Annotated in this window: 151 protein-coding genes, 2 tRNA genes and 1 pseudogene; 87 read left to right on the forward strand and 67 right to left on the reverse strand. The window is 65.1% G+C overall.

Going from position 1 to position 174,547, the window contains the following annotated elements; translation table 11 throughout:
- From NSE01_RS12180 to NSE01_RS12195, 4 genes are all read left to right on the forward strand, one after another.
- Positions 1 to 747: PD-(D/E)XK nuclease family protein (locus NSE01_RS12180; RefSeq protein WP_147159916.1), on the forward strand; the 747-nt coding region annotated here is incomplete at its 5' end.
- The gene (locus tag NSE01_RS12185) at positions 731 to 1,951 is read left to right on the forward strand and encodes a DUF6361 family protein (protein WP_246135189.1); all 1,221 of its coding nucleotides are present in this window, start codon (positions 731 to 733) and stop codon (positions 1,949 to 1,951) included. The genes NSE01_RS12180 and NSE01_RS12185, both read left to right, overlap by 17 nt.
- Positions 1,948 to 3,795 (forward strand): phospholipase D family protein, encoded by a 1,848-nt coding sequence (locus tag NSE01_RS12190; protein WP_147159917.1) that lies wholly within the window; start codon positions 1,948 to 1,950, stop codon positions 3,793 to 3,795. The genes NSE01_RS12185 and NSE01_RS12190 overlap by 4 nt, the downstream gene beginning before the upstream one ends.
- Positions 3,785 to 6,907 carry a helicase C-terminal domain-containing protein gene (locus NSE01_RS12195; RefSeq protein WP_147159918.1) on the forward strand — a complete coding sequence of 1,041 codons (3,123 nt, stop codon included), beginning with the start codon at positions 3,785 to 3,787 and terminating at the stop codon, positions 6,905 to 6,907. Before NSE01_RS12190 ends, NSE01_RS12195 begins: the two co-directional genes overlap by 11 nt.
- A 28-nt stretch (positions 6,908 to 6,935) precedes the next feature.
- Here the strand turns inward: NSE01_RS12195 and NSE01_RS12200 are convergent, their stop codons facing one another.
- Together NSE01_RS12200 and NSE01_RS12205 are read right to left on the reverse strand one after the other, a co-directional pair.
- On the reverse strand, positions 6,936 to 7,568 hold the full coding sequence (locus NSE01_RS12200) for a hypothetical protein (protein WP_147159919.1): 633 nt from the start codon (positions 7,566 to 7,568) through the stop codon (positions 6,936 to 6,938).
- A gap of 91 nt (positions 7,569 to 7,659) precedes the next feature.
- A complete protein-coding gene (locus tag NSE01_RS12205; RefSeq protein ID WP_147159920.1) occupies positions 7,660 to 8,175 on the reverse strand; it encodes a hypothetical protein in 516 nt (171 codons plus the stop codon).
- Between the two features lie 245 nt (positions 8,176 to 8,420).
- On the opposite strand from NSE01_RS12205, the gene NSE01_RS12210 reads away from it, so the two are divergent.
- The 5 genes from NSE01_RS12210 to NSE01_RS12230 all read left to right on the forward strand — a co-directional run bounded on the left by NSE01_RS12210 (position 8,421) and on the right by NSE01_RS12230 (position 13,250).
- A complete protein-coding gene (locus NSE01_RS12210; RefSeq protein ID WP_147159921.1) occupies positions 8,421 to 9,104 on the forward strand; it encodes a hypothetical protein in 684 nt (227 codons plus the stop codon).
- The gene (locus NSE01_RS12215; protein WP_147159922.1) at positions 9,101 to 10,114 is read left to right on the forward strand and encodes a hypothetical protein; all 1,014 of its coding nucleotides are present in this window, start codon (positions 9,101 to 9,103) and stop codon (positions 10,112 to 10,114) included. The genes NSE01_RS12210 and NSE01_RS12215 overlap by 4 nt, the downstream gene beginning before the upstream one ends.
- A 339-nt stretch (positions 10,115 to 10,453) precedes the next feature.
- Positions 10,454 to 10,885: a hypothetical protein gene (locus NSE01_RS12220; protein ID WP_147160048.1), complete on the forward strand. Its 432-nt coding sequence runs from the start codon at positions 10,454 to 10,456 to the stop codon at positions 10,883 to 10,885.
- Between the two features lie 28 nt (positions 10,886 to 10,913).
- Complete coding sequence (locus NSE01_RS12225) at positions 10,914 to 11,690, forward strand: NYN domain-containing protein (protein WP_082797031.1); 777 nt, start codon at positions 10,914 to 10,916, stop codon at positions 11,688 to 11,690.
- Positions 11,691 to 11,786: 96 nt separating this feature from the next.
- Complete coding sequence (locus NSE01_RS12230; protein ID WP_147159923.1) at positions 11,787 to 13,250, forward strand: ADP-ribosylglycohydrolase family protein; 1,464 nt, start codon at positions 11,787 to 11,789, stop codon at positions 13,248 to 13,250.
- A 35-nt stretch (positions 13,251 to 13,285) separates the two neighbouring features.
- Here the strand turns inward: NSE01_RS12230 and NSE01_RS12235 are convergent, their stop codons facing one another.
- From NSE01_RS12235 to NSE01_RS12265, 7 genes are all read right to left on the reverse strand, one after another.
- Positions 13,286 to 14,509 (reverse strand): hypothetical protein, encoded by a 1,224-nt coding sequence (locus NSE01_RS12235; RefSeq protein WP_147159924.1) that lies wholly within the window; start codon positions 14,507 to 14,509, stop codon positions 13,286 to 13,288.
- Positions 14,510 to 14,818: 309 nt separating this feature from the next.
- Positions 14,819 to 14,894, reverse strand: a tRNA-Lys gene (locus tag NSE01_RS12240).
- A 78-nt stretch (positions 14,895 to 14,972) separates the two neighbouring features.
- Complete coding sequence (gene rodA / locus NSE01_RS12245; protein ID WP_147159925.1) at positions 14,973 to 16,088, reverse strand: rod shape-determining protein RodA; 1,116 nt, start codon at positions 16,086 to 16,088, stop codon at positions 14,973 to 14,975.
- Positions 16,089 to 16,091: 3 nt separating this feature from the next.
- Positions 16,092 to 18,218 carry a penicillin-binding protein 2 gene (gene mrdA / locus NSE01_RS12250; RefSeq protein ID WP_147159926.1) on the reverse strand — a complete coding sequence of 709 codons (2,127 nt, stop codon included), beginning with the start codon at positions 18,216 to 18,218 and terminating at the stop codon, positions 16,092 to 16,094.
- A 5-nt stretch (positions 18,219 to 18,223) separates the two neighbouring features.
- Entirely contained in the window at positions 18,224 to 18,796 is a 573-nt protein-coding gene (locus tag NSE01_RS12255) for a rod shape-determining protein MreD (protein WP_246135190.1), read from the reverse strand.
- Positions 18,796 to 19,716 (reverse strand): rod shape-determining protein MreC, encoded by a 921-nt coding sequence (gene mreC / locus NSE01_RS12260; RefSeq protein WP_147159927.1) that lies wholly within the window; start codon positions 19,714 to 19,716, stop codon positions 18,796 to 18,798. Before mreC ends, NSE01_RS12255 begins: the two co-directional genes overlap by 1 nt.
- Positions 19,717 to 19,766: 50 nt before the next feature.
- On the reverse strand, positions 19,767 to 20,813 hold the full coding sequence (locus NSE01_RS12265; protein ID WP_147159928.1) for a rod shape-determining protein: 1,047 nt from the start codon (positions 20,811 to 20,813) through the stop codon (positions 19,767 to 19,769).
- A gap of 190 nt (positions 20,814 to 21,003) precedes the next feature.
- Here NSE01_RS12265 and mutL point away from each other — a divergent pair, with 190 nt between their 5' ends.
- A complete protein-coding gene (mutL, locus tag NSE01_RS12270; protein ID WP_147159929.1) occupies positions 21,004 to 22,818 on the forward strand; it encodes a DNA mismatch repair endonuclease MutL in 1,815 nt (604 codons plus the stop codon).
- Positions 22,818 to 23,267: a hypothetical protein gene (locus NSE01_RS12275; RefSeq protein WP_147159930.1), complete on the forward strand. Its 450-nt coding sequence runs from the start codon at positions 22,818 to 22,820 to the stop codon at positions 23,265 to 23,267. The genes mutL and NSE01_RS12275 overlap by 1 nt, the downstream gene beginning before the upstream one ends.
- A 4-nt stretch (positions 23,268 to 23,271) precedes the next feature.
- Here NSE01_RS12275 and NSE01_RS12280 read toward each other — a convergent pair whose 3' ends face one another.
- From NSE01_RS12280 to ychF, 3 genes are read right to left on the reverse strand one after another with little or no spacing between them, the layout of a single operon-like run.
- Positions 23,272 to 23,682: a GNAT family acetyltransferase gene (locus NSE01_RS12280; protein WP_147159931.1), complete on the reverse strand. Its 411-nt coding sequence runs from the start codon at positions 23,680 to 23,682 to the stop codon at positions 23,272 to 23,274.
- 11 nt (positions 23,683 to 23,693) lie between these two features.
- Positions 23,694 to 24,152 carry a MaoC family dehydratase gene (locus NSE01_RS12285; RefSeq protein ID WP_147159932.1) on the reverse strand — a complete coding sequence of 153 codons (459 nt, stop codon included), beginning with the start codon at positions 24,150 to 24,152 and terminating at the stop codon, positions 23,694 to 23,696.
- Between the two features lie 12 nt (positions 24,153 to 24,164).
- Positions 24,165 to 25,265 carry a redox-regulated ATPase YchF gene (ychF, locus tag NSE01_RS12290; RefSeq protein WP_147159933.1) on the reverse strand — a complete coding sequence of 367 codons (1,101 nt, stop codon included), beginning with the start codon at positions 25,263 to 25,265 and terminating at the stop codon, positions 24,165 to 24,167.
- Positions 25,266 to 25,373: 108 nt separating this feature from the next.
- Between ychF and NSE01_RS12295 the strand changes: the two genes are divergently transcribed.
- Positions 25,374 to 26,354 (forward strand): MBL fold metallo-hydrolase, encoded by a 981-nt coding sequence (locus NSE01_RS12295; RefSeq protein WP_147159934.1) that lies wholly within the window; start codon positions 25,374 to 25,376, stop codon positions 26,352 to 26,354.
- Positions 26,355 to 26,459: 105 nt separating this feature from the next.
- A complete protein-coding gene (locus NSE01_RS12300) occupies positions 26,460 to 27,989 on the forward strand; it encodes a tetratricopeptide repeat protein (protein ID WP_147159935.1) in 1,530 nt (509 codons plus the stop codon).
- A gap of 70 nt (positions 27,990 to 28,059) precedes the next feature.
- Here the strand turns inward: NSE01_RS12300 and NSE01_RS12305 are convergent, their stop codons facing one another.
- On the reverse strand, positions 28,060 to 28,791 hold the full coding sequence (locus NSE01_RS12305) for a cistern family PEP-CTERM protein (protein WP_147159936.1): 732 nt from the start codon (positions 28,789 to 28,791) through the stop codon (positions 28,060 to 28,062).
- Positions 28,792 to 28,979: 188 nt separating this feature from the next.
- On the opposite strand from NSE01_RS12305, the gene NSE01_RS12310 reads away from it, so the two are divergent.
- Positions 28,980 to 30,497 (forward strand): tetratricopeptide repeat protein, encoded by a 1,518-nt coding sequence (locus tag NSE01_RS12310; protein WP_147159937.1) that lies wholly within the window; start codon positions 28,980 to 28,982, stop codon positions 30,495 to 30,497.
- Positions 30,498 to 30,587: 90 nt separating this feature from the next.
- On the opposite strand, the gene NSE01_RS12315 is transcribed toward NSE01_RS12310, so the two are convergent.
- The 4 genes from NSE01_RS12315 to NSE01_RS12330 form a co-directional block, all read right to left on the reverse strand.
- The gene (locus NSE01_RS12315) at positions 30,588 to 30,968 is read right to left on the reverse strand and encodes a PEP-CTERM sorting domain-containing protein (RefSeq protein ID WP_147159938.1); all 381 of its coding nucleotides are present in this window, start codon (positions 30,966 to 30,968) and stop codon (positions 30,588 to 30,590) included.
- 138 nt (positions 30,969 to 31,106) lie between these two features.
- Positions 31,107 to 31,673, reverse strand: a complete 567-nt coding sequence (gene pth / locus NSE01_RS12320; RefSeq protein WP_147159939.1) for an aminoacyl-tRNA hydrolase — start codon at positions 31,671 to 31,673, stop codon at positions 31,107 to 31,109.
- Positions 31,674 to 31,864: 191 nt separating this feature from the next.
- Positions 31,865 to 32,473 (reverse strand): 50S ribosomal protein L25/general stress protein Ctc, encoded by a 609-nt coding sequence (locus NSE01_RS12325; protein ID WP_147159940.1) that lies wholly within the window; start codon positions 32,471 to 32,473, stop codon positions 31,865 to 31,867.
- A gap of 135 nt (positions 32,474 to 32,608) precedes the next feature.
- Complete coding sequence (locus NSE01_RS12330; RefSeq protein ID WP_246135191.1) at positions 32,609 to 33,577, reverse strand: TraB/GumN family protein; 969 nt, start codon at positions 33,575 to 33,577, stop codon at positions 32,609 to 32,611.
- Between the two features lie 56 nt (positions 33,578 to 33,633).
- On the opposite strand from NSE01_RS12330, the gene NSE01_RS12335 reads away from it, so the two are divergent.
- The 3 genes from NSE01_RS12335 to ppdK all read left to right on the forward strand — a co-directional run bounded on the left by NSE01_RS12335 (position 33,634) and on the right by ppdK (position 39,549).
- A complete protein-coding gene (locus tag NSE01_RS12335) occupies positions 33,634 to 34,548 on the forward strand; it encodes a glycine--tRNA ligase subunit alpha (protein ID WP_147159941.1) in 915 nt (304 codons plus the stop codon).
- 5 nt (positions 34,549 to 34,553) lie between these two features.
- Positions 34,554 to 36,812 carry a glycine--tRNA ligase subunit beta gene (gene glyS, locus NSE01_RS12340; protein WP_371863218.1) on the forward strand — a complete coding sequence of 753 codons (2,259 nt, stop codon included), beginning with the start codon at positions 34,554 to 34,556 and terminating at the stop codon, positions 36,810 to 36,812.
- A gap of 73 nt (positions 36,813 to 36,885) precedes the next feature.
- On the forward strand, positions 36,886 to 39,549 hold the full coding sequence (ppdK, locus tag NSE01_RS12345; protein WP_147159943.1) for a pyruvate, phosphate dikinase: 2,664 nt from the start codon (positions 36,886 to 36,888) through the stop codon (positions 39,547 to 39,549).
- 43 nt (positions 39,550 to 39,592) lie between these two features.
- Here ppdK and NSE01_RS12350 read toward each other — a convergent pair whose 3' ends face one another.
- Positions 39,593 to 40,390, reverse strand: a complete 798-nt coding sequence (locus tag NSE01_RS12350) for a methyltransferase domain-containing protein (protein ID WP_147159944.1) — start codon at positions 40,388 to 40,390, stop codon at positions 39,593 to 39,595.
- A 121-nt stretch (positions 40,391 to 40,511) separates the two neighbouring features.
- Here NSE01_RS12350 and NSE01_RS12355 point away from each other — a divergent pair, with 121 nt between their 5' ends.
- From NSE01_RS12355 to NSE01_RS12375, 5 genes are all read left to right on the forward strand, one after another.
- Complete coding sequence (locus NSE01_RS12355) at positions 40,512 to 41,285, forward strand: ComF family protein (RefSeq protein ID WP_147159945.1); 774 nt, start codon at positions 40,512 to 40,514, stop codon at positions 41,283 to 41,285.
- A gap of 464 nt (positions 41,286 to 41,749) precedes the next feature.
- Positions 41,750 to 42,109 carry a phosphoribosyl-AMP cyclohydrolase gene (gene hisI / locus NSE01_RS12360; protein WP_281289505.1) on the forward strand — a complete coding sequence of 120 codons (360 nt, stop codon included), beginning with the start codon at positions 41,750 to 41,752 and terminating at the stop codon, positions 42,107 to 42,109.
- Between the two features lie 33 nt (positions 42,110 to 42,142).
- Positions 42,143 to 42,655 carry a MerR family transcriptional regulator gene (locus tag NSE01_RS12365; protein WP_174812042.1) on the forward strand — a complete coding sequence of 171 codons (513 nt, stop codon included), beginning with the start codon at positions 42,143 to 42,145 and terminating at the stop codon, positions 42,653 to 42,655.
- A 20-nt stretch (positions 42,656 to 42,675) separates the two neighbouring features.
- Positions 42,676 to 44,475 (forward strand): acyl-CoA dehydrogenase C-terminal domain-containing protein, encoded by a 1,800-nt coding sequence (locus tag NSE01_RS12370; protein WP_147159947.1) that lies wholly within the window; start codon positions 42,676 to 42,678, stop codon positions 44,473 to 44,475.
- Positions 44,476 to 44,546: 71 nt separating this feature from the next.
- Positions 44,547 to 46,004: a phosphotransferase gene (locus tag NSE01_RS12375; RefSeq protein WP_147159948.1), complete on the forward strand. Its 1,458-nt coding sequence runs from the start codon at positions 44,547 to 44,549 to the stop codon at positions 46,002 to 46,004.
- On the opposite strand, the gene NSE01_RS12380 is transcribed toward NSE01_RS12375, so the two are convergent.
- The 6 genes from NSE01_RS12380 to tyrS form a co-directional block, all read right to left on the reverse strand.
- Positions 46,001 to 46,702 carry a dienelactone hydrolase family protein gene (locus NSE01_RS12380; protein ID WP_147159949.1) on the reverse strand — a complete coding sequence of 234 codons (702 nt, stop codon included), beginning with the start codon at positions 46,700 to 46,702 and terminating at the stop codon, positions 46,001 to 46,003. The genes NSE01_RS12375 and NSE01_RS12380 overlap by 4 nt on opposite strands.
- Positions 46,703 to 46,708: 6 nt before the next feature.
- Complete coding sequence (cysK, locus tag NSE01_RS12385; RefSeq protein ID WP_147159950.1) at positions 46,709 to 47,626, reverse strand: cysteine synthase A; 918 nt, start codon at positions 47,624 to 47,626, stop codon at positions 46,709 to 46,711.
- Positions 47,623 to 48,960 (reverse strand): MFS transporter, encoded by a 1,338-nt coding sequence (locus NSE01_RS12390; RefSeq protein ID WP_246135192.1) that lies wholly within the window; start codon positions 48,958 to 48,960, stop codon positions 47,623 to 47,625. The genes cysK and NSE01_RS12390 overlap by 4 nt, the downstream gene beginning before the upstream one ends.
- Before the next feature lie 23 nt (positions 48,961 to 48,983).
- Positions 48,984 to 51,155, reverse strand: a complete 2,172-nt coding sequence (locus NSE01_RS12395; protein WP_246135193.1) for a TonB-dependent receptor — start codon at positions 51,153 to 51,155, stop codon at positions 48,984 to 48,986.
- A gap of 111 nt (positions 51,156 to 51,266) precedes the next feature.
- Complete coding sequence (locus NSE01_RS12400) at positions 51,267 to 51,605, reverse strand: PilZ domain-containing protein (RefSeq protein ID WP_147159951.1); 339 nt, start codon at positions 51,603 to 51,605, stop codon at positions 51,267 to 51,269.
- 125 nt (positions 51,606 to 51,730) lie between these two features.
- Positions 51,731 to 52,960: a tyrosine--tRNA ligase gene (gene tyrS, locus NSE01_RS12405; RefSeq protein WP_147159952.1), complete on the reverse strand. Its 1,230-nt coding sequence runs from the start codon at positions 52,958 to 52,960 to the stop codon at positions 51,731 to 51,733.
- Between the two features lie 32 nt (positions 52,961 to 52,992).
- Here tyrS and NSE01_RS12410 point away from each other — a divergent pair, with 32 nt between their 5' ends.
- Positions 52,993 to 53,535 carry a DOMON-like domain-containing protein gene (locus NSE01_RS12410; protein WP_147159953.1) on the forward strand — a complete coding sequence of 181 codons (543 nt, stop codon included), beginning with the start codon at positions 52,993 to 52,995 and terminating at the stop codon, positions 53,533 to 53,535.
- On the forward strand, positions 53,532 to 54,731 hold the full coding sequence (locus tag NSE01_RS12415) for an exo-beta-N-acetylmuramidase NamZ family protein (RefSeq protein WP_147159954.1): 1,200 nt from the start codon (positions 53,532 to 53,534) through the stop codon (positions 54,729 to 54,731). The genes NSE01_RS12410 and NSE01_RS12415 overlap by 4 nt, the downstream gene beginning before the upstream one ends.
- A 301-nt stretch (positions 54,732 to 55,032) precedes the next feature.
- On the opposite strand, the gene NSE01_RS12420 is transcribed toward NSE01_RS12415, so the two are convergent.
- Positions 55,033 to 55,740 carry a 2OG-Fe(II) oxygenase gene (locus tag NSE01_RS12420; protein ID WP_147159955.1) on the reverse strand — a complete coding sequence of 236 codons (708 nt, stop codon included), beginning with the start codon at positions 55,738 to 55,740 and terminating at the stop codon, positions 55,033 to 55,035.
- 71 nt (positions 55,741 to 55,811) lie between these two features.
- Between NSE01_RS12420 and NSE01_RS12425 the strand changes: the two genes are divergently transcribed.
- Positions 55,812 to 56,093: a DUF427 domain-containing protein gene (locus NSE01_RS12425; protein WP_147159956.1), complete on the forward strand. Its 282-nt coding sequence runs from the start codon at positions 55,812 to 55,814 to the stop codon at positions 56,091 to 56,093.
- A gap of 10 nt (positions 56,094 to 56,103) precedes the next feature.
- On the opposite strand, the gene NSE01_RS12430 is transcribed toward NSE01_RS12425, so the two are convergent.
- From NSE01_RS12430 to NSE01_RS12440, 3 genes are all read right to left on the reverse strand, one after another.
- Entirely contained in the window at positions 56,104 to 56,880 is a 777-nt protein-coding gene (locus NSE01_RS12430) for an enoyl-CoA hydratase (protein WP_147159957.1), read from the reverse strand.
- 92 nt (positions 56,881 to 56,972) lie between these two features.
- On the reverse strand, positions 56,973 to 58,154 hold the full coding sequence (locus tag NSE01_RS12435; protein ID WP_147159958.1) for a vWA domain-containing protein: 1,182 nt from the start codon (positions 58,152 to 58,154) through the stop codon (positions 56,973 to 56,975).
- Positions 58,155 to 58,219: 65 nt separating this feature from the next.
- Positions 58,220 to 58,651, reverse strand: coding sequence for a GFA family protein (locus NSE01_RS12440; RefSeq protein WP_147159959.1), 432 nt, complete (start codon positions 58,649 to 58,651; stop codon positions 58,220 to 58,222).
- An 82-nt stretch (positions 58,652 to 58,733) separates the two neighbouring features.
- Here NSE01_RS12440 and NSE01_RS12445 point away from each other — a divergent pair, with 82 nt between their 5' ends.
- Positions 58,734 to 59,474, forward strand: a complete 741-nt coding sequence (locus NSE01_RS12445; protein ID WP_147159960.1) for a glutathione S-transferase family protein — start codon at positions 58,734 to 58,736, stop codon at positions 59,472 to 59,474.
- Positions 59,475 to 59,493: 19 nt separating this feature from the next.
- Here the strand turns inward: NSE01_RS12445 and NSE01_RS12450 are convergent, their stop codons facing one another.
- The gene (locus NSE01_RS12450) at positions 59,494 to 60,576 is read right to left on the reverse strand and encodes a hypothetical protein (protein ID WP_147159961.1); all 1,083 of its coding nucleotides are present in this window, start codon (positions 60,574 to 60,576) and stop codon (positions 59,494 to 59,496) included.
- 25 nt (positions 60,577 to 60,601) lie between these two features.
- A complete protein-coding gene (locus NSE01_RS12455; RefSeq protein ID WP_147160054.1) occupies positions 60,602 to 61,447 on the reverse strand; it encodes an AAA family ATPase in 846 nt (281 codons plus the stop codon).
- Positions 61,448 to 61,601: 154 nt separating this feature from the next.
- Between NSE01_RS12455 and NSE01_RS12460 the strand changes: the two genes are divergently transcribed.
- On the forward strand, positions 61,602 to 62,393 hold the full coding sequence (locus NSE01_RS12460; protein WP_147159962.1) for a hypothetical protein: 792 nt from the start codon (positions 61,602 to 61,604) through the stop codon (positions 62,391 to 62,393).
- 57 nt (positions 62,394 to 62,450) lie between these two features.
- Here the strand turns inward: NSE01_RS12460 and NSE01_RS12465 are convergent, their stop codons facing one another.
- The 3 genes from NSE01_RS12465 to NSE01_RS12475 form a co-directional block, all read right to left on the reverse strand.
- Positions 62,451 to 64,325 carry a methyl-accepting chemotaxis protein gene (locus NSE01_RS12465; protein ID WP_147159963.1) on the reverse strand — a complete coding sequence of 625 codons (1,875 nt, stop codon included), beginning with the start codon at positions 64,323 to 64,325 and terminating at the stop codon, positions 62,451 to 62,453.
- A 149-nt stretch (positions 64,326 to 64,474) separates the two neighbouring features.
- Positions 64,475 to 66,493, reverse strand: a complete 2,019-nt coding sequence (locus NSE01_RS12470) for a DNA topoisomerase IV subunit B (RefSeq protein ID WP_147159964.1) — start codon at positions 66,491 to 66,493, stop codon at positions 64,475 to 64,477.
- Positions 66,494 to 66,681: 188 nt separating this feature from the next.
- The gene (locus tag NSE01_RS12475) at positions 66,682 to 67,845 is read right to left on the reverse strand and encodes a penicillin-binding protein activator (RefSeq protein WP_246135194.1); all 1,164 of its coding nucleotides are present in this window, start codon (positions 67,843 to 67,845) and stop codon (positions 66,682 to 66,684) included.
- Positions 67,846 to 67,897: 52 nt separating this feature from the next.
- On the opposite strand from NSE01_RS12475, the gene rsmI reads away from it, so the two are divergent.
- Together rsmI and NSE01_RS12485 are read left to right on the forward strand one after the other, a co-directional pair.
- Positions 67,898 to 68,722 (forward strand): 16S rRNA (cytidine(1402)-2'-O)-methyltransferase, encoded by an 825-nt coding sequence (gene rsmI, locus NSE01_RS12480; RefSeq protein ID WP_246135195.1) that lies wholly within the window; start codon positions 67,898 to 67,900, stop codon positions 68,720 to 68,722.
- Positions 68,719 to 69,075, forward strand: a complete 357-nt coding sequence (locus tag NSE01_RS12485) for a YraN family protein (RefSeq protein WP_147159966.1) — start codon at positions 68,719 to 68,721, stop codon at positions 69,073 to 69,075. The genes rsmI and NSE01_RS12485 overlap by 4 nt, the downstream gene beginning before the upstream one ends.
- Positions 69,076 to 69,084: 9 nt before the next feature.
- Here NSE01_RS12485 and NSE01_RS12490 read toward each other — a convergent pair whose 3' ends face one another.
- On the reverse strand, positions 69,085 to 69,285 hold the full coding sequence (locus NSE01_RS12490) for a hypothetical protein (protein WP_147159967.1): 201 nt from the start codon (positions 69,283 to 69,285) through the stop codon (positions 69,085 to 69,087).
- Positions 69,286 to 69,419: 134 nt separating this feature from the next.
- Here NSE01_RS12490 and gshB point away from each other — a divergent pair, with 134 nt between their 5' ends.
- A complete protein-coding gene (gshB, locus tag NSE01_RS12495) occupies positions 69,420 to 70,367 on the forward strand; it encodes a glutathione synthase (protein WP_147159968.1) in 948 nt (315 codons plus the stop codon).
- A gap of 51 nt (positions 70,368 to 70,418) precedes the next feature.
- Here the strand turns inward: gshB and NSE01_RS12500 are convergent, their stop codons facing one another.
- The 6 genes from NSE01_RS12500 to NSE01_RS12525 form a co-directional block, all read right to left on the reverse strand.
- Positions 70,419 to 71,171: a hypothetical protein gene (locus NSE01_RS12500; protein WP_147159969.1), complete on the reverse strand. Its 753-nt coding sequence runs from the start codon at positions 71,169 to 71,171 to the stop codon at positions 70,419 to 70,421.
- Between the two features lie 60 nt (positions 71,172 to 71,231).
- Positions 71,232 to 72,578 carry an acetyl-CoA carboxylase biotin carboxylase subunit gene (gene accC / locus NSE01_RS12505; protein ID WP_147159970.1) on the reverse strand — a complete coding sequence of 449 codons (1,347 nt, stop codon included), beginning with the start codon at positions 72,576 to 72,578 and terminating at the stop codon, positions 71,232 to 71,234.
- Between the two features lie 13 nt (positions 72,579 to 72,591).
- On the reverse strand, positions 72,592 to 73,080 hold the full coding sequence (gene accB / locus NSE01_RS12510; protein WP_147159971.1) for an acetyl-CoA carboxylase biotin carboxyl carrier protein: 489 nt from the start codon (positions 73,078 to 73,080) through the stop codon (positions 72,592 to 72,594).
- Positions 73,081 to 73,203: 123 nt separating this feature from the next.
- The gene (gene aroQ, locus NSE01_RS12515) at positions 73,204 to 73,638 is read right to left on the reverse strand and encodes a type II 3-dehydroquinate dehydratase (protein WP_147159972.1); all 435 of its coding nucleotides are present in this window, start codon (positions 73,636 to 73,638) and stop codon (positions 73,204 to 73,206) included.
- An 89-nt stretch (positions 73,639 to 73,727) separates the two neighbouring features.
- Positions 73,728 to 74,069, reverse strand: a complete 342-nt coding sequence (locus NSE01_RS12520) for a hypothetical protein (protein WP_147159973.1) — start codon at positions 74,067 to 74,069, stop codon at positions 73,728 to 73,730.
- A gap of 56 nt (positions 74,070 to 74,125) precedes the next feature.
- Entirely contained in the window at positions 74,126 to 74,395 is a 270-nt protein-coding gene (locus NSE01_RS12525) for a 3TM-type holin (RefSeq protein WP_147159974.1), read from the reverse strand.
- Between the two features lie 241 nt (positions 74,396 to 74,636).
- Here NSE01_RS12525 and NSE01_RS12530 point away from each other — a divergent pair, with 241 nt between their 5' ends.
- The 5 genes from NSE01_RS12530 to NSE01_RS12550 are packed head-to-tail and all read left to right on the forward strand — an operon-like array spanning position 74,637 to position 80,951.
- Entirely contained in the window at positions 74,637 to 77,132 is a 2,496-nt protein-coding gene (locus tag NSE01_RS12530) for a DUF1592 domain-containing protein (protein WP_174812044.1), read from the forward strand.
- Positions 77,129 to 78,466, forward strand: a complete 1,338-nt coding sequence (locus tag NSE01_RS12535; RefSeq protein ID WP_147159976.1) for a DUF1552 domain-containing protein — start codon at positions 77,129 to 77,131, stop codon at positions 78,464 to 78,466. The genes NSE01_RS12530 and NSE01_RS12535 overlap by 4 nt, the downstream gene beginning before the upstream one ends.
- Positions 78,459 to 79,796 carry an ankyrin repeat domain-containing protein gene (locus tag NSE01_RS12540; RefSeq protein ID WP_147159977.1) on the forward strand — a complete coding sequence of 446 codons (1,338 nt, stop codon included), beginning with the start codon at positions 78,459 to 78,461 and terminating at the stop codon, positions 79,794 to 79,796. The genes NSE01_RS12535 and NSE01_RS12540 overlap by 8 nt, the downstream gene beginning before the upstream one ends.
- A gap of 14 nt (positions 79,797 to 79,810) precedes the next feature.
- On the forward strand, positions 79,811 to 80,272 hold the full coding sequence (locus tag NSE01_RS12545) for a c-type cytochrome (protein WP_147159978.1): 462 nt from the start codon (positions 79,811 to 79,813) through the stop codon (positions 80,270 to 80,272).
- A gap of 7 nt (positions 80,273 to 80,279) precedes the next feature.
- Positions 80,280 to 80,951 (forward strand): cytochrome b/b6 domain-containing protein, encoded by a 672-nt coding sequence (locus tag NSE01_RS12550; RefSeq protein WP_147159979.1) that lies wholly within the window; start codon positions 80,280 to 80,282, stop codon positions 80,949 to 80,951.
- A 210-nt stretch (positions 80,952 to 81,161) separates the two neighbouring features.
- On the opposite strand, the gene NSE01_RS12555 is transcribed toward NSE01_RS12550, so the two are convergent.
- Positions 81,162 to 81,692, reverse strand: coding sequence for a phosphoribosyltransferase (locus NSE01_RS12555; protein WP_147159980.1), 531 nt, complete (start codon positions 81,690 to 81,692; stop codon positions 81,162 to 81,164).
- A gap of 80 nt (positions 81,693 to 81,772) precedes the next feature.
- Entirely contained in the window at positions 81,773 to 82,720 is a 948-nt protein-coding gene (locus NSE01_RS12560; RefSeq protein ID WP_147159981.1) for a LysR family transcriptional regulator, read from the reverse strand.
- A 131-nt stretch (positions 82,721 to 82,851) separates the two neighbouring features.
- Between NSE01_RS12560 and NSE01_RS12565 the strand changes: the two genes are divergently transcribed.
- The 24 genes from NSE01_RS12565 to NSE01_RS21755 all read left to right on the forward strand — a co-directional run bounded on the left by NSE01_RS12565 (position 82,852) and on the right by NSE01_RS21755 (position 113,274).
- Positions 82,852 to 84,381: an amidohydrolase family protein gene (locus NSE01_RS12565; protein WP_170233829.1), complete on the forward strand. Its 1,530-nt coding sequence runs from the start codon at positions 82,852 to 82,854 to the stop codon at positions 84,379 to 84,381.
- A gap of 194 nt (positions 84,382 to 84,575) precedes the next feature.
- Positions 84,576 to 87,020: a TonB-dependent siderophore receptor gene (locus tag NSE01_RS12570; RefSeq protein WP_147159983.1), complete on the forward strand. Its 2,445-nt coding sequence runs from the start codon at positions 84,576 to 84,578 to the stop codon at positions 87,018 to 87,020.
- A 75-nt stretch (positions 87,021 to 87,095) separates the two neighbouring features.
- Entirely contained in the window at positions 87,096 to 88,208 is a 1,113-nt protein-coding gene (locus tag NSE01_RS12575; RefSeq protein ID WP_147159984.1) for a purine nucleoside permease, read from the forward strand.
- A 15-nt stretch (positions 88,209 to 88,223) separates the two neighbouring features.
- On the forward strand, positions 88,224 to 89,597 hold the full coding sequence (locus NSE01_RS12580; protein ID WP_147159985.1) for an 8-oxoguanine deaminase: 1,374 nt from the start codon (positions 88,224 to 88,226) through the stop codon (positions 89,595 to 89,597).
- A 13-nt stretch (positions 89,598 to 89,610) separates the two neighbouring features.
- Entirely contained in the window at positions 89,611 to 90,999 is a 1,389-nt protein-coding gene (locus tag NSE01_RS12585) for a uracil-xanthine permease family protein (RefSeq protein WP_246135196.1), read from the forward strand.
- A gap of 99 nt (positions 91,000 to 91,098) precedes the next feature.
- Positions 91,099 to 92,238: a bile acid:sodium symporter family protein gene (locus NSE01_RS12590; RefSeq protein ID WP_147159986.1), complete on the forward strand. Its 1,140-nt coding sequence runs from the start codon at positions 91,099 to 91,101 to the stop codon at positions 92,236 to 92,238.
- Complete coding sequence (locus NSE01_RS12595) at positions 92,235 to 93,569, forward strand: AtzE family amidohydrolase (RefSeq protein ID WP_147159987.1); 1,335 nt, start codon at positions 92,235 to 92,237, stop codon at positions 93,567 to 93,569. Before NSE01_RS12590 ends, NSE01_RS12595 begins: the two co-directional genes overlap by 4 nt.
- Complete coding sequence (locus NSE01_RS12600; RefSeq protein WP_147159988.1) at positions 93,566 to 94,909, forward strand: NCS2 family permease; 1,344 nt, start codon at positions 93,566 to 93,568, stop codon at positions 94,907 to 94,909. Before NSE01_RS12595 ends, NSE01_RS12600 begins: the two co-directional genes overlap by 4 nt.
- Positions 94,909 to 95,835 carry a 5'-methylthioadenosine/S-adenosylhomocysteine nucleosidase gene (locus tag NSE01_RS12605; protein ID WP_147160057.1) on the forward strand — a complete coding sequence of 309 codons (927 nt, stop codon included), beginning with the start codon at positions 94,909 to 94,911 and terminating at the stop codon, positions 95,833 to 95,835. The genes NSE01_RS12600 and NSE01_RS12605 overlap by 1 nt, the downstream gene beginning before the upstream one ends.
- Positions 95,836 to 95,848: 13 nt before the next feature.
- Positions 95,849 to 97,432, forward strand: coding sequence for a gamma-glutamyltransferase family protein (locus NSE01_RS12610; RefSeq protein WP_147159989.1), 1,584 nt, complete (start codon positions 95,849 to 95,851; stop codon positions 97,430 to 97,432).
- Positions 97,426 to 98,658, forward strand: a complete 1,233-nt coding sequence (locus NSE01_RS12615; RefSeq protein ID WP_147159990.1) for an allantoate amidohydrolase — start codon at positions 97,426 to 97,428, stop codon at positions 98,656 to 98,658. Before NSE01_RS12610 ends, NSE01_RS12615 begins: the two co-directional genes overlap by 7 nt.
- A 43-nt stretch (positions 98,659 to 98,701) precedes the next feature.
- Positions 98,702 to 99,886 carry a pyridoxal-phosphate-dependent aminotransferase family protein gene (locus NSE01_RS12620; protein ID WP_147160058.1) on the forward strand — a complete coding sequence of 395 codons (1,185 nt, stop codon included), beginning with the start codon at positions 98,702 to 98,704 and terminating at the stop codon, positions 99,884 to 99,886.
- On the forward strand, positions 99,883 to 100,770 hold the full coding sequence (gene puuE / locus NSE01_RS12625) for an allantoinase PuuE (protein WP_147159991.1): 888 nt from the start codon (positions 99,883 to 99,885) through the stop codon (positions 100,768 to 100,770). Before NSE01_RS12620 ends, puuE begins: the two co-directional genes overlap by 4 nt.
- Positions 100,767 to 101,147 carry an oxalurate catabolism protein HpxZ gene (gene hpxZ, locus NSE01_RS12630; RefSeq protein ID WP_147159992.1) on the forward strand — a complete coding sequence of 127 codons (381 nt, stop codon included), beginning with the start codon at positions 100,767 to 100,769 and terminating at the stop codon, positions 101,145 to 101,147. Before puuE ends, hpxZ begins: the two co-directional genes overlap by 4 nt.
- Positions 101,144 to 101,584: a 2-oxo-4-hydroxy-4-carboxy-5-ureidoimidazoline decarboxylase gene (uraD, locus tag NSE01_RS12635; RefSeq protein ID WP_147159993.1), complete on the forward strand. Its 441-nt coding sequence runs from the start codon at positions 101,144 to 101,146 to the stop codon at positions 101,582 to 101,584. Before hpxZ ends, uraD begins: the two co-directional genes overlap by 4 nt.
- Entirely contained in the window at positions 101,581 to 102,759 is a 1,179-nt protein-coding gene (locus NSE01_RS12640; RefSeq protein WP_147159994.1) for a urate hydroxylase PuuD, read from the forward strand. The genes uraD and NSE01_RS12640 overlap by 4 nt, the downstream gene beginning before the upstream one ends.
- Complete coding sequence (gene uraH / locus NSE01_RS12645; protein WP_147159995.1) at positions 102,759 to 103,088, forward strand: hydroxyisourate hydrolase; 330 nt, start codon at positions 102,759 to 102,761, stop codon at positions 103,086 to 103,088. The genes NSE01_RS12640 and uraH overlap by 1 nt, the downstream gene beginning before the upstream one ends.
- A gap of 3 nt (positions 103,089 to 103,091) precedes the next feature.
- Positions 103,092 to 104,513 carry a xanthine dehydrogenase small subunit gene (xdhA, locus tag NSE01_RS12650; RefSeq protein ID WP_147159996.1) on the forward strand — a complete coding sequence of 474 codons (1,422 nt, stop codon included), beginning with the start codon at positions 103,092 to 103,094 and terminating at the stop codon, positions 104,511 to 104,513.
- Entirely contained in the window at positions 104,513 to 106,819 is a 2,307-nt protein-coding gene (xdhB, locus tag NSE01_RS12655) for a xanthine dehydrogenase molybdopterin binding subunit (protein WP_147159997.1), read from the forward strand. The genes xdhA and xdhB overlap by 1 nt, the downstream gene beginning before the upstream one ends.
- Positions 106,816 to 107,757, forward strand: coding sequence for a xanthine dehydrogenase accessory protein XdhC (gene xdhC / locus NSE01_RS12660; protein WP_147159998.1), 942 nt, complete (start codon positions 106,816 to 106,818; stop codon positions 107,755 to 107,757). The genes xdhB and xdhC overlap by 4 nt, the downstream gene beginning before the upstream one ends.
- A complete protein-coding gene (gene guaD / locus NSE01_RS12665; protein ID WP_147159999.1) occupies positions 107,754 to 109,055 on the forward strand; it encodes a guanine deaminase in 1,302 nt (433 codons plus the stop codon). Before xdhC ends, guaD begins: the two co-directional genes overlap by 4 nt.
- Positions 109,042 to 110,052, forward strand: a complete 1,011-nt coding sequence (locus NSE01_RS12670) for an adenosine deaminase (RefSeq protein ID WP_147160000.1) — start codon at positions 109,042 to 109,044, stop codon at positions 110,050 to 110,052. The genes guaD and NSE01_RS12670 overlap by 14 nt, the downstream gene beginning before the upstream one ends.
- Before the next feature lie 70 nt (positions 110,053 to 110,122).
- Positions 110,123 to 112,180 carry an alpha/beta hydrolase family protein gene (locus NSE01_RS12675; protein ID WP_147160001.1) on the forward strand — a complete coding sequence of 686 codons (2,058 nt, stop codon included), beginning with the start codon at positions 110,123 to 110,125 and terminating at the stop codon, positions 112,178 to 112,180.
- A 2-nt stretch (positions 112,181 to 112,182) separates the two neighbouring features.
- Complete coding sequence (locus NSE01_RS21755) at positions 112,183 to 113,274, forward strand: nucleoside hydrolase (RefSeq protein WP_147160002.1); 1,092 nt, start codon at positions 112,183 to 112,185, stop codon at positions 113,272 to 113,274.
- A gap of 103 nt (positions 113,275 to 113,377) precedes the next feature.
- Here NSE01_RS21755 and NSE01_RS21760 read toward each other — a convergent pair.
- The 4 genes and pseudogenes from NSE01_RS21760 to NSE01_RS12700 form a co-directional block, all read right to left on the reverse strand.
- Positions 113,378 to 114,316 (reverse strand): annotated as a pseudogene (locus tag NSE01_RS21760) (glycosyltransferase family 4 protein); the annotation flags it as partial.
- Positions 114,313 to 115,329, reverse strand: a complete 1,017-nt coding sequence (locus NSE01_RS12690) for a glycosyltransferase family 2 protein (RefSeq protein ID WP_147160004.1) — start codon at positions 115,327 to 115,329, stop codon at positions 114,313 to 114,315. The gene NSE01_RS12690 and the pseudogene NSE01_RS21760, both read right to left, overlap by 4 nt.
- Before the next feature lie 31 nt (positions 115,330 to 115,360).
- On the reverse strand, positions 115,361 to 116,353 hold the full coding sequence (locus NSE01_RS12695) for a glycosyltransferase family 2 protein (RefSeq protein ID WP_147160005.1): 993 nt from the start codon (positions 116,351 to 116,353) through the stop codon (positions 115,361 to 115,363).
- Positions 116,350 to 117,648, reverse strand: coding sequence for an oligosaccharide flippase family protein (locus tag NSE01_RS12700; RefSeq protein ID WP_170233830.1), 1,299 nt, complete (start codon positions 117,646 to 117,648; stop codon positions 116,350 to 116,352). Before NSE01_RS12700 ends, NSE01_RS12695 begins: the two co-directional genes overlap by 4 nt.
- A 250-nt stretch (positions 117,649 to 117,898) precedes the next feature.
- Between NSE01_RS12700 and NSE01_RS12705 the strand changes: the two genes are divergently transcribed.
- Both NSE01_RS12705 and NSE01_RS12710 read left to right on the forward strand, forming a co-directional pair.
- Positions 117,899 to 119,125: an ATP-binding protein gene (locus NSE01_RS12705; RefSeq protein ID WP_170233831.1), complete on the forward strand. Its 1,227-nt coding sequence runs from the start codon at positions 117,899 to 117,901 to the stop codon at positions 119,123 to 119,125.
- A 321-nt stretch (positions 119,126 to 119,446) separates the two neighbouring features.
- Complete coding sequence (locus tag NSE01_RS12710) at positions 119,447 to 120,895, forward strand: WecB/TagA/CpsF family glycosyltransferase (protein WP_147160008.1); 1,449 nt, start codon at positions 119,447 to 119,449, stop codon at positions 120,893 to 120,895.
- Here the strand turns inward: NSE01_RS12710 and NSE01_RS12715 are convergent.
- The 6 genes from NSE01_RS12715 to NSE01_RS12740 all read right to left on the reverse strand — a co-directional run bounded on the left by NSE01_RS12715 (position 120,889) and on the right by NSE01_RS12740 (position 127,850).
- Positions 120,889 to 121,215 carry an Hpt domain-containing protein gene (locus tag NSE01_RS12715; RefSeq protein WP_147160009.1) on the reverse strand — a complete coding sequence of 109 codons (327 nt, stop codon included), beginning with the start codon at positions 121,213 to 121,215 and terminating at the stop codon, positions 120,889 to 120,891. The two genes, NSE01_RS12710 and NSE01_RS12715, sit on opposite strands and share 7 nt — an antisense overlap.
- 59 nt (positions 121,216 to 121,274) lie before the next feature.
- Positions 121,275 to 123,197 (reverse strand): ATP-binding protein, encoded by a 1,923-nt coding sequence (locus tag NSE01_RS12720; RefSeq protein ID WP_170233832.1) that lies wholly within the window; start codon positions 123,195 to 123,197, stop codon positions 121,275 to 121,277.
- Between the two features lie 10 nt (positions 123,198 to 123,207).
- Positions 123,208 to 123,762, reverse strand: a complete 555-nt coding sequence (locus NSE01_RS12725) for a heme NO-binding domain-containing protein (RefSeq protein ID WP_170233833.1) — start codon at positions 123,760 to 123,762, stop codon at positions 123,208 to 123,210.
- A 172-nt stretch (positions 123,763 to 123,934) separates the two neighbouring features.
- Positions 123,935 to 125,236 carry an O-antigen ligase family protein gene (locus NSE01_RS12730; RefSeq protein WP_147160012.1) on the reverse strand — a complete coding sequence of 434 codons (1,302 nt, stop codon included), beginning with the start codon at positions 125,234 to 125,236 and terminating at the stop codon, positions 123,935 to 123,937.
- Positions 125,191 to 126,606 (reverse strand): GumC domain-containing protein, encoded by a 1,416-nt coding sequence (locus tag NSE01_RS12735; protein ID WP_147160013.1) that lies wholly within the window; start codon positions 126,604 to 126,606, stop codon positions 125,191 to 125,193. The genes NSE01_RS12730 and NSE01_RS12735 overlap by 46 nt, the downstream gene beginning before the upstream one ends.
- Positions 126,603 to 127,850: a polysaccharide biosynthesis/export family protein gene (locus NSE01_RS12740; protein ID WP_147160014.1), complete on the reverse strand. Its 1,248-nt coding sequence runs from the start codon at positions 127,848 to 127,850 to the stop codon at positions 126,603 to 126,605. The genes NSE01_RS12735 and NSE01_RS12740 overlap by 4 nt, the downstream gene beginning before the upstream one ends.
- A 281-nt stretch (positions 127,851 to 128,131) precedes the next feature.
- Here NSE01_RS12740 and NSE01_RS12745 point away from each other — a divergent pair, with 281 nt between their 5' ends.
- Both NSE01_RS12745 and NSE01_RS12750 read left to right on the forward strand, forming a co-directional pair.
- A complete protein-coding gene (locus tag NSE01_RS12745; protein ID WP_147160015.1) occupies positions 128,132 to 129,559 on the forward strand; it encodes a sigma-54-dependent transcriptional regulator in 1,428 nt (475 codons plus the stop codon).
- On the forward strand, positions 129,556 to 132,792 hold the full coding sequence (locus NSE01_RS12750; protein ID WP_147160016.1) for a PAS domain S-box protein: 3,237 nt from the start codon (positions 129,556 to 129,558) through the stop codon (positions 132,790 to 132,792). The genes NSE01_RS12745 and NSE01_RS12750 overlap by 4 nt, the downstream gene beginning before the upstream one ends.
- Positions 132,793 to 132,847: 55 nt before the next feature.
- Here NSE01_RS12750 and NSE01_RS12755 read toward each other — a convergent pair.
- Positions 132,848 to 132,924 (reverse strand) — tRNA-Pro (locus tag NSE01_RS12755).
- A 191-nt stretch (positions 132,925 to 133,115) separates the two neighbouring features.
- Between NSE01_RS12755 and yajC the strand changes: the two genes are divergently transcribed.
- The 3 genes from yajC (at position 133,116) to secF (ending at position 136,124) form a co-directional block, all read left to right on the forward strand.
- Positions 133,116 to 133,463 (forward strand): preprotein translocase subunit YajC, encoded by a 348-nt coding sequence (yajC, locus tag NSE01_RS12760; RefSeq protein ID WP_147160017.1) that lies wholly within the window; start codon positions 133,116 to 133,118, stop codon positions 133,461 to 133,463.
- A 63-nt stretch (positions 133,464 to 133,526) separates the two neighbouring features.
- Entirely contained in the window at positions 133,527 to 135,134 is a 1,608-nt protein-coding gene (secD, locus tag NSE01_RS12765) for a protein translocase subunit SecD (protein ID WP_147160018.1), read from the forward strand.
- 12 nt (positions 135,135 to 135,146) lie between these two features.
- On the forward strand, positions 135,147 to 136,124 hold the full coding sequence (gene secF / locus NSE01_RS12770) for a protein translocase subunit SecF (protein WP_147160019.1): 978 nt from the start codon (positions 135,147 to 135,149) through the stop codon (positions 136,122 to 136,124).
- A gap of 36 nt (positions 136,125 to 136,160) precedes the next feature.
- On the opposite strand, the gene NSE01_RS12775 is transcribed toward secF, so the two are convergent.
- Both NSE01_RS12775 and NSE01_RS12780 read right to left on the reverse strand, forming a co-directional pair.
- Positions 136,161 to 137,366: a glycosyltransferase gene (locus NSE01_RS12775; RefSeq protein ID WP_246135197.1), complete on the reverse strand. Its 1,206-nt coding sequence runs from the start codon at positions 137,364 to 137,366 to the stop codon at positions 136,161 to 136,163.
- 17 nt (positions 137,367 to 137,383) lie between these two features.
- Positions 137,384 to 137,953 carry a helix-turn-helix domain-containing protein gene (locus tag NSE01_RS12780; RefSeq protein ID WP_147160020.1) on the reverse strand — a complete coding sequence of 190 codons (570 nt, stop codon included), beginning with the start codon at positions 137,951 to 137,953 and terminating at the stop codon, positions 137,384 to 137,386.
- A 135-nt stretch (positions 137,954 to 138,088) separates the two neighbouring features.
- Between NSE01_RS12780 and NSE01_RS12785 the strand changes: the two genes are divergently transcribed.
- The 3 genes from NSE01_RS12785 (at position 138,089) to NSE01_RS12795 (ending at position 140,865) form a co-directional block, all read left to right on the forward strand.
- A complete protein-coding gene (locus NSE01_RS12785) occupies positions 138,089 to 138,574 on the forward strand; it encodes a DUF6456 domain-containing protein (RefSeq protein WP_147160021.1) in 486 nt (161 codons plus the stop codon).
- Between the two features lie 91 nt (positions 138,575 to 138,665).
- Positions 138,666 to 140,480 carry a DUF885 domain-containing protein gene (locus NSE01_RS12790; RefSeq protein ID WP_147160022.1) on the forward strand — a complete coding sequence of 605 codons (1,815 nt, stop codon included), beginning with the start codon at positions 138,666 to 138,668 and terminating at the stop codon, positions 140,478 to 140,480.
- Positions 140,481 to 140,553: 73 nt separating this feature from the next.
- Positions 140,554 to 140,865 (forward strand): hypothetical protein, encoded by a 312-nt coding sequence (locus NSE01_RS12795; protein ID WP_147160023.1) that lies wholly within the window; start codon positions 140,554 to 140,556, stop codon positions 140,863 to 140,865.
- 161 nt (positions 140,866 to 141,026) lie between these two features.
- Here the strand turns inward: NSE01_RS12795 and NSE01_RS12800 are convergent, their stop codons facing one another.
- Positions 141,027 to 142,820, reverse strand: coding sequence for an ABC-F family ATP-binding cassette domain-containing protein (locus tag NSE01_RS12800; protein WP_147160024.1), 1,794 nt, complete (start codon positions 142,818 to 142,820; stop codon positions 141,027 to 141,029).
- 150 nt (positions 142,821 to 142,970) lie between these two features.
- Between NSE01_RS12800 and NSE01_RS12805 the strand changes: the two genes are divergently transcribed.
- The 3 genes from NSE01_RS12805 to NSE01_RS12815 all read left to right on the forward strand — a co-directional run bounded on the left by NSE01_RS12805 (position 142,971) and on the right by NSE01_RS12815 (position 145,538).
- The gene (locus tag NSE01_RS12805; protein WP_170233834.1) at positions 142,971 to 143,288 is read left to right on the forward strand and encodes a PepSY domain-containing protein; all 318 of its coding nucleotides are present in this window, start codon (positions 142,971 to 142,973) and stop codon (positions 143,286 to 143,288) included.
- A 116-nt stretch (positions 143,289 to 143,404) separates the two neighbouring features.
- The gene (locus tag NSE01_RS12810; RefSeq protein ID WP_147160025.1) at positions 143,405 to 144,082 is read left to right on the forward strand and encodes a response regulator transcription factor; all 678 of its coding nucleotides are present in this window, start codon (positions 143,405 to 143,407) and stop codon (positions 144,080 to 144,082) included.
- A 133-nt stretch (positions 144,083 to 144,215) separates the two neighbouring features.
- The gene (locus tag NSE01_RS12815; RefSeq protein ID WP_147160061.1) at positions 144,216 to 145,538 is read left to right on the forward strand and encodes a sensor histidine kinase; all 1,323 of its coding nucleotides are present in this window, start codon (positions 144,216 to 144,218) and stop codon (positions 145,536 to 145,538) included.
- A gap of 8 nt (positions 145,539 to 145,546) precedes the next feature.
- On the opposite strand, the gene NSE01_RS12820 is transcribed toward NSE01_RS12815, so the two are convergent.
- Positions 145,547 to 146,440, reverse strand: coding sequence for a tyrosine recombinase XerC (locus tag NSE01_RS12820; RefSeq protein ID WP_147160026.1), 894 nt, complete (start codon positions 146,438 to 146,440; stop codon positions 145,547 to 145,549).
- Entirely contained in the window at positions 146,437 to 147,588 is a 1,152-nt protein-coding gene (gene hemW, locus NSE01_RS12825; protein ID WP_147160027.1) for a radical SAM family heme chaperone HemW, read from the reverse strand. The genes NSE01_RS12820 and hemW overlap by 4 nt, the downstream gene beginning before the upstream one ends.
- Before the next feature lie 62 nt (positions 147,589 to 147,650).
- Between hemW and NSE01_RS12830 the strand changes: the two genes are divergently transcribed.
- Entirely contained in the window at positions 147,651 to 148,295 is a 645-nt protein-coding gene (locus NSE01_RS12830) for a CAP domain-containing protein (RefSeq protein ID WP_147160028.1), read from the forward strand.
- Here the strand turns inward: NSE01_RS12830 and rdgB are convergent.
- The gene (gene rdgB, locus NSE01_RS12835) at positions 148,240 to 148,869 is read right to left on the reverse strand and encodes an RdgB/HAM1 family non-canonical purine NTP pyrophosphatase (RefSeq protein ID WP_147160029.1); all 630 of its coding nucleotides are present in this window, start codon (positions 148,867 to 148,869) and stop codon (positions 148,240 to 148,242) included. The genes NSE01_RS12830 and rdgB overlap by 56 nt on opposite strands.
- On the reverse strand, positions 148,866 to 149,582 hold the full coding sequence (gene rph / locus NSE01_RS12840; protein ID WP_147160030.1) for a ribonuclease PH: 717 nt from the start codon (positions 149,580 to 149,582) through the stop codon (positions 148,866 to 148,868). Before rph ends, rdgB begins: the two co-directional genes overlap by 4 nt.
- 107 nt (positions 149,583 to 149,689) lie before the next feature.
- On the opposite strand from rph, the gene hrcA reads away from it, so the two are divergent.
- Positions 149,690 to 150,754 carry a heat-inducible transcriptional repressor HrcA gene (hrcA, locus tag NSE01_RS12845; RefSeq protein ID WP_147160031.1) on the forward strand — a complete coding sequence of 355 codons (1,065 nt, stop codon included), beginning with the start codon at positions 149,690 to 149,692 and terminating at the stop codon, positions 150,752 to 150,754.
- Positions 150,751 to 151,326 (forward strand): nucleotide exchange factor GrpE, encoded by a 576-nt coding sequence (locus NSE01_RS12850; protein ID WP_147160032.1) that lies wholly within the window; start codon positions 150,751 to 150,753, stop codon positions 151,324 to 151,326. The genes hrcA and NSE01_RS12850 overlap by 4 nt, the downstream gene beginning before the upstream one ends.
- Before the next feature lie 131 nt (positions 151,327 to 151,457).
- Here NSE01_RS12850 and NSE01_RS12855 read toward each other — a convergent pair whose 3' ends face one another.
- Complete coding sequence (locus NSE01_RS12855; protein ID WP_147160033.1) at positions 151,458 to 152,126, reverse strand: cysteine hydrolase family protein; 669 nt, start codon at positions 152,124 to 152,126, stop codon at positions 151,458 to 151,460.
- Positions 152,127 to 152,270: 144 nt separating this feature from the next.
- Between NSE01_RS12855 and NSE01_RS12860 the strand changes: the two genes are divergently transcribed.
- The gene (locus NSE01_RS12860; RefSeq protein WP_147160034.1) at positions 152,271 to 152,528 is read left to right on the forward strand and encodes a YMGG-like glycine zipper-containing protein; all 258 of its coding nucleotides are present in this window, start codon (positions 152,271 to 152,273) and stop codon (positions 152,526 to 152,528) included.
- Here the strand turns inward: NSE01_RS12860 and NSE01_RS12865 are convergent, their stop codons facing one another.
- Genes NSE01_RS12865 through NSE01_RS12875 form a run of 3 tightly spaced genes read right to left on the reverse strand, consistent with a single transcriptional unit; the run spans position 152,529 to position 154,066 of the window.
- The gene (locus NSE01_RS12865) at positions 152,529 to 152,999 is read right to left on the reverse strand and encodes a hypothetical protein (protein WP_147160035.1); all 471 of its coding nucleotides are present in this window, start codon (positions 152,997 to 152,999) and stop codon (positions 152,529 to 152,531) included.
- Between the two features lie 24 nt (positions 153,000 to 153,023).
- Positions 153,024 to 153,527 (reverse strand): vgr related protein, encoded by a 504-nt coding sequence (locus NSE01_RS12870; protein WP_246135198.1) that lies wholly within the window; start codon positions 153,525 to 153,527, stop codon positions 153,024 to 153,026.
- On the reverse strand, positions 153,524 to 154,066 hold the full coding sequence (locus NSE01_RS12875) for a copper chaperone PCu(A)C (protein WP_170233835.1): 543 nt from the start codon (positions 154,064 to 154,066) through the stop codon (positions 153,524 to 153,526). Before NSE01_RS12875 ends, NSE01_RS12870 begins: the two co-directional genes overlap by 4 nt.
- Positions 154,067 to 154,234: 168 nt before the next feature.
- Between NSE01_RS12875 and dnaK the strand changes: the two genes are divergently transcribed.
- Entirely contained in the window at positions 154,235 to 156,142 is a 1,908-nt protein-coding gene (gene dnaK, locus NSE01_RS12880; RefSeq protein WP_147160037.1) for a molecular chaperone DnaK, read from the forward strand.
- Positions 156,143 to 156,216: 74 nt separating this feature from the next.
- Complete coding sequence (gene dnaJ, locus NSE01_RS12885; protein ID WP_147160038.1) at positions 156,217 to 157,350, forward strand: molecular chaperone DnaJ; 1,134 nt, start codon at positions 156,217 to 156,219, stop codon at positions 157,348 to 157,350.
- A gap of 151 nt (positions 157,351 to 157,501) precedes the next feature.
- Here the strand turns inward: dnaJ and NSE01_RS12890 are convergent, their stop codons facing one another.
- A complete protein-coding gene (locus tag NSE01_RS12890; RefSeq protein WP_147160063.1) occupies positions 157,502 to 159,820 on the reverse strand; it encodes a patatin-like protein in 2,319 nt (772 codons plus the stop codon).
- A gap of 238 nt (positions 159,821 to 160,058) precedes the next feature.
- Here NSE01_RS12890 and NSE01_RS12895 point away from each other — a divergent pair, with 238 nt between their 5' ends.
- The 5 genes from NSE01_RS12895 (at position 160,059) to NSE01_RS12915 (ending at position 167,701) form a co-directional block, all read left to right on the forward strand.
- The gene (locus tag NSE01_RS12895) at positions 160,059 to 161,444 is read left to right on the forward strand and encodes a TIGR03013 family XrtA/PEP-CTERM system glycosyltransferase (RefSeq protein WP_147160039.1); all 1,386 of its coding nucleotides are present in this window, start codon (positions 160,059 to 160,061) and stop codon (positions 161,442 to 161,444) included.
- Between the two features lie 19 nt (positions 161,445 to 161,463).
- Positions 161,464 to 163,605 (forward strand): XrtA/PEP-CTERM system histidine kinase PrsK, encoded by a 2,142-nt coding sequence (prsK, locus tag NSE01_RS12900; RefSeq protein WP_147160040.1) that lies wholly within the window; start codon positions 161,464 to 161,466, stop codon positions 163,603 to 163,605.
- Positions 163,602 to 164,993 (forward strand): PEP-CTERM-box response regulator transcription factor, encoded by a 1,392-nt coding sequence (gene prsR / locus NSE01_RS12905; protein WP_371863220.1) that lies wholly within the window; start codon positions 163,602 to 163,604, stop codon positions 164,991 to 164,993. The genes prsK and prsR overlap by 4 nt, the downstream gene beginning before the upstream one ends.
- 28 nt (positions 164,994 to 165,021) lie before the next feature.
- Entirely contained in the window at positions 165,022 to 166,563 is a 1,542-nt protein-coding gene (locus NSE01_RS12910) for a tetratricopeptide repeat protein (protein ID WP_246135199.1), read from the forward strand.
- A gap of 70 nt (positions 166,564 to 166,633) precedes the next feature.
- A complete protein-coding gene (locus NSE01_RS12915; protein WP_147160041.1) occupies positions 166,634 to 167,701 on the forward strand; it encodes a CaiB/BaiF CoA transferase family protein in 1,068 nt (355 codons plus the stop codon).
- Between the two features lie 141 nt (positions 167,702 to 167,842).
- Here NSE01_RS12915 and NSE01_RS12920 read toward each other — a convergent pair whose 3' ends face one another.
- Together NSE01_RS12920 and panB are read right to left on the reverse strand one after the other, a co-directional pair.
- Positions 167,843 to 168,910 carry a DUF475 domain-containing protein gene (locus NSE01_RS12920; RefSeq protein WP_147160042.1) on the reverse strand — a complete coding sequence of 356 codons (1,068 nt, stop codon included), beginning with the start codon at positions 168,908 to 168,910 and terminating at the stop codon, positions 167,843 to 167,845.
- A gap of 44 nt (positions 168,911 to 168,954) precedes the next feature.
- Positions 168,955 to 169,824: a 3-methyl-2-oxobutanoate hydroxymethyltransferase gene (gene panB, locus NSE01_RS12925; protein WP_147160043.1), complete on the reverse strand. Its 870-nt coding sequence runs from the start codon at positions 169,822 to 169,824 to the stop codon at positions 168,955 to 168,957.
- Between the two features lie 236 nt (positions 169,825 to 170,060).
- On the opposite strand from panB, the gene NSE01_RS12930 reads away from it, so the two are divergent.
- The 4 genes from NSE01_RS12930 to NSE01_RS12945 form a co-directional block, all read left to right on the forward strand.
- On the forward strand, positions 170,061 to 171,581 hold the full coding sequence (locus NSE01_RS12930) for an amino acid permease (RefSeq protein ID WP_147160044.1): 1,521 nt from the start codon (positions 170,061 to 170,063) through the stop codon (positions 171,579 to 171,581).
- Between the two features lie 123 nt (positions 171,582 to 171,704).
- On the forward strand, positions 171,705 to 172,484 hold the full coding sequence (locus tag NSE01_RS12935) for a hypothetical protein (RefSeq protein ID WP_246135200.1): 780 nt from the start codon (positions 171,705 to 171,707) through the stop codon (positions 172,482 to 172,484).
- Positions 172,435 to 173,967, forward strand: coding sequence for a DUF6504 family protein (locus tag NSE01_RS12940; RefSeq protein WP_147160045.1), 1,533 nt, complete (start codon positions 172,435 to 172,437; stop codon positions 173,965 to 173,967). The genes NSE01_RS12935 and NSE01_RS12940 overlap by 50 nt, the downstream gene beginning before the upstream one ends.
- A partial coding sequence (locus NSE01_RS12945; RefSeq protein ID WP_147160046.1) for a PHP domain-containing protein occupies positions 173,960 to 174,547 on the forward strand: 588 nt, incomplete at its 3' end. The genes NSE01_RS12940 and NSE01_RS12945, both read left to right, overlap by 8 nt.

The following is a 174,547-nucleotide window of genomic DNA, read 5'->3' on the forward strand; positions in this document are numbered from 1 at the left end:
CTTTTGAACGACGTCTGTGGCATCAAGTTGCAGGGCAATCAGATCACTGTCGGTTCGGCGCACTTCCCGTCGCGCATGACGATCTGTGACAAGGAGATCCCGGCATCTTTCGATACGGAAGGCACAGTCTGCTTGGCGAGCAATGACCGCGAACCCAGATTTGCCATTGAAAAGCGAGCGGTCGCCGCCCTGGTTTCGGTGGTCAGTCCCTCGCAGGCCGTCGCCACCGCTCGGCCGCTGCCTCGTCAAATCGAGACCCGGGCGATATCAGCGGGTGTCCGGCTCACCGGAACGGACCTCGCGCAGGCAACGGATAAGGGAACTGCTGTCCACGAAGCCTTACGGATTTTGCTGTGCAGGCCGGATCTGCGGCACAGAGTGGGTCAGCATTGCCGGATCGCCGAGGCTGAAATCGAGCTGCTCGCGCAACAGGCGCAAGCTCTCCGGCAGACTCTCACTGAGCTTGGTTATTCGCGCCTGCATATCGAACAGCCAATCGAAATCGAACTGGCCGACGGAGGCCGTCAGAGCATCATAGTCGATCTGATTGCCGAGGGAGCGCATGGCTTCATGATCGTCGACCATAAGAGTGGCCCGGTTGCTGACCACTTAGCCCGGTTCGAGAGCTATTGGCCGCAGCTAGCAGCCTACATCAACACCGTTGGCGATCGAGGAAACAAGCCCGTTAACGGAGCGGCTGTATTTTGGACGGAAACCGGCGAACTGACGCTTGGAATTGGAATTTGAGGGGCAGCTGCACTTGGCGCATGGCATGAATTCAGCGATTGGCTGGATCGATTTTGACGAATCTGAACGTGACCGTGCGCAGCGGTTGATGGACCTGTTTCGAGAACAGGACAGCCGCGATGAACTGGGCCTTGGCGCGATTAGAGATTCCATCGCCGATCATCTGTTTCCTGGGACAAGTACCATCCAGACGCGGCTGCGGTACATGCTCTTCATTCCATGGGTACTGAGGTCATTGCCTTCAAACCTTGGGGTCCGGGAAATGGCCGCCAAAGCGAGACAAAAGGAAATTGAACTCGTTAGGGCCTTGATCGCGGGAGCACCGAAAGACGTCGGAATCATTGGACGGGACGCGGGCGATAAGCTCAAGCGCTTGCCCAGCAGCGTCTACTGGTCCGGCCTGGAAAGCTGGGGCATTCGCTGCTTTCCCGGTTCGATCGAGGCTTACTTTGCGGCGCTTCCGCATTGGCCCAAGGATGCTGCGAAAGATCACGCCGAAGATGATCTTGGAGGTGCTCCGCGCGGTCGTTCGATGTGGCAAGAGCGATTACCTGATCCACCGGCAGGGTGGCCGGAAAACATCGACTTTGAGCTGAAACCCGACGAAGCGAGTTTCCTGCTTGATCGCCTAGTTGAACGTCATCCTAATAGCCTTCTGACTTATCTCGCGTGCAGACACGATCGAGCCAAGGCAGACGCGATCTGGCTGCACCCCCATCTGGCCGATTTCCCTGAGCAAGCAAGAAGGCTGGTCGACCACGCCAGGGTATTCTCGGGCGTGATGCATGGCGCTGCATTGCTCTATAATCTGCTGCTTAGTGAGCAGCGAGCCAAGGAGGACTGGATCGAAAGATACCAGGTCGCGCTTGCTAAATGGAGTGACGAGTTTGATGCAAAGACGCTAGCGTCGTGGTCGTTGGATGACTTCTGGCATGAGACGCGTCACACAGGGCACCAGGTGCTTGAGCCAGCCAAGCGATTTGTCACCGAGTGGGTGTCTCTGATCCGCAAAGAAGGAGGTATTGGCCGCAATCGCGAAGCCGCCAATGCCCTTATCATCACTCGTGAGCGAAGGCTAAAAAAGGGCCAGTCACGGTTCGCAAACACGAGTGCCAGGGATCGTTGGCAAGGAGCCTCCGGTATTGAACGGTTCCAGTTTCGCTGGCCCATCGCCCGCAGCTACTTGAAGGATCTCAAACCTTGACCCGGAACACGCTCGATCCGGAGATTCGGCTACTGTACGGTGACAGCCTTCAGGCACCACCTGGATATCGCTTCGATGCCGGGGTGGCGACGACCTTCTCGCTCGATTTTGAAACGGCGTTGGCGGTTCCCGTGAGCCTGGCTCTGTTTGCTGCAGACAATCGAGAGGAAATTCTACAGCACCCCATTGCTTTGCTGGAGGGTGCAGAGCGGATTGCTGGGCGCCTGGCTGTCTTTGCCGAAGCCGGCCAGATCCATGCTGCACATGCCCAGCAATCTCGCCTTTGTTCGTTGCTAGAAAAGGTCATCGTCGAGGTCCAAGCTCCAAAGGAAGGAAGCTTCCATCCCAAGATCTGGGCGCTACGGTTCAAGCCCTTGGACAACGAAGGCGATGATCTTCTCCGTGTCCTCGTGTTGTCCCGCAACCTGACACGCGATCGCTCATGGGACGTGGCAGTTCGTCTGGATGGACGCCGCACGCGCCAACCCAAAGCGCAGAACCGTCCGCTGCACACACTGATTTCGACGCTCCCCAGCCTGGCTGTTGGAAACATCACCGAGGCGCAGCATGCTCTCACAATGGAGCTCGCGGAGGACATGCGCTTCGGGGAGTGGATTCTGCCTGACGGGTGTGAAACTCTGGAGTTTGCAGTCAACGGCTTGGGAGGGCGACCTTGGCAGCCGCAAGAATGCACCCGCATCGGCGTAGTCTCGCCATTTTGTGACGACAAAGCGCTGGCTACCTTAGCGAGCAAAGCACGCCGATCCGCTGAAGTCCTGATCAGCAGGCCTGACCAGCTGGCGTGTATCTCCGCAGAAACGTTGAACGATTTTAAGCATGTCGCCGTGCTCGACGAAATGGCTGAGCGCGAAGATGGTGAAGAAGCTGAGTCGACGGCGTTCGAGGGGCTTCATGCCAAGATCATCGTTGCCGAGCACAGCTGGGACACTCGCCTGACGCTGGGCTCAGGAAACGCCACCACGCCAGCGTTCATTTCAGGGCGCAATGTCGAGTTTTTCGTAACCTTCACCGGCAAAACATCGAAGCTAGGGTCAATCGACACAATCCTCGGAGAAGGCGGCTTCGGGCGATTGACGCGTGCCTATGTCCCGGGAGAGCTGGCCGCTGCTGAAGCATCCGAGCGCGCAGCTGAACGTGTTTTGCTGTTTGCTCGGCGGGCACTTGCGCGAGGTGGTCTCACCATCCGCTGCGAAGCAGAACCAGCCGAAGTTCCCGGAAGCTGGCGCTTGTGGCTGGTTCCGCCAGGAGAGGGAATTACACTGGCGGGAATCGACCAAGTGCGGGTTTGGCCAATAACGCGCGGGGAAGGGCACGCCCGTGATGCCAAAGTTTCCATTGCTTCCGGTCAACCGCTAGATCTTGGCGTGATCCCGCTTGCCGATGTGAGCCGCTTTTTGGCGATCGAGTTGAAGGAGCAGGCAACTGGTCGAACGGTCCTCTTTAGCACTGGCTTGCCGATTGAGGGGCTGCCGGCTGAACGCGACGTGGCGATCATGCGGTCTGTGATCAACGATCGAAAGACATTCCTTCGCTACCTGAGGCTCTTGCTTACGGCCCTTGGTGATCCGTTTTCGGCCGCTCTGGCGGCTGCAGGAAATGGTGGCGGAGCAGGTTGGGCGATGTCGGTCGCGGACGACGAACCGATGCTTGAGGAACTGGTTCGGGCCCTCTGCGCCAAGGATGGTCGGTTGGACGCGGTTGATCGACTGATGACCCGGCTCAGCGAACCGAGCTCTGCGGGCACCGATCCTATACCTGAAGAATTCCGTACGCTTTGGCAGGTCTTTCGCTCCGCACTTGAGGAGGCTGGCCATGGAAAATGAGCGGTTTGACGCGGGGCCTGCCCTAGCTCAGCTAAAGCGATTTCAGCGTCGCACGGTGGACTATGTCTTCGACCGTCTGCACGGCGCAGATCCTGTGCGCCAATTCCTCGTCGCGGACGAGGTGGGCCTGGGCAAGACGATGGTTGCCCGAGGGGTTATTGCCAAGACAATTGAAGCGTTATGGGATCGATCAAAGCGGATCGACATTCTCTACATCTGCTCCAATCAGGCTATCGCTGCGCAAAACCTCAATCGCCTGAACGTGCTGGGAAAGCGCGCGATGGCGCTTCCCACCCGGATGACGTTGGTCCCTTTGCAGCTGCGCGGCGAGCAAGATCTTTCCGCAAACAAGGTCAACTTCATCAGCCTAACGCCGGGGACTACTTTCAATCTGCGATCCACCACCGGAGTGATTGATGAGCGGGCGCTCTTGCTGCGTCTTCTCGAAGAGATGGGCTATCCGTTCACGCCACTCAGAAATGCGTTCCAGGTAGACGCTAAGAGCCGTTGGGACGGATGCGTCAAGGACATGACCCTTGAAGGCATCGACCCAACGATAATCTCGAACTTTGTGAAGTCGGTCCGCGCAGATCTAAAACTGGTTGCAGGTATCGACGAAGTGATTGGGCTGTTCCCGCGTCGGCAGCCAACTTATCCTGATGAGAAGCGCTGGAAGCGCAACGACGTGATCGGCGCGCTCCGGAGCAAGCTGTCACACGCCTGCGTAAGCGCGCTCAAGCCCGACCTCATCATCCTCGATGAATTTCAACGTTTTCGGGAGTTGCTGCGCGGGGAAGGAGAACCAGCTGAGCTGGCACGGGCTCTGTTCGAGTACTCCGACGATACAGCCAGCGCGCGCACCCTTCTTCTCTCAGCGACGCCTTACAAGATGCTCACGCTTACCGGCGATGAGCCGGAAGATGGGGATCATTACGAGGACTTCCTCGAGACGATCGAGTTCCTTTATGGCCGTGACAGGGGCGCAAACATCAAGGTCGAGCTCGACCGTGAAATGCGCCGATTCCGCAACCTCCTCCAGCAACTGCCGACGACTTCGAACGAGGCCAAACGAGCGCGCAACAAAGTTCAGCGTACGCTGAAGCGCGTCATGGCCCGCACCGAGCGCGTAGGCAGCACTGTGCAGCGAGATTCGATGTTGGCGGAGCCAGCGATCGATGTGCAGCTCGCGCCTGTCGATCTCCATCAGGCGGAAGCTTTTGCGCGCGTTGCGCGCGCTGTCGATGCTCGCGAAATCATCGAATATTGGAAGTCCGCGCCTTATCTCCTGAATTTCATGCGTGACTACACGCTCAAGCATCGCCTCAAGGACAAAGCCGCGAATGCTGACCCCGCGTTGCTGTCCGCATTGCGCGACGCACAGGCGCTAGGGATCCGTCGCGAACAAGTCGAAGCCTATCAGCCTATCGATCCGGCGAACGGCCGTCTTCGTGCATTGATGTCAGACCTGTTTGGTTCTGGGCTCCATCAACACCTTTGGCTCCCGCCGGCACTCACATACTATGGTCCTGTCTCGGATGGCCCACCGGCGACGAAGGCGCTCGTCTTTTCAGCATGGCAGATGGTGCCTGACGCACTGGCTGCCCTGCTGTCCTACGAAGCCGAGCGCCGCATGGGAGCGGGTTCTGTCGTTCGATCGTATTCCGAAGCAACTCGTCGTCGCCCATTGCAGTTCAAGCTGGTTGATGGCCGTCCGGCAGCGATGCGGGCGCTGCACCTGATTTATCCATCGCCAACATTGGCCCAAGTAGGCGATCCGCTCGAAGTATTTGCCAGCTCGCAGAAGCAGTTAACGGTGGCTGAAATGCGCACAGCAGTAGCGGAGCGTATTCGAACGGAACTTGGTCACCTGTTCGCTGCAGAAACCGTGGCCGACGTATCTGGTCGGGATTCCGAATGGTCCACTTCGGCGACGATAGACGTACGTCTAAAGACTAAAGCGCCGAGTTGGCTTAAGTACCTTGGCTACCGATGGACAGCACAGGAAGATGGCTTCCGAGAGCATATCTCCGAATTGCATAGAGCGTCGGCTGATGCGTCAATGGGGGCGCTTGACAACGAAACGTTGAATCTGCTGGTGGACGTTGCCCTCGGCAGCCCAGCCGTTTGTGCGTTGCGAGCTCTGCGTCGCATTGCACCAGGATTGGCCTGGGACGATTCAGATCTGCTCGAAGCTGCAGCTTCAATTGCTTGGGGCTTCCGGGCACTCTTCAACCAGCATGACGCTGTCGCCTTGTTGCGGCAGGAGCGTGATGAGCACTATTGGCGCAGTGCTTTGGCGCACGGAGTTGAGCACAACCTGCAGGCTGTGCTTGATGAGTATGCGCATTATCTCGTCGAAGGCGAAGGCTTAGCCTCTAGCTCAGAACGTGATCGCATCGCCGGGGTGGCGAAAGCCATGACTCACGCGTTGGCGGTTCGCCCGTCACAGATCGACTTGGATGATGTGGTTGTCGAGGACAACAAGGTCGTCTTCCACCCGCCTATCAGGATGCGTGGCAGGTTCGCTATGCGTCTAGCTGAGTACAAGGATGACGAAGGCGGAACAGTCCGGCTGGGAAGCGTCCGCGACGCGTTCAATTCTCCTTTCCGGCCGTTCGTTCTGGCCACGACTTCGATAGGCCAGGAAGGGTTGGATTTTCACCCTTATTGCTATCGGGTCTACCATTGGAACCTTCCTGGGAATCCGGTCGATCTTGAGCAGAGGGAAGGGCGGGTCCACCGGTTTAAGGGACACGCCGTTAGGCACAACGTGGCCAGAGCACATGCAGATATGATCCGTATTGCTGCGAAGACTCCGAAAGACCCCTGGGAGGCAATGTTCACCGCTGCGCGGCGGGCAACAAAGAGCTCGTCAGAACTTGTGCCCTATTGGGTTTATGATGGTCCGGTGAAGGTCGAACGGCGCGTGCCGATGCTGCCTATGAGCCGCGAAAACATGCGTCTGCGTTGGCTAAAACGCAGTTTGACACTCTATAGGCTGGCATTCGGGCAGCCGAGGCAGGATGATTTGTTGGCCTATCTTGATCGCCTCGTCGACGAAGGCGTCGACATAGCGACCTTGGAAGAATTGCAGATCAAGCTCGAGCCGTGACCCACTGGACAGGCGATTTCCCTCTCATTCAGGCGGAGCCAATCCGAACAGGAGAAATCTCAAGCAGCAAATAAGGGAGCGCCGCACCGCACTCTGACCAGCGGAATGCGTAGCTCCCGGCGAGGGTGATGGGCGGACCATACGCTCCGGTCTTATAGGTGAGTGTTGTTCCCGCCCCGTAATGGCGTTCGTGGCGGAAATCGAAATCGCTCGTATCGCTCGAATAGCCGCCTTGGTCGACGTAGTGGCGATGGTCAGTCGCTACCAGCATAAAGCCGATATCTGCCACATCTGCGCACTGTTCCAAGCGGGCAATGTCCTTGAAAACGTCGTACCGGTTGTTCGGCTCGCGGTGGTTCTCTCGTTTAAAGAATTTGAGCTCGATCGCACAGCGCCATTCGCGGGCTTCATCGTCAGTGAGCCGAAACCAGACATCAATCCTGCCTCGCTTGCCGCCATTACTGCGAAGCGGTTTTTCCAGTTCTATCGAGAAGGTCTCGCGTTCGCTGATGATCTCGAGATCGGCAGCAGTTGAGATGATGCGACCGAGGTGCAACTGAAGCGTCGCCTCGCTTTCGCAACGGACACGTCCACCGCTTATCTGTCGGAAAAGCGTCGGCACTGCGAGGTTCACGATATTGCGAAGACGATCTAGCGACATTCTACCCTGACTATCCTGAAATGTTAGCTGCGCGAGGCGCGACGCCCTGGGGCCGTTAAACGAGTCCGTCCCGTCCCCGTCTAGATGAGCATCATGCTCGTGAAATAAGAATGCTTGCCGGAAAATCCTTATACTCCGAAGCCATGCTTTCGAAGGCCTCTCCGGATTGTTCAAGGACCGCTTCAACGCTTTCGGTCGGGGACTCTTCGACGGCCCCGTACACCAGGGGTGCTGAAGAGGCAGCTCTAGCTGGCCGTGGAAGCTTTCGATTCCGACCTGCGAGTTCATTTATCAGTTTGGCAAAATGCCACAGGGCTGCTGTTGCATTTTGCCGCCTATCCCGTGGGACATCTTCGCAGACACCAAGCCAGATTTCCTGATCGAGCTGGTCACGATGCTCCATAAGATGAGCGCCGAGCCAGTCCGGATTATCGAACACCAGAGCCTGATAGTCCGCCCCCACTTTAGTACCAAGTCGACGCGCAGCCTGTCGCGGGACCGAGATGATTGGGCCTTCGTCTAGACCCACTTCGAGCGCCTGGAGAATGAGTTCGAAATCATCGCCTGTGTGCATTGAGTCCACCCAGCGGATCCGGAACTTATCCATCTTTCTTGAATCCCTCTTTCTGCGTCGCCGGCGGATGAATGATTGTCGCGACAAATTCGGTCGCAGGAGCTAACTCCTCATTCCATGTCCGCTGGTCGCCAAGTTTGCCTCCGGCTTGGTACCTTTTGGTTGGTCCAATCTCAACATATTGAAGTTGCGGCTGGCAGCAATCGTGCGACCGTTTTTGTCGCGGGTGGTCGCTTGTAAGAATTTGGCTTACGGCTGACCGAGGACGAGGGACAAGAATGGGCCTATTTAATCGCATTTTTCTCGGGCACCGGATCGATGATTGGGCGTCGGAATACTCGCTTGTTGCGGCCAGAACGCTCAATCAGGTCGCGGCTGACTTGATAGCGAGCGCTGAGCAAGACGTTTCCAATGCAAACCTAAAGGACGGCCTTTGGGCGCAATCGGCCTTCCTACAAGTCAGCATCGCTCCGAAGGTTCGCGAAGTTGCTGAACCAGTCGCGATTGAGATCCTCAAAGAAGCAAACACCGCACTCGCTGCGATCGTAGAGGAACAAGCCGTCTGGGTAAGAAGCCCGGACTATGTCGAGCAACCAGGAGCCGTATTCGATGGCGCCAGGGATATCGCAGCCGCGGCAGTGCCGCTCGCTGCGGGTGTTGCGACCGCCGCATCACTTCCTTTCGCAGCGGTGACAACCACGACCGCGTGGCTTGGCCTGGTCACCACGACAACAATCAGCTGGCCGGTTGTAGTTGGCGGGGGCGCGATCGCTGGATTGGGCATTGCAACGGGGCTTCTCAACACTGCCAAGATTCGCGACCGGGCCCAAGCCAGACTGCGCGACCGCGTCCGTTCCTTTGTCGTCGGCTCGCTAATCGGCAGACATGAAAACTCACCGTCGATTCTGCAGCAGTTGACTGCGGAGTTTGACCGCGCAGCGAAGCGTGCAAAAGCGATATGATCGGTTCACTTGCTCACGTGGTACTGCGAGAAGTACCCGCCGAACTTCTGGCTGGCGTAGCATCGGGCCAATACCGCGTGGCAGGTTCGATAATCCAGTCAGTTTCTTCAGGACGGGTTGTCGGGCATCTACAAGAGACGTCGGCAATATCGTCTCTGCTGAACTTCAGCCCACTCAGCCTGCCGCAAATGGCGATTGATGCAGTTTCCGTCGTCCAGAATGAGCAGATCAAGGCTGCGATATCTGTCGTTCAGTCGCTACAAATCGCGAACCTCGTGGCCAGTGGCATGGGTATTGGTGTTTCCGTAGCTGGTGCCGCGATCTTGGCGAAGCGAATCGCCAGGGTAGAGGAGAAGGTCGACGCGATCCTCCCAAACCTTGCTGCGATTGTGCGGGGACTGGAAGCCATGCGAGTCGAGAGAATCACGGAGGATTTCACACGACTTCGAACATTGGTGGGTCAGGTCGAAGAGGCTTGGCTGCCATCGGCATCACAAAGAGAATGGATTGCAATTGCACGGGATGCACATTTTCTGGCGGATAGCTTCGAACGCCGCGCTCGAGAGCTAGGCGCTGCGAGCGATGTGCTCAACACCGAACCATTGGTCGAAGCTTTCGCTCTCGCCTCAGGGCTGCGTGTCACCGCCCGGATGGCATCCTGCCAAGACGATATGGCCAGGGAGGCTGCGAGCTCTCGGGCACTCACACTGGTACAGTTGGGAGAGGCGATCCAGTTAGCCCCTCTCGCTCTTGCTCACGCGCCAATGGAAACCGCTGGCACGTCTACGTGGTTAGATCTCTTGGAGCAGAAGGCAGACGACCTGCGCTCAACAGTTGCTCGAGTGCGCGAGCGCGAGATCGCCGCTGCCGGCACAGCTGAGACTCTCCATGAGCTGGCACGCCAAGGGGTATCCGGTCGAGAATGGCTCGATACCGCGAAATCCGAGGGGCACAATCCCCTGCTGTTTCTCCCCGTCCGCGATGTCAACGCGCCAGAGCAAACCCGGTGACAAGGCACGCAGGCGATCGAACCAGGAGGTGGGTTCGCATGTTCTCTGAAAGCGAGGGTGGCCTGGTTTGCGATAATTTCATCCCGGTTCGTTGATTAGGGAAAGGCAGATTGGATGGCCGGGCCGAGCGAAGTGATCACGGCTGTCGAAATGGCCGAGGCCAGCGGGATAGACCCCAAGCGACTACGAGCAGCCCTTCGAGCTGCACACCTCCAATGGCATCCGCACAACGGACGCTGGGAGGCCGTGCGAGGGAGCGATCAGCATCGAGACATGGAACGGGTCATGGCGCAGCTATGCGGAGGGAGTGTCAGGCTCCGATCGACGTTAAAGGCTGTAATGGGCGCTTCCGAAGCCGCAATTCGCGACGAGCAGTACGTGCTCGATCTCTGCGACGCAGTTATCGGGCTGAAGGCCGTCCGGCAGCATTGCTTTCCGTTTCTGACCGGAGATCCAGATCGGCGTGGTTACCGAAAGCCATTGCCTGTCGATGGCTTTTATCCGGCTCTTGGCCTCGTCGTGGAATATCATGAGCGCCAACACCGCGAACGCGTCAGCTTCTTCGACGACAAGCCAACGGTATCTGGCGTGCCTCGAGCCGACCAGCGCCGACGATATGATGAGCGCCGCGCCGATTTGCTTCCGAGGCATGGCTACAGTTTGGTCGTTCTCAATGTGGATGAATTTGCACACGATAGGGCCAAGCGCCTGCTCAGGACCACTCAAGATCAGGCTGTTGTCAGCCGCCGCCTTGCACGTTTTATCGGCTGATTAATGGATATTGGGGCAATGGTGCAAAATGGCCAATGAACCTCGCACTCCACGTCTTGCTGTCTTGATTGACGCAGACAATGCATCTTCCCGGATCGCGCCGCGCCTTTTTGAAGAGATTGCAAAGATCGGTGAAGCAAGTGTCCGCCGCATTTACGGTGATTTCTCCGGCACTCGGCTTAAATCCTGGGCCGACGTTCTCGCCACACATGCGATCAAGGCGCACCAGAACTTTGCATATACCAGCGGCAAGAATGCCTCGGATATTGCTTTGGTCATCGACGCGATGGATCTTTTGCACACCGGTCGTTTCGACGGGTTTTGCCTTGTCTCTTCGGACAGTGATTTTACCGGTCTCGCCTCGCGCATTCGTGAGCAAGGTATCGATGTCTACGGCTTCGGAGAGCAGAAAACTCCCGAGAGCTTCCGACAAGCGTGTCGCCGCTTCATTTACACTGAGAACCTGCTGCCAGAGGCGCCAACGTCAGATGAGCCAGGCCGACAGGATGCCCGTCCGGCTAGTGTAAAGAAGTCGCCCACTGCTGCGGCACCTTTGATCCGAACTGCCATCTCACAGCTCGATGATGAAGGGGGCTGGGTGCCTCTTGGGCGGGTGGGCCAACGCCTTGCGGCGCTCGCCTCCGACTTTGACCCCCGAACCTATGGTGAAGGCAAACTGAGCGATTTGGTCGAGAAGGCAGGCAGCTTTGAATCACGCAGAACTGAAACAGGGCATTTGCAAATCCGGGTCTCTCCGTCTGGGAAGGCGGGCCAGCCTAAAGCAAAGAAGGCAAAATCCGGATGAAAGTCCCGGCTTCCCCCTTTGCGCCAACCAATAGCTGTAGGATGCCCTTAACCACGTGCGACCGATAATGTCGTACATGGCTCATATCAAAGCGCCATGAGCAGAAATCTTCGAACAAGCACCACTGATCCGATCCAGATCCCAACCCTTTCGGCCGCGTCAGGACGCATCGGCATCTCCTTTTGTCCCGGTAAGCAAGGGCCTGCGCTCGCTGGCTTTGAGTGGAAGCGTGACCTTGCGGCGGATCTGGACGCGGTGCGTGAGTGGGGGGCCGCCGCTGTCGTCTCTCTTATTGAAAAGCACGAAATCGAGCTGCTGGGGGTCGCAGATCTGGAGACTGCGGTTGCTGCTCGCGGGATGGAATGGTTTCATCTCCCGATCCCCGACGTCACGGCGCCTGGCGAGGAATTCGAGCAACGATGGCACCAGTCCGGAGCCCGACTGCGCAGTCTCCTCACCAACGGGGAGAGCATCTTTCTCCATTGCCGGGGAGGATTGGGCCGGGCCGGCACTGTGGCAGCGAGACTGCTCATCGAACTCGGCATCACCGGCGCCGATACCGCAATCGCCACAGTACGACAGGTCAGGCCGGGCGCTATCGAGACGAGATCGCAGGAAGATCACCTTCGAGCGATCGAGCGCATTTACGATCGGTCCATTGGATGTCTCATTGGTCTAGCGGTCGGTGATGCTTTGGGCACGACCCTCGAGTTCAAGCCGCGGGACACCTATCCCCACATCACAGATATGGTCGGGGGAGGGCCGTTCGGCTTGGACGCGGGGACTTGGACCGATGATACGTCCATGGCCCTTGCGCTTGGAGAGGCTCTTCTGGCCAGCGCAGCAAAAGGCTCGGCCTTCGAACCGGAAGAAGCACAGCGGCGGTTCATCGATTGGTGGCGGAACGGCGCCTTCAGCCCCACGGGAAGTTGTTTCGATATTGGCATTGCAACTCGCCAAGCCCTTGCACGCTTCGAGGAAACTGGCGACCCGATTGCCGGCTCGACCGATCTGCATTCAGCAGGCAACGGCTCACTAATGAGGCTTGCGCCTGTTGCGATTTGGGGGATCCGGCAGGATCCCGCTGTCGTAACGCGAGTAGCCCGCCGACAGAGCATGACCACGCACGCTGCAGACGCGTGCCTCGACGCCTGTGAAGCGTATGCACTAGTCTTGCGGGCGGTTATCCTAGGTGCGGACGTTGAGGAGGCCCTGGCGGTTCCAGCGGACGGATTTGGGCCTGTGATCGGCCCAATCATGGCCGGTAGCTGGCGTGGGAAAACGCGGGATCAGATTTCCAGCAGCGGCTTCGTGGCGCACAGCCTCGAAGCAGCGATCTGGTCCGTTGCAAACACCAGGAGCTTCGATGAAGCCGTGCTGTTGGCAGCTAACCTCGGTTATGATGCCGATACCACTGCTGCCATTGCCGGCCAGTTGGCTGGTGCGATCTATGGCGCTTCTTCAATTCGGCAGTCGTGGCTCGATAAGCTGGCCTGGCGCGACGAGATTGAGTCTCTCGCTCGCCGCTTGGCTTTCCCGACGGCTTCGCGGCTAGGCTAGCGAAGGCATTCCCATCGCCGGCTCATGATTGATGGTCACCAGTACGATTTTGGGTAAAACCCGCGATCATCGTCAGCTCCAAAGATATGTTGCTCCTGAAACAGTTCGTCCAGGCCAGCCGCACTTAACCTCTGATCGGCTGCAGACAGCTTCGTCCGGGCCCAGGCCACGAATTCGGCGACACGAGTGGCCTGTTCGTCCGCAAGTTCCTCCTCCAATCTTGTAACAAAAGCCGCCAGGCGATCTCTGCGTTCGAGACGGGCAAACACATCCTCAATGACCTTGTCCCTGCGCTCGGCAATGTAGGCCAGCCGTTGGGCTTCGATTCGGCGTCGTTTCGCCTCCTCCTCTCGTAGCCGCGCCTCTTCCGCTTTCTGGTCGTCTTCTGCCTTTGCGGCAGCCAGAACGGCGAGCCCAACAGCAATGTCTGGCGCCAAATTCTCAAGTCGTTGGAGCTTGGCGTCTTTGAATGCTCTGCGAACCTGCGACGCGTACCGTAGGTGGATATCAAACTCGAAGGCTAGCTGACCGGTGGGTATGTAGTCCCATTCCGGTCGTCCAAAACTGAAGCTGTGAGGCGTCCAATCGCTGCGGCTCCAATCCCGCGATCGCCGTCGCTGACGACGCTCGTCTTCGGCGATCTCCTCAGGTGTCAGAACATGCTTGATGCGTTTGTAGGCTTCCTTGATGGCGAACGGGATAGCCACGGAGCCGTTGGTGAAAGTCGCCTTGCTTGCCTTTGCGGAAAGCTCAAATCCTTGGGCCTTAGCGGCAGCTACGATCTGGAGGAGACACAACTCTGCCCGGTCGATTGAAGCCGGAGCCAGTTCGAGATGGACATATCCTTCCGACGAAAGGGTGACGATGCCGGTGTTTCCGGGCTTTGCCTTTCGCAGCTTGTCGAAGCTCTTTTGCACCAAGGGATGCGAGAGCACCTCTCCCGACAGATCCAGTTCTGACGCCTTTATACGTGCTTGTTCTCGTGCCGACGCTAAGTTGCCAGGTTCTTGCCGGACCTCACCACTTGCTATGACTACTGTGAGGGCTACCCCAGCTTTGGCCTTCGGAAGCGGAATTCGCTTCACTTTGTGGCCGGCGGCATGCTTGGCCCACCAGCCGAGAGGTGGGTTGGGGATGTCGTGCTTTCTGCATATCTTGTGAAGTGCAACGTCCGACAGTCTGAAATCCTTGGCTAGGTGCGTCATCGGCTTTGACCAGACTAGCTCATAGAATTCTTCGCGGGTGAACCTTTGGCTCATCTCGGCGGATCTCCAGCCTTGCAAACAGGTATGTGCGGCACGAAGCAGAGCGTCAGACTATGCGACAAGCGGCTCTCGCACGGGCATCTGTCGAAACTCTGCGAACTAAAAACTACCTTCGTAGCTCCAGCGCTATCGCAGCCGTCCTTGCGATTCCGAATGCGTCCACATCCAGGACGCGACAAACTGCCAAAGCGATCAAGCCAATCGTATATCTACGCTGCTACCTAGAGAGCTACCTAGTAGAGCAAAGGGAGGCGAGCGCAAGGCTCCGGGCGCCCGCTAAACCATTCAACTTATTGAGGAAAGTGGTGGACGCACTTGGGCTCGAACCAAGGACCCGCTGATTAAGAGTCAGCTGCTCTACCAACTGAGCTATGCGTCCACACCGTACCGCTTCCGGCAACCGGGAGCGGCCCCTTTAGCGATTTCTCGGAGGCTGCCAAGCCCCAAATTTGAAAAATTATCTGATGCCCCCGTCGCGGGTACGTGACCAGCGGTCTACGGCCATCAGGGTGCCGATGCAGAGCATGTTGGTCATCATCGAGGAACCGCCGTGGCTGACGAAGGGCAGGGGGATTCCCACCACCGGCGCGAGGCCCATCACCATCATCAGATTGATGCACACGTAGAAGAAGATCGTGGTCACCATGCCCGCCGCGAGGAGGCGCGAGAATCGGTCTGGCGCGCGCAAGGCGACATTGAGGCCCCAGCGCAGCACCAGCGCGAATACGCAGAGCACGAAGAAGCCGCCGATCATGCCCCACTCTTCCGCCATCGTCGCAAAGACGAAATCGGTGTGCGCTTCGGGCAGGTAATCGAGGTGGCTCTGCGAACCTTGCCCGAAGCCCTTGCCGAACAGGCCGCCCGATCCAATCGCGATCTTGGACTGCGTGATGTGATAGCCCGAACCCAGCGGATCGCTTTCGGGATCAAGGAACACCAGCACGCGCTTGCGCTGGTAATCGTGCAGCACGGTGAAGAAGGCGAGCGGCGCGGCGACTGCGACCGTCGCGCCGCCGGTTATGAACAGCCACAGCGGCAGCCCCGCAAGGAACATGATGACGACCGCGCCGAAACTGATCGCAAGGCCGGTGCCGAGATCGGGCTGCAGCATCACGAGCCCGGCGGGCAGGCCTAGCAGCACCACCGCCGGCGCAATCGCGCGCCAGGTGCGGATTTCGCTCGGCGGCAGCACGCTGTAGAACCATGCCAGCACCAGCACGATGCCCGGCTTCATCAGTTCGGATGGCTGCAACTGCATGAAGCCCAGATTGAGCCAGCGCTGGCTTCCCCCGCCAACCCGCCCAATCAGTTCGACCAGCACGAGCAGCACGCAAAGCAGCGCATAAGAAGGCAGTGCCGCGTTCTTGAACCACGTCTGCGGGATGCGCGAGATCACCATCGCCATTCCGAGGAACACCACGAAACGCACCACGTGGAGCAGCGCCCACGGCATGAGATGCCCGCCCGCTGCCGAATAGAGCACGGCGCCGCCGAACACGACGAGCGCCGAGAGCGGGAGGATCACGCCCCACGGCTGGCGGGCGATGAACGCCGGGATATAGGCGCGCTGCATGTCCTAGGCTCCCGGCGCAGGGCCGGCCGGGACCGGGGCGGCGGGAGTAGGCGCGGCGGCTGGAGCGGGGGTTTCTGCTGGGGCAGGGGTCGCCTCAGGTTCGGGCGCGGGCGGCGCAGCATCGGTCTGCGCGGCGGTGGGTTCGGCGGCGGGGGCGTTGTCGGCTTCGACTGCCTCGGCGGCCTGTTCCTCGTCGGGCGCCTTGGGCGCGGTGGCGCCGAACTTGGCGGCATAGGCGTTGTACTTGGCGGCCATGCGCTGCTGGACGTTGCCGCCCCATTCCTTCTCATAGCCTTCAAGCACTTCCATCGCCTTGGCGCGGTCGAACAGGAAGGTCATCACATCGCGCGCGATGGGATAGGCCGCGCCCGAACCGCCGCCGTGCTCGATGGCAACGGCGCAGGCATAGCGCGGCTTGTCGAACGGGGCGAAGCAGATGAAGTGGCCGTGGTCGCGGTGCTTCCACAGGCCGCCCTTGCCGTTGCCGATGTTGAGCCCGACGACTTGCGCGGTGCCGGTCTTGCCGGCCATCTGCACGCCCTCAATCGGGATGCGCGCCTTGCCGGCGGTGCCCCGCCCGTTGACGACTTCGTTCATCGCGGCGTGGATGATATCGAGATGGTCCTGCCGGATGCCGAGCGATGGCGCACGCGGCGCGTGTCGGTCCATCAGCAAGCGCGGGGTGAGTTGCAGGCCCGAGGCAAGACGCGAGGCCATGACCGCCTGCTGCAGCGGATTGACCAGCATGTAGCCCTGGCCGATCGTGGCGTTCACCGTATCATAGATCGCCCATTCCTTGCCGTACTTGCGCTGCTTCCACGCAGGATCGGGCACCGTGCCATAGGATTGGCCGGGGTAGGGCATCGGGAATTCCTGCCCAAGCCCCAGCCGCCGCGCCATGGCGGCGATGCGGTCCATGCCGATCTGCTGGGCGAAGTGATAGAAATAGACGTCGCAGGACTGGTAGATGCCCTTCGACATGTTGGTGGTGCCGTGGCCGCGGTGGTTCCAGCAGTGGAACACGCGGTTGCCAACGCGTAGTCCGCCCGCGCAGCCCACGCTGGCTTCGGGATCGAGCCCGGCCTCGAGAAACGAGAGCGCCACCATCGGCTTGACGGTGGAGCCCGGCGGATAGAGCCCGCGCAGCACCTTGTTGCGCAAGGGTACGTGGTCATCCTCCGAGAGCATCTTCCATTCGATGCGGCCGATGCCGTCGGCAAAACTGTTGGGATCGTAGCTGGGCATCGAGACCATGGCGAGCAGATCGCCGGTCGCGCAGTCCATCACCACGACCGAGCCGGATTCGAGGCCGATGCGGCGTGCGGCGTAGTCCTGCAGCGCAGCGTCGATGGTGAGTTGGATAGGCTTTCCCGGCACATCCTCACGCGTGCCGAGATCGCGCACGACGCGCCCGCCCGCCGTCGCCTCCACCCGCCTTGCGCCGGGCACGCCGCGCAGGCGCTCCTCGAAATGCTTTTCGAGGCCGTCCTTGCCGATCTTGAAGCCCGGCGTGATGAGGAGCGGGTTGTGTTCCTTGAGGTAGTCGTCTGCCGACGCGGGGCCGACATAGCCGACCAGATGGCCGACCGCCGCGCCGGTTGGATAATAGCGCGAGAAGCCGCGCTGCGGGATCACGCCGGGAAGTTCGGGCAGGCGCACGCTGACGGCGGCGAACTTGTCCCAATCGAGGTTCGAAGCGACCTCGACCGGCTGGAAACCGCGTGCCTTCTCGAGCTTGTCCTTGATGTCGCTGACGCGGTCGGCGGTGAGGCCGAGGAGCTTTGACAGCGTGCTGAGCGTGGCATCGGCATCGACCACCCGGTCGGGCACGAGATCGACGCGGAAATCGGCGCGATTGGCGGCGAGCGGCGCGCCGGTGCGGTCGATCACCCAGCCGCGCCGGGGCGGGATCAGCGTGAGGTTGACGCGGTTGCTTTCAGAGGCCGCGCGGTACTTGGCGTTTTCCGCGACGGCCAGCCAGGTCAGCCGCCCGGCCAGCAGCAGACCGACGCTCGCCTGCGCCATGCCCAGCACGAACGTGCGCCGCTCGAACGAATGCGTCAGCTGTGCGCCGGTGACCGGCAGCGGCTTCGTCTGTTTGGACCAGGGCCATGCCCACTTCTGGCGCACCGGGATCAGACCGTCCGCAGGGGGAGGAGGCGAACGCGGTCCAGCAGCGCGACGGCCCGTGTCACCAGCGGGTAGAGCGCCAGCGTGACGAGGAGCTGCGGGCCGATCACCAGAGGCAGCGGATAGGCGGCGGCAAGGCCCGCGATCCCTGCCGAGAGCACAAGGTAAGCGGCCATCAGCATGCTGGCGACGGCCCAGTCCTGCACGAAGCTGCGCCAAAGCAGGCGGTTATCGACGGTGTCCATGACCAGCATCGCGGCAGACCATAGCACGATCCCACAGCCAAATGGCTGGCCGCTGTAGAGATCGTCGAATGCGCCGAGCGGGAGGCCAGCCCACAGCGGCAGGAGGCTGGGGCGCAGCATGCGCCAGGCAAGGAACACCATGAACGCGAGCGGGGGCAGGACCGGCGCAGAGGCAATCACCGGCGAAAAGGCGGCAAGCGAGGCGAGCATCACCGAGACCCACGGCAGGCCCGAGGCGAGCAGCGGCGAGGGCGCGCGGTTGATGCGCTGGCGGACGAGTTCTTCCGGCCGCATCGGGATGCTGGGCAGATCGGGCAGCCGGGGAAACGGCATCAGTTGCCCCCTCCCGCCTCACTGGCTTCGGGCGCGGGGCCGGCGGCCTGCTGGCTGGCGCCGAGCGCGGTCACGGCGGTGGGCTGGAATACGGGCAGCACCACCACGAAATCGGCATCGGCCGGGTCGCTGGCCAAGTGGCCCACGCCGCCATCATGGAGCACTTCGGTGACGACCGCGACCGGAATGCCCGGCGGATAGAGCCCGCCCGAACCCGAGGTCACGAAGACGTCGCCGCGTTTCAGCGGGTTCATGCCCATGTTGAGCAGGCGAATCGCGATGCGGCCATCGGACTTGCCCTCGACAAATGCGGGCAGGCCATCACGCGCGCGGCGAACGGGCACCACGTTTTCGGGATCGGTCACCAAGAGCACGCGCGCCGTACCGGGGCCGGCTTCGATCACCCGGCCGATGAGGCCCGCGGATGAGCGCACCGGCTGACCGGGGCGCACGCCCTGTGCGGCGCCGGCGGAGAGCACGGCAAAGCGCCGCGCGCTCGATGCGGTCGATCCGATCAAGCGCGCCGCGGCAATCGGCTTGACCGCCGGATCGACGATGCCGAGCAGCGCCTTCAGCCGCCGGTTTTCGCCTTCCAATGCCTGCATGGTGAACGCGTTGGCGCGCGCAGCGGCCACTTCGCGGGTGAGCGCGGCGTTTTGCCGTCCTGCCTGGAAATAGGCACCGATGGCGGAGATGACGCTCTGGCCTGCCGCGCGGGTTTCGGCCCCGGCTTCACCTGCAGGGCGGGCAATCTCGCTCGCCGCGCCGCGCACCGAGCTGAACGCCTGAGGATTGACGATGCTGACGATCAGCATGGCCACGCCCGCAAGGAACCCGGCCACGGCGATGACGTAGCCGGTGAAGATCCCGTATTGCGCCCTGCGCGAAAAGCCCGGGCGCCGGTCTGGCGACCGCGCCATCTAGCAACCCTTCTTCGTTATGCGACCTGCCGTTCCGCAGCTGTGCGGCATCACGCCGTCATCAGTACGCCGCGGTAGATCGGATCTTCCATCGCCCGGCCGGTGCCCAGCGCCACGCACGAAAGCGGATCTTCCGCCACGCTGACGGGGAGGCCGGTTTCCTCGCGAAGGTGATCGTCGAGCCCGCGGATCAGCGCGCCGCCGCCGGTCAGCACGATGCCCTGGTCGACGATGTCCGCCGCGAGTTCGGGCGCGGTGTTTTCCAGCGCGATGCGCACGCCTTCGACGATGGCGCCGATCGGTTCGGACAGCGCCTCGGCGACATTGGCCTGCGTGATGGTGATTTCCTTGGGCACGCCGTTTACGAGGTCGCGGCCCTTGATGTGGATCGTCTCGCCCACGCCATCAGCCGGGACGGTGGCGATGCCGAAGTCCTTCTTGATGCGCTCGGCAGTCGATTCGCCGATCAGCAGGTTGTGATGGCGGCGCACGTAGGAAACGATGGCTTCGTCCATCTTGTCACCGCCGACGCGCACCGAGGTGGTGTAGGCGAGGCCGCGCAGCGAAAGCACCGCGACTTCGGTGGTGCCGCCGCCGATATCGACGACCATCGAGCCGACCGGTTCGGTAACCGGCATGTCGGCGCCAATGGCAGCGGCCATCGGCTCGAGGATCAGGAACACCTGGCTGGCGCCCGCGTTGCTCGCGGCATCGCGGATCGCGCGGCGCTCGACCGAGGTGGAGCCCGAAGGCACGCAGATCACGATTTCGGGATAGCGCAGCAGGCTCTTCGAGCCGTTCACCTTGCGGATGAAATGCTTGATCATCTCTTCCGCCACTTCGATGTCGGCAATCACGCCGTCGCGCAGCGGGCGGATCGCCTCGATGTTGTCAGGCGTCTTGCCCATCATCATCTTGGCATCGTCGCCCACGGCCTTGACGCGCTTGATGCCGTTGATCGTCTCGATCGCCACGACCGAAGGTTCGTTGAGCACGATCCCGCGATCCTGCACGTAAACCAGCGTGTTGGCGGTGCCGAGATCGATTGCGATGTTCTGGGAACCGAACTTGAAGAATCGGGAAAGCATCGATGCCATCAGGAAATCCGTGTAAATCTGCGGTTGGGCCCGCCCGCGCATGGGCGAGAGCGGATTTTGCGGGTGTGGCGAAGTGCGCGCATTAGCAGGGGCGCCGCGCAAAACCCAATATTTTGTGACGGCAATAGCGGGATAAGTGCGTCTGCCCGTCTCGAAAAAACGTATGCTCACCGCTAGGCTTGGATCACGCATGTCTGATCCTGCACCTTCCTCTGGCCGCACCATCCGCCGCCTGCCCGAAAACCTCGTCAACCGCATCGCGGCGGGCGAGGTGGTCGAGCGCCCGGCGAGCGCGCTCAAGGAACTGGTCGAGAACGCGATCGACGCCGGCGCGAGCCAGATTTCGGTGCGGCTCGCTGAAGGCGGGCTTTCGCTGATCGAGGTGACCGACGACGGCTGCGGCATGCGGGCAGACGAAATCGCGCTCGCGCTGGAACGGCACGCCACCTCGAAGCTGCCCGACGAGGCGATCGAACTGGTCGCGACCCTTGGCTTCCGGGGCGAGGCGCTGCCATCGATTGCTTCAGTGGCCCGCGTTATCATTGAAAGCCGCGCGGGTCCCTCGGGCGAGGCATGGGCGCGCGTGGTCGATCACGGCACGGTCGTCTCCGATGGCCCTGCCGCCCTGCCGCCGGGGACGCGGGTGCGCGTGGAAGACCTGTTCGGCAAAGTCCCCGCCCGCCGCAAGTTCCTGCGCAGCCCGCGCGCAGAATGGGCCGCCAGCCTCGATGTCGTGCGCCGCCTCGCGCTGGCCCGGCCCGACATCGGCTTCACGCTGGAGCATGATGGCCGCCGCGCGCTTCAGGTCCAGCCGGGCGACACGCTGGCGGCGCGCACCGCGCAGCTCGTGGCGCGCGAACTCCATGACAATGCCGTCGCGGTTGATCTCGTTCGCGGAGACTTCCACCTGATGGGGGTGGCCGGCCTGCCGACCTACAACCGCGGCGTGGCGGACCATCAGTACCTTTTCGTGAACGGCCGCCCGGTGAAGGACAAGCTGATGATCGGCGCGGTGCGCGGCGCCTATGCCGACATGCTCGCGCGCGACCGCCACGCGGTGCTGGCGTTGTTCCTCGAAGTCCCGCCCGAGGAAGTCGATGTCAACGTCCACCCGGCCAAGACCGAAGTGCGCTTCCGCGATCCGGCGCTGGTGCGCGGGATGATCGTCTCGGGCCTCAGGCAGGCGCTGACGACTGGCGACCGCCGCTCCGCACAGGCGCCTGATGCTGGCGCGATGCAGGCTTGGCAGGCCGAACCGATTGCGCCGATGCCGCCACCTTCTGCAGCGCCGCAAAGCAGCCTGTTCTGGCAGGCACCAGCGGCACGCGTGGCAGAAGCCGGGCAGGCCTGGCGCGGCTACGAGGCCGCCGTGATGGCTCCGCCTGCCGCGCGCGCGGAGCCTGCGGTGGAAGCCGTCACCCACCATCCGCTCGGCGTGGCGCGGGGGCAGATTGCCAACACCTACATCGTGGCAGAGGCGCAGGACGGGCTCGTCCTTGTCGACCAGCACGCCGCGCACGAACGGCTTGTGCTCGAACGCCTCCGTGCTGCCGGGGCGGGGGAGGGCACCGCGCCCGCGCAGGCGTTGCTGCTCCCCGAAGTCGTCGAACTCGACGAACCTTCGTGCGACCGGCTGGAGGAAGCCGCCGCAGAACTTGGCGCCTATGGCCTCGCGCTCGAACGTTTCGGCCCCGCCGCCATGCTGGTGCGCAGCGTGCCTGCCGTTCTGAAGGGCGGCGATGTGCAGGCCTTGGTTCGCGATGTTGCCGATGATCTGGCCAAGAACGGCGCGGCCCTGCTGCTCGGCGAAAAACGTGATCTGGTTTTGGCAACCATGGCCTGCCATGGTTCGGTAAGGGCCGGGCGGGTACTCAGCGTTGCGGAAATGAACGCGCTGCTGCGCGAAATGGAAGTGACGCCGCGCTCCGGGCAGTGCAACCACGGCCGGCCGACCTGGATCAAGCTGGCGCACGGCGATATCGAGAAGCTCTTCGGGAGGAAATGATGCGGCGAATTGCTCTTGGATCGGTGTTCCTGCTGGCCGCCTGTGGCCCGGGCGCGCCGCCGCCGCCGCCGCCCGCGACGACGATCCAGCCCGAACCGATCACCTATCCCGATATCAAGGATAACGAACTCTATGGTGCCGGCTGCAACTTCACGCCCGAAGGCGGCGGCATGTCCGCGCTGGTGCTGGCGCAGGAGGGTGAGGCGATCATCAAGGTCAAGGGCAAGATTGAGCACATCCCGGCCGACAAGAAGAGCCAGATCCTCCCCGAAACCGCCCGCACCCGCTATCTTGGGCCAGACCGCATTGTGCTCATCGCGCCGCTGCCCGATGCCAAGCCGATCGAGAACGGCGTGGTCAAGACCCTCGCGACCAGCCTCACGATCATGGACCCGCAAGGCCGGATCCAGTTCTTCGCCAAGGGCGTGGTGCAGTGCAAACCGATGTGAGCGGCTAGAGCAATCGGCCCATGCTGATGTGGTCTTCCACGCTGAAGCCCAGTTCCTTGTAGAATTCGATTACCGCCGCATTGGTGCTGCGCACCTGCAGGTTGATCTTGGGGCAGCCGAGTGCCCGCAGCGCCGCCTCCGCTGTCTCCACCAGCGCAGTGCCGATCCCGCGTCGCTTGGCCGACTGGCGCACGGCGACCGAATAGAGCCAGCCGCGGTGGCCATCGTAACCCGCCATGATCGAGCCGATGACCTCGCCGTGCTCGACCGCGACGAACAGCAGGTCGTCGTTCATCGCGAGCTTGGCGGGAACCGATTGCTCGGCGCGGTTGCGCGGCGGATCCTTCGGGAAGGCCTCGCGCCAAAGGGCGTCCAGCCCGGCGAAATCCGCCGCTTGGTAGGGCCGGATTTCCATGGGCCGTCCGCTCAGTCTGTCCCTGCCGGATCGCGCGTCGCGACGAGGCCGAGCGCCTTGAAGCTCATCACCAGTTCGTCGTTCTGGTTGAACACGCGCGTCTCGCCCTTGATGATGCCCATTTCCGGCCGCGTCTTGCTGCGGCGCTTTTCGAGCAGCGTGTTCTCGCAGCGCAGCGTGTCACCCGGATAGACGGGCTTGATCCAGCGCAGTTCGTCAATGCCGGGCGAGCCGAGGCCGGCCTGCTTGTTGTTGAGCAGATTGGCCACCGTCATCGACATCGTCATCGCGGCGGTGTGCCAGCCGCTCGCGGAAAGCCGGCCGAAATGCGTCGCGGCGGCGGCCTCGTCGTCGAGGTGGAAGGCCTGCGGATCGTACTTCTTCGCGAACTCGATCACTTCCTCGCGCGTCACGTCATAGTGACCGAACTTGGTCACCCTGCCGACTTCAAGATCCTCGTAATACTGCATTAGTCCAATACCTTATACGTTGAACTTGAAGTGCATGACATCGCCGTCGCGCACCACGTATTCCTTGCCTTCCTGCCGCAGCTTGCCCGCATCGCGCGCCGCCGCTTCGCCGCCGAGCGTCACGAAGTCCTCATAGGCGATGGTTTCGGCGCGGATGAAGCCGCGCTGCATGTCGGAGTGGATCTCGCCCGCTGCCTCGGGCGCCTTGGCCCCGGCGTGGACCGTCCAGGCACGTGCTTCCTTGGGCCCGACGGTGAAAAACGTCAGGAGGTGGAGGAGGTCGTATCCGGCGCGGATGATCTTGGCGAGGCCGGCTTCTTCCAGCCCCAGCGCGCTCAGGAATTCGGCGCGGTCTTCCACCGGCATGGTCACGATATCGGCCTCGATCGCGGCGGAGACGATCACCGCGTTGGCGCCTTCGGCCTTGGCTTTCGCAAACACGCGCGCGGAGAAATCGTTGCCGGTCGCGGCGGCCTCTTCCTCGACGTTGCACACGTAGAGCACCGGCTTGGCTGTGATCAGCTGCGCCTGCGCAAACACGCGAGCTTCTTCATCGTCCTTCGGCACGGTCAGGCGCGCGGGCTTGCCCTCGCGCAGCAGATCGAGCGCCTGGCCGAGGACGGAGGCGGTGATCTTCGCTTCCTTGTCGCCCTGCGCGGCCTTCTTCTGCGCAGCGGGAACCCGCTTTTCGAGGCTTTCGAGGTCCGAAAGCATCAGCTCGGTCTCGACCGTCTCTGCGTCCGAGATCGGATCGACCTTGTTGTCGACATGCTGGATATCGGCGTTCTCGAAGCAGCGCAGCACGTGAACGATGGCGTCCACCTCGCGGATGTTGCCGAGGAACTGGTTGCCGAGGCCTTCGCCCTTGGATGCCCCGCGCACGAGCCCGGCGATATCGACGAAGCCCAGCTGGGTCGGGATGATCTTCTGGCTGCCCGCAATACGCGCCAGTTCATCGAGCCGGGGATCAGGCACGCCCACGTTGCCGATGTTCGGCTCGATCGTGCAGAACGGATAGTTCGCCGCCTGCGCCGCCTGCGTCTCGGTCAGCGCGTTGAACAGCGTCGACTTGCCCACGTTCGGCAGCCCGACAATCCCGCAGCGAAAACCCATGTACTGATCCCTTGTCCATCGCAGCGGGCGAAAGAAGGATGGCTTGCCCGATGCCGTGATGCGCGCGATGGTATCGCTTGGGCACAAGGTCAAGGGGGCGTAGGCGATATGCGGCGTTGGATGGTGTTGCTGGTGGCGGCGCTCACGGTGCTGGGCGGCGGCGGGGCGCGGGCGGCAGAGAGCCCTGCACACACGGCACAGAGCGTGAAGGTGACAACGCTTTCGACCATGCTCACTGACTATGTAGGGCTCGGTGAGTGGGGCTATTCGGCGCTGATCGAGATCGATGGGCGGCGCATCCTGTTCGATACAGGTGGCAACCCCGATGTCGTGCTCAAGAATGCCGAGGCGTTGAAGATCGATCTCTCGACGGTCGAGGACGTGGTGATCTCGCACTTCCACGATGACCACACCAGCGGCCTCATCACCCTGCGCAAGGCGCTGATGGCGAAGAATCCGAGCGCGCTTTCCCATCTCTACGTGGGTGAGGGGATCTTCGAGCCGCGCTTTAGCAAGGATGGCAAGGGCGAGACGGAAAACGGCTTTCCGGCGCTTGCCAGGGCCTATCTCGATACCGGAGGGCGCATCCAGCAGCTGTCCGGTCCGGCGGAGATTGCCACGGGCGTCTGGCTGACGGGGCCGGTGCCGCGCGGCCACGCCGAGACGAACTGGAACCCGGGCCTGTTCGTGAAGACCGGCGGGCAGCTTTCGCCCGATACGCTGCGCGAGGACACGTCGCTGGTGATCGAGACTGCGCAGGGCGTGGTGATCGTGACGGGCTGCGGGCATGCCGGGATCATGAACATTGCCGATGATGCAAAGGCGATCACCGGCGATGCCCGTATCCATGCGGTGATCGGCGGCATCCACTTGTTCGGCAAGCCAGACGCCGTGCTGGTCGAGACCGCGGGCCGGCTCAAGGGCCTTGCCTACCTGTTTGCCGCGCATTGCACCGGGATCGAGGCCACGTTCCGCTTGCGCGAATTGCTCGGTCTCAACCGCAAGACGGCGGTGGTCGCGGCGGTGGGATCGAGCTTCACGCTGGGCCAGGGGATCGAGGCGGGCCATATTGCCGGTTGGGCCGGCTAAGTTCACATCCTCTTCACCAAACCTTCAAGGGTTGCCGGTTAGGTCCGTTCCGAATGTAATGCCCGGCGTGAACCATGCGCGCTGGGCGCCAAAGGAAGCGTCCTGATGAACCGGAAAGTCCCCTCAACCCTTGCGCTGTCGGCCCTTGCGATTGCGTTGATGATGGGTGGCTGCGGAGCCGATCCCAAGGCTGCCGCCGCCAAGGCGCGCACCGAATATGCCGCGCACAATTACCTCGCCGCGCAGACCGATCTTGCGACGGCGATGGCGGCCAATCCCAATGATGCCAATCTGATCGAACTCCACGCCCGAAATGCGCTGGCCATGGGCGACGGCATCGCGGCAGGGGCCAGCCTTGAAAAGCTGGCAAACCTCAAGAAGCCTGACGACTTCAACCGGTTGATTGCCGAAGCCGCGTTGCTGCGCGGACAGACGCAGGAAGCGCTCACCGCGCTTGGCGATGACAAGTCCGCTGCCGGTCTGCGCCTTCGCGGACTCGCGCTGCTGTCGCAGGACAACAAGGCCGGGGCGGAGCAGGCTTTTCTGGCCGCGTTGGCCACGGACCCGAAGCACGCGCCGACCCTTGCCAGCCTTGCGCGGCTCAAGCTGTTGAACGGCGATACAGCAACTGCCCGCAGCCTGACCGATCAGGCGCTTGCAGCAGATGGCAGCCTGCTTGATGCCATGCTTGTCGATGGTCAGGTCGCCACGGCTGAAGGGCAGCTGGGCAAGGCGCTTGCCGCCTATGCCAAGGCGGGCAAGGAATACCCGGGCAATCTCCCCGCGCTTACCGGGCAGGCAGGACTTCTGGGCGATCTTGGACGGACCGACGAACTGGCGGCGCTGCTGTCCAGCTTCCAGGGTGTGACCACCGATGGCACGCTCGCCTATCTCAAGGCGCGGCTTGCCTCGGCCAAGGGCGATTGGACTGCCACCCGCGATATCCTTCAGGCCAGCGAGGACAAGCTCAAGGACCGCGATGACGCGCAGGTGCTCTATGCACAGGCGCTCACCCACATCGGGCAGCCGGAGCAGGCCCGCGCGCGGCTCGCGCCGATGCTTGCGCGCCATCCTGAAAGCGTTGTGTTGCGGCGCGAGCTCGGCAAGGCGCAGCTTGCCGGCGGCGATGCGGGCGGCGCGGTGCAGACGCTGACGCCGTTCGCGCGGAGCCAGACTGCCAGCGTGGAAGACCTGCGCCTGCTTGCCAAGGCAGCCGAGGCAGCCGGCGATTCCAACGCGGCCTTCTTTGCCGCCCGCGCGCGCTATCCTTCGCCGCAATCGCTCGGGCAGGCATTAAGCGCCGCTGATGCGGCGATGAAGGCCAGCAACTGGGGCAACGCGATCACCGCCTACGAGCAGATTCTCGCGCTGACCGATGGTCGCAGCCCGCTGGTGCTCAACAACATGGCCTGGGCGCAGGCGCAGGTCGGCAACAAGGACAAGGCGCTGCAGTTTGCCCAGCGCGCCATTCAGGTCGCGCCGGAGGATCCCTCGATCATGGATACGCTCGGCTGGCTGCTCTTCCAGAGTGGCAGCAACCAGGACCGCGCGCTCGATCTGCTCCGCCGCGCCGCGCAGAAGGCGCCGCAGAACCCGACGATCGCCAAGCACCTCGCCGAAGCGCAGCGCGGCTGATCCATGCAAGAAGGGCCCCGACCGCAAGGTCGGAGCCCTTTCGCATTTTTGGGGCTCAGGTAGTCGAGGCTCAGGCCGCGGCGAGCGTGACCCGCGCCACCGGACGGCGACGGCGAGCCAGCGCGAGGCCGACAATGCCAGCGCCGAACAGGCCCAGCATGCCCGGCTCGGGAACCGGCGTACCGCCCGTCGAGGTGCTGCCACCGCTGGTCGAGCTCGAGATCGTGCCAGCGCCCGTTGCCGAGCTGACGCCCGGGATGCCGGTGATCGACTGATAACGGACGTAGAAGTCGCTCAGCGTCAGCGCCGAAACCGGCGAGGCGAAGCTCAGAACGAAGCTGCCGGTGCCGGTCTGGCCGAGGGTCAGGCCGCCGCTGCCGCCGCCGGAGCAGGCGCCCGTGTTGGCATCCTTGAAGCACACATCAACGGTGCCGATCCCGTTGGGATAGTTCGAGTTGAGCTGCGTGAACCCGTAGGCGCCGGTCGAGGACGCGCCGGTGATCGTCGGATCGGTGTTGAACGCAAAGCCCGAGATGCGCGAGCCGGTCACCGGGGCCGAGCTCGTGTTGCTGACCGAGTAATCGAACGTGTAATCGTTGCCCGAGACGCCGGTCAGCGTGAACGTGGTCGAGCCGGTGAGGCCGCCGATCGAGGCGCCGCCATTGCTGTCATAGCCGTTGTAGTCGAGCGTCACGGCCTTGCCGATGTCGCTGGAGTTGAACAGCATCGAGTCGGCAAGCGCTGGCGAAGCGACCGTCAACGATGCCGCGACCGCGATTGCGAACTGTGCGTAGGTGTTCATGACCCTGCCCCTGAGTAGTTAAAATGTGGTCCTGCTCTTACGCTGCAAACACCATGCCATTCGCGGAAACACGCCATTTCGGATGATTAACAATGTGCCGCTTGTAAACCATTCCGACGATCCGGGTGCCAGGTGAGCATCGGCCCGCTTCAACCAATTATCAGGGCTTAGGTGGTATTGGTGATGCCGTGAAACGCTCCGCACTTCTCGCCGCCCTGCTGCTGCTTGCAGCATGCTCGCGCACCGATCCGGCGGCGCAGTATGCGTCCGCGCAAAAGGCATTCGCCGCGGAAGACTATGCAGCAGCCCGTGCGCAGGTTCTGGGCGCGCTCGACGGTGATGGCGGCAACCGTGACATGATGTTGCTGCTTGCCCGCACCCAGCTCAAACTGGGCGATGGCGACGGCGCGCAGGCGACCCTGACGCGCCTTGAGGAAGGCGGCCTTGCCAGTGCTGAACTCAGCCGGATGAAGGCCGAGGCTGCGATCCTGCGCGGCCAGCCGCAAGCCGCGCTAACCCTGCTCGGCCGCGACAATACCGCGGATGCCTGGCGGCTTCGCGCGGCGGCACAGAATGCGAATGGCAATTCGCCGGCTGCGCTTGATGCCTTGCGCCGCGGCCTCGCAGTGGATCCGCGCAACTATGCGCTGGTGCACGACCATGCGCGCTTCCTGATCGCCGCGCAGGACTATCCCGCTGCCGGCAAGGCGGTCGAGACCCTGCGTCAACTGGGGCCGGGGCGGCTCGACACACTGATGATGGCCGGAAGTCTGGCGGCGAAGCTGGGCCAACTCGCGGCAGCAAAGCAGAACTTCAGCGCAGCCGCCGACGCCTTCCCCGCGCGGGTGGAGCCGCTGACTGCGCTTGCCAGCCTCGCAGACATGGAAGGGCAGATCGACGCGGCGCTGCAGATTGTCGCGCGGGCGGCGAAGATTGCCCCCAACCATCCCGAGGTGATCGATCTCACCGTGCTGCTCGCTTCCGAGAAGGGCGATTGGGAGACGGTGCGCAAGACGCTTGTCGGGCAGGAAGCGACGCTCGATCCGCGTTCGGCCAATGGCATGAGCTATGCCGAGGCGCTGCTGCGGCTGGGCCACCCCGAACAGGCGCGCGCGATGTTTGCGCAGGCGCTGCTGCTATCGCCGCAGAACCCCTATTCGCGGCTCATGCTGGCCGAGGCGCAATTGGCGGTCGGCGATGCCCGCACGGCGCTTCGCACGGTACAGCCGCTGTCAGACAGTGTGCTTGCAGGCGAACGCGCGCTTGATCTGGCGGTGCGAGCTGCCAAGGCGGCGAATGATCCATCGGCCGGTGCCTTGCTGGCACGGCTGCAATCACCGGCGTTCAAGGCCAGCCAGCAATTGGCAAACGCCGGGCAGGCCGCAATGGTCCGGCAGGACTGGCCTGCCGTGCTGGCGGCTTTCGGGCAGATCCCGGGGCATGAGAACGATGCCGAAGCGCTCCGACGCATGGCGCTGGCCGCGCTGCGGAGCGGTCAGGCAGATGTCGCTCTGAGCTACGCCGACCGTGCTCTCGATCTCGCGCCGCGCAATGCCGACAATTTGCACATGGCCGCGCTGGTGCGCCTGGAATCGGGCCGCGACCGCGATCAGATGCTGCGTCTTATGAAAGCAGCCAGTCAGCTCGACCCCGCGAACCGGGTAATTCGTGCGGATCTGGCGCGCGCGATGAACGCGGGCGGATAAGTCCCCTGCATCGCTGCTGTTGCCCTACCGGTCCTTCAGGGGCTGTGGCAGCGCCCTGAAGGACAGTGGGTGGGGCAGGGGCTTTCGAGATTAGCGGCGGCGGCGACGCGCCAGCGCGAGGCCCACGAAGCCGAGGCCCATCATGCCGAGCATGCCCGGTTCCGGAACCGAGGTGCCGCCAGACGTGGTGGTGGTGCCGCCGCTGGTCGTGGTCGTGCCGCCCGTGGTGGTCGTGCCACCGGTCGTCGTGGTGCCTCCAGTGGTGGTTGTGCCGCCCGATGTGGTGGTCGTGCCGCCCGTGGTCGTCGTGGTGCCACCGGTCGTGGTCGAAGTCGTGCTCGAACCGCACATCGTGCTGCCGGACGGGTGGCCGCAATCGCAATAGTGCGTGTGCTTAACCCAGGCCGAAGCCGGGCTGGAAATCGCGGCGAGACCCAGAAGGGCGGCCGAAGTAAGCAGGATGCGTTTCATGGTAGTGTCCCCTTGCCATAACCGTGGTTAAACGTAGACAAAGCAAACTTGATGCCAAATACGCATTTCTGCCGATTATGCTGGTTAACGCATGTTTGGACGTCACGTTACTGTAAGCGAAACCGACGCTCGGAAAGGCTAATTCTGGCGTAGTGAGACCTCGCTCATGAACCGCACGCTGTCGCCGGAAGCGAGCCATTCGGCCTCTCCGGCAACCGCGCCGAGCATGGTCACGAGGTCGTCCTGCTCGGCCTTGGCGAAATTGCCCAGCACGTAGCCCGTCACGCGGTCCTTGTGTCCCGGGTGCCCGATGCCGAGCCGCACGCGGCGGAATTCAGGCCCGATGTGCTGGTCGATCGAGCGCAGGCCATTATGCCCGGCATGGCCGCCGCCCTGCTTCACCTTGACCTTGAATGGCGCCAGATCGAGCTCGTCGTGGAACACCGTCAGCGCATCGGGGCCAAGCTTGTAGAAGCGCAGCGCCTCGCTCACCGCGCGGCCGCTTTCATTCATGAATGTTGCGGGCTTGTGGAGGATGATCCGCTGCTGGCCAATGCGGCCATCCTGCACCCAGCCCTGGAACTTCTTCTGGACGGGGCCGAAGGAATGCACCTCGGCGATGGTGTCCAGCGCCATGAAGCCGACATTGTGCCGGTGGAGGGCATATTGTGGCCCGGGATTGCCGAGGCCGACCCAGAGCTGCATCGCGCGCTCTCCTGTTGTGGGACCGGGAAGGGATGCGGGGCCAGATAAACGTCACCCCGGACCTGCTCCAGGGCCCCGCTACCTTCACCGCAATTGCGGAGCAAGCAGGACCCGGGGTCAAGCCCGGGGTGATGTAGCAGGGGCGAGCCGGTCCCCCAAAGGAGCCCGGCCCGCAAACCTTGCAGCAGCGATCAGGCCGCCGAAGTCTCGTTGTCGCCTTCGGCGCTCTTCAGAGCCGAGGGAGCAACGATCGTCGCGATGGTGAAATCGCGGTCGGTGATCGCCGAGCGCGAACCAGCCGGCAGCGTGACGCTGCTGATGTGGATCGAATCGCCAACGTCGGCGCCCGAGACGTCGACAGCGATATCGTCGGGGATCTTGTCCGCTTCGCAGATCAGATCGAGCTCGTGACGGACGATGTTCAGCACGCCGCCCTTCTTGAGGCCGGGCGACTTGGCTTCGTTCACGAACACCACCGGCACCGAGACTTCGACCGCGCGGTCAGCCGAGATGCGGAGGAAATCGGCGTGGAGCGGGCGCTCCGAAACCGGGTGGAAGGCAACGTCCTTGGGCAGCGTGCGAACGGTTTCGCCGCCGACGGTGAGCTCGACGATCGAGTTGAAGAAGTGACCGGTGCCAAGCTGGCGACGCAGTTCCTTTTCTTCGACGTGGATCGCAACCGGATCCTGATTGCCGCCGTAGATCACGGCGGGGGTGCGGCCTTCGCGACGAAGTGCACGGGAGGCTCCCTTGCCAGCCCGTTCACGCGTCTCGGCCGGCAGATGCAGCGTATCGCTCATTGTCCGTACCTTCACGTTATGTTGTTCAACCGATTTCCCCGCGCCACGCCTCCAGGGATGACCATGCGCGCGAAGAAGCGGCGGCCCTTAGCGGGTCGGTGCGAAAAAGCAAGTGAAACCGGGGGGAGTGGGGGGTCAATAAACCCGCTTCACCAGCCACCCGCGCGCTTCGAGGAGGCGGGGGAGGCCGTCTACACCTGCCACATGCGCCGCGCCTACCGCAATGAACGGCTTGGCGCCCGATTTCAGCATGGTGTTGATCTGGTCCGCCCACGCCAGATTGCGCCGGGTGAGGAGGGCCGCGCGCAGCTCGGGATTGGCGAGGAAGCCCGTTTGCGCCTCGCGCGCGATACCCAGTTCATCGCCGCGCAGCCAAAGCGCCAGCATGTCCTTGTCATCGTCGCGGTTATCGGCTGCTTCGTGCGCCACCTGTTCAAGCAGCACGGTCTGCGCACGCGGCGGGAGCGTATCGAAAATGCCGAACTGGCTGTCGATGGTCTCCAGCCCTGTCACCGGCTTCGCTCCGATCACCTTGCGCAGCTCGGGCTCCACGCCGCTATCGGGCTCCATGCCCTGCTTGAGCCCGCCGATCGCGGCGATCTGCAACGCCACGGCCCAGCTTTCCTGATCCTTGAACTGCCCGTCGTTCAGCGACAAGTCCTTGTAGACCTTGGCCAGATCGGCCCGGAACTTCACGCCAACGCGCTCGCTTGGCGCGGGCAGGCCCGGGGTGAACGCCAGCCGGCCCAGCGCTTCGCCTGCGATCTGCGGATTGAGCGGCTCGCCGATCTCGAGCACCAGCCGGTCCGCTCCGCCGATGGCGCTGTCTATCACCGGGCGGCGCCAATGCGTCCCCGGAGGCAACGAGTGCACCGTGCCGAGCAGCCAGCCGTGCACGCCGGTGCTGTCTGATATGGCCCATAGCGCCACTTTGGCGGGCTCGTCCTGCGGCGATTTGGCCGCACCGCAGGCTGCAAGCGCGATCAGCAGGAAGGCCGCGAACAACCGGGCCAGGCTGGGAAGGGGGCGGGGAAGGGGGGAGGTCTGGCGCGTCATCGCCCCCAAGGGATGAACGAAGCGCGCGCCCTGCGCAAGAACCCCCATTCCGGCCCCGGCTGCCGGTTGATTTGCGGCATGCAATCGGCCAAAGCGCGCGGGCCATGGCAGACACCGCGAACACCCCCGCTTCTTCTCTCAGCGTGCAGGACATGATCCTTGCACTTCACGCCTATTGGGGCGCGAAAGGCTGTCTGATCCTGCAGCCCTACGACATGCGCATGGGCGCGGGCACGTTCCACCCGGCGACTACCTTGCGCGCGCTTGGGCCGCAGCCTTGGAATGCGGCCTATGTCCAGCCGAGCCGCCGGCCGACGGACGGCCGCTATGGCGAGAATCCGAACCGCCTGCAGCACTATTATCAGTACCAGGTCATCATGAAGCCGAGCCCGCCGGACTTGCAGGCGCTCTATCTTGGCAGCCTTGCCGCGATCGGCATCGATCCGCTGCTCCATGATATCCGCTTCGTGGAAGACGACTGGGAGTCGCCCACGCTCGGCGCTTGGGGGCTGGGCTGGGAGGTTTGGTGCGACGGCATGGAAGTCACCCAGTTCACCTATTTCCAGCAGATGGGCGGCTTCGATTGCAAGCCGGTCGCTGGCGAACTGACCTACGGCCTCGAACGCCTCGCGATGTATATCCAGGGCGTCGACAACGTCTATGACCTGCGCTTCAACGATCACGGCGTGAGCTATGGCGACGTGTTCCTCGAAAACGAGCGCCAGATGTCGACGTGGAACTTCGAGGTCGCGGACACCGAGACGCTGTTCGAAGGCTTCCGCCGCGCCGAGGCCGAGTGCCGCAAGGCGCTTGACGCCAAGGTGCCGATCGCCGCTTACGAGCAGGCAATCGAGGCAAGCCACCTGTTCAACCTGCTTCAGGCGCGCGGCGTGATCTCCGTGCAGGAACGCGCGAGCTACATGGGCCGGGTGCGCGATCTCGCGCGCGGTTCGTGCGAGGGCTACATGGAGAAGTACCGTCCCGAATGGGAAGCGAAGTTCCCGGGGTGGACGGCATGAGCCCAATGACCACAAACGCAGATTTCCTCCTCGAGCTGCGTTCGGAAGAGATCCCCGCGCGGATGCAGGCCGGCGCGCGCGCCGATCTCGAAAAGCTGTTCCGCCGCGAGATGGAGGCTGCCGGCCTCGCCGTCGGCGCGCTGACCGTATGGTCCACCCCGCGCCGCCTGACGCTGATCGCGCGCGGCCTTCCACTCGCGACCGAGGCGGTGCGCGAGGAAACCAAGGGCCCGCGCACTTCGGCGCCCGAGCAGGCGCTCGAAGGCTTTCTGCGCAAGACGGGCCTGACCAAGGACCAACTCACCGAACGCGATGGCGTGTGGTTCGCCGTGGTCGAGAAGCCCGGCCGCGCCGCTGCTGATGTGCTGGCCGAGGCCATCCCCGCGATCATCCGCGCGTTCCCCTGGCCCAAGTCGCAGCGCTGGGGCGCGGCGAGCCTTCAGCCGGATTCGCTGCGCTGGGTGCGTCCGCTTTCCGGCATCGTTGCGCTGCTCGGCGGGGAAGTTGTGCACTGCGAGATTGGCGGCATCTCCTCCGGCCGCACCACGATGGGCCACCGCTTCCACCACAGCGGCGAGATCGTGATCGAGGGCGTCGAGGACTACGCCGCGAAGCTGCGCGATGCTCACGTGATCGTCGACCATGCCGAGCGTGAAGGCATTGTTCGCGAGGGCGCGCGCAAGGCAGCCGCAGACGCCGGGCTCGTTCTTGTTGAAGACGAAGGCCTCGTGATCGAGAACGCGGGCCTCACCGAATGGCCGGTGCCGCTACTCGGGCGCTTTGACGAAGCGTTCCTCGAAGTGCCGCCCGAAGTCATCCAGCTTACCGCGCGGGTGAACCAGAAGTATTTCATCTGCCGCGACAGTGCCGGGAAGCTGGCTAACGCGTTCGTCTGCACCGCCAACATTGCGGCGCATGACGGCGGCGCGATGATCGTCGCAGGCAACCGCAAGGTCCTCGCCGCGCGCCTCAGCGACGCACGCTTCTTCTGGGAGCAGGACCGCAAGACGCTGCTCTCGGTCCACGCCGAAAAGCTCGGCCGCATCACCTTCCACGAGAAGCTGGGCACGGTTGCCGATAAGGTAGCGCGCGTCGCGAAGCTCGCGGAATGGCTGGCGAGCGAAGGCATCGTGCGCGATTGCGATCCCGCGCAGGCACGCCTCGCCGCTGAGCTGTGCAAGGCCGATCTCGTCACCGAGATGGTCGGCGAATTCCCCGAACTGCAGGGCCTGATGGGCGGCTACTACGCCCGCGCCGAGGGACTGCCTGACGCAGTCGCCGACGCCATCCGCGATCACTACAAGCCGGTCGGGCAGGGCGATGATGTCCCCTCCGCGCCCGTTACGGTCGCCGTGGCGCTGGCAGACAAGCTCGATACGCTGGCGGGCTTCTTCGCAATCGACGAGAAGCCCACCGGCTCCAAGGACCCCTTCGCGCTGCGCCGCGCTGCGCTGGGCGTGATCCAGATCCTGCTGGCGGGCAAGGTGCGCTGCAATTTGACCGCAGTGCTGCGCGGGGCCATCGCCAGCGTGTTCGCTTCGGTGCTCGACCGTGCGATTGCGGGTGATGTCAACTTCGCGATCTACATCGAGAAGATCGGCAAGGTGCAGCCGCACCCCGCGCTGCCGACCGACGAATTCACTGCGCGGATTGCGGACTTCACTGCCGAACTGGGCGATTTCGAAATCAAGCTCGAGCCCTATTCGGAACTCGCGCTGGAGTTCCTGCGCACCGCGCCTACCGTGGTAGCCAATACGCCTGCCGCGCTCGTCGCCTTCTTCGCCGATCGCCTCAAGGTCCAGCAGCGCGAAGCGGGTGTTCGCCATGACCTGATCGATGCGGTCTTCGCACTCGGCAGCGAGGACGATCTCGTCCGCCTGCTCGCGCGCGTCCATGCGTTGCAGGCCTTCGTCGGTACCGAGGACGGCGTGAATCTGCTCGCCGGCTACAAGCGCGCTGCCAATATCCTCAAGAAGGAAGCCTACGCCCCGCTGGCGGCGGACTACGAGCCGGAACCCGCCGAAGCGGCACTCGCCGCCTCGCTCGATGCTGCCGAACCGCGCGCCGAAACCGCTGTTGCAGCAGAGGATTTCACCGCCGCGATGGCTGCGCTCGCCACCTTGCGTGCGCCGATCGACGCCTTCTTCGAAAGCGTGACCGTCAACGATGCCGACCCGGCCAAACGTGCAGGGCGATTGGGGCTGCTTGACCGCTTTCGTGCTGCAGTGCACAAAGTTGCGGACTTTTCCCGCATAGAGGGCTAAGGCGCCTTATCCATTCACGGCGAATCCGGGTTCAACCCGGACGAAATCACATTCGCAGGGAGCCTGTTGTCGCATGAGCGCATACGTATTCCATTTCGGCGGTGGTGCTACGAACAGCGATCCGCGCTCGCGCGACAAGACCATCACGGGCGGCAAGGGCGCCAACCTTGCCGAGATGGCGGGCATCGGTCTGCCGGTGCCCCCGGGCTTCACCATCAGCACCGAAGTCTGCACGGCATACAACGCGGCCGGCAAGAGCTTTGACGAAGGCCTGCGCGCCGGTGTCGCCGGCGGCGTTGCTCACATCGAGAAGGCCACGGGGCGCATTTTCGGCGATCCCGCCAATCCCCTGCTCGTCTCGGTCCGCTCGGGCGCGCGCGTCTCGATGCCGGGCATGATGGATACCGTGCTCAACCTCGGCCTGAATGACGCGACGGTCGAAGGGCTCGCCGCCGGTTCGGGCGATGCGCGCTTTGCGTGGGACAGCTACCGCCGCTTCATCCAGATGTATTCGGACGTGGTGCTTGGCCTCGATCATCACCGCTTTGAAGATGCGCTTGAAATCGCCAAGGAAGACAACGGCTTCTTCGCCGATGTCGAGATGGGCGCAGAGCACTGGCAGGCGCTCGTCGGGCAGTACAAGGCCATCGTCTCCGACGAGCTTGGCCGCCCGTTCCCGCAGGATGTGCACGAACAGCTTTGGGGTGCAATCGGTGCGGTGTTCGATTCGTGGGAATCGGACCGCGCCAAGGTCTACCGCCGCCTGAACTCGATCCCGCATGACTGGGGCACTGCCGTCAACGTGCAGGCTATGGTCTTCGGCAACATGGGCGAAACCTCTGCCACCGGCGTCGCCTTCACCCGCGATCCCGCCACGGGTGAGCGCGCCTATTACGGCGAATACCTCGTCAATGCGCAGGGCGAGGACGTCGTCGCCGGCATCCGCACCCCGCAATACCTGACCAAGGCCGCGCGCGAACGCGCCGGGGCCAAGCCGCTTTCGATGGAAGAGGCGATGCCCGAGGCCTATGCCGAACTCGCCCGCGTGTTCGACCTGCTCGAAGCCCATTACAAGGACATGCAGGACATCGAATTCACGGTCGAGCGCGGGCACCTGTGGATGCTTCAGACGCGTTCGGGCAAGCGCACGGCGAAGGCCGCGCTGCGCATGGCGGTCGAAATGGCGAACGAGGGCCTGATCGACGAGGCGACTGCGGTGAAGCGCGTCGATCCGATGGCGCTCGACCAGTTGCTCCACCCGACGCTGGATCCCAGCGCCGCGCGCGATGTGCTGACGCGCGGCTTGCCTGCTTCGCCGGGTGCAGCCACCGGCATTGTCGTGTTCGATGCCGACTCTGCCGAACACCGCGCGCAGATGGGCGATGACGTCATCCTCGTCCGCGTCGAAACCAGCCCGGAAGACATCCACGGCATGCACGCCGCCAAGGGCGTGCTGACCGCGCGCGGCGGCATGACCAGCCACGCTGCCGTCGTGGCGCGCGGCATGGGCCGCCCCTGCGTCTCCGGCGCCTCTGGCCTCTCGATCGACATGGCCACCCGCACCGCGCGGATGGGCACGCGTGAGGTGAAGGAAGGCGATGTCATCACGCTCGATGGCTCCAACGGTGATGTGATGCTGGGCGCCGTGCCGATGGTCGAACCCGAACTCGTCGGCGATTTCGCGGTCCTCATGGACTGGGCTGACAAGCACCGCCGCATGAAGGTGCGCGCCAACGCGGAAACCCCGCTCGATTGCCAGGTCGCGCGCCAGTTCGGCGCGGAGGGCGTGGGCCTCTGCCGCACCGAACACATGTTCTTCGATGCGGGCCGGATCTCGCTGGTGCGCCAGATGATTCTGGCTGAGGATGAAGCCACGCGCCGGCGTGCGCTGGATGCGCTCCTGCCCGAACAGCGCGCCGATTTCACCGCGATCTTCGAAGTGATGGCCGGGCTGCCCGTCACCATCCGCCTGCTCGATCCGCCGCTGCACGAATTCCTGCCCCACGGCGAGACGGAGTTCGAGGAATTGTCCGAAGCAACCGGCCTTGGCGTCGATCACCTCAAGCGCCGCGCGGGCGAACTGCATGAATTCAACCCGATGCTCGGCCACCGCGGTTGCCGCCTCGGCATCACTTTCCCCGAAATCTACGAGATGCAGGCCCGCGCGATCTTCGAAGCGGCCTGCGACGTGGCCGAAAAGTCGGGCGAAGCAGTCGTGCCCGAAGTGATGATCCCGCTGGTTGCCACCCGGCGCGAACTGCTCATCCTGCGCGCCCTTGTCGACCGCGCCGCTGAAGCTGTGTTTGCCGAGAAGGGCCGTACGCTCGAATACCTCGTCGGCACGATGATCGAACTGCCGCGCGCCGCGCTGATGGCGGGCGAGATTGCCGAGGAAGCGAAGTTCTTCTCGTTCGGCACCAACGACTTGACCCAGACAACTTTGGGCGTTTCTCGCGACGATGCTGCCCGCTTCCTCGGGCCCTATGTCGAACAGGGCATCTACCCGCGCGATCCGTTCGTCAGCCTCGATATCGAGGGCGTCGGCCAGCTCGTCGAAATGGCGGCGGTGCGCGGGCGCGAAACGCGGCCCGACATTAAGCTCGGCATCTGCGGAGAACATGGCGGCGATCCGGCTTCCATCGCGTTCTGCGAGAAGGTTGGCCTCGATTACGTTTCGGCGAGCCCATACCGCGTGCCGATCGCGCGGTTGGCTGCGGCGCAGGCTGCCTTGGGGTAAGGCGCCAAGCAGCGTAATTGCGAGCGCAATGACAAGGGTGTTGTCAGAACTTCGGCGGTCGTAGCGCCTTGTTCCAGCCGCTCATCGTCAGGATCGCGAAGCGTTCGGTCACGCGGCCGTCCGCATCCGCCATGCTTGCAAATGCCGCCTCTGCGCGGGCGAGGCCAGCCTTGCCCAGCAGCGGCCCCGGCCGGGCAAGGCAATTCCCGAGGCCTTGCGCGCGCAAGTCTGCCACTAGTCGGCGCAAGCTGCCGTAGCGCACATCGAGCATGCGGCTGTCGCTCATCGGTTCGGCAAATCCGCAACGCTGGAGAAGGTCACCGCCCGCGCGCACATCGACTTGCGGATGGATCCGCGCGGCGGGGCGGTCGCCATCGGTCTCGGTCATGATGGCGCGCAGGGCGGGGACGCTGCCCGCACCGCACAGGCTCATCACCGCAAGCCCGTCTGGCGCAAGGGCGCGGCGGATATGGAGCATCGCGCCGGGCAGGTCGTTGACCGTGGCGAGTGAGCCAAGCTGCGCGATCAGGTCGAACCCGGGTTCGGGGAAGGGCTGCTCCTCATCGATCGGCCGTTCGCTTGCGATGGGTGCGGGATCGGCGCGGACGACATTGCATCCGCCCGCTGTGAGTGCGTCCGCCAGCACGCCGGACGTATCCCCCACCACCAATGCCCGCTTCGGCCGATGGCGCAGGAAGGCGAGGCGATCCAGCACATCATCGGCCATGTCATCGGCAAGGAAACGCGGCGCATCGGCGCGGCGTTCGAGCACGCGCATCCGTGCCCGCATCGCGCGGCGGCGGGTTGGGGCGAAGATGATGGGGGGAGGGGCGCTGGCCATGCCCATGCCCCTGCCGCGCGGCGCGGCGCGTGCCAAGTCCTTTTGGCCTACTCCATTTTGGCCCAGTCCCTTTGGCAGGCACTCTTGCCAAGCAGTGCAGCGGGGCAGAAACCATGCCTGCATGGCAAAGCCGCAATTCCTGACCCCGATCATCGATCTGGTGTTTCCCCCGCGCTGCCCGCTCTGCGGCGATCCGCTGGCGCAGCAAGGCGGGCTTTGCGCTTCCTGCTGGACCAGGCTTGCCGTGCCGGGGGAGCCGGCCTGCAGCACTTGCCAGCGCCCGCTGCCCGATAGCGTGTTGCGCGCGGGCGATGTGCAGTGCGCCGCATGCATGGCCCAGCCGCCGCGTCATGCCGGGATTGCGGCCGCGACGCTCTACAACGATGCCTCGCGTGAACTGGTGCTGGCATTCAAGCGCGGCAAGCGGATCGCGCTGGCGGATCTCCTTGCGCGCCTGATGGTGCGCCGCCTGCCTGATCTGGAGGGTGAATGGCTGGTGGTGCCGGTGCCGCTCAATCGCTGGCGGCTGTGGGAGCGCGGCTTCAACCAGTCCGCATTGCTGGCCGAGCGGATCGCGCGGACGGTCCACCAGCCGCTCGTCGTCGATGCGCTCGAGCGCCGCAAGCGTACGCCCTCGCTCGGCGGCCTCGGCAAGCGCGCGCGGGCCGAGGCGCTGCGCGGCGCGATCAGCGCGCATCCGCGCCGCGCGGTTCGGCTCAAGGGGGCAAAGGTGCTGCTTGTCGATGATGTGATGACGAGCGGCGCGACAACCGACGCCTGCCTCTCCGCGCTGCGCAAGGCAGGGGCGGCTGAAGTGCGCATCGCCTGCTTTGCGCGGGTGCTTGATGAAGCGCTCGATCAGGTGGGCCGCGAGGACGCGCCACTGGCGGCCTGAGAAAGCCAAGGCCTGAAACACGAAACGCCCGGAGCGGTGGCTCCGGGCGTTCCCGTGACGATACCTTATCGGTTCAAGAACCACTCCGTCACGGCCTGCCCCTCGCGGCCCCAGCTTCTGCTGGCATGTGACGGCGGACGGTTCCTACCGAAATCCCTGAGCGTTTATCCTCCGGCTGCGCTGCCCTGCCCATTTCGGGGAGCGGCGCCGCCATCGGCCCCATGTGATTTCAACCCTGAACTTTGGCCTGTATGCTTGCGTCCGGGCGTTAACCCGGTCTGCGGTTACGGCTCCCTCAAGCCGTGCAGTGTTCTTCCGCCATTGTTGCCCAAGGTAAAAGCGCGTTGTTCAGAGGCCATGGATTTTGGCAGGGGCATGTGGTTATCCTGCAACAAAATGACACCCGAACAGGTGCCTTACTGCGAAAGGCCGATCCCATTTCTAAACCATCCCCTGAAACCGCGCTGCGTGAGCAGGGCACCGTGTTCATGCCGCGCTTCGATTCTGCCGGACTCGTGACAGCAGTCGCAGTCGATCACGCGACGGGCACGCTGCTCATGCTGGCGCACATGGATGCCGAGGCAATCGCCCGCACACAGGAAACTGGCCTTGCCCACTTCCACTCGCGCTCGCGCGGGCGGCTGTGGATGAAGGGTGAGAGTTCGGGCCATGTGCTCAAGGTGATCGAGATCCGCGTCGATTGCGATCAGGACGCGTTGGAGCTGCGGGTCGAAGCGGCGGGGCCGGCTTGCCACACGCTCGCTCCCTCCTGTTTCTACCGCCGCATTGGCGCGGATGGGGCGCTCGAGCGGATCGAAGGTTGACGCTTACGTAAAGGGTAGTTAGGTCTCCGGGCCATGTCCTCGCGTCCCATCACCACGAGTCCGGATCGGACCCCGACGGCGCTTCGTTCGGCCCGCAGCGCCGATCATACCGGTCACTTGCACCAGCCCGACGCACTGGCGCGCGAACAGTTCACCATCTCCGATCTTTCGAGCGAGTTCGGCGTTACCGCCCGTGCGCTGCGCTTCTACGAGGACGAGGGGCTGATCGCGCCGACCCGCGTTGGCCTTGCCCGCATCTATTCGAAGCGCGACCGGGCGCGGCTGGCGTGGATCATGCGCGCCAAGAACGTGGGTTTCAGCCTGTCCGAAATCCGCGACATGATCGATCTCTACGATCTCGGCGACGGCCGCGCCAAGCAGCGCCGCGTCACGATCGACAAGTGCCGCGAGCGGATCGATAACCTCAAGCGCCAGCAGGCCGATATCAACGCGACGATTGCCGAACTGACGAGCTTCGTTGCGCTGCTGATCGAACGCGAGAAGCTTGAAGGACGCCCGGTCAATCTGGACGTCGACCCCGATTAAGACTTCGAGAGGACCAGTTCATGCCCGTTTTCCAGGCGCCGACCCGCGACACCCGTTTCGTCGTCAACGAAGTGCTGGGCCTTGAAAGCTACGGCCACCTGCCGGGCTTCGAGGCCGCGACGCGAGATCTGACTGACAGCGTGATCGAGGAAGCCGGGCGCTTCGTGAATGAAGTCGTCGCGCCGCTCAATCTTTCGGGCGATCAGGAAGGCTGCACCCGCCATCCGGATGGTAGCGTGACAACGCCCAAGGGCTTCAAGGAAGCCTATGCCCGTTACGTCGAGGCGGGTTGGGGCACCTTGGCAGCGCCCGAAGTCTATGGCGGGCAGGGGTTGCCGCACGTGATCGGCTTCGTGATGGAGGAATACCTCGCCAGCGCCAATCAGGCCTTCGCGATGTATCCGGGCCTTGCCAACGGCGCGATCTCGGCAATCGCATCGAAGGGTTCGCCCGAGCAGCAAGCGACCTATCTGCCCAAGATGGTCAGCGGCGAATGGCTCGGCACGATGAACCTGACCGAGCCGCATTGCGGCACCGACCTCGGCCTCATCCGCACGCGGGCGGAGCCGCAGGCGGATGGCTCTTACGCCATCACCGGCACCAAGATCTTCATATCGGCGGGCGACCATGACCTGTGCGAGAACATCATCCACCTCGTGCTGGCGAAGACACCGGGCGCGCCCGAATCGTCGAAGGGCATTTCGCTGTTCATCGTGCCCAAGTTCCTCGTGAATGCGGACGGCAGCCTCGGGGACCGCAATGCCGTCTCGGTCGGCTCGATCGAGCACAAGATGGGCATCCACGGCAACGCGACCTGCGTGATGAACTACGACGGCGCCAAGGGCTGGCTGGTTGGCGAGGAGAACAAGGGCCTCGCCGCGATGTTCATCATGATGAACGCGGCGCGGCTCGGCGTGGGCATCCAGGGCCTCGCGCAGGCCGAAGCTTCGTATCAGAACGCGGTGACCTATGCGCTCGAACGCCGGCAGGGCCGCGCGCTCACCGGGCCGGCAGAGCCGCAGCAGAAGGCCGATCCGCTGCTCGTGCATCCCGATGTGCGGCGCATGCTCATGGACGCCAAGATGTTCATCGGCGGCATGCGCGCACTGTGCCTGTGGGGCGCGCTGCAGGTCGATCTCTCGCACAAGGCGGCGACCGAGGAGGAACGGCAGGCCGCTGATGACCTCATCAGCCTGCTCACGCCCGTGATCAAGGGCTACGGCACCGACATGGGCTACAAGACCGCGACCGACATGCAGCAGGTCTGGGGCGGGCACGGCTACATTGCCGAGAACGGGATGGACCAGTTCGTCCGCGATGCGCGCATTGCGATGATCTACGAAGGCGCCAACGGCGTGCAGGCGATGGACCTTGTTGGCCGCAAGCTGGCGCTGAACGGCGGGCGCGCGATCCAGCGGTTGTTCGCAGTGATCGATGCCGAATGCGCCGAAGATAGCGCTGACGAGACGGTCAAGCTGGTCGCCGAAAGGCTCGCCAAGGCCACCGGCCACCTCAAGGCCGCGACGATGTGGTTCCTGCAGAACGGCATGGCCAATCCCAACGCCATCGGCGCGGGCGCTTATGCCTACATGACGCTCACGGGCGTCGTCTCGCTGGGCCTGATGTGGCTGCGCATGGCCAAGGTTTCCGCCGCGGCGCTCGGGCAGGATGGGGCTGACAAGGCGTTCTACGAAGCCAAGCTGCTCTGCGCGAGGCACTGGGCACTGCGCTTCGCCCCGCAGGCCGGCGCGCTGCGCTATGAAGTAGAAGCGGGGCCAGAGACCGTGATGGCGATGACGGCGGAGCAGTTTGCCGCCTGATTGGTAGCGGTTGACGAGCAGGGCTGCGCGAGCGATTAACCGATCAGTTAAAGGGATCGGGGGATGAACCAATGGCGCACCGCAGCCCGCGCGAGCTGATCGAGCTCTATTGGGACGAAGTCTGGAACAACCGGCGCGCGGAGCTGATCCGCGAGATTTGCGCCGATCCCATTGTGCGGCATGACCCAGGCAGCGTCACAGCGCTTTCGGTCGAGGACCAGATCGCGCGCGTGCGCCAGCAGAGTGAGAAGCTGGAGCCCTGTTTCACGCACGAAGTCCTGCTCGCCGACGACACCTATGTCACCTCGGTGTGGAACATGCACACACGCAAGGGCGAACGCATCGAGCTGTGCGGGATCGAGGTGTTCAAGGCGGTGGACGGCAAGTTCACCGATTGCTGGAATTCGAGCTACACGCCCGGCTTCTGGGGACGCGAAGGCGATGCCTCGGTTCCGGCTGACCTGCCGCCGCCGCCGCTGATTGCCGGCGCTGACCAGATCACGCCGCAGTGGATTCAGGCCGTGCTGCAGCAGGCGGGCCTCGAAGCGCCGCGCGTCAGCCTGCTCAACACCAAGCCCATCGGGCACGGCAATCTTTCGGCGACGCTCCGCACCGAGATCACTTACAACGCCAATGCCGCCGATGCGGTGCGATCGGTGGTAGCAAAGCTGACTTCGGGGATCGGGCAGGCGGTGGAGATTGCCGCCGCGCACGATGTTTATCGCCGCGAGTGCGAGGTCTATGGTTTTCTGGGCGAGACGCCGCCTCTGGCAACGCCGCGCTGCTACTGGCGCAATGTCGGACCGGATGGGCGCACGATCAATCTCGTGCTCGAGGACCTCTCGGAGCGCACCCGGCCCGGCAACCAAATCGCCGGCTGCAGCGTGGCAGAGGCCGAGGCGGTGGCGCGGGAACTGGCCGCCCTGCACGCAGCATTCTGGGATGATGCCAGACTTGATGTGGCAGAATGGCTCTACAACCGCGCCGCCGACGCTGAGACGGCGGCGGTGACGAATATGCTCGCTGCCAAGGCCTTCCGCGAGCGCTTCACCGGCCGTGCCGATCCTGCGATGCTCGATGCCATTGACGCCGTTGTGGCCGACCTGCCGCGCCACTTTGCGGCGATTCCGCGAGGGCGCACCCTCGTTCACGGCGAACCGAGGGTGGACAACGTGCTGTTCGAGGACGGCGCGGAAGGGCCGAGGGCGTGGCTCATCGACTGGCAGTTCGCCGACTGCGGCAGTCCTATGTTCGATCTCGCCTACTTCCTCTCCGGCTCGCTCACCGTAGAGGATCGCCGCAGCATCGATGGCACGCTGGTTGAGCGGCACCACGCCGCCATTGCGGCCAAGGATCCGTCCTACACGCTGGATCATGCCCGCGCCGAGTTCGCCGGTTCGCTGCCGCTGGCGCTCTATTTCAGCGTGGGAGCCATTCTGGCGATGCCGCCGAGCGAGCACGGCGATCTGCTGCTGCTGACGCTTGCCGAGCGCAATGTGGCAGCTCTGCGCGACTGGGGCGTCGTCTAGAAGACTTCAGCGAACAGCCCCATCAGCGACGCCCAACTCTGGCGGTCCGCGCTGGCATCGTAGCTTATCGCGGGCACGCCGCGTGCATCGCTGCCGGGATCGGTGAAGCCGTGTTTCACGCCGCCGTAGGAGTGGAAGTGCCAGTTGGCGCCCGCGGCGTCCATTTCCTCCCAGAAGCTGATGACCTGCGAACGCGGGACAAGCGGATCCGCATCGCCGTGGCAAACGAGGATACGCGCCTTCACCGCGCCGGGTTCGGCGGACCGTCCGGTGTCCAGAATGCCGTGGAAGCTGGCCGCGAGGACAATGTCCGCGCCATCGCGTGCCAGTTCGAGCGCGGCCTGCCCGCCCATGCAGTAGCCGATGGCGGCGGCCTTGAGGCCCTGCGCCTCCGGCAGTCCGGTCAGCGTACTGAGCGCGGCACGGAGCCGCGCGCGGTAGTCATCGACCGAGGCGCGCAGCACCCCAGCCAGCTGCATCGAATGCTCGAAATCGCGCACCGGCTCGCCATAGAAATCGGCGATCATGGCAATGAACCCCGCATCCGCCAGCATGGCCGCGCGGCGCTCCATCGGCGGATTGGGGTTCATGATCGTGGGCAGGACGAGCACGGCCCCGCGCGGGGTGCCGGCGGGGCGGGCAAGCCACCCCGTCAGCGCAGTATCCCCATCGCGGTAGGCAAGCTGTTCGAGCGCCATGTGCGCTTACTCCGGCAGGAAGTCCGGCACCGAGAGATAGCGCTCGCCGGTATCGTAGTTGAAGCCAAGGACGCGGCTGCCGGCGGGCAGTTCAGGCAGCTTCTGCGCGATGGCGGCAAGCGTCGCGCCAGAGCTGATGCCGACGAGCATGCCTTCCTCGCGCGCGGCGCGGCGAGCCCATTCCTTGGCATCGGCGGGATCGACCTGAATCGCGCCGTCGATGGACTTGGTGTGGAGGTTGCCCGGAATGAACCCGGCGCCGATGCCCTGGATCGGGTGTGGTGCGGGCTGGCCGCCAGAGATCACCGGCGAAAGTGTCGGCTCGACCGCCCAGGCCTTCATTGTGGGCCAGTGGCCCTTCAGCATCTCGGCGCAGCCCGTCAGGTGGCCGCCGGTGCCGACGCCGGTGATGAGCGCGTCGATCGGTGCTTCGGCGAAGTCGGCAAGGATTTCCGCAGCAGTGGTGGCCACGTGGACGGCGACGTTAGCCGGGTTGTCGAACTGCGCGGCCATCCATGCGCCGGGGGTTTCGTCAACGATCTCGAGGGCGCGGGCAATGGCGCCCTTCATGCCCTTTTCGCGCGGCGTCAGGTCGAACGTCGCGCCATAGGCGAGCATCAGCCGCCGCCGCTCGATCGACATCGATTCGGGCATGACGAGGATCAGCTTGTAGCCCTTGACCGCCGCGACCATGGCAAGGCCGATGCCGGTGTTGCCCGAAGTCGGCTCGACAATCGTGCCGCCCGGCTTGAGGCTGCCGTCTGCCTCCGCTGCCTCGATCATGGCCAGCGCGATGCGGTCCTTGATCGAGCCGCCGGGATTGGTGCGTTCGCTCTTCACCCATACCTCGTGGTCGGGAAACAGGCGGGAGAGGCGAATGTGCGGGGTGTTGCCGATAGTGGCGAGGATATTGGCCGCCTTCATGTCGCATGCTCCTTCTGGTGAAGTGTTTTGTCCGAGAATGTGCGCACCAGCCTGAGTTCCGGGAACCAGACCGCCCACATCACGGTAATGACTATCGCACCGACGCCGCCGAATACAACCGCGCCGGTTGCGCCGAGGAGGGCTGCCGCCACGCCCGACTGCATCTCGCCAAGCTCGTTTGAAGCCGAGATCGCGAGGCCTGAAATCGCCGAAACGCGCCCGCGCACGCTGTCAGGCGTGTAGAGCTGGACGAGCGTGTTGCGAATGAACACAGAAACCATGTCCGCCGCGCCGAGCGCCGCAAGCATCAGCAGCGAGAAGAAGTAATCGCGGCTGAGACCGAAGCCGATGGTTGCCGCGCCATAGACGGCCACCGCGATCAGCATCTTCGCGCCGACGCCGCTTTCGATGGGCTTGCGCGCCAGCAGCAGTGCTACGACCACCGCACCCGCACCTGGCGCCGCGCGCATGATGCCGAGGCCATTGGCGCCGACATGGTGCCCGCCGATCATCAGGATGTCGCGTGCATAGACCGGCAGCAGCGCGGTCGCCCCGCCGAGCAGCACTGCGAAAAGATCAAGCGTGACGCAGCCGAACAGGAAGCGGTCGTTCCAGACGAACGTCAGCCCGCCGACGATCTGCGAGAGCGGATGCGCGCGCTTGTTTTCGTCCGGCGGCGGCAATGGGCGAATGCGGAAGACAGAAAGGGTGGCGAGCGCCAGCAGCAGGGCCGAAATGACGTAGGGCAGGGCGGGAACCTGGGCGAAGAGCAGACCTGCAATCGCCGGGCCGCCGACCGAGCCGGTCTGCCAAGCCATCGAATTGATCGCCACGGCGCGCGGCATCAACCGTACGGGCACGACATTCGGCGCGATCGAGGCCATCGCCGGGCCGATGAATACCCGCGCGGTGCCGTGCAGCGCCCCAAGTGCGAACAGGAGCGGCAGGTTGAGGTGTCCCGCGATGGTCGCGGCGGCAAGCACGATGGCGACGACCATGTCGATTGCGACAGCCAGCCCGGCAACGATACGGCGGTCGTAGCGGTCTGCGATCAGGCCCGCGACCGGCGTCAGCAGCAGTACAGGCAGGAACTGCGCAAGCCCCAGAAGACCGAGCTGGAAGGCCGCCGCCGGAATGCTCATGCCATACTGGCCGCGTGCGACGTCATAAAGCTGGTAGCCCAGCACGACGACCATACCGGTCGTCGCGAAGACAGACAGGAACCGCGCCAGCCAGAAGCGGCGGTAATCCGGAATATCCAGCGGCGAGCGCGGTTCGTCTTCAGTAATGGTCACGCCGCCCGAATGGCAGTGCGGCGCGCCCTTGCCAAGCAAGCAAAACTAGGACCCTGCGATTCCTAGATTTTGAGCGTTGCCGTGAGCCGGATATCGCGTCCGGCAATCGGCACGAAATCCCGCGTTTCCGAGGTGGAGAGTCGGCCAACCGTATTGAGCAGGTTGTCGCCCGAAAGGATCAGCGCCAGCGGCCCGTTCTTGCCAAGCGGCCGCCATGTGAGATTGGCGTTGAGCAACGTGTAGCCATCCACCGGGGTTTCGTAAGTCGTCACGCGGTCCTGCCGCGCATGGACGATCGCCTCGACATTGGCGCCGAGCCTGTCGGATTCGTAAGTCAGGCCGCCGCGGACCCGCAAGGGGGGAATGCGCGGGGCCGGGCCCGATCCGGTCAGCGATGCATGAACGTAGTCGACTGCGCCTTCGACCGAGAGCGAACGACCATCATGCCAGTCGAGCGCCTTCCACGAACCCTCCGCTTCAAGGCCGCGGAACTTCGCCGGAAGCTGGACATACTGGTAGACCGGCGCCCCTTCGATCCGTTCGCCGGTCGGGATCGGCGCGATGAAGTTGCTGAAATCGGTGGCATAGGCGGTGAAGGCGCCGGCAAAACGATCGCCGTGATAGCGCAGGCCCGCTTCCACCGTGTTGCTTCGCTCGATACGGAAGCTGGGATTGCCGCGCTCGTAGGACTGCGTCGCATCATGCAGGCCGTCGATGTAGAGTTCCTCAGCGGTTGGCGCGCGCTCACCATGCGTCGCCGAAAGGCTGAGGGTCACGCTTTCCAGCGGGTGCCAGGCTAGGCCTGCACCGGCAGCGAACAGGCCGAAGGTTTGGTTCGTATCGCCGCTGGCGAGCCCCTTGGGCTTTACCGAGACATGCTCGCCGCGCAGGCTGCCTTCGAAGTCGACGGACCCGAGCGAAAGCTGCTGGCGCGTGAAGCCGGCAATGCGCTCGGTCACCGAGTTTGGCAGCAGCGGCTCGCCCTCGATGCGGAAGTTGCGCGTGCTGTATTGCACGCCGCTCTCGCCGCGCCAGCTACCCGACCCAAGGGCGTGGCGGGACTGGGTCAGCACGAGCCGCGATTCGATCGCCTTGTTGAAGAAGCGGGTGCCGGCAATGCCGTCCTCGATTTCAGCATGTGTATAATCGCCATACGCGACGCGTGCCTCAAGCCGGTCGAAGAACCCGCCGAGATTGACGCTACCGCGCAGGTCATAGCGCGTCTGGCGCAGCGAGAGCGAAACCGGATCTGGCGCCTCGGGCGAGGGGCGCGGCGGAATGCCGTAGTCGCTGGTCAGCCGCTGGACCGAGATACCAATCGAGCCGCCGCTGTCGATAAAGGCGAGGCCGCCCCCGAAGGTGGTGCCGCGAGCCCACGAGTTGGCAAGGCGTCCGCGTGCATCAAGGCCTGCGGTGAGATTGGCGGCGCCTTCGGTATCGCCTGCCGCCGTCAGGTCATCGGCCTCGGCGCGCAACTGGGCGCGCAGCGGCTCGGAGACGACGTTGCCGCCGATGCGCACATCGCCGGCGTGGTTGTAAGAAGCGTCGAAATGGGCGGCGAGCCGGGGTGCAAGTGCCACATCGACCGCCCCGCCGAGGTTCACCGAATCTGCCGCCGAGCCATAGGCCCCCAGCGCGTTCACACTGACGGGCTTGTCCGGCATGCGGCGCGGGATGCGCCGGTCGAGTGCATTGACCGCGCCGCCTGCGGGGTCTGCCGCATAGAGCAGCACTTCTGGCCCGTGCAGCACATTGATCTGCTCGACGTTGAGCGTATCGATGGCAACGCCGTGGTCGGCCGAGACCGAGCTTGCGTCGAGCGAGCCGAGGCCGTCTGTCAGCACCTGCACGCGCGGACCATCGAAGCCGCGCAGGACCGGGCGCGAGGCGCCGGGGGCAAAGCCGCTGGTCGATACGCCGGGGAGGTGGGCGAGCACATTGCCGATCTGCGCAGCGGCGCGGCGGGCAAGATCTTCGCCGTTGATGACGACAGGGGCGACGATCGCATCGCGGTCGCCCGAGATCAGGCGGCCAGTGACCACAATGGGGGCGTGGCCAGCATCGTCGGTCTGGGTGGTGTTGATCTGCCCGGACTGGATCTGCCCGGATTGGGCAGCTTGCGGTGCGGCAGGTGCAGCGCCGGCCGGTTCTTCCGGAGCCGCGATGGCGGGGTTGGAAATCACGAGAAGCATGGCGCCGAGCGCAGAGCTGGCGGCAAGCGTGGACTTGTACATATGGGACACCCGAAGCGTTGTTTCGGCTGCCGCTTTAGCGTGATGATATAATATCACAAGTACAAATCGGCAAAATGCGCATTGCCGGGGCGCAGCCGTTGCTGCGCTGCATCAACGGCTGCGCTGGAGCCTTGGATTGGGCTGCAACGACTTGATCATCATCAGGAAATCGTCACCGCGGATGATCCGCTCGAACTGGAATCCGGCGCGGTTGCCATCGCTCCACACAAGGAACGCCTCGATTCGCCCGATGTGCTGCAGGCGGATGGTGATCCGCTCGCCGCGTTGAAGCGAAAGTTCGCCCCTTACCATGAAGCCGGTCGTGGAGATGTTGATGACATGCAGCATCACATCTCCCAGCCGACGATGTTCGCCGATCAGGGGCAGGTCGACCGGATGGCGGGTCGAAAGCCGCTGATCGGTGACAGAAAGTTGTGCGCCGCTGGCCATGGTCGCTCCTCGTGATGGTCAAGCACGAGTGGTTCTGGAGGCAATTGGCTGATATTTAGTAAAGGTCCGGCACCGTTTTGCCGCTTTCCGGCAAGGACTTGCCGGTTAACGGCTGGTCTTTGCCTTCAGGCCGAACGCAGGACGCCGTGCTTCTTCTTGCCCGAAGAAACACGGATTTCTGCGCCTTCCAGCACGATGACATAGGCCTCGTCGGTCACTGCCTGGCCTTCTACTCGTGCACCGCCCCCGGCAATCAGTCGCTTCGCCTCGCCGCGGCTGGCCGCAAAGCCGAGACCGAGCAGCGCATCGACGAGGGCAATGCTGCCCTCCGCAACCGCGAGGGAGGGCAAGTCCTGCCCGACACCGCCGCCAGCGAAAGTCGCCGCCGCCGTTGCTTCGGCAGCCGCTGCGGCTTCGGCCCCGCGGACCAGCCTGGTCACTTCATTGGCGAGCACTACCTTGGCTGCATTGATCTCGCTGCCGCCAAGCGATTCGAGGCGTGCGATCTCGTCGAGCGGCAGATCGGTGAACAGGCGCAGGAAGCGGCCGACATCGCGGTCGTCGACATTGCGCCAGTATTGCCAGAAGTCCCACGCCGGCAGCGCATCGTCGTTGAGCCAGACCGCGCCTGCCGCCGTCTTGCCCATCTTCGCGCCGTCCGCCGTCGTCAGCAGCGGGGTGGTGAGGCCGAAGACTTCGGTGCTTTCCATGCGGCGCGTGAGTTCGATGCCGTTGACGATATTGCCCCACTGGTCCGAGCCGCCCATCTGCAGGCGGCACCCGGCGGTGAGCGCGAGTTCGCGGAAATCGTAGGCCTGCAGGATCATGTAGTTGAATTCGAGGAAGGTCAGCGGCTGCTCGCGCTCGAGCCGCAGCTTGACCGAATCGAACGTCATCATCCGGTTGATCGTGAAGTGCGGGCCAACGGTGCGCAGCAGATCGACGTAGCCGAGCTTGCCGAGCCAATCGTCGTTGTCGACCATCACCGCATCGGTCGGGCCGTCACCAAAGGTGAGCAGCTTTTCGAACACGGTGCGGATCGAGGCGATGTTGGCCTTGATATCCGCAGCGGTCAGCATCCTGCGGCTCTCGTCCTTGCCGGAGGGATCGCCCACCTTGGTCGTCCCGCCGCCCATCAGCACGATCGGCTTGTGCCCGGCCTGCTGGAGCCGGCGCAGCATCATGATCTGCACAAGGCTGCCGACGTGGAGCGATGGCGCGGTCGCGTCGAAGCCGATATAGCCCGGTACGATCTGCTTCGCCGCAAGCGCATCGAGGCCCTCGGCATCGGTGACCTGGTGGATATAGCCGCGCTCGCTGAGCAGGCGGAGGAGAGAAGAGGTGTACTGCGTCATGACGCCGCGCGCCTAGCACGAAAGATCGGGGCTTGGAAACGTTCGACCTGACCGCACATTCCGCACATCCGGCCAAGTTTGTCAGCGCAGTGGCGGCGCGCATCCTCTCGCTCGACTCTAACTGGCTGACGCTGCGGTGGAAGGTGGACGGGGCGGGCGCGCTGGTGGTGCCGCAGTTTGCCGGACGGGCGCGGACGGATGGTCTGTGGCAGACGACCTGTTTCGAGCTTTTCGTTCGACCCGAAGGCGGTGACGGGTATGCCGAATTCAATCTCTCGCCCTCCGAGCGCTGGGCGGCCTATGATTTTGCAGGCTACCGCGCCGGCATGGCCGAGCGAGCGATGGAGCGTGCGCCGGTCTGCACGCCGCGGCGGGGGCAGTCCGTCCTGATCTTCGATGCCGCGATCCCGGCGAGCGCCTTGCCGCCGCTGCCGTGGGAATATGGCCTCACCGCCGTGATCGAGGAAGAGGGCGGGCACAAATCGTACTGGGCGATGGCGCATCCGCCCGAGAAGCCGGATTTCCACGATGCGGCTTGCTTCGCCGGGCGGCTTGCGGCACCGGATCAGCCATGAAATTCGGTATCGATCGCCTCCTCGCCGACGCTTCGCTGCGTGCTCCGCTTAAGGGCAAGCGCATTGCCCTCGTCGCTCATCCCGCCTCGGTAACGGAGGGGCTGGTCCATTCGCTCGATGCCCTCGCGGCCTGTCCGGGCATCAGCCTGAGCGCCGCGTTCGGGCCGCAGCATGGCCTGCGCGGCGACAAGCAGGACAATATGGTCGAGACCGAGGACTTCATCGACCCGGCGCTCGGCATCCCGGTGTTCAGCCTCTACGGCGAAGTGCGGCGGCCGACGGCGCGGATGATGGACAGCGCCGATGTGTTCCTGTTCGATCTGCAGGATCTGGGCTGCCGGATCTATACCTTCGTGACGACGCTGCTCTACCTGCTGGAAGCCGCGAGCGGCACCGGCAAGGCGGTGTGGGTGTTGGATAGGCCCAATCCGGCTGGCCGCCCGGTGGAAGGCACGACACTGCTGGCGGGCTGGGAAAGCTTTGTCGGCGCGGGGCCGATGCCGATGCGGCACGGAATGACGCTGGGCGAGATGGGCCGCTGGTTCGTGGACCACTTCAAGCTCGACGTGGACTACCGCGTGGTGACGATGGAGGGCTGGGAGCCGGAAGGGGCCGGGTTCGGCTGGCCGCAGGATCGCATCTGGATCAATCCCTCGCCCAATGCCGCAAGCCTCAACATGGCGCGGGCCTATGCCGGAACGGTGATGATCGAGGGCGCGACGGTTTCGGAAGGGCGCGGGACGACGCGGCCGCTGGAAGTGCTGTTCGGCGCGCCGGATATCGATGCAAAGGCTGTGCTGGCCGAGATGCAGGCTTTCGCGCCGCAGTGGCTGGCGGGGTGCGCCATCCGCGAGTGCTGGTTCGAGCCGACGTTCCACAAGCATGCGGGCAAGCTTTGCAATGCGTTGATGGTCCATGCCGATGGCGGTTTCTACGACCACCACGCGTTTCGCCCGTGGCGGCTGCAGGCGCTGGCGTTCAAGGCGATCCGGCGGCTGTACTCGGACTATCCGCTGTGGCGCGATTTTCCCTACGAGTACGTCTACGACAAGCTGGCGATCGACGTCATCAATGGCGGGGCTGCCTTGCGGACCTGGGTGGATGATCCGGCGAGCACGGCGGCCGATCTGGAAGCGCTGGCTGGGCCGGACGAAGCGGCTTGGCTGGAGACGCGGGCGCCGTATCTTCTGTACTGAACCGGGACAGTTTGCCCTCAAGTTGACACAGTTGACACAGTCCTGGGGAAGAACCCCGAGGGCGGTTTTTTGCGGGCTGTTCTGTTGGATTTCAGTGCCGCAGATGTTGCGCTGTGATGCTTCGACAAGCTCAGCATGAGCGGAGTCGGGGCCGAGCTTACAGGGTTCCAGGTGCACGTTCTGATTTTACGCGAACCTGTGCGTTGTAGGACAGCGGTTTGTGTTTGCTGGCTAGAAGCGGGACCCCGGGTCAAGCCCGGGGTGATGAAGTGGGGACGGGTGAGGTGAGGCGGATGCCGTCTCAACTCGCGTCGTGGAAGATCACGCCCAGCGTCTGGCGTTCGCCCGAGAGCACGGTGCTGACGCCGTGGCGCATCGCGGATTTGGACCAGCCGGTGGAGGACAGGCGCGGCTTGTCGCGGACGGGGATCAGGGCGATCTGGCCTTGGCGGATGGGCACGACTTCGACGCGGCTTTGCATTCGGGGGCGGTTTTCGACGAGGGTCAGCGCGCCGCCGGTGTAGGCATCATCTGGGCTCAGCATGACGACGGCTTGCAGCGGGAAATGGATCGGCCCGTAGAGATCCTGATGCAGGCAGTTGTAGTCGCCCGTGCGGTAGCGCAGCAGGAGCGGAGTGGGGCGCGGCTGGCCGAAGGCATGGCACCGCGCGAGCAGGGCTTCGTGAGTGTTGGGCCAGATATCTGACAGACCGAGCCGCTCCGACCACTCGTTCGCGATGTGGGCGAGGTGGGGATAGAGCGCGGTGCGCAAGGCCTGCACCATAACGGGCAGCGGGTAGGCGAAGTAGCGGTACTCACCCTTGCCGAAGCCGTGGCGAGCCATGGTGACGGTGGAGCGGAAGCGCCCGTCATCCGCGTAGAGTGCGGCGAGCGCGGCGCAGGTTTCGGCATCGAGCAGGCGCGGGGTAAGCGCGTAGCCGAGGTCGTCGAGGCTTTGGGCGAGGGCGCGCCAGTCGAGCGCAGAAATGGCTTGGGAGAGGTGTTCCATCGGGCGGCTGGTAGCGCCGCGCGGCTTGGGGCACACTCCGGATGTTGCGATGTAATCGGAAGGTTTGAGTGATGGTCGAGGCACGGTGGAACGGCGCGGTGATCGCGCGCAGCGATGAGACGGTGGTGGTCGAGGGGAACCACTACTTCCCGCTTGAGGCGGTGGATGCGGCGGTACTGAAGCCGAGCGCCACGACCAGCATGTGCCCGTGGAAGGGCACGGCGCAGTACTATTCGCTGGTGGTGGACGGCGCGGAGAACCGCGATGCGGCTTGGTACTATGCCGAGCCGAAGGATGCGGCCAAGCAGATCAAGGGGCGGGTGGCGTTCTGGAAGGGTGTACAGGTGGGGTAGGAGGGGTTCTTCAGCGCCAGACCGGCGCGCGCTTTTCCAGAAACGCTTCGATCCCCTCGGCGGTGTTATCGTCCATCATGTTCTGCGCCATGACTTCGGCGGCGAGGGCATAGGCCTCCGCGCGGTGGACTTCGCGCTGGGCATAGAACAGCGCCTTGCCGCGGCGGATGGCGTCGGGGCTCTTGGCGGCGATGGTTGCGGCGAGGCTGTCGATCTGCGCGTCGAGCTGGTCGGCGGGGACGGCGTGGTTGATGAGGCCCCAGTCCTCTGCGGTGTGGGCGCTGATGAAGTCACCCGTCACCAGCATTTCGAACGCGGGCTTGGCCGGCACGTTGCGGGTCAGCGCGACGGCGGGTGTGGAGCAGAACAGGCCGACGTTGATGCCAGAGACGGCAAAGCGCGCGTCCTGACTGGCGATGGCGAGATCGCAGGCGCCGACGAGTTGGCAACCGGCGGCGGTGGCGATGCCGTGGACGCGGGCAATTACGGGGACGGGGAGCGCGACGATGGCTTCCATCACTTCGGCGCAGGCGGCGAACAGGGTGCGGTAGTAATCCAGCCGCCGCTGCCCGTGCATCTGCCTGAGATCGTGCCCCGCGCAAAAGGCCTTGCCCGCGCCCGAAAGGACGACGCAGCTGATCGAGCTGTCGGCGGCGAGGCTGGTGAGCTCGGCCTTCAGCGCGGCGAGGAGGTCTTCGCTCAGCGCGTTGTACTGGTTCGGGCGGTTGAGCGTGAGATCGACGCGGCTGCCGGTACGGCGGACGGTCAGGATTTCGTTGTCGGACATGGCGTCGACCTCTCCTTTGTTTTTGGGGGGTGGTGCCCCTCCACCATGTTTCGCATGGTCCTCCTCCCCAAGGCAAGCTCGGGGAGGTACTGTCAGTGCTTCTTGCGCGTGAGTTCGCGCATGGCGCCGTCAAGGCCTTCGAGGGTCAGCGGGAACATCGAGCCGCCGACGAGATCCTTGACCATCTTCGTCGACTGCGAATAGTTCCACTGCTTCTCCGGCACCGGATTGATCCAGACGGTCGCGGGGTAGGTCTGCGCGACGCGGTGGAGCCAGATCGCGCCGGCTTCCTCGTTGAAATGCTCGACCGAGCCGCCGGGGTGGCTGATCTCGTACGGGCTCATCGCTGCATCGCCCACGAACACGATCTTGTAGTCGTGGCCGTACTTGTGGAGGATGTCCCACGTGTTCGTGCGCTCGGACCAGCGGCGCTTGTTGTCCTTCCACACGCCTTCGTAGAGGCAGTTGTGGAAATAGAAGAATTCCATGTTCTTGAATTCCGCCGTGGCGGCGCTGAACAGCTCTTCGACCAGCTTGATGAACGGATCCATTGAGCCGCCGACATCGAGGAACAGCAGCAATTTTACCGCGTTGCGCCGTTCGGGGCGCATGCGGATATCGAGCCAGCCCTGCTTTGCGGTGCCTTCGATGGTGCCGGGCAGATCGAGCTCATCGGCATGGCCCTCACGCGCGAAGCGGCGCAGGCGGCGCAGCGCGATCTTGATGTTGCGGGTGCCGAGTTCCTTGGTGTTGTCCAGGTTGGCGAATTCGCGCTTTTCCCAGACCTTGATCGCGCGGCCGTGCTTGCTCTCGCCGCCGATACGCACGCCTTCGGGGTTGTAGCCCGAATTGCCGAACGGGCTGGTGCCGCCGGTGCCGACCCACTTGTTGCCGCCCTGATGCCGCTCCTGCTGTTCCTCGAGGCGCTTCTTCAGCGTCTCCATGATCTCTTCCCAGGAACCGAGCGCCTTGATCTTCTCCATTTCCTCTTCGCTGAGGAACTTTTCGGCGACGGCCTTCAGCCAGTCTTCGGGAATATCGACCGGGCGTTGGCCATAATCGGTGAGGAGGCCCTTGAAGACCTTGTTGAAGACCTGATCGAAGCGGTCGAGCAGGCCCTCGTCCTTCACGAACGTGGCGCGGGAGAGGTAGTAGAACGCCTCGGGCGTCTGATCGATCACGTCCTTGTCGAGCGCTTCGAGCAGCGTGAGGTGCTCCTTGAAGCTGGCCTTGATGCCCGCCGCGCGCAGCTCGTCGATGAAGTTGAAGAACATGGGTGGTCGGGCCTCGCTCGCGTCTTAACCGGATGATTAAGGCGAATGGGGGGCTGGAGCAAGTGTTACGAAGCGGGCGGCGGCGGCGGTGCCGGCGGCTGGCCTTCGAACTGTTCGAGCGCGGGATCGATCGCCGCCCAGGGCGGGGCGTCGCTGGTCCAGATCGCGGCGTTGGGGGCAAGGCCGTGGCCCACGTTGAGGAAGCCGAGGCGCATAGTGCGGAAGTGGGGGCGGGCGCTGGTCTGCGCCATCACCGGGGTGCCGCACTTCGGGCAGTAGGAATGGGTGAGGATGTTGCCGCTGGCCGCCGTGTAGGCATGCGTGGCAAGCTCGCCGGTGATTGCCACGCTGTCCGTCGGGAAGATCGCGTTGTTGGCGGCACCGCCTCCCGCGACTTGCTGGCACTGGCGGCACCAGCACTGGCGCACCGCAACGGGGGCTTCGGCAGAGATCGTGGCGGTGACGGCGCCGCAGGCGCAGCTTCCGGTAAAGGACATGGGTGGGTGTCTCACATTTGGTATTGTTAGTGTTACTTACAATTTGTAGGCTGCGGGTAACCGGAGAGGACACCAACACGCCATGCTCAAGCTCTACAGTTTCGGCCCTGCTGCCAACTCGATGAAGCCGCTGCTCACGCTCTATGAGAAGGGGCTGCCGTTCGAGAAGAACCGGCTCGATCCCGCGAAGTTCGAGCACCATACCGACTGGTTCAAGGCGATCAACCCGCACGGGCAGGTGCCAGCGCTTGTCGACGGCGAGCATGTCATCACCGAGAGCACGGTGATCTGCGAGTATCTGGAAGACGAGTATCCGACCGAAGTCTCGCTGCGTCCGGCCACGTCCTACGGCAAGGCGCAGATGCGGGTCTGGACCAAGTGGGTCGACGAGTATTTCTGCTGGTGCGTCTCGACCATCGGCTGGCACCGCTACGTGGGCAACATGGTGAAGGGCCTCTCGGACGCGGAGTTCGAGGAAAAGGTCGCCGCCATTCCTGTCATCGAGCAGCAGGTGAAGTGGCGCCGCGCGCGTGAGGGCTTTCCGCAGGACATGCTCGACGAGGAAATGCGCAAGATCGCCTATTCGGTTGAGCGGCTCGACGCGCACCTTCGCGAGCATGAGTGGCTGGTGCCGGAGCAATATACGCTGGCGGACATCTGCAACTTCGCCATCGCGAACGGGATGCAGGTGGGCTTTGCCGAACTGGTGAACAAGGAAGCGACGCCGGGGCTGGTGCGCTGGATCGACCAGATCAAGGCGCGCCCGGCGGTGCAGAAGATGTATGCCGAAGTGGAGCTGGAACAGCTCGGGCCGCGGGATTAGGTCTCCCGCCGCGCGGCGGCTATTTCGTGACCGTGATGGTCGTGTGTCCGGAACGGTCGGTCGAACCGATCGGCTGGTCACTCTGGACGACCTCGAGGACCTGTGCCGGTGTCGGCACTTCGTTGAACGGCGCGAAGCTGTAGTCGCGGTCGAGCATGTGCAGGATGACGGCGATGCGCTTCGTGTTGTGGACCAGCCCGGCAAGGCTGGGTTGGACATCGGCGGCAATGCCCGCATCACCTAGCGCCATGAAATAGCCAGGCTTGCTGGAGCCGGTATCACGATAGACCCCATAGAATGGCGTGGAACTGGCATCGCGGCACCACACGATGGGTCGGGAGGATTCCGCCGGTTTGCCTCCAGTCCCGTTGACTTGCTCCGTTGTAGCTTTTGACGATTCGATCCCGCTCAGCAGCGAGTCCATCATGTCTGGTATGACGCGCTTGGCGGTCTTGAGGCGCATGGCGGCGGGACAAGGCGCGATGAGCACCGCAGGATCAGCCTCGCGCTTCGGGCTGGGGATTGCGAGGGTGGCGACTGCTTCAGTCAGCGCGACATCGAGCGCGGCCTTGTCGAGCTTCGTCGAGCTCATGCGCACCGTGACCAGCCAGTCGCCCGCAGGGATCACGGCGCTGCCGGTGGATTTGAAGTGGTCGCTCTTGACCGAGTATGCCGACCGCAGCGCCGTCGCACCCTTCTGGCCGGGCGGGGCGAAGGCGGTAATGATCGGGTCTGCCTCAAGCGGTCCGCCGAGCCGCTTGGCGGTGCTGTCCGAATGCATGACGGCATCGATCTGGCTGAACCAGACTGGTGCGGTGGGCTGCCATGCACGGAAAATGTAGAGCGTGAAGATCGTGCTCGCATCTGCCACGCGGTAGCCTACCGAGACATCAAGCTGCTGATCGCCGTTCTGCTGGATCGTATCGCGCAGAAGGTTCCCAAGCTTCGGCGGCACGTCAATGCCCGACCCGGAATGGAGCCAGGGCGCGGCGACATCCGCGATGATCAGCCCCTTCTGGCTGGCTGAATCCTGCGCTGATGCAGGTGACGCGGCCGAGGCAAGCGCGGCGGGCACCAGTAGGGAAAGCCGCCGCTTCGCCATGGTCCGAGGTGTCAGTCCGCCAAGGTCAGTTCGATGGCCGCCTTGCCATGAACGCCAGGCGTTCGAACAGCATCACGTCCTGCTCGTTCTTTAGCAGCGCGCCGTGGAGCGGCGGGATCGCCTTGGTGGGATCGCGGTTCTGCAGGACGTCGAGCGGCATGTCCTCGTTGAGGAGGAGCTTGAGCCAGTCGAGCAGTTCCGACGTGCTCGGCTTCTTCTTGAGGCCGGGGACTTCTCGGACTTCGTAGAAGATGTCCATTGCCTTGGCGACGAGGGTCTTCTGGATGCCGGGGAAGTGCACGTCGATGATCGACTGCATCGTCTGCCGGTCGGGGAACTTGATGTAGTGGAAGAAGCAGCGGCGCAGGAACGCGTCGGGCAGTTCCTTCTCGTTGTTCGAGGTGATGACGACGATCGGGCGCTCCTTGGCGGCGATCGTCTCGTGCGTCTCGTAGACGTCGAAGCTCATCCGGTCGAGTTCCTGCAGGAGATCGTTCGGGAACTCGATATCGGCCTTGTCGATCTCGTCGATGAGGAGAACCGGCAGCTGCGGCGAGGTGAAGGCCTCCCACAGCTTGCCCTTGCGGATGTAGTTCGAAATCTCGTGCACGCGCGGATCGCCAAGCTGGCCATCGCGCAGGCGGGCGACCGCGTCGTATTCGTAGAGGCCCTGCTGCGCCTTGGTGGTGGACTTCACGTTCCACTCGATCAGCGGCGCGCCGACGGCCTTGGCGATTTCATGGGCGAGGACGGTCTTGCCGGTGCCGGGTTCACCCTTCACCAGCAGGGGGCGGCGCAGCAGCACCGCGGCGTTGACTGCCACCTTGAGATCATCGGTGGCGACGTAGTTGCTGGTGCCTTCAAAACGCATGGACATCCTCGAGCTTCTTAACCGGTTGCTTAAGGGATAGGGCGTGCGGGCGGGGCTGGCAAGTGGGCTGAACCGCCACAAAGGTGCGGGGAAGTGACACTTGGTTACAAGCGGCCCCGTTGCCGCTCCGCGCCCGCGCGTGTAGGCGGGCGCCATGGCATCCACTCCCGCTGTCAGCGCCGCGCGCTACGCTCCGTCGCGCCGGGACCGGGTGATATCGTTCGTGCTGGCGGTGCTGGTCGGGGTGTTCCTCGTCTTTGTCCTGTTGATCATGAGCAGCGTGACGGGCGGCGGCGGCGAACCGGGCGGCCAGCTCGTCGCGGTGAACATTTCGCCGCCCTCTGCCGAAAAGGAAAAGGCAAAGGCCGCGCCCAAGCAGGATCAGAAGCAGGAGCAGGTGCAGACGGTGACCACACCGCCGCCCAAGCTGCCGCCGCGCATCGAGATTCCCAGCAAGAATCAGGTCGAATGGCCCCCGGGCTTCATCAAGCTGAGCCGCGAGGACATCGCGAAGGCGGATATCAGCCGGATCAAGCCGGCTGGCGGTGGCGGTCAGGCCGGGGCTTCTGCGGGCGGCGGCGGCAATGCCGAAGGCACCGGCGAGGGGCCGGGTGGTGCGCGCGTTTACAATGCGGAATGGTACCGCGAGCCGACGCGGGCGGAAATGTCGCCCTACATGAGCGCAGCGCGAGGAGGCTCCAGCGGCGACTGGGCGATGATTATCTGCCGCACGGTCGAGCGTTATCATGTCGAGGATTGCCGCGAGGTGGACGAAAGCCCGCGCGGATCGGGCCTCGCACGCGCGCTGCGGCAGGCGGCGTGGCAGTTCCTTGTCAGGCCGCCGCGGGTGGACGGCAAGGCACAGCTCGGCACGTGGGTGCGCATCCGCTTCGATTTCAAGGCGGCAAAAGCTGGTGACGGAGACGGGACGGCCGGCCAGGACTGATCCCGGCCGGCCGAGACCCCCACGCCTTCGCACAAGACGCAGGGGCCAAGCGGGACATCAGAATTCGGACCAGTTGTCCTCGCCAAGCTTGAGCGCGAGGTTGCCGTGGACCGGTGCAGGTGCTCCGCCGGCACTCGGACGCGGGGCCATCGAAGCGGGCATCGGTGCCGACCGCATGGGGGCAGGCGTGCCGAAGCTGCCTCCAGAAGCCGAGATTCCGGCGCCGCGGAAGCGTGAGACGAGGTTGGCGAGATTGGCCGCCTGACCCGAAAGATTGCGCGAGGCTGCTGCGCTTTCCTCGACCATCGCGGCGTTCTGCTGGGTCATCCGGTCAAGCTCGCTCATGGTCACGTTGACCTTGGAAATGCTTGTTGCCTGATCGACAGCTGCCGTGGCGATGCCTTCGACCAGCGCGCCGATTTCGGCCACCTGGTTGATGATCGCATCGAGCGCCTCGCCGGTCTCGCCGACGAGGTGGACACCCAGTTCGACATGCTGCGCGCTGCCGCTGATAAGGCCCTTGATGTCGCGCGCGGCTTCGGCCGAGCGCTGGGCGAGCGCGCGGACTTCGTTTGCAACCACCGCGAAGCCGCGGCCTGCCTCGCCAGCACGCGCTGCCTCGACGCCTGCGTTCAAGGCGAGGAGATTGGTCTGGAAGGCAATGCCATCAATGAGATCAATGATCTGGGTGATCTGCTTGGAGCTGTCGACGATCGAATCCATCGCGCCGACCGCCCGCTTGACCACATCGCCGCCAGAGTTGGCGCGTTCGGTGGCGCGCACGATGGTCTCACGCACCGCACCGGCGTTATGCGCGCTTTGTTCGACCTTGGCGGTGACTTCACGCATGGCGTTGGCCGCGGATTCGAGGCTGGCCGCCTGCTGCTCGGTGCGGCTGGCAAGATCGTCGGACGCCGCGCGGATCTCGGTCGAGCCGGTTTGCACGCTGGTGGCGGTCCCCGCGACCGAACCGATGATCTGCTCGAGTTCGCTCGCCATGGCGTTGAAATCGGTCTTCAGGCGGCCGAACGGGCCTTCGAGCGCGGCGTTCACGCGGGCCGAAAGATCGCCTTCCTTGAACCGGGCAAGCGCGGCGCCAAGCGTGCCGACGATGAGCTCGACTTGTTCGGACTTGCTCTTTTCGGCGCGGACAAGCTGATCCTGCAGGCCGCGCATGGCCCGGCCCAGCGCGCCAACTTCGTCCTGCGTATCGTCAAGCTGCAACATGCCGTCGAGGCGCCCGTCAGCGAGGTCCTGGATCGCATGGGTGATCTTGCCGACGGGCCGCGCCACAAGGCCGACCATCATGAAGTAGATGCCGCCAAGCGTTCCGAGCAGAAGCAACGCGGCGATGATGCCGGTCCACAGGGCAACCTGATAGCCCATTGCAGCAGCCGCGACCGCGTGGTCGATATGCGACTTCTGGTAGGTGGCGAGATCGGCGAGCGCCTTGGTGGTCTTCTCGACTGGCTCGCTCGAGGTGGCGAGGCGGGCGAGTGCTTCGGCGGTGCGGCTTTCTGACGAGAGCTGGATGATCTGGCTGGTATCCTGACTCATCTGCTGCCAGCCGGTCTTGAAGTCCTTGAGGTAGGACTTTTCCTTGTCGTCGAGGTCGGTCGATTCGAACGCCGCGGTTTCGGTGCTGATGATCTTCTGGTTCTTGGCAATCGAGGCTTCGGCATCGGCGCGTTCATATTCATCGGCGGCGAGGAGATGCGCACGCAGCGCGTTCTCGAACTCGGCCATGGCGATGTTGATCTTGTCTGCCGAAAGCGCCTGGGGAACATGGTCCTCCGCGATTTCGATTTCGGCGCCGCGCATCGCGTTCATGCGCCAGACCATGGTGCCGATCGCGGCAACGATGACCAGCGACAGCACAGCGAACAACATCGCGAGCTTGCGTCCGATCGGAGCGTTCCTGAGATAATTCATGCCGATAGAGCCCGTAGCTGCCGCCACGCGGGACTGCGCGGCGGATATCGGGCAGGTTCTAGGCGCGTGGAGGCTGCGACGGAGTTTGACCGGGGCTAGGTTGAAACCCGGAAGGTGCGGTTAAAATCGGCTGAAGGGCTCGGGCTCGGTCAAGCGTCGATCAACTCCGGATCGAGTTCGCCGGCGCGGTTCTGGATGAACATGAAGCGCTGGGCGGGGTCGCGGCCCATGAGGCGGTCGACGAGGTCTTTCACTGCGGCGCGGCCTTCGTATTCAGGCGGCAGGGTGATGCGGATAAGACTGCGGCTGGCGGGGGCCATCGTCGTCTCGCGCAGCTGCTGCGGGTTCATTTCGCCGAGACCCTTGAAGCGGCCGACTTCGACTTTCTTGCCCTTGAACCTGGTCGCTTCGAGTTCGGCGCGGTGCGCGTCGTCCTTGGCGTAGACCGAAGTGGCGCCGCTGGTGAGGCGGTAGAGCGGCGGCTGGGCGAGGTAGAGGTGCCCGCGCCGGACGATCTCGGGCATTTCCTGGAAGAAGAATGTCATCAGCAGCGTGGCGATGTGCGCGCCGTCAACGTCGGCGTCGGTCATGATGATGATGCGGTCGTAGCGCAGTGCATCGGCGTTGCAGTCCTTGCGCATCCCGCAGCCGAGCGCGAGCGCGAGATCGGCGATTTCGGCGTTGGCGCGGATCTTGTCGGCGCTGGCGCTGGCGACGTTGAGGATCTTGCCGCGAATGGGGAGGATCGCCTGCGTCTTGCGGTCGCGCGCGTGCTTGGCGCTGCCGCCCGCGCTGTCACCTTCGACGATGAACAGTTCGGTCTCGCCGTCCCCTTCGCCGCTGCAATCGGTGAGCTTGCCGGGGAGGCGCAGCTTGCGCGCGTTGGTGGCGGTCTTGCGCTTGACCTCGCGCTCCGCCTTGCGGCGCAGGCGCTCGTCCATGCGCTCCATCACCGCGCCGAGCAGCGCCTTGCCGCGCTCCATGTTGTCGGTGAGGAAGTGATCGAAGTGATCGCGCATCGCGGTCTCGACCATGCGCGCGGCTTCGGGGCTGGTCAGGCGGTCCTTGGTCTGGCTCTGGAACTGGGGATCGCGAATGAACAGCGAGAGCATGATCTCGCTGCCCGTCAGCATGTCCTCGGGCGCAATGTCCTTGGCCTTCTTCTGGCCGACGAGTTCGCCGAACGCGCGGATGCCCTTGGTGAGCGCGGCGCGCAGGCCCGCTTCATGCGTGCCGCCATCCGGCGTGGGGATGGTGTTGCAGTACCAGCTGTAGGAGCCATCGGACCACAGCGGCCAGGCGATGGCCCATTCGGCGCGGCCCATTTCCTCGCCGCCCGGCCCTGCGGGGAATTCCTGGCTGCCGGTGAAGGGCACCGAGGTGACGCATTCGCGGCCCGCGACTTGTTCGGCAAGGTGATCGGCAAGGCCGCCGGGGAATTGGAAGGTGGCCTCGGCGGGAATGTCCGTCCCGGCGATTAGCGAGGGCGCGCATTTCCAGCGGATTTCGACGCCCGCAAAGAGATAAGCCTTGGATCGGACGAGGCGGAACAGGCGCGCGGGCTTGAAGCGCGCTTCGGCGCCGAAGATCTCGCCATCGGGGATGAAGGTGACGCTGGTACCGCGCCGGTTGGGGGCCGCTCCGACGCGCTGGAGGGCAGTGGTGGGCAGCCCGCGCGAGAATTCCTGCGCGTAGAGCTCCTTGTTTCGCGCCACTTCGATGCGGGTGAGCACCGAAAGCGCGTTGACCACCGAGATGCCGACGCCGTGGAGGCCGCCCGAGGTCGCATAGGCCTTGCCGGAGAACTTGCCGCCCGAATGGAGCATGGTGAGGATGACTTCGAGCGCGGACTTGCCCGGATACTTCGGGTGCTCGTCCACCGGCATGCCGCGGCCGTTGTCGGTGATCGTGATCTTGCCCGCAGTGCCGTCCGGCCCTTCCTCGAGCGTGACTTCGATGCGGTTGGCGTGGCCTGCGACAGCCTCGTCCATCGCGTTGTCGAGCACTTCGGCAGCGAGGTGGTGGAGTGCGCGCTCGTCGATCCCGCCGATGTACATGCCGGGGCGGCGGCGGACGGGCTCCAGCCCCTCCAGCACCTCGATCGCGGAACCATCGTAGGTTTCCTCAGGCGAGCGCCCGGGCAGCTTGTCGAACAGGTCATCAGCCATGGGAACGGCTATAGAACATGGCCGATTCCGGGGGCAATGGGGGGATGGCGCTTATCCCGGGGTTTTGTGAGAATCGCAGTGGCGCGTCGCCCCTCCCCGCCGGGGGGGGGGAGGGGGCTCTGCCTTTTCGGCAAGCGCCGCGCGCCCCCACCCGGCCTCCCCCGACCGGGGGAGGGGAAAAAGCAACCTCAGGGGTTGAACTTCGCTGGTGCCGGGCTTGCAGTCACGAAGGTGCCCGCACCAACTTCGCGCACTTCCATCGCGCGTTCGGCGACACCGTTGGGATCGAAGCGGAACACCCCGTCGAGCCCGATGAAGCCGTCGCGCGTGTAGAGCTTGGCGGTGGGGAACAGCGTGCCCGGCTTCCACCCCCGCGCAACGTTGAGCGTGAGCAGCACGGAATCGTAGCCCAGCGTGGCAAGGCGCGACGGCGAGGCGCCGAAGCGGGTGCGGTAGGACTGCTCGAACTGGCCGAAGCGCTTGTCTGAAACCGCGGCAAACCATGCGCCGCGCATCGCGGGGCTCTTGGCGATTGCGGCGTCGCCGTTCCACAGTTCGGTGCCGAGCAACTGCGTGCCGGCGGCTGCAGGCGCGGCCATCAACGCGATGCGGCCGCTATCGCCGATCAGCAGCGCGCCGACCGGTCCCTTGACGAGGACGCGGCGCACGGCGCTGGAGACCGAGGTGTTGGAACGGTCGTAGCTCTCGATCGAGGTGACGGTGATCCCGCGCGAACGGGCCGCGACCATCAGTGCGGAGGACACGCGCTGTCCGTAGGCGCCGGTCGGGATGATCGCGCCGATCGACTTGATCCCCTTTTCTTGCGCGAAGCCGACCACGCGCGCGATCGCCTGTGCCGGGACTTGTCCGAGCACGAAGACGTCGCGGTCCGCCACGGTCGCGTCGTTCGAATAGGTTATCATCGGCACCTTGGCCGGGCGGGCGACGCTGGCCACGGCCACCACTTCATCCGCCAGCAGCGGGCCAAGGATCAGGCGGTTGCCATCGAGGATCGCCTTGTTGGCGGCAAGGCCGGCACCAAGCGCGGTATCGTACGTCGTGATGCGGACGTTGTCGGCATTGGTATCGAGCAGCGCCATCGTCGTCGCATTGGCGATGGCCTGGCCGACAGGGGCGTTGGGGCCGCTCATCGGCACGAGCAGGGCGACACGGTGGCGGTCAGCGTCCGTGGGCAGGACATTGGCATCGGGGGCCACTTCGACCGGCTTTGGCGGCGGCGGCGGCGCGGCGGGCTTGGGAATCACGGCGCAGCCTGCGAGCAGCGCGAAGCCAGCGCACATCGCCCAATGCCGGAGGCGCCGAACCGCTGCCCCACCGCTTCCGAACATCATTGGCTTGCCGCTCCCTGGTAGCCGGTCCATTGGTCTAAGCATGACTACGCAAATGCTTGTACCCGGTCTCTATATAGTCGCGACTCCGATTGGCAATCTCGGTGACGTCAGTCGGCGGGCAATCGAGGTGCTTTCGGGCTGCGCCGTTGTCGCCTGCGAGGATACGCGGGTGACCGGCAAGCTCTTGCACCACCTTGGAATCAAGCGGCCGCTGCGCCGCTATGACGATCACGCGAGCGACGCCGCGCGCGAGGCGCTGCTGGGGGAGATGACGCGTAGCCCGGTGGCGCTCGTCTCCGATGCGGGCACGCCGCTGATCTCCGATCCGGGCTACCGGCTGGTGCGCGAGGCGCGCGCGCGCGGGATTGCGGTGACGACGATCCCCGGGCCGAGCGCAATGGTGGCAGCGCTGACGCTGGCGGGCCTGCCAACCGACCGCTTCCTGTTCGCCGGCTTCCTGCCGAGCAAGGACAAGGCGCGCGGGGATGTGCTGGCAGAGATGGCGGCGGTTCCCGCCACCCTCGTGTTCTACGAGACCGGGCCGCGGCTCGTCGCTTCGCTGGAGGCGATGGCGCGGATCATGCCGGGGCGAGAAATCGCCGTCGCGCGCGAACTGACCAAGCTGCACGAGGAATGCCGCACCGGGACGGCAGAGGAACTGAGCGCGCACTACACCGCGCATCCGCCGAAGGGCGAGATCGTGCTGCTGGCCGGGCCACCCGGTGCTCCTGAAGCGCCGGGCGAGGCGGATATCGATGCGCAGCTGTTGGCGGCGCTGGCGGACTTGCCGGTCTCCAAGGCAGCGGCGCAAGTGGCCAAGGCGCATGGGCTGGACAGGAAGGCGCTCTATGCGCGGGCGCTGGAACTGAAGGGGTGAGCAGGCAGGAGGCCGAACGGAAGGGGCGGCGCGGGGAAAACCTTGCGGCGTGGTATCTCTGGCTGCTGGGCTGGCGCATTCTCGCCAAACGCCAGCGGATCGGGGCGGGCGAGGTGGATATCATCGCGCGCAAGGGGCGGTGCGTGGCGTTTGTCGAGGTGAAGTGGCGTTCAACCGGGGCCGCGCTGGACAATGCCATCGATGCGCGGCGGCTGCGGCGGGTTGCGCGCGCGGCCGAAGCGCTCAGCGCCCGCTATGCCAAGCCGGGCGACGATGTGCGGATCGACGTGATCCTGATCGCCCCCGGGCACTGGCCGCGCCGGATTGCCAATGCGTGGCAACCCGGCGCGTGACGTCAGACCTCAGTGCTTGGGGTGGCCATCCTTGTGCTCACCATCCTTGTGCTCACCATCGTGACCGTCCTTGTGGTCGCCCTCATGGCCGTCCTTGTGCTCGCCGTCCTTCGGGTGATCGGTCGGGTGCGTATCGGGATTGGCCGAGGCGGTGGCAGTCCAGCCGAGAACGGCGGCGGTGCAGGCGATGGCGGTAAGGGTTTTGCGCATGTGGTCTGGTCCCTGGTGATGTGAATGCCGAAGCTGTTCCGGCATGGCGCGTTTATGGTCGCGCAGGCGCAGAAACGGCATTAAGGCGCTGCTGCGGATTACCCCTCACTTGCTGCTAACGGATTGCCCTTGCCATGACTCTTCGCGTTGCCGTCCAGATGGACCCGCTTGCTTCGATCAACATCAACGGCGACAGCTCCTTTGCGCTGATGCTGGCGGCGCAGGCTCGGGGGCACGAGGTCTATCACTACGACGTCGGCGCGCTGACGCTCGACGAGAATGACCGGCTGACCGCGCAGGCCGTGCCGGTGACGGTGCAGCGCGTGGCTGGCGATCACTACAAGGCGGGCGAGGCGCGGCGGCTCGATCTGGGGCGCGATATCGACGTGGTGCTGATGCGGCAGGATCCGCCGTTCCACATGGGCTATATCACCGCGACGCACCTGCTGGAGCGGATCGAGAGCGAGACGCTGGTGGTGAACAACCCCCGCAGCGTGCGGAACGCGCCCGAGAAGGTGATGGTGCTCGATTACCGGCGCTTCATGCCGCCGACGCTGGTGACGCGCTCGGTGGAGGAAGTCCGCGAATTCCAGAAGCGCCACGGTGCGGTGGTGGTGAAGCCGATCCACGGCAACGGCGGCAAGGCGATCTTCCGCGTTTCCGAAGAGGGCGAGAACCTCGGCGCGCTGATCGAGGTGTTCAACCAGACCTGGCCTGAGCCGCACATGGTGCAAGCCTTCCTCCCGGACGTGGCCAAGGGCGATAAGCGCATCGTGCTGGTCGACGGCGAAGTGGCGGGCGCAATCAACCGCAAGCCGGGCGAGGGCGAATTCCGCTCAAACCTTGCTGTCGGCGGCTATGCCGAGAAGACCGAACTGACGGCGGAAGAACAGGAAATCTGCGCCGCGCTGGGGCCGGAGCTGAAGCGGCTGGGGCTGATCTTCGTCGGCATCGACGTGATCGGCGGCAAGTGGCTCACCGAGATCAACGTGACTTCGCCGACGGGGATTGTGGCGATCGACCGGTTCAACGGGACCGATACGGCGGGGATGATCTGGGACGCGATCGAGGGGCGGGTTTAGGGGGAGAGATACCTTTCAGATAAGAAAAGATGTCATTTTAAAATAAATTCTCTAGTGAATTTGGTTCAAGGTCAATACGCGGTAGAATATGTCATCTATGTTAACCTCAACATTTGATGGATAGCAGTAATTCCACCTCTCTTGATTGATTTGGAGTTTGTCGCCTGTCCGCTTTATGTACCAAGTGCCAAATGCGGCGTTTGAATTTTCGTCAATATTACCATCCGATTCAGTCGTGGTAACGAGCCAATTTCCTGGGGTTTTTTCCCACGCAGAATAGGAAATCTGACTTACGAAATCTTTGGATGCGTCTGTCACCCTTGGGCCGTCCATGGTGTACAAATCTCCCGATATTCCACAGCCAGAAGACGCAAGGCCAACCTTCTTTTCATTGAGCTGTAGCGCGCTTTCAAGTCGAACGCCTGAAGGGTCCTGAATGAGGGCCGCATATCCAATTATAGTTCCGCCGATGTCTGGTTGCACGAAAACATCACATCGATCGATGGGGGTGCCCTTTGTTCCCGCGTCGAGTCCGCATATTTTTCTTGCGTACTTCGTGATATCTTTATCGGCCATTTTGAAATCGGAATTTGTAGGAAGTTCGTTTGGCTTGATCGTTGTTGCCTGCTCGATTTTGTAGGCACGGCCTTCGGCAGACGTGATAGTGTTACCATCGGATGAGGTTTCACTGGCTAGGCTATTTGACTTTTCCGAAGTCAAAGACTGACCTTCTTTGTCAGCGCTCGAACAAGCGGATAGCAAAAAAATTGCTACCAAGGTGATCTCGGTCCGCCGATAAATCATAGCGCGCCCTTCCTTATGCAACGCGATATTACCTCGATCCAATGAATTGGTGGACTTTAGTCAGGCATCTTCCGAGAGCCACTGCTCCAGATACTTGATCGAGTAGTCCCCATCGAGGAAGTGCGGGTCGGTCAGCAGTTTCTGGTGGAGGGGGATCGAGGTCTTGACGCCGCCGATCACCATTTCCTCCAGCGCGCGCTTGAGGCGCATGATGCAGCCTTCGCGGGTCCGGCCCGAGACGATGAGCTTGGCGATCATCGAATCGTAGTACGGCGGGATACGGTAGCCGGCGTAGAGGCCGCTATCGACGCGCACGTGCATGCCGCCTGCCGCGTGGTAGCTGGTGACAAGGCCGGGCGAGGGGGTGAAGTTGAACGGGTCTTCCGCGTTGATGCGGCACTCGATCGCGTGGCCCTTGAACTCGATCTCTTCCTGCTTGACCGAAAGCGGCTTGCCGTCGGCAATGCGGATCTGCTCGCGCACGAGATCGACGCCGGTGATCGCTTCGGTGACGGGATGCTCCACCTGCAGGCGGGTGTTCATCTCGATGAAGTAGAACTCGCCGTTTTCCCACAGGAACTCGATCGTGCCCGCGCCGCGGTAGCCCATGTCGGCCATGGCCTTCGCCACGATGCCGCCCATGCGGTTGCGCTCTTCGGAGGAGATGACGGGCGAGGGGGCTTCTTCCAGCACCTTCTGGTGGCGGCGCTGCAGCGAGCAGTCGCGTTCGCCGAGGTGGATGGCATTGCCGTTGCCATCGCCGAAGACCTGGAATTCGATGTGGCGCGGATTGCCGAGGTACTTCTCGATATAGACGGTGGCATCGCCAAACGCGGCCTTCGCCTCGCTGCCGGCCTGCTGCATCAGCGTTTCGAGCTGGTCGGGGCTGTTGCACACCTTCATGCCGCGCCCGCCGCCGCCGGACGCCGCCTTGATGATCACCGGATAGCCGGCGGCCTCGGCGATTTCCTTGGCTTCCTTGATATCGGAAACCGCGCCGTCAGAGCCGGGAACGAGCGGCAGGCCGAGCGCGCCGGCGGTGCGCTTGGCTTCGATCTTGTCGCCCATCGTGCGGATGTGTTCGGGCTTGGGCCCGATCCACGTGATGTCATGCGCTTCGACGATATCGGCGAACTTGGCGTTTTCCGAAAGGAAGCCGTAACCGGGATGGATCGCGTCGGCATGGGTGATCTCGGCCGCGGAGATGATCGCGGCCATGTTGAGATAGCTGTCCTTCGCAGCCGGCGGCCCGATGCAGACGGCGTGGTCGGCCAGACGCACGTGCATCGCGTCGGCATCGGCGGTGGAGTGCACCGCGACCGTCTCGATCCCCATTTCGTGCGCGGCGCGGTGGATGCGCAGCGCGATCTCGCCGCGGTTGGCGATCAGCAGGCGGGAAATGGCCATGGGATCAGCGCGCTCAGACGATGACGACGAGCGGCTGGTCGAATTCGACCGGCTGCGCGTTTTCGACCAGGATCGCGGTGATCTTGCCGCCGGTGGGGGCGGTGATCGGGTTCATCACCTTCATCGCCTCGACGATGAGCAGCGTGTCACCGGCCTTGACCGTGGAGCCGACCGAAATGAACGGCGCGGCGCCCGGTTCCGGAGTGAGGTAGGCGGTGCCGACCATCGGCGAGCGCAGCGCGTTGGCATGCGTTTCAGCGGCGGGTGCTTCGGCAGCAGCAGCAGGGGCGGCGGCAGGAGCCGGAGCAGGGGCGGCAACGGGCGCGGGCGCATAAGTTGCGACCGGCGCGGCGGTGATCGTGCGGGCGACGCGGATCTTGCGCGTGCCGTCCTCGACTTCGATCTCGGTCAGGCCGGTATCGGAAAGGAGTTCGGCCAGTTCGCGCACCAGTGCGCTGTCGATGGCCATCTTGGCGCCCTCGTCGCCGCGGTCATGCCCCATTTTATTGTCCTCGCGGGTATACGTATCCAAAGCGGGTTCCATGCCCGCCGCGCTCTTCAGAGGCAAGGAAAACCGGTAAACGCGGCGTGGAAAAGCCCGTTCTGGCCCCTTTGGGCCGGGGCGCTAGAGGCGGTGCGCGCCTTCGAGGGCGAGGAGGTAGCTGAGGGGGCCGAACCCCGCGATCGTCGCCTTGGCGGCCATGCCGACATAGGACTTGTGGCGGAACGCCTCACGCGTGTGCGGGTTCGAAAGGTGGACCTCGATCACCGGGGTGCGGATTGCCTTGATCGCATCGTGGAGCGCGACGCTGGTATGGGTGAAGGCGCCTGCGTTGAGCAGCACAGCCTTGGCCCCGACCGCCTGCGCTTCATGAAGCCAATCAACGAGATGGCCTTCGTGGTTCGACTGGCGCAGGTCTATTTCAAGGCCCAGTTCACGCGCGCGGTCTTCCAGCATGCCGGCGATATCGTCGAGCGTGGCCGAGCCGTAGATCTCAGGCTCGCGCGTGCCGAGCAGGTTGAGATTGGGGCCGTTGAGGACGAAAACGGTCTCGGTCATGGCGGGCTCCGCGAAAGCAAAAACGCTGTAGGGAGCCCTGATAGAGCGTGGGCCTGCCGGCGCAAGCCTGCCCTGCGCGGTGGGCTGGATCAGCCCTTGCCGTTGTCCGCCATCGGTGGCGGGGGCGGCGGATCGCCGCCATCGTCGATCGACGCATTGGGATCGTCGCCATCGGGATTGTCGTCGTTCTGCACCACCGGCTCAGGCTGAGAGATTGCCTGCGGCTGGTTGGTGGCGGCGAGCGATTCGGCTGCCTTGGCCTTCTTTTCGGCCGCATCGGCCTTCGCTTCGACAGCCGTGACCCGCTCTTCAAGCGCGCTCACGCGGTCCTCGCAGCCGCCCAACAGCATCGCCAGCGCTGCGGCAGCGCTGACGAGGCCAAGGCGGCGTGCTGTGGGCCGACGGGCGAGGAAGATGCGGTGTGCGTCCATATTGCTGGTCGTGATAGCACGTAAACATTACTCGAAACTAACCAAGCAGGTGCTTTTTACTGATCTGTGCCGCGCGATTTGCCGAACTGGCGCGCTGCTGTGTAGCCGAGGTACGCCGCGCCGAAGAGCGCATAGAGCGGCTCCGGCAGGCCGACGAAATAGGCTGTCATCGCGGCTGTCATCGCCTGCGCGGCAGCCGGGCGCATGGCTCCGAGCAGGCCGAGCGGGATCGCCCAGAGAATCATCGCGTACATCACATAGAGGAAGGTCGGGCGGGCGAGCGCGACATAGCGGCGCGTGGCGGGCGCAAGAGGCTGGGAAGGCATGGAAGCGTCCTTTCGGGGAATGGGGGACGCCGGACCAGATAGCGGCAGAAGTGCTTGTAGGAAAATGGTTTGGGCGATGTGGTCCGCTTTATCCGGGCACCCCACGCGATTAATCGCTACCCCCTGTCCGCTTTATGGCAATGGACGTGCTGCAGTGCGGTAGATAGGGCAGTGGCCTTGCCGTCATGCTGGTGTACACAGGCGTGGCAGGTCAGGAGCAGGTCAGTTCAGGGGCAGGCGTTTGGTCGAGGTTTTGCGGCGGATTTCTTTCGGGCGTGGGGTGCTGGCGCTGAGCGCGCTGGTCTCGGCCTCGTGTCTCTATGCCGCTGCCGATGATCCGGTCACGACAACCGCCGTGCCTGCTTCCGGCCCCTCGCTGGGCGAAAGCCGGGCCGCCCTGATCGAGCCGATGCTGGCCGATTATTGCTCGCGCTGTCACAACGATTTCGACCATGTTGCGGGCCTTTCGGTCGACGGGCTGAAGGCGAGCGATGTGGCAGAGGGGCGGAATGCCGAGGCCTGGGAGAAGATCCTGCGCCGCGTGGCGGCGGGCGAGATGCCGCCGCATTCCAAGAAGCAGCCCGATCCCGCCCAGCGCGCCGATTTCGTTGCGTGGCTGGATGAGGGCCGCGCGCAGTATGTCATGGCGCATCCCGATCCCGGTGCAGCGCCGGTACGGCGGCTCAATCGGCGCGAATATGCCAATGCGGTGCGCGATCTGCTCGGCATTGAGGGCGACTTCGCGGGTGCCTTGCCGCCTGACAATTCCGGTTTCGGTTTCGACAACATTGCCGATGTGCTGAGCGTCTCGCCGACCCTGATGGAGCGATATGTCGCAGTGGCGGGCAAGGCCGCGCGGCTGGCGACCGGCCTTGTGCCCAAGCGGGATTTCGTGACGACATGGCAGGTCGCCAAGGACGGTTCGGTGATGAACACCGGCATCCCCGCTTACAACGAACGCGCTGGGGCAGACCTGCCGCTCGGTTCGCGTGGCGGGACGGCGGTGCGCTATACCGCACGCTGGGACGGCGCTTACGACATCGCGGTCTGGCTCAATTCGAACACCAACAACGAAAGCGACCGCCTGCCGGAAGACCGCTTTGCGCTGCGTGTCCCCATGAAGGCGGGGGTGCACAGCGTGGCGGTTTCGTTCCGGCGGCAGACCTGGCCGGACGAGACGGTGCAGACGGTGCGCAACACGACGGATTACGTGCCGTTGCCGCTGGAGAAGCCCGCTGACTTGCCGCTCGACGTATGGGTCGATGGCCAGCGCGCAGGGGTGCTGACGGTGCCTTCGTTCCGCGTTCACCCGCGCTATTCGCAGCACAATTTCCCGCGCGATGTGCTGCAGCTTGATGTGGCGGGGCCGTTCGATGCGGGCGGGAATGCGGAGTTGGCGAGCCGCAAGGCGGTGTTTGTCTGCCAGCCCAAGCGCGCTGCGGATGAAGCGCCTTGCGCCAAGCGCATCCTTGGCGGTCTGGCCAAGCGGGCATGGCGCGGGCCGGTGAGCGATGCGGACCTTTCGCCGCTGCTCAAGATCTATGCGGGTGAGCGCGCGGCGGGCGGTTTCGAAAGCGGTATCGAAGCTGGGATCGAGGCGCTGCTGGTTTCGCCGCGCTTCCTGTTTGCGGTTGAGACGCCGGTAGCAGGCGCGGCTGGCAGCGTTGCCCGGGTTTCGGACTACGACCTTGCAACGCGGCTATCGCTGTTCCTGTGGAGCTCAATTCCGGACGAACGGCTGCTGACGCTGGCGGGGCAGGGGAAGCTGCGCCAGCCCTCCGTGCTGGGTGCCGAAATTGCGCGGATGCTGGGGGACAAACGCGCCGAGGCGCTGACCGAGAACTTTGCCGGGCAGTGGCTCTATCTGCGCAATCTGGACCAGCAGCGACCGGATATTACCGAGTTCCCGCAGTTCGACGTGCCGCTGCGCAGCGCGATGGCGACCGAGACGCGGATGTTCTTCGCGCATGTCCTTTCCGCAAACCGGCCGGTGACGGACTTCCTGCGCGCCGACTACACGTTCCTCAACGAGCGGCTGGCGCGGCATTACGGGATCGCGGGCGTGCGCGGTCCGGCGTTCCGCAAGGTGGCGCTTTCGTCTGACCTGCCGCGCGGCGGGCTGTTGGGGCAGGCGAGCATCCTCACGGTGACGAGCTATGGTAACCGCACTTCGGTGGTCAAGCGCGGCAAGTGGATCCTCGACAACCTGCTCGCTTCGCCGCCGCCGCCGCCGCCGGCCGATGTGCCCGCCTTGAAGGCCGAGCATGACGGCAAGCTGCTCACCGCGCGCGAACAGTTGGAGCTGCACCGCGCCAACCCGGCCTGCGCTTCGTGCCACCAGCGGATGGACCCGCTGGGCTTTGCGCTCGAAAACTTCGACGCGGTAGGCGCTTGGCGGACGCAGGATGCCGGGCAGGTGATCGATGCCGGGGCGGTGCTGGCAGACGGGACGGCGTTCAAGGGCTTTGCCGGGCTGCAACAGATCCTGCTCGATCGGCGCGAGGAATTTGCGCGGGCCTTCACCGAGCGGCTGATGACGTATGCGCTCGGGCGCGGGCTGGGTCCGCAGGATATGCCGGCGGTGCGCGCCATTGCGCGCGATGCGGCGAAGGATGACTGGCGGGTGCAGACAATCATCAAGGGCATCGTGATGAGCCCCGGTTTCACGCTGCGCCGCCTGCCTGCCGCGCCGACGGCGGTGGCGCTGGCAGCCGGTGGATGGAGACCGCACCAATGATCGTGAAACGCCCTTCGCTCAGCCGCCGCACCGTGCTGCGCGGGCTTGGCACCACGATGGCGCTCCCATTTCTGGAAGCGATGATCCCGGCGGCGCGTGCGGCGGATGCGGGCGCGCGGCCCAAGCGGCTTTCGGTGTTCTACACGCCCAACGGCATGACGATGGACGCCTATCGTCCGGTCGCGACGGGGGCTGACTATGTGCTTCCGCCAACACTGGCGCCGCTCGAGCCGTTCCGCGCCGACATGGTGGTGGTTAGCGGGCTCGGCCATCCGCAGGCGGCGGCGTTCGGCGATCGGCCGGCAGGGCATGGCCGGTCTTGCCCGGCGTTCCTGACGGGCGCCCACGCGCGCCAGACCGAAGGGCCGGATATCCGCTGCGGCGTTTCGATGGATCAGGTGTTTGCCGCGCATCTGGGTGAGACGACGACCATTCCCTCGCTCGAACTCGGCATCGATCAGGCAAGCCTGCTCGGCAGCTGCGACATCAACTATTCCTGCGCCTATACCAACGGCATTTCCTGGCTGACGCCGACGGTGCCGCTGCCGGTGATGGCCAATCCGCGCGATGTGTTCGAGCGGCTGTTCGGCGATGGCGAGGCGCTCGATCCCGCGAGCCGGCTGGCGCAGGCGCGGCGGCAAGCCTCGATCCTCGACTATGTGCGCGAAGATGCGGCGCGGCTTTCGGGCCAGCTGGGCGCGGAGGACAAGCGCAAGCTCGACGAATACCTCGATGCGACGCGCGCGATCGAGAAGCGAATCCAGCGCGCGGCAGAAGGACCGCAGGCGGAGGCTGGCAGCTTTGTCCAGCCGGCGGGCATTCCGGCAGACTTTGCCGAGCATGTGCGGCTGATGATCGACTTGCAGGTGCTCGCCATGCAGGCAGACCTTACGCGGGTCGCCACGTTCATGCTCGGCCGCGAGATTTCGAACCGCACGTATCCCGAGATCGGCGTGCCGGATTCGCACCACATGCTGAGCCATCACGGCAAGAACCCGGACAAGATGGCGAAGCTGGCGGTTATCAACCGCTACCACATGGAATTCTTCGCCTATGCTCTGAAGCGGCTGAAGGAGACCCGCGACGGGGCGGGGTCGCTGCTCGATACGACACTGGTGATCCGCGGTTCGGCCTTCGGCGATTCCAATGAGCACGACTTCATGGACCTGCCGGTGATCGTGGCGGGCGGGCTGGTGCAGGGCGGGCGGCATCTGGCTTTCGACAAGGGCACGTCGATGTCCAACCTGCTGCTGACGGGCCTCAATCTGCTCGACGTGCCGGCGGCGAAGTTTGGTGACAGCACGGGGCCGCTGGCGGGGCTGGCCCATGCGTAAGCTGGCGGCGTTGCTTCTGGCGTTTTCGCCATTGCCCGCGGTGGCGCACGGCGTGGAGGCCGTTTCGCGCGCGATTGCGGAGGATGATCCCGAGGCGCTGGCGGCGGCGCTGGCGCACGGTCCCAAAGCGGCTGCCCTTGCCAATGCTGTTCTGGAATACGGCGAAACACCGCTGGCCCGCGCGGTCGAGACACAGGACCCGGCGCTCGTCGATGTCCTGCTGAAAGCCCGTGCGCAGACCGACCGGCCGGATGCGCTGGGGGTGACGCCGCTGCTGCTCGCCTGCGAGCGCGGCAATGGCGCCATCGTTGCGGCGCTCGTGGCGGCGGGGGCTCCCGTCGATCAGTCCAATCCCGATGCGGTGACGCCGCTGGCGATGTGCGCGCGGTTTGCCGATGTGGAAGCTGTGCGTGCGCTGCTGGCGCGCGGCGCTGCGGTCGAGAGTGTCGATGCGCGGGGGCAGACGCCGCTGATGTGGGCGGCGTCTGCCGGTCGGCTCGATGCGGTATCCGCCCTTCTGGCGTCGGGCGCGCAAGTGAACCGCGAGACGCCCAACGGCTTCACGCCGCTGTTCTTCGCCCTGGCGAGCGGCAAGGCCAATGTCGCCTCGGCGCTGATCGCGGCAGGATCGGACGTCAAGCATCGCGGGCCGGAGAACACCAGCGCGCTGCAGATGGCGCTCTACCAGAAGAACTGGGCGGCAGCGGAAGAACTGGTGCGCCTTGGCGGGGGCGATGTGGCCGAACTGGACAGGCAGGGACGGCGGCCGCTCCATGTCGCGGCGGCGGCAGGGCAGGGCTCCCTGATCGCCGCGCTGCTGGAACGCGGGGCCGAAGTCGATGCGCTGTCAGGCCCGTCGAAGATCACCTGGGTGACCGAGGCCAACTTCGGCATGCCGCCGCCGCCGGTCCAGCCGACGACCGCGCTGATGGCTGCTGCAAAGGCCGGGCAGGCGGATGTGATGTGGCAGCTTGTCCGTGCCGGGGCCGACGAACATTTCGTCGACGGGGCGGGCGTCAATCTCGTGCTGGCCGCCGCGCAAGGGCGCAGCGCGGCGGCGCTCGGACTGGCGATCGAGCTGGCGGGTGACGCGAATGCCGCCGACAAGGACAAGACAACCGCGCTGCACATGCTGGCGGGCGGGCCGTTCTTCCCCGAGCTTCCGGCGATGCTGCGCGCGCTCGCCTCGCATGGCGCGAAGGCGGATATTCCCAACGCGAAGGGCAAGACCGCACTGCAAGTGCTGGAGGGCGGGCTTGCCACGGTGCAGGCGGCATTCCATGAAGTCTACCCGGACAAGGCCCCCTCCAGCCTCGCGCTGACGCACTGAAAGGACCACTGCCGATGACCCGAGCGAAACCGATGTTCCTGCTGGCCCTTGCCGCCGCGATGGTGGCTGGTGGCGCGATTGCCAGCGCCGCTTCTCCCGCCGAGACGATTGCGGCGCGGCAAGCGAATTTCAAGAAGATGGGCGGCGCGATGAAGGCGCTGAAGGACGAGCTTGGCGGCGGGGCGGACAAGGCCAAGCTGCTCGCCGCCGCGCGCACCCTCGCAGCCACGGCGCGGCTTCAGGGCGGGCTGTTTCCGGCTGGCACCGGGCCGAGCTCGGGCGTGAAGACCGATGCGCTGCCGGCGATCTGGGCGCAGAAGCCCGTGTTCGATGCCGCTGCGGGCAAGCTGGTTGCCGAAGCGGACAAGCTGGCGGGGATTGCGGGTTCGGGCAACACCGCAGCGGTGCTCGCGCAGTTCAAGGTCGTCGGCGGCACTTGCGCTGCCTGCCACCGCCAGTTCCGCGCCGAGGAATGATCAAGCGATGAGTTCTGAAAGCGAGACCGTGAAGGTGTGGGACCCGTTCGTGCGGGTGTTCCACTGGAGCCTGATAACGCTGTTCGCCGTGGCGTGGTACTCCGGCGAGAACCACGACATGGATCGCCACCGGCAGGCCGGTTACGCGATCTTCGCGCTGGTGGTGTTCCGCATTTTCTGGGGCTTTGCGGGTGGGCGCACCGCCCGCTTTGCGCAGTTTCTGAAGGGCCCGGGTGCGATCGCGCAATACCTCAAGACCCACGACGGCGAAACGCCTTCGGACGGTCACAACCCGCTCGGCGGGTGGAGCGTGGTGGCGCTGCTGACGGTGGTGCTGGCGATCACGCTGGCGGGGCTCTTCGCAGTCGATGTCGACGGGATCGAATCCGGACCTCTGGCGGATTGGGTGAGCTTCGATACCGGCCGCATGGCATCGGAATGGCACGAAGGCGTGTTCAAGGCGGCGCTGGCGGTGATCTGCCTGCATGTGCTGGCGATCGGGTACTACCAGATCCTCAACGCGCAGAACCTGATCGGGCCGATGATCACCGGCAAGCGCGACCGCGCGAAGGGTGAGACGACGCCGGATGTGAAGTGGTCGCCGGTGGCGGCGCTGGTGGGGATTGTGGTGGTTGGTGCGCTGACTTGGCTGGTGATGAGCGGGTTCAAGCTGGGCTGAGCCCATACCTTTCGTCATTCCCGCGCAGGCGTGAATCCAGTGTGCCGTGAATTGAGGTTCGCGCATTTACGTTCTGGACCCCCGCCTTCGCGGGGGTGACGAAGGGAAATGGGTGTGCGGGGGTGACGCGAAGGGTGCTGGTGCGACCGCTGTGCGTGATGCTTCGACAAGCTCAGCATGAGCGGTTTTGTTTTGGGTCCAAGTTTGGAGTTAAGAAAGCCGCTCCGGCACTGCCACGGCTTCTTCGGCCAGCGTTTCGGCGGTCATCACCGCTTCCCAAGGGAAGACGAACCAGCGCTTGTCCTCGGCGCGGTCGATCACTTCGGCGGTGTAGTCCACGCGCGCCTTGGAGCGGCAATTGTCCTTGAGCACGGCGAAGCGCAGGTTGTCCGGGTTGCAGCCGTTTTCGGCCAGCAGGTTGCGGATGTAGACGATGGTGCCGCCGCTATCATTGATGTCGTCGACAAACAGGAGCCGCGTGCCGGTGGTGGACTTGTCAGCCACCTTGCCGAGCAGTTCGTCGGCAAAGCCCGGAACTTTCGACGAATGGTCGATCGACAGCATTGGCACTTGCAGTTCGTGGCTGATGTAGACGGCGGGGACGAGGCCGCCGCGGCCGATGCCGATGATGAAGTCCGCCTTCCAACTGTCACTCGCGAGGAGCCGCGAGAGCTTGCGCACGCTGCCGAGGAAATCCTCGTAGGGGATGTAGTTCAGCACGGGAGCGGCGGCTTCGGTCATGGCAGGTCCGTTTGTCGGGCGGCAAAGGAGAGCCGTTACCGGTTCGGCGCGCCGACCGCAATTGTGCGTTGGGGGCCTTTTCAACCGGAAATGCGCGTGTCCGGGCTGCTTGCATCGGGGCTGGGCCATGCCAGCTGGCTGAACGCGCTCTGGATTTCACCGAGGACGATATCGGCTGCATAGCTCGGCGGGCGCGCGGATGCGGTGCACAGCGCAAGGGTCATCGGGCGCAGCACGGGATCGGAAATGCGGGTGAACGAGAGCAGCCCGGCGCGCACTTCGGTGACGACGTCGAGCGAGGTCAGGATGCCGATGCCGACGCCCTCCATCACGAGGCTGGTAATCATCTGGATGTTGTTGCTGGTCGCCTTGCGTTCCAGCATCAGGCGCGTGGTGCCTTCGAGCACGGCGATCTGTTGGTGGACCGCAAGCGGGCTCGATGGGACGACGACCGGCGAGCCGACGCAGGCGGAAAAGCGGGCCTCGGTCTGCTTACCGAACGGATGGCCGGCGGGGGTGATGAAGCCGAGATGCACCTCGACGAAAGCACGGACGGTGATGTCGCGATAGGATTCCGGGCCGAAGAACACGCCGAAATCAACCTCGCCCGAGGCGATCATGCGGCGGACCTGATCGTTGGACGCGACTTTCACTTCGATGGTGATGCCGGGATAGCGGCTTTGCAGCGAATGGATGGCGGCGGGGATCACGCCCTTGGCGAGCGCATCGATCACCGCGATCTCGACATGGCCGCGCTTGAGGCCGCGCAAGTCCTCGATCTGGGAGCGCACTTCGGCAAGGCTCTTCTGCCAGCGCCCTCCGGCGGCCATCATGATCTCGCCCGCGGCGGTGAGGCGCAGGCCGGTGGGCAGGCGCTCGAACAGCGGCATGCCGATTTCCGCCTCGACATTTAGGATCTGCCGGTCGATCGCCGAGGCCGAGACATTGAGATCGTCCGCCGCCTTGCGGATCGAGCCGAGACGGCCGACCGCCAAGAAATAGCGCAGAAAACGGGAGAATGCCGGCACTTCTTATACCCTACCTATTTTTCGCAACACCTTGCGCGATTCATTGCAGTTGCGCGAAACAGGTCAAGGTCATAATCACGCTGCGGTGCAATAAACGGGGTCGTGCGTTGGGTCGTTGGTCAGGGGGTAGGTTGGCAAGGGCAAGCTGCGCGCTGGGCGTGCTGCTGCTTGCCGCGCCTGCGCTGGCTGAGCCTGTTCTCGACGATCCGGCCCGCGAAGCTGCCGTGGCAAAGCAGATCGAAGCGGCGCGCGAAAGCCCGCCCGCGCTGCGTGTGCTGCTGCGCGGGATGCCCAAGGGCGGTGATCTCCACAATCACCTGGGCGGCGCGATCTATGCCGAGGATTACCTGACCTGGGCTGGCGCCAAGGGCTTCTGCGTCGATGAAACCGGCCTCAGCGTCGAGCCTCCGCCTTGCCCTGCAGAACGTACGATCGAGCGGTTTGCCGCGACCAACGAATTCGGCATGGACCGCCTGATCGACGCAATGTCCACCCGCGGTTTCCAGCGCGGGGTGGGGCAGAACGATGCCTCCGGACATACGCAATTCTTCCGCTCGTTCGACCGCTTCGGGAAGATGGGCGGCGAGACCGCGCAGATGCTCACTGCCGCGCGGCGCATCGCGGCGGGTGACAAGGTTTCGTATCTCGAACTGGATCACAACACGACCGCGCTGGTTTCTGTGGTGCGTGCGGCGGGCGATGCGCCGATCACGGAAAGCGATCTTGCGGCCGTTTTCGCGGGCGAGGCGAAGGAATTTGCCGCGCTGATCCCCAAGGCCCGCGCTGAACTCGACGCTGACGAGGCCGCCTCTGCCAAGGCCATGGCCTGCGGCACGCCTGCTGCCGAACCGGCCTGCAAGGTTGCGGTGCACTACCTGTTCCAGGCGCTGCGCGCGCTGCCGCCGCGGCAGGTCTACCGTTCGCTGATCCTTGGCTTCATGATGGCTGCTGCCGATCCGCGCTTTGTCGGCGTGAATATCGTCATGCCCGAAGATGCGTGGCTCGCGCGGCGTGATTATGCGCTCCACATGGCGATGATCCGCTTCCTCGCCGCCAGGTATCCGAAGGTGAAGCTGACGCTCCACGCCGGCGAGGTGACGCTCGGTCAGGTGCCGCCGCAGGATCTTAAGGACCATATCGCGCAGGCCGTGGCAGCAGGCGCGAAGCGGATCGGGCACGGCACCGGCATCGCCTTCGAGGACAAGGCCGAGGACACCATGGCCCGCATGGCCAAGGAGGGAATCGCGGTCGAGATAAACCTCACCAGCAATGCCGTGATCCTTGGCGTGAAGGGGGCCGACCATCCGCTGCGGCTCTATCGGGCGCACGGCGTGCCGGTGGTGCTTTCGACCGACGACGAGGGCGTGCTGCGCTCCGACATGACGAACGAATATGTCCGTGCGGTGCGCGAGCAGGGCCTGACCTATCCGGAACTCAAGGAGATTGCGCGCGCAGGTCTGCACTATTCGTTTGTGCCGGGCGGGGCGCTGTGGACCGATCCAGTGAAGCGGGTGCCCGTGTCTGTCTGTGCTGATTTTGCCACACCATCTTGCGCCAAGTATTTGTCTGACAACGAGAAGGCGCGGTTGCAGATGGATCTTGAACAGCGTTTTGCAGCATTTGAGGCAGAGCGTCTGGCGCGTGCCGGAAAGGTGTCTTAAGAGCGTAATACGACTTGCCACTTCGGTGGCATAATCACAGATGGGCGCGCCCAGCCTCGGGGATGCCGGATACGGCATGGCGGCAGGGAAGAATGCCCGGTGGTTTGCGGGAGAGGCGCGGTTCAACCACGCGCATGGCAGCTTTCACAGCAGGTGAGGGCGATGCGCCTTTTGCGTCCCAGGGGGTCTATTCAATGCTTCACCCGAAAAAGTCCGCGCAGCTTGCTGCGCCCCGTCACTTTGTCAAAGGCCTTGTGGCGCTGCTCGGTTGCACCGCGCTGACTGCGCCTGCCTTCGCGCAGGAAGCCCCTGCGGCGGATGAGCCTGCCAAGGAAGAAATCGTCGTCGTCGGCTCGCTGAACGCGCTTCCGATCAAGGACGTCGGCTCCATCTTCGGTTTCGACAAGAACCTCGTCGAAACGCCGCGCTCGGCCTCGAGCATCTCGAAGGAACAGCTTGAGCGTTTCGGCGTCAGCGAGATCTACGACCTCGTCGCGCAATCGCCGGGCACCTTCACCAACTCGTTCTTCGGCGTCGGCGGCGCGCTCGACATTCGCGGCACCCCCGGCGAAGTCTACTTCCGCGGCGTGCGTCGTCTCGACAACCCCGGCAACTACCCGACCCCGATCGGCGCCTCGGACCGCATCGACATCGTGCGCGGCCCCGCCTCGCCGATCTACGGCCCGTCGAAGACCGGTGGTTACATGAACTTCGTGCCCAAGTCGGCCCGCGTGGCCAAGGGCAAGTACATGGACAGCGCGGCAGGCCAGATCTCCTACACCGGCGGCAGCTGGTCGAAGAGCGTGCTTTCGGCCGAACTGCGCGGCCCCGGCAAGATCGGCAACCAGGCGTTTGGCTACAGCCTCTACGCCGAAGTCGAGGATTCGGGTTCGTACTACCGCAACATGAACACCAAGCAGACGATCCTGCAGGCCTCGTTCGATACCGACCTCACGCCCAACCTGCGGCTTGAATTCGGCGGCATGTATCAGAACTACAAAGGCCAGCAGAACGGCGGCTGGAACCGCCTGACGCAGGACCTTGTCGATAACGGCACCTACATCACCGGTTCGGCCAAGCCGCTCGACACCAGCGGCGACGGCAAGATCTCGCCCGACGAGTTCGATGCAGCCGGTTCGTTCGGCGTGTTCGGCACCTTCGCCTGCGCCAACAAGGGCGTGTTCCCCGGCGGCTGGAACGACCAGTGCCTCAAGGACAATTACCCGCAGCTCGCGCTGACCAATGTCGGCACTGCCAAGCTCGATCGCCGCAACACGCTGACCGGCCCGAACGACAAGCTGTGGAACAAGTCGACCACTGCCTATGTGGACCTGATCTGGGACCTTGGCCACGATCTCGAGATCAAGAACCAGTTCTTCTATGATGGCTATGACAACATCAACGAGAACGCCTACGGTTTCTCGCAGTTCCACAATTCCTACGTGCTCGAGAACAAGATCGTCATCTCGAAGAAGTTTACCAACGATATCGGCAAGTTCTCGATCCAGGTTTCGCCTTCGGTGCGTTACACCGACTTCCTGCACGGCGATGACTTCGACTACGAGTACTTCCATCGTGTCGACCTGACCAAGGGTTACGACGCGCTGTCGACCCGTCTGCTCTCGACCCAGTCGGGCAAGGACTACTCGAGCTACGTCAAGGGCTATTACACCGATTGGGGTGTCGCTGCGCTGACCGACCTCGATTTCAACTTCGGCCTCGATGTGACCCTCGGTGCCCGTTACGACAACATCAAGGGCAAGTCCTCGAGCGATCCGACCCGCACCCGCTCGGCCAACAGCGCGGTTGGTCAGGACACCAAGGGCGTCTGGTCGTGGTCGGCGAGCGCCAATTACCGCCTGCCCTTCGGCCTCGTTCCATACGCCACGATCGCCCGCCAGTCGGTGGTCATCGCGGGTCAGGGCGCGGAACTCGATCCGGGCAACCTGCAGGGCGGCACCTGGACGACCGCTTCCAAGCTCTATGAAGGCGGCATCAAGGGTTCGTTCCTGAACAACCGCCTCTATGCGGCGGTCTCGGTCTACAAGCAGACCCGCGTCGACTTCAACGCGCAGTCGATCACCGTCAACCAGGCGGTCGAGACGCGCGGTCTCGAAGCGGAAATGCGCTGGTCGGTGGACAAGCACTTCCTCGTGACCGGTGCCTACACCCGCACCAACGTCTACAACCTGACCGCGCTCAACGACGGCGTGCTGTTCAGCTTCTTCGGCATCGGAGACCTCAAGGGCGTGACGGACCAGTCGCTGCATCTTGGCGGTCAGCTGTTCGGCCTGCTGCCGGTGGCGAACAAGGACCAGTCGCGCCGCGCGGGTATCCCGAAGGACCTGTTCTCGGCGACCGCGACCTACTCGTTCGACAACGGTCTGGCCTTCGCGGGCAGCATCAGCCACGTGCCGTCGGTGTTCTCGGGCCAGTCGCAGGTCGTTCGCCTGCCGGCCTACACCCTCGTCGATGGCAGCGTGTCCTACGCCAAGGGCCCGTGGCTGTTCCGCGTGGTCGTCAAGAACCTGACGGACGCCAAGTACTTCCGCGCCAACTTCACCGAGCTCTTCGGCAGCACGATCGCGCTGCCCGAGCGTCCGCGCAGCTGGCAGGCCTCGGTCGTCTACAAGTTCTGACCAAGTGCCAAGGGCGAGGGGCGGCACCGCCGTCCCTCGCACCTCTTCTGACATGATTTAAGGGTGAACCGGCCCATGCGCCTTCTTGCGCCTTTCGCGAGCCTTGCCGCCGCCTTGCTGGCGCCTGCCGCTGCCTATGCCGCCCCGGCGGCCGATGCCGCGACCCTCGCCGCAGTCAAGGCCTGCATTCCGGCACAGCCCTGCGCGGCGAAGCTGCCGGTGCGGGTGGTGGTCGTCACCATGTTCGAGATCGGCAAGGATACCGGTGACAAGCCGGGCGAGTTCCAGCTCTGGAAAGAGCGCCGCCACCTCACCGAAACGCTGCCGTTCCCGCAAGGGTGGCACAACCTCGCCTATGATCCCGAGACGGGCGTGCTGGCGATCGTGACCGGGATGGGCTCGATCAAATCGGCTACCGCCGCGCTTGCGCTGGGGCTGGACGACCGGCTCGATCTTTCAAAGGCCTACTGGCTGGTGGCGGGCATCGCGGGCATCGATCCTGCGGACGCCTCGGTCGGTTCGGCCGCATGGGCGCACTACCTGATCGACGGCGACATCGCGCACGAGATCGATGCGCGCGAGATCCCCAAGAACTGGACGAGCGGCTACTTCGCGCTTCACAGCAAGGGGCCGATGGACCCGACGCCGCTCGATCCGGTGAACGGCGAGATGTTCGAGCTCAACCCGGCGCTGCAGGATTGGGCCTTCGCGCTGACGAAGGATATGCCGCTGCCCGACGATGCGCGGATCGCCGAAGCGCGCAAGGCGTTCAAGGGCTATCCCAACGCGCAGAAGCCGCCGTTCGTGCTGAAAGGCGACAACCTTGCGGCAATGACGTTCTGGCACGGCGCGAAGATGACGCAGTGGGCCAATGACTGGACGAAGTTCTGGACGCGCGGGAAGGGCGAGTTCGTCACCTCCGCGATGGAAGAGACGGGGACGTTCCAGTCGATCGAGTACCTCACCAAGGTTGGCCGGGCAGACCGCGACCGCGTGCTGGTGTTGCGTGCGGCGAGCAATTTCACGATGCCGCCGCCGGGGACTGATCCCGCGACCTACCTCCTGAGCGAGAACCAGGGCTATGCCGGGATGACCGCCGCGCTTGAGAGCCTCTACACGGTGGGCGGCAAAGTGGTCGACGAGATCACCGGGCACTGGGACAAGTACGAGGCTAGCCCGCCGAAATGACGGGGCACCGCTGACATGACGCTGACGCTGATCCGCAACGCCGCCGTGGTCGCCGCCATGGACGATGCCAATGGCGGATCAGGCAGCGAGATTGCCGGCGGCGCGATTGCCCTGCGCGATGGCGTGATCCTTGCGGTGGGGACGACCGCCGAACTGGCGCCGCTCGCGGGCCATGCCGATGTTATCATCGAGGCGGCTGGCTGCGTGGTGACGCCCGGCCTCATCAACACCCATCACCATCTCTACCAGACGCTGACGCGCGCGCTGCCGGGGGCGACAGAGGCTTCGCTGTTCGGCTGGCTCAAGCGGCTGTACCCGGTCTGGGCTCGCTACTCGCCCGATGATGTGTTCGCGGCGACGCAGCTGGGGCTGGCGGAACTGGCGCTCTCGGGCTGTTCGCTGAGCAGCGATCACCTCTACCTTTTCCCCAACGGCGTGACGCTTGACGACACGATCCATGCCGCCGCCGGGATCGGCCTGCGCTTCCACGCGACGCGCGGGAGCATGAGCGTGGGTGAAAGCGCGGGCGGCCTGCCGCCGGACAGTCTGGTCGAGCGCGAGGATGCAATCCTTGCCGATTGCATCCGCGTTATCGACCGGTTCCACGATGCGGCGGACGGCGCGATGGTGCGCGTGGGCGTGGCGCCATGCTCGCCTTTTTCGGTCAGCCGCGAACTGATGCGCGATGCTGCGCTGCTGGCGCGCGACAAGGGCGTGATGCTGCACACGCATCTGGCCGAAGATGCCGACGACGTTGCCTTCAGCCTCGAGCGGTTTGGCTGCCGACCGGGGCAGTATGCGGAAGAACTGGGCTGGACCGGATCGGACGTGTGGCATGCCCACTGCGTCCAGCTCGATGCCGGTGAAATCGATCTGTTTGCGCGGAGCAAGACGGGCGTAGCGCATTGTCCGGGCTCCAACTGCCGGCTGGGTTCGGGTGTCGCGCCGGTCCGGGCGATGGTTGATGCGGGTGTGCCGGTGGGGCTGGGGGTCGATGGTTCGGCGTCCAACGACACCGCGAACCTGCTCGGCGAGGCGCGGCAGGCGATGCTGCTGCAGCGCGTGACGCATGGGGCGACCGCCTTCGCTGCGCGCGAGGCGCTGCGCCTTGCAACGCGCGGCGGTGCGGCGGTGCTGGGGCGCCCTGATCTGGGCCAGCTGAAGCCGGGCCTGCGCGCCGACGTGGCGGTGTGGGACATGGCCGATGTCGCTTCGACCGGGGCATGGGATCTTGTCGCCGGGCTGGTGCTGGCGCCGCCTTCGGGCGTGCGCGACCTGTTTGTCGAAGGCCGCGCCGTGGTGCGCGGCGGTGACCTTGTCCAGACACCGCGCAGCGCGATTCTGGGCGCAGCGCGGCGCTCGCTCGATCGCCTTATGGCCACCGGATAGGAGACTGCCCGCCGTGCAATTGCCCAAGTCGGTCAGCCGTGCCGAGGCCCGCGATCCGGACTTTTTTCCCGGAATGGCCCTCGCGCTTCCCTTGGGCATCCAGCACGTGCTGGCGATGTTTGTATCAAACCTCACCCCGCCGATCATCGTCGCGGGGGCGGCAGGCTTCGGGTTCGGATCGCCTGACCCGTCGCAGCTCATCTACATGATCCAGATGGCGATGCTGTTCGCCGGGATCGCCACGCTGATGCAGACGGTAGGCTTCGGCCCCATCGGCGCGCGGCTGCCGCTGGTGCAGGGTACGAGCTTTGCGTTCATTCCGGTGATGATCCCGATCGTGGCGGGGCGCGGCGTGGGCGCGATGGCGGAATTGACCACGGCGGCGCTGATCGGCGGGCTGGTGCACGGGGCGCTCAGCGTGTTCGTGGGGCGCGTGCGGTTTGCCCTGCCGCCGATGATTACGGGCCTCGTCGTGCTGATGATCGGGCTCTCGCTGATGCGCATCGGGGTGCAATATGCGGCAGGTGGGGTGCCGGCAGTGGGCACGCCAGCGTTCGGCGCGGGGACAAGCTGGCTGCTGGCGGGCGTGGTCGTCTTCGCCACGCTCGGCCTCAAGTTCTTTACGCGCGGGATCTGGTCGACGGCTTCGGTGCTGCTGGGGCTGCTGGCTGGCTATCTTGCCGCGCTGGCGATGGGCCGGATTTCGTTTGCTGCGGTTAGTGCTGCGCCGCTGGTTATGGTGCCGCAGCCGTTCCATTTCGGCTTTGCGCTATCGGCGTCGGCGGTGCTCGGCTTCGTGTTGACGGGTTTCGTTTCCTCGATCGAATCCATCGGCGATGTCGAGGCGATCTGCGAGGGGACGGCGGGGCGGCCCGCCACGGATGGCGAGCTCAAGGGCGCGGTGGCCGCCGATGGCGCGGGAACAGCGCTGGCCGCGATCTTCGGCGCGATGCCCAATACCACGTTCAGCCAGAATGTCGGCCTGATCGCCATCACCGGCATGATGAGCCGCCATGTGGTGACATTGGGCGCGCTGTTCCTGATCGTGTGTGGGCTGGTGCCCAAGATCGGTGCGGTGATCACTACTATCCCCATCGAAGTGCTGGGCGGCGGGGTGATCGTGATGTTCGGCATGGTCGCCTCTGCGGCGCTTTCCATGCTGGCCGGGGTGACATGGAACCAGCGCAACATGCTGGTATTCGGGGTGAGCCTCTCGCTCGCGCTGGGCCTTCAGCTTGAGCCGACGGCGCTGGCGCACCTGCCCGAGACGGCGCGGATGCTGCTCTCTTCCGGAGTGCTTCCGGCGGCGATCATGGCGATCGTGCTCAACCTGATCCTGCCGCACGAGACGGCGGACGAGGATGAGCCGGCGAACCTTGGTCTCGCCGGGGATGGAGCATGAGCAAGTGGTGACGAGCGCTCTCTTTTTTGCAACAAACCGTCCGGTTCATTGCGCTCGCTCGGTAGGGTTCGGCGCGGCATAGCGGCGGGACTCATGGCCATGCGCATCACGATACCCAAGGTTGATCCATTCCTGATGTGGCTGGTGGGCTGCGTCGTGGCGGCGAGTGTGCTGCCCGCGCGCGGGGCCGTGCTGACGGCGTTCGATACGGCAGCGGACGGGGCGATCGTGCTGCTGTTCTTCCTCCACGGCGCCAAACTTTCGCGCGAGGCGGTGCTGGCTGGGATCGGGCACTGGCGGCTGCACCTGATGGCGCTGGCCTTCACCTACATCCTGTTTCCGGCGCTCGGTCTGGCGGCGGCTTCGCTGACGGGACGGATCATCGATCCCTCGCTGGCGGTGGGTCTCTTGTTCCTCGCGCTGCTGCCCTCGACCGTGCAGAGCTCGATTGCGTACACCGCGATGGCGGGCGGCAATGTCGCGGCAGCGGTGTGCAGTGCCTCGCTCTCGAACCTGCTCGGCATCGTGCTCACGCCGCTGCTGGTGGCCGTGTTCATCCATTCGGGCGGGAACGCCGGGATGGATGAGTGGGCGTCGGTCCAGAAGATCGGGACGCAGCTCCTGCTGCCGTTCCTGGCGGGGCACTTGCTGCGGCCGCTGATCGGCACGTGGATCGACGGGCACAAGAAGCTGCTGCAGCCGGTCGACCGTTCCTCGGTACTGTTGGTCGTCTATTCGGCCTTCAGCGCGGCGGTGGTGAACGGGGTGTGGCAGCGTGTTGGTCTGTTCGAACTTGGCGTGCTGCTGGCGGCGTCTGCCGTGATGCTTGGGATCGTGATCGCTGTGAATGGCGTGGTGGCGCGCGCGGCCGGGCTCAAGCGCGAGGATGCGATTGTCCTGCTGTTCTGCGGTTCAAAGAAGAGCCTCGTTTCGGGCGTGCCGATGGCAGGCGCGCTGTTTGCCCCGGCGCAAGTGGGCATGGTGATCCTGCCCTTGATGATCTTTCACCAGTTGCAGCTGTTCGTCTGCGCGTGGCTTGCCGGGCGCTGGCGGCGGGAACTCGATGCGGCGGCAGCGGCGGCGGCTGTTCCGCTTCCCCCGCAGGATGAAGCGGCGATGCTGGCGCGAGCGGGCGAGATCGGCCTGCCGGTGCCGGAGGAATGCCGCCCGGGCGTGAGCGCCAACCTCGCTCTGCTGACCCGGCATGCGCGCATCGCGCTGGGCGAGGAGGGCGCGTGAGGACGGCGACCGACATCGCGGCGGCGGTTCGCGCCGGGCGGGAAAGCGCGGTCTCCGTGGCGGCGCGGACGCTCGATACCCTGCGCGCCGACAGCCACGTCGCGGTGACGCGCGTGCTGGCCGAACGCGCGATGGCCGAAGCGGCGGCGGTCGATGCACGCATCGCGCGGGGTGAAGACGCGGGGCCGCTTGCGGGCGTTCCCTATGCGGTGAAAGACCTGTTCGATGTCGAGGGTCTGCCCACGACAGCAGGCTCGGCAGCGCGTGCCAAAGGGCCAGTGGCAAGCGCGGATGCCGAGGCGGTGCGGCGGCTTAAGGCAGCAGGCGGAGTGCTCTGCGCGACGCTTAACATGGACGCCTTCGCCTATGGCTTTGCCACGGTGAACGCGGACTATGGCACCACGCGCAATCCCCATGATCCGGCGCGGCTGGCGGGCGGTTCTTCGGGAGGTTCGGCAGCGGCCGTGGCGGCTGGGCTGGTTCCGCTTGCGCTGGGGTCCGATACCAACGGTTCGGTGCGCGTACCGGCAAGCCTGTGCGGGCTTTATGGCGTGCGGCCTGCGCGCGGAGACTTGCCGGTTGCGGGCACCTTTCCCTTTGCGGAGAGCTTTGACGAGATCGGCCCGTTTGCCGCTGATCTGGGTGATCTGGCGTTGGTCTGGGAGGTGCTGCGGGGCGGGGCAGTTGCGCCATCGGCTGAGGCGCCAAGGATCGCGCGGCTCGGCGGGCGGTTCCGCGCGAATGCCGATCCGGCACAATGCGCGGCGATCGATGCGATTGCGCCCCAGGCGCCGTTGATTGAGCTGCCCGATGTGGCGCGCGCGCGCAGCGCCGCCTTCGTCATCACGGCCTATGAAGGCGGGCGGCTGCACAAGACCGCACTTGCGGCGGACCCGATGACCTATGATCCGGCGGTGCGCGACCGGCTGATGGCGGGGGCCTTGCTCCCCGATGCGCTCTATGCGCGCGCGCTGGCATTCCGGGCTGAGTATGTCGCCGGCGTCAAGGCGCTGATGGCTCCGTTCGACGTGCTGCTGGCGCCGTCCGCGCCTTGCGCCGCGCCGCTGATCGAGGATCCGACGATTCTGATCGATGGCGAGCCCAGCCCGGCGCGGGCCAACCTTGGCATTCATACCCAGCCGATCACCTTCACCGGCTTGCCGGTGCTGGCGGTGCCCTTGAAGCGGCCGGGCCAATTGCCGCTCGGGCTGCAACTGATCGGCAAGCGCGGCGGCGAAGGCGCGCTGCTGCGGCTCGCGGCGGAACTTGAAGAACGGGGCGCGACCGGCGTCACCATGCCGGCAAATGCATATGCGGGGGAAATGACATGACGGGCGAAGCAGCGAGTACGGGAATGCTGGAGGCCCGGTTCAAGTTGAGCGAACGTGGCACCGATGTGCGCACCGAGGTGCTGGCGGGCTTCACCACCTTCCTGACGATGGCCTACATCGTGCTCGTCAATCCGGCGATCCTTGGGCAGGCGGGGCTTCCTGTCGCTTCGGTGGCGGCGGCGACCTGCTTTGCGGCGGCGTTTGCTTCGATCCTGATGGGGATGGTGGCCAACACCCCGCTAGCGCTCGCGCCGGGCATGGGGCTCAACGCCTACTTCAGCTTCACCGTGGTGCAGCAGATGGGCGTGCCCTGGCCGGTGGCGCTGGGCTGCGTGTTCATCTCGGGCGTCGCGTTCCTGATCCTGACGCTGACGGGCGTGCGGCAGCTGATCGTCTCGGTGATCCCGCAGCATCTGTTTGCGGCGGTGGCAGGCGGCATCGGGCTGTTCATCGGCTTCATTGGCCTGAAGGACGCCGGGATCGTGGTGGCCAATCCGGCGACGTTCGTGGCGCTGGGCAGCGTGACGCAGCCGGGGCCGGCGCTGGCGCTGTTCGGCCTCGTGGTGATCGGCACGCTGGCGGTGTGGAACGTGCGCGCGGCGATGCTGATCGGCATCGTGCTGACGACGCTGGCCGGCTGGGTGATGGGTCAGGTCCATGCGCCGACCGAGCCCTATAGCCTCGCAGCGCTGACGGCGACGGCGTTCAAGCTCGATATTCCGGGCGTGTTCGGGCTTTCGGGGAAGGCGGGGCTGGGGCTGCTCGAGATCCTGTTCGTGTTCCTGTTCGTCGATCTGTTCGACAATATCGGCACCCTAGTCGCAGTCACCAAGCGCGCCGGGCTGATGGATGCGGCGGGAAAGATCCCGGGGCTCAACCGCATCCTGATGACCGATGCGGTGGCGACGATGGTCGGCGCGATGGCGGGTACGTCCACCGTCACCAGCTATGTCGAGAGCGCGGCGGGCGTGCAGGCTGGCGGACGCACGGGGCTGACGGCGGTGGTCTGCGGGCTGCTGTTCCTCGCGACGATGTTCGTCGCGCCCTATGCGAGCCTTGTTCCGCTGGCGGCGACGGCGCCTGCGCTCGTCGTGGTCGGCGGGCTGATGCTGCTGCCGCTGACGGAAGTCGATTGGGAAGACCCGATGGCGGCGATCCCGGCGTTCCTCACCGTCGCGATGATCCCGCTGACCTTCTCGATCGCCAACGGCCTTGCCTTCGGCATCACCGCCCATGCGCTGCTCAAGCTGCTCAAGGGGCAGGCCACGACCAAGGACTGGTTTCTCTACACGCTCGCCGCGCTGTTCGTGGCGCGCTTTGCCTGGATGGCTGCTGCATGATGATGCGTCTGATTTTCCTGATTTTCGCCGCGCTGCTGGCCTCTCCGGCCTGGGCGCAAAAGCTTGATGATACGCCGCGCACGGTTGTGATGACGGCGTTCTATCCGGAGTGGCACTCGCTGGTGCCGACCATAAAGGACGCAAAAGAGCACACGATCAACGGCAGCACGTTTCTGACCGGAACGCTGGAGGGCAAGCCGGTTGTGCTGATGCAGAGCGGCGTCAGCGTGGTGAACGCGGCGATGAGCACGCAATTGGTGCTCGACCGGTTCAACGTGAAGCGGATCGTGTTTTCGGGCATCGCGGGGGGCGTCGATCCGGCGCTGTCCATCGGCGATGTCGTGGTGCCGGAAAACTGGGGCCAGTATCTCGAAGGCTCCTTCGCGCGGAAGACGAAGAGCGGGTGGGTAGCGCCGGACAAGGGCGATGCGGAATCGCCCGCCAACTGGAACTTCATCTTCCCGCGCGGAACGCTGATCACCACGCCGAGCGCGCCGATGAAGCGGGTGTACCGCATTCCGGTCGACGGCGAACTGCTGGCGCTGGCACGGAAGGTTGTGCCCACTATCACGCTGGAGCGCTGCGTGCCGCCTTCTGACAAGATGCGCGCGGGCTCCGCTCTGTGTCTGCCGCGCATGCCCAAGGTCACGGTCGGCGGGACAGGCGTGACGGCGGGCATCTATGCTGACAATGCCGCGTTCCGCATCTACTTGCAGAAGGCGTGGCAGGCCAAGGTGCTCGATATGGAAAGCGCCGCCGTGATGCAGGTGGCGATGAGCAATGCGGTGCCTGCGATCGTGTTCCGTAGCCTGTCTGACCTTGCTGGCGGCGATCCGCACAAGAACATGGAATATGTCTTCGAGCACCTCGCCTCGGCCAATTCGGCGCATGTGGTGCGGGCGTTTGTTGCGGCGCTTCCCAATTGACGGGGCCTGACTAATGGGGCTGACAACGGTCTCGGGCCGCAAGGGCATCGTCACCGCGCCGCACTGGCTGGCGGCCGAGGCGGGGCTGTCGGTGCTACAGGATGGCGGCAACGCGGTGGAAGCCACCGTCGCGGTCGCGGCCTGTCTGGCGGTGGTTTATCCGCACATGACCGGGATCGGCGGCGATGGGTTCTGGGTGATCCATGAGCCGGACGGCGCGGTGCACGGCATTCACGGCTGCGGCGGTGCGGCGGGTTCGGTGTCGCTGGACCTGTATGCCGGGCTGAAGGCAGTGCCATTTCGGGGGGCCTTGGCGGCGAATACGGTCGCGGGGACGATTTCGGGCTGGGCTGCGGCGCTGGAGTCGGCAGGCGGTTCGCTGCCATTGGAACGGCTGCTGCGCGATGCGATTTCGCACGCCGAGGCGGGTGTCGCTGTGACTGCGGGGCAGGCCGCGATTGCCGAGGCCAAGGGACCGGAACTGAGCGTGCAGCCGGGGGCCTATGCCGCGACTTTTGAGCCGGAGGGGCGGCCGCCGCGCGAGGGCGATGTGCTGCGGCAGCCGGTACTCGCTGAGACTCTGCGGCGGCTGTGCGATGAGGGGCTGGCGAGCTTTTACACCGGCGCGCTGGCGGCGGATATCGCCGAGGATCTGGCGGCGCTGGGAAGCCCGGTTTCGGCCAGCGATCTCGCCGCGCATGTAGCCTATCGGCCTGAACCGCTGACGGTTCGCCTCAAGGGCGCGCAGTTGTGGAATTCCGCGCCGCCGACGCAAGGCGCGGCTTCGCTGCTGATCCTCGCGCTGTTTGATCGGCTGGCGGCAAGCGCTGCGGACGAGTTTGATCATGTCCATGGGCTGGTCGAGGCGACCAAGCAGGCGTTCCTGCTGCGCGACAAGCATATGGGCGATCCGGTGTTTGGCGGGTTCGACTGGCAGGCATTGCTGGACGATGCAGCCGCGCTCGATGTGATGGCGGCACGGATCGATCCGGCGCGGGCCTTGCCTTGGCCGCAGCCGCCGCAGTGGGGTGATACTTGCTGGTTCGGCGCGGCAGATGGCGAAGGCCGCGTGGTGAGCGCGATCCAATCGACCTACTTTGAGTTCGGCTCCGGCCTCGTGCTGCCGAAGACCGGGATCACCTGGCAGAACCGGGGGAGCAGCTTCCGGCTGGCGGAGGGCGGATGGAATGCGCTGAAGCCGGGGCGCAAACCGTTCCACACGCTCAATCCAGCTCTGGCGAAGTTCGATGACGGGCGCGTGATCGCCTATGGCACGATGGGCGGTGAGGGCCAGCCGCAGACGCAGGCGGCGCTGTTTAGCCGCTACGCGCGATTTGGCGTGGACCTGCAGGAGGCGATCTCTGCGCCGCGCTGGCTGCTGGGGCGGACCTGGGGCGATCAATCGACCACGCTCAAGCTGGAGGATGGCTTTGCGCCGGAACTCTACGCAGCGCTGGAGGCGGCGGGCCACGCGGTCGAGCGTGTCGGGCCGCTGACGGCGACGATGGGGCATGCTGGCGCGATCGTGCGCCAAGCCGATGGGCGCTTCGACGGCGCGACCGATCCGCGCAGCGATGGCGGGGTGGCGGCATGGTGAGGGCCAAGGTCTCTGGAGGTGCCCGGGCCGTGGCGCGCTGCGAGGCGCTGGCCGTGCCGCCGTTCAGCGACAGCGCGGAAGGGCTCACGCGCACCTATCTCTCGCCCGCTTACAATGCCGCGCAGGAGCAGATTGCGGCGTGGATGGCCGAGGCTGGCATGGCAGTGCGGCGCGATGCGGCAGCCAACCTGATCGGGCGCTTTGAGGGGCGCGAGAGCGGCGCACCAGCGCTGGTGATCGGCAGCCATATCGACAGCGTGCGCAATGCCGGTGCTTATGACGGGCCGCTGGGGGTGCTGCTGGGGATCGAGGCGGTTGCAGCGCTTGGCGAGCGCCCGCCATTTGCCATCGAGGTCTACGCATTCGGCGACGAGGAAGGTTCGCGCTTTCCGGCGGCGATGCTGACGAGCCGGGCGGTGGCGGGGTCGCTCGATCCGGCGGCGCTGGACGTGGCGGACCGCGATGGCGTGCGGCTGGGTGATCTGCTCGATCTGGCGGCCTATCCTTCTGCCGCGAGGGTTGTGGGCGAGATCGTTGCCTATCTCGAGGCGCATATCGAGCAGGGGCCGGTGCTGGAGGCCGAAGGGCTGGCGCTCGGCACGGTGACCGGGATTGCCGCGCAACTGCGCTTCGAGATCGGGCTTTCGGGCACGGCGGGCCATGCCGGGACGACGGCGATGGGCCTTCGCCGCGATGCTGTGGCGGGGATGGCCGAGATGGTGCTCGCCGCGGAGGACGTCGCGACGGCGGGGCCGGCCGATCTTGTCGCCACCGTCGGTGTGGTCGAAGTGCCTTCCGGCGCGGCCAATGTGATTGCGGGGCGCAGCCGGTTCACGCTCGATGTGCGGGCCGGGGATGCGGGCCTGCGCGACCGGGCGGCGGAGGATATCCTGCGGCGATTCCGCAAGATAGCCGGACAGCGCGATCTCGGGCTTTCGGTGCGGCAGGTGCACGATCTGCCCGCAAGCCCTTGCGATCCGGCGCTGATGGACCTGCTCGATGCGGCGACGGCGGAGGCCGGGCACCGGCCCTTCCGGCTCGTTTCTGGCGCAGGGCACGATGCGATGATCATGGCCGCGCTGTGTCCCACCGCGATGCTGTTCCTTCGCTGCAAGGGCGGGGTGAGCCATAATTCGGCGGAACATGTCGAGCCAGCTGATGCTGACGCTGCGCTGGCAGTGATATCCCGCTTTATCAGACTCTTGGGAGCAAAATGTGACGCTTGATCCCACCTTGTTCGGCGAGATCGATCCGCCGCAGCGCCTGCTGATGGGGCCGGGGCCGGTCAACGCCCACCCGCGCGTGCTGCGCGCGATGTCGGCGGACCTGCTCGGCCAGTTCGATCCGGAGATGACCGGGTTCATGAACCAGGTCATGGCGCTCTATCGCCCGGTGTTCGGGACCGCAAACCAGTGGACCATGCTGATCGATGGCACCGCGCGCGCGGCGATCGAGGCTTCGCTCGTCAGTCTGGTTGAGCCGGGCGACACGGTACTGGTGGTCAACTTTGGCCGCTTTGGCCTGCTGCTGACGGAAATCCTCACCCGCCTTGGCGCGAAGATCGAGGCGGTGAGCGCGCCGTGGGGTGAGGTCGTGCCGCTGGAGGCGATTGCCGAGGCGATCGAGAAGTCCGGGCCGAAAGTGGTCGCCACCGTCCATGGCGATACCTCGACGACGATGGCGCAGCCGCTCGAGGGACTGGGCGATCTGTGCAAGGCGGCGGGGGCCTATCTCTACGTCGATGCCTGCGCGACGCTGGGAGGCATGGAAATTGCGGCGGACCGGTGGGGCGCCGATGTGGTGACCGGCGGGCTGCAGAAGTGCCTTGGCGGGCCATCGGGCTCGGCGCCGATCACGATCTCGGACCGGGCGGCGGAGCGCATCTTTGCGCGGCGGCACGTGGAGCAGGGGATCAGGCGCGCCGATATTTCGGACGGCGCTGGGCCGCGCATCCCGTCCAACTATTTCGATCTCGCGATGATCATGGACTACTGGTCCGAGAAGCGGCTCAACCACCATACCGAGGCGACCTCGATGCTCTATGCCGCGCGGGAATGCGCGCGGGTGGCGCTGGGCGAGGGGCTGGAGGCGCGGTTTGCCCGGCACCGCAAGGCGGGCGCGGCAATGACCGCGGGAGGGCGGGCGATGGGCCTGACGGTCTATGGCGATGACGCGCACCGGATGACCAATGTGACGGGTGTCTGCATCCCGGCAGGCTTGGACGGCGAGGCGATCCGCACCGCGATGCGCGCGCATTTCGAGATCGAGATCGGTACGGCGTTCGGGCCGCTGCAGGGCAAGATCTGGCGGCTCGGTGCGATGGGTTACAACGCGATGAAGCATAAGGTGCTGCTGACGCTGGCGGCGCTGGAGGCGTGCCTGACCGCGGAGGGACATGCGGTTCCGCTGGGCGCGGCGGTTCCGGCAGCGATTGCAGCGTGGGAGGCGGCATGACGTCTCCGCGCGATCTTGTCGGCTATGGGGCGAGCCCGCCCGATGCGCGCTGGCCGGGCGGGGCTAAAGTCGCCGTGCAGTTCGTGATCAATTACGAGGAGGGCGCCGAGAACTCGGTCCTCAATGGGGACAAGGGCAGCGAGGCGTTCCTTTCGGAAATGGTGGGCGCGGCGAGCCATCCGGCGCGGGCGATGGCAATGGAAAGCCTATATGAATACGGCAGCCGCGCCGGGTTCTGGCGGCTGCACCGGCTGTTTGCGGAGCGCGGCGTGCCGGTCACGGTGTTCGGCGTTGCAGCGGCGATGGCGGCCAATCCGGCGGCGGTCGAGGCGATGCTGAAGGCCGATTGGGAAGTGGCGAGCCACGGTTATCGCTGGATCGATTACCAATTTGTGCCGGAAGAGGTTGAGCGCGAACATATTGCCATGGCGATAGCGCTGCACACCGAACTGACCGGCGCGCGGCCGCTGGGCTGGTATCAGGGCCGCACCTCGCCCAACACGGCGCGGCTCGTGGTGGAGGAAGGCGGCTTTCTCTACGATGCGGACAGTTATGCCGATGATCTGCCCTATTGGGACCGGCGGCACGGCAAGCCGCAACTGATCGTGCCCTATTCGCTCGATGCCAACGACATGAAGATCGTGGCACTGAATGGCTTCACGGAAGGCGAACAATTTTTCAGATACTTGCGGGATACCTTTGAGCAACTGCGCGAGGAAGGTGGGCGGATGATGTCCATCGGCCTGCATGGCCGGATCGCAGGACGGCCGGGCCGGACACGGGCAGTCGCGCGGTTCCTCGATCATGTCATCGCGAGCGGGGATACGTGGATTGCGCGGCGCGTGGACATCGCGCGGCACTGGCTGGCGGAGCATCCGGCATGAAGGTGAACGACCCCGTGCTACTGGCCGAAGTGACGGCCGCGTTTGAGGAGTATGAGCGTGCGCTGATGGCGGACGATCTGCCGGCGATGGATGCGCTGTTTCACGCGGCACCAACGACCAACCGCTTTGGCGTCGGCGAGGTTTTGTGGGGGATCGAGGCGATACGGGAATTCCGCAAGGGGCGCGGCGGCTCGCCGCAGCGGCGGCTGGGGCATGTTGCGATTGCGGTTTACGGGGATGCCTTTGCCACGGCGGACGCGGAGTTTTTTCGCGAGGGCTCGGACCGGCGAGGACGGCAGAGCCAGAGCTGGATCAAGTTTGCGAATGGCTGGAAAGTCGTCTCCGCCCATGTCAGCCTTGAAGGAGCGACCTCGTGACGGCGCTGTTCGAGCATAGCCCGTGGATCGAGGCGCGGGCGGATGCGCAGCCTTCGAGCGGAAACCGGCATGCGGACCTGATGGCGGTTGTCCATGCGGCAACGCCGGAGGAGCAACTGGCGCTGATCCGCGCGCACCCGGAACTGGCGGGCAAGGCTGCGATTGATCGCACGCTGACGGCGGCTTCGGCGGCGGAGCAGGCGAGCGCGGGGCTGGACCGGCTGACCGAGGAGGAGTTTGCGCGGTTTCATGCGCTTAACGCGGCCTACCGCGAGAAGTTCGGGTTTCCTTTCATCATCTGCGTGCGACTGACGGACAAGGCAGGCATCCTCGCCGCGATGGAAGCGCGGCTGGCGAATGATCGCGACACCGAGATCGCGACAGCGATTGCGCAGATCGGCGAGATCGTGCGGCTTCGGCTGGAGGACGCGCGATGATGATAGACTGGGCCGAGTGGCTGAATCTGGCGATCCGCTGGTTCCACCTGACGGCGGGGATCGCATGGATCGGCTCATCGTTCTACTTCGTGTGGCTCGACAACCATCTGGTGGTGCCCAAGGCTGGTGAGGCTTCGGGCGAGGTGTGGTCGGTCCACGGCGGTGGGTTCTATCACAAGCAGAAGTATCAGGTCGCGCCGCGCGAAATGCCGGAGGACCTGCATTGGTTCATGTGGGAGGCCTATACCACCTGGATCACGGGTTTTTCGCTGTTGGTGCTGGTCTACTGGGTGGGAGCGGCAAGCTTCTTGATCGATCCGGCCAAGGCAGCGTTCACGCCGCTGCAGGCCTCGGGGATCGGGGCGGCGGCGCTGGTGGCGGGGTGGCTGGCCTATGACGGGCTGTGCCGTTCGCCGCTGGGGCGTGACGATCGGGTGCTGGGCGCGGTGTGGTATGCGGTGCTGGTCGCGGCGGCTTGGGCGCTGTGCCAAGTGTTCAGCGCGCGCGGGGCCTATCTGCATGTGGGGGCGATCATCGGCACGGCGATGGTCGGTAACGTATTCTTCGTCATCATTCCCAACCAGCGCAAGGTTGTCGCGGCGCTGGTAAAAGGCGAAGTGCCCGATCCGGCGCTGGGCAAGGCAGCCAAAGCGCGCTCGCTTCACAACAATTACATGACCTTGCCGGTCCTTTTTATCATGATCAGTCATCATTATGCGATGACGTTCGGCGCGCAGCGGCCCTGGCTGGTGCTGGCGCTGCTGGGGCTGACGGGCGTTGCGGTGCGGCATGTGTTCAACTTGCGGCACCGGGGGCAGCCGCTAGGCCGCGCGATCCTTGTCGCGCCAGTGCTGGCGCTGGTGAGCGTGACCTATGTTTCGGCGGAGAAGACAGGCGCGCAGCGCGGGGCTGGCAGTTCGGCGGATTGGGCGAGCGTCGAGCCGATCTTCCAGAAGCATTGCGTTGCCTGCCATGCGGCGAAGCCGACCAGCGATCTCGTCACCGCGCCGCCCTTGGGGGTGATGCTCGACAGCCACGAACACGCGCAGCAATTCGCGGCGCGGGTGAAGAAGGTCGCGGTCGATGCCGAGATCATGCCGCTGGGCAACACGACCGGGATGACCAAGGCCGAGCGTGAGACGCTGGGACGCTGGATCGAAGCAGGAGCACCCTGATGACCACGCTTTCGACGCATGTGCTCGATACGATGCACGGAAAGCCCGCTTCCGGGATGCAGCTGTGGCTGGAGGATGCGGGCGGCGATGCGCTGTTCGCGGGTGAAACCAATGCGGATGGGCGCTGTCCGGGGATGCCCGAGCTTGTGCCGGGGCGCTATGCGCTGACTTTTGCCGTTGCGGAATACTTTGCCGCTGAGGGCGTGGCGCTGCCTGATCCGCCGTTTCTGGGCGATGTGCGGATTGCGTTCGGGGTGTCCGACGATGGACACTACCACGTGCCGCTGCTGGTCTCGCCCTTCGCTTATTCGACTTATCGGGGGAGCTGAGCCGTGGCGGTGCGCTTCCTGCTGGATGGCGAAGTGGTAGAGCTGACCGCGCCCGATCCGACGGGGACGCTGCTGGAAACCTTGCGCGGGCCGCTGCGGCGCACCGGCACCAAGGAAGGCTGCGCGGAAGGTGACTGCGGGGCCTGCACGGTGCTGGTCGGAGAGGTCGCTGGCGATGCCGTAAAATGGCGCGCGGTGAATGCCTGCATCCTGTTTCTGCCGATGGTCCATGGCAAGGCGGTGATGACGGTGGAGAGCCTTGGCGCCAAGGGTGAGCTCAACCCGCTGCAGGCGTGCATGGCGGCCAACGGCAGCTCGCAGTGCGGGTTCTGCACCCCGGGTTTCGTGATGTCGCTCCATGGGCGCGCGATTGGTGCCTTGGGGAGCGAACTGCCGGTAGCGGATGCGATCGCGGGGAACCTGTGCCGGTGCACCGGCTATGGGCCGATCCTCGAGGCGGGTGAGACAGTGTCTTCGCTGGTGCAGGACGATGCGCGCGTGCTGACGGCGCTATCGGGGCTGGCCGGAGACACCACAGCGAGCGGTATTTTCGAAGGACAGCAGTGGTTTGTACCGCGTTCTTCGGAGGAACTTGTGGCTGTCCTGGCGGAGCATCCCGAAGCGCGGATCGTCGCGGGGGCGACAGATGTGGGCCTGTGGGTGACCAAGGGCCTGCGCGATCTGGGCCACGTGGTGTTTATCGGCGATGTGGCCGACCTCAAGGCCATCGAAGAGACTGCGGAGGGTGTGCGGCTGGGTGCGGGCGTGCGCTATGCCGAGGCGCATGGGGCGCTGGCGCGGCTGCACCCTGATCTTGGCGAACTTGTGCGGCGCATCGGGGGGCTGCAGGTGCGGTCTTCCGCCACGGTCTGCGGGAATATCGCCAATGGTTCGCCGATAGGCGACGGACCACCGGCGCTGATTGCGCTGGGGGCGGAACTGACGCTGCGCTCGGCTTCGGGGCGGCGGACCCTACCGCTCGAGGACTATTTCCTCGACTACGGGAAGCAAGACCGGCGGGCTGGGGAGTTTGTAGAAAGCGTGTTCGTACCGCGCCCAGGTGCAGGCGCGGTGGTGCATATTTCCAAACTATCACGGAGGTTTGACAGCGATATCTCGGCAGTACTGGGAGCTTTTGCGCTGACCGTGGAGGCGGGCGTGGTCATAGCGGCGCGCGTGGCCTTTGGCGGGATGGCGGCGACACCCCGGCGCGCTGCGGGCTGCGAGGCGGCGCTGGTGGGCCAGCCATTCAGCGAGGCGACGATTGCTGCGGCGGCCGAGGCGCTGAAGGCGGATTTTAGCCCGCTGACCGATGTGCGCGGGAGCGCGGCCTATCGGATCGAGGCGGCGGCGGCGCTGCTCTGGCGGCTGTGGCACCGCGAGCAGGGGGCGGCGACTTCGGTGCTTGGTGTGGAGGCCTGCTGATGGCCGAAGAAAACCCGCTGTGGCCTGAGGCTGCAATGCCGGCGCTGCCGCATGACAGCGCGCATCTCCATGTGGCGGGGCTGGCGCGCTATGTGGATGACGAGCCGGAATTGCCGGGTACGCTGCATCTGGCGTTCGGGCTTTCGAGCGAGGCGCGGGGCCGGATTACCGGCATAGACCTTGACGCGGTGCGTGCGTTTCCGGGTGTTGTTGCGGTTTACACGGCGGCGGATGTTCCGGGCGAGAACAACGTGGGCCCGATTGCGCATGACGACCGGGTGCTCGCCGATGGCGAAGTGGTGAGCCATGGCCAGCCCGTGTTTCTGGTGGCGGCGGAAACCCGCATGGCGGCGCGCAAGGCGGCGCGGCTGGGGAAAGTGACGTATGAGCCGCTGGAAGCCGCGATCACGGTGGAGCAGGCGCGCGCGGCGGGGTCGCGGATCGAGGCGGATCAGCGCATGGCGCGCGGGGATGCCGGTGCTGCGATGGCGGCGGCGGAGTACTGGCTTGCGGGCTCGCTGAAAATCGGCGCGCAGGATCACTTCTATCTGGAAGGGCAGGTCGCTCACGCGCGGCCGGGGGAAGATGGGCAGATCCATGTCGTCTCTTCCAGCCAGCATCCGAGCGAGGTGCAGCATCTGGTGGCGCACCTGCTGGGGCGGCCCAGTGCTGACGTCACCGTGGAAGTGCGGCGCATGGGCGGGGCGTTTGGCGGCAAGGAAAGCCAGGCCGCGCTGTTTGCCGCCGCTGCCGCGCTGGTGGTGCATCATACCGGGCGGCCAGCGAAGTTCCGCTGCGACCGCGATGACGACATGATCACGACCGGGAAGCGGCATGATTTCGAGGTCGATTACGAGGTCGGCCACGATGCCGAGGGGCGGCTTTCCGCGGTGAAGCTGCGCTTTGGCGGGCGCTGCGGGGCCACGATGGACCTCTCTCCCGGCATCAATGACCGGACGATGTTCCATGCGGACAACTGCTATTTCCTGCCCGACGTGGAGATCGTGTCCGAGCGGCTGAAGACGAACACGGTCTCGGCGACGGCATTTCGGGGCTTTGGCGGGCCGCAGGGAATGCTGGCGATCGAGCGGGTGTGCGATCATGTCGCGGCGCGGTTGGGGCTTGATCCGCTCGATGTGCGGCAGCGCAATCTCTATGGGCCGGGGCGCGATGTGACGCCTTATGGCATGACAGTTGAAGATAACATCGCGCCACAAATGATTGCGCAGCTTCGCGAAACTTCGCGGTATGACGCGCGGAGAGAGGCTATTGCGGCGTTCAATGCGGCAAATCCGGTGCTCAAGAAGGGCATTGCGCTAACGCCGGTGAAGTTTGGAATCAGCTTTACCACCACGCACCTCAATCAGGCCGGGGCGCTGGTCCATGTCTATGCCGATGGCTCGATCCAGGCGAACCATGGCGGGACCGAGATGGGGCAGGGGCTGCACATCAAGATCGCGCAGATCGTTGCGGATGTGTTCGGCGTGGGCGTGGACATAGTGCGGATCACCGCGACGCGGACCGATAAGGTGCCCAATACCTCGGCGACGGCGGCCAGTTCGGGTGCGGACCTCAACGGCATGGCGGCGTGGCGCGCGGCCATGGCGATCCGCGAGCGTATGGCGGATTTTCTGGCCGGGGCGTTTGGCTGCGCGGCGGCGGATGTGCGGTTCACGGCAGACGGCGTGATCGCGGGCGAGGCGCGGCTGACGTTTGCCGAGGCAGCGCGCAAGGCTTGGCTGGGGCGGATTTCGCTGTCGTCCACCGGGTTCTATGCGACGCCGGACATTCAGTATGACCGCGCCTCGCATCGTGGGAGGCCATTCTACTACTTTGCCTATGGGGCGGCGGTTTCCGAAGTGGTCGTCGATACGCTGACGGGCGAGCACAAGGTGCTGGCAGTTGATATCCTGCATGACGTGGGCCGCTCGCTCAATCCGGCGATTGACCGGGGGCAGATCGAGGGCGGCTTTGTGCAGGGGCAGGGCTGGCTGACGACCGAAGTGGTCGAGTGGGACGCGAAGGGGCGGCTGCTCAATCATTCGCCCGCTACCTACAAGGTGCCGACGGCTTCCGACCGGCCTAGGCGGATGCGGATCGACTTGTGGGACGGCGAGAATGTGAAGCCGACGATCCACCGTTCCAAGGCGGTGGGCGAGCCGCCGTTGATGCTGGCGAACTCGGTGTTCTGCGCAATTTCGGCGGCGATTGCGGCGACGGCGCCGGAGGTGCGGGAACTGCCGAAACTGGATGCGCCGGCGACGCCTGAAGCGGTGCTGCGGGCGATTGCAGGGCTGCGCGAATGACTTTGTGGCTGGACGATCTGGCGCGGTTGGCGGCGGTTGGGCCGGTCGCGATGGTGAGCGTGCTGGCGACAGAAGGCTCCGCGCCGCGCGGGGCGGGAACGCGGATGCTGGTGACGGCGGACGGCCTCTGCGGCACGATTGGTGGCGGGGCGCTGGAATTTGGGGCGGTGGAGCAGGCCCGCGCGGTGCTGGAGCACGCGCCGGGAACCTGGCGGGTGCAGGACTATCCGCTGGGTCCGCTGCTGGGCCAGTGCTGCGGCGGGCGGGTGCGGCTGCTGGTGGAGCATGTCGACCGAGAGGCGCTGGGCTGGCTGGCGGAGGCGGCGGAAGGCCGGGTGCTGGTGAGTGTGCTGGGCGCGAACGGGATTGCACGGAAGGTGGGCGACGGGCCGTCTACTGCGCTGTCCGCTCGGGGCGACAGGCCGGATGTGGGCTCGCGGCTGGCGGAGCTGATCGGCGGTTTCCGGCGGCCCTTGTACCTGTTTGGCGCGGGGCATGTCGGGCAGGCGATTGCGCGGCATGTCGAGGGGCTGCCGATCCGGCTGGCGTGGTTCGATGTTCGGCCAGAGTTTGAAGGCATTGCCGGGGTGACGGTGGTGCCGGAGGACGCGATCGGAGGCTGCATTGCCGAGGCGCCGGATGAGGCGGCCTGTGCCATCCTCACGCATGATCACGCGCTGGACTATCGCCTGACTTTGGCGGCGCTTTCACGGCCGGCGCTCGCGTTTACAGGCTTGATCGGATCGCAGACCAAGCGGGCGCGGTTTCTGGCCCGGCTGGAGCGGGATGGGGTTTCGGCGGAAGCGCTGGGTCGGCTGACCTGTCCGATTGGCCTTCCCGGGGTTACGGGCAAGGAGCCGGATGTGATTGCGGTCGCGCTGCTGGCGCAGGTGCTGCAATTGCCGCCGGTTCAGGCCGTGCAGGCGGTGGCGGCATGACGCTGCAAGGCTTTCGCGGGGAGATCCTGAGCCTTTCGTGCGATCCGGCGGAAGGGCCGGATCCGGTGCGGCACGAGGCGGACGGGTTCTTGGTGATCGAGGATGGCCGCATCGCGGCGCGCGGGCCGTTTGCGGACGTCTCGCTGCACTTTCCGGGGCTGGCGGTGGAGCAGCTTCGCGGGCTGATCGTCCCGGGCTTTATCGATGCGCATGTGCATTATCCGCAGCTTGGCCGGATCGCGAGCCATGGGGAGCAACTGCTCGACTGGCTGGAGCGGCACATCTTTCCGGCGGAGAAGGCCTTTGCCGATCCGGTTCATGCAGCGGGCGTGGCGGAAGAGTTTCTGGGCGAACTGCTGCGGCACGGGACGACCAGCGCACTGGTGTTCGGCACCGTACATGCAGCTTCGGTCGAGGCGTTCTTTGCGGCGGCGGAGGCGCGCGAATTGCGCATGATCTGCGGCAAGGTGCTGATGGATCTGGGGCCGGAGGGCCTGCGCGATACGGTGGAAGCGGCTCGGGCGGAGACGGAAGCTCTGATTGCGAAGTGGCATGGGCGCGGGCGGCTGCAGTACGCGGTGACGCCGCGCTATGCGCTCACCTCGAGCGATGCGCAGTTGGCGGTAGCCGGGGAATTACTGGCCGCGCATCCGGGGGTGCTGCTGCATACGCATCTGGCGGAAAACAAGGCCGAGATTGCGGCGGTTGCGGCGCGGTTTGCCGAGGCGGTGGATTACCTCGATGCTTATGACCGGTTCGGGCTGGTGACGGACCGTTCGGTCTTTGCGCATGGGGTGCATCTGCCGGACCGGTCTTGCGAAAGGCTGGCGGAGGTGGGCGCGGGTATTGCGGTGTGCCCGAGTTCGAACTTCTTCCTTGGATCGGGCATGTTCGATTTTGCGCAGGCCGAGCGGCATGGGGTGCGGCTGGGGCTGGGCAGCGATATCGGGGCGGGAACCTCGCTCTCGCTGCTGCATAACGCGGGCCTCGCGTATCAGGCCGGGTTGCCGGGGGGATATGTTCTTGATCCCTTCCGCGCCTTGTGGCTGGCGACGGGCGGATCGGCGCGGCTGCTCCATATCGATGGGGAGGTGGGATTGCTGGCCGAAGGGCAGGAGGCCGACTTCGTGGTGCTCGACGATGCTGCGACGCCCTTGATGGCGCGGCGGACGGCCGGAGCATCGCTGGCGGAGCGGTTGTTTGCCATGCAGACGCTGGGTGATGACCGGGCGGTGCGGCAGACCTATGTGATGGGGCGCTGCGTTTGGGATAGGGATACCGGCCATGGACACGCTTGAAGGCTTTATCCGGCGGCTGCCCAAGGCCGAGCTGCACCTCCACATCGAGGGGAGCCTCGAGCCGGAACTGATGTTTGCGCTGGCGGAGCGCAACGGGATCAGCATTCCCTATGCCAGCGTGGACGAGGTGCGCGCGGCCTATGCCTTCTCAAACCTGCAGGACTTCCTCGACATCTATTATGCGGGCGCGGGGGTGCTGCAGACCGAGGCGGATTTCCGCGATCTCGCCATGGCCTATTTCGAGCGGGCGGCGGCGGACGGGGTGGTCCATGCCGAGATCATGTTCGATCCGCAGACGCACACCGACCGGGGGATTTCGTTTGGCACGGTGATCGAGGGGCTGCTGGCGGCGATGGCCGAGGCGGAGGCGCGGCTGGGTGTGACCTCGCGGCTGATCATGAGCTTTTTGCGGCACCTCTCCGAGGAGGCGGCGTTTGAGACACTGGCGATGGCCGAGCCTTGGCTCGACCGGATTGCGGCGGTGGGGCTGGATTCGAGCGAGCTTGGTCATCCGCCGAGCAAGTTTGCGCGCGTATTTGCGGCGGCGCGGGCCAAGGGCCTCAAGCTGACGGCGCATGCGGGGGAGGAGGGGCCTCCGGACTACGTCCACGAGGCGCTTGACGTACTGGGTGTGGACCGGATCGATCATGGCAACCGGGCGCTGGAGGATGCGGCGCTGGTGGCGCGGCTGTCGGCCGAGGGGATGACGCTGACGGTGTGCCCGCTCTCCAACCTCAAGCTCTGTGTTGTGGATGATCTGGGGGCGCATCCGCTGGACCGGATGCTGGCGGCGGGGCTGAAGGCGACGGTTAATTCGGACGATCCTGCCTATTTCGGCGGCTATGTTCTCGACAATTACCGGGCGGTCGCGGAGGCACGCGGGCTTTCGCGCGGCGATGTGGTGCAGCTGGCGCGGAACAGCTTTACGGGCTCGTTCCTGCCGCCGGAGGACGTGGCGCGGCATCTTGCGGCAATCGATGCTGTTGCACTTGGCTAAAACACCTCTTGCCTCGATGCGGCGAGGCAGGCCAAGGATGGGGCATAGCTCCATTACCGGGGAATTATCCATGCTTCGCCAGACGCTTGCCCTTCTTCTGCTTACGACTTGTGTTCCTGCCGTGGCCCAGACCGCGCCGGTTGCGGCGAGCGAGCAGCCCTCGCGGCTGTTCACCGGGGCCGACCTGTTCGGCCTTGAAATGGCCTCCAGCCCGCAGATCAGCCCTGATGGGACGCGGGTGGCCTATGTCCGGCAATCGGGCGATGTCATGGCTGACAAGATGCGGCGGACGATCTGGCTCGTCGATGTGAAGACCGGCGAGCAGGTGCCGCTGGGAGCTTCCGGCTCGCAAGGTTCGCCGGCGTGGTCGCCCGATGGCAAGCGGCTTGCCTATGTCGGCGCCGAAGAAGGCGGTTCGCCGCAGCTTTATGTGCGCTGGATGGATAGCGGGGTGACGGCACGGATCACCGGCCTGCCGGATTCGCCGTCGAGCCTTGCGTGGTCGCCGGATGGCAAGCAGATCGCCTATGTGATGCACGTGCCGGGCGAGCCGGCGAAGTTCGGCGCGGCGCCCGCCAAGCCCGAGGGCGCGAAGTGGGCCGAGCCGCTCGAAGTGATCGACCGGGTAACCTACCGCGCCGATGGCGACGGCTATCTCAAGCCGGGCTTCGATCAGGCGTTCGTGGTGGCGGCGGATGGCGGTGCGCCGCGTCAGCTGACCTTCGGCAAGTTCGATGTTTCGGGTCCGCTTTCGTTTTCGCCCGATGGACGCGCGCTCGTGCTATCCTCCAATCGCCGCGCGGATTGGGAGCGCGAGCAGAATGACAGCGAGGTCTTCGCCGTCGATCTGGCGAGCGGCGCGCTGACCCAGCTGACCAAGCGCTATGGGCCGGATCACAATCCGGTGCTTTCGCCCGATGGCAGCAAGATCGCCTATCTGGGCTATGACGATACGCGACGGAGCTATCAGGAAGATGTGCTCTATGTGATGGACCGCGATGGATCCAATCCGCGCGCGCTGACGGCCTCGCTCGATCGCAGCATCGAGGATGTGCAGTGGGCGGCGGACGGGCGCTCGGTCTACGTGGCGTATGATGACAAGGCCGTGCGCAAGGTCGCGCGGGTGGACCTTGCGGGCAAGCTGACGGTGCTGGCCGAGGGGCTGGCGGGTGGCGGGCTGGACCGGCCCTATACCGGCGGCAGCTTCAGCGTTTCCAAGGGCGGGGTGATCGCATGGACCGGCGATGCCAGCGGCGGCCAGCGTCCGGCCGATCTCTTCATTGGCAAGCGGCAGGTGACGCGGCTGAATGAGACGCTGATGTCGGGCAAGACCATGGGCCGGATCGAGCCGCTGGATGTGACAGCAAGTGACGGGCGCAAGATCGGCGCGTGGCTGGTGCTGCCGCCCAGCTACCAGCAGGGCAAGCGGGTGCCCCTCGTCCTCGAGATCCACGGCGGGCCGCACAGCGCCTATGGGCAGGTCTTCTCGACCGATGACCAACTCTATGCCGCGCACGGCTATGCGGTGCTTTACACCAATCCGCGCGGTTCGACCTCCTATGGCAGCGAGTTCGCCAACACGATCGACAAGAACTACCCGAGCGATGACTACGGCGATCTGATGAGCGCGGTCGATGCCGCGATTGCCAAGGGCGTTGCCGATCCCGACAACCTGTTCGTGACGGGCGGTTCGGGCGGCGGCGTGCTGACGAGCTGGATCGTTGGCAAGACCGACCGGTTCAAGGCAGCGGCGGCGCAGAAGCCTGTCATCAACTGGATCAGCGAGGCGCTGACGATGGACGGCACCGGCTTCACCTCGCGCTATTGGTTCAGCAAGCAGCCGTGGGAAGACCCGATGAGCTACTGGAACCGTTCGCCGCTCTCGCTTGTCGGCAACGTGAAGACGCCGACGATGGTGGTGGTCGGCAGCGAGGATTACCGCACGCCGGTCAGCGAATCCGAGCAGTATTACGCCGCGCTGCAGATCCGGGGCGTGCCGACTGCGCTGGTGAAGGTGCCGGGGGCGAGCCACGGCGGGTTCACCGCGCGGCCTTCGCAATCGGCTGCCAAGGCTTCGGCGATCCTTGCGTGGTTCGACAAGTATCGCACCGACGCGGGCAAGAAGTAAGCATGCGGCGGGTCCTCCTTGCATTGGTGCTGCTGCTCGGGGCGATCTGTCCGGCATGGGCGGCAGAGCCGAAGCGGCAGGTCATCATCGATGACGAGGGTTTCGCGATCCCGCATCTGATGCTGCTGGAGGACCCGCGCGTCGACGTGCTGGGGATCACCACGGTTTCGGGCAATGTCTGGGCGAACCGGGCAACGGCGATGGTGCTGCGCGGACTGGAACTGCTGGGCCGGACCGAAGTGCCGGTAGCGGAAGGGGCGACCTTTCCGCTGCTCAACAGCGAGGCGCGCACCGAGCGGTGGGAAGCGCTCTACGGCAAGATGGTCTGGAAGGGCGCCTTCATGAAGCAGTGGGCCGAGCCTACTGCGCAGTCCACGCCGCCTTATCACGGGCCGTTCGATCCGGTGGACCTGCCGTGGGGCAATCCCAAGCTCAAGGCGCTGAATGAGCCGGCAGCGCAGTTCCTGATCCGCACGGTGCGTGCGCATCCGCATCAGGTTACGATCATCGCTTCGGGGCCGCTGACCAATCTGGCGCTGGCACAGCGGCTTGATCCCGAGTTTGCGAGTCTGGTCAAGGAACTGATCATCATGGGCGGGAGCCTTGCGCCGCGTCAGGTGCTGGAGGGCAAGTCCGCTGCCGACTTCGCGCGCGAGTTCGTCAACACGCCCCGGCGCGAGTTCAACATCCGTTTCGATCCCGAAGCGGCGAGCATGGCCGCGCATGCGCCGTGGCCCAAGGTGACGATCGTGCCGTCCGATCCTTCGACCGCGACGCAGCTTTCGCCCGCGCTGCTGGAGCGACTTGCCAAGGCCTCGCGCCCGCCGGTGGCGGCATTTCTGCGGCGTATGGAACCCGGCTTTCCGATGTGGGACGAGATCGCCGTGGCGGTGTGGCTCGATCCCGGCATCGTCACGAAGTCCGAGCGGCTATGGTATGACTTCAATACGGATTTCGGCGCGGGCTATGGCGATATGCTGACCTGGCACGACGCCTATCGACCGCATCTGGACGAGGGGCAGGCCGATGTTGTGCTGTCGGTCGATGTGGCGCGCATGGAAACGCTGATGGCGAAGGCGCTGGGAGAGCGTTAGCGGCCTTCAAAGGCTGGCCCTCGCGGCGCGGGGTAGCCGGAACGGATTGCAGGAGCGCGCACCATTGCATCAGGCGGGTCTCGTGGCAGTTCCGGACCGAGGCGCGTGCCTCTCTCGCAATATCGTGCAAATTGGCAGACCACATTGTGCCAAGCGCTGCTTCGATCGAAGCCTCATCGGTGAAATCGACCACTTGGCCTGCATCTGCGGCTTGTTCGATCAGGCCATCGACTGGCGCGACCATGATGGGGCGGCCGGCTTCACGCGCTTCGTTGGCGACCATGCCATAGGCTTCCCAGCGCGAAGGCACCGCAATGACATCGCAGGATTGGAGGAACGTTGCCACGTCATCGACTTTGCCGGTGAAGCGGATCGCCGGGCAATTGCCCGCCAGCGCTCGCAGCCTCAACTTGTCCTCGCCGAAACCGCCGAGAACGAGATCGCAGTTCGGAAACCAGCCCTTGCGAAATGCGGCGATCAGGACGTCGAAGCCCTTCTGCTCGCAAAAGCGGCCGTAGGCACCGATCTGCAGGCGCTCCCCTGGCTCGGGCAAGGGCAGGTCGGCAAGGCCCGGGTTCTCGGCATAGGGGTGAATCACTGTGATCCGATCGGCATTGATTCCAGCCGCTTCCTGCAGCCACTCCGCTTGCGCGTGCGAGACGCAGACGATCTGGTCGACCAGCCGCATGGCCAGCCACAGCATGGCGCGGAAACGCGGCGTGCTGGGGACGTGCATGGCTTCCCACGCGCGGGTGTAGCTATGCTCGACATGAATGATCCGCGCCTTGGGATTGCGCAGCTTCAGGCTTGCTAGCAGGGCCAACCGGCGCCAGTTGGGCGGGAAATGCGTGATGATCACATCGGCGGTGATGCGCGGCGCGACCATCGCGGTCGGAGGCACGACGATGGTCGATGCATCGGCGATCTGAGCCAAGGCTTCCGCTTCGAACACGCCGAGCGCGCGGGTGACGCCGCCCAGCGAACAATCGTCGAGCAGATTGGCGACCCGCAGGCGCGTCCCGGACGGATGGGCCGACTTCATGCGACTAGCTGCCCACCAGCGGCGCGCCCTGCGAGGCGGGCAAATTGGTCGGGTCCGATCATGCGGCCCACCAGCGCGGCTCCGAATGTGGTCAGCGACTTCGCCGGTTCCTCGAGCAGCGGGCGGACGCTGCTGACGACGGCTCCGCGCAGCAGCGCCATTGCCATCCCGGCATCGCCAAGTTGAATGGCGCGGCGCGCGAGGTAGCGCAGCTGATAGGCGCGGGCCCGGGCAACATGGCGGGCGGTGAATTCTGGCGCATAGCTGGCCATCCGCGCAACGACGCCCTGCCAAGATTCGTATTGCCGCAGGATCTGCGCCGAAAGGCCGCTGCCGCCGATGCGATACTCGGTCTGCACCGTTGCAATGCCCTCGAAACGGACGCCGCCGGTCAGCGAAAGCCTGAGCCACATTTCGATATCTTCCGACTGGCGCAGCGATTCATCGAACCAGCACGTGCGCATACGATCGTCCGGGTGCGCGAAGGCGACGGTGTCGAGCGCCGAACGCCGCAGCACGGGAGCAGAGCCGTTGCCCACCGGATTGCGGCAGAAGATGTCTTCGGGCGCGATCGACTTGAGCTTGGGCCGCTGGACAATGCGCAGCGGCTGGCCAGCGGCATCGATGAAGCGAGAGGGCGCAAAGCTGACGCCGATCTCCGGCGTATTGTCGAGGTGGATTACATGCAGCATCAGCTTCTCGGGAAGCCAGCGGTCATCGGAATCGAGCAGCGCGATGTACTCGCCGCGCGCTGCTGCGATGCCGGTGTTGCGTGCGCCTGCAAGGCCGCGGTTGCGCTGTGACACGATGGTGATGCGAGGATCGGAGAACGATCGGCAGATCTCCATCGAAGCATCGGAACCACCATCATCGACGATGATCAACTCGAAATCGTTGAAGGTCTGGGCGAGCACCGAGCGGATCGCTTCGGCGGCATAGGCTTCCACATTGTAGACGGGCATGACGACCGAGACGCGGGGAAGGGCCTCGGTGTTGAGCTGAAGGACGTTCATGATTGGGACTTTCTGGCTGAAATATGAATGATCAGGCGAAGATACGGCGACGCATCGCGGCGGGGATCAGGGGGGCGACACAGGCCGCAAGCACGGTGGCAAGCCCGCGCTGGCGCTCGGCCATGAAGCTGCGCGCATCGAGCCGAAGCCCGCGCACGACGAAGTTCAGTGCCCGCAGCGGGCTGCCCCCCGAGCGCAGCAGTCGGCGCGCAAGGTAGCGGCAATAGAGCGCTTCGAGCGAGGCGCGGACCGCGCCATCATCGATGTAGCGATCGACCAGAACGCGCCATCCCGCATGCATCTGCGCAAGATCCATGGAGAGGCCGTCCGGGCTGAAGCGGTAGCCGGTAAGTACGTCGTCGATGCCATCGACCTTGGCGCCGCGCGAAACGAGCCGGGCGACGAACTCCTGGTCTTCGGCAAACTTGAGGTGCTGGTCGAACCCGCCCAGCATGACGAACCAGTCGCGGCGCACCACGAGATTGGAAGCGGTGCAGACCGGATTTTCACCCAGCACATCGGCAAGACGCGGCGTGTTCGGGCAAAGCGTCGAGACCGTCCGCGCGCCCTCAAGCGTATCGGCATCGCGCGCGATGAAGGCTATGCGGGCGTAGCTCGCAGCAAGCTCGGGCTGATCGCGGTGCAGGCCAATGTGTTGGGCAAGCTTTCCCGGGGCCCACAGGTCGTCGGCATCGAGGAACGCGACAAGCGGTGCTGCCGCCACTTCGACGCCAAGATTGCGCGCCGAGGAGACGCCGCCATTGAGCTGGGAGATCACCCGGAGCCGCGGTTCCTGCGCCGCAATGGCGAGCAGGATATCAAGGCTTGCGTCCGAAGAATCGTCGTCAACGGCGATGATCTCGAAGCTGGAAAACGTCTGGGCAAGGACCGAACCGATCGTCTCGGCAATCGTCAGGGCAGCGTTGTAGACAGGCACGACGACCGAAATCTCGGGGCGAATGTCAGCATATGCGCCGGGCGCTGCGCCGGGTGCTGCGGGGTGCGGGCAGGGGGTTGCGATCATGAGCAGGGCTCCGAACGAAGGTTGAGAGAGCGCGGAATATCCAGCGCGGGAAGGAGAACGCGGGCGCCGTTCCAGAGCGCGCCGAGGGTCTGTCCCGCAATCAGGCCGATGACTGCGAACTTGAGCTCGCCAAAATGCGCGCCGAGCCACAGTCCGCCCAGCGCCAGCACGCAGGTGAGCGTGCTGCTTGCGGCATCGGTGCCGACCTTGCCTTCGGCGCGCAGCCAGCAGCCGGTGATCTGGGCCACCAGCAGCGGCACGCCAGCAAGGCAGAGGATGGCGATGAGCGGCGCGGCAAAGGCCCAGTGCGCGCCGAACACGAGCGGCACATAAAACGGAGCGGCCAGCGCCTGCAGTGCGACTATGGGCACAAACACTGCAGCACCGCCGAGCGCGATACGGCGCAGCATCCCGATGCGGGCAGGACCGGCCTTGGCCCCACAGAGCATCGGGAACGCAACGCTTCCGAAGGCGGTGACCAGCGAGCTGACGATCCCGACGCCCGCGTTGAATGCGAAGTAGTAGGTTCCCAGCGCCGAAGTGCCCAGCACAGCGGCGATGATCAGATTGTCACCTTGCGTGCGCAGGGCGGCCATACCGTCGGCCAGCATGATCGGTCCGGCATAGCGCAGCATCCGCGCAGCCGGGATCAGTCCGGCAGCGCGATCCGGCTGCCAGGGCGCAGCACGGCGCGCAAGGATCAGCCAGAGCGGCGCCGTCAGCAGCTTGGGGAGCACGATCGACCAGGGGCTCGGCCAGATCAGCAGGAGCGCCGCGGTGAGGATCTGGTCGGCGATGGCCTGGCTCGCCCCGATCCGTGCGAGCCGCGATACCAGCCCTGCGCGCATCGCGAGGTAGAACTGCACATGGCCGCCCGCCATGAAAGGATAGACCAGTGTCAGCGCCGAGAGCATTGCGCCTGCGGTCGTGCGGTGGAACACGATCGCCAGAAGCGCCGCAACGAGCAGTTGCACGATCATCAACGCACCGGTCCAGCCCGCGTAAAAGCGTTGGACCGAGTTGCAGGTTGCCGCGAGGTCGCAGGCCTCGGCCTGCACGATCTGCTGGCCGGTGCCGATCCGCTCAAGCACCCGCACCAGTTCGAATACGGTCAGCGCCAGCGCGGCCTCGCCGACAATCGCCGGGGCAAGGCTGCGCGCAATGACCACGGTCGTCAGGAGGCGTACCAGGCGCGTGGCCACTTCCGCGCTGCCATAGCTGCCCAAACCCCGCGCAAGCTGCGCAAAGTGCGGACCGATACGGTGTTCGGCTTTCTGGATGAGGCGCAATGGCACGAAATGAGCTCCGGATTGGCGTTTCCGAAGCAGCATCAAAAAGCGTGCCAGTTACGGGAAATCCCCTATCCTGCGGTCACTGATGGCAATGCCGGTTCCATCTTGCGCAGAATGCAATCGATATTGCCGGGTTGGTCCGCAAAATGCGCAGGCGGCTCGCATCACTTTCGCAATATGCAATGCTGCTGCGTTGCCGGATTTCCTATTAAATTGGATTCATTTGATAATTTTAACTGGCACAGCACCTGCTTTGACGAGGCGCTTCATCACACGTTCTCTTCTTAAAGGTCCCCGCATGGACATTCTGATTTTCTCGATTGAAGATGGGCGCTTCGGTCCGGCTCGCTTCCCGCAAATGTTGTATCAGGCAGGCCTGTCGGTCGCCGCGCTGTGCCCCAGCGACAATATCCTTGCGCAAAGCACGTACTTGCGCGCGCTGCATGCGTTGCCACCTTCGCGCAGCATCCGCTCGATCGCTGGGGCGCTTGCCAAGGTGATCGAGCATTCGCCGCCCAAACTGATCATTCCGGCCGACGAACAGGCTGTCATTGTGCTGCAGGCGCTGGCAGCAGGGCGCTGCAAATCGCTGATCCCGCCTTATGCCAGGGCGATCATCGCCGCATCGCTTGGCAGCCCTGCCGGGTTTGACGCGAGCCTGTTCAAGTCCGACACGATGGCGCTCGCCCGCAGCCTCGGAATTGCGGTGCCGGAGAGCCGGACCGTCGATACGCTCGAGGATGCCACGCACGCGGCGAGCGAACTGGGTTATCCCGTCTTTCTCAAGCAGTCTTTCAGCTGGGCCGGCCTTGGCGTGAATGCCTGCGCCGACGAAGCAGTTCTAAGCAAGGCGTTCAGGGAGGCCCGTCCGGCCATGGCGCGGCTCAAGGCACTGGCCCGAAAGCTCATCGGGCGAGACTGGTATCCCGTCGGCAAACCGATGGATGTGCAAAGTGCCATCTCCGGGCAATGCGCGATGTATTGCGGCCTCGCCTGGCGCGGCCAGCTTGTCGGCGGCTTTTCCGGGATAAGGGTCGAGCAACTGTGCACCAATGGGCCTAGCACGGTCGTGAAGCTGTGTGCACATGCAGGGATGGAGAATGTGGCAAGGAAGATGGTGGAGGCGATGGGCCTTTCCGGCTTCTTCTCGTTTGACTTCATGATCCCGGCGGACACCGGTGAGGCGCTCCTCCTTGAATGCAATCCGCGGCCGGTGCCGGTGCATCATCTCGGGCAGCATGTCGGAGTGGATCTTGCGGCTGCGTTGGCGCCGCTCCTTTCGGGAGAGGCGCCTGATCGTGAAATGCTCTCGGCAACCGGGGAACTCGACGTGGTGCTGTTTCCCTATGCGCTCAACGTGCAGCCGCAGGACAAGGGCCCTATGCTGGATGTTCCGCAAAGTGAGCCCGGACTGATCCGGCACGTGCAGGCCCGGCAACAAGCGCCGGCCATGGCAAGGAGCGAGTCCAGAGCCGCCTAAGGAAACCGTCACCGTAATTTGCCAATACGGTTCTAAATTCTATTATCGCGCCGTGTTTTGCATGGTGAGCGCGTCGGGCCAGTTCCGTGGCCCGGCGCGCTTTTCGTCGTTCGCACGTCGGACGCGGGGTCTAAGTAACATATTGGTAAGATTGTCTTTTTGCAAAGATCGCTGCACAACGCAAAAAGATCGCCTTTGCAGGGCGCTAAGAAGGTCATGCTGCAATCGATGGCATGTCACTCAAGCTTCTGAATTCATTGAAATATCCGAAATGGCACATTTTCTGCGTTGGGAACTGCATCACAATGCAGGATTTTCCCGATGCTCAAACGATTTGATTCCGAGGCCCAGTTCGAACTGGCTGAAGCCCGCTCCTACCCCGGCGCACGCTTCACCCCGCTGCGCGATACGCTCCGCCAGACTCCGCGCGCGCGGCTGTTCGATCTCGATCTCATGGTCTCGAGCCGCACCCACGTTGCCGAAGAGCTGGCCGCCATGGCCAAGTCCGGCGAGTGCGCCACCGTCCAGTTCATCAACGCGCACTGCATCAATCTCGCCCAGACGAACAGGTCATACCGCGAGGTGCTGAACCGCGCCGATTTTCTGTTGCCCGATGGCAGTGGCATGGCCATCGCCGCGCGCCTTGCCGGCAAGGAGCTTGGTGACAACCTCAACGGCACCGATCTTTTTCCCGAACTTTGCCGCAGCGCGGCGCAGCGCGGCCAAGCGATCTTTCTGCTTGGCGGCAAGCCGGGCATCGCCGAAGCGGCCGGGCAGGCCATGCGGGAGCGCTATCCGACGCTTACCGTCGCGGGGACCCGCCACGGCTACTGGAGCGCCAGTGAAGAAGATGACGTGGTCGCTGAGATCAATGCCTCCGGCGCGGCTATCGTGCTGGTCGGGCTGGGCGTGCCGACTCAGGAAATCTGGATCGACCGCATCCGCGACCGCCTGATGGCCCGCGTGGTGATGGGGGTCGGCGGGCTGTTCGACTATTACTCAGGGCGGATTCCCCGCGCGCCGATTGCAATGCGCAAGATCGGCTGCGAATGGGTCTGGCGTCTGGCTCAGGAGCCGCGCCGCCTTTTCGTCCGCTATCTGCTCGGCAATCCGCGCTTTCTCGCCGCTGCGGCGGTGCATGCCTGGCAGGCGCGTGGCCTGTCGGGTGAAGTGTCACTTGCTGTCAAGCACACCGTTGACCGCATCACCGCAGCTTTGGCGCTGCTTGTGCTGGCACCGCTGTTCCTGCTGGTGGCAGCGGCGATCCGTCTCGAGGATGGCGGGCCGGTGTTTTTTCGCCAGACCCGGATAGGCGCTAATGGACGGCCCTTCCAGATGTGGAAGTTTCGCTCGATGGTGATCGATGCCGAGAGCGGGCTGGCCGCGATCCGTGCCCGATCTGAGCGCGACAGTATCTGCTTCAAGATGAAGCATGACCCTCGCGTCACGCGCGTTGGTGCACTCCTGCGGCGCCTTTCGCTCGATGAATTGCCGCAGCTGATCAATATTCTGGCCGGCGACATGTCGGTCGTAGGGCCCCGCCCGGCATTGCCGCGCGAAGTGATCGATTATCAGCCCGGTGCCCGTGCGCGGTTGCTCGGCAAGCCCGGTCTCACCTGCACCTGGCAGGTCAGCGGGCGGGCCGACGTTTCCTTCGAGCAGCAGGTCGAACTGGACGTTTCCTACTTGCGCACGCGCTCGCTGCTGGCGGATCTGGCGCTGATCCTGCGCACTGTGCCTGCGGTGATCACCGCACGCGGCGCTTATTGAGGAATGAGCGGAGCGGCAATCGCCAGTACGGCGGTGATTGTCGCTTCGATGCAATCTTGAAAACGGGCGCGCGCTTCGGGGGGCCGCAAGTCGCCGCCCGCATGCTGCATGACCGAGTCTGCGCCGAAGTTGGCGCACAGCCCCTTGAGCGAATGACGCGCGCGGCGGACCGCTTCAGGATCCTCCGCCACCACCGCTTCCAGCAGCCGCAAGCTCCATTCGCGAAGGTCTGACGCGGTCGCCTCGCACAGCGGCGCGACGACTTCCGGGGGCAGCGCCTCGAACTGGCTGAGGGTCAGTTCGCGATCAATCAGGTCCATGCACGCCTTGCCTCATGTGAATGCGGGTGAAGTGTTCGCCGTGCCAGACCGGCCAGCGCCTAATGCGCGATACCGTTTGCGGCGGGAATGGCCAGCGCCCGGCTCATCGCCCGATAGAGATCATCGATCACGATCGGCTTGGCCACGCTGTCGTTCGCCCCGGCCGCCATCATCGGTTCCAGCTCCTCGGGCCGCGTGAACGCGGTGAGCGCGACGATCGGAAGATCGGCCATCGCGCCCGGCAGTGCCCTGATCCGGCGAGTAGCCTCGGGCCCGTCCATGACCGGCATGGCCATGTCCATCAGCACCAGATCGAAGGGCTCACCCGAAACCACGGCATCGAGCGCCTGCTGCCCGTCTGCCACGACGCGGACCTCGCAGCCCAGCTTGCGCAGGCATCCTTCGACGACGATCCGGTTCGTTGCCAGATCTTCGGCAACCAAAACGCGCGGTGCCCGGCCGCCTGATCCTGCGAAGGACCGGACGGCCGGGTTTGCGACCCGTTTGGGCACGGGGATGCGGGTGACGGGAATTTCGAACCAGAAGCAGCTGCCGTGCGCGGCATCGTCCACGCCGATGCGGCCGCCCATCACTTCGATGATGCGCTGGCAGATCGCGAGGCCAAGACCGGCACCGCCCGGTTCGCTGCCCAACAAATTCAGCTGGTTGAACTCGATGAACAGTTCGGCGCGGCGGTGGGCAGGAATGCCGATGCCGGTATCGATGACTTCGGTCCGCAGCCAGCCGTTTGGCAGCACGCGGGTTTTCACCATCACGCCGCCTTCGCTGGTATACTTGATCGCATTGCTCAGCATGTTGTCGATCAACTGGCGCAGCCGTACGCTGTCCGCCTCGACCCATGTCGGTGTATCGGCGGCGAGCACGATATCGAGCGAGAGGCTTTTCTCGTGTGCGAGGTGGCGCCAGAAATCGGTGCCGTCGGTCAGGACCTCGACCAGATTGGTCGGCCCGGGGTTGAGGGCCAGCTTGCCAGCCTCGGCACGGGCAAGATCGATGATATCGTTGAGCAGGACTCGCAGTTGATCCCCGCTTGAGCGCACCAGCGCCAGCGTCCGCCGCTGCTCTGCCGTCAGGGTGCTTTCGTCGAACAGATCGAGCATCCCGATCACGCCGTTGAGCGGCGTGCGGATATCGTGGCTCATCATCGCGAGGAACCGCGATTTCGCATCATTGGCGAGGTCCGCCTGCTCGCGCGCGACAAGCAGAGCCTCGTTGAGCCGCTCGAGGTCTTCAAGCCGCTGCAGTTCCCGCGTGCGCAGTGCAGCGGCCTCGTTGTCAGCGCGTACCTGCCGGGTAATGTCTTGCACGGTGACGAAGATCATCGCCGGCTTGCACTGGCTGTCGACCTGGAACTGCGCCATCACGCACAGCGAACGCACGCCTTCGCCTTCGTTGATGCCATCGCCGCCGGGGCAACGGACTTCGATGCGATACTCGCGCATGGCTTCTTCGCAGGGGCCCGGCGATCCCTGGCAGGGCTGCCCGTCGTATCGGGTGCAGTGCTCACGATCCAGCCGCGCAAGCAGTTCGCCGTGCATCCAATCCAGCATGCGCCGACGATCCTCGTGTAGGAGGCGCCGTACCAGCGTACGATAGGTCTTTACCGAGGACCCCGGCTCGAGCCCGATCATGACCTGAACTTGCGGCGAGAGTTCCAGTTGCTGGCGCTTGATATCCCACAGCATCGTCCCGAAGCCTGCCACGCGCTGCGCATCCAGCAACTGGCGGGTGCGGCGCTCGAGGCTTGTGCTCAGGCTGTCTTGCCGTGCGGTCAGTTCGTTGTTGGCCGCCGCCAGGACGCGGCTCTTCTGTTCGAGCAGGTGTTCCGCCGCAGCCCGCGCCGCTTCCGCGCGCGCCAGTCGCCGCTCAAGCAGGGCGATCTGCGCTTCGGGGCTGACCGGCTCGATCGCGGCCGCAATGTCTTGCGGCACAGCGAAACGGGAGAGGGGGGATCCTGGCATCGCTGAACCCTTACCCTGATGACTGGGGCGCGGGCTTGCGCACAAGGAACCGTGCCGCATGCGGTCCGGGCGAACCCTGATCACGCACGACTTCGAGATCATCGCCGAAATAGTCGATATAGCCGCGGACGAGGCCATGGGCGACATCGGCCAGCGGTCGGTGCGAGCCGTAGCTGACGGTCAATTCCTCGCCATCGATGACCACCACGATGCTGGGGGTGCGCGCATCGGGGTAGAGCTTGGTAACTTCGCGGTGATGCTGTCCGTCGACATCGCGCAGGAACGTGACCGCGTCGGTATATCCCTCGAACATCTCCGGATAGATTTCCATGAACCGGCTCGCCAGCCAGAAGCCATAGCTGTCGGCAAGGACGGCAACCGGCTTGCTCGATATCTCGGACAGCGCGCCAAGCATCGCCAGCGCGTCGGTATGGGGATAGTTCCCGACAGTCGTATACACGCCGTCGCCGGGAAGGTTTGAGCGCACGATGACCGCATCCGCGATGGCGGGCGAGAACGCCTGCTCGATCCATCGAACCATTTCGGCAATGATGACACCCTTCATTCCGAATCCCCGGTCCATGCGATCAAGCGGCGCATTCCAAACTGGTTAAGCAAATCACATGCCATCTGGCGGTTTGGGCTATTCCAGCGGCTGCGGGCCATTTTTTGGCCGCTCTCTTTGCATTTTGGGAGAGCGTTCTTTGCATAATGCAACGAACTTTGCATTATGCAAATCATTGCAGGGCTTCGCCGGCCTCGCCGGACGCACCTTTGCTGCGCTGAAGCCGCAGCGCGATGCCCAGTGCGAGCAGCGCCGGCCATGAGATATAGACCAGCACCTCGAGGTTTTCGCCGAAACTGTAGAGCCAGTAGGTGAGGATCATCGATAGCGCGAGCCGCCCGTGGCGACCCCCGGCCGCAGCCGCAACGCAGCCGACGAGCGAGAGGACCATGGGTATGCCGAGCGCGATCACGCCCAGCAGCCCCTTTACGTAAAGCAGGCCGTACCAGCTGTGGTGGCTCCCGATCGGCATGTATTCGACCAGATGGGGGCCGCGTTCGACGATCCCGTGGCCGAACCAGTACGCTTCGTGCTGCCACCGCTCGACCGCGATCCGGCCGAGCGTGGCGCGGACGCGAGAGGATGATGCGCGCGCACCGTTGAAGCTGCTCGAAGCCTGTTCGCTGAGCGCCGCAAGCTGCGGCAGCAGCCAACCGGCCACCAGCGTGAGTGGCGCCAGCGTAAACCAGGTGTGCGCTTTTGCGAGCCTTCCCGCGATTGCGGCGAGGGGAATGACGATCGCCAGCGCGACCAGCGCCATGCGTGATTGCGAAAGCAGCGCCATCAGCACGCTCGCGGTATAACCGGTCCAGCGCCACGGTGCTGACCGTTCTTCGCGCGCGATGAGGAAGTGGATCATCGCGACCATCCCCGCCGCCGGAGACCAAGGCGCGAAGAACTGCCAGCGCGGCGTGCCGATTTCAGGATCGATAGTGTAAAGCACCACGGCGAAGAATTCGTCGCTGGCACCGCCGAGGACCTTCAGGGGCGAGACCCACAGGATTGACGGGAGGTGGATGAAGGGCGCGGCCAGGAGCAGCGGCATCAGGATCATAGTCTGGAGGCTCAAACGGCAGACCGCGCGCGCCAGAGCGCTCAGCCGGATCGGCAAGACATAGCCCGCGAACGGGAAGAGCCCGAGCAAGGCCCAACCCTTTGCCCAGCCGGCGGCCGACTTGACCGTCTGCGCGCTGCCAAGGCTGAATTCGGCATGTGCGACAAGCAGGATCACCAGCATCGCGGCCATGCCCAGCAGCCAGGCCCAGATCTGGATCGGCAGAGGAGCAGGGCGCTCGGCCTCGGGCAGGACAGGCGCCAGATAGCAGGCGCGCGCCGCCATGATGGCCAGCGCCCAGCCCAGCAGCGGGCCAGCCAGGTAGAGCCCGCCGACCAGCCAGAGCCAATAGCTCCCGCCAATCGTGAAGGCGATCAGGCGCTCTGCAGCATTCGGCGCAGGATCGGTTGGCGCAGCCATAGGAGTCCAAAGGCAAGGAGGGTCATGAAGGTCGCCGCGAGCGCGCCGGCCAGAGCGATGATCACCGAAGGGCTCGAAGGCGCCTTGGGCAGCGAAGGCGCGGCCAGCACCTGCACCAGCGGGTAGGACGCGAAGGGGTCCTGCTTGTTGGTATCGAGCCGGGCCAGCGCGGACGAGAAGACGGCCTCGGTCACGCGCTGGTCGCGCTGGAGATCGGCCAGTTGCTGGGCCTGCAGGATCCACTGCGGGGCATCGGCACGGGCACGCGCCAGATCGCCATGCAGTTCGGCAAGCGCACTGCGGGTACCCGCCGCCTGCGCATCGCTGGCACTCATGGCCTGCATGAGGTTCGAGCGGCCATCGCCCACCTGCAGATCGGTCTGGCGCAGAAGTGCCTGTTCGGAAAGGCCGGTCAGCTCCTGCCCTCGGCGCACGAGCGCCAAGCGCAGCTGCGCACTTTCCGCATCGGCCTGAGCCCGGGCGCTGTGCTGGGGCCCAAGCGTGCCGGCCTTGAGCTGGGCATCCGCTGAAGCAGCGGCATAACGCTGCGCGAGTTCGGCAAAGACCGGATCACCCTTCAGGCGCATGATCACGTTGGCACCGCCCGGGTTGGCGCCGAGCGTGCCCGACAGGCGCGACGCCGTGCCGCCCTGAATGCGCATCTGCACGCGCAGATCGCGTTCCTTGTCGCGCAGCGTATCGACCGACGCGATCCGGCTGTTGAATTGCTCCAACGTGGCAAGACCGTGACTTGCCTGGAATTCGATCAGCTTGCGCTGCGCCGTTTTCACCTTGTCGGATAGCTCGCTCAGCCGCGCCCGATCGCTATCTTCGCGCTTCTTGGCTTCGTCCGCCCGCAGCGCGGTGAGCTCTTCGACGAAGGCCTCCTGCAGCGCCATCGCACGGCGATGGGCGGCTGCGGCACTGTTTGCCGAGATGCTGATCGAGATGAGGTTGGTCTGGTCCACCAGCTTGATGGTCGGGACAGGGAAGGCGTCTTCACTCTCATGCGCGAGGCGCGCGGCGGCGCGCAGCGTGACATCGGCGGTGAGCAGCTGCTTGTAGTTCTCGGTCGGGCTGAGCGTCGGGCTGGCGAACGCCGAATTGCTCGTGCCCTGGGCCTGCCCGATCGATTCGACATTGATCGAGCTGCCGACCCCCGATCCCGGCAGGATCAGGCTGAACTGGCTGGTGTAGCTGCGCGGAACGACGATCAGGTAGAGCGCCGTCAGGATCCAGATGGACCCGATCACGGGGCCAAGAATCTTGAAGTAGCGCTGATAGCGGCCAACCGACGGCAAACCGTCGCGGAAGAGGCCCCAAAGCCGGACCAGACGCCGATCGGCGTGGATTTTCTGTGCAATGTTCATGGCTTGAGGTTCTTCGCCAGAACCGCGGGACCGAGCAGGTTGCCCGCGACGCCCACCGCATCGACGAAGGTCATCGCCGCGCTGTCGTAGCAGGCGATCGCATCGCCGGGCATCAGATAGGGATCGACGTCGTCGCGATCGGCATCGCGGACGAGGGCTTCGACCTTGCGGGCGATCACCACGGAATGTCCATTCACGGGATTGCGCGAGATCAGCACCGCGCTGCGTCCTGCATTGAGCGCAGAGCCGCCGATGCAGTTGGCCGCGATCAGGCCCTGCAGAAAGCGTGTGCCATAGGGCAGGCTGGTCGCATCCCGGCCGATGGCGGATGCTGCATTGCTGGCCGCCGGGCGCGAAAGGTTCGACATGTAGACGCGGATGCCGGGTGCGGTGACCGGGCTCGGGCGGACCAGCTTCAGTTGGAAGCAACCCTTGGAAGGAATGATGATGCGGTCCCCGCGGGCGAGCTGCGGATCTACCGGCAGGCCGCCGGTGCCGTCGCTGCCTTCCACGCCGCCCAGAACCGGGCTGAGGTCGATGCGGGCATAGCGATTACCACGTACCAGGTAGACGGCATCGAGCGCCGCATCCGGGCGCAATCCGCCTGCGGCACGAATGGCCGTTGCCAGCGATCGGCCATTGTTGAAATCACCTAGCGCCGGGTTGGCAACGGTCGTTGCGCGCGCATCAGCGGAACGGTCGCCTGCGATGATCACACCCGGCTCGAACACCGCGCCTTCGACCGACACCGCAACCCCGGCGCGCTCGGTGGCAACAAGGCGGATGTTGTTGACGATGTCGCGGATCAGACCGGTCGCGACGAGCTTGCTGCGCACTTCATCCGAAACATCGGCGCTGCTGCGTCCAGCCGCGAGGACCGGGCCGATCCCGTTTATGGTCAGGCTGCCATTCGCCGCGATCACGTAATCGTGCGAAAGAACATCCCGGTCGCCGCTGACATCGAGCCGCAGGCGGTCGCCGGGGCCCAGAACATCGGGAAGCGCGGCGAGATCCTCGGCGGGCTCCGCCGTCAGCGGGCCGAGCGCAGCTGGCAGCTGCGGGGTCAGGCAGCGATCCGTGCCAAGGGTTTCCTGCAGGCGCTGGGTGGGCTGATATTGGGCACCGGACACATTGCGGGGCGTCGGCATGGTCGCGCACCCGCTGGTCAGGGCCAGCGCCAGCATCGCGGCAATCCGCGGCGAACGCGTCGTGCGGGTGAGTGAGGGACAGGGCAACAGGGGCATGGATGTCTCCGGGGGTTTGCCCCAACATGGCAATCCCTGTGCCAGTTCCCTGAATCTGCCGGAAATCCGTTACTTCGCCCAAAAGCGCGCCAATTCCCGTTTTGCAATTGTACTCCGTTCGCATTTTGCGAGAGCTTGGAGTTGCATTTTGCGAAGAATCAAAGTCGCAAAATGCGAACGAAGTAATAAGGATAAGTCCCTATGGCTTTGTTTACACCTTTCGAGACTTGGCACGCATCCTGCTTTCTAACGCCGGAAACCTTCAAACCCTGGTACCGTCCATGACACGCAAGCGCATCCTTATCGTCGAAGACATTCCTGCCCTGGCTTTGATGTACGCTGGTCACCTCGAGAAGGCCGGCTATGAAGCGGTCGTGGTCGATACCGGCGCTGCGGTCCTGCGCGCGCTGGCAAACGGAGAGTCCTTCAGCGCCCTGCTGCTCGATCTCCAACTGCCCGATATCGATGGTCTGGAACTCCTGCGCAGCAACGTCGATCTGCTTGCGAAACAACCCGTGATCGTGGTGACCGCAGACGGTTCGCTTTCTCGCGCAATCGAGGCCATGCGGCTTGGCGCCTATGACTTTCTGGTCAAGCCGCTTGCCGCCAAGCGCCTGCTTGCGGTTGTCGCCAGCGCGATCGAGGCCGGGCCGACGATTGTCAGCCCCGTTCCTGCCCAATCCGCAGATCCCCGGCTGCCCGTTGCCACCCCGGGCGGCTTCGTCGGCAGTTCGGGCGTCATGCGCGAGATCTATCGGCAGATCAGCTGCATCGCCCGCAGCCGCGCAACAGTGCTGATCACGGGCGAGAGCGGGACCGGCAAGGAAGTTTGCGCCGATACCATACACCGCGAATCCGGGCGCAGCGGCGGGGCGTTCATTGCCATCAACTGCGGCGCGATCCCTGAGAACCTGCTCGAATCCGAACTGTTCGGCCATGTGAAGGGCTCGTTCACCGGCGCGGTCAGTGATCGGATCGGTGCGGTGCAGGCCGCGCACAAGGGCACGCTGTTCCTTGACGAAGTGTGCGAAATGGCGCTGCCGCTGCAAGTGAAACTGCTGCGTTTCCTGCAGACCGGCACGGTCCAGCGGGTCGGCACCAGCCGGGTGGATGAAGTGGACGTGCGCATCGTTTGCGCCACGAACCGCGATCCGCTGCGCGAAGTCGCCGAAGGGCGTTTCCGCGAGGATCTCTATTATCGTCTCGCGGTGGTGCCGGTCCACATGCCCCCCCTGCGCGATCGCGGCAACGATATCGCCGAATTGGCCGAGACATTCCTCCAGCGGTTCTCGCGCGAGGAAGGCAAGCGCTTCGGGCCGCTTGGCCCGGCGCAACTGGCCGCGCTCAAGGCTTATCGCTGGCCGGGCAACGTGCGCGAAATGCAGAACGTCCTGCGGCGGGCGGCTGTGCTCTGGGATGGCCCGGACCTGCCCCTTTCGGCGCTTCCGTCAGAACCGGGCGCCGCGCCGGCGCAGCTTGCTGCTCCGCCCTTGCCCATGGAGACCGCGCAGGGCGCTCCCACGCCGCATCCGGACCTTGCCGCCGCCTTTCGCGGCATGACGCTCGACGAGATCGAGCGGCTTGTGATCACCCGCGCGATCGAGGATGCCGCCGGCAGCTTGCCGACAGCCGCCAGGATGCTGGGGGTGAGCGCATCGACCCTCTATCGCAAGCGCGAGAGGTGGGCGTCGGCTGGCGAGGCTGCATGACCCTCGCCGCGGGCGAACGCTCGATCAGCAAGGTGCAATGGGCCCGCGACGGGTTCATTGCCGCGATTTCGCTGTTCGAGGCAAAGTTCGTCCTTCCGCATCCCGAAGCGCTGACTGTCATGCTCGTGCCGTCGATCATGCTGGCGGCGGTGTTTGCGCTCGAATGGCCGAGGCAGTGGCAGCAACTTCCGCGCATGCTGCTCGCTTCGTTCTTCGGCCTTGTGCTTGGCGGCGTTCCATTGCCTGTCGCGGCTGTTGCGGCGGCTCTGGCCGGTTTGCAGGCCGTGCTGGGAGGCCGCGCGCTCAAGTACCTTGCGCCGGACGGTCTTGATCTGACCCGGACAGATGCCGTGCTCAAGCTTGGCATCGTGGCCATCCTGATCGCGCCTCTGTTCAGTGCGATCTTCACCGTGTTCGCGCTGTCGGTAGGGGGAGGCAATCCGGTGTCTGCCACCATCAGCCCGCCTTCCAACCTTTCCTTGCACCTTGCGGCCGCCCATGCCTTCCGCTGGGTCCTGCCCAATGCCATCGGCATCATCATCGCCACGCCGATCTTCCTCGGGCTGCTGAGGCGGCGGTCGTTTCAATTACCAGATCTGATCACGCGCCGGCGGATTGCGGGTTACGCCGGTGTCAGCGCGCTCACTGCTCTGGTCTTTCTGAGCGAAGGGCGCAGCTACATCTTCTTTGTCTGTCCCGCGCTGGTCTGGGTCAGCGTCTCGATGGGCATCCGGGATACCGCAGCTGCCCATCTGCTTTCGATCCTGATCGCCACAGTGGCGGTGGTGACCGGCAATGGCCCGGCCGACGTTCTGGCGATTGCGCCCGAGGGGCGCTATCTTTTCATCGAGACGGCCTATCTGTGCTGCTACTGCTGTCTCCTGCCGATTGCGGCCTCGATGGAGGCGCGCCGCCGTTTGGAGCACGAGCTGGCGCAGACACTCGCCTTCACCTCCGAGATCCTCCAGAACATGCAGGACGTCGTGTTTCGCACGGACGCGAAGGGGCGCTGGACGTTCCTCAACCCGGCATGGGAAACGATGACCGGCTTCCCGGTGGCCGAGACTCTGCAGGGATCAGGTCCGGCTGTGCTCGACCTTCGCGATATCGTTGCCGAACTGCTGCGGGAGCCGCAGCTCCACGGCGGTGACGGAGATGAGGTGCGCACGCATCGCAGCTTCGTGCGGCGCGATGGCGAGGTGCGCGAGGCCGACATCAGCTTCCGCAAGATCAACACGCCGGGCGGCAGGTTCGAAGGCTTTGCGGGCAGCATTCGCGATGTATCGGATCAGCAGCGCTACGTCGTTGCGCTGGAGGCCAGCGAACAGCGGTTCCGCCAGCTATGCGACACATCGCCGATCGGTATTCTGCGCTGCGATCGCCACGGCCAGATCACATATGTCAACCAGCGCATCGAACTGCTGGTCATGGCACCGGCCGCATCGATCATCGGCAAGCCGTGGGTCGAAGTCCTCGGGCTCGACCAGACGCAGGCGAGCGAACAGATCAATCGCTCGCTGATGACCCCGGGCGCCGTGTTCGAGAAGGAGATCAACTACGTCGACCGGGCAGGGCTCCGGCGATGGCTGACTTTTACTGCGACGGGGGAGTTCGAGAACGGTTCTCGGCTCAGCGGTTACATTGCTGCGGTGACGGATGTGACCCAGCGCAAGACGAGCGATCTTGAACTGGCCAATCGCACCCGCGAGCTGCGCCTCGTGACCGAGAACATCAACGACATGGTGTTCCGCATCGGGCTGGACGGCCAGTGCCTCTACGCGACGCCGTCGGTGCTTCAGGTGCTCGGCTACGATCCCACCGTGTTCGTTGGCATGCCGGCGCTGATCCGCATCCACCCCGATGATATCGATCATGTCCGCGGCGGGTTTGACCAACTCCTTGAAGGGAAGGTCGACAATCTCAGAGTAGCCTACCGGGTCTGGCACGCATCAAAGGACATGGGATGCCGCTGGCTTGAAGCCGATTGCCGGCTGCTGCGAAACCAGAAGGGCAAGCCGCATGAGATCGTCGCCTCGGTGCGCGATATCACCTCGCGCAAGTTGCTCGAAAACGATCTCATCGAAGCTCGCCACCGCGCCGAACAGGCCGCCGCGGCGAAGAGCGCGTTTCTGGCCAACCTCAGCCATGAGATCCGCACGCCGATGAACGGCGTGATCGGCCTCTCGGAACTCCTGCTGGATCATCCGCTGGACGAGACCAGCCGCAACTATGCCCGGCTGATCTCCGAATCCGGCGCGACCATGATGAAGTTGCTCAACGACATTCTGGACATTGCCAAGATCGATTCCGGGCGGCTGCAATTGTCGGTCGAGCCGTTCGACCTGCACGATTGCCTTGCAGATTGCATGAGTCTGATGACCGCCAGTGCGGTCGGCAAGCGGCTGGCGCTGGATCTCGATATCGCCCCCGACGTACCGCGCTGCATCATCGGTGATAGCCTGCGGCTGCGCCAGATCCTCGCCAACCTGATCGGCAATGCGGTCAAGTTCACCGCGGCGGGGCAAGTTCGGCTCTCGGCCAGAACTGAAGGGGACGAACTGGTTATCGTTGTCGATGATACCGGGATCGGTATCTCGGCAGCAGCGCAGGACAAGGTTTTCGAGGACTTCGTCCAGGCAGAGGAGAACACTACCAGCGGATATGGCGGCACCGGGCTTGGTCTGCCGATCTCGCGCCGGATTGCGGAGGCCATGGGCGGCACCCTGACGCTGAGCAGCACGCCGGGCGTTGGCACGTCGCTGGTGCTGCGGTTCAAGCCTGACCTGCCGGATGCGGCGGCCGTTGCCACCCGTTCGCCGGCCCCGCCGCCAGTCTTGCCAGCGCTGCCGCCAATGCGCCTGCTGGTGGCCGAAGATGGCCGCACCAATCAGATGATCGTGACCGCCATGCTGGAGAAGCTGGGCCACCATGTCGAGCTGGCGCAGAATGGCGAGGAGGCGATTTCAAAAGTCCACAAGGCGGTGGACGCGAAACGGCAGTTCGATGCGGTGCTCATGGATATCCAGATGCCGGGGATGGACGGCATGACCGCCACCCGCTTGCTGCGGGAAAGCGGGATCACAGCAGACATGCTCCCGATCATCGCGCTGACAGCGAACGGCTTTCAGGAAAGTGTCGACGCCTGCCTCGCCGCTGGCATGCAAGGGCACCTCGTCAAACCCGTACGCAGCGCGGAAATCGCTGCCGAACTGGCGAAGGTTGCGCATCCTTAGGCGATCATGCCCTTGGCTGAACGCTGAGGATGAGGTGCTGAGTATCTGAAATAGTTGGTCGGGACGAGAGGATTCGAACCTCCGACCCCCACACCCCCAGTGTGATGCGCTACCAGGCTGCGCTACGTCCCGACCGGAAGGCGCGCCTATAGGCAGGGCTTTGCGGGAGCGCAAGGCTTCTTGATCGCCGATTTCAGTGCAGGCTGCGATTGGGCCCGGCGGCGCCCGCGCAAAGTTGCCTAAGCTTAGCCAAACTGCTAGCGCGCCACCCCATACTGGCTCGACATGCCAGACCCGCCCTAGCGAAAGTTTCCGTGCCCGCCATGACTGGTCCTGCCCTTCTTTCCCTTCTTGCCGCTGCTGCCCCGGCTGCCACTGCGGCCGAACCGCCGGCTTACCTGCAGTTCCTGCCGCTCGTCGCGATGGCGGGTATCTTCTACTTCCTGATCCTGCGGCCGCAGATGCGCCGGCAGAAGGAGCAGCAGGTGAAGATCGCCGGTCTCAAGAAGGGCGATCAGGTGGTGACCGCAGGCGGCCTCATCGCCAAGGTCATCAAGGTCGAGGATCAGACCGTGGATCTCGAACTCGGCCCCAACGTCCGCGTGCGCGCGGTGCGGGCCACGCTCGGCGATGTGCTGCCGCCTGCCGGATCGGCGCCCGCCAACGATTGATGCTGCGGCCCGCGTCCATGGCCGTGTGGATGCCTGAGGCCCCCTTCAGGAAGACTGCTCGAAATGCTTGAATTTCCCCGCTGGAAGGTGATCTGGCTCTGGGTGATAACGCTGGTGGCCGCGGCTGCCGCGATCCCGTCGATTACCGCGACCATGGGTATCCCGCTCCCCGCCGGCATCTATGCGCCCAAGGTCAACCTCGGCCTCGACCTTGCGGGCGGCAGCCATATCCTGCTCGAAGCAGATCCCAGCCAGGTGCGCCAGCAGCGCATCGAGGGCATGGATGAATCGGTCCGCAACAAGCTCAAGCAGGCGAACCCGGATATCCGCATCAGCGATATATCCAACCGCGACGGCGCGCTGACGTTCCTTGTCGAGGATCCGGCCAAGGTTGATGCGGTACGCGAGGCGATCCTGCCGCTGACCAACGGCGCGGGCCTGACCGGCGCGCGCGACTGGACGATCAACGTCGTCGACGGCAACCGCTTCGTGCTCACGCCGACGCAGGAAGGCATCGATCTGGCGGTGGCGCAGGCGATGGAAACCGCAGTCGAAGTCGTGCGCAAGCGCATCGACGCGCTGGGCACGCGCGAGCCGACGATCATCCGTTCGGGCAGCAACCGCATCGTGGTGCAGGTGCCGGGTCTGCAGGATCCTCAGGCGCTCAAGAACCTGCTGGGCCAGACCGCCAAGCTCGAGTTCAAGCTGGTCGATACGACTGCGTTGCAGAGCGATATCCAGCGCGGCATCGCGCCTCCGGGCAGCGAGATCGTGCCTTATGCCACGGTCAAGGAAGGCGGGCCGGTCGGATCGATCGCGGTCAAGCGCCTTGGCGGCATTCGCGGCGACCAGCTGACCAATGCTCAGGTCACCAACAACCAGCAGACCAACGAGCCGCAGGTGGCGATCACCTTCAACACCGAAGGCGGCGCGCGGTTTGCCAAGCTGACGACGCAGAACGTCAACAAGCCGTTCGCGATCATCCTTGATGGCAAGGTGCTTTCGGCGCCCAACATCAACGAGCCGATTCTGGGCGGCAGTGCGGTCATCTCAGGCAACTTCACGTCGCAAGCGGCGAGCAATCTCGCGATCTCGCTGCGGTCTGGCGCGCTGCCGGTTGACCTCAAGGTGGTCGAAGAACGCACCGTCGGGCCGGACCTTGGCGCGGATTCGATCCGCAAGGGCATGATCGCGATGGCTATCGGCACGCTGGCGCTCGTGGCGTTCATCCTTGCCGTCTATGGCCGCTTCGGCATGTACGCCTGCATCGCGCTGGTGTTCAACGTGCTGATGATCCTCGGCATCATGGCGCTGATCGGCACAACACTGACACTGCCGGGCATCGCGGGCTTCGTCCTGACAATCGGTGCCGCGGTCGATGCCAACGTGCTCATCAACGAGCGCATCCGCGAGGAACGGCACCGCGGCCGCCGCGTGTTCCAGGCGGTCGAGATGGGCTACAAGGAAGCCAGCCGCGCGATCTTCGACGCCAATATAACCAACGTGATCGCGGCCATGTCGATGGCGGCGTTCGGCTCCGGCCCGGTGCGCGGTTTCGCCATCGTGCTTCTCATCGGTATCGCGACCTCGGTGTTCACCGCGGTGACCATGACCCGCATGTGGGTCGCCCAGTGGCTGCGCAAGGCGCGGCCCACCGAAATCGCGCTCTAAGGAACCGGCACAATGAAGCTCCTCAAGCTCGTTCCCGACAACACGAACATCAAGTTCCTGCGCTGGCGCGCGCCGTTCTACGTCATCAGCCTGCTGCTGATGGCGGCGAGCCTCGGCCTCGTGTTCACCAAGGGCCTCAACCTTGGCGTCGATTTCATCGGCGGGCAGATGATCCGCGTCACCTTCACCCAGAGCGCGGAAGCGCCGGTCGGGCCGCTGCGCGGCGAGATCGAGGCGCTGGGCTATGGCGAGCCGATCATCCAGCGCTACGGCAAGCCCAACGAGATCTCGATCCGCATGAAGCTGCCGGCGGGCGCGGACCACGACAGCGGGCTTTCGGACAAGATGGCCCGGACGATCACTGCCGATATCAAGGCCAAGCATGCCGATGCGCGCGTCGACGGCGTGGATTCGGTTTCTGGCAAGGTCTCGGGCGAGCTGTGGCACAGCGCCGTGCTCTCGCTCGGCCTCGCAGCGCTGGCGGTGGCGGCCTATATCTGGCTGCGGTTCGAATGGCAGTTCGGCGTGGGCGCGCTGTTCAGCCTCGTGCATGACGTGACGCTGACACTGGGCCTGTTCGCGGTGACGCAGCTCGAATTCGACCTGACGATCGTGGCGGCGTTGCTGACGCTGATCGGGTACTCGCTCAACGATACGATCGTGGTCTACGACCGCATCCGCGAGAACCTGAAGAAGTATCGCAAGATGCCGATGCCTGAGCTGCTCGACCTTTCGGTGAACGAAACGCTGCACCGCACACTGGCGACCTCGCTTTCGATGCTGATTACGCTGACAGCGCTGCTGCTGCTGGGGCCCGGGGTGATCTTCGGCTTCACCGCGGCGATCACGCTGGGCATTTTCGTCGGAACCTACAGCTCGATCTACATGGCCGCGCCGATCCTGATCTGGCTCAAGGTCACGTCGAAGAGCTTCGTGCCGACCGAAAGCGCGCTCGACAAGCAGGAACGGATGGCGCGCGAGGGGGCCTAGGCCCACCCCCGGCCCCTCCCGCAAGCGGGAGGGGAGTTACCGGGCTGAGGCCGCCTTCTCGTAAATCGCCGCAAGCGCTGCGGCGTTCGCGTCCCAGCTGAAGCGGGCGGCGGTAGCGGCCGTGTCTGCCTGTGCCGGAGGCGCGGCCAACAGATCGGTGATCGCGGCTGCAATGGCGGCGGGTGTGCGTTCGGCGAGGCGGCCAGCGGCAGGGCGGTCCACCACTTCGGGCGCGCCGCCCACCGGCGGGATTACGAGCGGCGCGCCGCAGGCGAGCGCTTCGATCCATGCGTTGGCGAGACCTTCGCGCTCCGAAGGCAGAACCATGACATTGGCAGCTGCGAGCAGCACCGGCAGCACATCGTGGCTGACGGAGCCGAGGAAATGCACGCGGCTGGCGACACCATGGGCGGCAGCGCGGGCGCGCAGGGCAGCTTCATCGGCGCCGGTGCCCGCCAGCGCAAGGTGGATATCGCCTGGCAGGCTGGTGAGCGCTTCGATGGCGAGGGCCTGCCCCTTGATCGCGATCAGCGCGCCGACGCAGACGGCGAGGCGGTCAGCAGGGCGCAGCGGGAGCGCGGGAAGCTTGCTCGCAAGCTGATCGCGGGCCTCGCGCCGCGCCAGCGGTTGGAAGCGCGCGTGATCGAGGCCGGTGTAGTGGACGGTAATCCCGCACGGTGGAGTAAGGCCGAGGCCCTCCATATCCCGCGCCAGTGCACCGGACACGGAGAGGACAGCTGCCGCGCTGTGGGCAGCGCGGCGCATCTGGGCAAGGGCGGGCGGGCGCTCGCCCCATAGGTGGATGTCGGAGCCGCGTGCCTTGATGGCGTGTGGCAGGCCGAGTGCTGCGGCGACGTTCGCGGCGGCGGGGCCATCGGGATAGAAAAACTGTGCGTCGACCAGATCGAACGGCGCTTCGGCATGGAGCCTGCGTGCCAGCGGCAGCACCGCGCGGGTGATCGCCCACGGATTGAAGCGACCGGAAAGGCCCGGAATGAGCAGGAATCGCGGATGATGGATGGTAACCGTACCGCCGGTTTCGATCGCCGGGACCGCCGCGAGCGCCTTGTAACGGCCCATCGCGCTGAACGGGGCGGGCGGCAGGCCGATCGGGTTGATGACGGTGACGTCCCAATCCCCGCGCGCCGCCAGCGCCTCCATCTGGCGCGCTACAAAGCGGCCGAAGCCGGGTCTGCCGGGTGCAGGATAAAGCGTCGAAATCGACAGCAGGCGGCGCTTCACCGGCAATTCGCGGATTGTCAGAGCGAGCGGACGAGCAGTTCGGCGACGCCGATCCAGGCCGGGTGATCGATCACCACCTGCCGCTGGCCGACACCGGGCGGGAGCAGAGCGACGCGGTCTCCATCGCGATCGATCATGCGGCCGAAGGCGAAGCGGCCGCCGGGGCGGGGGGCCAGCACATCGCGGTTGAGCGCGCGGCCGAAATCATCCGGACCAACCTGTCGCAGCCAGACCTGATCGCCGGCGCGGTATTCACCCGCGCTCGCTTCCACCGTCATCACGACAAGCCGTGCAGAGCCCGGGCCGACCGGGAACACCGCGGACATTGGCTTGGTCAAGGCTTCCGCGCCGGTCACGGCGAGCCGTGCAATGATCTGCGGTTCGCTGTCGACCTCAGCCTTCACCAGCAATTGCGGATCGACATCTAGCGCAGCGGCGATGCGGTTCATCCAGCCGAGGGAGAGCGAACGCATGCCCGTTTCGAGACGGCCAATTGTTTGTGCCGTCGTCGGCGGCGCACAGCGCGCAGCGACATCGGCCAAGGTGAGGCCCTTTTGACGGCGGATATCGCGGATGCGGTTAATCATGTCGGGGGCACTCTTAGTGGCCACTTGCGTACTTTTACAGCTTTTGTGCGCTGCGGCAAGTTTTGTGCTTTCCTACACGCGATCCTCTACGGCAATAGCGAAATTGTTCCTGATTTGTTTCTAGTGGAGGGTGCCATGGCGCAGTTTCTGGTCGAGCGCGAATTGACTGAGGAAGGACCGCGGCGGGTTGACGGAATGCGGCCGGGCGCGGGGCGGGGAGCAGTGCGCAGCGTCAAGGTGAACCTCGCCGAATCGCCACTCACATGGCTGCACGCACGCGGGCATCTCAATGATCGGCAGTTCGGCGCCGGGGAGCGGCTGCGTGCAGACTGGGAGCGCGCCGAACTCGCGCCTTCGGTGACGATGCGCTGGGATCCGGTGCGCATTGCCGGGGGCGAGCAGGGGCTGACGGCGGGCGAGCGGCAACTTGCGGCAAAGCGGCGGTTTGACGGGGCAATCGCGGCGGCGGGTCCGGGGCTATCCGACATCCTCTGGCGCGTGGTTTGCGCGGGCGAGGGTGTGCCAGCGGCAGAGAAGGCGTTGGCCTGGCCGGCCCGCAGCGGCAAGCTGGTGCTCGAACTGGCGCTTGACCGGGTCGCGGGCTTTTACGGCATGGCGTGAGGATTTCCCCCACATGACCCGAGGACCGGGTTGCCTCCCGGTACGGGGATATGCGAGCGGTTGGGCTATCCGAATTGCGGGAGCCTAATCCATGGAAAGACGTGAATTTCTGGCCGGTGCGGCCACCGCGGCGCTCAGCACCTGGCTGCCGGCGAAGGCCTTTGCGGCGGGGGCTGCCGCGCCGGGCGATGCGGCCTTTGCCGCGCTGGCCGACAAGCTGTTTTACGACAACCTGCTGGTCACGCCGCAGCATGCCACCGGGCTCGGGCTCGATACCGGCGTGCGCGCTGCGCTGCGGTCGCGGCTCGATGACAAGAGCGAGGCGGGACGGGCTGCGGTTCAGGCGTTCGACCGCGCGGGCCTTGCCGCGATGCGCGGAGTCGATCCGGCCGCGTTGAGCCCGGCCGTGCAGCGCCAGCGTGAGCTCCTGACCTACATGTTCGAGCGGCGGCTGGCGGGTGTGCCCTTCGGCATCGAAGGCGTGCAGCAGCCCTATCCGATCACGCAGCAGCAGGGCGTCTACTTCGAAGTGCCGGACATGCTCGATAGCCAGCATCCGGTGGAGACGGCGGCTGATGCCGAAGCCTATCTGGCGCGCCTCAAGGCCTTTGCCTTTGCCCTCGACGAGGACAGCGCGGGGCAGAAGCGGCTGGCGGCACGCGGGCTGATTGCGCCGCGCTGGTCGCTCGATCTGACGCTCGGGCAGCTTGCCAAGTTGCGCGCGCCCGCGCCTGAGGCGAGCTCGCTGGTGCTGTCGCTGTCGCGGCGGACCACGGCCAAGGGCATCGCCGGCGATTGGGCGGGGCAGGCGGCGAAGATCGTCAAGGACGCAGTCTATCCCGCGCTCGACCGGCAGATCGCCCTGGTGGGCGCGCTGCGGGCCAAGACCCCGGCAGGCGACGGCGCGTGGCGCGTGCGCGGCGGCGATGCGATCTATGCAGCAGCTCTGGCCGAGGCGACGACGACCAAGCTGAGCCCGGAAGAAGTCCATAAGATCGGACTCGAGCAGGTCGCCGACATCACCGGCAAACTCGATGCGATCCTCAAGGCGGCGGGCTATACCAAGGGCAGTGTGGGCGAGCGGCTGACGGCGCTCAACCATGCGCCGGACCAGCTCTATCCTGATACCGATGCGGGGCGAAGCGATCTCATCGCCTCGCTCAATGCCGGGATTGCGGCAATGGCGAAGAAGCTGCCGCAGGCGTTTTCGAACTTCCCGAGCGAGCCGCTGGAAATCCGCCGCGTGCCTGTGGAGATCCAGGACGGGGCCTCGAACGGCTATTACTACAGCGCCAGCCTCGATGGTTCGCGCCCGGCGATCTACTGGATCAACCTCAAGTCTGTGGGCGACTGGCCGCGCTATTCGCTGCCTTCGCTGACCTATCACGAGGGCATTCCGGGGCATCACCTGCAGGGCGGCTATGCGCAGAAGGGCGGCGCGCTGCCGCTCTACCTGAAGGACTTCTTCCTATCGGCGCATGGTGAGGGCTGGGCGCTCTATGCCGAGCAGCTGGCGGATGAACTGGGCGGCTACACACCGCTGGAGCGCGCGGGGTATCTCCAGTCGTTCCTGTTCCGCGCGGCGCGGCTGGTGGTCGATACCGGCATCCACCACTACCGCTGGAGCCGCGAGAAGGCGACTGCCTACATGGTCGCGACGACGGGCTTCGCGCAGCCGCGCAGCCAGCGCGAAGTGGAGCGCTATTGCGTGCTGATCGGGCAGGCGTGCAGCTATAAGATTGGCCACACGGCATGGGTGAAGGCCCGGACCAAGGCACAGGCCGCGCTGGGCGACAAGTTCAGCCTGCCGTGGTTCCATGGGATACTGGAGGAAGGCACGATGCCGCTGTTCATGCTGGAGAAGCGGATCGAGGAGCGGACGGCGGAGCGGCTGGCTGGGGGGTGAGGGGAGGTGTTCGCGTCTGACCTTGGTGGTTAGCGGCGATTGCAGATGACTGGAACGGCGCTACAAATCAGCGATGCTTTGGAACATCATAGACAGACGAACGCGCCCTTACCGCTGGCGGGAAGTGAATGCGATCGTGGAGGCGGTGGAACACGACAACAGCTGCGTCGACGCCGATCAAGCTCCTGAAAGCGATCCATCACTGACAGTCGATTACGAGGCGCTTGAGGCTGTTTCGGTCCAGGAGGCAGTAGCATGGGCAAACGAGAAACTATGCCCCGTGACCCTCTATCTTTACGATCTTGGTGGCGGGTTCGCGACAAGCGAACACTTCGATTTAGTCGAAAAGCGCTTTCCCGCAGACGGCCACAAGGACGGGGGCTGAACGTACACAACTAGGCGTTAGCGGACTGCCTCGCTTCGTCATTGCGAGCGTAGCGAAGCAATTCATGGCGGTTCTGAGCGGCTCTGGATTGCTTCGCTACGCTCGCAATGGCGAACGGGGGGATCTGGCGATTGCTGTCCTTCCGGCAGCGCCCAACACTCTCACCCCTCCACCATCTCCGCCAGTTCCAGCCAGCGTTCTTCCGCTGCGTCCTTTTCGGCGCGGGACTTGTCCAGCGAGGCGGTGAGGGCGGCGAAGCGGGCGGGGTTCTTGGTGTAGAGGTCCGGATCCGCCAGCGCGGCTTCGTCGCGGGCCATTTGCGCTTCGAGTTCGGCGATGCGGTCGGGCAGCAGTTCGTAGTCCCGCTGGTCCTTGTAGGAGAGCTTTGCCTTCTTGGGCGGAGGCGGCGGGGGCGGAGTTGCCGCCTTGTCTGCGGTTTCGGTCCGCGCAACCGGCTTGCCGGCGAGGCGTGCCTTGCGCTGCTTTTCCCAGTCGGCGTAGCCGCCGGCGACCACATCGACCTTGCCCGAACCATCCATGCCGAGCGTGATCGTGACGGTGCGATCAAGGAAATCGCGGTCGTGGCTGACGATTAGGACGGTGCCGTCGTAGTCCGAAATCACTTCCTGCAGGAGGTCCAGCGTTTCGAGATCGAGGTCGTTGGTCGGCTCGTCGAGTACGAGGAGGCTGGAGGGGCGGGCGAATTCGCGCGCGAGGAGGAGCCGCGAGCGTTCGCCGCCGGAGAGCGTGCCGACACGCGCTTCGACCATGCCGGGATCGAACAGGAATTCCTTGAGGTAGCCGTGGATGTGCTTGCGCACGCCCTGCACGTCGATCCAGTCGCTGCCTTCGGCGAGGACATCGCGGATGCGCTTTTCGGGCGCCATCAGGCTGCGCTGCTGGTCGATGATAACGGGGGTGAGCGTTTTCGCCAGCGTGACGGTGCCGCTGTCGGGCTCCAGTTCGCCGGTGAGGAGCTTGAGGAGCGTCGTCTTGCCCGCGCCGTTCGCGCCGACGAGGCCGATGCGGTCCTTGCGCATGATGCGCAGGGAGAAGTCCTTGACGATCACGCGTTCGCCGAAGCGCTTGGTGATCTTGTCTGCCACAATGACCGCCTTGCTCTTCGCATCGTCGCTTCCGAGGCTGATCTTGGCGGTGCCCTGCGGGCTCATCATTGCGGCGCGAGCGGCGCGCATTTCCCAGAGCTTTTCGAGGCGGCCCATGTTGCGCTTGCGCCGCGCGGTGACGCCGCGTTCGAGCCAGTGGGCTTCGATCTTGAGCTTGGCGTCGAGCTTTTCGGCAGCGCGGGCTTCCTCGGCGTAGACTGCTTCCATCCACGCTTCATAGCCGCCGAAGCCAATCTCGCGGCGGCGGATCGCGCCGCGATCCAGCCACAGCGTCGCCTTGGTCAGGCGTTCGAGGAAAGTGCGGTCGTGGCTGATGACGACGAAGGCGCCGTTGTAGCGCTGGACCCACGATTCCAGCCATTCGATCGCGGCGAGATCGAGGTGGTTGGTCGGCTCGTCGAGCAGCAGCAGGTCGGGCTCGCTGGCCAGCGCGCGGGCGAGCGCGGCGCGGCGGCGTTCACCGCCCGAGGCGCTGTCTGCCTTGCGGCTGAGGTCGATGCCGAGTTGCCCGGCGATGGATTCGACTTCGTGGCGCGGCGGGGCGTCCTTGCCCGAAAGGGCGAAGTCCATCAGCGTCTCGTAGCCGGTGAAGAACGGGTCCTGCTCCAGCGTGACGACGCGCGTGCCGGGCTGGACCGAGCGGGTGCCCTTGTCGGCATCCACCGTGCCGGCGATGAGCTTGAGCAAGGTGGTTTTGCCGGCGCCATTGCGGCCGATGAGGGCAAGCCGGTCGCGCGGGCCGATCTGGAGATCGAGGCCCTGAAACAGCCAATGCGTGCCCTGGTTGAGGCCGAGGCCTTCCCAGCTGAGAATTGGTGCTGCTGCCATGATGTTGGCGCGCTTAGCGGTGCGGCGCGGCGAGGTCCAGTATCAGCTTGGCACCCGTGCGCCTGATCTGCCATAGAGTGGAGCAGGGGAGCGGCAATGGGGGGACCAAACCTGGCCGCGCGTTCACAAGCTATTCAAAGGCCTCAGGCTATGGCGCTGCGCATCATGCGTTGGACTTCATCAGTTTTCGCCCTCTGCCTTCTCGTTTCGTTTGCCCCCGCGGCCGATGCGCAGCAGCGCCGTGCCGATGAGCAGCGCGAGGCGCGGCTTGATTTGCGCAACGGCAACGTCCGTTCGCTGCGCGAGATCGAAGCGCGCGTGCTGCCGATGAAGCGCGGCATGCAGTACCTTGGCCCCGAATACGATCCGACTGCGATGGCCTATCGCCTGAAGTTCATTCAGGACGGGCGCGTCGTGTTCGTCGATGTTGATGCGCGGACCGGGCAGATACTTGGCGAATCGCACTGATTCCCCCAGCCTTGCGCGCAGCAGAACGGCCCGTTCCTTGACCGTTCAGGTTTGTCGCTCCATCACTCGGGGCGAATAGTGGTCCCGCCCGCAGCGGGCGCAGCAAGGGGCAAGCGATGCGCATTCTGATCGTCGAGGACGAACCCACCCTCGGCAAGCAGCTCAAGTCCACGCTCGAAGCCAATGGCTATGCGGTCGATCTTTCGGTCGACGGCGAGGACGGGCACTTCATGGGCTCGACCGAAGATTACGACGCGGTGATCCTCGACCTCGGCCTGCCGGAGATCGACGGGCTGACGGTGCTGGGCATGTGGCGCAAGGAGGGGCGCAAGTTCCCGGTGCTGGTGCTGACCGCGCGCGACAGCTGGTCGGACAAAGTGGCAGGCCTCGATGCCGGAGCCGATGATTATCTGGCAAAGCCGTTCCAGAGCGAGGAACTGATCGCCCGCCTACGCGCGCTGATCCGCCGCGCTTCGGGCAATTCCTCGTCCGAACTGATCGCGGGCGGTGTGCGGCTGGATACGCGTTCGGGCCGCGTGACGCTGGATGGCGAGCCGGTGAAGCTCACCGCGCAGGAATACAAGCTGCTCTCCTACCTGCTTCACCACAAGGGCAAGGTGGTCAGCCGCACCGAGCTGATCGAGCATATCTACGATCAGGATTTTGACCGCGATTCCAACACGATCGAAGTGTTCGTCACGCGCATCCGCAAGAAGCTGGGGCCTGATGTGATCACCACGATCCGCGGGCTCGGCTACAGCCTCGACGATCCGGCGCACGGCGGGCGCGGCTGAGCGGGCACGGCTGAGCGGGCAGGGTGCACACGGCGTGGAACACAGCGTGATTGCCCCGGGCGAAGCCACTGCCGCAGCGCAGAAGGAAGCGCCGCGCGCCACGGCGCCGCATACGGGCTCGCTCTCGCGGCGCATGCTGCTGATCGCGGTGGCGTGGATTTCGGTGCTGCTGCTGGGCGGCGGCCTTGCGCTCGACCGGACGATGACCGGCCTTGTCACGCGCAATTTCGATGACCAGCTGGGCTACATGTTGACCGCCATGGTCGGCTCGGCAGAACTTGGGCCGGACGGCGAAGTTTTCTTCAACCGCGCGCTGGGGGACCAGCGGTTCCTCGAGCCCAACAGCGGACTTTACTGGCAGATCAGCGGCAAGGGACACGAGGATTTCCCCTCGCGCTCGCTGTGGGACCGCACGCTGAAGCTGAAGGGTGACCACTTCGACGGCAATCCGCACGTCTATGACAGCGAGCAGTTCGGCGACGAGCGGCTGCGGATCATCGAACGTTCGGTGATCCTGCCGGGGAGCCCGATCAAATGGCAGTTCGCGGTGGCCGCCAGCCGCAGCGACCTCGATGCACAGATCCGGCGAATCCGGGCGATCCTGATCTGGTCTTTCGTAGTGCTTGCTCTGGGCCTGATCGCGATGGCAGCGATGCAGACGTACTACGGCCTTGGCCCATTGCGCCGCGTGCGCCGTGCGATTGCCGACATGCGCGAAGGGCAGGCGCGGCGGGTGGACGAGCCGCTGCCGCTCGAAGTCCAGCCGCTGGTGGAGGAAATCAACCTCCTGCTCGAGCATTCCGAGCGGCAGGCCGAAGAAGCGCGCACCCATGCCGGCAATCTGGCCCATGCGCTCAAGACGCCGCTGACAGTGGTGATGAACGCCGCGACTGCGAAGGCCGATGACCTATCGGACACGGTGATCCGCGAGGCGGCGGTGATGCGGCGGCAGGTGGACCACCACCTTGCCCGCGCCCGCGCCGTGGGTCGCCGCGCGACGGGGCTTGCGCGCGCCAGCGTGGGCGAAAGCGCCGAGGCGGTGGAGCGCGCGGTCGTGCGGCTCTATCCCAATGTGCGCTTCGATATGGATGGCAACCGCGAGGCGAGCGTTGCGATCGAGCGGCAGGACCTCGACGAAATCCTCGGCAATCTGATCGAGAACGCGGCCAAGTATGGTGGCGACTCGGTCTTCGTGACGATCGATGCGGTGCCGGATGATCCGAAGACCTGCGAGATCTGGATCGAGGACGACGGCATGGGCATCCCCGCCGAAGCGAAGGACAAGCTCTTTGCGCGCGGTGCCCGGCTCGATACCGGCAAGCCCGGAACAGGGCTGGGTCTCGCCATCGTGCGCGATGTGGCGGAGCTTTACGGCGGGTCGATCACGCTTGGCGAAAGCGAGGATCTCGGCGGGCTTCTCGCGGTGCTCCGGCTGCCGCGTGCGGCCGGCAAGTAGGGTTTGCCTCAGGCCCTTGGATGCGCGCTGCGATAGACGTCGAGCAGCGTGGCGGCGTCCACTTTCGTGTAGATCTGGGTCGAGGACAGGCTGGCGTGGCCGAGCAGTTCCTGCAGGCTGCGGAGGTCAGCGCCGGCGCCGAGGAGATGCGTCGCGAAACTGTGGCGCAGGGCATGAGGCGTGGCGGTGGGCGGCAGGCCTAGCGCGACGCGGGCGCGGGCGACGGCGCGCTGGATCATCGCCTGCGCGAGGGGGCCGCCCTTGGCACCGCGGAACAGGGGGCCGCTGCGTTCGAGCGCAAATGGAACCTTGGCTGCGTAGTCCTCCACCGCCGCTTTCAAGATCGGCAGGATCGGCACGACGCGCTGGCGGCCACCCTTGCCGGTGACGGTGAGCGCATCGCCGAGCGGCAGTACGGCGGCGGTGAGCGAGAGCGCCTCGGCAATGCGCAGGCCTGCACCGTAAAGCAGCAGCAGCACCGCGCGGTCACGCGCGCCGATCCACGGCTCTGCACTGTCGTCCGCGACCATGGCGGCGAGGTTTACCGCATCGTCGGGAGTGACCGGGCGCGGCAGGCCCTTCTTGATCCGGGGGCCGCGCAGGCGCGGCGGCGGGGCTTCACCGGCGCCGGCCTGCGTGCGGGCGAAGGCAAGGAAGGCCTTGAGCGCCGAAAGCTCGCGTGCGGCGGAGACGTTGCCGATGCCGTCTGCGCGGCGGGCTGCCAGCTGGTTGCGAACGTCGCCGACATCGAGCCTCGCCAGCGATGCCCAGTCGAGCGGTGGCGGCAATATCTGAAGAAAGCGCGCGGCTGTCGCTACATAGGCGCGCACCGTGTGCGGCGAGCGGCGGCGGGCTAGCGCGAGGTGCAGGCCCCAGGCTTCGAGTAGATCGGGCGCGCTCACGCCGCGACCAGCCCGGCAGGCACGAGTTCGCCGAGCAGGCCATCGAGCAGCGGCATGCCGGCATCGGTCACGATCAGGCGCTCGCCGTGCTGGGTCAGGAGGCCTTGCGACTGGTAGAACGCACGCTTGGCGGGATCGATCAGGTCCGTCTCGGCTAGGCCGAAGCGCTTGGCGAGGGCGGCAGGCGCGATACCCTCGCCCAGCCGCAGGCCCATCAGGATGGCTTCGGCGGCCTGTTCGCGGATGCCCAGTTCGCGGATCTCGGCGATGCCGTGGTGCTGGGCGGCGACAGCCTTGAGGAAATTCTCGGGCTTGCGGTGGCGCACGGTGGCAAAGCCGCCGCGCCGTCCATGCGCGCCCGGGCCGATGCCGGCATAGTCCTGATAGCGCCAGTAGACGAGGTTGTGACGGCTTTCCTCGCCTGGCCTTGCGTGGTTGCTGATCTCGTATGCGGGGAGCCCGGCGGCGGCGGTGCGCTCGCGGGTGAGGGCAAAGAGATCGCCTGCCATGTCGTCATCGAGCGGGGTGAAGCGGCCTTCGCGCACCAAGGTGGCGAAGCGCGTTCCGGGCTCGATGGTGAGCTGGTACAGCGAAAGGTGGCCGGTGCCGAACGACAGCGCGCGGGCGAGTTCGGCGTCCCACAGTTCGGGCGTGTGTTCGGGGCGGGCGTAGATCAGATCGAAGCTGACGCGGGCGAAATGGCGCTGCGCCACATCCAGCGCGGCGAGGCCCTCTGATGCGTTGTGAAGGCGGCCGAGGAACGCCAGTGCCTTGTCGTCCAGCGCTTGCAGGCCAAGCGAGACGCGGTTGATGCCAGCACCGGCAAGGCTGGCGAAGTTTGCCGCTTCGACCGAGGATGGATTGGCCTCCAGCGTGATCTCGATATCCTCGGCAAAGCGCCAGTGGCGGCTGGCGGCCTCGATCAGCGCGGCGACCAGTGCGGGCGGCATCAATGAGGGCGTGCCGCCGCCGAAGAAGATGGAGCTCAGTTCCTGCCCGCCCGTGGGCGCTGCTTCGTGCGCCATGTCGGCCAGCAGGGCCTGCTGCCATTCGCCTGCATCGATGCCCTCTCGGACATGGCTATTGAAATCGCAGTATGGGCACTTGGCGAGGCAGAACGGCCAGTGGATATAAAGGGCAAAGGCCATAAGCCTTTCCAGCCCGATTCGGGCGGATAAAGTCAAGCACCAATACCTTGGGGAACGCGCATATGCCGGGCATTCGAGCGCTTGCTGTCGTTGCTGCTGCTGCCATGCTTGCTCCGCAAGCCGCTGCGGCGCAGGTCACTGTCACCCCGATCGAGACGGTGGCTTCGCGCCTCCTCGCGGCGCAAAATGCCGAACGGGCACGGCTGGGATTGAAGCCGTTGGTGTGGAGCGCCAAGCTTTCAGACCACGCGAAGAAGTGGGCGCAGACGCTCGCCACATCGGACATGTTCGAACATGCGCCCGTCGGGGCCGATGGCGGGGAGGGTGAGAACCTGTGGACAGGCACCCGGGAGGACTATTCGCCCGAGGAAATGATCGCCTTCTTCATCGACGAGGGGAAACTGTTCAAACGCAACAAGTTTCCCGACGTTTCGACATCCGGGCGATGGGAGGATGTGGGGCACTATACGCAGATCGTGTGGAAGGACACGCGTGAAGTCGGCTGCGCGATCGCCAGCAATCCCCGCAGTGACTTTCTGGTGTGCCGCTACATCCCGGCGGGCAATGTGATCGGCCAGCAGGTCTATGACTACAAGGCGGCTGATCGGCTGGCGAGGGCGGCCTATATGGCTCCGGCCGCTCCCGCAGCCGTCAGTCCGTCAGCGCCGAAGAAACGAGCTTCGAAAAAGCGTCGGCGCGGTGGCTGATCTTGTGCTTTTCAGCAGGGTCCAGTTCAGCGAACGTGCGTGTGTCGCCTGAGGGCACGAACACGGGATCGTAGCCGAAGCCCATCGTGCCGCGCGGGGGCCAAGTGAGCGTGCCGGGAGCGCGGCCTTCGAACACGGCTTCGCGCCCATCGGGCCACGCCAGCGCGAGGACGCAGGCGAACCAGCAATCGCGCGGGGTATCGGGCCCGAGCTGCGCCAGTTTGCCCTCGACCTTTCCCATCGCCATGTACCAGTCCCGCCCCGGACCGCCTTCGAAGGGCGCGGCTTCGGCCCAATCGGCGGTGTAGACACCGGGTGCGCCGCCGAGCGCAGCGACGCAGAGGCCGGAATCATCAGCGAGCGCGGGGAGGCCGGCTGCGCTGGCGGCGGCGTGGGCCTTGATAAGGGCGTTTTCGGCGAAGGTCGTGCCGGTTTCGGCAGGCTCGGGCAGGCCGAGTTCGCCTGCCGAGATGCAGTCCATGCCGTAAGGCGCCAGCAGGGCCCGGATCTCGCGCAATTTGCCCGCGTTGTGCGTGGCGATGACGAGTTTTCCGGGCTCCAACAGGCGTGTCACCGGGCGGTAGCCTTTTCCTGCGCGGCGAAGATTTCGCCGCAGCCGATGCGGGCGAGGCGGAGGAGGCGCAGCAGACCTTCCTCGTCATAGGTCGCGCCTTCGGCGGTGGCCTGCACTTCGGCGATGTGGCCGCCTTCGATCAGGACGAAGTTGGCATCGGCATCGGCCGAGCTATCCTCGATGTAGTCGAGATCGAGGACCGGAGTGCCCTGATGGATGCCGCAGGAAATCGCGGCGACCTTGCGGGTCAGCGGATCTTCGGTGATCGCACCCGCGTCCATCAGCTTCTGCACGGCAAGCCGCAGCGCGATCCATGCGCCCGAGATCGAGGCAGTGCGGGTGCCGCCGTCGGCCTGAATGACGTCGCAGTCCAAGGTGATCTGGCGTTCGCCGAGCTTCTTGAGATCGGTGACGGCACGCAGCGAGCGGCCGATCAGGCGCTGGATTTCCTGCGTGCGGCCGGACTGCTTGCCCTTGGCTGCCTCACGGCTGCCGCGCGTATGGGTGGCGCGGGGGAGCATCGAGTATTCCGCCGTGACCCAGCCTTCGCCCTTGCCGCGCATGAACGGGGGCACGCGTTCCTCGACCGAGGCGGTGACGAGCACCTTGGTATCGCCAAAGCCGATCAGCACCGAGCCTTCCGCGTGCTTGGTGAAACCGGTTTCGACGGTGATGGCGCGCATTTCGTCTGCGGCGCGGCCTGAAGGACGCATGAGGTTGTGCTCCGTTTCGTGTGATCGGGCCGCTCTTAGCCGGAATGCGGCGGAAGGGAAGGCGCCGGTGCCTTTCATGGCAGGAAAAAACGCCTTAGACAGGCCGTATGGCAGGATCTGGTCTCACCGAACTTTCTACCCGCGCCCGTGAAATCTTCCGGCTGGTGGTCGAGGGCTATATCGCCAACGGCCAGCCAGTGGGATCGCGCACGATTGCCGGGAGCGGAGCGGTGGGCCTTTCGCCCGCCTCGATCCGCTCGGTGCTGCAGGAATTGCAGGACGCGGGGCTGCTCGCCGCACCGCATACCAGCGCGGGGCGGATGCCGACCGAGGTGGGCCTCAGGCTTTTCGTGGACGGTATCATGCAAGTGGCGGAGCCATCCGCCGCTGACCGTGCGCAGATCGAGCGCGGGCTGGCGGAAGGCGGGACGATCGAGGCGGCGCTGGCGGCGGCCACCCTGGCGCTTTCAGACCTTTCGGCGGGTGCGGGCGTGGTCATGGTGCCCCGGCGCGAACTGCGGCTGGCGCAGATTTCCTTCGTGCCGCTGGGGCAGGGCCGCGCGCTGGTCGTGCTGGTGGGGGATGACGGCAGCGTCGAGAATCGGGTGATCGATCTGCCGGGCGCTGCCAATGCAGCGACGCTGGAGCAGGCTGGCAATTACCTTACCGCGCGCGTGGCGGGGCGGACGCTGGGCGATGCCTTGCGTTCGATCCAGACCGAGATTGCGGGCGGCAGATCGGCGCTCGATCAGGCGAGTGCAGCGCTGGTCGAGCGCGGCCTTGCGGTGTGGAGCCGCGATGCGGCGCAGCGGCCGGTGCTGGTGGTGCGCGGGCAGGCCAATCTGCTCGACGAAGCGGCGCTTGGCGATATCGAGCGGGTCCGGCAATTGCTCGATGAACTGGAGAGCGCCGAGGCTATTGCAGGCGTGCTCGACGCGGCGCGAGAGGCAGACAGCGCGCGGATTTTCATCGGCAGCGAAAACCGGTTGTTCTCGCTTTCAGGTTCTTCGGTGATCGCCGCGCCTTGGCACGACGGCGATGGGCGCGTGGTCGGCGTGGTGGGGGTTATCGGGCCGACGCGGTTGAATTATGCGCGGGTTGTCCCCATGGTTGATTTCACGGCTCAATCCTTGAGCAGGATCATCACGCAAGACGGATTTACGCGAAAATGACTGATAACGACACGCGCCCGACAGATGCTGAAGTGGCGGCCGAACTGGAAGGCGTGCCCTCGGAACTGACCGATGGCGGCGATGCGCTGGCCGATGTGCCATCTGACGTTATTGCGGCGCTGAAGGGCGATCTCGAGGCGGCCAAGCAGGACGTGCTCTATGCCAAGGCCGAGACGCAGAACGTGCGCCGCCGCATGGAAAAGGAAGTTGCGGATACGCGCGCCTATGCCGCGACCGCGTTTGCGCGCGACATCCTTTCGGTGGCCGACAACCTTTCCCGCGCGCTGGAGACGATCCCGGCTGAGCTGCGCGAGGACGACAAGATGAAGAACCTTGTCGCGGGGCTTGAAGCCACGGGCCGCGAGATCGAGAAGGTTTTTGCCAGCCACGGCATCAGCCGGATTGCCGCCAAGGGCCTGCCGCTCGATCCGCACCAGCATCAGGCGATGCTCGAAATCCCGTCGAACGATGTGGAGCCGGGCACCGTGCTGCAGGAACTGCAGGCCGGCTACATGATCAAGGACCGCCTGCTGCGCGCGGCGATGGTGGCGGTGGCGAAGAAGCCGGATTGATTCACTAGATCGTCATTGCGAGCGTAGCGAAGCAATCCAGAGCGGTAGCGCACTATCGCTCTGGATTGCTTCGTCGCTGCGCTCCTCGCAATGACGAAGGGTGGAGGATGGCGGAGGCTGTCGAGTAGTGCTCAGCCTAGCAACCCCACCAGCTCATCCGTGTCGTAGAGGTCCGCGAACACGAACGCCATGCTGTGCAGCGTGGCGGCGTGCTCCGCGTCGGTCAGCGCGGCATTGGCGTCACCGGCGAACAGCACCCGGTAGTTGAACTGCATCGCATCGCGCGCAGTGCTTTCGCAGCAGCAGTTCGTGAGTGTGCCGGTGATCAGCACGGTATCGATGCCGCGCGCCTTGAGTACGGCATCAAGATCGCTGGTGCCGGGAGTGAAGCCGCTGAAGCGGTGCTTGTCGACGACTGCGTCGCCGGGCTGGACATCGAGTGTCGGCCAGAAATCTTGGTAGTGCGCGCCCGGCGTGAAGGCGGCGCGGTGGTCGGCGGCACCGGCGCCGAGGCGGCGGACGAAGACCGACCAGCTGGCGGCGTCGGGCGTGGTGAAGCGCAGGAACACGTTGAGCCCACCCGATGTGCGGACCGCCGCGCTGATGCGGTTGATATTGTCCACGATCTCGCGCGCCATCGGCACTTCGACCGGCGAACCTTCCTCCATGAAGCCGTTCTGCATATCGACGCAGATGTGGGCGAGGCGGCTGGGATCGATATCGTCGAACACGTTGCGCACGCCCCCGCGCGCGGCGGCGACGGCATCGAGAACGGCGTGGGTATCGACAGCGTGCGGCATTTCGGCGGTCCTTTTCTTGCAGGCTGAGAATGCCACGGCTGGCCGCGTTTGCGCCAGATCGTGACGGACAGGCTTTCGCGTGGCGGAACCGGACCGGTGGGCGCGCGTTTGGCTTTTCGAGGCGGGCCTTGAGGAGACCGAACGATGACGCGCAAATTCCTTTTTCCCGTAATGGCAGTCGCCGCGCTGTCCGTGGCTGGCTGCGCGCGCAATTATGCCGGTGAGGGCGCTCTGGGGGGCGCTGCCGCCGGTGCCTTGTTAGGCGGTGCGAGCGGCGGCGACGTCGGCACCGGCGCGGCGATCGGCGCGGCGGCCGGCGCGCTTGGTGGCTCGCTGATCAAGAAGCATGGCCGCTGCTATCGCCGCGACCGCTATGGCAACGAATACGAGGTCCGCTGCTGATCAGTCTTCCACCGGCGCTTGTGCCGATGCCGCTGGCCGCGGCGGCTGGAGAGCAGCCTCCAGCCGTCCGGCGACATCGAGAGCCGTCTTTGCCAAGGCTTCGATTTCGTCGATCGTGAAGTGGCGGGCCAGTCGGCCAACGCCGTCCTGCTCGCGCGGATTGACGAAGGCGGCCAAAGAGGTGCTGCCCTTCAGCAGCCGCATCTCGGCGTGTACCAGATCGTTGCGTGCTGGGAGCAGCCGTTCAAGTTGATCCAGCGCGGTATGCGCTGCTGCCCTTCGCGCCTTCGAGAATTGCGGGTTGGCCGGTATCGCCCGCAGTGTCTTCAGCTGCTGTGCCAAAGTGACGTTGGCCTTCGCCATTTCGTGGCGCGTGAGAAATGTAGCGATGGCCGTTTCCGCCTTGCCGAATGCGTCAATGCAATGGCTGCGGTGAAGATGAAACAGCATTTCCGGATGGTGTGCGGTCATGGCGTCCGGAGTAGCGGAAAGGTATCAAGAAATTCCTAGTTGAACCGGGAACGGCAAGACGTCCTGCAGCGCGGCCAGCGGCGGGGCGCCGGAAAGCGGCGCGCCCTTTGCCGCGAGGAACGCGTGCGCGACGAGTTCGGCCTGCTGTTCGATGCCATAGGCGCTGAACGGCCGCGCGGGATCGAAGCGGTAGTCGTAGCGGCAGAACGGGTGGCGCATGATCGGCAGATAGAGGCGGCCGCGCTGCTGGCTTTGCCAGACGTGGACGAGCTCGTGGATGAAGAGCGCCTGCAGGCCGAGCGGAGCCGTGCTGAAATCGTCCCGATAGTCCGCACCCGCCGGATGGAAGTGGAGATGGCCCATCGGCGCCATCACGGTGCCGCGCGGCTGGAAGGGGAAGAAGCGGCGGCGCCGTATGCGCACCGACGCAAGGTTGATCGCCGTGCCGAACACGCCCTGCGCCAGTTCGCGTTCGCCGGGCGTCAGCGGGCGCTCGCCGCCCGGCGGCAGGGCCGCCGCTGCGCTCACATGTGATCCATCATGCCTTCCATGGCGCCGGTTTCCTGGACTTTGGCGAAAGTGCTGACCTTGTCACCGTTGGCGAGCGTGAAGGTGACTTCGACGTCCTTGCCTGCCTTCACCGTATTGGCGAGATCGAACAGCATGACATGGTAGCCGCCGGCCTTGAATTCGGCGGGCTGGCCATCGCTGAAAGTGACCGAGGTGACCGGCTCCATCGAGGAGACACCGTTCTCGGTCTTGCTCTGATGCATTTCGGCGCGGCCGGCGCCATCGACATGGACCGCCACGAGGGTGTTGGCCTTGCCAGCGGTTTGCTGGATCGTGAAATAGAGCACGCCCGGGTTGCCGGGCACCGCCGGAAGCTTGATGACCGGTTCGATCACGCTGACGTTGGGCGCATTGTCCGGTGCCAAGGCATTGGCTGTTGCACCGGGTGCAGCAGCGCCGCTCGCGGCGGCTTCAGGCGCGTTGCCGCTGCAGCCCGCAAGCATGAGCAGGCCCGCCGCCGAGGCAGTGGCAAGGGCAAGGGAACGAATTGGGCGCATCGAGGCTCTCTCCAGACTTGTATCGAGACGTAACATAGGCGCGGGGCGGGGCCTTGTCCCGGGAAGAAGGCGACCTATATCGCCCGGTGACGGAGCTGCATAGACGAAGGCTTGCCCGGTTCGGGGGGCCACCAAGGCAGCGTCCAATGGGCAAGGAAACAGGACGACATGGCTAAAGTTATCGGTATCGACCTCGGCACGACCAACAGCTGCGTTGCGGTGATGGACGGCGGCACCTCGAAGGTCATCGAGAATTCCGAAGGCGCGCGCACGACGCCCTCGATCGTCGCTTTCACCAAGGATGGCGAGCGCCTGATCGGGCAGCCGGCCAAGCGCCAGGCCGTCACCAATCCGGACAACACGATCTTCGCGGTGAAGCGCCTCATCGGCCGCCGCTATGAAGACCCCATGACCCAGAAGGACATGGCGCTGGTTCCCTATGGCATCGTCAAGGGCAAGAACGGCGACGCGTGGGTCAAGGCGGGCGGCGAGGATTACAGCCCCTCGCAGATCTCGGCCTTCATTCTCCAGAAGATGAAGGAAACCGCCGAATCGTATCTCGGCGAGACCGTGACGCAGGCGGTGATCACCGTGCCGGCGTACTTCAACGACGCGCAGCGCCAGGCGACCAAGGATGCCGGCCAGATCGCCGGCCTTGAAGTGCTGCGCATCATCAACGAGCCGACTGCGGCCGCGCTGGCCTATGGCCTCGACAAGCAGGACGGCAAGACCATCGCGGTCTACGACCTTGGCGGCGGCACGTTCGATATCTCCGTGCTGGAAATCGGCGACGGCGTGTTCGAGGTGAAGTCGACCAACGGCGACACCTTCCTCGGTGGTGAAGACTTTGACAACGTGCTGGTCGAGTACCTCGCGGACAAGTTCAAGTCGAAGGAGAACATGGATCTCCGCACCGACAAGCTGGCTCTGCAGCGCCTGAAGGAAGCTGCCGAAAAGGCCAAGATCGAGCTTTCGAGCGCGCAGACGACCGAGATCAACCTGCCGTTCATCACCGCGCGCATGGAAGGCGGCAGCACCACGCCGCTGCATCTCGTGGAAACGGTGACGCGTTCGGACCTTGAAAAGCTCGTTTCGGGCCTGATCCAGCGCACGCTGGAGCCGTGCCGCAAGGCGATTGCCGATGCCGGGCTGACCGCCAAGGACATCGACGACGTCGTGCTCGTCGGCGGCATGACCCGCATGCCGCGCGTGCGTGAAATCGTGAAGGAGTTCTTCGGCAAGGAGCCGCACACCGGCGTGAACCCGGACGAGGTCGTCGCCATGGGTGCGGCGATTCAGGCCGGCGTGCTGCAGGGTGATGTCAAGGACGTGCTGCTGCTCGACGTGACCCCGCTTTCGCTGGGTATCGAGACGCTGGGCGGCATCATGACCAAGATGATCGACCGCAACACGACGATCCCGACCAAGAAGAGCCAGGTCTACTCGACCGCCGAGGACAACCAGCAGGCGGTGACGATCCGCGTGTTCCAGGGCGAGCGCGAGATGGCGCAGGACAACAAGCTGCTCGGCCAGTTCGACCTCGTCGGCATTCCGCCGGCGCGGCGCGGCGTGCCGCAGATCGAAGTGACCTTCGACATCGACGCGAACGGCATCGTGAACGTCAGCGCCAAGGACAAGGGCACCGGCAAGGAACAGCAGATCCGCATCCAGGCCTCGGGCGGCCTTTCGGACAACGACATCGAGCAGATGGTGCGTGATGCCGAGAAGTTCGCCGAAGAGGACAAGAAGCGCCGTGAGGCGGCCGAGGCGCGCAACAACGCCGACAGCCTTGTCCACGCGACCGAGCGGCAGCTGGAAGAGAACGGCGACAAGATCGACGCCGCGCTGAAGGCCGAGATCGAAGCCGCGATTGCCGAGACCAAGACCGCGATCGAGGGCGGTGATCCGGCCGAGATGAATGCCAAGACCCAGGCACTCACCGACAAGGCGATGAAGATGGGCCAGGCGATCTACGAGAAGGAGCAGGCTGCTGCTGCTTCGCCGGGCGCCGAGGCTCCGAAGGACGCCGAAGACGTGGTCGACGCCGAGTTCTCGGAAGTCGACGACACCAAGTGATATTGCGTTGAACCGGCCCGCCGCCTGTCCCTTGGGCACAGGCGGCGGGCCGTTGTTCTGAGATAGGAACCGCAATGTCGGCAGAGATCGATTTTTACGAACTGCTCGAAGTCGAGCGCACCGCGGACGACAAGGTGCTCAAGTCCGCCTATCGCAAGCTGGCGATGAAGTATCACCCGGACAAGAACCCGGGCTGCCAGGACAGCGAAGCCAAGTTCAAGCAGATCAACGAGGCCTATGCCTGCCTCTCCGACCCGCAGAAGCGGGCGGCCTATGATCGCTATGGCCATGCCGCGTTTCAGCAGGGCGGCGGCGGTCAGGGCGGTTTTGGCGGCGGCGGCGGCGACTTCGGCGACCTCGGCGATATCTTCGAGACGATTTTCGGCGGCGCGTTCGGCGGCGGCGGACGCCAGCAGGCGCGGCGCGGCGCGGACTTGCGCTACGACATGGAGATTACGCTCGAGGACGCGTTCCACGGCAAGTCGGCCGAGATCGCGGTCGAGGTGGCGCAGAGCTGCCAGCCGTGCGGCGGCACCGGCGCGACGCCGGGCACATCGGCGCGGCGCTGCAATCTGTGCGGCGGGCACGGCAAGGTGCGCGCGCAGCAGGGCTTCTTCATGGTCGAGCGCACCTGCCCGACCTGCCACGGCCGCGGCGAAGTGATCGAAAGCCCCTGCAAGAGCTGCCGCGGTGAAGGCCGCGTCGATGCCGAGCAGAAGCTCGAAGTGCAGATCCCGGCGGGCGTCGACAACGGCACGCGCATTCGCCTTGCCGGCAAGGGCGAGGCGGGGCCGTTCGGTTCACCGGCGGGCGACCTCTACATCTTCCTCCACGTGAAGCGCCACCGCATGTTCGAGCGCGAGGGCACGACGCTGCTCACGCGCTGCCCGATCAGCTTCACCAAGGCGGCGCTGGGCGGCGAGATCGAGATTCCGGGTGTCGACGGCGCGCGGCACAAGATCGAGATTCCCGCCGGCATCCAGTCTGGCAAGCAGCTGCGCAAGCGCGGCGCGGGTATGCCCGTGCTGCAGGGACGCGGTGCGGGCGATCTGGTGATCGAGATCCAGGTGGAGACGCCGACGAAGCTCTCCGCGCGCCAGCGCGAACTGCTGCGCGAGTTTCAATCGACCGAGACGGGCGAGGAAACTCCGCAATCGAAGGGGTTCTTCGATCGGATCAAGGATGCGTGGAACGACCTTACTGAGTAGGAATAGCCCCTATTTCCCACCCCAGATCCGCTCACCCTGAGCTTGTCGAAGGGTGCTTGCGCTACCGCTGCGCATGATGCTTCGACAAGCTCAGCATGAGCGGTTTTGGGGTAGCGGGTAGCGGGTGAGTGCCGATAGGGATCGATAGCCATCATCCCCCCGCAAACATCGCCTGCACTTCCGCGATCACCCCATCGACCAGCCCCGGCTCGGCGGTCAGCCGCGTCCGTTCCTCCTCGAGGATCGCGAGGAAGGCATCGCGTTTGAAGGCGCGGATCACGCCTGGTGGCAATGGCGGCTCGGCGGTCGAGGCGATGAGGTCAACCGTCCGTTCGGCGCCATGGAGGCGGCCCCAAAGATAGTCGTTCTCGCGGTAGGCGCGCGCGAAGAAGGCGCCGAAGTGGAAGAACTCGATGCCCTTGAGGCAGGCCAGCGTGCCGCCTGATCGGATCGATGCCGCGTCCTCTGGCGAGATGCGGTCGACCTTGACCGGATCGAACTCGCCCATGCCTTCGCCTTGCAGCAGCGGCAGGGTGGCGACGTCATAGAAGGGGAAGCCGAGATAGGCGTAGAGGAAGCGGCGGCGCAGCGGCTTGCTCATTGCGCCGAGCCCCTCGACGATCATCGCATCGACGGCGAGATCAATGCTCGTGAGATCGCGGCGGCCGGCAATTTCGGCGAGGATCGCAGCGGGACGGGCGAGCGCCCCGGCCGCTACCTCCGCAAAGTCGTCACCCAGCCCGGCGGCGGTCTGCTTGGCCTGATAGAGCGCCTGCGCGCGGTAGACCATGTCGCGGGCGGCTTCGCGTTCAGCAGGGGAAATCCCCTCGGCATCGTCCCAGTCCTGCGTCAGCCGCCGCGCCAGCAGCTTGAGGCGGCGCACCCGAAAGCCAAGATCGTGCGCGCGGAAGAACGCGATGGCCTCTGCCGTTGCGCCGCCCTTCGCTTGCGCAAGCCGGTCGAAGCCGAGTGTTGCGAGATGCGCCCAGAGTTCGGCCTCGACGCTGCCGCGCGGCGGAGCTTCGATCATCGCTTCTTCGACCACTTGCGCAAGCGCCGTGACCACACCGGCGAGTTTGACCTGCGCATAGCCATGGAACGCGAAGCCCGCCTGCTCGGCAGCGGCTTGCTGGGCCTTGGCGCGCCATGCGGTCAGGCGCTTGAGGTTGGGCTGATCGAAGAAGAAGGTGTAGCCGAACAGGCGCTCGACCGCCGTGTCGATCTCGCCGCGCAGGGTATCGACGATCATGCGCAGGCGGGCCCGTTCGCGCGACTGGGCCTCCAGCGCTTCGAGGTTGTCGCGGATCGGCTGTTCGCGCGGAATCGAGGAGAGCGAGCCGAAGATCGCCGAGAAGAAGCCGACCGAACGCGCCATGTGTTCGTGCATTTCAACACGCGCCGGGCTGGGGTCGATGTAGACGAAGCGGCGGTCCACCTCGCGCTGGGCCGGACGGTCGCGCAGAACCGCCATGGCGGGCGCGAAGGGGCGGTTGACGAGCACGGCGCCATCCACCAGCGCAACTTCGGCAAGCTGGCCGCGCTTCCAGCGGCTCGGCATCACGCGCTTGAGAAAGGCCTCGCGTCCGTGCCAGGCAAGGTTGCGCTCGTGGGTCAGTTGGTCCATTTCCGCGAGCATGAGCGGGGGGAAGGCGCCGGGAAAGCTGGCGGTCGAACGCGCGGCGAAGACGAGTTCGGCGCGCTCGGCAATATCCTCACCCGCACCCGATGCGCAGTTGCGGCGGAAGCCGATGGCGAGGCGGTGCTCGCTTTCTTCGACCACGGGCGGACTGTTGAGCCTGAGGTCTTCGAGGTGCCCGTTGAAATCGGTCGCCGTGACGAGCAGGTCCAGCGGATGGCCAGCGGGAAGCAGCGGCGCCGTGTTGCCGCCGGTTTCGCCCATCGCATCAAGCGCTTCGGCCAGCAGGTGCGAGAAGCCGATGCCGCTGAAGGGCGGCGCGAACCAGCGCGCTCGGATGAGGTGCGAGAGCTTGAGCCGCACTTCCTTGCGGGTCGTTGCCGAGCCGACCGTGCGGCTGACGACATTGCCGGGGCGCTTCAGCAGGAACCACACAAGCGGCTGGGCCCAGAACTTGGCGAAGCGGCTCCACGGACGCGCATCGGGGTCGAGCAGGACTTCGACGTCTGCCCGCTCCAGCCACAGCCTGGTCAGCGGCTCAAGGCTCTGCCCACTTGCGAGGGCCTGGGCAAGGAACACGCCGTTGATCCCGCCCGCACTCGCGCCCGAGATGATGTCGGGCAGGATGCGCAGCCTGAGATCGCGTGTGGTGACAAGCAGTTCGAGCAGGCGGCGATAGACCCCCTCGGCGCCCGCGCTGGCCGGCGCCTCGTCATGAAACGCGCGGCTGGCGCGCGTGGCGTACCAGATCTCCTTGGTGACGCCGTGCATGTAGACCGCAAGGCTGATCCCGCCGTAGCAGACCAGTGCGAGCCGCAGTTCCTTCTCCCGCATGGCGCGCAGCATGGCAGCGTTTGGCCGTATCCGCCAGTGCGGTGCGTGCATATCTCTGTGCTGTAAACTGCGCCGACAATTTGCCCCAGCCGAAGCCTCTCGCTGGCGAAAATACGGGCTCGGGAGAGGTTAACGCCGCGAAAGAGGGTGTCAGATTTACCGACGCTTTACCCCTCGAGGCCTAGAAGGGCGGCGAGAAGGCCCGCTTCGGGCCGAGAAGTCGGATGACCGCGGTACCATGATCCGCCTGTTCAAGCTCTATATCCCCAACGCGGTGTTCCTGCTGGCACTGCTCGATTTCGTCCTGCTGATGGCATCGGGCGAGCTTGGCTGGACCGTCAGGGCGCGCCAGATCGGCATTGATGCCGGTGTGATGGGTGATCGCTGGCTGCCGCTGCTGACCTTCGCCGTGCTGGTCCAGACGGCGATGATCGCGGTCGGGGTCTATGGTTCGGATGCGCTGCGTTCGATGCGCTATGCCACCGCGCGGCTGCTTGTGGCGATCAGCCTCGGCATCATCGCGCTGTCGGTCGTCTATTTCGTGGTGCCCGGGCACACGCTGTGGCGGTCCAACCTGTTCTACGCGATGTTCATCGCGATGGCGCTGCTGGTGTTCATCCGTGTCCTGCTGGGCGGCCTGCTTGGCACGGCGGTGTTCCGGCGGCGTTTGCTGGTGCTGGGTGCGGGGGAGCGGGCCGAGCGGCTGCGTCAGCTCGGCGACCGCCTCGAGGCCGGTTTCGTCATCGTCGGCTTCGTCGGGATGAGCGACAGCGCCCCGGTCATCAAGGAAGCGATCAACCGCAATGCGATCCACAATCTCACCCGCTACGTGGAGAACCTTGGCGTCAGCGAAGTCGTGCTGGCGCTGGAGGAACGGCGCAACGCTCTGCCGCTGAAGGACCTGCTGCGGATCAAGACTACCGGCGTCCACGTCAACGACTTCTCGTCCTTTCTTGAGCGTGAGACCGGCCGCGTCGATCTCGACACCGTCAATCCCAGCTGGCTGATCTTTTCCGACGGGTTTTCCTCGGGCCGGATGATTTCGAGCGCGATGAAGCGCGTGTTCGACATCTGCGCGAGCCTGACGCTGCTGCTGCTGACGGCACCGGTGATCGCCCTTTTCGCGATTCTCGTGAAGCTCGACAGCAGGGGGCCGGCCTTCTTCAGCCAGACGCGCGTCGGGCTCTATGGGCAGAACTTCAACCTCATCAAGCTGCGTTCGATGCGCACGGATGCCGAAGCCGCCGGCGCGCAGTGGGCTGCCAAGAATGATCCGCGCGTCACCCGCATCGGCCGCCTGATCCGCAAGCTGCGCATCGACGAGCTGCCGCAGGCCTGGACCGTGCTCAAGGGCGAGATGAGCTTCGTTGGCCCGCGTCCGGAGCGTCCGGAATTCGTCTCCGACCTCGAGGAAAAGCTGCCGTACTACGCCGAACGGCACATGGTGAAGCCGGGTATTACCGGCTGGGCGCAGATCAATTACCCCTACGGCGCCTCGATCGAGGATTCGCGCCACAAGCTCGAATACGATCTCTATTATGCCAAGAATTACAGCCCGTTCCTTGACCTCCTGATCCTCCTCCAGACACTGCGCGTGGTGCTCTGGAACGAGGGTGCACGCTGAGCGGCGGCAGGCGCGCGCCATGCACAGTCCGCTCGAATGGACCGGCCTCAGCCAGTGGAGCTACCTCGTCGCGGCATTCGCGGCGATGCTGCTCACGGTGTGGCTTGCCGATAGGCTGCGGCGCGGCAAGGAAGGCAGCCGTGCGCTTATTGCGGCGCTTGCGCTGACGACGGCGTGGAGCCTGCTGGGCTCTTCGTTCGGACCGATCGCGGCCATCACGCAAGTGTTCGAACTCATGCGCAACCTTGGCTGGTTGGCGGTGGTCTATTCGCTGTTCGCGCGCGACAACCGGCATACGAGCGTGGTGCAGGTGCGTCCGGTGCTCGCCGTGCTTGCCATGGTCGAGCTGTTCCAGATCGTGCTGCTGGTGCTGGCAGTCCGCTTTTCGGGGATTGTCGCGGCCACCGCGATGATCTTCCAGCTTTCGGTCATGTTCCGCCTGCTGCTGACGACGGGCGCGCTGGTACTGGTGCACAACCTTTATGTCGGCGCGATCAGTGGCCAGCGCGATGCCGTACGCTGGACTGCGCTCGCGCTCGCGCTGATGTGGGGCTACGACCTCAATTTCTACACGATCGCCTATCTCGGCCGGACAATCCCGCTGGAGATGGTGGCGCTGCGCGGGCTGGTGCAGATCGGCGTGATCCTGCTCGTTTCGGTGGGGGCGATGCGCGGCGGATCAGCGCTGCGGTTTTCGCCCAGCCGGTCGGTGGCGTTCCAGTCGCTCTCGCTGCTGGTGATCGGTGGCTACCTGATCCTGATGGTGGCCGCAGCGCAGTCGGTCGCGTGGCTTGGCGGCAATGTGAGCCAGCTGGCGCAGTTGGGCTTTGCGTTTGCGACGACAGTGGTGATCCTCGCGCTGGTCCCTTCGGCGCGCCTGCGCGGCTGGCTCAACGTGATGCTGGCCAAGCACTTCTTCCAGCACCGCTATGATTATCGCGCCGAATGGCTGCGCTTCACCCGCACGATCGGGCGCGGCGGGCCGGGCGCATCGCCGCTCCATGCGCGCGTGGTGCAGGCCTTGGCAGACATTACCGACAGCGCCAGCGGCCTGATGCTGATCCCGGGCGAGGGGGGCGATCTGGTGCTCGCCGCGCGCTGGCAGTGGCCGACAGCCGAAGTGCCGGCTGAGGCCATGCCGGCCGAAGCGGCGCAGTTCTTCGAGCGGCGCGGCTTCATCGCCGACCTTGATGAGGTCCGTGGCGGAACCGACCACGAAGGCGAGGCGGGGCTCATTCCTCAGTGGCTGGTGGAAGAACACGGCGCGTGGGCGCTGGTGCCGCTGCTGCATTTCGACCGGCTCGTCGGCCTTGTCGTGCTCGGCCGCCCGCTACTGGCGCGCAAGCTCGATTGGGAGGACTTCGATCTCCTGCGCGTCGTCGGACAGCAGCTGGCAAGTTACATCGCCGAACACAACGGGCAGAGCGCGTTGCTCGAGGCGAGCCGGTTCGACGAGTTCAACCGCCGCATTGCCTTCGTGATGCACGATATCAAGAACCTTGCCAGCCAGCTTGCGCTGCTTGCCCGCAACGCCGAGCGCCATGCGGACAATCCGGCCTTCCGCAAGGACATGCTGGTGACGCTGACCAATTCGGCGGACAAGCTCAATGCGCTGTTGGCGCGGCTTTCGCGCTATGGGGCGGGCGGTGTGCAGCGGCTCGAGCCGGTCGATGCCGCGCAAGTGATCGAAGCCGTCGCTGCGCGCTATCGCGAGGCAGGCGGCGATTGCCCGGTCTATGTGACGCAGGGCCAGACGTGCCTTGTGACAGCGAGCCGCGAAACGCTTGAACAGGTGCTGGCGCATCTCGTGCAGAACGCGATCGATGCCAGCCAGCCCGGCATGGCGGTGCTGCTCCAGACCAGGCTCGATGGCTTCAACGGCGTGATCGAGGTTTCCGACACCGGCAGCGGCATGAGCGCAGACTTCGTGCGCAACCGCCTGTTCACGCCGTTCGTTTCGACCAAGGCGGGCGGCTTCGGCATCGGCGCGTTCGAAGCGCGCGAACTGGTTCGCGCGATGAACGGGCGGCTGGAAGTCGAAAGCCGCGAGGGCCTCGGCAGCCGGTTTGCGGTGCGCCTGCCGCTGGTGATGGCAACCGAACTCGAAATTCAGCCTGACGGCAGGTCGGGCGACACGCCAAATGACAAGAAGGTGGCATGATGATTCAGGACCGGCCCCCGAGCGCCGTGAAAGCGCTCCCCAAGCTCCTCATCGTCGAGGATGATCCGGGTCTTCAGGCCCAGCTAAAGTGGGCTTACGAGGACTTCGAAGTGCTCATTGCAGGCGACCGCCAGACCGCGCTTGCGCTGCTTCGTTCGGAAGAGCCGTCGGTCGTCACGCTCGACCTTGGCCTGCCGCCAGATCCTGACGGGACCAGCGAGGGCTTTGCCGTGCTCGATGCGATCATGGCGCTGAAGCCCGATACCAAGGTGATCGTCGCCAGCGGCCATGGCGCGCGTGAAAGCGCGCTGCGGGCGATCCAGCAGGGCGCGTATGACTTCTACGCCAAGCCTGTCGATATCGATGCGCTCGGCCTGATCGTGCGCCGCGCGCTGCACCTCCATCGCATCGAGACGGAAAACCGCCAGCTTGCCGAGCGCGCTCCCGAGGACAACAAGGTGCTCGGCCGCATGATTACCGGCGCGCCGGAGATGGTGAAAGTCGCGCGCACGATTGAGCGCGTGGCGGGCACCAATGTCTCGGTCATGCTGCTGGGCGCGAGCGGCACCGGCAAGGAACTGCTGGCGCGCGGACTGCACGAGGCGAGCCCCCGGCGGCAGGGCGCGTTCGTGGCGATCAACTGCGCGGCGATCCCGGAAAACCTCCTCGAAAGCGAGCTTTTCGGCCATGAGAAGGGCGCGTTCACCGGCGCGGTCAAGACCACCGAGGGCAAGATCGAGCAGGCGAGCGGCGGCACGCTGTTCCTCGACGAAGTGGGCGACATTCCTTTCCCGCTGCAGGTCAAGCTGCTGCGCTTTCTGCAGGAGCGCACGATCGAGCGCATCGGCGGGCGGCGCTCGATCGAGGTCGATACGCGCATCGTCTGCGCGACGCACCAGAACCTCGAGGCGATGATTACGGATGGCCGGTTCCGCGAGGACTTGTTCTACCGCCTCGCCGAGATCGTCATCCGCATCCCGAGCCTTGCCGAACGGCCGGGCGATGCGGCGCTGCTGGCCAAGGCCTTCCTCACGCGCTTTGCTGCCGAGATGAACCCGTCGGTCAAGGGCTTCGCGCCCGATGCGCTGGCGGCGATCGACGCGTGGACCTGGCCGGGCAACGTGCGCGAGCTTGAAAACCGGGTGAAGCGAGCGGTTATCATGGCCGATGGCAAGCTCGTGACGGCGAGCGATCTCGACCTTGCCGAACCGGGCGAGGACGATGCCAATCCGCTCAACCTCAAGTCCGCGCGCGAGGCGACCGACCGCAAGATGATCCGCCACGCGTTGGCGCGCAGCGAGGGCAATATTTCCAGCACTGCGCGCCTTCTCGGGATCAGCCGGCCGACGCTCTATGATCTCCTCAAGCAGTACGACCTCCAGCATTAAGCGGGCTCTCTGCCTTGCGCTGGGGGCAGTGCTGCTGGCTGGTCCCGCAGCCGGCGCGTCGCGGCTCGACGACCTGCGCGCGAAGGCGCAGGCGGCGATTGAGCGGCGCGATCCGGTCACGGCCGAAGTCATGCTGCGCGCCGCGATCAAGGGCGGCGCGAACGAGGATGAACTGCGCGCGCATCTGGGTGAGGCGCTGCTCGCCGAGGGCGACCGCACCGAAGCGCGCAAGGTGCTGGAAGGCGGGGCTTTCGCACCGGGAACCGAAGCGCTGGGGTGGCGCGTACGCGGCCAGATCGCACTGGCACAAGGCGACTTTGGCGCCGCCGCCGGTGCCTTCAATACCGCTCTGCGTGCCAACCCGAACGATTCCGACCTGTGGGTGGCAATCGCCGCGCTGCGCTTTTCGGGCGGGGAGCAGCTGCAATCAATCGAGGCGGCGGACCGTGCCGTCGCACTCGATCCAAAGAACGCCCGCGCGCTCGCCTTCAGGGGCCTGCTGATCCGCGAACAGTATGGCCTTGCCGCGGCGCTGCCGTGGTTCGAGGCGGGTCTCAAGGTTCGGCCCGATGATCCTGCGTTGCTTGGCGAATATGCGGCGACCCTGGGCGACATGGGCGATTACCGCGCCATGCTGATCGTGTGCCGCAAGCTGGCGCAGGTCGATCCCAAGAACCCGCGCCCGGCTTTCCTGCAGGCGGTGCTGGCTGCGCGCGCCGGCGAGACAGATCTCGCGCGGACGATCCTGCAGCGCACCGGCAATGCCTTCCGCAACATGCCTGCAGCGATCCTGCTGACCGGGGTGCTCGAATACCGCGCCGGCAATACCAACGTCGCGGTCGAACAGTTCGACCGGCTGGTGCGGATGCAGCCCGATAATCTTGAGGCACGGCAGATGCTGCTGCGCGCGATGTCGCGGCAGGCAAGCGATCAGCCGCTCGTTGCACGATTCGATGCCGATGCCGCGCAGCCCTTCGCGCCGCCTTACACCTTGCGTCTGGTGGGCGAGAGTTGGCGGCGGCTGGGCAACAAGGCCCGCGCCGAGGCGCTGTTAGCACGGGCGGCGCACCATTCGGCGCATGGCCCGGTGCCGCTGCCGACCGAATTCGGCGCTGCCGTGCTGGGCTCTGCCTATGCCGACGCGCCGAACCGGGCGCAGACATCGGTGCCCTATATCCGCGCGCTGCTGAAGGAGGGCCGCAAGGATGAAGCGCAGGCCGTGGCGGACCGCCTGCGCGATAGCAATCCCGGTGCCGCAGAAGCGCACCTGCTGGCGGGCGACGTGCGGACTATCCGCGGCGATGCCACCGGCGCCTTGGCCGACTACCAGAACGGCGCGTCGATCCGCTTCAACGAACCGGTGCTGCGGCGCATGGATGCCACGCTGCGCGCGCTCGGCCGCGCGCGCGACGCCGATTCCATGACATCGCGCTACCTTGCGCAGAATCCCCAGAGCCTGCTGGCCATGAAGCTTCTCGCCGCCGCCTGGGCGAGAGAGCCACGCCGCGATGCCTATCTGGCGATTTCGCGGGCGCTTGCCGCGCGTGGTCAGCCCGATCCGGTGCAATAAGTCTCGACAGCGAGGCAATCGCGCGGCAAACCCCGTTTCAATCGATCGGTTAAAACAGACGGGGTGAGTGATGGCTGGTGCGCTGGAAGGTTTGACGGTTCTCGAATTCGCAGGGATCGGACCGGGGCCCTTCGCCTGCATGATGCTGGCCGATCACGGTGCGAAGGTGATCCGCATTGACCGCCCCAGCAAAGGTGGCCGGGTCGGTGATGCCGGCAACCGCGATATCCTCAACCGTAACCGCACGCGGATCGAGCTCGATCTCAAGGATCCGGCTTCGATCGCGCGCATCCGCGAACTGGTGAAGACGGCGGACGCCATCATCGAAGGCTATCGTCCGGGTGTGATGGAGCGGCTCGGGCTGGGGCCTGACGTGCTGCTCGCCGACAACCCGCGCCTTGTCTATGGCCGCATGACGGGCTGGGGACAGGATGGCCCGATGGCCCCGCTCGCCGGGCATGACATCAACTACATCGCGCTGGCGGGTGCGCTCCACACCTATGGCGCGGCGGGCGGCAAGCCGCAGTTCCCGGTCAATGCGGTGGGCGATTTCGGCGGTGGCGGCATGGTCATGGCGTTCGGCGTGCTGGCGGGCGTGCTTTCAGCACAGCGCACCGGCAAGGGGCAGGTGATCGACTGCGCGATGGTCGACGGCGCGGCGGTCCTTTCGGCGATGACCTGGACCTTCTTCGGCAACGGCCAGTGGAAGGATGAGCGCGGCACCAACCTGCTCGATGGCGGCGCGCATTTCTACGACACGTACGAGACGAGCGACGGCAAGTGGATCGCGCTGGGTTCGATCGAGCCGCAATTCTACGCGCTGCTGATGGAGAAGAGCGGCCTCGGCGCCGATCCCGCCATGGCTGCACAGCATGACCAATCGCAGTGGCCCGCACTCAAGACCAAGGTCGCCGCATTGATCGCAACGAAGACCCGCGCCGAGTGGGAAGCGATCATGGACGGAACCGACATCTGCTTCGCACCCGTCCTCAGCCTCAAGGAAGCGCCGCACCACCCGCACAACGCTGCGCGCAGCACGTTCGTGGAGGACGGCGGGATGACGATGCCGGCTCCCGCACCGCGCTTCATGGGTACGCCTGCTCCGGCGCCGAAGCTGGCGTCCGTGCCGCTGGATTGATGGCTGGGAGACTGCCCAGAGTCCCCCAAAACCCGCTCACCCTGAGCTTGTCGAAGGGTGCTGGCGCAACGGCAGTGTCTGATGCTTCGACAAGCTCAGCATGAGCGGGTTTGGATAGGCACAAGGGATTGGGCCGCAGCCTCACTCCGCCCGCAGCGCTTCCTCGATCTCGCCATCGGGGAAGCGGCGGTTGTGGCGGACTGACCACCACAGCGAAAGGCCGATCAGCACCGCGCCGATCAGGCCCGTCACCGTCTCGGGGATCGCGACGTGCGCCGAGATCAGCATGATCGCGGCCAGCGCAACAATCGCCCAGAACGCGCCGTGTTCGAGGTAGCGGTACTCCGCCAGCGTGCCATTGCGCACCAGCATGAGCGTGAGCGAGCGCACGAACATTGCGCCGATGGAAAGGCCCAGCGCGATCACCACCATGTTGTTGGAGAGCGCGAAGGCGCCGATCACGCCGTCGAAACTGAACGATGCATCGAGCACGTTGAGATAGAGAAAGCCGCCGAGGCCAGAGCGCACGACTTGCCCCGCTGCCTTCTGCGCGGCTTCCTGCATTTCGAGCAAGGTGCCGATTGCTTCCACCGCGATAAACGTCACGATCCCCAGTGCGCCTGCGCCGAGGAAGGTCAGCGCTTCGTCCTCTGGCAACAGCAGCGAAACGCCATAGAGCGCCAAGAGCAGGATCGCGATTTCTGCGGCCTTGATATCGGCAAATCGGGCAAGGGCGCGTTCGAGCCCCGTGATCCAGTGCACGTCCTTCTCGCCGTCGAAGAAGAACGAAAGCCCCACCATCGCGAGGAACGCTCCGCCGAACCCGGCAATGCCGACATGTGCGCTTGATACGATGGCTTCATAGCGCGCCGGCTCGGTCAGCGAGATGCGCAGCGCCTCCACCGGCCCCATGCCTGCCGCAATCGCGACGATGGCTAGCGGAAACACGATGCGCATGCCGAACACCGCAATGACCATGCCCCAGGTAAGGAAGCGGCGCTGCCAGACCTCGTCCATCTCGCGCAGCACGACCGCGTTCACCACCGCGTTGTCGAATGAAAGCGACACTTCGAGCACCGAAAGCATCACCACGATCCACAGCATCGCCAGCGTTGCAGACAGCGATGCGGTCTGGAACCAGCCGTAAGCGGCCGCCAGCACGAGGCAGACAAGCGAGAAGGCGATCGAGCCGCCGAAGTTCCTGATCAAGTGGTGGTCCCGTATTGGCCGGGTGATACCGGCCGGATGTCCCCTTACTTCGGCTGGTAGGTCTGTTCCACCCCCGGAAAGGTGCGGTCACGCACTTCTGCGGCATAGTTGGCGGCAGCTGTGGAGATCGTTTCGGCGAGGTGTTCGTAGATCTTCACGAAGCGGGGGGTGCGCTCGAACATGCCGAGCATGTCGTCTGTCACCAGCACTTGCCCGTCGCACTGCGCCGATGCGCCGATGCCGATGGTGGGGCAGGGGACGGCCTTGGTGATCGCCACCGCAAGCGGTTCGACCACACCTTCGACGACAATGGCAAAGGCCCCGGCTTCGGCAATCGCGCGCGCATCGCCGATGATCTTCTCCGCTTCCGCCGCGCTGCGCCCGCGCGCGTTGTAGCCGCCGAGCACGTTGACTGCCTGCGGGGTGAGGCCGACATGGCCCATCACCGGAATGCCGCGCTGGGTAAGGAACGCGACGGTTTCGGCCATCGCCACACCGCCTTCGAGCTTGATAGCATCGCAGCCGGTTTCCTTGAGCACGCGCGAGGCGCTCTCGAAGGCCTGCTGCGGTGAGCTTTCATAGGCGCCGAACGGCATGTCGACCACGACCGCCGCGTGATACGAACCGCGCACCACGGCAGCGCCATGCGCGCACATCATGTCGAGCGTGACGGGAACGCTTGAGGGCAGGCCATAGATGACCTGACCAAGCGAATCCCCCACCAGCAGCAGATCGCAATGCGCATCGAGGAGCTGTGCCTGCCGCGCGGTGTAGGCGGTGAGCATGACCACCGGAAGCTCGGTCTTCCCGTCCACCTTGCGCTGGCGGATGCCGGGAATGTTGAGCCGCTTCATCGGCGCCGGAGTGGGGTGGGCGCGGCTGGTCGAAGTGTCGAGAACGTAGGTCGTGGACATGCGCGAGGTTCCCTGTCGCTGGACCCGCGCTTTTAGAGCAATGCCGCCAAGCCGCAAGGCTAGGTCCGTTTCGGTTTATGACTGTGTCGCTCCGATGCACGCGCTTGGGGAAAAAGCGCTTTGCGGCAGCGGCCCTCGGCGCTAGCAATCAAAGCAGCAACCTGGTTCCGGTTAGACTTGCCAGCGCGATCAGGGCGCGCGGCGTGCAAGGCGCCGGACCAAGGCGGGAGAAATCAATGTTCGGTCGCGTCAAACCACTCGACGCCATTCTTGCCACTGCCGAGAAGAAATCGCTGCATCGTTCGCTCGGCGCGTTCCAATTGACCATGCTCGGCGTCGGCGCCGTGATCGGCACCGGCATTTTCGTGCTGACCGCTGAAGCCGCGCAGAAGGCTGGCCCCGGCATGATGGTCAGCTTCATCATCGCGGGCTTCGTCTGCGCGGTGGCTGCACTGTGCTACGCGGAAATGGCCGCGATGGTGCCAGTTTCGGGCTCGGCCTATACCTACAGCTACGCTGTTATGGGCGAACTCGTCGCGTGGATGGTCGGCTGGGCGCTGATCCTCGAATACGCGATCGCGGCAGGCGCGGTTTCGGTCGGCTGGTCGGGCTACATGGTCGGCTGGCTCAACACGAGCTTCCATCTCGATATTCCGCTCACGTTGGTGCGCGGTCCGTTTGATGGCGGGGTCATCAACCTGCCGGCGATGGGCATCGCGGGCCTGATCACGTGGCTGCTGGTGCTCGGCACCAAGGAAAGCGCCACGGTCAACGCCGTGCTGGTGGCAATCAAGATCGCCGCGCTTTCGCTGTTCGTCGCGCTGACCCTCCCGGTCATCAAGAGCGGCGAGTTCGTGCCTTTCGCGCCGACCGGCTTCACCGGCATCTCGGCGGCGGCGGCTTCGATCTTCTTCGCCTATGTCGGCTTCGACGCGGTCTCGACCGCGGCGGAAGAGACCAAGAACCCGCAGCGCAACATGCCGATCGGCCTGATCGGCAGCCTTGCGATCTGCACGATCTTCTACATGCTGGTTGCCGCTGGCGTGATCGGCACCGTCGGCGCGCAGCCGATGGCTGGCCCGAACGGTGAAGTGCTCTCGCCCGGTACGCCTGCGCTCTCGGCCGCCTGCGCCGCGATCCAGGACAACGCGGTGGTCTGCTCGAAGGAAGCGCTGGCGTGGACGCTGCGCACGGTCGGCTATCCCTTCGTGGGCTGGCTGGTTGGCGCTGCCGCGATCCTCGCGCTGCCTTCGGTCATTCTGATGATGATGTTCGGCCAGACCCGCATCTTCTTCGTGATGAGCCGCGACGGACTGCTGCCGGAGTTCTTCTCGAAGATCCACCCGCGCTTCCGCACGCCGCACGTGATCACGATCCTCACCGGCATTTTCGTGTCGGTCTTCGCCGCGTTCTTCCCGGTCGGCCTGCTGGCTGACGTGTCGAACTCCGGCACGCTGTTCGCCTTTGCCGCGGTGTCGATCGCGGTGATCGTGCTGCGCCGGACCGAACCCAATCGCCACCGTCCGTTCCGCACGCCGGCGGTAAGCGTTGTCGCGCCGATCTCGATCGCGGGCTGCGTCTATCTGTTCTTCAGCCTCTCGGCGGCGACGATCACGCTGTTCTTCGGCTGGGCGGCCGCAGGCCTCGTCGTCTACTACACCTATAGCCGCAGCCGCAGCCATGTCGGTCGTGGTACGGTCGAAGTGCACGAGGAAGACAGCGATGTTCCGCCGCAGCCGGTGCCGCCGCTGGTCTGATCGCTGACGGCAATCGCAAGGCATAGAGGGCCGCTTTCCTTCGGGAAGGCGGCCCTTTTGCATGGAAGGGCAGGCTGCGGGCGAGGTGCTTGCAAGGCGGGAGAATAAGAACATAATAGGAACATGAGCCGAATCGAAGCCTGTTCCGAAATCCATGTTCTCTCACCCCCGCTGCCCGCTGGATTGCGGCGGGGTTCTGCGTCTCGCGCCCTTTCCGGCGCCAAGTCCGTGCGCTGGAAGCCGGGGATCGCGGCGTCCTGCCGCCACACTGAAGTGTTTGCATCGGGCGGTGAGGCAACCGGCGCGGCAATGGCGCTCGCCCTCGCGCGTGATGCCCTCCATGTCGATGCCGAGGATCAGCGTCCGTGGCTCTGGGTGCAGGACAAGGCCGCGCTGCGCCTTTCGGGCCGGCCCTATCGCCCGGGCTTACCCAAACACCTGCGCCACCGTCTGATCCACGTTGCCGCCACCACGCCCGAGGATGCGCTGTTCGCGCTGGAAGAGGGGCTGCGCTGCCGCGATCTCGCCTTCGTGATCGGTGAAATCGCGGGCAATCCGCGCGCGCTCGATTTCACCGCGTCGCGCCGCCTCAGCCTCGCTGCGGAAAAGCACGGCACTGCGCTGTGGCTGGTGCGGCTCGATGCGCGCAGCGATCTCGGCTCGGCGCGGATGCGCTGGCGCGCTGCTGCCGCCGCCTCGCCGCCGCCGCGCTGGAACCCGCTGGCACCCGGCCAGCCGACATGGCGTGCCGAGTTGTTCCGCGCCCACACCTTTCAACCCGGACACTGGACCTTGCGTGATGACGGCAATGCTCTCGTCGCCAGCCCCCCAACGGCCTCTGGCGCGCCGGATCATGGCGATCTGGTGCGCGGATCTGGCGCTCGATCGCTGGCGGCTGGCTGAAGGCTGCGCAGCGGGGCAGGGAACCGACGCCGCCCCGCTAGCGCTGATTGCAGAAACCGCTCACGGCCCCCGCATCGCTGCGGTCAACGCCGCAGGGGCAGAGCATGGCGTGCGGACGGGTACGATGCTGGCAGACGCGCGCACGCTCTGCCCCGCGCTTGCCGTGCGCCCGGATGATCCCGCCGGAGACCTCGCGTTTCTCGAGCATCTCGCGCTCTGGGCGCAGCGCTGGGGGCCGTGGTCCGCGCTCGATCCGCCCGATGGCCTGATCGTCGATACCACCGGCGCGGCGCACCTCTTCGGCGGAGAGGCTGCCTTGCTGGCGGATGCGCGCGCGCAGCTCAGGCGGCGCGGCCTGATGGCGCGCGCCGCGATCGCTCCCACGGCAGGCGCGGCCTGGGCCTTGGCGCATTACGGACCGGATGGCGCAGTGCTCGAAGGCGAAGCGATGCTTGAACGCCTCGGTTCGCTGCCCATCGCCGCACTGCGGCTCGATGACGATGTGCTGCTCCTGCTGCGCCGCCTCGGCCTCAAGCGGATCGATGATATTGTCGGCATCGGGCGCGAGGCGCTGGCCCGCCGCTTCCGCACCCGCCGCGCGCCCGCCGCCAATCCGCTGGTGCGGCTCGATCAGCTGCTTGGCCGCGTGCCCGAACCGCTGCTGCCTGTGATCGGGCACGAACAGCCGATGGTGCAGCGCCGCCTGATGGAGCCGATCCGTCACCGCCCGCTGCTTGACCGCGTCTTGGCGGACCTCGCGGAGGATATGGCGCGCGCGCTCGAAGCGCGGGGGGAGGGCGCGCGGCGGCTCGAACTGGCGGCATGGAAGGTCGATGGCGAAGTCCTTGTGCGGCGGCTCGAAATGGCTTCCGCCACGCGCGATCCCGCCCACGTTTGCCGCCTGTTCGCGGCGCGGCTGGATGACCTCGATGCAGGCTTCGGCATCGAATTCGTGCGCCTCATCGCGCCGTGGACCGAGCCGCTCGCGCTCGCGCAGGCCGAACTTGATGCCGCCGCCGAACGCCACGGCACCAGCCTTGCCGCCTGCATCGACCGGCTGACGGTGCGGCTGGGCGCGGGGGCGGTGCGCCGCCCGCTCCCGCGCGCCAGCCACTTGCCCGAACGCGCGCAGCGCTGGACGCCGCCGCTGGCGCCGCAGCCCGGCCTTCAGGAAGACTTCGCCTTTCATGAGCGGCCCCTGAAGCTGCTCGACCGGCCCGAACCCATCGCGGTGATCTACGAAGCGCCCGATGGGCTCCCCCGCCTGTTCCGCTGGCGCGGCGGCGTGCACGAAATCGCCCGCGCCGAAGGGCCGGAACGCATCGCCCCCGAATGGTGGCGTGAACGCTCTACCGTGCGCCTGCGCGATTACTACCGCATCGAGGATAGCGCTGGCCGCCGCTACTGGATCTACCGCCACGGCCTTGCCGGCGACGGGCGCGGCGGCGCGCCGGAATGGTTCCTGCAGGGCTTTTGTGCCTGAAGGCCCGCTCACCCCGGCGCGGCGGCGCCTGACGGGCGAGGAGGCCTCAAGCGCCCCCGTCCGCGCGGCCTTCGTCGAACTCGGCCTCGTCACCTGTTTTTCGTTCCTGCGCGGCGCATCCGATCCGGTCGACCTCGTGCTCGCCGCGCACCGGCTCGGCTATGATGCCATGGGCGTGGCGGACGCCAATTCGATGGCCGGCGTGGTGCGCGTGCATGGCGAGGCGAAGGCGCTGGGACTGCGCCCGGTGATCGGCTGCCGGATCGAGACTATCGAAGGTCTCGCCTTCCTCGCCTATCCCACAGACCGCGCGGCTTATGGCCGCCTCTGCCGCCTCATTTCCGCCGGCCGCATGGCGCGCCTCGATGGCGAATGGCAGGCCAAGGGGGTGTGCGAGATCGACCTCGCGATGCTCGCCGCGCATAGCGATGGCGTGCACCTCGTGCTGCTGCCGCCGGGCGATCTCGATCAGATCTATACGATCGAAGCCGAAAGCAACGTGATCCCCCTCCCGCTTGCGGGAGGGGTTAGGGGTGGGCACGCGGCAAGCACCGCGTCTGAACAGCCCACCCCCAGCCCC

This window comes from Novosphingobium sediminis (assembly GCF_007991615.1).
GTDB lineage: Bacteria > Pseudomonadota > Alphaproteobacteria > Sphingomonadales > Sphingomonadaceae > Novosphingobium > Novosphingobium sediminis.

Excerpts from the sequence above, each read along its gene's own strand:
- NSE01_RS12540 (WP_147159977.1), top strand. The coding sequence starts at position 78,459 with ATGCGTAAGCTGGCGGCGTTGCTTCTGGCGTTTTCGCCATTGCCCGCG.
- NSE01_RS12620 (WP_147160058.1), top strand. The coding sequence starts at position 98,702 with ATGGGGCCGGGGCCGGTCAACGCCCACCCGCGCGTGCTGCGCGCGATG.
- NSE01_RS12590 (WP_147159986.1), top strand. The coding sequence starts at position 91,099 with ATGCGCATCACGATACCCAAGGTTGATCCATTCCTGATGTGGCTGGTG.
- NSE01_RS12355 (WP_147159945.1), top strand. The coding sequence starts at position 40,512 with ATGGCAAAGCCGCAATTCCTGACCCCGATCATCGATCTGGTGTTTCCC.
- NSE01_RS12200 (WP_147159919.1), bottom strand. The coding sequence starts at position 7,568 with ATGTCGCTAGATCGTCTTCGCAATATCGTGAACCTCGCAGTGCCGACG.
- NSE01_RS12850 (WP_147160032.1), top strand. The coding sequence starts at position 150,751 with ATGACTGATAACGACACGCGCCCGACAGATGCTGAAGTGGCGGCCGAA.
- hemW (WP_147160027.1), bottom strand. The coding sequence starts at position 147,588 with ATGGCCTTTGCCCTTTATATCCACTGGCCGTTCTGCCTCGCCAAGTGC.
- NSE01_RS12230 (WP_147159923.1), top strand. The coding sequence starts at position 11,787 with ATGAGCAGAAATCTTCGAACAAGCACCACTGATCCGATCCAGATCCCA.
- NSE01_RS12370 (WP_147159947.1), top strand. The coding sequence starts at position 42,676 with ATGCCCGTTTTCCAGGCGCCGACCCGCGACACCCGTTTCGTCGTCAAC.
- NSE01_RS12795 (WP_147160023.1), top strand. The coding sequence starts at position 140,554 with ATGCTTTGGAACATCATAGACAGACGAACGCGCCCTTACCGCTGGCGG.
- NSE01_RS12205 (WP_147159920.1), bottom strand. The coding sequence starts at position 8,175 with ATGGATAAGTTCCGGATCCGCTGGGTGGACTCAATGCACACAGGCGAT.
- NSE01_RS12675 (WP_147160001.1), top strand. The coding sequence starts at position 110,123 with ATGCTTCGCCAGACGCTTGCCCTTCTTCTGCTTACGACTTGTGTTCCT.
- puuE (WP_147159991.1), top strand. The coding sequence starts at position 99,883 with ATGACGTCTCCGCGCGATCTTGTCGGCTATGGGGCGAGCCCGCCCGAT.
- NSE01_RS12600 (WP_147159988.1), top strand. The coding sequence starts at position 93,566 with ATGACGGGCGAAGCAGCGAGTACGGGAATGCTGGAGGCCCGGTTCAAG.
- NSE01_RS12895 (WP_147160039.1), top strand. The coding sequence starts at position 160,059 with ATGATCCGCCTGTTCAAGCTCTATATCCCCAACGCGGTGTTCCTGCTG.
- NSE01_RS12195 (WP_147159918.1), top strand. The coding sequence starts at position 3,785 with ATGGAAAATGAGCGGTTTGACGCGGGGCCTGCCCTAGCTCAGCTAAAG.
- NSE01_RS12315 (WP_147159938.1), bottom strand. The coding sequence starts at position 30,968 with ATGAAACGCATCCTGCTTACTTCGGCCGCCCTTCTGGGTCTCGCCGCG.
- NSE01_RS12640 (WP_147159994.1), top strand. The coding sequence starts at position 101,581 with ATGATGATAGACTGGGCCGAGTGGCTGAATCTGGCGATCCGCTGGTTC.
- NSE01_RS12570 (WP_147159983.1), top strand. The coding sequence starts at position 84,576 with ATGCTTCACCCGAAAAAGTCCGCGCAGCTTGCTGCGCCCCGTCACTTT.
- NSE01_RS12395 (WP_246135193.1), bottom strand. The coding sequence starts at position 51,155 with ATGTACAAGTCCACGCTTGCCGCCAGCTCTGCGCTCGGCGCCATGCTT.
- NSE01_RS12720 (WP_170233832.1), bottom strand. The coding sequence starts at position 123,197 with ATGCCAGGATCCCCCCTCTCCCGTTTCGCTGTGCCGCAAGACATTGCG.
- NSE01_RS12750 (WP_147160016.1), top strand. The coding sequence starts at position 129,556 with ATGACCCTCGCCGCGGGCGAACGCTCGATCAGCAAGGTGCAATGGGCC.
- NSE01_RS12465 (WP_147159963.1), bottom strand. The coding sequence starts at position 64,325 with ATGAATTATCTCAGGAACGCTCCGATCGGACGCAAGCTCGCGATGTTG.
- NSE01_RS12295 (WP_147159934.1), top strand. The coding sequence starts at position 25,374 with ATGCGGCGTTGGATGGTGTTGCTGGTGGCGGCGCTCACGGTGCTGGGC.
- NSE01_RS12535 (WP_147159976.1), top strand. The coding sequence starts at position 77,129 with ATGATCGTGAAACGCCCTTCGCTCAGCCGCCGCACCGTGCTGCGCGGG.
- dnaJ (WP_147160038.1), top strand. The coding sequence starts at position 156,217 with ATGTCGGCAGAGATCGATTTTTACGAACTGCTCGAAGTCGAGCGCACC.
- NSE01_RS12860 (WP_147160034.1), top strand. The coding sequence starts at position 152,271 with ATGACGCGCAAATTCCTTTTTCCCGTAATGGCAGTCGCCGCGCTGTCC.
- NSE01_RS12670 (WP_147160000.1), top strand. The coding sequence starts at position 109,042 with ATGGACACGCTTGAAGGCTTTATCCGGCGGCTGCCCAAGGCCGAGCTG.
- uraH (WP_147159995.1), top strand. The coding sequence starts at position 102,759 with ATGACCACGCTTTCGACGCATGTGCTCGATACGATGCACGGAAAGCCC.
- accC (WP_147159970.1), bottom strand. The coding sequence starts at position 72,578 with ATGGCCATTTCCCGCCTGCTGATCGCCAACCGCGGCGAGATCGCGCTG.
- NSE01_RS12425 (WP_147159956.1), top strand. The coding sequence starts at position 55,812 with ATGGTCGAGGCACGGTGGAACGGCGCGGTGATCGCGCGCAGCGATGAG.
- hpxZ (WP_147159992.1), top strand. The coding sequence starts at position 100,767 with ATGAAGGTGAACGACCCCGTGCTACTGGCCGAAGTGACGGCCGCGTTT.
- NSE01_RS12380 (WP_147159949.1), bottom strand. The coding sequence starts at position 46,702 with ATGGCGCTCGAACAGCTTGCCTACCGCGATGGGGATACTGCGCTGACG.
- NSE01_RS12455 (WP_147160054.1), bottom strand. The coding sequence starts at position 61,447 with ATGCGTTTTGAAGGCACCAGCAACTACGTCGCCACCGATGATCTCAAG.
- dnaK (WP_147160037.1), top strand. The coding sequence starts at position 154,235 with ATGGCTAAAGTTATCGGTATCGACCTCGGCACGACCAACAGCTGCGTT.
- NSE01_RS12580 (WP_147159985.1), top strand. The coding sequence starts at position 88,224 with ATGACGCTGACGCTGATCCGCAACGCCGCCGTGGTCGCCGCCATGGAC.
- NSE01_RS12440 (WP_147159959.1), bottom strand. The coding sequence starts at position 58,651 with ATGTCCTTTACCGGAAGCTGCGCCTGCGGCGCCGTCACCGCCACGATC.
- prsR (WP_371863220.1), top strand. The coding sequence starts at position 163,602 with ATGATGATTCAGGACCGGCCCCCGAGCGCCGTGAAAGCGCTCCCCAAG.
- glyS (WP_371863218.1), top strand. The coding sequence starts at position 34,554 with ATGACCACAAACGCAGATTTCCTCCTCGAGCTGCGTTCGGAAGAGATC.
- NSE01_RS12915 (WP_147160041.1), top strand. The coding sequence starts at position 166,634 with ATGGCTGGTGCGCTGGAAGGTTTGACGGTTCTCGAATTCGCAGGGATC.
- NSE01_RS12375 (WP_147159948.1), top strand. The coding sequence starts at position 44,547 with ATGGCGCACCGCAGCCCGCGCGAGCTGATCGAGCTCTATTGGGACGAA.
- NSE01_RS12420 (WP_147159955.1), bottom strand. The coding sequence starts at position 55,740 with ATGGAACACCTCTCCCAAGCCATTTCTGCGCTCGACTGGCGCGCCCTC.
- NSE01_RS12445 (WP_147159960.1), top strand. The coding sequence starts at position 58,734 with ATGCTCAAGCTCTACAGTTTCGGCCCTGCTGCCAACTCGATGAAGCCG.
- NSE01_RS12415 (WP_147159954.1), top strand. The coding sequence starts at position 53,532 with ATGAAATTCGGTATCGATCGCCTCCTCGCCGACGCTTCGCTGCGTGCT.
- NSE01_RS12545 (WP_147159978.1), top strand. The coding sequence starts at position 79,811 with ATGACCCGAGCGAAACCGATGTTCCTGCTGGCCCTTGCCGCCGCGATG.
- NSE01_RS12450 (WP_147159961.1), bottom strand. The coding sequence starts at position 60,576 with ATGGCGAAGCGGCGGCTTTCCCTACTGGTGCCCGCCGCGCTTGCCTCG.
- NSE01_RS12285 (WP_147159932.1), bottom strand. The coding sequence starts at position 24,152 with ATGCAGTATTACGAGGATCTTGAAGTCGGCAGGGTGACCAAGTTCGGT.
- accB (WP_147159971.1), bottom strand. The coding sequence starts at position 73,080 with ATGGGGCATGACCGCGGCGACGAGGGCGCCAAGATGGCCATCGACAGC.
- NSE01_RS12865 (WP_147160035.1), bottom strand. The coding sequence starts at position 152,999 with ATGACCGCACACCATCCGGAAATGCTGTTTCATCTTCACCGCAGCCAT.
- secD (WP_147160018.1), top strand. The coding sequence starts at position 133,527 with ATGCTTGAATTTCCCCGCTGGAAGGTGATCTGGCTCTGGGTGATAACG.
- NSE01_RS12735 (WP_147160013.1), bottom strand. The coding sequence starts at position 126,606 with ATGAACATTGCACAGAAAATCCACGCCGATCGGCGTCTGGTCCGGCTT.
- ychF (WP_147159933.1), bottom strand. The coding sequence starts at position 25,265 with ATGGGTTTTCGCTGCGGGATTGTCGGGCTGCCGAACGTGGGCAAGTCG.
- NSE01_RS12780 (WP_147160020.1), bottom strand. The coding sequence starts at position 137,953 with ATGATTAACCGCATCCGCGATATCCGCCGTCAAAAGGGCCTCACCTTG.
- NSE01_RS12930 (WP_147160044.1), top strand. The coding sequence starts at position 170,061 with ATGTTCGGTCGCGTCAAACCACTCGACGCCATTCTTGCCACTGCCGAG.
- NSE01_RS12365 (WP_174812042.1), top strand. The coding sequence starts at position 42,143 with ATGTCCTCGCGTCCCATCACCACGAGTCCGGATCGGACCCCGACGGCG.
- NSE01_RS12935 (WP_246135200.1), top strand. The coding sequence starts at position 171,705 with ATGAGCCGAATCGAAGCCTGTTCCGAAATCCATGTTCTCTCACCCCCG.
- NSE01_RS12305 (WP_147159936.1), bottom strand. The coding sequence starts at position 28,791 with ATGAACACCTACGCACAGTTCGCAATCGCGGTCGCGGCATCGTTGACG.
- NSE01_RS12810 (WP_147160025.1), top strand. The coding sequence starts at position 143,405 with ATGCGCATTCTGATCGTCGAGGACGAACCCACCCTCGGCAAGCAGCTC.
- mutL (WP_147159929.1), top strand. The coding sequence starts at position 21,004 with ATGTCTGATCCTGCACCTTCCTCTGGCCGCACCATCCGCCGCCTGCCC.
- NSE01_RS12300 (WP_147159935.1), top strand. The coding sequence starts at position 26,460 with ATGAACCGGAAAGTCCCCTCAACCCTTGCGCTGTCGGCCCTTGCGATT.
- NSE01_RS12280 (WP_147159931.1), bottom strand. The coding sequence starts at position 23,682 with ATGGAAATCCGGCCCTACCAAGCGGCGGATTTCGCCGGGCTGGACGCC.
- NSE01_RS12555 (WP_147159980.1), bottom strand. The coding sequence starts at position 81,692 with ATGACCGAAGCCGCCGCTCCCGTGCTGAACTACATCCCCTACGAGGAT.
- NSE01_RS12615 (WP_147159990.1), top strand. The coding sequence starts at position 97,426 with ATGGTGAGGGCCAAGGTCTCTGGAGGTGCCCGGGCCGTGGCGCGCTGC.
- NSE01_RS12740 (WP_147160014.1), bottom strand. The coding sequence starts at position 127,850 with ATGCCCCTGTTGCCCTGTCCCTCACTCACCCGCACGACGCGTTCGCCG.
- NSE01_RS12460 (WP_147159962.1), top strand. The coding sequence starts at position 61,602 with ATGGCATCCACTCCCGCTGTCAGCGCCGCGCGCTACGCTCCGTCGCGC.
- NSE01_RS12715 (WP_147160009.1), bottom strand. The coding sequence starts at position 121,215 with ATGGACCTGATTGATCGCGAACTGACCCTCAGCCAGTTCGAGGCGCTG.
- NSE01_RS12940 (WP_147160045.1), top strand. The coding sequence starts at position 172,435 with ATGGCGATCTGGTGCGCGGATCTGGCGCTCGATCGCTGGCGGCTGGCT.
- NSE01_RS12745 (WP_147160015.1), top strand. The coding sequence starts at position 128,132 with ATGACACGCAAGCGCATCCTTATCGTCGAAGACATTCCTGCCCTGGCT.
- NSE01_RS12815 (WP_147160061.1), top strand. The coding sequence starts at position 144,216 with ATGCTGCTGATCGCGGTGGCGTGGATTTCGGTGCTGCTGCTGGGCGGC.
- NSE01_RS12475 (WP_246135194.1), bottom strand. The coding sequence starts at position 67,845 with ATGATGTTCGGAAGCGGTGGGGCAGCGGTTCGGCGCCTCCGGCATTGG.
- pth (WP_147159939.1), bottom strand. The coding sequence starts at position 31,673 with ATGCAGCTCTGGGTCGGCCTCGGCAATCCCGGGCCACAATATGCCCTC.
- xdhB (WP_147159997.1), top strand. The coding sequence starts at position 104,513 with ATGGCCGAAGAAAACCCGCTGTGGCCTGAGGCTGCAATGCCGGCGCTG.
- NSE01_RS12855 (WP_147160033.1), bottom strand. The coding sequence starts at position 152,126 with ATGCCGCACGCTGTCGATACCCACGCCGTTCTCGATGCCGTCGCCGCC.
- NSE01_RS12400 (WP_147159951.1), bottom strand. The coding sequence starts at position 51,605 with ATGGCCAGCGGCGCACAACTTTCTGTCACCGATCAGCGGCTTTCGACC.
- secF (WP_147160019.1), top strand. The coding sequence starts at position 135,147 with ATGAAGCTCCTCAAGCTCGTTCCCGACAACACGAACATCAAGTTCCTG.
- NSE01_RS12550 (WP_147159979.1), top strand. The coding sequence starts at position 80,280 with ATGAGTTCTGAAAGCGAGACCGTGAAGGTGTGGGACCCGTTCGTGCGG.
- aroQ (WP_147159972.1), bottom strand. The coding sequence starts at position 73,638 with ATGACCGAGACCGTTTTCGTCCTCAACGGCCCCAATCTCAACCTGCTC.
- NSE01_RS12435 (WP_147159958.1), bottom strand. The coding sequence starts at position 58,154 with ATGTTCTTCAACTTCATCGACGAGCTGCGCGCGGCGGGCATCAAGGCC.
- NSE01_RS12335 (WP_147159941.1), top strand. The coding sequence starts at position 33,634 with ATGGCAGACACCGCGAACACCCCCGCTTCTTCTCTCAGCGTGCAGGAC.
- NSE01_RS12220 (WP_147160048.1), top strand. The coding sequence starts at position 10,454 with ATGGGCGCTTCCGAAGCCGCAATTCGCGACGAGCAGTACGTGCTCGAT.
- gshB (WP_147159968.1), top strand. The coding sequence starts at position 69,420 with ATGACTCTTCGCGTTGCCGTCCAGATGGACCCGCTTGCTTCGATCAAC.
- rodA (WP_147159925.1), bottom strand. The coding sequence starts at position 16,088 with ATGCAGCGCGCCTATATCCCGGCGTTCATCGCCCGCCAGCCGTGGGGC.
- xdhC (WP_147159998.1), top strand. The coding sequence starts at position 106,816 with ATGACTTTGTGGCTGGACGATCTGGCGCGGTTGGCGGCGGTTGGGCCG.
- NSE01_RS12520 (WP_147159973.1), bottom strand. The coding sequence starts at position 74,069 with ATGGACGCACACCGCATCTTCCTCGCCCGTCGGCCCACAGCACGCCGC.
- cysK (WP_147159950.1), bottom strand. The coding sequence starts at position 47,626 with ATGAAGGCGGCCAATATCCTCGCCACTATCGGCAACACCCCGCACATT.
- NSE01_RS12785 (WP_147160021.1), top strand. The coding sequence starts at position 138,089 with ATGGCGCAGTTTCTGGTCGAGCGCGAATTGACTGAGGAAGGACCGCGG.
- NSE01_RS12225 (WP_082797031.1), top strand. The coding sequence starts at position 10,914 with ATGGCCAATGAACCTCGCACTCCACGTCTTGCTGTCTTGATTGACGCA.
- NSE01_RS12890 (WP_147160063.1), bottom strand. The coding sequence starts at position 159,820 with ATGCGGGAGAAGGAACTGCGGCTCGCACTGGTCTGCTACGGCGGGATC.
- ppdK (WP_147159943.1), top strand. The coding sequence starts at position 36,886 with ATGAGCGCATACGTATTCCATTTCGGCGGTGGTGCTACGAACAGCGAT.
- NSE01_RS12575 (WP_147159984.1), top strand. The coding sequence starts at position 87,096 with ATGCGCCTTCTTGCGCCTTTCGCGAGCCTTGCCGCCGCCTTGCTGGCG.
- NSE01_RS21755 (WP_147160002.1), top strand. The coding sequence starts at position 112,183 with ATGCGGCGGGTCCTCCTTGCATTGGTGCTGCTGCTCGGGGCGATCTGT.
- NSE01_RS12430 (WP_147159957.1), bottom strand. The coding sequence starts at position 56,880 with ATGTCCGACAACGAAATCCTGACCGTCCGCCGTACCGGCAGCCGCGTC.
- NSE01_RS12215 (WP_147159922.1), top strand. The coding sequence starts at position 9,101 with ATGATCGGTTCACTTGCTCACGTGGTACTGCGAGAAGTACCCGCCGAA.
- NSE01_RS12255 (WP_246135190.1), bottom strand. The coding sequence starts at position 18,796 with ATGCCGTTTCCCCGGCTGCCCGATCTGCCCAGCATCCCGATGCGGCCG.
- mreC (WP_147159927.1), bottom strand. The coding sequence starts at position 19,716 with ATGGCGCGGTCGCCAGACCGGCGCCCGGGCTTTTCGCGCAGGGCGCAA.
- NSE01_RS12610 (WP_147159989.1), top strand. The coding sequence starts at position 95,849 with ATGGGGCTGACAACGGTCTCGGGCCGCAAGGGCATCGTCACCGCGCCG.
- NSE01_RS12800 (WP_147160024.1), bottom strand. The coding sequence starts at position 142,820 with ATGGCAGCAGCACCAATTCTCAGCTGGGAAGGCCTCGGCCTCAACCAG.
- hrcA (WP_147160031.1), top strand. The coding sequence starts at position 149,690 with ATGGCAGGATCTGGTCTCACCGAACTTTCTACCCGCGCCCGTGAAATC.
- NSE01_RS12730 (WP_147160012.1), bottom strand. The coding sequence starts at position 125,236 with ATGGCTGCGCCAACCGATCCTGCGCCGAATGCTGCAGAGCGCCTGATC.
- NSE01_RS12690 (WP_147160004.1), bottom strand. The coding sequence starts at position 115,329 with ATGAACGTCCTTCAGCTCAACACCGAGGCCCTTCCCCGCGTCTCGGTC.
- NSE01_RS12350 (WP_147159944.1), bottom strand. The coding sequence starts at position 40,390 with ATGGCCAGCGCCCCTCCCCCCATCATCTTCGCCCCAACCCGCCGCCGC.
- NSE01_RS12490 (WP_147159967.1), bottom strand. The coding sequence starts at position 69,285 with ATGCGCAAAACCCTTACCGCCATCGCCTGCACCGCCGCCGTTCTCGGC.
- rsmI (WP_246135195.1), top strand. The coding sequence starts at position 67,898 with ATGCTTGTACCCGGTCTCTATATAGTCGCGACTCCGATTGGCAATCTC.
- NSE01_RS12725 (WP_170233833.1), bottom strand. The coding sequence starts at position 123,762 with ATGAAGGGTGTCATCATTGCCGAAATGGTTCGATGGATCGAGCAGGCG.
- NSE01_RS12325 (WP_147159940.1), bottom strand. The coding sequence starts at position 32,473 with ATGAGCGATACGCTGCATCTGCCGGCCGAGACGCGTGAACGGGCTGGC.
- NSE01_RS12790 (WP_147160022.1), top strand. The coding sequence starts at position 138,666 with ATGGAAAGACGTGAATTTCTGGCCGGTGCGGCCACCGCGGCGCTCAGC.
- NSE01_RS12805 (WP_170233834.1), top strand. The coding sequence starts at position 142,971 with ATGGCGCTGCGCATCATGCGTTGGACTTCATCAGTTTTCGCCCTCTGC.
- NSE01_RS12525 (WP_147159974.1), bottom strand. The coding sequence starts at position 74,395 with ATGCCTTCCCAGCCTCTTGCGCCCGCCACGCGCCGCTATGTCGCGCTC.
- guaD (WP_147159999.1), top strand. The coding sequence starts at position 107,754 with ATGACGCTGCAAGGCTTTCGCGGGGAGATCCTGAGCCTTTCGTGCGAT.
- panB (WP_147160043.1), bottom strand. The coding sequence starts at position 169,824 with ATGTCCACGACCTACGTTCTCGACACTTCGACCAGCCGCGCCCACCCC.
- NSE01_RS12210 (WP_147159921.1), top strand. The coding sequence starts at position 8,421 with ATGGGCCTATTTAATCGCATTTTTCTCGGGCACCGGATCGATGATTGG.
- NSE01_RS12470 (WP_147159964.1), bottom strand. The coding sequence starts at position 66,493 with ATGGCTGATGACCTGTTCGACAAGCTGCCCGGGCGCTCGCCTGAGGAA.
- NSE01_RS12875 (WP_170233835.1), bottom strand. The coding sequence starts at position 154,066 with ATGCGCCCAATTCGTTCCCTTGCCCTTGCCACTGCCTCGGCGGCGGGC.
- rph (WP_147160030.1), bottom strand. The coding sequence starts at position 149,582 with ATGCGTCCTTCAGGCCGCGCCGCAGACGAAATGCGCGCCATCACCGTC.
- NSE01_RS12275 (WP_147159930.1), top strand. The coding sequence starts at position 22,818 with ATGCGGCGAATTGCTCTTGGATCGGTGTTCCTGCTGGCCGCCTGTGGC.
- tyrS (WP_147159952.1), bottom strand. The coding sequence starts at position 52,960 with ATGACGCAGTACACCTCTTCTCTCCTCCGCCTGCTCAGCGAGCGCGGC.
- NSE01_RS12265 (WP_147159928.1), bottom strand. The coding sequence starts at position 20,813 with ATGGCATCGATGCTTTCCCGATTCTTCAAGTTCGGTTCCCAGAACATC.
- NSE01_RS12710 (WP_147160008.1), top strand. The coding sequence starts at position 119,447 with ATGCTCAAACGATTTGATTCCGAGGCCCAGTTCGAACTGGCTGAAGCC.
- NSE01_RS12830 (WP_147160028.1), top strand. The coding sequence starts at position 147,651 with ATGCCGGGCATTCGAGCGCTTGCTGTCGTTGCTGCTGCTGCCATGCTT.
- yajC (WP_147160017.1), top strand. The coding sequence starts at position 133,116 with ATGACTGGTCCTGCCCTTCTTTCCCTTCTTGCCGCTGCTGCCCCGGCT.
- prsK (WP_147160040.1), top strand. The coding sequence starts at position 161,464 with ATGCACAGTCCGCTCGAATGGACCGGCCTCAGCCAGTGGAGCTACCTC.
- NSE01_RS12235 (WP_147159924.1), bottom strand. The coding sequence starts at position 14,509 with ATGAGCCAAAGGTTCACCCGCGAAGAATTCTATGAGCTAGTCTGGTCA.
- NSE01_RS12330 (WP_246135191.1), bottom strand. The coding sequence starts at position 33,577 with ATGGGGGTTCTTGCGCAGGGCGCGCGCTTCGTTCATCCCTTGGGGGCG.
- NSE01_RS12500 (WP_147159969.1), bottom strand. The coding sequence starts at position 71,171 with ATGATTTATCGGCGGACCGAGATCACCTTGGTAGCAATTTTTTTGCTA.
- NSE01_RS12695 (WP_147160005.1), bottom strand. The coding sequence starts at position 116,353 with ATGATCGCAACCCCCTGCCCGCACCCCGCAGCACCCGGCGCAGCGCCC.
- NSE01_RS12605 (WP_147160057.1), top strand. The coding sequence starts at position 94,909 with ATGATGCGTCTGATTTTCCTGATTTTCGCCGCGCTGCTGGCCTCTCCG.